Source organism: Frankia alni ACN14a (assembly GCF_000058485.1).
Lineage (GTDB): Bacteria > Actinomycetota > Actinomycetes > Frankiales > Frankiaceae > Frankia > Frankia alni.
In genome coordinates, this window is the sequence record NC_008278.1 from 229022 (window position 1) to 459707 (window position 230686).

Below are 230686 nucleotides of genomic sequence, written 5' to 3' on the forward strand. Positions count from 1 at the left end.
CGCTGCGGGCGCTGACCGAGAACGGCGATGCTGACCGGCTTGACCTGCTGAACGCCGTCATGGGACTCGACGACGCGATGGGCGACGCCGCCGAGCTGCTCGCCACGCTGCCGGCCTTCCTCGCCGCCGCCGAGCCGGTTGAGCCGATCCGGTCGGACCTGGCCGACTGGGCGTCCCGGCAGGCCGAGGCGGCCCGGCGCGTCGCCCAGGCGCGGGCGCTGCTGGACGCGCGGCTGGCCGACGAACGCCAGCTCGACGGGCTGGCCGCCGAGCACGCCGAGCTGACCCGGCGGCTCGCCGACCTCGAGCGGGCCGAGCGGCTCGCCGCGTCGCTGCCGGCTCTGCGCGAGCAGCACCGAGTGCTCGCGGAGCGGGTCTCGGCCTTCTCCGACCCGGCGCTGCGCGCCGAACAGGCCGTCGAGCTGGCCGCCGTCCAGCTTGACCTGCTGACCGGCCTGCGCGCCGGCGGCTGGCGTGCCGAGCTGGCCGACGCGCTCGCCGCGGCGGCGGCCGCGCAGGCACGGCTCGCCGAGCAGCTCGCCGTCGACCGGGAACGCCTGAGCGGGCTCGAGGGCGAGAACGACCGCACCCGCGCGGAGCTGGCCGTCATCGACGAGCGGGCCGCCCGGCTCGAGGACGAGCACCGCGAGCTGCAGGCCCGGCTCTCGGCGCGGCTGAAGGCCAACCAGCGGGTCGCGGGCAGCATGGCCGGGCTACGCGAGGCCGACCGGCGCCTCACCGAGATCGACGGCATGCTGGCCGCGGCCCTGCGCGAGCGGGAGACCGCCCTGGCCGACAGTCGTCGCCGGCGGCGCAACGGCGAGGCGACCTGAGACGCGCACTACTGCCTGGGCAGGTATCCCTCGATCATGTCCCGCCAGGCCCTGGCCGTCTCGCTCGGGAGCTTCGGCCGTCCGAGCAGGTAGGTGCGCACCGCCACGCGCAGGCTGTCCGGGAGCATGTGGCCGGTGTCCCGGACGAGGCTCTCCAACAGCCGCAGCGTCCGGTCGGCGACGGCGAGGTCGGCCGGCCAGCCCTCGGCGTCCAGCGACCTGCCGAGCTCGTGCAGCAGCCGGACGCCCATGTCGGAGGCGAACCGTCTCGTGAGACCCATGACCGTCCGATGCAGCGCGACGCCGTAGTCGGGCACCGTCATCCGTGCCGCGATCGGCCGGACCGGGCGCCCGTCGAGCAGCAGCGCCACCGCGTCGGCCAGCGCCACCGCCGCCAGCTGGCCACCGGGCCGGTTGGCTCCGGGTGCGCCGCCGGTTCCCTGGCCGGCTGACGCACGTAGCTCACCGGCCCAGGCCGCGGCCACCGGGGCGGCCAGTGACCTGGCGGCCGCCTGCTCCAGCAGCCAGCGCGTCATCGGGACGCGCAGCGGCTCCCCGACGCCGACCAGCCTCGCCAGCCGCGAGAGTGCCAGCAGATACCGGTGGTCGGCGAGCAGCGGCAGGCCCGCCTCGCTGCCGGCGGCCGCGAACACCTGCCCGTCCGGCCGGTTCGAGAGGACCTCGACGAACGGCCGTACCGCCTGGGCAAGCGCGGGCTCGCGGACCAGCCAGGCCAGCCAACCCACGCTGTGCGCGGCTGCCTGGCCGCCGTCGAGGCCTGGGCCGCCGTTGCGGGCCGCAGCGCCCGCAGGGCGGGCACCGGCGGCGCGCTGGTCGTCCGCGACGGCCAGCCGCGCGAGCTCCAGCGACACGTACGGCGCGCCGTGGTGGTGCGCGAGCGCGGCGCGCACCGCGTCGTCCTGCTCGCGGGTATCCAGGCCCGCCAGCTTCCCCCGCAGCCGCTGAGCGCGCAGCAGGGCGGAGGTGTCCTCGGCGCTCCGGAGGGCAGCGCGTCGGCGCGCCTGCTGGTCCTCGGTGCCGGCCGCGGCCCCCGCGTGGGCGCGCCGAGCCCGGGTCAGGACCGGGACCAGCGTCGCGAAGAAGGCCGGCCCCGGCAGGTCAGCCAGGCTGAGCAGCGCGTGGCGCGGGTCGGCGATCGGGTGCGCGCCCTGGTAGGCCGGCTCGGTGAGGTGCGCGACGATGCGCTCCACCGGCTCGCCGTACCGGTCCCGCAGACCGATGAGCAACCGCTGGTACTCCGCGGCCGCGTCGGGCAGCGCCGGCAGCTCACCCGGGTGACCGCCGACGGGCACCCGGGCCGCCACCGCGCCGGGCCACGCCTGGTCGCTGAACGCCAGCCGGATCCGGTGGTCGGCTCCGGAACGCACCCAGGTGGAGGCGACGAGCTGGGCCCGTTGGCCGAACGGCAGCAGCGCCGCCACCGCGTCCAGCAGCCGCAGCCGCTCCGCCACCCGCTGTTCCGGCGGCAGCGCGGGCGCGCCGAGCAGCGCGACCGGGCCGCACAGCACCAGGCCCGCGACGCCGGCGGCGAACCGGAACCGATCCTCGTCGGCCAGGTACTGCGCGACCACCGCCGGGTCGAGCCCCGGGAGGTGCCCGAGCCGGGCCGGGGCGCCGGCCTCCGCATCGGTCGCGGCGTCGGCCTCTGGGCGTAGGACCGCCGCGACCGCCGGGTCCAGGCGCAGCGCGCTGTGGAGATCCTCGTACGTCACCTGTGCGGCGGCGAGCTCGTCGAACGGCGCGCACAGGTAGGTGGTGCGCGCGATCCGCCGGCCCGCGCCGTCGACCTCGGCGGTCCAGTCGCACCGCGCGACCCCGAGCAGACCGCCGCCCGGGCGCGGGGCGTAGCTCACCGTCACCCAGGGAAGTCCACCGGTGTCCGGCCGGCCAGCGGCCTCCGGCGGGGGCGGGGTGCCCGGGGTGAAGCGTCGCAGGATCGCCCCGTAGTCGCCGCGCCCGAAGTAGACCGAGCTGCACCGCAGGACCGCGTAGTCGGCGAAGGTACCCGGCAGCTTGCCCTTGACCGCCCATCCGGCCTCGATCCGCGCGGGCGGTCGACCCGCGCGCGGGGGCTCGTCGGGGGGGTGGTCTCCGCCGCGGTCGGCGGCCCCTCCGTGCATGGCGCCAGCCGCCTACAGGACGAGCGGGCCGGGTGGCGGCGGCGGGTTGAAGGTCCCGTCGCCCGCGCCGCCGGCCGGGCGGGGCCAGTCGCCGCCCGTTCCGGTAGGGGGCCCGAGGCCGTCGGGGTTGTCAGGGCCGTCGGGACCGCCGAGGTCGTCGAGGTCGTCGAGGTCGTCGCCGGGCTCGCGGGGCCGCGTCGGCTCGACGGCCCGCGGCGGGCGCGCGCGGCGGATGGAGTCCTCCAGCCAGAGAAACGGCTCCAGCACGTTGACCGGGCGGGCCCGGCCGCGGATCCGATTGACGCCGCCCACGCCGTCCTCCACATTCCGGAAGTCCTGAATGCGGAAATAGCCACTCGGGCCGATGTAGAAGCCGACGGAGGATGTCGCGAAGTAGCGAATCCGGTCAGGGTGGAAGTACCGCTCGAGCATGCCGCGGACCAGCACACCGCTGCCAGCCCGGCCGCCTCGGCAGAGCTCGGCGAAGAAGTCGGCCGCGTCGTCGTCGACGATCTCCGGCTGGAGCGTCTCGTCCTCGCTGATCCCGACGAAGCCGCCGTCGTAGGCCTGCCGGAACACCTCGGGGTCGTCAATCTTGGTGACGCAGATGGCCAGGTAGTGGGGGAGTTTGCCGTCCGGGAGCCGGGAGAGCTCCTCCGCCCGCAGCGCCACTCGTCCGAGCATGCTCTCGAGGAACTGGTAGGAGTCACCCCGGCCGGCCTCGCGCAACGGATCGAACAGATAGACCATCCCGTCCGCCCGGGCCAGATGGTCCACGAGGTTCTCGACGTCGTCGCCGGCCTCGGGTGTCTGGGCGAACAGGTCACTCACGTAGTCGTCCGAGGACGGGCCGAGGACCGCCTCCTCAGGCTGGTTGCGGAACATCGTGCCGCTGACGTCGAGCAGGGTGATGCGGAAGTCACGGCGACGGGCGCGCTGGCGCAGCATCCGGGCCAGCCACGCGCCACGCGACCGTGGCCGGAGCATCCGCAGCGACAGCGGCTCGGGGACGTCAGTGCTGGCCTGCGGAAACTCGCCGTTGGCGAGCTGGGTGCCCGCCTCGGCCAGGAACCTCGACGTGCGCGCGTTTCCCGGGAACATCAGCCAGTCCTGCTCGCCGCCGCGCTGGCGGGCGACCGCGACCTGCAGAGCGGCGAGCATCGTCGTCTTGCCGCTCTGCGTCGCGCCCCACAGCCCGATCCGGCTGCCGGTCTCCGCTTCGTTCTCCTCACGCCGGCCGGTCCGGCGCCCGCCGGCCGCGGGGCCGCCGCGATCGGCCGCGCCGCCGAACCCGGCTGCGCCGACACGGCGGCGTTCGCGCGCGCGGTCACCTCCCCGCCCAGGGCGAAGACCATCGCCCCGCCCGGCGGGGCCGCGCCGCCAGCCCCGGGCGCCTCGCCCCGGGCCGGTCGGTTCGGCCGGCTGCGTCATCCGTTCCACCACCGGGTACCGGCAGGATCGCCGGACTCGTGCCAGGTCATGATTCCCCCGTACTCGTCTCGCGGACGATGCCCACCACTCCACCTCGTTCGCAGCCACGGCGAAGATGGGTCTGGCCGGATAAATCTACCATTTACCCGGTGTCGGGGCGTCGGGTGCCGGTCCGCCGTCACGGTCCCCGCGAGCCGACCACGGCGCTGCCGGCGGTGCTGTACGTCCATGGCGGCGGCCGCAGGGGAAGAAGACTCGGCGAAAAGCGACCGGACTCCGTCTCAGCGCGGCTCCTGCCAGCGTGGTTCCTCAAGCGTGGTTCCTGGAAGCGTGGTTCCTGGAAGCGTGAGTCCGGTAGGCGTGGTGCCGCCTGAAGAAGCATTTTCGTGTACGGGTGCCGTGGGTTGTCGAAAACCGCCTTCGCGGCTCCTTCCTCCACGACCTCACCGTCTTTCATGATGAGTAGTCGGTCGCTGACGTGTGTTACGACGGTGAGGTCGTGAGTGATGAACAACCTGGCGATTCCCAGCTGCCGTTGCAGCTCGGACAGCAGGTCGAGCACCTGGGCCTGCACCGACACGTCCAGCGCGGAGACGGGCTCGTCGCAGACTGGATGAGCTGGATGCGCCGCCAGCGCCCTCGCCTGGACCGCGCCGCTGCCCCTGACCAGGGCTGCCCGTGGAGCAGCACGCGTCCCTGGTCGGGGTGGGTCAGACCCGTCACCGTCCGCGCGAGTGTGCTCTTGCCGGAGCTGGACTCGCCGACCGGTCCGACGGTCTCGCCCGCCCGCGGTGTCAGAGACACCTCGGCCACCGCACGCCGGTCGCCGAAGGACCGGGTCACGCGGTCGACCTCGACCAACGGGTCGCCGTCACGGACGCGGGCGCGGGTCGCGCGTGTTCCCCGCGCGATGTCGAGCGGATACTGAAGGGACCCCCGCTTCTCGTGGTCAGATGGATCAGACGGAGCGGATGCGCCCCGCGAACGGCGAACCGCGAACGGCGAACCGCCGGCGGCCGTGAACCGCGTTACCTCGCGGGCGCCGGACCGAGGCCGGCGGCCACCGCCAGGCGCCGCAACGAGTTCCGTCGATCCTCGGGATCGTGGATGTTGGAGATGGCCATCACCTCGTCGGCCCCGCTGGCCGCGACGAGTTCGCCAAGCCGACTCGCCACCCGGTCGACGCCGCCGACCACGTCACCGCGGACATCCAGCGTGTCGCGCGCGGCCCGCTGGGCGTCGGTGAGACGCCGGGCCAGCGCCCGCTCGACGGGCTCGAGCGGGCTGGGGTTGCCGGTGAGATGGTCGAGCACGGCGAGCCGCTCGGGGGCGGCGAGGGCCTCCGCGTGCTCGTCGTCCTCGCCCACCCAGACCCGGGCGGCGAGGATCCCCAGCGGCCGGTCTCCCGGCGCGGCCGGCACGAAGGACTCGCGGTAGCGGCGCAGCGCGCGGGCGGCCACCGCCGGGTCCTGGTAGACGCAGAAGAAGCCGTACCCGAGCCCGGCCCGAGCGGCGAGCTCGGCGCTGCCGACACTGGAGCCGAGCAGGAACACCGGAGGCAGCGGGACCCCGGCCGGTGACGCGACGAGCGCTCGGTGGGGATCATCGGCGGGAAGCTGGCAGCGCCCGCCGATGCCGAGCAGGTGCCGCAGGTGGTCGCCGAACCTCTCCAGTCCGTCCGGGGTGCGCAGCAGCGCGTCGCGGGTGGGGTCGTCGCCGGTACCGGTGGACCGGCCCACCCCGAGATCGATCCGTCCCGGATGCAGTGCCTCAAGGGTGCGGAACTGCTCGGCGACGTGCAGGGGCGCGTGGTTGGGCAGCATGACGCCACCGGAGCCAACGCGTATCCGGCTCGTCCGGTCGGCGATGTGGCCGATGAGGATTTCCGGTGCCGCGATCGCCATGTTCCGCACGCCGTGGTGTTCGGCCAGCCAAAACCGGGTGTAGCCGAGCTCGTCGGCGAGCTGGGCGAGGGCGGTCGAGTGACCGAGGCTCTGCGCCGGCGTGATCTCCGCGGACACGGGACCCTGGTCGACGATGGAGACGGCGACCACCTACAGCGCCCTCGCCAGCGGTCGCCGGGCCGCGACGTCCGGGATCGGGAGCCCGTAGTGCTCCCGCAACGTCGTCCCGCGGTAGTCCGAGCGGAAGATGCCACGCCGCCGCAGGATCGGCACCACCTGGTCCACGAGGGCCGGCAACCCGTCGACGGTGACGTCCGGCATGAGGGTGAACCCGTCGACCACTCCGGCGGCGAACCAGGTCTCGATCACATCGGCGACCTGTTCGGGGTCGCCCACCGCGACGATGTGCCCCCCACCGCCGCCCCGGCGGATGATGTCGCGCAGCGTGTGCCCCGCCGCGGCGAGGCGGGCGAACGGACGGGCGTGGCCGCGCACGCGCGCCAGGTTCTCCCGCAGGGTCGGCGGAACCGGGCGGTCCAGCTCCAGATCCTCGGCGGGCAGGCCGAGCTGCGCCGCGAGGGCCCGCAGCGAGCCGCGCGGGTCGGACAGCTCGTCGAGGGCCTGGCGCCGTTCGAGCGCCTCCCGCTCGGTGCCACCGACGGAGGTGACGAGTCCGGGCAGGAACCGCACCGCATCCGGCGGACGGCCCAGACCTGCCGCCCGGGACCGGACGACGTCCAGCTCCGCCCGGGCCGTGTCCAGGTCCACCGCGGCCGTGAACATCGCCTCGCCGGTCCGCGCGGTGAGCGTCCGCACCTGGTCGGACACCCCCGCGTGGTATAGCACCGGGTAGCCCTGTTCGGAGGGGGGAAGGCTGAGCGGCCCCCGGACGCTGAAGAACCTGCCCTGGTGGTCGATCGGCCTGATCTTCGCCATGTCGGCATACAGCCCGGACTCCACGTCCGCGACCAGGGCGTCGGGTGCCCAGCTGCGCCACAGGTCGAGCACGACCGCGACGAACTCCTCGGCCCGGGCGTAGCGCGTCTGGCTGCTCGGCTCCTGTGCGACGAAGTTCGCCGAGACCCGTGGACCCGATGTGGTCACGGCGTTCCAGCCGGCCCGGCCGTGACTGATCAGGTCCAACGCCTGGAACCGACGGGCGATGTTGAACGGTTCGTTGAACGTGGTGGACGCCGTGCCGACCAGCCCGATCCGCTCGGTGACCGTGGCCATCGCGGTCAGGATCAGCGTCGGCTCCAGGCCGTTGAGCTGCGGGTAGTTGTCGATGTCGGCGTGCAGGCCCGGCACGTCGGCGAGAAAGATCGAGTCCAGCCGTCCACGCTCAGCGAGCTTCGCGACCTCGAGGTAGCCCTCGATCCGGGCAAAAGCGAGCGGGTCGGAGCCCGGCCACCGCCACGCCCCAGGATGGTGCCCGGCCGCCACCGGATGAACGCTGAGGTGCAACTCGCGCCCGCGCAGATCCGGCAACGACATCAGGTGCTCCTTGTCAGGGTCATCGGTTTCAGGGTCATCGGTCGCCGCCGCGGCACGGCGCTGGTGCGGCACGGGCGGGACAGGAGGGCGCGCGGCGGCGGGGCATACCAAAAAGGCCCACGGAGATCGCGGCGATGGGCGACGCGGGTGGTGCGCGGCCACTCTCAACCGAAAGAAGGCATGAATCCGAAAGAAACATGAATCGGTGACGTGGTGAACCGGAGTACGTACGTGCGTGCGCGGGGGCCGGCGGATGGCGGAAAAAGTCGATCGCCGGCGGGGTGGAATCCCCGCCCGCGTCATCGGGGGCGGACGGGATTTCGCTGCACGGCGAAAAGCCGCCGCTTGTCTCGCTGCCTCCTTACCCGATGATCCGCCGCCGTCGCAGCTTACCGGCGCGGTACTCCGGTTTGCAAGAGTCCTAGGAGTCCGTTGCTCTTCGGGGTGGTGTGGTTCCCTGCTGTTCGCCCTGTTCCCCCGGCGACGGGAAAGTCCGCAGCCCGTCGACCATCACGGTCAGCAGTGCACGCACGTGGTCGTCCCGGTCGGGGCTTTGTTCCTTGACCCAGGACAGGGCGCTGACCAGCGAGATGACCTCGTCCGGCCGCACGTCCGCCCGGACCTGCTCGGTCCGCTGGGCCCGGATGAGCAGCGATTCGGCGGCCAGGTCGACGGCCCGGCAGGATCTGTGCAGCTCCGAGCCCTCGTCCCGGGAGCCGGCGAGCAACGCCGCTGAAACGCCCTGATAGATGGCGACGTGCGAGATCAGATCTGCCAGCCAGTCGAACAGCGCGGTGGCCGCGTCCGCGGCGCCGAGCAGCCGCTCGGCCTCGGCGCAGAGGGCCGCGGTCCGGTCGTGCAGCAGCGCCTCGAGCAGCGCGTCCCGGCTCGGGAAATGACGGAACAGCGTGCCCGTCCCCACGCCGGCCCGGCGCGCCACCTCGTTGAGCGAGATGTCCCCGTCGCGGCTGGCCAGCGCCTCCCGGGCGACCGCCAGGATGCGCTCCCGGTTGCGGCGCGCGTGGGACCGCATCCCCCGTTCCTGGCTCTCCGCCTGGTCGACCACGCGAACCTCCCTGATCCAGGCCGGGCGCGTCGGCCGTCCGTCGAGCCTATGAAGTTCCGCTGGCCGGTACGACCGTTCGGATGCGGCCGGGCGGGTTGCCCCTCGGCATCCTGTCGCTCAGGTGAGCCGCACCCGCCTGTCCGCGTCGACCGAGAGCCCGCGGGCCAGCGCCCGCAGCCGCTCCTCGGCCGCGCGACGCGACACGGCCGCACCGGGCGCGAAGATCTCCGCGCCGTGGAAGGTGCCCGGAAACGAGTGCACCTCGACGCTGACCCGGGCGGCCAGGAGCCGCAACGCGTACAGGATTCCCTCGTCCCGGGCGGGATCCAGCTCCATCGTGCTGAGGTACGTGCTGGGTAGGCCGCGCAGGTCCGTCGCCCTGGTCGCAGCCGCGTAGGGCGACACGTCCGGATCGCCGGGCCGCTGGTCCGGGCCCAGGTATGCCGTCCACGCGGCGGCCGCGCCGGCGCGGGTGAACCCCGGGGTGTCCACGAACTGCGCCATCGACTCGGTACTCAGCCTGTCGTCGAGCAGCGGAACGTCGAGCAGTTGGAACACGAGAGGAACCTCCCTCCGGTCCCGGGCCAGCAGCGCCGTACCGGCCGCGAGAGCGGCACCGGAACTCGCTCCGCCGATGGCGATCCGGTTTTCGTCCAGGCCGAGGCTGCGCGCGGCGTGGTACACGTACCGAAGAGCCGCGTAGCAGTCGTGGAGCGGACCAGGGAAGGGCGTCCCGGGGGCGAGCCGATACTCGATGTTGGCCACGGCGATGTCCAGGCGCGAGGCGATCTCCGCGCAGAACGGGTCGAGTGCTTCCGCGCTCCCGGCCGTGAATCCGCCTCCATGTATCCACAGAAACACCGGCAGGCTGGACGGGCGCCGCTGCGGGCGGAACAACCGCACCGGTACCGCGGGGTCTGCGGGGGCCGACAGGTCGACGGCCTCGACCGGGGGTAGTTCGGCGCGTGCCAGCTGCTCCGCGAGCTCGGCCTGCGCCTGCTCCCGCACGCGCGTGAACACGTCCGGCCCGCCGCTGGTCAGGGCGTCGGCGACGGTGGCGAGTTCCGGGTCGAGGGTACCCGGACGAGGCGCGCTGGAGGACATGGTCATCCTCTCGCCAGGGCGATCGGCAGCAAGGTCGGTGATGCCAGGGCGAAAACCGCTCCGATCGCGGCCTGCCGCGGGAGTCTCGCCGCGGTGACGATGCGGAGAACGAAGTCGAGTGGCCGAACTGGTGGGAACGCAGACACGAAACAATCGTGCCAGACCGACGGCACCCTGCCGCTACGACCGGTGTTGGGAGCGGGCGTCGAGGGTGGGTGCCTCGGTGAGTACGTGGTCCACGCCCGATGAGCGCAGGACGTTGAACTCGTAGACGATCCGGCCGTCGGCGATCATTGCCGAGCGGAACGCCTCCTCGTCATATTCGGTCCCGAAGAATTCGATCGGTCCCGCCGGCCGGCCTCGGATCTTACGGAACAGGCGGACGTTCGCGTCTGTCCCGGCCGGTCCGTCGAGGATCGTCACCGTCGTCTCGAGTGAGCGGTAGCCGTGGCCCTGTTCGAACACGAACAGCGTCGACCGGGGATCGCGCAGCAGCCGGCGGGTGCGGGCCCGATCGACGGTACCGGCACTCCACAGCCTGCCGCCGAGGATCGCCACGATCACCCGCGCCGCCTTGGTCGGGCCGTCCGCGGCCAGAGTGATCATCGCGGCAGTGGGGTTCTTCTCGATGAAGGCGGTGTCCTCGGCGGAGAGCGTCATATCGGCAGCCCTTTCGCTGGTGGGAGTGCTTCCCGGCTCGTACAATGGTTTTTTTGTCAGCCCGGTGCGGAAGAGTCACCAGCGAGAGCCGGAAGTGAGAGAGAGGGCGATGGCGGCCTCTCGCTTGCGGTCGGATGCCGACGCAAACCGGGCCAGGATTCTCGCGGTGGCGCGGGAGGCCTTCGCGGCCGAGGGGCTCCGAAACCTCGATGGAGGAGATCTCGCGCCGCGCCGGACTGGCGACGGCCACCGTGTACCGGCGGTTCCCCACCAGGGCGGCCCTCGCCGCCGCGGCCTTCGCGGAGCAGCTGGCGGCCTGCGGAAACATACTCGACCTGGCGCTGGCCGCCCCCGACCCCTGGCGGGGGTTCTGCCGTTTCGTCCTCAGGCTGTGCCCCCAGCCCCCAGCCCCCATCCCCGCCCGGTCGGCGTCGCGGTTGCGCCGTCTTCATGCCGGTGGATGTGCAAGACTTCAGCCACGGCGTTTCTTTTCTTCCCGCGCTGCGGAACGGTGGCTGTCGGTCCGGGCCGCGGCGGGGAGGAACGGTCAGAAAGGAACGGGGACGCCATGCCTGACCCTGAGAACGAGTGGGAGCTCGCGGACGTGCGCGAGATAGGGCTGGACCAGCTCCGGGACAGCGCGGACCAGAAGCTTCAGGTAGGGGTTCGGCGGCTGGTCGACACCCTCTCCCTCGACGTACCCGCGCGGAACTCGGTCGGCAATTCCTGTCCTCCCATACGCCGGCAGGACTATTGATGCGGCCGGTGCCGGTGGCCGCCGTGCGTCCCCGCCTTGGCACGCACCGGCTGTCGGCATCCGACGTCGACGCTCTTGCGCTCGGCACGCTCGACGCCGACATCGTCCGGCGGCTGGCGGAGGCCGAGATCAGCCATCGCCGGATGGCGTTTCGCGCCGTTCTCGACCTCCTGCGGGACCAGCCCGCGGCGTCAGCCCCGCTGACACCGGCGGACCAGGCCTGGGATCTCCTCATCGCGCTGGAACGGCGCGATCGGGCGATGGTGCACGCGGTGCTGGACCGGCCCTTCGCCGGGGCCTGGGCCGCCAGGCTGCTGCGTCGGTTGCGCGCCCGGCCGCACGACGACGTGCCGCTGTGGGTGGACGTCGGCTATCTGCACGCCCTGGCGGCCGCGGCCGCGGTCCGGGTCGGTGTCCCGGCCGAGATCGCGGTGCCGGTCCGCGCAGGCGTCGTGCACCTTCCCACTCTGGGCCACACCCGACTTCCGGCCGGCGAGCCCTGGGAGACGGCGATGGTCCGGGTCGGGGTGGACGGTGCGGAGGTGATCGGATCCGCGGGCCGGGCCATGGTGGGCCGCGGCGTCGGGAGCGACGGCTGGACCGACGGCGGCAGCTGGACAGACGGCTGGACCGACGATCCCGCGCAGCCCCCGGTGCGGGGCACCGCAGCCGCCGCGGTGCAGTGGCATCCCACCCGCACGTCGCGCGCCGTCGGTGTGGTCATCGAGGACGCCGACCCGTACCGCCTGGTGAACCGGGCCGCCGCGCCGGTGTGGCTGCCGGCCGCCGATTTCGCCCGCTGGGAACGCCGCCTGGCCGACACCTGGCGGGTGCTGCGCGACGGCCACGCCGAGCTCGCCGCGGGCGTCGGCATCGTGCTCTCCACCGTCGTTCCCGTTCCCTGCGCGGCGCGCTTCCGGTCCTTCAGCGCGACCTTCGGTGACGCCATCGGCGGTGTCGAGCTCTCCGAGCCGCATGACGCGCTGGACGGTGCCGCCATGCTTGCCCACGAGCTTCGGCACGCCGTCCTGGACGCGCTGCTTCACGTGGTGGGCGATTTCGTCGACCCGGCGGCTCCCGCCGATCCGCGGTATGCGCCCTGGCGGGACGATCCGCGTCCGCCGCTGGGCACGCTCCACGGCGTCTACGCGTTCTTCGGCGTCGCGGAGTTCTGGCGAACCCAGCGTCGGCTTTCGGTCGGAGCGGACGCGATGCTGGCCCACTTCGAGTTCGCGCTCTGGCGCCGGGCGGTGCTCGACACCGCGACCGACCTGCTTCGGACCGGCCCGCTCACCCCGCCCGGCCGGCGTTTCCTGACCGGGATCGCGACGACCGTGCAGGGGTGGATCTCCGAGCCGGTCCCGGTCGAGGCCCGACGGCTGGCCGACCTGGCGGTGGTGGACGGCCAGGCACTGTGGCGCGTGCATCACCGGGCGCCGGAGCCGGCCGCCGTCCGCCATCTGGCCGAGGCCTGGTCGGCGGGCGCCGACCCGGTAGCCGTCGGCGTTCCCACCCGGATCGTGCCCGACCCGGGCGCGCGTGCCCTGGACACCAGGGCCTGCCTGGCCCGGCTGTGGCTGGCCGACCGGGACGAGTTCCGCCGGCTCGAGCGGGACGGGCCGCACCGTGCCTACCGCGGCGCGAGCCGGGCGGACTGCGCCCTCGTGGCGGGCGACCGTGCCCGCGCCCGGCGCCTCTACGAGGCGGAGCTGGCGCGGACCGGCGGGGATCGCCGCGCCCTGGTCGGCCTCGGCCTGGCCATCGGCGACGACGAGCCGGCGGGCCGGGTGCTGCGAGAACGGCCCGAGCTGGTGCACGCCGTCGCGGCGGCGGTGGCGCGCGGCGGCGGCAGGGCGGCGTCGCCGGCACTGGCCGAGTGGCTGCTGCCGGTGGTGGCCCAGCCCGCAGGTTCCTAGATCGGCATCGGGTCGACGTCGGAGTCCAGTCGCACCCCGGCGGCCACCTGCCGGCTGGCGGGGTGATCGCGGCCGAGCACCGCGTCCACGCGCGTCAGCGTGGCCGCCTGCAGCTCCAGCGCCTCGTCCTTGCGCTCCAGCGCGCGCAGGTCCAGGGCGAGGTTCGCGGCCACGACCAGCGTGGACGGGTGACCCTCCCCGAGCACCTCGGTCGACGACGCCAGCGTCACGAGGTCGCGGTCGTGCGCCTCCTGGAACCGTCCCAGGGCGTACAGGTCGCTGGCCAGGTTCGTGGCGCACGCCAGCGTCGACGGGTGCGTCTCCCCGAGCCGCTGAGCAAACGCGGCCAGCGTCTGCTCGTTCTGGTCGAACGCCGCGTCGGTCTGGCCGGAGAGCCGGTCGATGACGGCGAGGTTGACCTGGGCGGCCAGCGTGTACGGGTGCGTGTCGCCGAGACGTTCCGCGTACCGCCGGCGGGTCCGCCCACAGGTCTCGCGGGCCTCGTGGAGCCGGCCGGCGTGCCGCAGGTCGATCGACAGGCTCAGGGCGGCCGCCAGCGACGACGGGTGCTCCTCCCCGTAGCGGTTCGTCAGGCGCTGCTCGGCGTCCCGGGACAGCGCGAGCGCCCTGTCGTGGTCGCCGGCCTTCCGGTGGGCCACGGCCAGGTCCAGGCTGGAGTACAGCCGTGCCGGATGGTCCGCCGACTCGGAGAACAGCCGCCGGTAGCGGGCGTCGATGGCCTCCTGCGCCGCCCGGGCGCCGAGGTAGTCGCCGAGCTCCCTGCGGTCGATGGTCAGCCCGGTCAGGACGGCCAGGCTGTTGGCGTTGTCCTCGCCGTACAGCAGGACGGAGCGCCGCCAGATGTCCTCGTCCAGCGCCGCGGCCTCGGCGTAGCGGCCGAGCAGCCGCAGCCCGCCGCCGACGCTGCGGGCGGTGTTCAACGTCGCCGGATCGTCGGGGCCGAACGCCTTCACGGCACGGCGGTGAGCGTCCTGGGCGACGTCGAGCGCGGCGGTGAACTCGCCGTGCGCGCGCAGGTCGGCCCCGATGTTGCCCATGAGCACGATGGTCAGCTCGGCGTCGGGGCCGTTGACCCGGGTCGACAGCTCGAACGTCCGCCGGTTCACCTCGGCGGCCTCGGTGTAGCGGCCGAGCGTCGCCAGGCCCCAGCCGAACCGCAGGCCCATCTGCAGGCTGTAGGGGTCCTCCTCACCGAAGCCGGCGTGCCACGCGGCGCGGACCTTCCGGGAGAAGTCGTTGCTGACCTGATGATCGCCCCACCACCAGAGGTAGTCACTCAGATTGAGCAGCAGCTGACGGACCCGGGGGTCGTCACACTCCTCGGTGTTCGTGGCGACCACGTGCGGATACAGGTCGGCGTAGGTCCGCCAGAGGCCGGGGTTGGTCCCGTCGTTCGGGTCGCTGGCGGAGAGCAGGACGTGGGCCCCGTGCTTCATCTTTCCCCGCTGGTTCTCCGTCATCCGGTCGATCAGGACCTTCTGCACCAGACGGTGCATGATGATGGAGTTGTCCCGATGGTCGATGCGGGCGAGGGAATAGCGATTGATGTCCCGGATCGCCCGGTTGAGTTTCACCGGGTCGCGCAGGGCCTCGTCGAGAGCCGGGGAGATCGTCTCGCTGTGAGCCCGCGACAGGAGCTGCCGGGAGATCGGTGTCGGCGCGAAGAACGCGCACACCTGGAGCAGCTCCAGCGCGGCGGCGTTGTTCTCGGCGAGTCGGTCGAGCGACATGTTCCAGGCCGCCGTCACCGGCAGGGTGTAATCCGCCGGTGGGGTGCCGAGCAGCTCGGTCAGCTTGTCTTCCAGCAGCCCCAGGTACTCGTCGGCGGACATCCCGGTCTCGCCGAGCCAGGTCGCCGCCTGCTCGATGGCGAGCGGCAGGTCCCCGAGGGCGGCGGCGACCCGATGGGCGTCGGCATGGGCGAGCGAGGCCCCGCGGCTGCGCAGCAGCTCGATGCTTTCCTCGCGCTTGAACAGGGCCACTTCGAGCTGGCCGCTGACGTTGATCCAGGCCGGATTGCGGGAGGTGACCAGAATGCGGCCGATCGGACCGGCGGGGAAGAACCTGCGCACCGCCTGCGGGTCGTCCGCATTGTCGAAGACCAGCAGCCACCGCTCGTACGGATCGCCGATCCGCAGGGCCTCGATCACCCGGCGGACCGCGACGTTGGCCTCGGTGCCGACGTCCAGTCCGAGTTCCTGTCCGAGCTCGATGAGGGCGTTGCCGATCGGGACCGTCTGCTCGGCGGGGATCCACCAGATGAGGTCGAAGTCGGACAGGTGGCGGTGGACGTACTCGGTCGCGAGCTGGGTCTTGCCGATCCCTCCCATGCCGTGCAGCGCCTCGGGCAGGACCGCCGTCGTGCCCTCGCCGATGCGGGAGTGCAACGCGGTGAGCAGGTCCTCCCGACCCGTGAAGTGGGGGTTGCGCGGTGGCACGTTCCCCCAGACCCGAGGCAGCCGACCCGCCGTCGACGTCGGTCGGAGGGTGGTGCCTGAAGTCACGGGTGGTCCTCCTGGTGGGGCGTTGGTCTCGCCGCCGGTCACCTCCGCGCCGGCCGCCGTCGTCGAGGTCGCGTCTGCGCTGGATCTCGGAAGATCCGTTCCAGCAATACTGCTCATAGTATTGAGATCGTCACCTTTGGTGTCTAGCTTGTGTGGCGGTGTCGGACCACCGGCCAGGGCGCCCAGGTGCTTCGGCGGTGGTGCGGCGGGGGGGTCGGCGACCGGCGGGGTGCCGAGCGATTCTGCCTGGCCGGCGCCGCGGGCGGATCGGACCGCCCGACCGACCCGGTCGACGTCGCCTCGACTGACCAGCAGACGAAGCCTCCGCCGGACCTCCGGATCAACCGCGAAGGCCGGGCCGTCGACCGTGAGCAGCCCGAAGGCGAAGACCTCGGAGATGCTGCGCCGCTCGGCCCCGGCGATTCCGGCGACCGTGCGCAGAACCCGCGGGTCGAGGAAGGGCGCAGCCGCCAGGAGACCCGCAAGTCGTCGTGCCGCCGGGGACGCGAGGGCGAAGAACTCGGTCAGGCGTTCCGCCGGAGCCGGAGCCGGCGTCTGCGCCGCATCCTCCCGACGTGGGCTCCGCTCGGACCCGGTGACCACCGCGATCGTCTCGAACCACGTGGGCTCGTCCGCCGCGACGAAGCGGGCCCAGGAGCAGATCCAGGACGGATCGAGTTCCAGGACCGGCACGGGTGTCGTCGTTCCGGTCGTCTGCCGGCCGGTCGGTTCGTCGACGTCGCCGTGTAGCAGCGACAGATCGCTGTGATTCCAGGAAAGCACCTGTCCCGCGGCGCGCTGCCCGGCGCCGCGCATCCGTACCCCTTCAGCGCCCAGGTCGGTCTGGTCCCAGACATGTGCCGCGAGAACACTGACCACCGCCACCGGTCCGCAGACCGCCCAGCCGGCCAGGACCTCCGACATCCGGCCGCTGCGCCAGGCCGGACCCAGCCCGTCGGTGAGCAGCCAGACTATCCGCCGTCCGCCCGGCCCGACCAGCCGGGACGGCGACCCGATCGATGGGCCGTCCGGCTCACCGCGCAGTCGCGGCGCGCCCCCCTGCTGGTCGTCGGCGGTGAGATGGGCGACGACGACATCCCGGAAAGCCGGCTGGCGCGCGAGGACCCGGACCAGGCCAGGGACGGCGTCCGCCCAGGCCACCGAGAACGTCGGGCTCAGGTCCACGACCAGGGCGAGCTCCCAGCGTGCCTCCGTCGGCCGCACGAGCAGCGAGGGTGCGACCGTGCCCTGGAGCAGGCTCAGAGCGGTCGCCTCCTCGTCGAGGACGGCGGGCCCCGGGGACCGGGCGGGCTCGGAGTCGACGAGCGGGGACAGCGCCCGGGTGAACGCGTCCTCATCGCGGACGGCCGGCGGAAGGTCGACCCGGACCGGTCCCGGCAGGTAGCGCAGGAGCGGCTTGTCGGGCTGGTCCGGCTGATCCGGCTGGTCCGGCTGGTCCGGCTGATCTGGCTGTTCGCCGACGCCGACGCGGTCGTCAGCCCACCGGGTCACAGCAACCTCCCCGGCAGTCTCCTCGCGGAGCCGGCGGACTCACGCCCCCACACGGCGTCGAGTGTCCTGGCCGCGTCCTCGTCGAGAACACCGGCCGAGGCAAGGTGCAGGGCGTCGAACAGGTGGTCCACCGTCAGCTCGGCGCCCGCGCCGCGGCTGTTCTCGAACCGCTCCACCAGGGCGGCGGCCCGGGAATCCGCGCCGAACTCGGCGGCCACCAGCGCCTCCAGCTCGTCGCGGGACGGCTCGGGAAGCTGGACGGCCACGCAACGGCGCCGGAAGGCCGGCGAGAAGTCCCGTTCACCGTTACTCGTGATCACCATGACCGGGAACTCCGCGCACGCGACGACCCCGTCCCCGACCTCGGCATGGCCGCCCGGATCGTCCACGGCCACCCTGAACGGCCCGTCGGCCGAAGGCAACCTGGCCAGCTCGGGCACGACCACGCGGCCCTCCTCGATCACGTCCAGCAGATCGTCGGGCAGGTCGTGGCCGCAGCGGTCGAACCGGTCGACCAGCAGGACCCGTGGGCGGACGCGGGGGAGCAGCGCGGTGGCCAGTGGCCCGAGGCGGATGTGCCGGGGAACCGGCGGTGAACCCGCGGCCGGGCGGTCAGCGAGGTGATCGCCGACGGAGCCGCGCGGGCCGGAGAGGCCGCCGGCCTCCCCCGCGGGCTCGGTGGGGCGCTCGAGCAGCGCGCTGTGGGCCACCCCGAGCACGTCGTAGTCATAGATGCCCTCGCGTAGCGTGGTCCGGCTGTTGACGGTCCACCGCAGGACGCGCCCCAGCCGGAGCTCGCGGGCGATCAGCTGTGCCAGCCCTGCCCCGCCCATCCCCGGGGGGCCGGTGACCAGCAGCGGCCGGCGCAGCAGCAGCCCGACGTTGACAGCCGCGATCTGCTCGGGGCCGAGCAGGAGGGCGGCGATCGCCCGGCGGTGGCGGGCGATCGCGTCGTCGTCTCCGGGCGGTGCGGCGCCCTCGTGCGCCGGGGCGGGGAAACGCCGCCATGCCGGGGCCGGCGGCCAGGGGAGCTTCCCGTCGACCGGTTCACCGGTGCCACGGAACAGCCACCAGGGGGGCGCGTCGGGCCTGCGGGCACCGTCCGCCCCGCCTGCCCGGTGGTCGTCGACCATCATCTGGGCTCCTCCACTGGCCGTCTGTTCACCGGGGCGGTCGAGGGTGGGGCCGTCTGGCCGGTGTCCTGCCGGAGGTCCTCCCACAGCAGGGTTGCCACGCGACGCCTCGCCATGTCTCGGGAGTTCGCCATGTCTCGGGCGTTCGCGGTGTCCTGGGAATTCGCGGTGTCTCGGGAATTCGCGGATCCGGCGGTTTCCGGGAGCCGACGCTCCAGCCGGATGAGATTCTCCTCCCGGAACCGCCGCGGCAATGTCAGCGGAAACACGTTCGAGAGTGAATCCACGTCCGCGTGAGCGTCGACGCCTGTGAAAGCCCCGACGCCCGAGTGAGCGTCGACGCGGGTGAGGAGGTCGAGCAGCGCAGTGTCGGTGGCCGGCCGATCCGGGTCGGCATGCTGCCACGCGACGACTCCGATGCCCTCCCGCAGCGCGTCCGCGAGTTCCTTTCCGGCCGGCGAACCGGGTGTGGGCGGCCCACTGAGCACCACCGCGACGATCCTGTCGTTTCTGGCCAGCTCGAATTCCTTGAGGTCCGCGGCGTGCGCCGCCGCCATTGCGGGCGGGCTCGGCCGCAGGAGCTGGGCCCACCTGCGCCGCTGGCGCAGCGACGGCCCGCGCTGGCGTGTGCGCTCGAAGCTGCGCACGACGACCGTGTGGTCCTCGATCAGAAGCCGAGGGTCGCCGTCGGACTCCCGGCGCCAGCTCGTGACGGGAAGATCCATCCGGGTGAGGGGCAGGAAGACCTCGACCGCCAGACTGACGGGCTCACTCAGGGGAGTCTCCTCCTTGAGGATCTCCTCTGCCTCGTCCACGACGCCGGCGGCGATCTCCTCGAAGCCGCCCGGGCGAGCCATCCGAGGAGTGCCCAGGTGCCGCACCTCGTGGTCCGCTCCGTACAGCCGCGCGGACGCAAGGTGGTCCTCTGGTGACGGACCGACCGGTTGGAAGCTCAGTGAGACCACATAGGTGCGCTGGTGGCCCGGCCGGCCGACCGCGAGCTGAGTCTGGTTCAGCTCGTGGGTGAGGCCCGACCGGTGCGCCTCACCGCGCAGCCACGCCTCGACCCGGACGCGTGTGCCGGGCGTGAGCACGTGCGCGCACTGCAGAAGGAACCTCGCGTGGGACGGAAGCCGGGCTGGCTCGGGCTCGCGGCTGGCCGCCCACAGGAACAGGTGCCACGCGTCGACGCAGTGGGCGGGCGGGTGCGCCGGGTGGCAGGCGTCGTGGAAGGCGCGGACGACCCGCCGCGCCGGCATGTCGGCGAGCTCTTCCCGCAGCAGATCCCACAGGCCGCCGGCCTCGTCGGCGACCTCCGCGGCCTCCCACTCGTCGCGCAGGCGCAGCAGCAGGTCGACGAGGACGGAGCCGGGGCGCAGGTCGTGGATGGCGTCCACCAGGCTCGCGAACCCGTTCGCCAGGTACTCGCGCCTTTCCTCGAACCTGTTGTCGAGGTCGTTGAGACAGGCCTCGACGAAGCGGAACCACCAGTCTCGGGTCACGTCGGAATGAGGGATGAACACCCGCTGGCCGGAGCGCTGCTCGAAGCGGCTGATCAGCAGGTTTCGCGCCGCCGGGCTGTACAGGTCGGTGCTGGCATCCAGGCAGTTGACGACGTGGACGAGGATGTCGGACCGCAGTTTGTCGCGCTGTGAAGACGACATACCGCGTTCGGTCACGATGCCCCCGCATGGTCGCGACACGTTCGGCGGCGCGTGGATTCTGCCACCCGAGCCGCCGACATTGCTTGGTACACCGAATGCCCTGCTTAGGGTAGCCCGCGCGGTGTCGGGTCGACGGCCCTTTCGCCGGTGCCGGAACGATGCCGATGGTCCGGGCAGGGCTGACGTGGCCGACGACATGAAAGGCAGCCGGTGCTCAGCGTCGGCCGGCCGCGTGGACGGCGCCGGCGGTGAACCGGAAGGCGACCTCCAGGACCTGGCGGCGGTTGTCGAGGAGCAGCATGCGGTCGAACACGTTCCCCGGTCGACCGAGAATGCGGCAGAAGCCGCCTGCCTCGCCGCACGGTTGCGTGCGCACCCAGCCCCCCTGCCAAGGGCATCCGGAAGCCCCGCCGCGAACGGCGCCGACCCGCACCAGGGCCGACGAATATCCGCCTATTCTCGCCCGGGTGAGCGCACTGATGCAATATGCGGCCGCAGGGCAAGCCGGCCGAGCGCACCGATCGGCCCTGTACCTGACGCCTAGCGGGATTCGCCGGTCCCGAAGACCGTGTCGGTGGGGCCGTGCGGCGGGCCGACGGCCGCGGCGATGCGGGCGACCTCCAGCGCCAGCCGGGAGCCGGGCCGAAGGTCGCCCACGGCACGGGACAGCGCGCTGAGCCCGTCCGGCTCCTCGGAGAGCTGCTCCACGAGCGCGACGAACCACAGGCGCGCCACGTCGTACTCGGCCAGGTGCAGCCGACGGCCTGGCCCGAGGCGTCGGGCGATCCTGTCCTGCAGTAGCCGCCGTGCCGCCATGCCGGCGAACCCGGGCGCCGCGTCGAGGATGTCCACCAGACGGCCGAGATGTCGGTCGTCTCGGTCGTCTCGGTCGGGAGAGTCGGCTGGCTCCCCCGACCGTGCGCCTACGACGTGGTTTTCGCCGGGCTCCGCATCCGGCCGGAGCATCCGGAACCCCCTCCAGCGTGAGAAGTCGACGAATGCGCAAGTGTCCGCCGCATGCCGCTGAAGATGCAACACGCGCGGGACGGGTCATGGAGCCGCCGATGAGACCGGTTCCGAGTTGGCCGACGTCGGTCCGAGCGTGGCGCCCGGGGTACGGACCGGGCTCGACAGTGTCGAAGTAGGCGGCGGCGTCGACCACGTCGACGAGTCCACCGGGGCGCACGCGGTCCCCGGTGCTGAACCGGATGGGCCTGGCGAGGTGCGCCGGGTCGGCCACGCCGCTGGCCTCCACGATCACCGCGTCCAGCCGCAACCGCGGATGGTTCGGCTGGCTCAGCGGCCGCAGGCTCCGCGACGGGCGATCCCGACCGACCCGGACGTTCTCGCGGCGATACGGGCGCAGTCAGTAGGGACTCGGCGGTTAACGCGCGGCGCGAAGCCGTTCGTGCCCGGTGGGCCGTTGTGGGTACCACGGGTGGACGCAGATCATTCCTCCGAAGTGGACCGCTCCAGCAACGCGGCGATACCGGGTAGGATTCCTTCCGGTATCCAACTCCGCTGACCCGAGGAGGAACGATCCGACGTGCCAGGCCCGCGGCGGGATCCGATCGTGGTCAACTTCCGCGCTCACGAGCTGAATACCGGCAGCGAGGAGGGGGCCCGGGGCGATTTCGAGATGATGATCGCCCAGCTTGTGGATGCCCTGCATCCCGGCGCCCGGCGGATAAGCCCCAACCCCGGGGACGGCGGCATCGACGTCTTTCTCGGTCGGCTCGACGACGGGATCATCGTCTGGCAGTCGAAGTACTTCATGCCGCGGGTCGTGGGGAAGCATCGCCGCCAGATCGAGGAGTCTTTTGCCTCGGCGCAGAAGAATGCCCGAGCATCCGGCTATCGGATCGACGAGTGGATACTGTGCATCCCCAGCTCCATGGATCATCCCACCACCCTGTGGTGGGACGGTTGGAAACGCACCCGGCAAGCTGAGACGTCGACGAAGATCTGCAGCTGGGACGAGACCGGGCTCCGGAGCCGACTCGCCCGGCCGGAGGCGGCCGCGGTGGTCGCGGCGTTCTACCCGCAGCCCGGCGGGTCGCCGCGGCCGTCTGCCGAGCAGTTCGGGATCGCCGTCCCGTCCGCGGATCTCGGACCAGGCGGGTCGGCGGCTCCCGGCCCGGTCGATCAGCAGCCTCGGGGCGGCGAGACGATCCGGATCGCCGGCCGCAACTGCCTGCTGCAGGGTGATCCGCAGCAGTGGCGTGGCGGCGATGCCTGGGTCCTGCGGACAGGAGCGGCCACGGTCATGGCCACGCCGCCCCGCCCAGCCTGGTTCCGACAGGTACTGATCCGGCGGCCGGATTCGGCTGCGGATGCCCACGTGGCGGCGATCGACACCCAGCTACGCCTACTCGACCGGATCGGCGGCCGGCACGGCCTGCCCCGGCTGATCGAGGGCCGGGTGAGCTCGGCGGAGGCCGCCGTCCTCTCGGCCCGGCCGGCGGGCCGAACCTGGCGGGAGGTGTTCGGCCCGGTGGACCCGACCCGAGCCCGCCCGCTGGACCAGGTGACCGCCGTCGGTCTGCTGACCGTCGTCGAGCGGGTGGCCGATGTCCTGACCAGGCTGCACGACGCCGGGCACAGTCATCGGGCCCTGACGCCGGACGGGGTGATCCTCACCACCCCGAGGGGCACCCCCACCCTGCGTGACCTCGGCCTGGTCGGCGTCCGTCGTCGGCCCGGGGAGGGACCTGCCGAGTACCGCGCACCGGAGCAGGAGCGTCTCGGGTTCCACCGCCCCGAGGTCGGATTCCGCACCGACGTCCACCGGCTGGCCGCCATGGCCTACCACTGTCTGACGGGACGGCCGGCCGGTGGGCTGCCTGCCCCGCTGCGCGCCTTCGGGTTCGACGTGCCGGCCGAACTGGACGAGGTTCTCCTCGCCGCCCTCGACTCCGATCCGGACCGGCGACCCGGCCGGCCGGGCCTGCTCATTCCCGCGCTGCGCGCCGGCACGGACCATCTCGCTCGGGCCGGGCACTGATGGCCACAGCCCCGATCACCCTGCCCGGCGGGATCGCCCTCGCACCGAGCGCGCGGGTGACTGAGCAACTGGCCGGCGCCCGCGTCCAGGGCAACGAGGATCTCGACCCTGAACGCTTCGTCGACCAACTCCGGCGGATGTCCGGCACCGGCGTTCCGGTCCGCCTGGAGACGGACCGGAACAACTCGACGACGTTTCGCGTCTACACCGACACCCACGTCGCGCTGCTACGACCGACGAACCGCGATGACGGATACATCGTGACCCACGTCGCCCGGTGGGGCTTCCGGGATCACCGGAGTCTCGCCCAGGGCTTTCTGCGCGTTCACTGCCCGCAATGGTCCCTCTATCCGCACGTCAGATACATCGGGGCTGGTCACCGCAGCTATTCCGGTGTCCTGGGCAAGGCCTGGGCGGCGCTGGCGACGTCGGCGGCGGCGTCCGCCCGGGTGCCCGCTCGACACCTCGACTTTCTCGACACGGTCGAACGGATCATCATGCGGACTCGGGATCTGGAGCGGGAACGGCTCGCCGCCACACCGTTTCTCTACCGGGCCCGGCGGGCGACCCGTGAACAGCGGTACTCAGCCCGCGGCGTGTACGAGTTCCGGTTGGCCGAGACGTACCAGATCTCGGAGGGCGCGCAGGTTCAGGTCAACGACGACCGGGAACTACGCGGCGTGGTCCTGCGCAGCGAGAACCTCGACGTGACGGTTCGGTTCGACGGCATTCCCGACTTCGCCCGCATCCCGGCGCAGGGCGCGCTGACGGTTCTTCCGAGCGATGTCGTCTACAAGGCTCAGCTCGGCGCGGTCGCCGCCCTGCGGGATGGGGAGGCGACCAGTCCCCGCCTGCTGGCGACCCTGGCGGAGCACCGAATTCTGCGGCCGTCCCAACCCGACCGGTCGGCGATTCCGAGCCGCCCGCTGGACGGCGGCCAGCTCGAGGCCTACCAGCGGGCGCTGGGAGAACCGGACCTGCTGCTCGTGCTCGGCCCCCCGGGCACCGGGAAGACCTGGACCATCACCGAGATCGCCGTCGCCGAGGCGGCAGCCGCCCGGGCCGGCGCCGGGGGCCCGCGGCGCATCCTGGTCACCTCGCAGAGCAATCGGGCCGTCGACAACGTCCTGGCAGGTCTGGCCGACCTGCTGCGCTGCGTGCGGGTCGGCAACCCGGAGGCGCTGACCGGCCCGGCCCGCGAACTCACCGCCGAGGTCCAGGTGGAGGAGTTGAAGGACAACCTCCTGCGGTATACGGAACCGATCGTCTCGGCGCTGGAGCCGTTTTCCGGGGCGGGGGGCACCGGCGATGCCGCCGGGGTCCAGTTGGCGCTGCTGCGCACGCAGATCGGCGCCGCGCAGCAGTCCGACGTGGTCGTCCGGAGCCGGGATGCCGAGCTGGACGACATCTCCCGGCGGGTCCGAGCCCCACTCGAACCGCAGATTGCGGCGGCCCAGACCACGGTCGAGCGGCTGGCGGCGGAGGCGGCGAGGAGGCAGGAACGTCACACCCGGGCCCGGCTGCGGCACTCCAAGGCGGCCGGCCGACGCGTTCCCGGCTGGTGGGCGGCGATTCACCGTCGAGGTGTCGCCCGACGCCAGCGGGCCCTGCAGGCCGCGCAGGTCCGGGTCGACGAGGCGGAGCAGGAACTCGCCGCCGCCCGGTCCGATCGCGACGGCGTGCTGGCACAGATCACGATGCTTGTCGCCCGGGACAGCGTCGGTTCCCGGCTGCTGGCGGAGCGGGAGTACGCCTGGGGTGACCGTGAACGCGCGCTCACCCAGGCGGCGCGGGCCGCGGAGCCGCTGCGCGCGAGGCTGGAGCTGGCGGGCTGCGGCTCCGGCTTTCCCGACGGGGAGGCCGACGACGTCGCTGGCTGGGAACGGCGCGAACAGGGCCTCCTCGACGCTGTCGGTCTCGCCCGCACCCGGGCATCCCTGCTGGCCGACTGGCGGGGCCGGGTCCCCACCGCGGACGAGGAGCTCAAGCACGAACTTGTCGGCTACGCCGACGTCATCGCCGCGACCTGTATCGGTGTCTCGACGAAGAAGCTGCTGACCGGGCTGTCCTTCGATCTCGCCATCGTCGACGAGGCGGGTCAGATCGCCCTGCCCGACCTGCTCGTCCCCCTGGTCCGGGCCCGCCGGGCGGTGCTCGTCGGCGATCACCATCAGCTTCCCCCGTACCTGGACAGCGAGGTCGCCCGGTGGGCGAAGGGGCTCGCTCCGGGCGCGGAACTGTCCGCCCCGGTGATCAGTGAGACTCGGGACATCGTCGAGCGCAGCGAGTTCGAGCGGCTTTTCGAGCGGCTCGGCGCGGAGCACGGGGTGACCCTGACGACCCAACGCCGCATGCCCGCGACCGTGGCGACGTTCATCTCGCATTCCTTCTACGGCGGTGTGCTCACCACCGAGCATCCCGGAACCGGGCCCGATCCGCTGTTCACCAGTCCGTTGGCGTTTGTGGACACCTCCGATCGGCCGCCCCGGGAACGGCAGGAAAGCCGCGCCGGCACGAACGGCGGCATCAGCAACCGGCTGGAGGCGAACCTCATCGCCACCCTGGTCGCCCGCTACGCCGGCCACCATCGCGACTGGGCGGTGATCGTTCCGTATCGGGAGCAGGTTCAGCTCCTGCGGCGCACACTCATCTCCAGGCTGGGCGGGCCGGGAAACGTCGAGGACAACATCGGCACCGTGGACGCGTTCCAGGGCAACGAGCGAGATCTGATCATCTATGGGTTCACTCGCAGCAACCGGACCGGATCGGTCGGATTCCTGAGCGAACTGCGCCGCCTCAACGTCGCGATGAGCCGTACCCGCCGGCAGCTCGTCCTCGTCGGAGATCTGGACACGCTTGGCAGCTCCACCGACGCCGGCTTCGCGAAGCTCATCGTGGAGCTGAGAACAGCCCTGTCTGCGGTGGGGGACCTGCGCGGCTCCCGGGAGATCGAGGCACGCCTGCGCGGAACCGTCGAGGAACCGCGGTGAGCCGCCCCCCGGCCGGCGCCGCCCCGGCGGGCAGCGCCGCCCCGGCGGGAGGCGCCGGCGACTGGCTGCTGTTTCCCGCCTTTCGGGCCCTCGAGCTGACCATGGCGATGCCGGAGATCCGTCCACTGCGGATCTTCTCGGTCCGCTGGCCGCTCTGGCAGGTGGAGGTTCAGGCCACGTTCGAGGACAGCCAGCCCTTCGACGTCGTCGACCACTATCTGTTGCGGGGGGTCGTCGAAGGCCGGTTGCAGACGCAGGACGAGCTCGCCCGCTTCTTCGGACTGTCCGGATCACTCGTGGCCCGAGGGATCGAGCATCTCCTCCACATCGGTCATCTCCAACGGGACGGCCGCGACGCAGGAGTGCTGTGGCCCACCGAGCTGGGCGGCGCCTCGGTCCGGGACGGGGTTCGCTACGTGCTGAAGGAGAGCCGCCAGCTTCTGCTTTTCGACGCGTTCACCCACCGCCCCTTCCCGCGGGCGTACTACGACGGCTCGGTGCGCATCGTGCCGGACGGCGAGGGGAACCCCGGTGACCGGCGTGATCGGTTCAGGCCGCTGACGTCCCCACGGCCGTTCGAGTTCGACGATGCGGTGCGGGCGGTGGGCTCGCGGCCGGACCGGGACCGGTTCAACGTGCCGCGCCGCCTGCGGAATCTGCACCCGGTGAGCAACGCCCCAGCCTGGCTGCCGGCCCATCTCGTCCTGGCCGACGGGGCGACGGTGCTGGCCTTCACCCAGGCTGCCCAGGACCGGGACCGGTTCCTCGAGGAGCTGTGCCGCCACGCGCCACAGGTGGTGCACACCCTCGTGGGTGAGCGCGGCGCCGAACCACGTCAGATCTGGGTGGAATGGCTGCGTGCTCAGGGATTGGGCCAGGCGGTACTGACCAACCTGCCGAACGGGGTGTGGCGGGCGACGCTGCCGTCCCAGACGTTCGGCCCAGCGGCCCGGCAACCGTATTACCGGCTTGGCTCCTTCCAGGTGAAGGACACCTACTTTCTGCAGTTGTGGTGCGACGACGAGCAGACGCGGGCGACGGCGGTGCGCAGCCGCGCCCTGGCCATCTCCCGCCGGTACGGGCTCGGCCGGGCAGAGTTCGAGGACTCGGTCGCCACCGTGGCGAACCTGCTGGAGGTGCTGGTCCCCACCTTCGACGAGCTGCTCGAGTACGCCGCGGAGTCGGGCACTCCCGCGCAGCTTCGGGCGCTGGAGGCACTGCGATAGTCACCCGCTGGCTTGTGAACTGAATTCACAGTCGCTAGACTCTCGTTGGATGTCTGGTTGGTCGGGGATGTGTGGGTGTCCGACGTTGGCGGGCAGCCGCAGGCGCGAGGGGTGGCTCGGTGTCCTGCCAGAATGATCGGGCTGTCCGTGAGGGGGATGAGGATGCTGGGTTCGACTACGGAGCGTGCGTGGTCTCGTGACGGCGCAATCTCGGCGGGGGCGGAGTTGCCCGGCATCGGGGCGCTGGTCGAGGTGCGTGGACAGAAATGGGTGGTCGCGGAGACCGACGCCCAGGCCGCGCCGGACGCCCAGACCGCGCCGGATGGTGCGGGAGCACGGCACGGCTCGGGGCCGGCTGTGCCGAGTTCCCTCGTCACCCTGCAGAGCGTCGAGGACGGTCGGTACGGGCAGACGATCGAGGTGATCTGGGAGGTCGAACCGGGCCGGCGCATCCTGCCCAGCGGCTCCCTGCCCGAGGTGACCGGGGGCGGCTTCGACTCGCCGGAACGGCTCGCGGCGTTCCTCGACGCCATTCGCTGGTCGGCGGTGACCTCGGCGGACGCCCGTCGGCTCCAGGCTCCGTTCCGCTCGGGGGTGGCGGTCGAGGACTATCAGCTCGAGCCGGTGGCCCGGGCCCTCGAGGCGCCGCGGGTGAACCTGCTGCTCGCCGACGACGTCGGCCTGGGTAAGACGATCGAGGCGGGGTTGGTCGCCGAGGAGCTGCTGCTGCGTCATCGGGCCCGGCGGATCATGATTGTCTGTCCGGCCGGGTTGACCCTGAAGTGGCGCGACGAGATGGCGGAGAAGTTCGGCCGCGAGTTCACCATCATCGACGCGGAGCGGTGTGCCGCGGTCCGCCGCTCGCATGGCAGCGCGGCGAATCCGTTCGAGGTCTATCCGCTCACGATCGTCAGCCTGCCGTGGCTGCGCGGCCCGAAGGCGCAGCGGCTGCTCGACGAGGTGCTGCCCGGCGACGGCCAGCCGACTTATCCGCGCACGTTCGATCTGCTCATCCTCGACGAGGCGCATCACGTCGCCCCGGCCGCGCCGAAACAAGTCTACGCGGTCGACTCCCAGCAGACGAAGCTGATCCGAAGGCTCGCCCCGCATTTCACCCACCGGCTGTTCCTGTCCGCCACCCCGCACAATGGCTACCTGGCGTCGTTCACCGCCCTGCTGGAGATCCTCGACGACCAGCGGTTCGCCCGCGGGGTGGCACCGGACCGCAAGGCGGTCGAGGAGGTGGTCGTCCGCCGGCTGAAGGGTGGCATCGAGAACGCGGACGGCACGCCGCGGTTCCAGCTGCGCCGCTCCATCGACATGCCGGTGGTCTATCCGGACAGCGAGCGGGAGATCCACGGCCTGCTCAAGGAGTTCTCCGCGCTGCGCCGGGTCCGGCTGAACACCGAGCGCGGCCGGAAGGCGACCGACCTGGTGACGTTGCTGCTGAAGAAGCGGCTGTTCTCCTCCCCGGCCGCGTTCGCACACACCGTCGTCGTCTACCGGGAGACCCTCGTGGCACGGCAGGGACGGCCGGGCCGGGCGGGTTCCGCCGGCGGTTCGCAGGTCTCCGGCGGCCTCGGCGGGTTCGACGACGACCTCGACGAGGTGCCGGAGTGGTTGGAGGACTACTTCGACGATGTCGCGACCCTCGACGACACCCAGCTCGCCGAGGCCGAGGACGACGCGCTGGACCGGGTTCGCCTGATGCAGCCGGACCCCACCGAGTCCGAGATCGCGCTGCTGGAACGGATGCAGCGCTGGGGGGACGCCCACGAGGCCGAGCCGGACGCGAAGGCCCGCGCACTGCTCGACTATCTGGCGGCGGTCTGCCGGCCGGACGGGAAGCTCTGGCTGAACGAGCGGGTCGTCGTCTTCACCGAGTACCGCGACACTCAGATCTGGCTCGCCGGCCTGCTGCGCCAGGAGGGGCTCGGCGGCGAGCGGCTGGGCCTGCTGCACGGCGGCCTGCCCACCGATGAGCGCGAGCAGCTCCGGCTGGCCTTCCAGGCCGACCCGAGCGAGCACCCGGTGCGGATCCTGCTCGCCACCGACGCGGCCAGTGAGGGCATCGACCTGCAGAACCACTGCCACCGGCTGGTGAACTACGACATCCCGTTCAACCCGAACAAGCTGGAGCAGCGGATCGGCCGGATCGACCGGTACGGCCAGCGGCAGTCCCCGGAGATTCGCCACTTCGTGGGCTCCGGGTGGACCGGCGCGGTCGACTCCTACGAGGCCGACCTGGAGTTCCTTTCTCGGGTGGTGAAGAAGGTCGCGCAGATGAAGGCCGACCTCGGGTCCGTGAACGCGGTGCTCTCCGATCGGGTGCAGCGCCGGATGCTCGGCGAACGGGTCGCCGACCCGGCCGACCTCGACGTCACGATCAACGCGGCGGCCGCGAAGGACGAGGCTGTCCCGGTCGCCGAGAACGTGCGGGAGCAGGTGCGCCGACTGCGCGCCACCCTGGACGACACGGTTCGCGATCTCGGCATCACCCCACGGGCTGTGCAGCGGGTGGTGAGCACGGCGCTGGACCTCGCCCGCCAGCAGCGGCTGACGCCGCATGTCGACGAGCGCGGCGACCTGTTCGGCGATCACCTCCCTGGTTACTTCCCGGGTGCGCCGGACAGCGATCCGGGCGACGGGATGTTCGACGTGCCGACGCTGACCGGCTCCTGGGCACGCGCCTCGGCCGGGCTGACCGAGAAGCTGCACCGCGACGGCGCCCCGCCGCGCCAGCTGCCCATCACGTTCGACGCGGCGGTGGCGCGGGGCCGCGACGATGTCGTACTCGCCCACCTGGGCCACCGGCTGGTGGACATGTCCACGCGGCTGCTGCGCGGCGCCGTCTCCAACGCCGACGTCGGCCTGCACCGGGTGACCGCCGTGCAGACCGACGATCCACGCTGCGAGGAGGTGCTCGTCGGTGCGTTCTCCCGGTTCGTGCTGGTCGGCGCGGACGGGGTGCGGCTGCACGAGGAGGTGTTGCAGGCCGGCGGCTGGCTGCCGGCGGCGGGCCGGTTCCGCCGACTGGAGAACCTCACCGTCCTCGGGGAGATCGTCTCCTCGGCGCTCGCCGCCGGCCGTCCCGTCACGAAGGAGACCCAGGAGCGGCTCGCCGAGCGCTGGCCGGCGGCGCGCGAGGGCGTGCTCTCCGCCCTGAACTGGCGGACGAGGACGCGCCAGGAGTCGCTGACCCGCATCCTGGCCCAGCGCCAGAGCGCCGAGGAGACCCGGATCACCGCGATCCTGGACCAGTTCGCGGGCACGCTCAAGGCGGCGCTCGACAGTCCCGAGAACGAGGAGGGCGTCCTGTTCAGCCTGGAGCAGCTCACCAGGAGCCGGGAGGAGCTGGCCCAGTTCCGCAAGGACCGGCAGTCCTGGGAGGAACGCCTGCACCGGCTGGAACGGGAGAAGCAACGGGAGCTTGATGTGATCGCCGGCCGCTACCGTGACCCGCAGCAGCACCAGTTCCCGGTCGCGGTGGTCCTGGTTGTGCCGGCCCGGGAGGCAGGACGATGAGCGCGGGGACGGCAAGCGCAGGGACGGCGGGTGCGGGGACGAAGAGCCGCGGCCGCGGCGGCTCCGGTGGGCCCGGCGGTTCCGGGCGGCGGCGTCCCCCGGTCCAGGATGGGGCGGCGCAGCATCGCGACTGGCTGAGCCTGATCGACGTCAGCGGCCCGTTCCTCAGCCTGCCGGTGCTGCGGCGGGTCTGGCCGACGCTCGACGCGCTGGAGAAGAAGACCCGGGAGCGGCTGCGTCGGGAACACGCCGCCTGGCTGGACGCCCCGGCGGCCGGCCAGCGCGACTGGGCCCGCTTCGTGCTCGCCGAGCTGCTCGGCTGGGGCGACGCCCTGGTCTGGCCCGAGGCCGCCGGCCGGCTCGACGTCGGGACTGTCGATGCCAGGACTGTCGATGCCAGGACCGATGCCAGGACCGATGCCAGGGCCGAGACCGAGACCGAGACCGGGGCTGCCGACCCGCTGTCCGCGCTTGCCGTGGACATCGATCAGCACGACACCCGCGTCGTCCCGTCCTTCGTCCTCGTCGACCCGAATGTCGACGTCGCCGGTGCCGGTGCCGGGGTGAAGCCGGACGCGGTGCGGCTGCTCGGCCTGGTCGTGGCGCCCGGGCAGTCGCCGACGGGGCGGATCGCCGGGCAGGCGTGGGCGGCGACCCCGGTGGACCGGGCGGCGCTGGCCTGCCGGCATCACGGCGTCGAGCTGGCGCTGGTGACGAACGGCCGGCAGTGGGCGCTGGTCTGGGCGCCGCGCGGCGGGGTGACGACGACGGCGGTGTTCGACGCCGTGTCCTGGCCGGAGGCGGCCGAGCGGGACGTGGTGCGGGCGTTCGTCTCGCTGCTGTGCCGGCGCCGGTTCTTCGGGGTGCCGGACTCCGAGACGCTGGTCCCGCTGCTGAAGGCGAGCCTCGGCAGCCAGGAGGAGATCACCGAGGCGCTGGGCGTCCAGGTCCGCCAGGCCGTGGAGTTGCTGGTCGCCGCGTTCGGCCGCTGGCACGTCGCCGAGGGCGCCCGCGGCGGCGTCGGGCTGCGCGACGTCCGCGAGCATGACGTCTACCGCGGCGCGGTCGCGGTGATGATGCGGATCGTGTTCCTGCTCTACGCCGAGGAACGCGGCCTGCTGCCCGCCGACAACGACCTGTACGCGGGCACGTACTCGGTCGGCCGGCTGTGCGCGGAGCTGGAGCAGCAGCTCTCCGACGGCGCCACCGAGGACGACCTGGAGCAGTCGACGGCGGCCTGGCACCGGCTGCGCGCGGTGTTCACCGCCGTCTACACCGGCGTCGACCATCCCCGGCTGCGGATGCACGCCCACGGCGGCTCCCTGTTCGACCCGGCGACCCATCCGTGGCTGCCGCTCGGCGTCGACGACCGGACGGTGCTGCACATGCTGCGCGCCGTGCAGTACATCCAGGTCGGCTCCGGACGGTCGCGGGAACGGCGGACGTTGAGCTTCCGCTCCCTGGACGTCGAGCAGATCGGCTACGTCTACGAGGGCCTGCTGTCCTACGACGCGAAACGGGCCGGCGCCGGCGAGGTCGTCGTCGGCCTGGTCGGCAAGGAGGGCCTGGAGGCCGAGGCGACGCTGTCCGAGCTGGAGGACCTGGCGTCGCGGCACCGGGGCCGGCCGCTGCTCGCCGCCGCCCTCGCCGAGACGTACGCCGCGAGTGGCCTCGGCTCGGCGAAGGCGATCGAGAAGCGGCTCGTCCCGCTGGAGGACGCCGAACGGGAGGAAGCCCGCAAGGCCCTGCTCGCCGTGACCCGCGGGGACTACCCGACCGCCGAGCGGCTGCTGCCGTTCTTCGGCCTGCTGCGCCGCGACCTGCGCGACCAGCCGGTGGTCATTCTGGAAAGCGGCCTGTACGTCACCGAGTCGCCGCTGCGGAAGAACACCGGGACGCACTACACGCCGCGCTTCCTCGCCGAGGAGGTCGCGAACAACGCCCTGGAGCCGCTGGTCTACGCGCCCGGCCCGTTGCAGACCGCCGACACCACCGCCTGGAAGCTGCGGTCCAGCACGGACATCCTCGCCCTGAAGGTCGCCGACATCGCGATGGGCTCGGCGGCATTCCTCGTCGCCGCCGCCCGCTACCTCGGCGCCCGGCTCGTCGAGGCCTGGACGCTGGAGGGCGACCCCCGCGCCCGTGGACGGTCGGATGCGAACCTGCCCGGGCACGACGAGACCGGCGAGTGGCTGGGCCGGGACGCCGAGGAGGACGAGGTCGTCGTCGAGGCCCGCCGCCAGATCATCGAGCACTGCCTGTACGGGGCGGACATCAACGAGATGGCCGTCGAGATGGCGAAGCTGTCGCTGTGGCTGGTCTCCATGGACACCCGCCGCCCCTTCACCTTCCTCGACGACAAACTCGTCGCCGGCGACTCCCTGCTCGGCATCACCTCCCTGGACCAGCTCGAATACATGCACCTCGACCCGGCCAAGGGCCGCGAGATCCACTCCGACATCTTCGGCTGGACCGCCGGCATCCGCGAACTGGTCCGCGACGTCGCCGCGGAACGCCGCGAACTCGTCGAGAAGGACGGCTCGTCCCTGGACGGCCTGGACGAGAAGAAGGCCCTCCTCGACGACGCGAAGGCGCGCACGGCCCAGATCACCCTGTTCGCCGACGCCCTGATCGGCGCCACCCTGGCCCACGCCGGCCGCGGCGAACGCGGCCAGAAGATCGCCTCCGAGACGGCCGCCAAACTCGCCGCCGACATCGCCGAGGGCCGCCGGGACGTGGACGAAGCCCAGCGCGAGATCACCCGCTGGCTCGCCACCGACCACGTCAAGGGCAGCTTTGCCCGCAAGCCCATCCACTGGCCTCTGGTCTTCCCCGAGGTCTTCGAAAAGGGCGGCTTTGACGCTATCATCGGCAACCCCCCATTCTTGCATGGTTCCCGCATAACTGGCTCATCGGGATTCTCCTATCGCGAGTTCTTGATCGATGTCGTTGCGAGTGCAACGAGAGGAAATGCCGATCTAGTGGCATTCTTCGCCTTGCGGTCGGCTATGCTTGTCAACATCTCTGGCCAGTTTGGTTTGATAGCCACGAACACGTTGGCGCAGGGTGATACTCGCGAGGTTGGACTCGATCAACTCGTTAGGGCCGGTGCTACTATCCGTCGGTCGATCAAGAGTGAAGCATGGCCCTCGCGTGCGGTAACCTTGGAATACTGCGCTGTGTGGATATCGAAGACACCTGTAAATGAGGCGGCCGGGTGTGTTGCCGATGGACGCCAAGTGGCTGGCATTACCACACTCCTCGATGCTGAATCTAGATCTGTCGGGTCTCCGAAGCGGCTAGTTTCAAATGAGAAGATCGCATTCTACGGTACGTACGTCCTTGGCATGGGTTTTACCATGAGCCCAGAGTCTGCCGTCGGATTGATTCGGCAGGAGCCAAGGAACAGAGATGTTCTTTTTCCGTATCTCGGAGGAGACGATCTAAACTCGAGCCCTACGGTAGAGGCGAGTCGCTGGATCATTTACTTCCGGGATTGGCCTGAATCGAAGGCGAGGTCTTATCTCGATTGCTATCATCAAGTTCTTCGTCTAGTCAAACCCGAACGAGAGAAAAATAGTATTAAACAAGTTCGCGAAAGATGGTGGATCTTCAAGCGACCAACTACCGAGTTGTTTCGGCTTGCATCAGGCCTTGACCGTGTCCTAGTGATCGCGCGTCATAGTAAGACGGTACTCCCAGTCTTTGTGTCAGGCGATCAGATTATGAGCGACGCAACAGTGGTTTTCGCGACTGATAGTGCAGCGAGCATGAGCCTCCTTAGCAGTTCGCACCACTACTGGTGGGCAGATTCTTGGGCGTCGTCGCTAAAGGGTGATCTTCGGTATACTCCATCGGATGTTTTCGAGACGTTTCCGTTGCCGGAGCTGGCGTCGGAGATGCGGGAGCTCGGGGAGCGGCTTGATGGGTTTCGGCGGGAGGTTATGTTGGGGCGGCAGTCGGGGTTGACGAAGACGTACAATCTGGTGTTCGATCCTGCTTGTAAGGATGCCGATATCGTCGAGTTGCGGGAGATTCATCGGCTTATCGACGAGGCTACCTTCCGGGCCTATGGCTGGGACGACATGATCGACCGAGGGCTCGACCATGGTTATCACCCGGCCGGGAAGTACACGCGGTACACGATCGGGCCGTGGGCGCAGCGGGAGGTGCTCGACCGGCTCCTCGAGCTGAACCATGCCCGGTACGCCCAGGAGGTCGCCGCCGGGCTGCACGAGAAGGGCGCCAGGAAGAAGGGTTCCCGCGCCAAGCCGGCCGCCGCCGCGCCGCCGGGCGAGGCCCTGTTCGACATATAAGTCCATGCTCGCCCGACCCGGCCGTCGTGTACGCGGTCGGTCGGTTAGAGTGAGCGGTCGGCCGGCGAACGGTTCATTTTCCGTCTCCGTCGGCCGCCCATCGCCGAAGGCTGGGACAGGCTTCGGTACACGCTGGTTCAGGGGGAATCCATGCGTCTCGATGCACCGCTTCACCGCACCGCCTCGGCGGCCTTCGGCATCCCGGCCGGATGGCCGGCCGGCTCCATCGCCGCTGCGGAAACCATCGCCGGGTGCACTCTGTCATAGCGCCTTCGGCATACCCGCCGGTCGTCATCACCAGACTGGCCGGCGGGAATGGATACGGCGTCGTGCGCCGAACCGTTGGGAGCCGGTGGCAGTCCTGAAGCCGTAAACCGCGTTCAGGTTCCGGTCCGACGGCCATGTCGGCGAGCGCGGAGACGAGGCTCGCCGCATCACGCAAGCCTCGCGGTGCCACGGTCATTCCGTGCGCCGGGGAGGCGTATTCGATGCTGCCGGAAAACGATGACGGCAGCGATTGTCACGGGGGTTTTCGCATGGGTAAGGCAAGGCTTTTCGTCGTCGCCACCGTCCTCGCCGGGATGGTCGGGCTGACCGGCTGCCTGGAGGACACGTCCGTCTCCACCACGGGGACGACCGCCGGCTCGGCGCAGGGCGCCGCCGCGAACGGATCGACCGGCGCGCCGGCCGGCAAGCCGGGCTCGGCGGCGGGCGGCGCGAAGCAGGCCCAGTACGGCGAGGTTCTGGAGGTCCGCAAGGGTGGTGACGTCGCGGCGACCCTCAGTGTGGCCGCGCCGAAGGCGGTCGGGTCCTTCTTCGGTGGTGCCAGCAAACCGACCAGTGGCCCGGCGTTCGCCACCTTCATAGTGTCGTTCAGCTCGCAGAAGCAGGGCTTCAACGTCAACCCGTTCGACTTCTTCGTCCGCACGCCGGAGGGCGCCCGGGTCCAGCCGACGTTCGGCTGCGAACCGGCGTTCAACGCGGCGACCCTCGGCGCGGGGGAGAAGTTCCAGGGCTGCCTGACCGTCGACGTGGCCCACGGCAACCTCGTCTACACCTCGGGCCTGTTCGACTCCACCAGCCTGGTGGAGTGGCCCGGCTTCTGAACCCGGACCAGACCGGCCCGTAACACCCCGCAGCGGCAAGCAAGTGCCCACGACAGGAGTTCGTCATGTCCGCTGGCTTCGAGGTTCCGGCGGTACCGCCCGAGCCGTCATACCGCGACGATGCGGCCGGTCCCGCGCTCTCGCCGCCGATCCTGCCCCCGCCACCCCCACCGCCGGGCTGGTATCCAGATCCGGACGACCCGGGCCGGCAACGGTGGTGGAGCGGGGTCACCTGGGCTGCGGCTACGCCATCCGTGCCCCCGCCGTCCCCTCCGCCCCTTCCCTCTTCACCGTTCTCCCCTCCGCCTTCCTCCCCTGCGCCATCGCCGGTGTCGTCGCCCGGGCCAGATGCCGCGTTCGGGGAGGTCGGCCGGGAGATCGCGAGTGAGGTGACGGCCTGGGCGCTTGCCGTGACGCCGCTGGTCGGGCTGGTCGCCGAACTGGTCATCGCGGCGTTATTCGCAGACCTCGGCGTCTCGACGTCGGTCCTGCTGGGGCTCCTCGTCGGGTGGGCCTGCGGCCTTCCGCTCGCGATCGCCGACTACCGGGCGCTGCGTCGACTCGGCGAGGATCCGGCCCACTGGGCGGTGGCGCTCGTCGCGCCCTGGGCGTACCTGTGCGCGCGGGCCATCCGGCGGCGGCCGGCGCCGTGGACGACCTGGGCCGCTCTCGGCCTGTGCGCGACGCTGACGCTCCTGACCATCCTCGTCAGCACGCCGCTGACCAGGAGCGTGCTGACGGCGAACGCCGTGTTCGATCAGGGTCGGGTGCAGCGGGAGATCGCAGCCCAGGTCAAGAGCCAGAGCGGCGTCACCGTGAAGGTCTCCTGCCCCAAGGACCCGCCGCTGTCGGCCGGCTCCACGTTCCGGTGCCTGGTCAGGGGCGGGGGCGGTGCCGGCTTCGCGACCGTCACGATGGAGGACGGCAGCGGCAGCTACACCTGGGTGATCCCCTGATGGCCAGCATCATGGCGGACGGGAAACGCTCACGGCCGAAAGCGGACCGGCAGGGGGCGACACCGTGAACCGCTGGATCACGCGGGTACTGGCGCGTTCACGCCGACGAGGCGCGCGGGTCGAGCCGGAGGTGCGGCGCTCGGGCTTCGCGCCCTGGCGCCTTCCCGACGGTTCGATCGAGAACCCGGTGAACGTGAGCACGGAGGAGTACTGCGCGCTGGGCATCACCGAGGTCGTGCGGCCGGGCGAGGACGGCTACGAGAAGCTTGACACCTGGCTGAAAAGCCGCGGCAGGTAGAGGCCAGGGCAAGTAGGCCAGCAGGCGGCGGTCAGGAGCGTTTTAGCACCCCGCAACACGACCCGGTGAAGGGACCTGATGGAATCACAGCCGTTCTACGCTGCCCCGGAGACTGCTCAAGAATGCACCGAGTGGTTCGGTTACCGGCGCGACGCCGTCTCCGTCGAGGTTGCCGCGGTCAGGGAGCGGATCACCGATGCCGCCCGGGACGGCGACTGGGAGCCACTTTTTCGCGAGCTCGACGCCGCCAGTTATCAGAACTGGGTGAATTCCACGCGACTCGACGGGCATCGCGAATTTGCGCCGTTGCATCAGGCGGCCTGGCACGGTGCGTCATCAGGCATCGTGGCAGGGCTGCTGTCCCGCGGTGCCTGGCGCACGCTGCGGACCACACGGGGCGAGCGCCCCATCGACATCGCCGCCGCCCGCGGCCACAGCCACTTGGCCGACGTTCTACGCCCCGTTGTCCGGCACCCGCTTTCGGTCGAGGTCGTGGTCGCGCTCGAACGCCGGCTGCACCCGCTGCTGGCGGAGGTGAGTATGGGCCTGACGGAGCAGCAGCGGATGCGCCTTCCGCAGGTGGCTGTGCTGACCGAGATCTCGGAAGGTCGGCTCTGGTTTCCCGTTCCAGGCATGTACGGCGGCGCGGACATTCGCCTGGAGGCAGCGGAGGGGGCGCTGATCGTGGAAAGCTGGTGCCGGGTCGTCGAGGGTTCCGGCTGCCGGCACCGTGTCACTCCCGATGGCACCGTCCTCCTGGCGGAAGGTTTCGTCTGAGCTCGCCGGCAGCTGATCCGCCACGGAGCTCGGCAATCCGCCCGTAGCGCAGGGCGTTGCCGCAATACTGTCCCCGTGAGCATCGATGCCGCGTGACCTCCCGGCACCCGGTGCTGATCTCCCCGAACCTTTGCCCGGCGCGGCGGCGGATCGGACGGATCGGATCAGCGGCCCCGAGGCCAAGGCGCGGCTGCTGGACCTGGCGGCCACGCGGGCCGGCGATGCCTCCAAGCCCGTCGATTCCAGTTTTCCCGAACAGCGTGGGGAGGAACTGTCGGGCCCGGAGAGGAAGGCGCGGGCCCTGGATCGGCTGGCCCTGGGCCGGCTGGCCCTGGAACACGGCGGGGACTCTGCCGACGTCGTCCGCCGCCCGCCAGCGGCGCCACAGCGCGAGCTCACCTCCGCCGAGCGGAAGGCGATCCTCCTCGACCAGGCGTCCGACCGCCTGCAGCGAAGCGACCGGGAGTCAGCGGGGGAGGCGGAGCTGTCCGGCGGCGCCCCCGAGCAGCACCGTGACCGTAGCGTCCCGATCGGACCCGATCGGCCCGTTCCTACCGACCTCCGCCCTCCGATCACGGAAAAGGCGTTCAACCACGTCCTGAACGGCGAATGGAGTAGAAAGGGGAAGCCGGTGGGTTTCCATAGCGCGCCGGAGGGTGTTCCTCCGGAGGGACGGAGAGTTTCCTGGGCCGCGGAGCCGACTGTCGAGGGTGCGTACGGGGCGAAGGTCGAGTTTCGGAACGAGTCCACGGGTGAATGGCGCGAAAAGAAAGTGCGCCAGCATACCATGTTCCCGGACTTCTGGAGTACGGAAAAGGTCCGCGGCGCGGTGCAGAGTGCCTACGACGAGGTCTACGATACGCAGATATCTCCTGCACTGAGAGCCGGGTCCGATCTTTCGAAGACCAAGTGGACCGGATCCTACGAAGGGGTTCACATCAGGTTCTACGTGGAACCTGACGGATCCGTTCGAACCGCCTTTCCGGTCATCGATGAGGAAGATTGAGAGGTGTGCGATGTGGAAATTCGTCGAGAACGAGAAAGGTTGGCTCAAGGTCGACCCGGCGGATCACTTTCCGGAAGGTAAGTTGCTGGGGATCCGAGACTGGCTCGAGGATGATATCCAGCACAGTCTCCGGAGTCTGGAGCTGTTCAGGGACGACTGGCGCCGGGTGCGATCGGGGGAGTGCGAAGGGACCGCCGGAAACTCCACCGAGCAGACTCTCGTCGGGGACGAGGTGTTGTTCGAGTCGCTGTACGAGCGGTGGGACGACTTCGCGATGCCGCTTGCGGAGATGTACGAGATCCTGGACAGGTACGAGGACTTCCTCAGGGAGAGGGCCGCGCGCCGTCGACAGGCCGCCGCCGGGGGCTGAAGTGGACAGTTCTGTCTCGGCGATGGGCCGGTACGCCGGCGGTGGCCAGGCTTCGGTGAGCGATGGCATCGAGCTGCGGATCGAGTGGATCGACGCACCGGGCGTACGTGCTCCCGAGCCGGCCGCCACCTGGGCGAGGTACGAACTGTGGGTGGGTGGCAGATGCGTGACGCAGGTGGAGGAGCCGGATGGAACTTTCCGGCGGTCGGTCTACGGCAGTGTCTATCCGCTGGCTGAATGGATCGCCACCAACTGGTGGCCGCTGACGGGGCACATTCGCCCCTCGGCCATCAGATCCGAGCACTGGACCTGGTCGAACCTGCGCCGGTATCCCTGACTGCGTTAGCACAACCTGCGAGGTGCCGGGGACGGAATGGCCTGGCCCGATCTGACGGCGGTGCCCGAAGGCGCGGTCACCCGGGTGGTCTGGGCCGCCGACGACGACGGAACACTCGGACAGCCACGGTTCGCGTCGAGCGGGCAGGCGCTGGTGCCTTCCGAGGAGGCCAGGCATCCAGCTTCGACGACAACGAAGCTCGATGGTCGGAATCAGCCCCGACCTCGCGATCGGCGGTGAGACTGCCGGGGCCGGGCCCCTCCAACGTCCGGAGCTTCGCCTCGACTCCGCCGGTCTGCGTCCCGTCACCACCGCCACCGCCACCGAGGGCCCGCCGTTCGAGCGCGGCCATCTTCGCCTCGATGCCCGGGGATTCCGAGACCGGGCTCGGCGGCGCCGCGGGCTCCGGATGGTCTGAAGCATCCCAGGGAAGATCACGGGCCATCGGCGCTCACCGTGCCAGTATCGTCACTCCAGCTGCGGAAGCGCTACAGATCCCCGGAGATCTCCCGAGCCGAGGTAGCTGTCCGGACGACAGGGAATGCGCCGCATGTCCGGCCTCGGCTCGCGTGATTGTGACGGAGTTCGTCGCGGACCGGAAACAAGCGGTCGTGATCTCGGTGGCGGCCGTCTGTCGATCGGCATCTAGTGATCGTCAAGGGCTTCCGGGCCTCGCCCGTCAACGCCTGATCGCAGGAGTCGGCAGGTGGCAACGCCTCGGTCTCGCGCACGCCCCCGGTCACCCCGAAGGCCGGTGACCGCGATCGTGGGGGTCGGGGTCCAAGGTCAGCGCCGAACCCGTCCCCGGTGATATTGCTGTTTACAGATAGCGGCGTAGTATTGGTCAATGGTGATACCGGCGGGTGAGTACCAGGTGATCGCGGCACGGGACCTCGGCGCGGCGATCAAGTACTTCCGAACCTCCGCCGGGGTGACGCAGGTGGCAGCGGCCGAGGCGACGGGGGTCGGGCAGTCCTACATCTCGTCACTGGAGGCGGGCAGGTTCGGCAGTTCGCTGACACACGCGTTGCGGCTGTTGCGGTTCGTCGGGTGCGAGGTTGTCGTCCGGCCGAGGCGGGCACGTGGCTGACCATCTGGTGGCCTGGCTCTACGAGACCCCGACGGCGGTTCTGACGCCTGGGCCGGAGTTCCGGATCACGCTGGAGTGGCGGGCCGAGGCGGTGGAGCGGTGGGGAGCGGGTAGCCCGGCGCTGTCGGTCGGGCTGCCCATCGGGGCGGTGATCGGTCCTCGGGACATGCGGGGTCTGGACTTCTTCGAGAACGTCCTTCCTGAGGGGCCGACGCTGCAACGGATGGCGGCTATCGCCGGGGTACGCCCAGCCGACACCTACGGGATCCTGAAGGCGTTCGGCCGCGACTGCGCCGGCGCGATCCAGGTGCTACCCGAGGGCGAGGAGCCAGGCACCGGTGACGAAGGCGGCTACCGCATGATGAGTTCCGATGACCTGCGCCGAGTCATCGGCGCGTTGGACGTCGCCCCGCTGGGGGTGGCGCCGGAGCGCGGGTTCCGGCCGTCCCTGGCCGGATTCCAGCGCAAGGCGCTGTTGGGCCGCGCTGCCGACGGCTCCTGGCAGCTTCCGACGGGGGATGCCCCGTCGACGTGGATCCTCAAGCCCGACGGCCCGCACGCGATGGCCGCCAACGAGGCCACCTGCCTGGCGCTCGCCGCGGCCTGCGGGCTGGCGGCGGCGGAAGGGGAACTGCTCGACGTCGCGGGTCTCCCGGTGCTGGCGGTCCGGCGGTTCGACCGGCAGGAGCGCACCAGCGGGCGGCTCCCGGTCAGGGTGCACCAGGAAGACGGCTGCCAAGCGACCGCGACGCCACCGGGAATGAAGTACGAGGAACAGGGCGGCCCGTCGCTGCGCGACTTCGCCGAGGTGCTGCGGACCTTCGGCGACCCCCGAGATGTCACAGTCCTGCTGCGCCGGGCGACCTTCAATGCGGCCGTGGGCAACGCCGACGCGCACGCAAAGAACTTCGCGATCCTGCACCAAGCCGACGAACCGGACGTCCGCCTCGCCCCCTTGTATGACGTGGTGTCGACGATCGCCCTCGAGCTCCGCGACCATCTCGGACAGCCACTGCGAGCCGACACTCACCTCGGCCAGCGGGTCGGCGGGCAGGCAGACATACAGGCGGTGACCGCAGCCAACCTCGTGGACGAGGCGACCACATGGGGCCTGCGCCGACGGACCGCCGCGGCCGTCGTGACCGACACGCTGGACCAGATTCTCGCGTCCATTCCGGACACGCCCGGAGACGACAGGGTCCGCGCCGTCATCAAGCAGCAGACCGAGCGAGTCCGTCTCGGGAGGAATTCACCGTCGAAGCCGTAGCGAGCTGCACGCGCTGCTCACCCGGGAACCAAACGGCGATCTCGGCCCGGTCTTCAGGCCTCCCGCCGTCGAAACCGAATGAGCCCGAAGCGGCGACAACTTGATCTACAACTTGGAAGCTGAGTTGTCGCTCAAGTTGTAGATCAACTGCAAGTCGTGGGTGGTGGAACGCCGGTCACGGGCTGCTGGACGACGAGGTCGGGCTGACGGCCCCGCGGTACCCCCGTGCACCGCTCAGTAATCGGATGATACTGATTGTTGCTGGGGAGGGGTGCCACCCACAGCCCCAGGACGGCAGGCGATCGGTGGCTGGGGTGAGAGTGGCGCGAACGCTGCAGGAGACACTCAAGGAGTGCGCCGAGCGGCTGGGGCGGTACCGGCAGGGGCAGCGTATCGGTGAGCAGAACACCAAGGCCAGCCTGATCGAACCGGTCATCGAGGCGCTCGGCTGGGACATTCATGACCTCGACGAGGTCAACCGGGAGTACCGGTTCGGCCCGTCCGCGAACCCGGTGGACTACGCGTTGCTCCTGCTGCGCAGACCTCGCCTCTTCATCGAGGCGAAGGGGCTCGGGGAGGACCTTTCCCAGCTCAGGTGGGCGACCCAGGTGCTCAGCTACGCCACGTCGGCCGGGGTGAGATGGGTGGTGCTCACGAACGGTGATGAATGGCGAATCTACAACGCGCACGCGCCGGTCCCGGTCGACCAGAAGCTCTATCGGTCGGTCAGCATATCCGCGGATCCGGGCGGCGCGGCGGACGTACTTGCCCTGCTCGGCAAGGACGCGATGAACGGTGACCGGATCGATGACCTGTGGCGCGCCGAGTTCGTCGACGGCCAGCTCCGGTCCGCCCTCGCGGAGCTCTTCGACGGCGGTGACCCGGCGGCCGAACTCGTCTCGCTGCTCCACCGGCGCACGCGGGACCTGAGCGAGGCCGACGTTCGGGCCGGGCTGATCCGGACCCGCGCGACCTTTGACTTCCCGGTGGCCGGTGCCGTGCCCAGCACATCCTCCCTGCCTCCGGCCGCCTCACCGCCACCATCCCCGAGCGGAGTCGGGATCGGTCCCTCCCCCCGATCGGGCTCGGCGACGAGCGCGGCCACCGGCCCGCCTGCGCCGACCGCCGTCGCCTCGGCCACGGCGACCCAGCCAGCTCGGGTCACACCCGAGGAGCGGAGCCTGAAGCTGACCGATCTGGTCAAGGCCGGCATGGTGCGGCCCGGAAGCACGCTGACCGGCGACTACCGCGGCGGGCGGCGCACGGCGGAAGTACTACCGGACGGGAAGGTCATTTTCGGCGGCGACGAGTTGTCGTTGAGCGCGGCGGGGGCGGCGGCAAAGGTTGACATCGCCGGCCCCGGTCTGCCGGAGACCGCGCGTCAGACGGACGGCTGGGAGTTCTGGAAGGCACCCGACCCGGTGAACGGGCAGCTCGTCAGTCTCAAGAAACTGCGCCGAGACCTGGCTCGATCACTCCCTCGCCGCCCCTCTCCGTGAGACCCGGCGGATCCATGGAGGATACGGCGGATCAGGAGAAGACGTCGGTATCGACGATGACGTAGTCGCTTACTGCGGCAGCTGGCCTCCGCGTGCAGACATCGCCGCGGTGAGAAAGTCGGCGTACTCCTCGTTTGTCAGCGGTTCCGACAGAGCCAGCTCGGCCAGGCTCCGCACCGGTCGCACCCGCTGCTGCGCAGCGAGTTCGTCGAGCGTGTGATGGGCAGAGGTCATCGGCTCAGCTCCATCCTGACGCCAGCCGCTCTATCTGATTCCCGCCGTCGCGCGGAGCTAATGCGTGGCAGTGGTGTTACCGCGGGTAGTCAAGTCGACCGTAGCGGGCAGGCGGGCCGTCGGAGCCCGGGGAACTGTCGGACGTGCGTGGGATGGTGCCCTTACGCGAGCCGGGATCACGGTGTAGTCTGTGAACTCGGTACACAGGTTTGCGTGGGGTGCGCCGGACCCGACCGCTTCGAGGGGGAGATGAGCCGTGGTGGCGCTGGACGGTCAGAGCGCGCTGTTTCCCCCGGAGAAGGGCGCCTCGCCCTCGCTCGCCGGATCGGGGGGTGCGAGCGGGGGCGGTGCGGGTACCTCGGACGGCCCTTCGCCGGCGGAGATTCTGGACAAGCCGGTGGAGTTCGTCCCGGCGACCTCGTACGAGGTTCGGGACGCCTTCGCCGATCTCGTCCGCCGCGACCTGCTCGGGCCCTGGGACGGGGAGCAGGAGGTGTTCCACCACCGGGCGATGGGGCCTCGGGAGCGGTACCTCGTGGGCATGCTCGGTCCGAAGCCCGCCCCGCGCGGAGCCCGGGAGGCGGCGGCCGCCGACACGGTGGCCGACACCGAGACGGCGGTGCAGGGCGACGCCGAAACCGACCTGCCCGAGATCCTCACCCCGCAGAACCGGGGCCGGATCTGGGCGTCGTCGATGGGGCTGTCGTTCGCCGTCCCGGCCGGTCCCGACGGCGCGGCGGTCGACGTCGTCGCCGTCACCGCCACCTGGGGGCAGTACGTCCGGCAGGAGACCGAGGACGACGAGGGGCGCAAGCGCACCGCCTGGGCCCGGGAGCCCGTCGTCCACGCGAACCGGGAGATCCGGCTGGACGGCTCGCTCGGCTCCGACGCGTACCGCGTACCGCTGGTCGGCGACGACGAGACGGGAGTCTTCCTCGCTGTTGTGCTGCGCGAGTGGGCCGGCCCGCGCGAGCGGTCGGGCCGGCGGATCGTCGAGCTGACCCTCGTCAACGGCCAGCCGGAGCCGCCGTCGCATGCCGACACGGCCTGGCTGTTCCAGCCTCGGCTCACCGTGACCGCGCTCGACGGCGAGCGCGCCGTCTTCCTGCCCGTCGACGATCCCGAGGACGGTGTCGGGGCAGACCACGACGGCCACGACCACGAAGACCACGAGGAGCTGCACCTGCGGCTGCTCTACCGGACGCAGCGGCGGTACGCGAACGGTCGCAACGTCGCGGTGCATCCCTCCGTCCGTGACGGTGAGCGCTGCGCCCACCGGCTGGAGACCACCTGGCTGCCCACCTATGACGTCCCGTCGACCATCGCGCCCGCGGGTCCCGGTACCCCGCTGGAACACGTCGAACTGGCCATGGACGCCCTGGCCGTCGCCGACGCCGCGGACCTGCGCCGCGGGCTGTCGCCGCTCGCCGACGGCTACGACGCCTGGCTCGACGAGCGTGAAGCACAGGTGCCGAGCCTGCCCGAGCGGCTGCGGCCCGCCGCCCGCACGGCCATCGGCGAGGCCCGGGTGGCGGCGGGTCGTATCCGCGCCGGGATCGCCCTGCTTGCAGACCCGGCCCAGCCCCGTCAGGGCGAGGCGTTGGCAGCGTTCCGGTTCGCCAACCGGGCGATGGCGGCCCAGCGCCGGCACACCGCCATCGCCCGGCTGCGCGACGAGCACGGCCTGAGCTACCCCGAGGCGACCGCCAAGGTCGAGGCCGAGGGGGCCAGGGCGGCGTCCTGGCGGCCGTTCCAGCTCGGGTTCGTCCTGCTCAACCTGCCTTCGTTGACCGAGCCGGCCCATCCGGAGCGGGCCGCCAACGCCAGCGCCGTCGTCGACCTGCTGTTCTTCCCGACCGGTGGCGGCAAGACGGAGGCCTACCTGGGGCTGACCGCCTACACCTTCGCGATCCGCCGGTTGCAGGGCACGATCGGCACCGGGCTGGACGCCCGCTCCGGCGAGGCCGGTGTCGCCGTCCTGATGCGCTACACCCTGCGCCTGCTCACCGCCCAGCAGTTCCAGCGGGCGGCGGCCCTGGTCTGCGCGGCCGAGGTGCTGCGCCGCGCCGACGAGGCCACCTGGGGCGCGGTGCCGTTCCGGATCGGGCTGTGGGTCGGCGGTGGAGTCTCCCCGAACCGGTTCGAGGAGGCCCGCGACCAGATCAGCGAGGCCCGCGAGGTGGGCAACGGCAAGCGGGCCAACGTCCTGCAGACGTTGAGCTGCCCGTGGTGCGGCACGGCGCTGGCCGCCCACACCGACGCCCACGTCGACGAGGACACCAGCCGGGTCCTGCTCTACTGTCCCAACGGCGAGACTGGCCCCAACGGCGAGGGCGCCGACGCGTGCCCCTTCTCCCGCCGGCTCTCTCCCGGGGAGGGTCTGCCGGTCCTCACCGTCGACGACGAGATCTACCGCTATGCCCCCAGCCTCGTCATCGCCACCGTTGACAAGCTCGCCCAGCTGCCCTGGCGCGGCGAGGCCGGCATCCTGTTCGGCCGGGTGCGCGAGCGCTGCCCCCGGCACGGTTACCGCCACGACGATCTCGACGCCCGCACCGGCTGCGCGTCCCGGCACCACCGCCGCAGCGACCTGCCGGCCGTGGCCAGCGAGCCGGTGCGCCGGCTGCGCCCACCCGATCTGATCATCCAGGACGAGCTGCACCTCATCTCCGGTGCGCTCGGCACCACCGTTGGCCTGTTCGAGAGCGCCGTCGACGAGCTGTGCTCCTGGCCCGTCCCGGCCGACGCGACGGGCGCCGCCGGCGGCACGACGCTCACCGGACCAAAGATCGTCGCCTCCACCGCCACCACCAAGCGGGCCCGCGACCAGGTCCTTGGCGTGTTCGGCCGCCGCCTCGCCGTCTTCCCGCCGCAGGTCGTCGACGTCGCCGACACCTTCTTCTCCCGCCAGGTCCCCGTCACCCCCGCCACCCCGGGCCGGCGCTACCTCGGCGTCTGCGCCCACGGCACCCGGATGAAGTCGGCAGAGATCCGGCTCGCCGAGATCCTGCTCCTCGCCGGGCAGACCCTCTTCGACCGGCACGGGGAGACCGCGGAGGCGTACCAGACCCTCGTCGGCTACTTCAACGCCACCCGGGAACTCGCCGGCATGCGTCGCTACCTCGACGACGACGTCACCACCCGGGTGCGCACCCACGGCACGCGCAAGGGCTTGTCCAACCGCATCGTCCCGGCCTCCGGCATGCTCACGATCTCCGAGCTCACCTCCCGGGTGTCCTCGGCGGACATCAGCGACGTGCTGAAGCGGCTGGAGATCGCCTTCGATCCCGACCTCGACACCTCCAGCCGGCGCCAGGCGATCGCTGACAACTGGCGAGACGCGTACCGCGTCCGGGACAGCCGGGTCCGGGAACGGCCGACCGCCCATCCGGTGGCCGAGCGGGCCCGGGCCCGTCAGGACCGGATCCCCGTCGACGTGGTCCTCGCGACGTCGATGCTGCAGGTCGGCGTCGACGTCTCCCGGTTCGGGCTGATGGCCGTCATCGGGCAGCCGAAGAACACCGCGGAGTACATCCAGGCGTCGTCGCGGGTCGGCCGCGACGCGGCGCGACCCGGGCTCGTCGTCACCCTCTACAACTGGGCGCGGCCCCGCGACCTCGCCCACTACGAGGACTTCGAGCCCTATCACGCCAGCTTCTACCGGCAGGTCGAGGCCCTGTCGGTCACCCCGTTCACCCGGCGTTCGCTCGACCGCACTGCCACCGGCACGTTCGTCGCCGCGCTGCGGCATCTCGACGACGCGAACAGTCGCAACACCGACGCGCACGCCGTGGACCTCGCTGGCCCGATCGCCACCGGCCTGATCAGCCGGCTGCTGGCCCGAGCGGAGGCCGTCGCCGGCCCGCGCGGCCAGGAGTACCTCGGCGAGCGACTGCGGGACCTCGTCGACCGCTGGCAGCTGATGAAGACGGGGCCGACCCGACTCGGCTACCGCCGCAGCGGTGGGCCGCAGAAGGTCACCGGCCTGCTGGAGCCGGCCGGCCACGGCCGCTGGGAGGTCCTCACCGTCGCCCAGTCGATGCGGGAGACCGAGCACGAGATCAACCTTCTCGTTCCCGGCGCGGACGAGATTTACAGCCCCGCCTACGGGGAACCGGGATGGAGCTTCGGGGCGCCTCCGGACGCGGATACCGACACCGACCCCGACCCCGACACCGACATCGGCGAGGACGACCGGGACGAGAACGCCCCGGTCGGCGACGAACTCGGGGAGACCCGGCTGGCCCCGGCGCGACCCCGGCAGGGGAGGGGTGCCTGATGGCCACCAGGTTCCACCGGCGCGTCGGTGCGGTCCGGCCGAGCCATCTGATGTTCACCAGTGGGGTCGGCGCCCTCGTCGACCTGCCCAGCTTCTCCGCCCTGGTCCGCGGGCTCGACGACTGGGACTATCGCAACGTCCCCGAGTACGAGCCGATCGCCGAGCCCCGGCTGCTCGCCGCCGTGCGCCGGGTGTACGACCGCAACGTCACCGAGCTGCGGCCAGCCCCCTGGGCAGACACGGATCCCGGCGACCGCAGCGGTCAGGGCGCCCGCATCGGCGTGCCGACCACGCCGTTCCCGAACTGGCTGCGCTGCACCGCCTGCAACGAGCTCGACGTGATCGCCTCGCGGACCTTCACGTTCGAGAATCCGTGGCTGCACCGCCCGCAGGACGCCCGCTTCTTCCACGAGGTGTGCGGCCGCAAGAAGTCCGGCCGCCGGCCGCTGGCCGTGGCCGCGCGCTTCGTCCTCGCCTGCACCGCCGGGCATCTCGACGACTTCCCCTACGTGATGTTCGTCCACCGGGGCGGCGAGTGCGCGAAGGCGAGCCACCCGCGGCTGCGGATGGAGGACCGGGGCGGCAACCTCGGGGCCAACGTCGAGATCCGGTGCGTCAACTGCGATCAGCGGCGCAACATCCGGGACGCGATGGGCCGCCGCGGCACCCAGAACCTGCCTCGCTGCCGGGGCCGTCACCCGCACCTGGGAACGTTCGCCGACGACGGCTGCCGAGCCGAATCCCGGCTGCTGGTCGTCGGCGCGTCCAACCAGTGGTTCGCCCAGACGCTGTCGGTGCTCTCCGTTCCCCGCACCGGCGCCAGCGAGCTGGCGGCCAAGGTCGAGCAGCACTGGGAGCATCTCAGCCAGATTCCCGGCGAGACGATGATGGGGTTCTCCCGGTCGGTGATGCCGGTGTTCCGCCAGCTGGAGCGGTGGACCGACGCCGAGGTCTGGGCCGCGGTCGAGCGGCATCGGGCGGCGCTGAACGCGGGTCCCGGCGACGGCGCCGAGGAGGGCGACGAACGGGGCTACCCGGATCTGCGCACCCCCGAATGGGAGATCTTCTCCTCGCCGGTGCTGCCCGAGGCCAGCGACGACTTCGCGCTGCGCCGCGATCCCGACGGGGTGCCGCCCCGGCTGGCCGGCTTCTACACCGACGTCGTGCAGGCCGAACGGCTGCGGGAGGTGCGGGCGCTGACCGGGTTCACCCGGCTCGACGCCCCCGACCCGGACGATCCCGACCTCGTCATCCGGGCCCCCCTGACCCGGGGGCCGGCCACCTGGGTGCCGGCCAGCGAGGTCCGCGGCGAGGGCATCTTCCTGCGGGTACCCGAGGAGATCCTCGGCCCGTGGGTGGCCCGGGTCGCCGACAGCACGGAGATGCGCGAGCACCGCGACGCGTACAGCCGCTTCCGCGTGAACCGCTACTCGGATCGGATCGCCGGCGACTTCGACCCGATGCAGGGCTGGCCCGGGGAGCGGTTCATCGCCCTGCACTCCCTGTCCCACCTGCTGATCCGGACCATCGCCCTGGAGTGCGGGTACAGCTCGGCGAGCCTGAGTGAGCGCATCTACGCCGGCTCCGACGACGATCCCCGCGGCGGCATCCTCATCTACACCGCCGTCCCCGACGCCGAGGGCACCCTGGGCGGGCTGGTGTCCCTCGCCGAACCCGACCAGCTCCTTCGGCTCACCCGCCGGGCCCTGGCCGACGCCCGGCACTGCTCCTCCGACCCGCTGTGCGCCGAACGCCTGCCGTATGCACCGGCCGACTTCCTACACGGCGCCGCCTGCCACGTCTGCCTGTTCGTCTCCGAGACGACCTGCGAGCGCGGCAACCGGTTCCTCGATCGCCGCTTCGTTGTTCCTCTCGGCGACGGCCCGCAGTACCGAGACCTCGCCCTGTTCGACGAGCTGCCGTGAGGGCGAAAGCTCCATGATGATCGGGATTCCCGGTGAGGGTGTGCAGGTGATCGGCGTTGACGGCATCGTCTGAACCGGGCCGGGCGCGCGACTTCGCGGCGGCGGTCGCCGCCGCCGTGAGCACGCTGGGTCCGGCCCGGCTGGGTGAGCTCGCCGATCGGATCGGCCCGCGATCGGCGCCGCCGGGGGCAGCCGTGGGAGAGCCTGGCTGGGAGGAGGCGGTGATCGCCGCCATCGCCGGGCCGGCTGCCCGGGACGCCGTCCGGGCGGTCCTGCGTGCCCGCCGAGCCGAGGAGATCGCCCCGGCCGAGGCGGCCGCCTACCTGCACGGGGTCAGCGCCGGTTATGCGGGGCGGGCCGCGGAGACGCGGGTGGAGTCGGTGTGGAGCGGGCCGGGCAGCCGTGAGGTGCCGGTCCGGGCGACCGCCCGGGTGCTGATGGACCTGGTCGCCGAGGCCACCATGGAGCTGATGCTCATGACCTATGCGGCCCGCCCCTATCCGCCGCTGCTGACCGCGCTGAGTGCCGCGACAGGGCGGGGGGTGGCGGTCAGCGTCGTCGTCGAGACCCTTCAGGGGGCCGGGGGCGGACTGGCCGGCAGCGAGCCGGCGGCCGCGTTCGCGAGCGTGCGCGGGGTGCAGCTGTGGCACTGGCCGACCGCCCGCCGTGGACACCTCGGTGCCCGGATGCACGCCAAGATCGCCGTCGCCGACCGGCGGGAGCTGCTGGTGTCGAGTGCCAACCTGACCTCCTCGGGCGTCGAGGAGAACATCGAGGCCGGTCTGTTCGTCCGCGGCGGGGCTCCCCCGCGCCGAGCCGCCGAGCACCTCGCCGCGTTGCAGGCGAGCGGCGTGTTGGCCCGTCTTCTTCCCGGCCCCGAGCTGGCGGCGGGAAGCTGAGCGATGCCGAACGGTAGCGACGTCTCGGCCACGGTCACCGCGTCCGACATCGCCCGCCTCGCCGGCGTGGGCCGCGCGGCCGTCAGCAACTGGCGGCGCCGGTTTGTCGATTTCCCGCAGCCGGTCGGCGGCACCTCCACCAGCCCGCTGTTCGCGCTGACGGCGGTGGAGGACTGGTTCGATCGGCATGACCGCCCGTTTAGCGTCGAGGTCGGCGACCGGGTCTGGCAGCAGATCCGCGGGACCGTCGAAGATCCCCGGCTGGGTGAACTGGTCGGGCATCTCGGCGGCTTCCTGCTCCACCACCAGCGGGACCGGGACGCGGCGGTCGGATTGCTCGGGGAGCCCGACGCCGCGGCCGCTCGTTTGTTGGGACCGGCGATCGAGCGCGCCGCGCCGGACCTTCCCGTCGGCTTTCCACTGATCTGGGAGCCGGACTGGGTGCCGATCGCCCGGTCCGCCGCCGCCGCTGCCGACCGGGACGGACATGCTGCGCTCTTCGAGGTGCTGCGTGTCCGCTATCGCGAGGTGTACTCCCGACAGGTGGCCGAGACCCCGCCCGCGGTCGCGGACCTGATGGTCGGACTCGCCGGCCTTGGGAGAATGGCCGGGGAGCTCACCGTCCTCGACTCCGCCTGCGGGGTCGGGGGGCTGCTGGAGGCGGCCCGGGTCGCGGGCGTCCGCCGGCTGCTCGGCCAGGATGTCGATCCGACGGCGGCCCGGATCACCGGCGCGGGGCTGCTGCTGCACGGCGCCGACGCACGTATCGTCGCGGCGGACTCCCTGCTGGCGGATGCTTTTGTCGGGGGGCAGGCCGACGTCGTGCTGTGCGGGCCGCCGTCCGGGCAGCGGGCCTGGCCCCACGACGAGCTGGTCGACTCGCCCTGGTGGGGCTACGGGGTGCCGCCACGCGGCGAGCCGGAGCTGGCCTGGGTCCAGCACTGCCTGGCCCACGGGCGGCGTGGCGCGCCGGTGTTGGTCCTCATGCCGGCCGCCGCCGCGTCCCGACCTGCTGGGCGGCGGATCAGGGCGAACCTGTTGCGGGCCGGGGCACTGCGGGCCGTGCTGGGGTTGCCACTGGACCTGTTCGGTGCCGGCTCTGCGCCGGATCTGTGGGTGCTGCGGGTGCCCGGCGACGACGTGCCTCCCGCCCAGGTGCTCATGGGTCTGGCGAGCAACGATCCGAGCACGGTCCAGAGGGCCTGGTCGTCGTTCACCGACTCGGCCCCGGCGAGCGAGCCGGCCAAGGCGGCTGAACCAGGCGGAGCGGTTCTGCCGGCCGGATTCCGGCGGATGCCGATCACCGACCTGCTCGACGGTGAGGTCGACCTGAATCCGCGGAGCCACGTCCTGGTGTACCCGGACAGCGTTATCGAGCGCGAGTTCCCGGCAGTGCGCGAGGAATTCCTGGCCGCGCTGTCGTCGCTGTCCGCGCTGACGCCGAGTATTCCGCCGCCGGGCATATCATCGCCGGCCAAAACGTCCGGCTCCACAGCGGAGCCCGCGGCGGCGTTCGAGACGGCCGGCGCAGCGCAACCGGCCTGGGTCACGGTGGGCCAACTGGCGAAGAGCGGGGTTCTGACGGTACTGACAGCCCCGCTGCAGACCAGAACTGACGCTGGCGACCTGCCATTGCTCACTGCCGCCGACGTGCGGCGTGGCCGGGGAGCGTCCGGTCGGACCGGTCTACTCCCCGGAATGCTGATGCTCCGATCCGGAGACGTGGTCTGCGCGATGGCGGCGGGGAGGATCGCGGCCGAGGTGATAGATGAGGTGGGTGCCGTGCTCGGGCCGAAGGTGGCGCTCCTGCGTGTCGATCCCGAGCGCCTCGATCCGCATTTCCTGGCTGGCAGCCTGCGGGCCGCGGGCTATCGAGCGGCTGGGGGGCTGGGCGTCGGCGATGAGGAGGGACTCGGTAGTCGGTCGGGCGGGATGTTGTCGCGTCCTGACCTGCGTCGGGTCCGCATCTCCGCGCTGGCGCTGGCCGCCCAGAGGGAGCTGGGGGCGGACTTCCGTCGACTCCAGCGGCTGGAGAAATCGGTGCGCGAGGCTGCCGAGCTGGGCGAGGAGATCATTCGGGTCGGCTACCTCGGTGTAGCCGACGGCCGGCTGCGGGTCCGGGGCGACCCCGATTCTCGGTAATGCCGGCTCCTGCTCGCTGGAGATTTCGGTGGAGTGTAATCTCAAGCCGTCTGATGGGAAAGGCTGATCGGGGGCGCGATGGCCGGACGTTGGATGATCGATCGGCGGTACGAGCTGGAGGCTCTGCCGCTGGCTAAAGGAGGAATGGGCGAGGTCTGGGTCGGCCGGGACGTGAAGCTCGACCGGGAGATCGCAGTGAAGTTCGTCCGTTTTCCCGATGGCCGGCCCGACGAGGAGCTCGTTCGTCGTTTCATCCGTGAATCGCGAATAACCGCCCGGCTGGTGCATCCGGGGGTTCCCGCCGTCTACGACGCGGGCACCCACGAGGGGCGGCCCTATCTGGTCATGCAGCGGGTACATGGGATCAGCGTCGCCGATCTCGTTGCCGAGCAGGGAGCGTTGCCGATCGGGTGGGCGGCGGCGATCGCGGCCCAGGCCGCCGCGGTGCTGGCAGTCGCGCACCGGGCGTCCCTTGTCCACCGCGATCTCAAGCCGGCGAACCTGATGCTGGAGCCAGACGGCACGGTCAAGGTGCTCGACTTCGGCCTCGCGGTCGCACTTGACCGCACCGACCTGTCGAAGATCACTCTGACCGGACAGCATCTCGGCAGTCCCGCCTACATGGCCCCGGAGCAGGTGCTCGCCGGGCTCAGCGCGCCGGCCACCGACCTGTACGCGCTGGGCGCGACCCTGTTCGAGATGCTGACCGGCCGGCGGCTCTTCGCCGGGTCGTCGTCCTACTCGGTCATGCATCAGCAGGTCGAGGAAGTCCCGACCCGGGCCAGCGCTCTGCGCGCCGACGTTCCCCCAGGTCTCGATGCGCTGGTCGCCGACCTGCTGCGCAAAGCACCGGAGGAACGGCCCTCCGGCGCGGAGTCGGTGTATGAGGCGCTGGTCGGCTGGATGACGGACCTGGTTCCGCTTCCCGGAATCGTCGACCCCGCCGCGAATAACCCGGTCCGGATGTACAACCGGATCACCGCCTACGTGCATCCTCCCGCGCCGGCTCTGTCCGCGCCGATTACCACCGCGCCGACCTCACCCGTGCCTGGCTCTGACCTACCGGGGCCTGGCGTCGTGGAACCGGCACGGTCGGACGCGGTGGCTGTGCCGCAGCGGCGGTCGCAGTCCGCCGGCGGGATCGACCAGGTCGAGCTTCGCCGGGCCCGGGATGAGGCCCACTCGCTGGCCCGGGCCTCCCGATACAGTCAGGCCACCGCGATCCTGACGGAGGCGGTGGCTCGGGCCGGACGGGAGATGGGGGCTGACAGCGCCGACGTGCTCGGGCTCCGTCTCGAGCTCGCCGAGCTGTTGTTCGAGGGGGGTGACTTTCGCCGCGCCGTCAGCGAGTATGAGCGGCTGGTTGCCGACCTCGCCCGCCGGGATGGCCGGGACAGCGAGCGGCTGATGCTTGCGCGCCTGCGGGAGGCGACCTGCCGGGCCCTGACTGGTGAGACGCCGCGGGCGCTGGAGCAGCTCGGGGCGCTGCTGCCCGACGAGACGCGGGCGTTCGGCGCGGACGATCCCCGCGTCCTCGAACTGCGCCGCCAGATCGGGCTGTTGCAGCTCGGGGCCGGCCACCGGGCTGCCGCGGTCGAGACCCTCTCCGCCCTGCTCGTCGACCTGCTGCGGGTCTGGGGACCGGAGCATCCGATGGTGCCGGTGGTTCGGGAGCTGCTCGCGGGCGCGGATGCCGCGGCGGCGGTCCACTGAGCCCGCCGGCCCGCTGATCCTGGTGGTCCGCGCAGGGCCGACGAGGGGGCGGCATGCGGTCGGCGGGGGCGCCCGGGCAGTGGGATTCGAGCAATGGACGAGAGGCGGTGACGTGGCGCGGCTCGGGATCGACAAGGAGTTCCTGCTCGGATTCGCGGCCCTGGAGAAACAGGTGCAGAACCGGGTGCTCGACGTGTTCGCCAAGTTCGAGGCGGCGACCCACGCCGGTCTCCATCTGGAGAAGATCGGGAACGTCCGTGACGACCGGTTCCGGACGATCCGCATCGACAGGTTCTGGCGGGGCGTGGTGCTTGCTCCGGACAGCGGCGACACCTACACGTTGCTGCGGGTGTTGCCGCATGACGACGCCTACGCCTGGGCCCAGCGGCGTCGCGTGTCGGTCAATGCGGCAACGGGCCGGAACGAGATTCGTGACGTGGTCGCGATCGATGCGACGCTCCCGGAGTTGACCAGGCGGGCCGAGCAGGCACCCAGCCGGCTGTTCGCAGACGTGGCGGACAAGGATCTGCGCCGGCTCGGCATCGACGAGCAGACGCTGGCCTTCGCTCGTGTGCTGACGGATGTGCGGCAGCTCGAGATGGCGCGCGGCTTCCTTCCCCCGAACCAGTGGGACGCCCTGTTCGGCCTGGCGGCGGGGATGACGCCGGAGGAGGTGTGGGCCGAGATCGGGGCCGCGTCCGAGGCCGACCGGGCATCCTTCGACGCCGATGACGTGGTCGCCGCGGTCGAGCGCAGCGCGGATCGGGTGGTTCTCGTGGACGGGCCAGAGGAACTGCTGGAGGTGTTCCGGCACCCGTTTGCCCTGTGGCGGGTATATCTGCACCCGACCCAGCGTCGTATCGCTCAGGCTCGTTTTCGGGGGCCGGCACGGGTGACCGGCGGGCCGGGGACCGGGAAGACCGTCGTGGCCCTGCACCGCGCGCGTGATCTCGCCTCACAGGGGGTCGGTCGGGTGCTCCTGACCACCTTCACCTCGACGATGTGCGACTCGCTGGCCGCAGACCTCGACCTGTTGGTCCACGATCCGCTGGAACGCGAACGGATCACCGTCGCGACGGTGAACAAGATTGCTTACGACGTCTTTCGGGCCTGGCAACCTCAGCCGACCATCCTGACCGACGCTGAGGAACGCGCGGTGTGGCGCACCGCCACTCGCGGTCTCGGCCTCCCGTTCTCCGAGAGCTTTCTCTCGGAGGAATGGCGGCAGGTCATCCTCGCACAGGAGATCCTCACGGAGGCGGGGTATCAAAAGGCGCGTCGGGCCGGGAGGGGCCGTCCGCTCGGCCCGCGCCAGCGAGCTCAGGTGTGGGCCGCCTGGCGGCAGTTCGATCGAGAACTGCGCGCCTCCGGCCGGTGGACTCATGAGATGATCTGTGTCGAGGCGGCACGTCTGCTGGAACGGGCACCGCATCGGCCATACCGGCATGTGGTGATCGACGAGGCGCAGGACCTCAGCCCGGTGCAATGGCGCTTCCTGCGGACGGCGGTCAAGCCAGGCGCGGACGACTTCTTCCTCGCCGGCGACGCCCACCAGCGCATTTACCACAACCGAGTGAGCCTGAGGGAGCTCGGCATCCAGGTGGTCGGCCGGTCTGCGCGGCTGACGGTGAACTATCGGACGACCGCGGAGATCCTCGCCTGGAGCCTGGGAATGCTTCGCGGCGAACCGATCGACGACTTGGACGGCGGTCTGGATTCGGTGGCCGGCTACCGGTCGGAGCTCCATGGGCCCGTGCCTCGGCTACAGGGCTTCGCAACCTGGAACGATGAGATCCGGGAAGCCGCCGAACAGGTGCGGGCCTGGATCCGTGCCGGCGTGGCACCGGACGAGATTGGTGTCGCCGTGCGTTCCAACAAATTCGCCGAATCCTTACTGCCCGCCCTGCATCGGCTTGGCGTTCCCGCGCGGCTGCTGGCCCGGTTGCCCGAGCAGCAGCCTGCGCCGATCGAACGGGCTGGAGGTCCGGCGGTTGCGGTCGGCACTATGCACCGGATGAAGGGGCTGGAGTTCCGGTGCCTGACGGTTCTTGGTGTCGGCGAGCGTCAGGTGCCCGCCCCGGGCGCGGTCACGCCAGCCGGGGAGGACGAAATCGCACACGCCCAGGACGTCCAGCGAGAGCGATGCCTGCTCTTCGTCGCCTGCACCCGTGCACGGGAGGAGCTGTACATCTCCTGGCATGGCGCTCAGAGCCCGTTTCTCGCCCAGCTCGGCCCGGCCGCCGTTCGCTCTACGTGATCCGCCGCCGTGATCGGTGAGCATTTCCCTGGCAGTGCGTCGGCCGGCGCGGGCGTACAGCACCGCCCCGAGACGGATCAGGTGCTCAGGCGCCGGTAGCGGGCGAGGCGGCGTGCCCCGTCCGGCGCGGGCCGGCCGGTCTGGGGCTGCAGGGCGGCCTCGAGCCTGGTGCGGACGGAGGACTCGTCGAGATGCATCCCGATCGCGACGAGTCCGCTGGGCCCGTCCGTCACGGGCCTGGCCGCGACGTGGATCTGGCGTCCGACGACGTTGACGACGTGGCCGCGCAGGCTCCGCCCGGTGTCCACGGTCACGGTGCCCTTGAGCCGGTAGATGTCCGCGGGCAGGTCCTCGAGCAGGTCGACCAGCCGGCCGGGATCGACCGGGCCGGTGGCACCGACGGTCACCGCGCGGACGCGCGGGTGCGGCTCGCCGTCATGGTCGCCGTCGTGGTCGTGCCGGGCCAGGGCCGCGAGCGGGAGTTCGTCGACCGGGTCGTGCGGGCTGGCGGCGTCGAACACGAGAGCCGGGTCGACGCGACCATGGGTGGTGTCGACGACGTGGGCGTGGGGATTGCTCGCGCGGATCCGGTCGGCGATCCGCGCCACCGTCTCGGCGCGGTGGGCCGGCGCAACCCGGTCGGTCTTGTTGATCAGGACGAGGGAGGCCGACGCGAACCGGGCCGGCGGCAGGCCGCCCGTGTCGACGGTGTCGACGGTGTCGAAGTAGGCGGCGGCGTCGACCACGTCGACGAGACCGCCGGGGCGCACGCGGTCCACGGTGCTGAACCGGATGAGCCTGGCGAGATGCGGCGGGTCGGCCACGCCGCTGGCCTCCACGATCACCGCGTCCAGCCGCAACCGCGGATGGGTCAGCTTCGCCAGCGCCTGGTCCAGGCCGTCGGTGTCCGGCAGGCAGCACAGGCAGCCGCCCGCGATCGAGGCCGGCTCGTCCACCTGGCCGGTGACCAGCGCGGCATCGACGTTGATCGCGCCGAAGTCGTTGACCACGACCCCGAGGCGCGCCCCGGGCGCCTGGAGCAGGTGGTTGAGTACCGTCGTCTTGCCCGCGCCCAGGTATCCGGTAAGCGCGATCACGGGTACCCGCACGCCCATCCCCGCCTGCCTCCTCCCGTCCCGGCCACGAAGACTATCCGCCCACCTCGCGGGGAGCCCCATAGGGCCCGCCACCGGAGTGGAAAAGCATCGCCAAGCCCAAAGGTAGTTGTCGGAATGCTTGCTAGGATCGGCGCGCGGGGGACAGCGCCAAGGCCCGGCGGTCGAGAAGTCCGGCCGTGACAGGCGTCCGCGGATAATCCGAAAGGGCATTCCTGTGAGCAGCAAGCTCAACTGGCTCGTCTGCAAGGTCGGCTGCATCGAGTGCGGCATGATAGAAGACCCGGCGCTGAGAATCATCGGAGTTTACGCGGACGAGCCGGCGGCCATCACCGCCGCGCGCGATACTGCGCAGACGATCGCGAAACGTTGGGGGATGACCAATTCCGACGAGCCGTACCGGGTGAACGCGGCGGAAATGCTGGGTACACGCATGGGCGCCGGCTGGATGTGGACGCCGGCTGACCACGAACAGGTCTTCGCGGTGCAGGTCCCCGGGCCCTGAGCAGGGATGCGGGCTGGAACCAGCCGGCGGTCCGCGACCACCACGCCTACATCAGTCCGACCGGCGGCTGGCACTGGGACCGGTACGGCATCGAGGCGGCCCTCCAGATCCAGCGGGCGGCGAAGACGCTGCATCCCACGGAGTTCGCCGGGCTGAAAATCGTCCAGGAGACGAAGAACTTCTTCCGTGACTTCCTGCACCACAACCTGATCGACGCCCAGGCGACCAGGATCGTCGCCGCCGAGAATCCCGCCTGGTTGCCGGAGCGTGGCGAGGGCGGTGTACTGCACGGGGTTGGTCGGGCTGACGGATGGAGACGTGGATGAGCAGGGTCGCCGGGGCGGGCACGGACTTGCCTGCGCCGCACGTCGCCGACAGCCACGATCTGATCCGCGTGCAGGGCGCTCGGGAGAACAACCTCGCCGACGTCAGCATCGAGATCCCGAAGCGCCGGCTGACGGTGTTCACCGGCGTCTCGGGCTCGGGCAAGAGCTCGCTGGTGTTCGCCACGATCGCCGCGGAGTCGCAGCGGATGATCAACGAGACGTACAGCGCCTTCGTGCAGGGCTTCATGCCGACGCTGGCGCGTCCCGACGTCGACCTGCTCGACGGCCTGACGACCGCGATCATCGTCGACCAGCAGCGGATGGGCGGCGACGCCCGGTCCACGGTCGGCACCGTCACCGATGCGGGCGTGCTGCTGCGCATCCTGTTCAGCCGGCTCGGCCAGCCCCACGCCGGCCCGCCGGGCGCGTACTCCTTCAACGTGCCGTCGGTCCGGGCCAGCGGTGCGATCACGGTCGAACGCGGCGCTTCCAGGGCGGTGAAGACGACCTACACCCGCACCGGCGGGATGTGTCCGCGCTGCGAGGGCCGGGGCGCGGTCAGCGACTTCGACCTGACCCAGTTGTACGACGAGAGCAGGTCGATCAACGAGGGTGCGCTCCTCGTCCCCGGCTACAGCGTCGACGGCTGGTACGGGCGCATCTTCGGCGGCTGCGGCTTCTTCGACCCGGACAGGCCGATCCGCAGGTTCACCAAGCGGGAGCTGCACGACCTGCTGTACAAGGAGCCGACCAGGATCAGGGTCGACAACGTCAACCTGACGTACGAGGGGCTGATCCCGAAGATCCAGAAGTCGTTCCTGGCCAAGGACGTCGACGCGCTGCAGCCGCACATCCGCGCGTTCGTGGAGCGGGCGGTGGTCTTCACGACCTGTCCCGACTGCGGCGGCAGCCGGCTCAGCGAGGCGGCCCGATCGTCGAAGATCGCCGGGATCAGCATCGCCGACGCCTGCGCGATGCAGATCAGCGACCTCGCCGACTGGGTGCGCGAGCGGGCCGAGCCGTCGGTGGCACCGCTGCTCGCGGCGCTGCACCACACCCTCGACTCGTTCGTGGAGATCGGGCTCGGCTACCTCGCGCTCGACCGGCCGTCGGGCACGCTGTCGGGTGGCGAGGCGCAGCGCGTCAAGATGATCCGCCACCTCGGTTCCTCGCTCACCGACGTCACCTACGTCTTCGACGAGCCCACCATCGGCCTGCACCCCCACGACATCGCGCGGATGAACGACCTGCTGCTGCGGTTGCGGGACAAGGGCAACACGGTGCTCGTCGTCGAGCACAAGCCGGAGACGATCGCGATCGCCGACCACGTCGTCGACCTCGGCCCCGGCGCCGGCACGGCGGGCGGCACCGTCTGCTTCGAGGGAACCGTCGCCGGGCTGCGGGCCAGCGGCACCCTCACCGGCCGCCATCTCGACGACCGGGCCGCCCTCAAGGAGACGGTGCGCACGCCCACCGGGCGGCTGGCGATCCGCGGCGCGACGGCGAACAACCTGCGCGACGTCGACGTCGACATCCCCCTCGGGGTGCTGGTCGTCGTCACCGGCGTCGCCGGCTCCGGCAAGAGCTCGCTCGTGCACGGGTCCCTGCCGGCCCTGTTCGGCGAGAAGGCCGTCGAACCGGCCGGCGGGGCGCTGGTGTCGATCGACCAGACCGCGATCCGCGGCTCGCGCCGGAGCAACCCGGCGACCTACACCGGACTGCTCGACCCGATCCGCAAGGCGTTCGCGAAGGCCAACGGGGTGAAGCCGGCGCTGTTCAGCGCCAACTCCGAGGGCGCCTGCCCGACCTGTAACGGCGCCGGTGTCATCTACACCGACCTGGCGATGATGGCCGGCGTCGCGACGACCTGCGAGGAGTGTGAGGGCCGACGGTTCGAGGCCTCGGTGCTGGACCACCATCTCGGCGGCCGGGACATCAGCGAGGTGCTCGCGATGTCGGTGACCGAGGCCGCGGAGTTCTTCGGCGCCGGCGAGGCGCGCACGCCGGCCGCGCACACCATCCTCGGCCGGCTCGCCGACGTCGGGCTCGGCTACCTCAGCCTCGGCCAGCCGCTGACCACGCTGTCCGGCGGCGAGCGGCAGCGGCTGCGGCTGGCCACCCACCTGGCTGCCAAGGGCGGCGTCTACGTCCTCGACGAGCCGACCGCCGGCCTGCACCTGGCCGATGTCGAGCACCTGCTCGGCCTGCTCGACCGGCTCGTCGACGCCGGCAGGTCGGTCATCGTCGTCGAGCACCACCAGGCGGTCATGGCGCACGCCGACTGGATCATCGACCTCGGCCCCGGCGCCGGCCACGACGGCGGCCGGATCGTCTTCGAGGGCACCCCCGCCGACCTCGTCGCCGCCCGCTCCACCCGCACCGGCGAGCACCTCGCGGCCTACATCGGCGCCTGATCGGGCGCCTGACCTTCTCGGCCGTGAGTAAATTGGCATTTCCGCTGGTTAACGTTCGATCAGACCTGCGTGCGTCATATGCCCGGTATGTCTGCGAGAATCGCGCCGCTGGCATGCTGAACGCAGGGAGGGCGGCGGGCGTTGGCGAGAAGGCTGGGAAGTTCCTACATCCTGGAGACGGTGATCGGTCGGGGTGCGATGGGCGAGGTGTGGCGTGGCCGCGACGAGGACGGCGCGCCGCTCGCCTTCAAACTCCTGCTGCCGGAACTCATGGTGGACCCGCAGATCGTCGCCCGGTTCATGCGGGAACGCTCGGTGCTCCTCCGGGTCGACTCGCCCTTTGTCGTGCGGGTCCGTGATCTCGTCGCCGAGCGCGGTGACCTGGCCATCGTCATGGACTTCATCGAGGGTTCCGACCTGCGTCGTGAACTGATACGGCGCCGAACGGTCCCACCCTCGGAGGCCGTGGCGACGATTGTCGACATTCTGACAGGGCTCGATGCCGCGCACGAGCTCGGCATCATTCATCGCGACCTCAAACCCGAGAACGTGCTGCTCGACCGGCATGACGGCGGGTATCGCCCGAAGATCTCCGACTTCGGGATCGCCGGGCTGACGGACGCGTCGACGCGGCTGACCATCGGGCCGGGCCTGCTCGGTACTCCGCTCTACATGGCACCCGAGATGATCGAGGAGGGCGTCGCCGGTCCGCCCGCGGACATCTATGCCGCCGGGCTCATGCTCTACGAGCTGCTGTGCGGGGTCACGCCGTTCAGCGGGCGAGCGCCGCTGGCGCTCCTGCGGGCGCACGTCGATCTCCTGCCCGGCCGCCCGCCGAACCTCAGCGACGAACTGTGGTCCGTCCTCGCCGCCATGCTCGCCAAGGACCCGGCCGAGCGGACCGGGGCCGATCAGTTACGGGCTCTCCTGCCGGACCTGCACGGGTTGCCCGCGAGCCCGCCACTGGCCACCCCGCCGCTGGCCACTCTGACGCCGGGTAGCCTGCCGCCGGCCACTCTGCCGCCGATTGCCGTGCCGCCGGACGCCGTGCCGTCCGACGCCTCGCTGCTGGACGCCGTCCCGCCGGACGCCGCCGTTGCGATCGGCCCCGACCCCGACCGACCTGGACATTCCTCCGCCGAGCCGGGTGGGCGGGGCCGACGTCGACTCCTCGTCGTCGCTCTCGGCATCGTCGTCGTGATCGTGGCCACGGCGGCGGCCCTCGTGTCGACGACCGGCTCGTCGTCCGACCCATCCAGGCGGCTCCTGATCCAGGCAGGGACCAGGGACCAGCAGGCGAGGGCGGGGCAGCCCGCCGCCACGGCCGGCCCGAGTCCCGGTGCTTCCGCTCGCGCCGACGGCGCCGGGTCACCGGCACCGACATCGATGCCGGCCTCCGCATCGACACCGGAACCGGGGTCCGGACTGGCACCGGAACCGGGGTCCGGACTGGCACCGGGGTCCGCACCGCAACCGGCACCGGCACCGGCGTCCGCCGTGCGCGTGGCGCATCCGACGGCCCCACCCCCGCAACGCCCGGCTGGTCCCGCCGTCGCGGCGCCGCCCGCCGTCGCGGCGCCCGCGCAGGGCGTTCTCGGCAGGACCTTTACCGACGTCGCGACCCATAGCTGCCTCGACAGCAATGCACAGGGGCAGGTCTACACGCTGGGTTGCAACCAGGGCAACTACCAGCACTGGGTGTACGCGGCCGGGAACGACGGGGTGCGGCTCAGGAATGCCCAGACCAACAACTGCGTGGGCAGCAGGGCGAATCCCGCGCCGGACGGAACCAGGTACCAGGGCACGGTGTACGCCATCGGCTGCGACGGCGGGGCCGCGCAGCTCTGGACCACGTCCAGCGACGGCGCCGGAATGACCTTCCGAAACGCCGCCACCGGCGAGTGCCTGGACAGCAACGCCGATGGACGCGTCTACACCCAGGGCTGCAACCACGGCGACTACCAGCGCTGGGGCTAGGCCGTGCCGGTGGTCAGCCGGGTGTCGAGGGTGTCGAGGGTGTCGCGGACTCTCCATGTGAGGGCGGTCACGGCAGGTGGCGACGTACGGGCTACAGTGCGTGGCCGAGGAGAAGTCCGGCAGGTTGCCGGGCGGATCCTGCCGCGGGTCCTACTGGTCGGCGATCCAGCAGCCGTGGAAGCCGGCGGGGACCCGACGGGGCAGGGCTACCGACGCCACGTTGGCAAGGTCGGTGGCGGCCAGGACGAGCAGCTCGGAACCGCGCCCGGCCGGGTCGGTCACGATCGAGATCAGCCAGCCGTCGTCCTCCGAGCGGGCCTCGGGCGCGGCAACGAAGATCGCTTCGCCGGGGGTGGCACCGAGAGACCGGACCCTGCTCGCGCCGGTCCGGCCGTCGTACTTGACGATCGCGTCCTGGCTGACGGAGTAGAGGAAGCGGTTCGGCCGCCCCACCCGCTGGTCGTTGAGGGTGGGGAACTCGACCGCCCGGTCGTCGAGAGCCTGCTCCCTGACCACCCCGTTCGCCGGGTCGATCAGCCAGCGGTGGGCGAAGCCGTCGGCGATCATGCCCGCCTCGGTCGGGGCTCCGCCGAGGCGGGGCCAGATCGCCGCGAAGCGGGCGCGGTCGTAGCGGACGGCGTCGAGGCAGACCCGTCCGGCGTCGTCGACGTGGGCGTTGCCGACGTGAAAGACGTAGCAGGGGTCGATGTCGAACCACCGCGTCTCGCCGCCGTCGCGCGCCATGACGCCGATGCGCGCCCCGTAGGCGTCGTCCCACCGGTAGGGCATCCCCTGCCCGAGGAGCGCGAGGTCGAAGACGACCGGCAGGTCGAGCCACACGACATGGCTCTCGGTGATGGCGAAGTCGTGCATCATCGTCGGGCCCGGCACGTCGATCACTCTGCTCTCGACGAGCTCGCCGGCCGCCGAGAGCCGGTGGTAGGTCAGGTACGGCGGGGCCATGCCGTAGCCGAAGAACAGCAGGTCACCGGTGAGCGGGTCCCGCTTGGGATGCGCGGTCATGGCGGTCGCGAGTCTCCCGCCGAAGTCGCACGGCCCGGTCGTCGCCAGCTCGGACGTCAGCTCGTACGGCAGGCCGACCTCCACCAGTGCGAGGATGCGGCCGGCGTGCCGGATCACGCTGGTGTTCGCGGGAACGGCCGTCAGATCGAATCCGGCGGGACCCACGAACGGCGCACCGGCCAGCTCGCGGGTGCGTACCCAACGGTTGCGGTACCACTCGGCGCGGCCGTCGCGCAGCCGGACGCCGTGGATCATCCCGGCGCCGGTGAACCAGTGCCCCGGGTCCGCGCCGGGGGGCGGGTTGGGGCCGTTGCGGAAGTAGCGGCCGCGCAACGCGTCGGGCAGCGCACCGGTGACCGGCAGGTCGACGGCATCAATCTCGTCGGCCACGGGCGCGAGCAGGCCGCTGAGGTAGGTGGGGGTACTCGCCGTCATCAATGTCTTCTCCGATCCCCGTGGTCGGCCGACCCGGTGGGCACGGCCTCCACCCCGCCAGCGATGGTCCGTCCTCGACGTCTGGTCGGCAATCCGGAGCCGGACTTCGGCCGCGGGACCTTCACCGCGGTGATGGGGCCCTCCGGCTCGGGCAAGTCCAGGCGTTCACCCTCGTGCCATCGCTGAGCGCCGAGCTCAACGTCGCGTTGCCGCTGCGGCTGGCCGGCCGCCGGCCGCGCCGCCGGGAGGTCCGCGATGTGCTGGAGCCACCCGGTTCGCGCCCGACTCGGCAGCCTGGCCGGCAGCCTCCGGCGGTACTGAACCGTGAGTGAACCGTAGCTGGACCTCGGAGATGCAGGCTTGTAGTTGCAGGTTCACAAGTTGCACGGTCAATGAGTGGGGAGCCAACGCCGGAGGCCGGACAGCGACGGCAGCCACCAGAGCTGGCCGAGCACCCCAAGGGTGACGGGCTCGAAACTCGGATGGGAAAGGTATGAAGGCGACATATGAGGCGCCGGTCCTCCAGGATCAGGGATCGTTCCGGAAGGCCACCGGCTTCATCGGCTTCTTCGGAGGCTGGGGCTGGGGTGGTTGGGGCGGCCACCGGCATCACTGGGGCCGCTGGGGCCACCGGGGCCACGGCGGTTGGGGCGGCTGGGGCGGTTGGGGCGGTTGGGGCTGATAGCCCACCAACCCACCAGCCCACCAGCCCAGCAGCCCACCAGTCCGACATCATCAACGAGCAGAAACCGAGTGGCGACGAGCCGGCGAGCGGCCGTCGCCACTCGTCGTTTCCGGTCGCCGGGTCCGGCGGTGCCCGTCGCGTGCGAATCTTTCCAGGAACAGGCGATAGGAGGATCCCGGCTTCAGAATGTCGTCCCCGCCGACGCCGCCGGTATCGGTCTGTCGTATTCGGATGGCGCTGGGCCACGTGCCGCGGACAACCTCCGTGACATGTACGTCGGTGATCGTGAATGGTAGGCCGGAGATGGCCTTGGTCTGGGTCCTGTCGGTCTCCTGAACTCGAACGATCGCGTCGGAGTCTGCTTTCATCTCGGCGATGCAGTGCAGGGCGGTCACGCTGTTGACGCCATCGCTCGGTGGCTGCCAGGGTACTTCCAAGCCAGAAGTTACGCTGTTCTTCGCGGAAAGTTCTTCCAAGTCGGAAAACGCGCCATCCCGACGGCTCTAGGTTCACGGCATGAAGAAGCGCAGAATCTCAGCCGTCCTCGGCGCGGCCCTCCTCTGTTCCCTGGTCGGCATAGCGCCGAGCGCGTCGGCGGCCGGTCCCGGTGCGACCGCCCCCGCGCACGGAGTTACCCCGGTGCGTCCACTGCACATTCTGCTCACCAACGACGATGGATGGCGGGGCACCGGAGGCTCCGACACCCCACTGATCGTCGCCCTGCGCGACGCCCTCAAGGCCGCCGGTCATGACGTCGTCGTCGTGGCACCCGGCACCGACCAGAGCGGCCAGGGCGGTCGTATCTCCGCACCCCCGCTGCAGCTCACGGTCGCCAGGCCCGAGCCATCGGTGTGGACGGTCACCCCGGGATCACCCTCGGACAGCGTGTTCTTCGCCTTCGACCAGGTCTTCACGAACGCCAAGCCCGACCTGGTCGTCTCCGGGATCAACCCCGGCAACAACCTCGGCCAGGCGGTCAACCACTCGGGCACCGTCAACGCGGCCGCGACCGCGCTCGAGTTCGGAGTGCCCGCGATCGCGGTCAGCCTGCAGACCTCGAGCACCTGGCGGGAGGGAACGGTCGTCGCTGCGAAGAGCTCGGCCGCCTACGTGGCGGATCTCGTCGCGCGGCTGGAAGGCCGGTCGCAGCACGGTGCGCTGATGCCCCCGGGAGTCGGTCTCAACGTCAACTACCCGCTCCTGGCCGGCCCCGTCGACCCCGCCACCGGCAAGCCCGGTTCGGTGCTGCCCCCCAGAGGGGTCCGGCCCACCACGCTGGACACCGGCGTGGCCCTCGACCTCGGCTACACGCCGACCAGCGGGCAGGCGGGACAGCCGGGTACCTACACGATCGGGCTCACCCCGAACGACCAGGCCGCTCCCGCGGGTACCGACACCCGTGCCGTCCAGGACGGATACGTCAGCCTCACTCCACTGGAGGCGGACCGGGACGTGGACGGCTCCACCGAGAGCTGGCTCCACCGCATTCTCTGACGGTCGGAATTACGGGGACGTAGGGGATCTTCTACGCAGGACTGGCAGATCGTGCTGCTCCTCTTCCACCGCGGGTGGCCGGTGCGGTGAGCAGGAAAACGCAATCCGCCCCGGTCACCACACGGTGCAGGGAACCGGGATGTGGCTCCGTGAACTCCCTCGTGCCCGGCGAACGTGCCAGATGCGCGACGAGATCCGGGGCCGGTCCTGGACGGAGGGGAGATGCGTGATGATCCGAGCGCTCCTTGTCACATGGTGACCACTCTGACCCGGATGGGTCTCGAGGGGCCTTCGGCCGAGGGAGCGGCCCGGGCTACCGCACTGGTCGCGGAGGCGGTGGCCTACGCCCGAGGACTTGCTGACCTGAAGGAGACGGGCTACCAGGCGGCGGCGGACCTCGACCGGCGGCTGACGGGTCGAGCCGCCCTCATGCTGGCGCTGGACACGCCGCGCGCGGCGCGACTGCTCGCCGATTCGGAGGTGGTGCGCCGCACCCTCGCCACCGGCGCAGCGTCCGCCGCCGAGCAGTCCGCCGCGGACCGGGTGCGTGCGGCCTGTCACACGCTCGGGTTCGACCCGAAGGCGCGCGACCCGAAGGCGCGCGACGCGCCAGGCCGGCTCGTCGGGGACCTGACCGTGGAACAGGTCGTCGCCGCGGCCGCGGCCGTCGGTCGGATGTCGCGGCTGGCCGACTCGCTCACCGATCGGGCCGCCCGGGCGTCGGCGAGGCGCTGGTCAGCCGCGCTGGCTGCCGGACCGCCCGTGGAGCGGGAATTCACGGCCATTCGCCGGCGACTCGACAGCGTGCTGACATCGTCGGGACCGGGCGGTCCCGAGACGGACCCGTCCCGCCTCGCCACCCGCCTGCTGTCGGAGTCGGAGCTCGTCCACTGGCCGGTGCTCGCGGCGCGGCTCGCCCGTATCGGCGAGGCCATCCGCCACGCGCGGATCGCCGCGATGGTGCGTGCCGCGAAGGCCCGGCTGACCGACCTGCAGGCGCAGCGCCGCCGGCAGGCGAGCGTGCGTGGTGGCGTCCACCTGGCCGGTCGGATGGGCCGGGCGGCGAACCTCCGCCCGCCGGCCTGGCCGCTCGCGGCTCCCCACGGCGAGACGCTGGCCTGGCTGCGCCGTCTTGTCTGCGCGCCGCTGCACACCCCCGACGTGGAACGAGCGCTGGCCGCAAGGCTGGGCGCGGACCTGTTCGACCTGCGCAGACCACCCCCGGAGCCGGCCTTCCTCGCCGGCGTCGACATCGGGAACCTGCGGCCCGAGCATGTCGCGCCCTTCCTGCGCCGCATCAGCATGACCCGCCCCGTTCCGAGCGCCGAGGAGTTGTCGGAGGAATCCCTCGAGGCCGACCGCGGCGCTGTCAGCTGGGCGCGGCGCTCGGCGGACGAGCGGCGCTGGGGGCAGGCGGCCGACACCGGGGCGCCGCTGCTGCCGGAGGTGGTCGGAATACCGCATGTGGTGCACGGAATCTGGTTGGGCCAGCCGATGCCCGCGCGGACGGCCTTCCGCGACAACTACGGTGCGGCGGCCCGCCGGTACGCGGGCCAGGTCACCGTGGTGCTGTGGACGGATATCCCGCGTGCGCAGTGTGCGGCCGTCCTGGCCGAGCCCGCCCCCCTGGTCGGCGCGGCCGACCCGCTCCGGTACGTCCGCACCCTGGCGACCTGGGCCCGTGACAACGACGTGGCGCTGGTCAACGTCGACGAGGTCTTCCACGCCGACCATCCGCTGTACCTGCGTCCGCAGTACGTCCTGGAGATGGCGAAGCAGCGTCCCCGCGGCTACACGAGCGCGACCGATCATCTGCGGGTGGAACTCGTCCACACCTTCGGAGGTCTCTACATCGACGGCGACATCCGATTCGACGCCGGATCGCCGGAAGGCGGGCACCCCGGCTCGGTCCCCGACCTGCTCGCGGCCGTCGCCGCCTCCACCTGTGGCTTCACCCTGAACATCCTGCCGATCGACCTCGGCATCAGCAACGACCTGATCGTCGGATCCGCCCGCCATCCGGCGCTGCGCCTGTGGATGGAATGCGCCAGGCTCAACTACTTCCCTCTGCAGCGGGAGATTGTCGGCGGCCTCGGGATGATGGCGCGGCCGTACGTCGGAGCCTCTCACCAGGGGCTGCGCCACCTCGCCCCGCACCGCACGGGACGGGTCCACCACGTCCCCCTCAAGCTGCTGGGCATCACCCGTGACGACCTCACCCCCACCGGGGGAGCCGTCGTCACCGCCAACGAGATCACCTGGGTGCCCCGCGGGCGGGAACGAGTCGAGTTCGACGTGACCGGCGCCGATCCCGCCGATCCGGCCACCCGGGACGAAGTGCTGACGCGGACGATGAGGCTCGTGACGTTCCTGCTCTGGCAGCTCGTGGCCAGGGAGGGCAACCTGTATCTGTCGGCGGTGGAGCCCGTCGTCCTCGCCCTGCCGGACCCGGACGCGGTCTGGATCGCCCTGCTGGGTTTCATCGCCGCTGCCGGCGCCGCGCGCGCTCTCGTCACGTCGGTCACCGACCACCGCCGCGGTGAGGACGGCACCCTCGAGTACATCCGGCTACCCCGCGAGGCGGAGGCGTTCCTGGATCGGGAGGCCAGTCCGCCGTCCTGGTTCGGCAGCGAACTGGCCGAACTCGACCGGCCGGTGTGGCTCCTCGACGAGGCCGTCACCCCGGTCGCCCTGCGCACGCCGTCGGCGGCAGCCGCGGTGCTCGCCGGCCGGGCATGATCGGACCGTTCGGGAACTTCCTTGCCCTGGAGGATTCGACGTCTGATTCGTCCCTCTGGAAAGCCGCGGCAGGCCGAAAAATGATGCGACGCGGGGGGATTGTCTGAGCAAGACTGTTCAGTCGTGCTGCTGACCCTCGCCACGACGCATCCGCCGGCCCGCGACCTCGGGTTTCTGCTGCACAAGCATCCGGACCGGGTGCACTCGTTCACCGAGCCGATGGGCACGGCGCACGTGTTCTACCCGGAGGCGACCGACGACAGGTGCACCGTCGCCCTGCTGCTGGAGGTGGACCCGGTCGGACTCGTGCGGGGGCGCAAGGGGGCGCCGGGGGAGGGGTTCGCGCTCGCCCAGTACGTCAACGACCGGCCATACGCCGCGTCGAGCATGCTCGCGATGGCGCTCAAGGACGTCTTCCGCACGGCCATGACCGGCCGCTGCAACGCGCGGCCGGAGCTCGCCGCCGCGGCCATCCCGCTGGAGATCCACGTGCCGGCGGTCGCCTCCCGGGCGGGCTCGGACCTGCCGCGTCGCCTGTTCGAGCCGCTCGGCTGGCGGGTGGCGGTGGCGACCGGCCCGCTTGATCCCGACGTTCCCGCGTGGGGCGAGTCGCCCTACCTCGACGTCCGGCTGAGCGGGACGCTCCGGCTCGCCGAGGCGCTCAACCACCTGTACGTCCTGCTGCCGGTCCTCGATGACGCCAAGCACTACCGGGTCGGCGGCGACGAGGTCGACAAGCTGCTGCGGGCCGGCGCCGACTGGCTGGCGAGCCATCCGGAGTCCGACCTCATCGCCCGCCGGTACCTGTCCCACCGCCGCGAGCTGACCCGTTCGGCGTTGGCCCGCCTCGCCGAGGTCGACGACACCGAGCCCGAGCAGCTCGACGACGCCCTCGGCGGCGCCGTCGAGCTGGACCCGCCGGACCGCCCGCTCTCCCTGGCCGAGCAGCGCCGCGGTGCGGTGCTCGCCGTGCTGCGCTCGCATGCCGCCCGCCGGGTCGGCGACCTCGGCTGCGGCGAGGGCCTGCTGGCCCGGGAGCTGCTCGGGGAGCGGACGATCGAGCACGTCCTCGCCGCGGACGTGTCCGCGCGGGCGCTGCGCATCGCGGGGAGTCGGCTGGGGGTGGAACGGATGAGCGACGCCCAGCGGGCCCGCCTCACCCTCATCCAGTCGTCGCTGACCTACCGGGACGAGCGGCTGACCGGGCTGGACGCCGCGGTGCTGATGGAGGTCGTGGAGCACGTCGACCCCTCGCGGCTCAGCGCACTCGAGGCGACCGTCTTCGGCTATGCCGCCCCGGGCCTGGTGCTCGTCACCACCCCGAACGTGGAGCACAACGTCCGCTTCGCCACGCTGCCCGCGGGGGCGCTGCGCCACCGGGACCACCGCTTCGAGTGGTCCCGGGCGCAGTTGCGCGCCTGGGCCGGGCGGGTGGCCGCCGAGCACGGCTACACCGTCCGCCACCTGCCGATCGGTCCGGATGACCCCGAGGTCGGGCCGCCGACGCAGCTGGCCGTCTTCAGCCGGGCGGTGGCCGCATGACGCCCGACCGCGCCGAACCATCGCCGCCGTCGGGCTCGTCGCCGCTGTCGGGCTCGTCGCCGCCGTCGGGCTCGCCGTCGCCGCGGCAGCTTGGCGTTCCCGCGCTCAGCCTGGTCGTCCTGGTCGGGGTGAGCGGCTCGGGGAAGTCCACGTTCGCGCGGACCCACTTCCGGGCCACCGAGGTGATCTCGTCCGACTTCTGCCGCGGCCTGGTCGCCGACGACCCCAACGACCAGTCCGCGACGCCGGAGGCGTTCGAGCTGCTGCGCTACATTGCCGGCAAGCGCCTGGCGGCCGGACGGCTCACGGTGATCGACGCGACCAACGTCCAGCCGGACGCGCGCCGCCCGCTGGTCGCCCTAGCGCGCGAGCACGACGTGCTGCCCGTCGCGATCGTCCTCGACGTGCCCGAGGGGGTGTGCGCGGCGCGCAACGCCAGCCGCGCCGACCGCGACTTCGGCCCGCACGTCCTGCGCCGCCAGCGCGACCAGCTCCGGCGCGGGCTGCGGGGGCTGTCGCGCGAGGGGTTCCGCACCGTCCACCTGCTGCGCGGCGAAGGCGAGATCGCGGACGTCGGCATCACCCGGACGCCGCTGTTCAACGACCTGCGGCACGAGTCCGGCCCGTTCGACGTCATCGGGGACATCCACGGCTGCCGCGCGGAGCTGGAGACGCTGCTGGACCGCCTCGGCTACGCCGTGCGCCGCGACGAGGCGGGCCGGGCGGTCGGCGCCGTGCACCCGGACGGCCGTCGAGTGATCTTCGTGGGTGACCTCGTCGACCGCGGCCCGGACACTCCGGGGGTGCTGCGGCTGGCGATGGGGATGGTCGCCGCCGGCGAGGCGTTCTGCGTGCCGGGCAACCACGAGAACAAGCTGCTGCGGGCGCTGCGCGGCCGGGACGTGCGCATCGGCCACGGCCTGGCCGAGTCGCTCGCACAGCTCGCGACGGAGCCGGCGCAGTTCCGGGCGGAGGTCGAACGCTTCCTCGACGGACTGATCTCCCACTACGTGCTCGACGACGGCCGGCTGGTCGTCGCGCATGCCGGCCTGCCCGAGCGCTACCACGGCCGCGCCTCCGGGCGGGTTCGCGAGCTCTGCCTGTACGGGGAGACGACGGGTGAGAGCGACGAGTACGGCCTGCCGGTGCGCCACCCGTGGGCGCTGGAATACCGGGGCCGGGCGACGGTGCTCTACGGCCACACGCCCGTGCCGACCCCGGAGTGGGTGAACAACACCCTCTGTGTCGACACCGGGTGCGTCTTCGGCGGGAGCCTGTCGGCCCTGCGCTACCCGGAGCGTGAGCTCGTCGCGGTGCCGGCGGCCGAGGTCTACTGGACGCCGGCGCGGCCGTTCCCGGCCAACCCCGAGGCCGTGGACTCCACCGAGCGGCCCACGGCGGGATCCGTGGCGGCGGGAGCGGCCGCGGTGGGATCGGCCGCGGTGGGCCGCCGGGATCCCGACGTCCTCGACCTCACCGACGTGCTGGGCACCCGGGTCGTCGAGACGCGCCACCAGAAGCGGATCAGCGTGCGGGAGGGAAACGCGGCCGCCGCCCTGGAGGTGATGAGCCGGTTCGCGATCGACCCGCGGTGGTTGCTGCACCTGCCGCCGACGATGAGCCCGGTGGCCACCTCCACCGTCGCGGACCTGCTCGAACATCCCGACCAGGCCTTCGAGGCCTACCGCGACGCCGGCGTCGACGCGGTGGTCTGCGAGGAGAAGCACATGGGTTCGCGGGCGGTCGCGCTGGTGTGCCGGTCGCTCGACGCGGCGCGGGCCCGGTTCGGCGCGCCCGACGACCGGGCCGGCGCGGTGTGGACGCGCACCGGCCGGCCGTTCTTCCCCGGCGAGCTCACCGCGGAGCTCGTCGAGCGGTTGCGTGCCGCCGCCGAGGCGGCCGGGCTGTTCGACGAGCTGGCCACCTCCTGGCTGTTGTTCGACGCCGAGCTGCTGCCCTGGAGCGCCAAGGCCGGGCAGCTCCTGCGCGATCAGTACGCCGCGGTCGGCGCGGCTGCGCGCGCGTCCCTGCCGCTCGCGGTCGACCTGCTAGAGCAGGCGGCGCGGGGCGGCCTGGCGGTGGGCGACCTGCTGGCCCGCACCCGATCCCGGGCGGCGAACGCCGCCGCCTTCAGCGCCGCCTACCGGCCGTACCAGTGGCCCACCGACGGCCTGCGCGGGGTTCGGATCGCCCCCTTCCAGGTGCTGGCGAGCGAGGGCGCGGCCCACCACACCCGGCCGCACGCCTGGCACCTCGACCTCGCCGACCGGCTGGTGGCCGCCGACCCCGATCTGGTCGCGCCGACCCGGCGGATCTTCGTCGACACCACGGAGCCGGACTCGGTCGCGACGGCGACCGCGTGGTGGACCGAGCTGACCGCGGCGGGCGGTGAGGGGATGGTCGTCAAGCCCGCGGCGAACCTGACCGTCGGCCGCCGCGGCATCGTCCAGCCGGGGCTGAAGGTGCGCGGCCGGGAGTACCTGCGGATCATCTACGGCCCGGACTACACCGAGCCGGCCAACCTGGAACGCCTGCGGGAACGCGGCGTCGGGCACAAGCGCTCACTCGCCCAGCGCGAATACGCCCTCGGGCTGGAGGCGCTCGACCGCCTCGCGCTCGGCGAACCGCTGTGGCGGGTGCACGAATGCGTCTTCGCCGTGCTCGCCCTGGAATCCGAGCCGGTCGACCCGCGGCTGTGAGCCGCCTGGTCACCATCATTGTTCTTCGGACTGACCGCCGCGGTGGGGCTCGGGGTTGAGGAGGGCGTGGATCGAGTCGATGAGGCTGAGGCGGCCGCCGTCGGGGGTGTGGATGGCGGTGGGGGTGATGTGGCGGGTGGCGTGGGCGAGTCTGCTGGCGGGTTCGGGTCCGGGCAGCAGGGGTGGGGCGGCGGTGAGGACCCGGCCGTCGGCGGTGCGGGCGGTGACGGTGCCGTCGGGGGCGCGGTCGAGGCGGATGTCGTCGTCGTGGACGGCCCGATGATGGGCCGAGCAGATCAGCAGTAGCCGGCTCACGCCCTGATTAAGGCACTGCCGTTTTAGAATAGTTCTATGACGGTAACTGATCCTTTCGTCACGGTGGTGGGTGTTCCGGGGCCTGTGCGTCCGGTGGGCTATGTGCGTATCTCGTTGGATCGGGAGGGCGCGGGTCTGGGGGTTGCCCGTCAGACTGCGGACTTGAACGATGTGGCGGATCGGCTGGGCCTGCCGCGTCCGGAGGTGGTGACGGACAACGACGTGTCGGCGTATTCGAAGAAGCGGCGTCCGGGGTATGAGGAGGTGCTGGCCGGGATCGCGTCGGGCCGGTGGAACGTGTTGCTGGTCTGGCATGTGGACCGGTTGACGCGTAGCCCGAAGGAACTCGAAGAGATCGTGGACCTGGCGAATCGGACCGGGCTGCGTATCGAGACGGTCAAGGGCGGCCGTGTGGACCTGTCGACGGGTGAGGGCCGGTTGCACGCGCGGATCCTGGGCGGGTTGGCGCGGTATGAGTCGGAGCACCGTTCGGACCGGGTCCGACGGAAGATGTTGCAGAACGCCGAGGCGGGTTTGCCGCATGGGGGCATGCGGCGTCCGTTCGGTTATGAGCCTGACGGGATGACGGTCCGCCCGGCGGAAGCGGAAGTGATCCGCTGGGCGGTTGGTGGGGTGATCGCGGGCCGTCCGCTGCGCGCGCTGGTGGCTGAGTTGAACGATGCGGGCGTGGCGACGTCGCAGGGGGCGCGCTGGTCGTCGTCGACACTGCGGGGCATCCTGGTCCACGGGCGGGTTGCCGGGTTCCGGGTGCATCAGGGTCGGATCCTGGGCCCGGCGGCGTGGCCGGCGATCGTGGACGTGGCACGGTGGGAGTTGTGCCGGGCGGTGCTGACCGATCCGGCGCGGCGGAGCTCTCCGGGGAACAAGCCGAACCGGTTGCTGTCCGGGATCGCGGTCTGCGGCCGGTGTGCGGGGGCGATGCGGTCGGGGGGGAACCGTGCCGGTCAGCAGATGTACCGTTGTCGGTCGCAGAACCATCTTCGGCGGCGGGGGGATCTCGTCGACGATGTGGTGACCCGGTTCGTGGTCGGCTGGCTGGCCCGCGACGGGGTGACGTTCGACGTGCCGGATGTCGCGGTTCCCACCCATGATCTGCGGGCGCGCGCCGATGAGGTCCGGTTGCGTATCAGTCAGGTCGAAGACGCCCTGGTCGGTGATCCGACCGATGATCTGCGGGATGTTTCCGTCGACGGGTTGAAGCGGAACCTGGCCCGGTTGCGTGGGAAGCTCGAAGACCTGGAACGGGACGAGAAACTGACGGTTCTGCCGTCGGCGTTGCATGGGGTGACGGCGGAGAACTTTCCCGGGCTGCCGTTGGATCGGCGGCGGAGCATCGTCGACTACCTGTGCAAGGTCACGGTCCTGCCCACCAGTAAGGGCGGGCATGCGGGCGAAGAGTCCATTGACGTGATTCCGCATCCGGACCGTTTCCCGGCTGCGGTGGCGGCATAGCGTCGCCCATGACATCCCCGCGGGCAATGGACCGTGCGGGATTGGCAAGGAATAGGCGGCCCGGGACGGTGTTGCGAGCACCAGCCCCGGGCCTTGATCCCAATCCTGAGCGAACAGGAGAGGAACCCGTGAGCATGATGCCAGAGGTGCGGATCGGTGGGGGTAGCCGGTCAACGGTGGGTGTGGATCTTCAGGCGCATCCGGGAGAGGCGGCGGATGTGTATCTTCCGGCGGCGGGTCCGCGGTTCTCGGTGCTGCGGCCGACGTTGATCCTTCCGGCGGGGGTGCGGGTGAGCGTGGCGTCGGACATGCCGTATGACGTGGCGGCGCGGTGGTGGGACTCGGTGACGGTGTCGGCGACGATGGCAAGTCAGTGGTACGCCTCGCACGTCAACGGCTGGCCGGGTGGGGGGCAGCAGAACAGGTAGCACGCGCACGGCGCTTCGGGCGGCCGGTAACCCTGCGGGGTTACCGGCCGTCGTCATGTCCGGGCCCGGTGCGCCCGGCGGCAGCGTCTCGGGTGCGCTGACAGGGGCGGGCTCGTCATCTGGGCGGGTCAGAGTCGTTCGGGGCGGCGATCCTCACCGGAAACGGCGCGCACACGGTGCTCGGGCGGCCGGAAGGGGCCCAGAGGCACCGGAAACCCGATGCCCTCCACCCTGAATCGTCACTTCCGTTTCGTTGCGCGCATGACGGAATGATGCGACGAAACGTTAAGGGGTGGGTGTTCCGGTGAGTCACGGGCGGTGCGCGCGGCTCGATGCCGTCTGAGCAGGAAGAATACCCGTCCACGGGGCTACCGGGGCCTTGGCCGATGCGCGGTGCTCGGGTGGGGCGGCCGGTCGGGTTCGGGGGCGCGGGCGGCGCTGGGCTCGAGTCGGGTGGGGCGGCCGGTCGGGTTCGGGGGCGCGGGCGGCGCTGGGCTCGAGTCGGGTGGGGCGGCCGGTCGGGTTCGGGGGCGCGGGCGGCGCTGGGCTCGAGTCGGGTGGGGCGGCCGGTCGGGTTCGGGGGCGCGGGCGGCGCTGGGCTCGAGTCGGGTGGGGCGGCCGGTCGGGTTCGGGGGCGCGGGCGGCGCTGGGCTCGAGTCGGGTGGGGCGGCCGGTCGGGTTCGGGGGCGCGGGCGGCGCTGGGCTCGAGTCGGGTGGGGCGGCCGGTCGGGTTCGGGGGCGCGGGCGGCGCTGGGCTCGAGTCGGGTGGGGCGGCCGGTCGGGTTCGGGGGCGCGGGCGGCGCTGGGCTCGAGTCGGGTGGGGCGGCCGGTCGGGTTCGGGGGCGCGGGCGGCGCTGGGCTCGAGTCGGGTGGGGCGGCCGGTCGGGTTCGGGGGCGCCGAGCGTCAAGAACGGACAGCGTCTCTTGTCGGCCCCTCCATTTTTTCGCCCTGTCCCGACGGCGCTTCGACTTAGCGGAGCGGTGGGCGCGTCAAGGGTCATCCGAAGGATGATCGCGTAGCGACGCGCAGCGCCCTTGACGTGGTCGCCGGTCCGTTAAACGATCCGGCGCCAGCGGGAAAGGGGGAAACCGACCGCCGGTGACCGGCGTTCCCGATGGGGCTGGTGCCACTGTCTGCCAGGCTGGTAGCTGCTCCTCGTCGCGCCGGTCTCCCGTGTGGCCAGCACGCCCTGGACCCTATGATGGTGGACATGTCGTCCCGGCCGTCGCGACCTCTCCAGGTGGGGGTCGTCGCAAGTGTGACGGCGGCGGTGGCTGGCCTGTCGGGCTACGATTCGACGCCAACAGGTTTTCAGATCTCCATGCTCGTGATGAGCTCACTACTGACAGGGTGGCTCGGGTCCGATCTCGTAAGCCCCTTTTCAAAAAAGCCTTCGGTTCGCGCGTTACAGGGCATATTGCCCTGTAACGCGCTGATCGCTAGACCCCTCGATAGAGAATAGCAACCGGACCGGGCTGTTAATGCCTAGATGTGCCCTGCTAAAAGAGATTGCGGGGGTTGTGACGCTCCGACGTGTCCGACGGGCCGACGCGCCCGCGGGGACGACGCCCCGACGGGGTGCCGACCGAAGGGAGGCGGGGCCCCGTCGCGGTGCGGCGGCATCGCAGGCGCGGCGCGCACGGCGGGGCGCGGCGTGTGCGGCACGGCCCCGGCGGCGGCCCGAAGGGCCGCCCTTGAAACCATGAAGAAAGTTCGCGATGGATACTCTCGGAGGTCGGTCGATTACTAGTGGTCCATCTTTGTGATCATCAGGTGATCAGGCGGCCGGTGTATCCGGCGGCGACGAGGTCATCGTAGGCGTCCCGGACGTGGTCGGGGACCGGTTGCGGGATGGCGTATCCGCGTTCGGCGTAGAGCCAGATGCGTTGGGTGTCGCCGACGAGCATGGACACGACCCGGTCGGTGTCGCCGATGCTGGCCATGTAGTCGTCCAGACTCATGGGCTGCGATGCGCACAGCACGTCGACGTCAGGCCACAGCTTCCGGCAGGTGGCGTAGGCGCGGCGCTGCTGGTAGGGCCGTGAGATCAGGGTGACGGACCTGGGTGTGATTCCGTGGGCGGTGAGGAGTTCGCGGGTGCGGGTGATGTTCTCGCCGGTGTTGCGTGCGGTCGGTTCGACGAGGATGGCGGTGTCGGGGACGTTGAGGGTGAGTGCGTGTTCGCGGTAGTGGACGGCTTCGCCGCGGGGGAACGTGGCGATGGTCGTGGGTGCGTTGGCACCGGTGAACACGATCCGGGGGAACATGCGGCGGTGGTAGAGGGTGGCGGTGCAGGTGGCGACGCTGAGATCGTGGCTGCCTAGCCCTATTCCGATGTCGGTGGGGCGTGGGTCGTGGTGCATGTCGTGGTAGTTCCACAGCACGTCGACCGGGGTTCGTAGCGCGCTGGGCAGCGGGGTGGCGGTCACGGGCGGCCTGCGGAGTCGGGGATCTGGAACCGGTAGGACCAGGCGAACCGTGATGCCGGGTGCACGCCGATGGCGTATTCGACGGGTGTGTCCTCGGCGGTGAAGGTCGTCCGGTGCAGCTCGACGACGGGTTCGCCGGGCGGGAGCTGCAAGGTTGCCACTTCCTCGGGGGTCGGCATCCGAGCTTGTAGTTCCTCGTCGATCCAGGCGGGTTCGAGGCCCTGGTCGGTCAGGACCCGGAATCCGCCACCTGGGCCGGCGGGGCCGGCGCTGTCGTCGGTCAGGTGGGTGCCTTCGACGTGTTCGGGTCGGTAGTAGCTGGTCAGCGTGTGCGTGGGCTGGTCGTGTTCGCGGATCAGGCGGGCGCGTTCGTAGACGTCGGCGCCCTGGTCCACGGCGAGTGCGGCGGCGACGTCGGGTGCCGCGGGAACCCGGCGGACCGTCTGCGTCTGGTCGCCGGGCTCCCAGCTCCGGCCGGATGCGACCCGGTCGGCGGCGAACGCGACCAGATCGGCACCCTGCCATTTCGCCTTGTCGTAGCGGTCGATCCCGAGTCGGCGCAAGGGTGGCCGGGACCGAACGTAGACCCCGGCTCCTGCACGACCGCTGACCAGACCCTCTTCCTTGAGGCGGGTGACGGCGAGCCGTGCGGTCTCCGATGCAACGCCGTAGTGCCTGGCCAGTTCCGCGGTCGAGGGAAGCGCCGCCCCCGGAGCCAGGCGCCCGGACGCGATCTGCTCGCGGAGATCCGCCCAGATCCGGTCAGAAGCCCCACGCCTACTGCTCATCGACCGAGTGTAGATGCTCCCTAGGAAGGTCTTGACCTACCTAGGGAGGTGGGGGACGCTTAATACCTACCTAGGAAGGTTGCTTCCTCTGGCGCTGCTGGCGCTGGCTGGAAGGCGGCCGACTCCTGTCGTCGTCTCCTCGGAAGGGGGCTGGTTGTGGCCGGGTGCGAAGCAGAGGCCGGCATTGCCGGGTCGGGGGGTGGCGTGCCGGTGGCCCCGGGGGTGCAGTGGGGGTTGGCGACGTTCGGCGCGGGGCGGCGGTTGGAGGGGCTGATTGGCCCGTTTGATTCGCCGGCGGCGGCGCAGCGTCACGCGCGGGAGAGGTGTTACGGGGATTGGGTGGTGGCGCCGATGTTGTGCGTGACCGACGCGGAAGGGGTGGCGGTGCTGTGAGCCTGATCGAGGGCGACGGTCCGGATGATGTCCGCTACCGGTGGTTGCCGGAGGTGGCGTTACCCGACACCGATGGTCTGCTGGTCTGCGCGGAACCGGTGTGGGACGGGCAGGCCAGGCGGCCGAAGATGGAAGCGGACTTCTGGCCGGTGGCGGCGGGGGTGCTGGTCGAGGCCGCGTTCGGTGCCGCCGGGCGGCCGGGGGTGATGGCGGTGGTCGTGCACCGCGGCAGTCGGGATCTGGTCGCGTCGCGCTTGGCGATGGTGGTGGGCCTGCGCCTGGCGGTGCGCTCCGCGCGGCGGGGGCTGGTCGTGTGCGGCGGGTCGTTGAACGGGTTGGACGCGACGTTTCAGGGGCGGCGGCCGGTGGCGCATGAGGTGCTCGTGTGGGAGTCGGGGGATGTCTGGGTGCCCCGGCGGGTGTGGGAGGTCATGGCACCGGACCGGTATGAGCAGTGGATCAGCCGCCGGCAGATCCTCGGCCTGGGCCGGCGGCCGTGACCGCGTCCGGCGGGCAGGCCAGTATTGGGCCGGAGGGTCTGCCGTCGCTGGTGGACCGGCTGCGGCTGGTGCTTTCCGCGCGGATCGCCGGGGAACTGCCCGACGCCGACCGCGCCACGGTGGAGGTGGTGGTGGGTCGGGTGTTGGCGTTGCTGGCCCGGTCGGCGGCGGTGAACCGGTCCCATCCGTTGGCGGACGCCACCCTGTATCTGATGGCGCACGCGTTGGAAGACCAGAGTCTGCACCGGTCGCTGACCGGTATTCGCTTGCAGCTTCCGGGGCTGACCGTGGACACCGCGACGTTCCGCAGTGAAGTGGAGTTCCTCCGTCGGATGGGTGGACGCGAGGAACCTTCGCAGGAGTGATCGCGGCACTGTGAGCCGGTGACGGGTGAGGAGTCACGCCTGCCTGTCACCGGGGAGAGGACCCGCGCGTCTCGTCCACGCGGCGGGCGTCTCTTCCCTCGTGATCGGCACGCAGGCCGGTCACGGAAGTCGGCCCCGGACTGGTAGGCGCCCCCTCGCCACCGGTCCGGGGCCGCACTCGTGCCCAGACGAACGCCCGCACCCAGATCACGGCGGGGTGACGGCGGGACGGGCAGGGCGCGCCCCGGGGGTTCTCCGGAGCCCCTCCGGGTCTGGTCCGGGTCTGCTCCGCGTGCACTCCGGGCCGTCCACTCCGCGCGGGCTTCGGGCTGACGCGCGGTGTACTCCGCGTCTGCACCGGCGGAATTCCGTGGAATAACCGAATCTGCACCGTTCAAAACCGGTATGCGCGGCGGCAGGGTAGGTGGTGCGGGAACCATTCCGGTTTCCGCTTTTCCCCTCCCTGACCCCGGGGGTATTCCTGTGCGCCACCGCCTTCTAAGCCGATCATGTGAACGGGCCCGGCGGGTACCGGCCATCGATCCCACCCCACCCGACGGGAACATACGTTCGATCCCGGTCGTTGGGGATGAGGCGGGTGGGGCGTTGGTCGTCCTGCCCCGCTTCGCGTGTGCTGTGACGCCGGGTGGACGGGCTACCTCGTGGGACCGCGGTGACGGTCCGGGTCGGGCTCGGGGCGTGTCTCTGAGTGCCGTCCTGTTCCCGTCGACCCCCGTGCCTGCCGGTCGCGTGCGGCTGACGGGCGGGGTCCGCCTGGAAGCGGTGTTCCCCTGATGCAAGGCCAACGTGACGGTGTGCACGGCTCCGACGGTGAGCCGAGGATCACCGGGGAGAGGTTCCTGCCGTTCGACGATGAACCGGACGGCGGCCCGGCCGACCCGGATGGCGCCGTGGCGGATGCGGTGTCGACGATGGTGCAGCCGGCAGGATCGCCGGTGCCCGCGGACGGGCGGGCGGGTGGGCTGCCCCCCGCGGATAGATCATCGATGGCGGATCATGTCGCGCGGCTGCTCGCGCGTGCGCCGCGTCTGACCGACCGACAGAAGATGGATCTTCGTCGGATGCTGGGTCCTCCGCCCCGGTGGGGAACATGATCGAATGGTGGTGCCTCAACCGAAGTGTGAGGCGGTCGATGTCGGTGTCACCGCCCCGGGTCCATTCGGTGAGGTGGTGGATCTGCAGGAAGCGGGTGTGTCCGCAGCCGGGGTACTGGCAGTGGCCGTGGTCGCGGGCGTAGACGGCGTCACGCAGCCGCTGGCCGGGGTGACGCTGCCGCCGGCCCAGGTGCAGCGGGTTGTTGCCGTCGGGGTCGGTGACCAGGCCGCGCAGGAACCCGTCACAGCCCAGGCGTGCCACGACCTGCCGGGACAGCCCGATCCCCCCGTCGACCTGCGCCCACGCCCCGATCCCGATCCGCGCCATCCCCACCGGCCCCGCGGCGCCACCATCTGCTGCCCTGGCCGGGGTGCTGTCCTCGCCGCCGCTGGCCGTGCCGTCGGGGCTGGCGGTGGTGTCGGGCAGGGTCGTGGTCAGGTGGACGGTCAGGGTGTGCTCGGGGGCCGTCAGCCCGGGTGCCTGCCGGTCGAGGAACCCGTCGGCCAACGCGACGAGCGCCTCGGCGTCCCGCCTACGATCCCGCGCCCGGACCACACTCTCCCCGTCCGCGGGCACCTCACCGGCCTCGGCATCACCGGGGGAGTCGAGGGGGGTGGTGGTGTCGAGGCCGGCCCGGGCCGCGTCCAACGCCGCGATCAGCCGGGCACCGTCGTCCGGGGAAAGCACCGCGCTCACCCGCAGCATCCCGTCGTCGTCGTACTGCCACCCCAGCCGCGGCGCCGACCGGCGGGTCTTCTCCTGCCCGCGGGCCTGCCGGGCGCAACGCACCAGCCGCTCGATCTGCCCGGCGGTGCAGAACCGGGCATGGGTCAACCACGCCTGCTCGGAATGCTCGTCGGCAATCCGGGTCACCGCCCGGACCTTCGCATACGACAGGGTGCCCGCGGCGAACGCGGCCCGGATCGCCGGCAGACGCTCCAACGCATGCCCGGTCGCCACCTGCTCCCGCGCGGTGCGCAGACCGATCCCGCACCGCCACGACAACCAGTGCGCACACGACCCCAGCCCCATCCCCGACCAGCCCTGGCGCCGATCGAACGCCGCCACCGCCAGCAGCCAGGCACACGTCGCCGCCGCGATCCGCCCCGCCCACCGGCAGATCACCTCCTCCACCTCCCCCAACGACGCCGACTCCACATCCACCCCCAGCGCCGAGGAGGCGGCAGGATCGGCGGAAACGGGGAACACAGGAACAGCCATCATGATCACCGGGCCAGGGGTGTCGTCGAACAGGACTCGAACATCGTCCCACCCCCCACCGACAAAAACCCACCAAGATCAACCAGGCGGCAACGCCCACACACCGCCGCGACCGACCCGCACCCCCGGCCGCGACGCCGAACCTGGGGCCTATAGCCGCCATCGCGCCATCGCGGCATCGCGGCATCGCGCCATCGCGGCATCGGATCATGGAATGCTACGGAAGCCGAACCGGCCGGCAGCGGACCCGGAAACGGTGCCCGGCAGCCACCCAGGCGACTACGCCGGCACCCCAAAGACGATCTTGGTGTTCCGCGGAACCGGCACCGACCCGAGCTCCCGGCCGGAATGTGCATCCTGGGCGGGAGCCGTTGGCCGGATCGATGATCACGATTGTTCGTGGAGGGACCGAGGACCAGACGGCGCCAGGTGGCGGTGATCGGTCGCGTCGGCTGGGTCAGTTGGTCGCGCCGACTGGGTCAGTCGGTCGCGTCGACCTCGGTGGGTGTCGCGTCCGAGCCCGCGCGCAGGTGGCCGGCGCCCTCGAGGCTTCTGGTGTCGATCAGCTCGCGGACCCGGCGGACGAAGTCGGCCAGCGGCATGGACGTCTCCTGACCGGACCGGTCCCGCACGGAGACGCTGCCCTCCTCGACCTCGCGCCGACCGACGACGACGATCAGCGGGATCTTGCGGGTGACCGCGGTGCGTACCCGGGCCGGGAGCCGGCCGTCGCTGGCGTCGACGTCGACGCGCACGTCCGCGTCGAGCAGCGCCTGACTCACCGTCTCGGCGTACTCGTCGAGCTCCGGCATGATCGGGATGACCCGGACCTGCTCCGGGGCCAGCCAGACGGGGAAGGCGCCGCCGAAGTGCTCGGTGAGGAACGCGACGAACCGCTCGTGCGAACCCAGCGGCGCCCGGTGGATGACGACGACCTGCTTGTCGGTCCCGTCGGCGTCGTGGTACTTCAGGTCGAAGCGCTGCGGGGTGTAGAGGTCGACCTGGTTCGTCGAGGCGGCGAACTCCTTGCCGGTCACCGAGCGGATGATGAAGTCGACCTTCGGGCCGTAGTGCGCCGCGCCGCCGAGTTCCTCGACGTACGGGATGCCGGACTCGTCCATCGCCTCGCGGGTGATCCGTTCGGCGTCCTCCCACATCTGCGCGTCGTCGTGGTACTTCGTCGTGTTCGCCGGGTCGCGCAGGGCGAGAACCATGTAGAAGTCGGTGATCCCGAGCGCCCGGTAGTACTCGTCGTGCATCCGCATGACCTCGAGGAACTGCTCCTTGGCCTGCTCGCGGGTGCAGTAGATGTGGGCGTCGTTCTGGGTGAAGCCGCGGGCCCGCATCAGGCCGTGCAACTGGCCGCTGCGCTCGAACCGGTACACGGTCCCGTACTCGGCGATCTTGTAGGGGAGCTCGCGATAGCTCTTCGGCCGGGCCTTGTACACCATGTGGTGGTGCGGGCAGTTCATCGGCTTGAGGTAGTAGTTCTCGCCCTCGATCTGGATCGGGGCGTAGAGGTCCTCGGCGTAGTACGGCAGATGCCCGGACAGGAAGTAGAGGTCCTCCTGGGTGATGTGGGGCGTGACGACCCGGCGGTAGCCGAGGCGCCGCTCGGTCTGGCGGGCCCAGCCCTCCAGTTCGTCGCGGATGATCGTCCCGTTGGGCAGCCACAGGGGCAGCCCCTTGCCGATCTCCGGGCTGAACGCGAACAGGTCGAGATCCTCGCCGATGCGGCGGTGGTCCCGCTTGGCGGCCTCCGCCAGCGCGGTCAGATACTCCTTGAGCGCCGGACGGGTCGGCCACGCGGTCCCGTAGATCCGCTGCAGCTGGGGGTTCTTCTCGTCGCCGCGCCAGTAGGCGGCCGAGTTGCGCAGCAGCGCGAACGCGGGGATCAGATGGGTGGACGGCAGGTGCGGGCCGCGACACAGGTCGGTCCAGACGACCTCCCCGCTGCGGGGATCGACGTTGTCGTACATCGTCAGCTCGCCGCTGCCGACCTCGGTGGCGGCCGCGCCCGAGGCCTCCCCCTTGATGTCGACGAGCTCCAGCTTGAAGGGCTCGGCGGCGAGCTCCTCGCGGGCCGCCTCCCGCGAGGTCAGCACGCGGCGGCGGAACCGCTGGCCCTGCTTGACGATCTCCCGCATCCGGGCCTGGATGCGTTCGAGGTCCTCGGCCTGGAACGGTTTGGGCACGTCGAAGTCGTAGTAGAAGCCGTTCTCGATCGGCGGCCCGATGCCGAGCCGGGCCTCGTCGAAGAGGTCCTGCACCGCCTGGGCCATCACGTGCGCCGTCGAGTGCCGCAGCACCGCGAGGCCGTCCGGACTCGACATCGGCACCGCCGTCACCTCGGTGTCCACAGCCGGCACGGCGGTGAGGTCGCGCAGCGTGCCGGCGGCGTCGCGGACGACCACGATCGCGTTCGGACCCGACATCGTCAGGCCGGCGGCCTTCACCGCCTCCGCAAAGCTGCTACCGGCTGGAGCGGACACCCGCTCCTCGGGCACCGCGGGCATACGTGCCGACATGGCCGCCTCTCAAGATCCTTGATGCTCTGCCTTCCTCCGATTGATCGTAGTCGCCCGCGCCGGGTGCACCGACGCACCCGCCCGGGCGTCCGATGTTCCTTCGGGGGGCCTCGTTCGGGGCGCTCTTCACCGAATTGCCCGCCCCGCGGCCCGAAGGCAGCGGCCCGAAGCCGGTGGTTCGAAGCCGGTGGTCCGAAACCGGTGGCTCGCCCCGGGCGGCAGCGTGTCATTCCGATCGGCGCCTGGGCGCCCCCGGCGTCCGGGTGGAGCAATGACCGGGCGGGGCCGACCCCCGCAACGGAGCGATATTCCCGTTCGGGGGTGGAGCCGCCGGAAATCCTCTCGGGCGAATCCGGATATCGGGCGCCTAATAGACCGTGGACTGAAGATCTAATCCGTCGTAATCCCGGCCGAGTCGTCCGGCCGGCGGCGGCGCCGGCCGGAAATGTGCCCGTCGGGGCGACTTCGCCGTGCGGGCTGCGCCGGGACCGGGCAGGCCGGACTCCGCGGGCGCCCGAACGGACAGCCCACCGCCATGGGACGGGTGCGCTGCCCGGCGGACCGCACCCGCCTCGGCGCCGGCGCCTGGGCCGCGCCGCGGATCCGGCGAGGGGCGCGCGCTGACCATGGCATCCGCATGCCGGCGCCCGCCTGCTCGCGCGCCGGGTGCCGCGGCGGCGAATGTGCTCGCATTGGTCCGCGGTCACGAAGTGCTACGTATGGCGATCTCAAATCTTTGTCGCGGCGCAGGTCACCGCTTTTCCTATAGGCGTGGGCGGGACCGTGTCGCTGCGCTGCGTAAACATTTGCGGGACGTCGTGGATGCACCAGGGTTGCCGGCCCGAGGCGGTGGTGATCGGCGTGAAACATCCGGCTGGATGCGAGGACTACCCGTTCAGGTCAGAAGCCCTTGTCCGGTGCGACTCCGTGATTTACCCTCGTTGGGCGGCTGCTTTTGCACAGCCTATGCTTGGAGGGCTCATGGCTGAACTCCGCCCGCTTCCTCTCTTTGCCGGCCCATTCACCACGCTCGACGGCCGGTACTCCGCCTTCGCGGACGGAAAGGTCCTACGTGTGGGCCTGAAGATGAACACCCCGCCGACCTGCAACTGGAAATGCCCCTATTGTTATGCGGGCGATCCGGAACTGCACGGACGCCCCCGTCAACCCACCGTCATGACGGCGAACGAGTCGGGATCGGTGCCCCTGCACCGCGACCCGGCCTGGGAACGGCGGATGGAGGGCTGGCTCGAGCAGGCGATCGCGCTCGGGCTGCAGGCGGTGACGGTGAACGGCACGTTCGAACCGCTGGCCGCGCCGGACTGGCAGGACACGATCTCCTTCCTGCAACGGCGGGGCATCGCGGTCACGCTCGTCACCAACGGGGGGCTGCTCACGCCGGAGTCGATCGACTGGATCGTCGCCAGCGGCGTCAACCTGCTGACGAAGCTGAACGTGCCGGTCGTGGGGCCCGACGATCCCCGCCGCGCGCGGCTGGCCGAGGTGCAGAAGTACCTGTCCGGTCTGCCGCGGGACGCCGAGACCGTCTACGCCCGGCAGATCGCACTGATCGAGCGTCTCGAGGTCGCCGGCCTGACGGTGACGGACGAGCCCGGCCGCACCAGGCTCGGCGTCGAGTCGGTCATCGCCCGCGACAACCTGGAGTTCCTCCCGGAGCTGGTGGCCCAGCTGCGCGAGCGGAACATCTACTCGCACATCGAGCTCAGCAAGCTGCAGGGCTTCGCCCGGACCAACCCGCACCTGGTGATCCGCCGGGCCGAAATCGAGGAGCTGTTCGAGACCGTCCGCCGCCAGGACGCCGCGATGGGCTACGAGCCGTACCAGGCCAAGCCGCCCTGCCTGGCGGGCGCCTGCTACGAGAACCTGTACCGCCTCGACCTGCACGCCGACGGTGCCGTCAGGCCCTGCCCGGGGATCGAGACGACGATCGGTGACCTCAACCGGCAGCCGCTGGCCGAGGTGCTCGGCAGCCCCGCGCTCGCCGTCATCCGCAACCTCGACGACCACATCCAGGGCGACTGCCGGGACTGCGACCTGCTCGCCACCCGGCAGTGCTACGGCGGCTGCCGGGGCACCGCCTACCAGGCGATGGCGAACTCGGGACGCGGCGAGTACGAACGCTGGACCGCGTCCGATCCGTCCTGCTGGCGGGTGCACCGCGTGCTCGACGACGGCACACTCGCGCAGGATGTCCTCGACCGAGCGCTGACCACCGACGAGATCGCGCGGCTGCGCCTGCCCGACCTGGTCGAGGCCGGTGCGGCCGGTGCGGCCGGCGCGATCGGTGCGATCGGTGCGGCCGGCGCCACCGGCGAGGGGGCGCGGTGAACCGGCCGCTGATCTCCGCCGACTCGCACCTCTGCGAGCCGCCCGAGCTGTGGACATCCCGGCTGCCGCGGCGCTACCAGGAGCGAGCGCCCCGGGTGGTGAACCTCGACGGGCGGCCGGGGGAGTACTTCGTCTGCGAGGACATCCAACCGCGCAGCGTGTACGCGGCCAGCGCCGCCGGCGTGCCGTCCGAGGAGCTCCCCCGCCGGGCGGCCCAGGGCTTCGCCGCCGCCCCACCCTCGGTGTGGGATCCGCGGGCGCGGCTCGCCGAGCAGGACGTCGACGGCGTTGCCGCGGAGGTGCTGTTCCCCACCTTCGCGGACCTGGTCTTCGGCTGCCGCGACGCCGAGTTTCGCCGCGCCTGCCTGCGCGCCTACAACGACTTCGTCGCCGAGTACTGCGCCGCCGACCCGAACCGGCTCGTCGGCACCGCCCTGGTGGACGACGCCGACCCCGGGCTCGCGGCGGCGGAGGTCACCCGGGCGGCGGGTCTGGGCCTGCGCGGCGTCGTGTTACGCGCCGACCCGGAGCGGTCCTACGCGGACGCCTCCTTCGACCCGGTGTGGGAGACCGCCGTCGGCCTCGACCTGCCGGTGGTCATCCACCGGGGCGCCGTCCGCCGCGACATCACGATCGACGTCCACGGCGCGCTGCTCGACTACGTCATGATCCCGTCCCAGGCCCAGCGCGCGCTCACCGCGCTCGTCTTCGGCGGTGTCTGGGAGCGGTATCCGGCACTGCGGCTGGTCCTCTGCGAGTTCGACCTGCTGTGGATGCCGCATTTCCTGCAGCGGCTGGAGCACGCCGACCACCGGTTCGGACGATCCTTCGGCGTCGACCTGTCCCGGCCGGCCCGCGACCAGGTGACCGACGGCGTCTGGGTCACGTTCCAGCACGAGACCGACGAGGTGACCCGGATCCTGCCGAGCTGGTCGCGTGAGCGGCTGATGTGGGCCTCGGACTACCCGCACGCGGACTCCACCTGGCCGCACTCGGTGGGCAAGGTCGCCGAGCTGCGTGCGGCGGTCGGGCCCGACACCACCACGCTGTTCACGCACGACACGGTGTCCCGGCTGTTCGGGCTGCGCCTGCCGGCGACCGCCCCGACCGGCCCAACCGCTCCGACCGGCCCGATCGCTCCGGTCGCGTCACTCGAGGCGGCGCGTCCATGAGCGAGCGGACCGATACCGCCCGGCTCGACGTCGAACGCTACCGCGCCGAGGGTCTCGTCATCGCCCCCGAACCGATACCGGCCGAAGTCCTCGACGATGTGCGGTCGGACCTCGTCGACTATCTGCGGGACGACCCGAGCGATGTGCCGGACTTCGTGCCCGACCTGATGGCGAGTGGCTTCGGCCTGCGCTACGGCAGCCACCCGGTGCTGCTGGACGCGGTGTCGGCGGTGCTCGGCGACGATGTCCTGCTGTGGGCCTGCGGGATGTTCGGCAAGCCGGCGCGGGTCGGCAAACCGACGCCCTGGCACCAGGACGGCCACTACTGGCCCATCCGGCCGCTGGCGACGTGCACGGTGTGGCTGGCGCTGGACCGGTCCGGCCCGCACAACGGCGGACTGCGCTACGTCGCCGGTTCGCACCGGGCGCGCACGCTGCTCGGGCACCAGCGCTCCGACGGGCGCGACACCACCCTGAACCAGGGGCTGGAGCTCGACGAGCCACAGCGCGCCGCCGTGCGCGTCGCCGAGCTGGAACCGGGTCACTTCTCGCTGCACGACGTCCATCTCGTGCACGGATCCTCGGCCAACGTCTCCGGGGCGCGCCGCGCCGGAATCACCTTCCGGTACATGCCCGCCACCTCCTACTACGACCGTGATCTCGCCCGCCGCCAGCACCGCGAGCTCGGCGTCCCGGACATCTCCGGGCGGGTGCTCCACCGAGTCCGCGGCGTGGACCGCACCGGCCGCAACGACACGGTGGACGCGACGGCCGGGCCCTGGACCGCTGCGGCGGCCCCGGCTGGCGGGCCCGCGCCGCCCGTGTCAGGGAGACCCTCGTGAAAGTCGCCTTTGTGAACGTCAACGCCAAGCAGGACGCCATCGGAGGGCGGGAGCTGACGTTCTACGAGAACAAGTGCAGCATCGAGCTGGGCACGCTCTACCTGGAGGCCAACGTCGCGTGGCGGCCGGAGGACCGCACGCTGCAGGTGAACCTGCTGCACCTGCTCAGCCGGGGCGAGGACTGGCGTTCGGCGCTCGGCCGGTTCGCCCCCGACGTCGTGGCGCTCAGCGCGTTGACCTACTACGCGCCGGAGCTCGCCTTCGTGGCCGGCTGGGTCAAGGCGGAGTTCGGCAGCGTCGTGGTCGTCGGCGGCCCGCACGCGACGGCGCTCGGCCGGAGCGTGCTCGACGACGACAACATCGACTACGCCCTGGTGGGGGAGGGCGAGGCTGGTTTCAGCGACCTGCTCGACCTGCTCCGCGAGGGCGGCGGTGACGGCGGTGATGGCGGTGGCGGCGGCAGTGGTGGCGATGGCGGTTCGCCGCGGGCGGACGTCGTCGGGCTCGTCTACCGTGAGCCCGACGGGACCGTCCGGGCGAATGCGCGCGGCGTCGTGCCCGACCTCGACACGCTCGCGACACCCACCCTCGCGCACCTCGACCCGACCCTCTTCGCCGGATACACCTCGCTGCTCAACCTCAAGGTGCGGTACGTGCCGATCGTCACCACGCGGGGCTGCCCGTACCAGTGCGTGTACTGCCACGACATCATGGGGAAGTCCGTGCGGTACCGGTCCGCGGCGGCGGTGGTGGCGGAGGTCGACTACTGGCGGGAGGCCGCCGGCGTCGACACGTTTCTCGTCTACGACGACATCTTCAACATCCACCGCGGTCGGGTACGGGAGATCTTCGCCGAGTTCGCCCGGCGGCCCGGGCTGCGCTTCGCGTTCCCCAACGGCCTGCGCGCGGACCTGCTCACCGAGGACATCGTCGACCTGCTGCTCGAGGGCGGCACGTTCTACGCGATGGTCGCGGTGGAGTCGGGTGACCGACGGGTGCAGGAGGTGATCAAGAAACGGCTGAACCTCGAACGCACCCGCAGGATGATCGAGTACATGGGTAACGCGGGCGTCATTCTCGGCTCGTTCAACATCTTCGGCTTCCCGTCGGAGAGCGAGGCGGACATCGAGCGGACGATCGAGTTCAACGCGTCGACGACGGGGCTGAGCAAGGCGAACTTCTTCGTGCTGTCCCCGCACGAGGGCACCGAGGTCTGGGACATGGCGATCGACCAGGGTTATGAGCCGCCCCGTGGTGGTGCGGGCGAGGGCTATTTCAGCGCCCGGGAGAGCTCGCCGACTGCGGAGGTCTCCTGGCATCGCCTGGAGGAGCTGCGCCGGGAGGCGTACAGCCGCTTCTACCTGACCCCGGCACGGGTGCGCAAGGTCCTCACCGACACCGCGCGGAACATGACCCCGCAGGAGAAGCACACCTTCCACAGCGTCGACTACTCGTTCGTGCTCCGGCAGTTCCTCGACGTCGACTCGCTCGATGCGCTGCCGCGCGGCGAAACCACCGAACTCCTGCACGACCTCCTGCCGGCCGGAGTGCTGTCCGGCTACTGACGGCCCACATGACGGGCGCCCGTCGGATGGTCGCCCGTGACGAAGCGGATGCGTTGCTGCGCCCAGCGGCCGAGGTCCTCCGCGGTGGCGAAGTCGGCCGCCGCGATCATGACGTGGACCGTGCAGTGGTCCGAGCGCGGCGCGCGATGGATGTAGGTGCCCGGGTGCTCGTAGACGCAGACCTCCACGACGTCCGGGTGCGCCCGCACCTCGTCCAGCCCCTCGATCGCCCGCAGCATCCCCTCGTCGGCGAACAGGCCGAACGTCATCACCGCGGGGCTGCGCCGCTCAGGTTCGGGCCGCTCAGGTTCGGGCCGCTCAGGTTCGGGCCGCTCGGGTTCGGGCCGGTCGGGTTCGGGGGCCGGCGCCGCGCGCCCGTTCGCCGTCGGCGCGCCGGTGGCGATCCGGACCATCGTCTCGACGAGGTCGACGCCGTGGGCGAGCCGGGCCGACCGGAAGATCGGGCCGCCGCCCATCCGCGCCGCGACCTCGAGTAGCACCGGCCCGGTGTCCGTCGTGCGCATCTCGGCGTGGAACACGCAGTCCCGCAGGCCGAGCGCGCGCACGGCGCCGGCCGCCACGTCGTCCACCCGGGCCAGCAGCTCCGCCGGCAGCCGGGAGGGCGACGACCACAGCACCTCCTCGAAGAAGGGGCCGTCGGCCGGCAGCGGCTTGTCGTGGTGGGCCAGCACCCGCACCTCGCCGCCGACGACGCTGCCCTCGACGCTCACCTCGCCGACGGGCAGGTCCAGCGAGCTGGCGAACCACCGCCGCCCGCCGATGAGCTGCTCGACGAGCAGGCGAGGTGCCGCGCCGCCGCGGAAGGTGGCGTGCACCAGCGGGTCGCCGGCGACGACCTGGGCGCCGCCGCGCAGCACGTCGTCGAACGCGGCGGCCAGCTCGGCCGGGTCGTGCACCGTCCAGACGAACAGGCTGCCGCCGGCGAGCAGCGGCTTGAGCACCACCGGGTAGCCGATGTCCGCGGCGATCGCCAGCGCCTCGTCGAGCCGCCCGGCGGTGCCGAACCGCACCGTCGGCAGGCCGTGCTCGGCGAAGGCCGCCCGCATCCGGGACTTGTCCCGGGCCCGCTCCAGCACGTCCCCCGGCGTGAACGGCAGGCCCAGCTCCGCCGCCACGGCCGAGCAGAACGCCAGACCTGTCTCCGACAGCGAGACGATGCCGTCCGCGACGCTCCCGCGGCGGGCGAGCAGGTCCCGCGTGGCGCGGATCGCGGCCGGCGCGTCGAGCCGGTCGATCCGCACCACGTCGGCGAGGAGTTCGTCGGCCCAGGGCGGGACGTCGGTGTGATCCTCGGCGAGCAGGACGACGCGCGGGTGGATTTCGGCGAGGCGGATGAGCGCCGGCCGGCGTGGTTCGTTGAGGGGGCTGTAGACGAGGAGCGCGCCCTCAACCATCCCGGCGCGCGATGCAGGCATAGAAGTTGCGGGTGAAGACGAACTCGTCGCGTTCGGCCCCCGCGGCCAGCTCGGCGAGCCACCGGTCAGCCTCCGCGGCGGCGAATCCGGCGGTGACGACCCAGTCCCGGATCCGGGTGAAGAATGCCCGGTCGAAGGTCCGATCAATACGGACCGTCGAGTGGAACCCGGTGACGGTGAAACCGGCGTCCCGCAGCAGCGAGGGCAGCTTGCGCCCGATCCAGCCGTCCTGCCAGAAGTCGGTCGCCGCATCGAGGATCCGGCGGCTGAGGTCCCGGTCGCCCGGGTGGATCACGGCGCTGCCGAAATCCTGGTCGAGGACGGCGGCCGTCCCGCCGCGACGGGTGAGCCGGTGCATCTCCCGGAGGATGCCGGCGGGGTCGGCGGCATGCACCAGCACGGTCGCGGTCGTCGCGAGATCGAACTGCTCGTCCGGCAGCGGCACCTGCGTTCCGTCGGCGGCGAAGATCTCGAACCGGCCAAAGCGTTCGGCCGCCCGCCTGGCGAGGTAGGCGCTGCGATCGATGCCGACGGCCCGCTCGACCTGGTCGGTGCCCAGATGGCCCACCAGCCGGTCGAGAACCTGCCCGGTGCCGCAGCCGACCTCGAGGACCGTCCGCGCCTCCCGCGGCAGCAGATCGAAGAACCAGTCGAGGACGGCGGGATAGTAGTGCCCGGCCATCCGTTCGAGAAGAATGCTTTCCTCGAAGGTGGGATCGGCTCCCGAATCGATGGTGTCGAACGGGTCGACGTTGCGTTCGATCGAGATTGTCACTACTGCGCTCCCGGGGTCCGAAGGGCACTGAGCGAACGGCCGTCCTTTCGGACCACGATTTCCGGGCCGCTGCGCCCCGTCAAGCTCGACTGTCGGCGCTGATAGGCGGTATCAACATTTGACCGTATTTGCGGCGGTGTCGGGTGGGTGGGTGGCAGGCGCTGCCGCCCCGGTCCAGATCGACGCCGCGTGGCACCATCGAGGTGCTTGGCGCGGTTCGTCCGTCGGGCGACCTGAGGGGGGACGAGTGGAGACTCTGCGGATCGAGCTGTTCGGCCACTTTCAGGTCACGGTGGGAGACCGGGCGGTCCCGGACGCGACCTGGTCGCAGCGCAGGCCGGCGGCGCTCGTCAAGTTGCTCGCCCTGGCACCCGGGCACCGCCTGCGCCGGGACCAGGTGATGGACGTCCTGTGGCCGGAACTGGACCCGGCCGCGGCCGGCCGTAACCTGCGCAAGGCCCTGCACGCGGCCCGCCGCGCGCTCGACGGCGAACAGGGCGCGGATCTCATCGCGTCGGTCGGTGACCTGTTGTGCCTACCGGCGGATCGGCTGTCGGTCGACGTGGACGAGTACCGGTCGGCCGCCGCGACCGCGCGGCGCACCCGGGCCGTCGACGCACACGTCGGCGCGATCGAGCGCTACCGGGACGGGCTGCTGCCGCAGGACGTCTACGAGGACTGGGCGGCCGCGCCGCGCGATGCCCTGCGTGATGACTGGCTGGCGCTGATGGCGGAGTTCGCGGAGCTGCTCGAAACCCGCGGGGACCTCAACCATGCCGCCCGGACCGTGCAGCGCCTCGTCGCCGCGGATCCCCTGAGTGAGGACAACCACGCCTGGCTGATGCGGCTGTATTCCGCCGCCGGTCGCCGTGGCGAGGCCCGGCGGCAGTACCAGCGGCTGTGCGACGTGCTCGACGCGGAGCTGGGGATCGAACCGAGCCCGTCGACGCAACGGTTGTACGAGGAGATCCGCAGCAACCTCGCGGCCGAGCCGGAGCAGGCGATCGAGGTCTGGGAGCGGGTCGGGGACCTGCGCGCCCAGTCGGGCGACGCCGCGGCGACGATCACGGCCTACGAGCGGGCGCTGCGGGCCGGACCCGACGCGTCGACAGCCGTCCGCCTGCATCGCAAGAGCGCCGCCACGCTGGTGACGCAGCAGCAGCTCGACGCGGCCGAGACGCACCTGGACGCGGCGGACCGACTCGGGCCGGACGCCACCGACCAGGGCCGGCTGGCCGGCGTGCGGGCGAGTGTGATGCGGGAACGCGGCGACCTCGCCGCAGCCCGCCAGCTGGCCGACCGGGCGCACCAGGTGGCCGTGGTGCACGGCGACGCCGACGCCGTCGTCGAGGCGCTCGAGGAACAGGCGATCCTGGCGCACATCCAGGGCACCTGGCGCACGGCGCTGCAGCTCCAGATGCCGCGGCTCGCGGCGGTGGACCTGGGCGGCCGGGTCAGCCGGTTCTTCGAGATCAACCACTGCATCGGGCAGTACCAGCTTTACGAGGACGCCCTCGCCGGCGACGTCGAGCAGTACGCGCGCGAGACGCTGGCGCTGGCCGAGCGAGCCGACGCGGTGGCGGTGCAGGCCTTCGCCTGGTGTCTGCTCGGCGAGTCGCTGCTGTTGCGCGGCCACTGGGACGCCGCGGCCGCCTGCCTGGACCGAAGCTGCGAGCTGTACGCGCCGATGGGCAGCCGATCCGTCGCGCTGCCCTGGCTGCGCCGGGCCGAGCTCGCGATCTGCACGGGTGCCTTCGACGAGGTTGCGCCCTACCTCGGGCGGGCGTCCGCCATCGCGGCGGTCACCCCGCTTGCCCGGCACGCCTGGGGGCGGTTGCACGCCACGGCCGCGCTGGCGGCGCTGGAGCGGGACGATCTCGACGGCGCCGTCGAGTCGGTGCGGGCGGCGTCGCGCACCGCGGCCCACTACGGCGACTGCGCCAGCTGCGGCCTGTTGCTCAACCCGGTCGGCGCGGAGACGCTGGCGCGGACCGGCGACGTCGCGGGAGCGCGGGCCTTCGCCGAGGCGGCCCGGCGGGCGGCGTCGTTCCACGACAGCATGGCCTGGACGGCCATGGCCGAGTCGGCGGCCGCAAGTGCCTCGGTGGCCGCAGGCGACCCGGTCGAGGCTCGCGTGGGGTTCGACTCGGCCGCCGCGCTGTACGAGAAGGCCGGGCAGCCGTTCTGGGCCGCCCGCTCGCGCCGCCAGGCCGCCGCGGTCTGAGGACCGCCCCGGTGACGGCCGCCGGACCTGGTCCGCGGTGCCCGGCTCGGTGGCCCACCCGGGTTGGGCCCGACTGCGGTGCGCTCTGCACGGTCTGTGCCCGCGCACCGTGCAGAGCGCACCGCACGCCGCCGGTGCACCGCGACCGGCCGGTATGGCCTGCGGTCGGTGGCCCGTCCACTCGCGGCCGAACCAGGAGGCCGTCGTCCTGATCGATCAGGACGACGTCAACGTCGTCGCGAGACTCGGACAGTCGGATCGTCCGCTCCGGGCCGCCGAGCACTGCCCCCGGTACACGCCCCTGCCCCCGACCGCTGACTCGACCTGCTGCGTGACTCAGGCTGCTGTGCGGCTCAGGCTGCTGTGCGGCTCAGGCTGCTGTGTGGCTCAGGCTGCTGTGTGACTCAGGCGGTCGGCTGCGGGACGATGCGGATGTAGGGCTTCGGCTCGTCCCAGGTGCCGAAGATCTCCTTGGCCTGGTCGTTGGAGACCGAGCCGGCGATGACGACGTTCTCGCCCTGCTTCCAGTTCACCGGGGTGGCGACCTTGTGCTTCGCGGTGAGCTGCAGGGAGTCGATGACCCGCAGGACCTCGTCGAAGTTGCGCCCGGTCGTCATCGGGTAGACCAGCACCAGCTTGATCTTCTTGTCCGGGCCGATGACGAAGACGTTGCGCACGGTCTGGTTGTCCGCCGCCGTCCGGTCCGACGGGTCACCGCTGACGTCGGCGCCGAGCATGCCGTACGCCTTGGAGATCGCGAAGTCGGCGTCGCCGATCAGCGGGTAGTTGGGCGCGGTGCCCTGGGTCTCCTCGATGTCCTTGGCCCAGGCGTCGTGCAGCTCGATCGGGTCGACCGAGAGGCCGATGATCTTGACGTTGCGGCGGTCGAACTCGGGCTTGATCGACGCGACGTAGCCGAGCTCGGTCGTGCAGATCGGGGTGAAGTTCTTCGGGTGGGAGAACAGCACCGCCCACGAGTCGCCGATCCACTCGTGGAACTTGATCGGGCCCTCCGTGGTCGCGGCCACGAAGTCGGGCGCGGTGTCACCGATCGTCAGGGACATTACTCACTCCGTTCACAGAGGAAGCTCGGCGAGGGACGCCGAGGTGGTGCGTCGTGAAGGACTCTACGGACACGGCGTTCCCTGGACGTTCCCTTGGCACGCAGGCCTCCGCCGAGGCTCGTCGGGTCGTGCGGCCTTGTCAGGACGGTCGCTGGCAGCCGGGGCACCAGAACAGGTTGCGGGCGGCCAGGCGGTTGGTCAGCACCGTGGTGGCGCAGATCAGGCAGGGCTGGCCGGCGCGGCGGTAGACGTAGACCTCGCCACCGTGGTCGTCGACCCTGGGCGGACGGCCCATCGCCTCGGGGGTGTGCTCGGGGCGCACGGTGTCGATCCGGCCCGTGCGCACCCCGTCGGCCATCAGCGTGACCAGGTCGGCCCAGATGGCCGTCCACTGCCGCCGGGTCAGGTCCCGTCCGGGTAGCAGCGGGTCGACACCGGCCCGGAACAGCACCTCGGCCCGGTAGATGTTGCCCGGGCCGGCCACGACCATCTGGTCGAGCAGGAGGACGGCGATCGGGGTGCGGCTGCGCTCGATCCGGCGCCAGGCCAGGTCCGGGTCGGCATCGCCGCGCAGCGGATCGGGGCCGAGCCGGTCGCGCAGCGTCTTCACTCCACCGGGTTCCAGCAGCTCGCAGGCGTTGGGACCGCGCAGGTCGGCGTAGCCGGTGTCCGCGGTGAGCCGCAGCCGGACGGCGCCGGTCGGCACGGGAGCGGGCCCGGGGCCAAAGGCGTAGGTGCCGTAGATGCCGAGGTGCACATGCAGGACCTGGTCGTGGTCGAACCGCAGGAGCAGATGCTTGCCGTGCGCCTCGGCGTCGGTGAGCGGCCGCCCGTCCAGCCGGCGCGCGCCCTCGGTGAACCGCCCCTGGGGGCTGGCCACGGACACCGTCCGGCCGGCGAACATCCGCTGGTGAACCGCGGCCAACCTGTGCACAGTGTGACCTTCGGGCATAGTCGGGCGATCATACTGCCGCGGACGGGGTATCCCCTCCTGCGACGAGCGGCCCGTGGACCTGGGTGGCCGCCCGCGGTGAACCGGATGTGGGCCACGGGGGGACCATGCGAGCACCTGGTCGGGTACGGGCTGAGGCGTTGGCCGAGGCGTGCGCGGCGGCGGGGGAGCTGCCGCTTCCGGGGCGCGGTCGGACGCTCGAACGCTGGGCGGCGCTGGCCGCGCTCGCGGCGGACGACCTGGTGCTCGCGCGGCTCGCCGAGGCGCACGCCGACGCGGTGGCCGTCGTCGCCGAGCTCGCGGGCGCACCGCTGCCGCCGGGGTCCCGCTGGGGGGTCTGGGCCGCGGAGGACCCCACCGGGGTCCTGACCGCCGTCCCGCTCGACGGGCAGGGGGCAGGCTGGCTGCTCGACGGCGCCAAGGCCTGGTGTTCGGGTGCGACCCTGCTGACCCACGCCCTGGTGACCGCCCGTCGAGGACAGTCTCGTCAGCTCCTCGCGGTCGCGCTGGACGCCGCGGGGATCACCGTCGCCGCCGACGACTGGGCCGCCGGCGGCATGAAGGCAGCCGATACCCGGCGGGTCCGCTTCGACCGGGTGCCCGCCCGCGCGGTCGGCGGGCCGGACGGCTACCTGCGCCGTCCCGGGTTCTGGATCGGCGGGATCGGCGTCGCGGCCTGCTGGTACGGGGGTGCCACCGCCGTGGCGGCACCGTTGCGGGAGCGGGTCGGCGCCCGCGGGGACGACCCGCACGCGGCGGCCCATCTCGGCGCCGTCGACGTCGCGCTCGGTGGCGCCCGCGACGTGCTGCGGGCGGCGGCGGACGCGGTCGACGCCCGCCCCGAGGCGGATCACGCTCGCCTCGCCCGCCGGGTGCGGGCGACCGTGGCGGGGGCGGCGGCGGAGGTGATCCGCCGGGTCGACCGGGCGCTCGGGCCGGGGCCGCGCGCCCGCGACCGCCAGCATTCCGCCCGCATCGCCGATCTGGAGGTCTACCTCCTTCAGGAGCACGCCGAACGGGACCTGGCCGCTCTCGGCGCCGCCGTCGTCGCCGCGGCCGAGCCCGACTGGTCGCTGTGACCCGCCGGCGGCGTCCCCGCTGTCGTTGCTGACCCGAACCCGGGTACACCGCGGGAAGCCGGGCCGCGAGGGCTTCACGGAGGGTTCGATGACGCTGCCGCCGCAGTACTTCGACGAGATGTACGCGGGCGACGGAGACCCGTGGGGCTTCGCCGACCGCTGGTACGAGCGGCGGAAGCGGGCACTCACCGTCGCCCTTCTTCCCGACGACCACTACGCGACCGGCTACGAGCCGGGTTGTTCGATCGGCCTGCTGACCCGCGATCTCGCCGGCCGCTGCGGGCGGCTGCTGGCGACCGACGTGGCGCCCGCCGCGGTGGCGGCCGCCACCCGCCGGACCGCCGACCTGCCGAACGTGCGCGTCGAGGCGGCGCGGCTGCCGGGGGACTGGCCGGCGGGGACCTTCGAGCTCGTGGTGCTCTCCGAGGTGGGGTACTACTTCGACCAGGCCGACGCCCGCCTCGTCGCCGCCCGTGCGACCGCCTCGGCGGGCACGCTGGTCGCCGTCCACTGGCGCCATCCCGTCGAGGACTACCCGTGCGGGGGCGACGAGGTGCACGCGCTGCTCGGGCAGGCCGCCGTCGGCGCCGGTCTGACGCGCCTCGTGCACCACCTCGAGGACGATCTGGTGGCGGACGTCTGGGCGCGTGACGGCCGCTCGGTCGCCGCGCGAACGGGCCTGCGGTGAGACGGGATCAGCCTCCCGCGGACCGGGATCAGCCTCCCGGGGACCGGGTCAGCCGCCCATGAACCGGATCGGCCGTTCGTGAACCGGATCAGCAGGGTCGCCGTGGTGGTCCCGGCCCATGACGAGCAGGACCTGATCGGGGACTGCCTGGACGCGTTGGGCGAGGCGGTCCACCACCCCGGTCTGCGCGGCGTCGTCGTCGAGGTGCTGGTCGTGCTCGACGACTGCGGCGACGAGTCGGCCCGGCACTGCCGCAGGCGGGCCGTGCCGACGCTCGCCGTGCGCGAGCGGAACGTGGGAAGGGCCCGGTCGCGCGGATTCGCGCACCTGATCTCCCGGGCGGCAGCGGACGCGGCTCCGGCCGGTCCGCGCGCGGTGTGGCTCGCGACCACCGACGCGGACAGCCGGGTCTCCCCCGACTGGCTCACGGCCCAGGTGCAGTTCGCCCTCGACGGCGCGGACGCCGTGTTCGGCGTGGTCGACATCGACGACTGGGACGGCTTTCCCGCTCCCGCGCAGCGACGTTTCCTGCGGCACTACCGCGGGACGGAGCCGGCGGATTCGGGCTGGCACCGGCATGCGCACGGCGCCAACCTGGGCATCCGCCTGGATGCCTACAACCGGGTCGGCGGCATCCCCCCGCTCGCCGTCGGCGAGGACAACGCGCTGGCCGCGAACCTGCACCGCCATCCCGACCTGCGTGTTCTCCACACGACGGCGGTGCGGGTCACCACCAGCGCGCGCCGCGACTCCCGAGTCGACGGCGGATTCGCCCACGTCCTGAGCGGCTTCGAGCAGCCCGGGGGCCACCACACCGGCGGTCCTGCACCCGCCCACGGTCCTAGTACTGCCACGGCACTTGGGAGTCCCGGCTCGGGGCAGGACGAGGTTCGAGGCCGAGGCGGCGGACGATCGCACGATCCTCGTCGGCGATCATCTGCCGGGTGACCTGGGCACTCTGGATGAGCCGGGAGCCGTGGAAGGTGCCCGGATAGAGATGCAGCTCGGTGGGCACCCCGGCCTGGACGAGTCGTTGCGCGTACGCGAGGCCCTCGTCGCGCAACGGATCGAACTCGCAGACCGAGACGAACGCCGGCGGCAGGCCGGACAGGTCCGCCGCGCGCGCCGGCGCCGCGTAGGGCGGCACGTCCGCGGCGGGGCCGCCGGCGCGGTCGGCGCCGCCCACACGGTGGGCCAGGTAGTAGCGCCAGGTGAGCGCGACCTTTCCGCTGTTCCACATCGGGGTGTCCGTGAACGTGCGCATCGACACGGTGTCGAGACGGTCGTCGAGTTTGGGGGCGGTGAGGAACTGGAAGCAGAGGGCGGGGCCCCCGCGGTCGCGGCTGAGCAGGGTCAGGGCGGCGGCGAGGCACGCGCCCGCGCTGCCACCGGCCACGGCGATGCGCGCCGGATCGACGCCCAGGTTCGGCCGGGCCTCGCGGGCCAGCCAGAGCAGCGCGGCGTAACAGTCGTCGACCGCGGCCGGGTAGGGGTGCTCGGGCGCGAGCCGGTAGTCGACGCTGACCACCACACAACCCAGCTCCGCGAATCGCAGTGCCTCGCCGTGCGCCATGTCGAGATCGCCGAGAATGAAACCGCCGCCGTGCAGGAAGAGCACCGCCGGACAGTCGGCCGGGGCCGTGACGGGACGGTAGACCCGCACCCGGACGTCCGGCGCGCCCGCCGGTCCCGGGACTGGTTGGTCGGTGATCGAGACCGCTGCGCCGGCATCGGGCCGCGGGACGGCCGCGGCGAGCCGACGCACCAGCGTGCGGGCCCGCGCGACGTCGGTGATCGGGACGTCGGCCAGGAGCGCGACCCAGGGCGCGATTTCCGGGTCGAGGGCATAACCCACTGGCAGATCCTCCCGTCCGTGACCTGTCACCCGGGGGCCGGGACGCCTGGCCATCGTCGAGCCCGGGACCGTTTCGTGTCCACGGGCGGCCGCGAATACGGGTGAGGCTGTCGGCGGGTTTGGCTGTCGGCGGCCGATGCCATCGTCCGCCCTGCTCGCCTCGCCGGTACCCGCGGGCCTGCCCACGGTCGTAGTCTCCTGGCATGGAGGGGCTGATCCTGCGGCTGGCGGACCTGGATGAGGGTGCGCTGGGCGCGGTGCGGATCATCGCTTTCTTCGACAGCTTCGTCGAGCACCGGGCCAGCCTGGAGGCCGTGCTGTCGGCCACCGCCCAGTTCGCCGGGTGCGAGGTCGGCCTCGCCGGTGGTTCGGTGCCGCCGTTGGTGGTGCGGGCTGGTGAAGGAGTCCCGTTCGCCGGCGACCCGCCCGACGGTGCGGCCCGGGCGCCGGTGGGCGATGACCGGTGGGTGTGGCTCGCGCGGGCGGGACAGCCACTCGCGCAGGATCGGATGCTCCTGGACCGGCTGGCGCACGCGGTCCGCGCGTTGTCCCCTCGGCCGCGGCTCGACCATCCCGGGACCGGGGATCCGGCGTTGCTGGAACTGGTGCTCGGCGCGGGCGCCGATGACGCCGGCCGGGCGCGTGCCCTGCGGCTGCTCGGCATCGAGCCGACCTGCTCGGTCACGGTCTACGCCGTCCGCTCGCCCGATCCCGCGGCCGGCGCCGAGTTCCTGGCCGGGCTGCATCCCTGGGTGCGGGCCGTGCGGATCGGCGACGTGCGCGCGGTGGTCGGGCGGGAGCCGCCCGTCGGCGAACCGACGATCCCGACCGGCGTGCGGGTGGGTCGGTCCGTGCCGATGCCGGCGTCCGCGGCGCAGCGGGCGTGGCGCGGCGCCCGCACGGCGTTGCGCTTCACCGGGTCGGGGCTGCCGGCCGGACTGGCCACGCTCGCCGGAGGGTCGGCGCTGGTCACCGAGGAGAGCCTCGGCGTCTGGCGGGACGTCGCCGAGCAGGTGCCCGGCGAACGGCTCGCCGCCTCGCCCGACGTCGCGGCGCTGCGCAGGCTCGGCGCCGAGCCGCAGGGTCCGCAGACGCTGGCCATGCTCGTCGCCGTCGGCGCCACCGCCTCGCTGCGGCAGGCCGCGGCCGTGCTGTACGTGCACCACAGCACTCTGATCGCACGCCTGGCCAAGGCCGAGCGCGTCCTGGGTTTCTCCATCGACACCCCGGCGGGCCGAACCCGGCTGACGGCCGCACTGATCATCCGGGCTCTCTGCGCAGATCTCGACGACCTTCCGACCTGAATCGACCGGACCGGACCGTCCAGCTGCGCCACCGCGTCGGTGAAACTCTCGTCGTCGAGCTCCTAGACCTCCGGGGCCTGCGCATGACATTGCGCATGACCCTGGCAGGACTCATTGCTGACCGACACCTTCATCGGAACCCCTCTCAGCTCGACAGTCATCATGCAGTGCGCGATGCGCAGGCGGGCGGACCAACGCCTTCGCGCGGCCCGGGAGTGAGGCGAACCGGGAGATGCTTGACCGTGTAGACGTCGCCCGCGTCCGCAAGGCGCTCGACGGGAGGCGCGACATGCCCGTCCGGCAGCCGACGCAACAGTGCGGTAATCATTACGCGGAACATGGCCCGCGCGAAGTTCGAACCCAGGCAGCGGTGGACAACCGGCGCGAAGGCCAGGTGTCGATTCGTGCCGCAATCAAGATCGATGTCGTGCGGGCATGCGAAGGTGCTGGGATCGCGGTTGGCCGCCGCGAACATCAGCATGACCCGGTCGCCCTTCTTGAGCTGGCGGCCGTGGAACTGCGCGTCCCGGGTGACGACTCGGGTGAGGCCCTGCACCGGAGTGTCGCGGCGCAGGAACTCCTCCGTCGCGATCTCCAGGACGGCCGGGTCCTCGAGGAGCCGGCGGCGCAGTGCGGGATCGGCGTCGATGCGCAGGAAGGCATTGCCGGTGCGGCCTGCCGTGGTGTCCATGCCACCGAGCAGGAGCGGCATGACGATGCCGGAAAGCTCCTCGTCGGAGAGCCTCTCCCCGTCGATCTCCGCCTCCGTGAGATCGCTGAGCACGCCCTGGCCCCGGCGCCGCCGGCGTTGGGCGATCTTCTGGGCGATCTCCTGGGCGATCGTGCCGTAGATGTTGGCCGCGGACTGGGCGGACCGCTCCGGGGCATAGGCACGGCCAGGGATGAGGGAGTGCAGCCACTCGATCCACTCCGGCCAGCGCCTCTCGTCGAAGTCGAGGAGCTGCAGCGTCCACCGCGGGCCGGCGGCGGGGTGAAGAGCTGCTCGGCAAGGTCGCCCTCGCCGCCCTCGCCGCCCTCGCCGTCCTCGCCGTCCTCGCCGTCCTCGACGACAGCGTCGATCAACTCGGTGGCCGTGCGCCGCAGGGCCGGCTCCCGTCCTTCCGCCTCCTTGGGCAAGAGGTACGGAAGCAGTAACTTCCGGTACTTCTGCAGCATGGGCGGGTCGCTGTCGATCGGGATGAAAGACGTCTCGATCGGCAGCGCCGGAATGGCCTTGCTCATGTGGTTGCTGAAGAGACTTGGGCCTCGTCAGGCGTCGAACACGGCCTCATACGAGGTGACGAGCCAGTAGCCGCCCCAGGTCGAGGACCTGGCCACCGGGCAGCGGTTCCGAAGATCCGCCATAACCTCGTAATTGTGTTCCCGGAATCCTGCGCTGTGCTGGTCCAGGTCAGTGTCGCCAAATCCTCCTCCGTCTACGGCTGTCACAATTCGTCCTCTTATGTGGAGAGCAAGGTATGTCGGCCCGACCGGGCCGATCCACCGCATCTTCGGCGCTGTTTCCTCGTGCCAGCGATCGGATTCATCGGGAACGCCTGCCGGCCTGTTCTGTCGGCCTGCTGCGGGGAGTGGTCAAGCGTGATGGGAGCGGTGGGAATGACGACAGATTCGCCGGCGTTCCGGATGGCTGCCGCCGCAGTCGCCGGGCGCCGTCCGATCCTGCGGTGCGCGGTGCCATCGACTTCTCCGTAGTATTCCTAGACGAGAACGTTGTGTCCAGCCGCGCCACACTCGACCCGGCTCGGGAAACGGCTGCCGGGTTTTCCGGGGGGATGGAGATCTCGGCGAAACATCTCTGGTCGCCGCGCCGCGCCGTGCCGCGCGAGATGACGGCGAGGTGCGGCGATCATGTTCACGGAACGGATGCGCAGACGGCCGCCACCAGACCACCGTCGGGAGCGGACCGGCTGGCGGACCGGCCCGGGGTCGTCGGGCCTCGGCTGCGGGCGTCTGTCCTCGACGTGACCGGACAGCGCCCCAGGGATCATGGTGGACGACGTCAGGGCGGGTGCTCGGTGGGTGTGCTCTGTCGTCATGCGCCTCTGTCGTCATGCGCCTCCGTCGTCATGCGCCTCTGTCGTCATGCGGCGACAGGTCAGACGCCGGGGGTCTTCAACGTCCTACTGGGCTCGGGCACGCCGGCGACCCCGCGTGCCGCGCCCGCATCCGCGCGGCAGCCCGACGACTCGGTGGTGGCTGCGCTCGGCAACGCGTAACTGTGGTCTGCGACACGCCGGTAGGCTAGATTTATTGAGTCGATAAAGTTCATAAAGTTCTATTCGATCACCATGGAGGGGATTGAGTATCTGATCGAATGCAATGAGTCAAATGCAATGAGTGATGCAGGAGAGCCTGGTGGGCATCGGTGGCTCCTCGACGGCCCGTGGGGGCTGGAGCCATGCAGTGAGCTGGAGGCACGACGTCAGACTGAGGTAACGCGGTCAGACTGGAGGCACGCAGTGGGGAACAGGTTCGAGACGCCCGCGAAGATCCTCGACGCGGCGTTGGGGTGCATCGCGGCCCGCGGCCCGGCCAAGATGTCCCTGCGCGACGTTTCCGCGGCTGCGGAGGTCTCTCGTGGCACGCTCTACCGGTACTTCAAGACCAAGGGTGAGCTACTCACTGCCATCAGCGACCACGTCCGGCGGGGGGTCAGCGCCGCGCTCGACGAAGCGGTCGCCGGGCAGCCAGCCGACTCCGGGCGCCTGCGCGCGACCGTCGACGCCATCATGCACTACGGAGACGACCATCCCGAGGTTTCCCGGGTCATCGAAGCCGAGCCCGCCTTCGCTCTGCAGTTCATCCGCGACATCTTCCCGAGCTTCGTGGCCCAGATGACGGAACTCCTCGCGCCCGTGCTCGACGATCTCGGCATCGTCCAGGAAGGCACGGTGAGACGGGAGGTCCTGGCGGAGCTTCTGCTGCGAGCCACGAGCTCGCTGTACCTGATCCCGTCCCCCAACCCCGACGAGCTGACCGACGCGGTCGTGACTCTGTGGGCTTCTGTCGCCGCACCCGCGAAGGTCGGCGATCCCGGCCCGGAAGGCGAAGCCCGACCTGACTCGGAGGTTTCCCTCCAGGGAAGGTCTCGGCGGCTTGGAGAGGGGTGATGTCACCAGACGGATGCCCGGTGGGTCCGTACAGCAGACGACGTCGCCCTGACCGGAGGCGGCACCTGTTCGAATAGTCATCCCGCCGGCCCCGCAATGACCAAAGCGGGATTGCGGTTCGGCCTGCCCGAAATATCCTCCGGGGGCCGATCGATCGCTCCTGCGCGCGATGGACTTTCGTACAAAGAGGCCGATCGTCCTCGTGCGCGCATCCGGGCTTAGGCGTAGACATCGTGTCAGATGCGCTGTAACTTTCCTCGACGCACCCGCCCCGTCAGGACGGGTCTTCGATAGCGAGGGAGTCTGATCGGCGATGACGACGGCGTCTGAGGCGGTGTCCTTACAGGGCGAGCCGCGGCTTCTGATCGACGGGAAACTCGGCGAGTCGGCGACGGGCAGCCGCTACGACAACATCAACCCTGCCACCGAGGAGATCCTCGGTCAGACGACGGACGCCACGGCGGCGGACATGGACCGGGCCATCGCGGCGGCGCGCCGCGCGTTCGACGAGTCGTCGTGGTCGACGGACCGGGAACTGCGCAAGCGGTGCCTGGCCCAGTTGCAGGCCGCGCTCGACGACGAGAAGGAGGCGCTGCGCGCGGAGCTCATCGCCGAGGCGGGCGCCCCGATCGCGGTGACGCACTTCGCGCAGCTTGACTGGCCGCTGGCGGACGGCCTGCGCGGGCCGCTGGAGCTGATCGACACCTTCCCGTGGGAGCGCACGCTGCCCGACACGAACCTGTTCGGGCCCAGCCACCGCGCGGTCTGGAAGGAGCCGGTGGGGGTCGTCGCGGCGATCGTGCCGTGGAACTACCCGTTCGAGGTGACGATCAACAAGCTGGGGCCGATCCTGGCGACCGGCAACACCGTCGTCCTCAAGCCGGCGCCGGACACGCCCTGGAACGCCACCCGGATCGGCCGGATCGTCGCCGAGCGGACGGACATCCCGGCGGGCGTCGTGAACGTGGTCCCGACCTCGGACAACGCGGTGGCCGAGCTGCTCGTCACCGACCCCCGGGTGGACATGGTGTCGTTCACCGGGTCGACCGGAATCGGCCGGCGCATCGTCGAACTGTCCGCTGGGACGATGAAGCGGACGCTGCTGGAGCTCGGCGGCAAGTCCGCGATGATCGTGCTCGACGACGCCGACCTCGCCTCGGTCCTGCCCGGAGCCGGCCTCGGGGCGTGCCTGCACGCCGGGCAGGGCTGCGCGATGACGACGCGGATCCTGCTGCCCCGCTCCGTCTACGACCAGGGCCTCGAGATCCTCACCGAGGTGTTCCGCCACCTTCCCTACGGCGACCCGAACGACCCGGCGAACCTCTCCGGCCCGCAGATCAACGCCCGCCAGCGCGACCGGGTGCTGGACTACATCGAGATCGGCAAGGCCGAGGGCGCGCGGGTCGTCGCCGGCGGCGGTCGCCCGGCGCACCTGCCAACCGGCTACTACGTCGAGCCGACGCTGCTCGCGGACGTGGACAACGGCATGCGGGTGGCCCGCGAGGAGATCTTCGGCCCGGTGGCGGCCGTGATCCCCTTCGACGACGAGGCGGACGCCGTGCGGATCGCCAACGACAGCCCGTACGGCCTGTCCGGCGGCGTGTTCTCCGCCTCGCTCGACCGCGGCCTGTCCGTCGCCCGCCGGATCCGCACGGGGAGCATCAACGTCAACGGGGGCAACTTCTACGGCTCGAACGGCCCCTACGGCGGCTACAAGCTGTCGGGCAACGGCCGCCAGGGCGGCATCGAGGGCTTCGAGCAGCACCTGGAGAGCAAGTCCGTCGGCTTCGCCGGCTGAGCTGCCCACATCCGGGCCGCCGTCTTTCCGGGCCGCCGTCTTTCCGGGCGGCCCACCACCTGGTCGCACGCACGAGCAGAGGAGCAGGACAATGTCAGGTCGCCTCGAGGGCAAGGTCGCCTTCATCACGGGCGCGGCGCGCGGGCAGGGCCGCAGCCACGCGGTTCGCCTGGCGCAGGAGGGCGCCGACATCATCGCCATCGACATCGTCGAGCAGATCGAGTCGAACCCCTACCCGCTGTCCACCCCGGAGGACCTCGCCGAGACCGTCACCCTGGTCGAGAAGCTCGGCCGGCGCATCATCGCCACCAAGGCCGACGTCCGCGAGCGCGACCAGCTCCGCGAGGCCGTCAACAAGGGCGTCGCCGAGCTCGGCCGCCTCGACATCGTCGTCGCGAACGCCGGCATCCTGCCGATGGCGATGGGCGACCCTCAGGCGACCGACTTCATCGACGCCGTCGACGTCGACCTCATCGGCGTGATGAACGCCGTCGCGGTCAGCGTCCCGCACCTGCCGGATCGCAGCTCCATCATCGTCACCGGCTCGACCGCGGCCATGATGCCCAACACCACCGACAACCCCGCGATGGGACCGGGCAGCGCCGGCTACGGCTGGGCGAAGAAGATCCTCATCGGCTATGTCGAGGAGATGGCGCTCCACCTGGCCCCGAAGTTCATCCGGGTCAACGCCATCCACCCGACCAACGTCAACACCCACCTGCTCCACAACGACGGGCTGTACGCGCAGTTCCGGCCGGACCTGGAGAACCCGACCCGGGAAGACGTCGAGCCCGCGTTCGTCACGTTCCAGGCGATGCCGATCCCCTACGTCGAGCCGGTCGACATCTCCAACCTGGTGCTGTTCCTCGCCTCCGACGAGTCCCGGTACATCACCGGCCAGCAGATCCGGGTCGACGCCGGCTCCCTGCTCAAGTTCCCGAACGGCCCCACGGGCTGATCTCCGCCGAACCCTGTGGACGGCAGTGCTCGGGGCGCGTCGGGGCGCTCGCCGAGCACCGCCTCCCACGAGGTTCCGACAGCCGGATCCGGGGCCGCTCACCGGTCTGCCGGGCGGCTGAGGAGGGCTTCGAGGGGCCGGGTGTAGGGGTTTCGGCGGGGTGTCTGGGTGGGGTCGACCCAGACGGGCGGGAGGAACTCCGGTCGGCGGTCCGCGCCAAGCCGGACGGTCCAGCCGTGGTGGTGGAGGAAACGGTGGTGCCAACCGCAGACGAGCACGAGGTTGTCCAGGCAGGTGGTTCCGTCGTCGGTCCAGTGCCGGATGTGGTGCGCCTGGCACCAGCTCGGCGGCCTGCTGCAACCGGGAAACGCGCAGCAACGGTCGCGAGCGACCAGGGCGCGGCGCAGGTCGGCCGGGACGGTGCGCTGCGTCCGGCCGACGTCGAGGGGAACGCTGTCCGCATTGAGCACGATGCGGCTGACTTCGGCATCGCAGGACAGCCGGCGTAGCACGGAGCGTGGTAGCGGCTGGCCCCAGCTCGTGGCCGCGGCAGGCCCGCCCCGGCCGACCAGCGTCGCCCAGGGGACGGTGACGGTCAGGTGGGGGCGCACACCGCCGGAGACGGGTACCGATGAGGCGTCGAGGGCGCGGTGCAGAAGCTCGACGAGAGCGTCGCCTCGGCGGCGGGCGGGGCTGCGGGGATCGGGGGTGCCGTCGACGGCGGGGCTGGGGGCGGCGAGGCTGTCGAGGGCGGTGCGCAGAAGAGCGGCGCCCTCGGCGTCAAGTTCGCCGGTGATCCGGGTCATCCCGTCGGCCAGGTCGGTGATCGACAGGTGGCGGCGCGACGTCGGATCGTCGCCGTCAGCACCACCGCCCGCGTTGCCCCCGCCGGCGTCGCCACCGCCGGGATTGTGATCACCTCCGTCGTCGTCGTCGCTGCTGCCGCCCTCGTCGCTGTTGCTGTCGTCGGCGGGGTCGGGGCTGTCGCCACCGGGGCTGGTGTCGACGTCGGTGAGCCGCTCGCGGATGTGGCGGCCGAGGAGGGCGAGATCGGCGGGATCGAAGGTGTCCGCGCAGCGGAGCAGGAGTGCTTCGGCTTCACGCCGCCTGGTGAGGTCCGCCCCGCGGGGGAGGGCGCGCAGCGCCGCGTGGATCGCGAAGGCCTGGTCGATGCTGATGGTGCCGGCGGTCAGGGCGGTGCCGGTGGCGGTGAGATCGCCGTCGACTGCCAGGGCGAGACCGAGCAGCCGCTGGGCCTCGCCGGGGCGGATCCGCAGCCGGGCGCGGAGTAACGCGGCCGTGCTGGTGGCACCCTCGCGTTGGGCGCTGCCGCGGCCGTGCAGCTCATTGATCAACCCCAGACGCAGCGCGGCGAGCCGGGCCAGCAACGCCGAGCAGTCCAGCACCGCGCTGTCCAGGTCGCCATCGGACAGGGACCAGCCGGGCATGTCCACCGCCTGTCCGACCAGCTCGTCGAGCTCGGACAGCGCTGTAAGCAGCCGTGGACAACCCCTCGGGTCGAGGCCGAAGGTGGGAGCCGGGCCGGCGTCGGATTCAGGATCGGAAGTGGCAGTGAGTCCGGGGGCGGGGACTGGGGTGGGAGCGGTGTCGCGGCCGGGGCTGGGGCCGTGCGTGTTCATGAGTCGACGGTAGATCCGCAGCCGCCAGATGTCGAACGTATGTTCGTCTCCGTGAGCGATGTGGGGCAGCGGCCTGCCGCAGGCCGCCAGCTCGGCCACATCCTCAAGGCTGCGACTGCCGGCGAGGAGGAAGGTGGAGGGTGAGGCCGTGCCCAGCACATTCGTCGCGCCGGGTACGGCCGCTGCGACTGTCGGCGAAGAACGAGGCCGGACGTCAGGAGCCGGGCCGGGCGGCGAGGGGCGGCCGGATGTCGCGGGGCCGAGGTGACGGTTGAGGGCGGGGCTCGGCTGGTGGTGGGGTGACGGTTGAGGGCGGGGGCGCATCCGGTGGCGAAGCGATCGGTCCGTGGTCGGTGGGGTCCGCGCAATCGTCGGTAATGTGGGCATGAATTTCCGACACTCGGCGGATAACCGTCGGAGTGGCGAGGGTGAAGGTGCACGGCCTACAGGGCCCGACCAAAAGGAACGTCCTTGTCAAGACGAGTGTTACCCCATGGTGGGGTGACGTCCACGGTCGATCTCCCGTAGCGTCGGGTTCACAGCATCGTGAATGAGTGATTCCAGGAAAGCCCCGAAAGGTGTTCCGGTGGAATGCCTGACCTTTACGGTGGCGTTCCGGCGGCGGCCCCGGTCGTGTGCACGGTCGGGGCCACGTGAGGCGATCGCTCGCGAAGCCACCGATGCTGACATGTGCCGCGGCTCGGTGAGGCAGGTCGGGTCGGGGCGTACCTCCCACAAAGGACGTGACCATGACAGTGATGGCCAGGTGGCGGACCCGCCGCCGACGGATCGCGACGACAACGGTGGCCGCGCTGCTGACCGTGACCGCCGCCGGGGTGGCCCAGCTCGCGACCGACTCGGCCGCCCAGGCCGCCACCCCCTCGGCAGCCAGCCCCACCGTGACCGGGCCCGTCACCGGCGGTAAGGGCGTCCCCGTGGTGGGAGCCACCGCCTTCGACTTAGGCAAGGTCGGGTACCGGCAGTCCGAGTACTTCCTCGCCGGCTCCGCGACCGCCTACCAGGCGTCGGGCACGCTGGGGTCGGACGGCAAGTGGACCGTGACCCCGGCCGCCACGGCGCCTTACACGACCCGGATCGTGGTCAACCGCCCGGCCGACGCGAAGAAGTTCAACGGCACCGTCGTCGTGGAATGGCTCAACGTCTCCGCCGGCTACGACGGAGCCCCGGACTGGACCGCCGCGCACAACCAGCTCATCCGGGACGGCTACGCCTGGGTCGGGGTGTCCGCGCAGGCGGTCGGGCTCAACGCCACCAAGAACGCCGACCCGGACCGCTACCAGGCGCTGTCCCACCCCGGTGACAGCTACTCGTACGACATCTTCTCCCAGACCGGTCAGGCAGTGCGGAAGTCGGCCGCAACGGTCCTCGGAGGGCTGAAGCCGAAGAAGGTGCTCGGCGACGGTGAGTCGCAGTCGGCCTTCCGGCTGACGACCTACGTCAACGCCATCCACCCGCTCGTCAACGTCTACGACGGGTACCTGCTGCACAGCCGCGCCGGCACCGCGAGCGCGCTGTCCCAGGCCCCGGAGCGTCCCGACATCGCCGCGCCGGCCGTCGTCCGGATCCGACCCGATCTCGCCGTCCCGGTCCTGACCTTCCAGACGGAGACGGACCTGCCGACCGGCCTGCTCGGCTACGTCGACGCCCGCCAGGACGACACCAACCGGTTCCGCCTGTGGGAGGTTGCGGGGACCGCCCACGCCGACGCCTACACCATCGGCATCGGGGCTACGGACGTCGGCGACGGGCAGGGCAGCGTCGCGGCGTTCAACGCGCTGCGTAACCCGCCGACCGGGGCCGCTGGCTTCTCCTGCGCCAAGCCGATCAACGCTGGCGAGCAGCAGTACGTCCTGCAGACCGCGTTCTCGCAGCTCAACCGGTGGGTTACTACCGGGCAGGCGCCGTCGAAGGCACCGCGGCTGCAGATCGCGAACAACGCCTACGTCCTCGACGCCAACGGTAATGTGAAGGGCGGCATCCGCACCCCCGCGGTCGACGCCCCGGTGGCGAAGCTGTCCGGGCTCGGCCAGGACACCGGTTCCTCTCCCTTCTGCGCCCTGTTCGGCACCACCGTCCCGTTCACCCCGGCGCAGCTCCACGCCCTCTACCCGTCCCACGACGCCTTCGTCGCCGCCTGGATGAAGGCCGCGACCAGCGCCGTGAACGCCGGCTTCATCCTGCCGGCCGACGCGAAGCCGCTCGTGGCGGCGGCGGCGTCATCCACCGTGCCGGAATGACAGATGGTCCCAGTGCCAGGTGTTCCCGGTGACGTCGTCGCGCTGACGGGCGCCGGCCGCACCTGAGCGCCGCCGACAGCCGACCGCCCATCCCCAGCGCCAGCGGGGATGGGCGGTTCGGCCATCCGTGCCCGGCAGCCGAACGGGGCTCTCGTGTCATCCGCCTCGACCACGTCGTCCACGTCCGGCCGTAGCGGGCAGGTCCGGCCGTAGCGGGCAGGTCCGGCCGTAGCGGGGCGCCTGCGCCGGCGCCCGGCAGATCTATCCCGCGGACACCCGGGCGTGGAGCTCGCGAATCGCCCGGCGGGGATCGTCGTCCACCCGGGACTCGGCATCGAAGATCATGGTGGCGCGCCGGTCGAGGGTGTACGCGGGCCAGGTGGGGAGCCCGGGGTGGTCCGGAACGCCCTCCTGGGCGAATCGCACGAACGCCTCGCTGATCGCCCGGGCCACCTGGGCGTTCTCGGGCCGCTCACCGGCCATCGGGGTGAGCGGGTAGTTGTCGAACGCGAACGGGATCTCGCCGCCGTGGGTGGCCCCGAGAATTCCACCGAGGGCGGGTGTGGCGAAATCAAAACGGTAGACGTACACGGGGGCGGCGTCGGCGGCTATTTTCCGCTGGGCCCAGTCGATTCCGCCCCACCACATCACCCGGTCGGTCACGAAGGCGCACGCCAGTTCGCTCGGCGTCGCGTCCGGCCGCTCCGCGCGATAGGCGCGCACGAACTCCGGCCCGGCGGCGCCGAACATGCCGCCGGCCAGCGCCGCCAGGCCGGCGTCGTCGAGGGAGCCGAACCACGGCATTCCCAGCATGATCATCCTCATGTCGTCCCGGGTCGACCCGACGAGGACGGGGACGTCGGCGCCCAGCGGCGAGGCCTGCGGATCCATCGGGTGGGCGGGCAGGACCCGGCCGTCGACGACCGCCTGGAAGGGCATGAACTGCTCGCCGCCGGCCGCCCCGGCGAGCCCGGAGGCGATCGGCACCCCGATCGCCTCCGCCTCCTCGATCAGCAGCTCGGCCGGCACGTCGTGCAGCTTCGCGACGTCGGCCGGGGCGATCCCGAGTCGGCCGAGCAGCTCCTCGGCGTTCGCGGTCGCCACGTCCGCCGGGCAGGAGCGGATCAGCGGGCCGCTCATGACCGCCGCCCGGTGGAACAGGCCCTTCGCCGCCGGCATGCCCAGCAGGATGGAGGTCTTCGACGCGCCGCCCGAGTCGCCGAACACCAGCACCCGGTTGGGGTCGCCGCCGAATCCGGCGATGTTGTCGCGCACCCACCGCAGGGCGAGCACGATGTCGAGCATGCCGGCGTTGCCCGCGTCGCGGTAGCGGTCCCCGGCCAGTTCGCCGAGGTGCAGGAAGCCGAGCGGCCCCAGCCGGTGGTTGATCGTGACGACCACGGCGTCGCCCCGGGCGGCCAGGGCGGTGCCGTCGTAGAGCGGCCAGGAGCCCGAGCCCGTGCTGAAGGCGCCGCCGTGCAGCCAGACCAGCACGGCGCGGGCGCGTTGCTGGTCGACGCCGCCGGTCCAGACGTTGAGCACCAGGCAGTCCTCGTCCTGGGCCGGCTCGTCCCCGGCCAGGCCGTGCAGGAACGCCAGGAACGGCGCCATCCGCGCGGCCGCGGCGGGATCGTCCGCGCCGCCGCCGCCCGCCTCTGCCGGGTGTGCCTGCGGCGCGGTCGGACCGTAGGCTAAGGCGTCGCGAACTCCCGTCCACGGCTCGGGCGGCCGGGCCGGCTGGAATCGGTTCGCGCCGGCGACGGATCCGCCGTACGGAATTCCCTTGAAAACGTGCACGCCCGATGGTTTCGTCGTACCGCGAATCCGGCCGCTCGACGTTTCGATGACGATATCCGGCATGATCGGTCCTTTCTCGCGTTGGCCCGTTCCCGGGCGCGAGTGAGGTGGCTCGATGCATCGGAAATTAGGCGCCGACCGAAGGCGTGTCAACACTGTTCACCGGGTCCGGTTGCGACCGGTTGACGTGGCTGAGCCCACTCTGAAACGCTGCCCGGTACCCGCACACGGGCCCGGGTGCCGGGCCGAGCTGCCGTGGGCGTCGGGCAGGGCCGGGCCGGCTGGCCGGGCCCGGGGGCAACAGAGGACGGAGCTGTCTGATGGGCGCGAGCGAGCTGTCCGGGAACGTCGATTCCGCACCGTTAGCCCGCTGCGCGGCGACGGCGGCCCGACGGTGACGGCCGAGCCGGCCGCAGCATCCGGGCCGTCCACGGTGGCCTCTGGGCTGGGTCAGGCCGGGCGGCTCGCCGGGCGGGTCGCCGTCGTCACCGGTGCGGGTCAGGGCCTGGGCCGGGCGATCGCCGCGGCGCTGGCCGACGAGGGCGCCGCGGTGGCCCTGCTCGGCCGCACCGAGTCGAAGGTGGTCGACGCCGCCGAGGAGCTGGCGGGCAAGGGCGCCCGGGTGCTGGCGCTGCGCTGCGACGTGGCCGAGCGGGCCGACGCGCAGGCCGCGGTCGCGGCGACGCTGGCCGCGTTCGGCGGGGTCGACATCCTCGTCAACAACGCCCAGGGCGGGAACAACACCGTGCGCATCCCCACGGTCGACGCCACCGACGCGGAGCTTCTCGAGTCCTTCGAGACCGGCCCGCTGGGCAGCGTCCACATGATGCAGGCCTGCTTCGAGGCGTTGCGGGACTCCGGCCACGGAGCGGTCGTCAACTTCGGGTCCGGGATCGGGGTGCGCGGCGCGCCCGGCCTGCTCGGGTACGCGATGGCGAAGGAGGCCATCGGCGGCCTGACGAAGGTCACCGCCATCGAGTGGGGCCGCTACGGGATCCGGGTGAACCAGGTCTGTCCGGCCGCGTGGTCGCCGGCGGCCGAGGAGTACATGAAGCAGAGCCCCGAGCGCTGGGAGCTGCAGCGCCGCCAGACTCCGCTGCGCCGGCTCGGCGACCCCTACGCCGACATCGGCCGGGCGATCGTCTCCCTGGTCAGCGACGACATGCAGTACCTGACCGGGGCGACGCTCATGCTCGACGGCGGCCAGATCCTGCTGCGCTGAACCCGCCGCGTTTCTCCAGCTTCCAGCCAACGGCGGATCGGGCGGATCGGAAGGAGACGGCGATGCCGGACAACCTGGTGGGCAAGACGGCGATCGTCACCGGCGGCAGCAGCGGCATCGGGCTGGCCAGCGCCGAGGCGTTCGTCGCCGAGGGCGCGCACGTGGTCATCGGCGACATCCAGGACGAGCGCGGCCGGGCCGCCGCTGAGCGGCTCGGCGACGCCGCGCTCTACGTCCACACGGACGTCTCCGACGACGACCAGGTCGCCAATCTGGTGGATACCGCGGTGCGGCACTTCGGCGGGCTGGACATCATGTTCAACAACGCCAGCGGTGCCGGCGACCAGGCCGGGCTCGTCGATCTCGGGCCGGACGGGCTCGACCGGTCGCTGCGCCTCATCGTCGGCTCGGCCGTCTCCGGGCACCGCCACGCCGCCCGGGTGTTCATCGAGCAGGGCCGCGGCGGCTCGATCATCACCACGAGCAGCGGTTCGGGGCTGCGCGGAGGCCTGGGCCAGCCGAGCTACACGATCGGCAAGCACGCCGTCATCGGCGTGGTGCGCCATGCCGCGGCCGAGCTCGGCCGGCACGGCATCCGCTCCAACGCGATCTGCCCCGGCATCACCATGACGCCGGTGCTGGGCATGGGCATCGCCCGGGACCGCCGGCCGGCCTTCATGGAGCACCTCGCCGAGGCGCTGCGCGACGAGCAGCCGGCCGGCCGGGTCGGGCAGCCCGAGGACATCGCCGCGGCCGTGGTGTTCCTGGCCAGCGACCTGTCCCGGTTCGTCAACGGGGTGATCCTGCCGGTCGACGGCGGTGCCGACGCGGTGAGCCTGGGCCGCTACTCCGAGATCACCGCCGCCGTCCGGGCGGACTTCGGCGGCCGCTGACCGCCCTACTCGACCTCCTTGAGGATGCCCTCGACGGACCGCAGCCGGCTCTGCATCTCGGCGAGGCGACCTCCCAGCTCGGCGAGCTGGCGTTCGGTGCCCTCCTGGAACAGGACGGCCCGGTCCGCGATCGTCCGGTACTCCTTCTCCCGGGCGAGCGAGGCCTTCGCCCGCCAGGTCGCGGCGAACTGCCAGATCGACACGAGGACCACGGAGGTGACCAGGGTGAAGACCCCGATGACGCCGATGATCTCCTGCCAGTCGTACGGACTCATGCCGTTGCTCCCTTCTCCTGTGGGCTGAGGGTGCGGGCCGCCTGCGCGATGGTCCGCGGGGTCAGCTGGATCACGAACGCGGTGATCTCGTAGAACTTCATCGCCTTGCCGTCCTCCGAGAGTTCAAGGCGGGCGGTCACGAGGCCGGCGGCCTCGAGCTTGCGCAGATGGACCTGCAGCAGGGCCCGGCTGATGTCCAGGTCCCGGGCCAGCCGGCTCACGTAGTTGCGCTCGTCGGCCAGCGCCGCGAGGACCCGCAGCCGGTGCGGGTTGGCGAGCGTGGCCATGATCTGCACCAGCTCGTCCCCGGAGGGATCGGATCTCGTCACTTGCGGACCCATCTCCGTCACGTGCAGATCACTCTCACTGCCGATCACTGTCACTGCCGATCACTGTCACTGCCGATCACTGTCACTGCCGATCACTGTCACTGCCGATCACTGTCACTGCCGATCACTGTCGCACGCGTATCTCTGGCACGTGCAAAGAAACGTTAGCAGGTGATGGATCACGTTAGCACATGGAGAACGGAAGGCAAGACCGGCGGCGTGATCAGTCCGCCGGGGATGGTGCCAGCGGTGCCGCCGGGGTGGTGCCAAGGGTGCCGCCGGAGGGGCGCAAACGCGTCGCGGGGCCGGCTGCGCGACGATGCGCAGCCGGCCCCGCGACGGGCTGGGGTGATGCGGGTCAGGTCACGACGATCCGCACGGAGGCGACGTTCGGGATGCGGCGGTGCACGGCGTCGCGGTCGCCGTCGCGGTGCGACCACACCCGGGCGGTCGCGAACCGGGTGCCCGGCGTGGGGTAGGAGACCGTCCTGGTCAGGCTCACGGCGGTCGGGGTGCCGACGACGTCGGCCGGGTCGGCGAACGCACCCGAGCCGTCGAGGTCCCACTCGACCGCGACGATCGTGCCGGCCCCCGGCGGCACCTCGGCGTCCACCCGCAGGGTGACCGCAGTGCCCGCCGCCACGTCGGCCCGCTCGCCGCCGTCCACCGTCGCCACCACCACCGGCTGGATGCCGCCGCGCTCGGCCGCGGACGCCGGCAGCACGACCCGCCCGTCGCGGAACTCGTAGCGCGAACCGGCCGGCTCGACCCCCTGCTCCACCCAGGCGACCAGGTCGAGCAGGCTCTGCTCGATGACGGGCAGGTAGTCGATGAGCCACGTCGAGGTGGCCCGGTCCGGCGCCGAGGGCAGGTACGCCGGCGGAATGTGCTCGGCGTTCTCGGTCCAGCGCAGGCGGAACCGCTCGGCGGCGGCCTCGGGCCCCCGCACGGCGCGCACCGCCGCCTCGTAGACGAGGCCCTGCGGCGGCCACAGCGAGGCGTCGTGGGTGTGGTGGACCCACAGCAGCTTCCCCTCGTACTGGCCCGAGTAGGCCACGCCCATCAGCGGCGACATCGTGGGGACCCGGTTCTGCGGGTAGATCGGGCGCCCGTCGGGGCGCAGGAAGTCGAACGCCGGCTCGGCCATCAGGTGGTGGCGGTAGTAGTAGCAGAACGCCAGGAACCGGCGGTTGTCGACGTGGATCTCGTCGCCGACCTCGACGTCGCGGAAGCGCAGCAGGTTGGCCTCGGCGACGCCGTCGGCGCTGAGCAGCTCGCCGGCGTGGCCCATGCAGTAGAGCTGACGCCCCTTGGCCTTCCCGCTGAGCAGCTTCAGGCCCGCGCCGAGGCGGTAGCCGTCGCCGAGTCCCTCGACCTCGATCGCCATGGGCAGATCGGGCCCCGCGCTCATCAGCGACGCCATGACCCGCAGGCCGGCGAACTCCGGGCCGGCGTAGGCGGGGTCGCTCAGCAGCTCGCCGCCGGTGACGACCCGGCTCACGGTCGTGGTGACGTCGAGGAGGTCCTCGGCGACGGCGTCCGGCGCGTCGTGGCCGACGTAGCCGGGCTTCGTCCAGAAGGCCTCGAAGTACTCGGCGTCCTCGGTGGCGAGCCGGTCGGCGATGGACGACCACAGCCAGATCTGGCCCATCGGCGAAAAGATCATGAACTCGTCGCCGCGGGGGTAGCCGAGCTGGTAGAGGTTGGCGAGCTCCTCGCGCTGGTGCGTGGTCAGCCCGGCGTAGGGGTCGCCGCTGCCGCCCGGCCGCGTCGCGTCGATGACACCGGCGGCCTGGCGGCGCAGCAGGCGCTGCACGTTGAACATGGACGCGAAGGCCATCACCTGGGCGCCCTTCATGAGCGTGCTGACACCGTGCTCGGCGATCTCGCCGCCGCCCATGAACGGCAGCGCGCCGTCGTAGACGCCGGTGCCGTACTCCAGGCACAGCGGGGAGCGCCGCCCGCCGCCGCTGCCGCCCCAGACGTAGGCGTGGTGGGGCGGGGCGCCGTACACCTGGGCGGCGACGTGCTTCGAGAACCGGGCGGTCTCGACGCTGGCGCGGTGGCCGTAGAGCGTCGGGTCGTCGCCGCCGCGGGGATCGATGTCGTCGCCGATGTGGCCGGAGTTCGACTCGACCATGTAGCCGCCGAGCCGGGAGATGAGCACCAACCCGCCGATCACGTCGCCCATCGGGCCGCCGAAGGCGTCCTCGTGGCCGGCGTGCGCGCCCTCCAGCGGGTGGAACAGGCGGCCGTCGTAGGAGTCCTCGGTGGGGAAGTAGAACGTGAAGCGGGTGTCGGTGTCCTGAAAACCACCGTGTACGTGACGGTGGGGTAAGGGGCTCTCGCGCCAGACGTCCGAGTCGATGTAGGGCGAGCCGAAGAATGAGTCTGCGGGAATGTAGGAGGCTACCTCGATCTTTCCGTCCACGTCCATGACAGCGGTCATCCTCCACGCGTGCGGTGGGGTACTGGGAATGCCGGTCGCAGTCGCCGCCAGGCGACCGGCGCGGGCGCAGCCTACGTCCGCGACGACCGTCGAGTCAACGATGTTCACCTGCTCGGGGTGGGCGGATCGGACGGGCACCGACGAGTCCCCCGGGAAAGCGCGCCGCGACCTCCGGAAGGGCCATGGACATCGGCGTTGCGGGCGGTACCGTCCTCGCATGACGACCACTTCGGGTATCCCGGCGCCCCAGCCCGTCGGCAACGTCGGCTTATCGTCCGAACGCCCCTCGCCGCCGCGGCTGGAAACCCGCGACCTGTCGGTCGGCTACGGGTCCACTCCGGTGGTGCACGACCTGAATCTGGTGCTGCGGCCCGGGGAGGTCGTGGCGCTGCTCGGGGTCAACGGCGCGGGCAAGACGACCACGGTCCGGGCGTTGGCGGGGGAGCTGCGCCCGCTGCGCGGCGAGGTGCTGTTCGACGGGCGCCGCACGACCGCGCCGCTGCACCGGCGCGCCCGCGGCGGGTTGCGCTACATCACCGAGGAACGGTCGGTGTTCATGGACCTGTCGGCGGCCGACAACCTGCGCCTGGGCGGGGGTGAGCGCGAGCGGTGCCTGGAGCTGTTCCCGGAGCTGGCGCCGCTGCTGCCGCGCCGGGCGGGCCTGCTCTCCGGCGGCGAGCAGCAGATGCTCACCCTGGCACGCGCGCTCGCGGCCGACCCTCGGGTGCTGCTCGCCGACGAGCTCTCGCTCGGGCTCGCGCCGCTGGTTCTCGAGCGCCTTCTGCTGGCCGTGCGCGCGGCGGCGGACCGGGGCGGCGCGGTGCTCCTGGTCGAACAGCACGTCCGGGACGCCCTCGAGGTCGCCGACCGCGCGTACGTGCTCAGCCATGGGCGGGTGGTGCTGGAGGGCGAGGCCCGTGAGCTGCGCGGTCGCATCGGCGAGATCGAGCGGACCTACCTGTCGAGCGCCGAGCTGGCGACCGACTGAGCCCCCGTCCGGCGGTGGGCCTGGCACTTTGGTGAGGTGAACGCTGTTGACAGGGCGGCGGGCTACAGGCAGGGTGAGCGGACTCGAACTATGAGGTGAGTCACATGGGACAGCGATTGGTCCTCGTCTCCGCCGACGGTCACACCGGAGCTCCCCCGCAGGCCTACCGCGACTACATCGAGCCGGAGTTCCTCGGCGACCTCGACCGCCTGACGGCGGAGAACGACGAGTGGCTGAACGTGGTGATCACCGCCGCCGGCTCGTCCGACGAGACGCTCGAGGTGATCGACGGCCGCCGCGCCATCCGCACCGGCGGCGAGCTCGGCGCGTTCGACCTGGCCCGGCGGGTGCGGGAGCTCGACGCCGAGGGCGTCGCCGGCGAGCTGCTGCTGTCCGGCCACCAGATGTGCACGCTGCCGTTCTTCGGCGTCGTGAACAACCCCTATCCGCCGCGGCTGCGCGCGGCCGGCACCCGCGCATACCACCGCTGGCTGGCGGACGCGATGGCCACCGCGCCCGGCCGGTTCTACGGCATCGCGGAGGCGGGGCCGTGCCTGGACCTGGCGGCGACCGTCGCCGAGCTGGCGTGGGTCGCCGAGCACGGCTTCGTCGGCGTCCTGCTGCCCGGCATGGTCGCCGACCCCGCGCTGCCGCCGCTGCACGACGCGTACTACGACCCGTTCTGGGCGGCCTGCGCCCGCCTCGGGCTGGTCGTGACCGTGCACGCCGGCTGGGGCGGGGTGCAGGGCCAGTTCCAGGCGTTCCTGCGGCAGGTGCACGAGGCGATGGGCGGTGCCGGCGAGATCGACCTGAACCTGCAGCAGCGGCTGCGCGAGCAACTCGACGCGCGCGCCGACTCGCCCCTGCAGCTCGACCTGGGGCCGCGCCGGGCCATGTGGCAGCTCATGCTGGGCGGGGTGTTCGACCGCTACCCGGACCTGCGCCTGGCCCTGACCGAGGTGCGGGCCGACTGGCTGCCGCCGACGCTCGCGCGCCTCGACGAGCGCGCCGCCCGCGCGGGTGGTGCCCTGAAGCGGACGCCGAGCGAGTACTTCCGCCGCAACTGCGTGGTGATCCCCTCCTCGCCCCACCGCGCCGAGATCGAGATGCGCCATGAGATCGGCGTGGGGCGGCTGCTGTTCGGCGTCGACTTCCCGCACCCGGAGGGGACCTGGCCGAACACCCACGACTGGATCCGCGCCGCCTTCGCCGGCGTGCCCGAGGGGGAGGCCCGGGCGATCCTCGGCGAGAACGCCGTCGACGTCTTCGGCCTCGACCGGGCGGCGCTGGCCCGCGCGGCCGCCCGCGTCGGCCCGCGGCCCGAGGAGGTGCTCGGCGAGCACGACGTCGACCCGCGCCTGCTCGCCCACTTCCACAAGCGCTCCGGGTACGCCCGCCCGGCCGAGGACGTCGACCTGGCCGCCGTGGACCACGCCTGGGACGACGACCTCGTCGCCCTCGCCCCCGACAGCTGACCGACCCCTGCCCCCGCCGGCCTTCACCGACGGCGCCGAAAGGCCGCCGAGAAATCGATCCGCCGAATAGCAGGAGCGGATCGAAACGCCGACCCTGTGACGCCCTCTGCTGCCTTCTTTCAGGAATGCCTGGGGGGCGATCCGCCAATACTTGCGGACCGGGATACGAGCTGGTAAAAAGCAATCGGTAGCCCCGGTATGAAACAGCTCACACCTCTTCTGGTAAGGTTCGGGACCCGTGGGGAGCACATGGTCGGGAGCAGGAATCTACGCACATCCGCGATTATCGTCGGATTATGTCTCGCGTTAGTACTGGCAGCATGCGGAGGATCTTCTTCGGATAAGGGCGGAGGTGGCGCGGCGAGCGCGCCGCCGGCCATCACGTCGAACGTCAGCGCCAAGCTCATGGTGATCGGCGACCTGACCAGCACCATTCCCTTCAAGGTGCCGGAGGTCGTGCCGGTCGCGCGCGGGGTGCTCCGCGGTTTTCCCAACGTGCGGATCGAGACCTGCGACGCGAAGGGAACCTCCGGCGGCTATCAGATCTGCGCCCGGCAGGCGATCAACGAGAAGGTCGCCGGGGTGATCCAGGGCTTCGTCACCGCCCAGGACCAGACGGCGCTGACCAAGGCCGGGATCCCGGTGGTCGGGGTCAGCGACGACACGAGCCCCAACTCCTTCCCGGTCAGCTCGTCGTTCGCGCTCTACGTCTCCCTCGGGGTGGGCCTGGCCAAGACGGGCTGCACCAAGCTCGGCATCGTCTACCTCGACGGCTCGGACTTCCTCATCGACTACATCAAGCGGGGCTTCGAGTCCCGGGGCGGCAAGGAGGTCGCGCGGGCCCCGGTGGCGGCCAACGCCGCGGACCTGGCGCCCGCGGTCGCCAAGCTGACCGGCGCCGGCGCCACGTGCGTCGCCGTCAGCCTGGTCCCGAGCGGGGCGGCGCAGGCGCTCACCGCCCTGCGCCAGAGCGGCCGCACGCTCACGATCGGCGGCATCTCGGCCATCTTCAACGAGGACCTCCTCAGCTCGCTGGGCAGCCTCGCCGACGGCCTCATCGTCGTCGACAGCCAGCTCAACACCCACGACACCGCCGCCGCCGGGATCGCCAAGGTGCAGGCGGACGCCCGGGCCGTCGACTCCAGGACCAAGCTCACCGAGCAGGCCGTCGTCGCCTGGATCGCCGCGCGGCTCGTCGGGTCGGCGCTGCGCAGCACCACCGGCGAGGTCACGCCCGCCTCCCTCACCGCCGCACTCAACGGCCTGCACGACGTGGATCTCGCGGGCGTCGTCCCGCCCTGGACCTCGCAGCCGCTGGACAACCCGTCGTTCCGCCGGGTGTTCAACCACTACGGGATCAACTACGAGATCTCCGGCGGCAAGGCGGTTCGCAAGGGCGACTTCTACGACATCGCCCCGATCCTGCGAACCAAGTGATCCGCGGGAGAAGCAGATGACCGAGGTATTCAGATTCGCCGCGCTCGGTGTGGGCGCCGGCGCGCTGTACGCACTGGCCGCCGTCGGACTCGTCCTGGTGCACCGCGGGTCCGGCGTGGTCAACTTCGCCCAGGGCGCGATGGGCATGGTCGGCGCCTACGTCTACTTCGAGGGCCGCGGGGCCGACCTGCCCGACGCCGTCTCGGTGGTGCTCGGGCTGCTCGCCGCCGCCGTGCTCGGCGCGGCGTTCCACCTGCTGATCCTGCGCCGGATGCGGGGGGCGTCCGGCCTCGCCCGGATCGTCGCGACCCTCGCCCTGCTGGTGGTGCTGCAGTCGGTGGCGGTGCTGCGTTACGGGGACCTGCCGAAGGTGATCCCGTCGATGCTGCCGATCAGGCCGGTCAGTGTGTTCGGGGCGCAGATCGGCCGGGACCGCCTCTACATCCTCGCCATCGTCGTGGTGCTCACCGCCGCGCTGTGGGCCGTCTACCGGTTCACCCGGTTCGGCGTGGCGACGAGCGCGGTGGCGGAGAACTCCCGGTCGGCCGCGGCCCTGGGCGTCTCGCCGGATCTCATCGGGGCGGCGAACTGGGCGATCGGCGCTGCCCTCGGCGCGCTCGCGGCGATCCTGCTCGCGCCGATCACCGGACTCGGGCCCGCAAACCTCACCTACCTCGTCATCCCGGTGCTGGCCGCGGCGGTGGTGGGACGGTTCGCGTCGTTCCCGATCACTCTCGCCGCGGGCCTGGTGATCGGGATCGGGCAGTCCGAGGTGACGCGGTACGTCACCGCCCCCGGTCTGGCCACCGCCATCCCGTTCGTCCTGGTCGCGGTGGTGCTGCTCGCCCGCGGGCGGACGACCGCCGGGAAGGGTGACAGCTTCGGCCGGATGCCCCGGCTGGGCGCCGGCCGTCCGCACCGGCTCGCGACGGCAGTCGCGGTGCTCGCGGCGGTGGCGTGCATCTGGTGGCTGCTGCCCGCCGCGTGGGTCAACGCGCTCGGCCTGCAGATGATCGTCGGCGTCATCCTGCTGTCCTTCGTGGTGGTCACCGGGTACGCCGGTCAGGTCTCCCTCGTCCAGATCGGCTTCGCCGGGGTCGGGGCGCTGATGACGGCCTGGCTGGTGGCCGACCACGGCTGGCCGTTCTGGCTCGCCGCCGTCGCCGGCGTGCTCGCCGTCGTGCCGGTCGGGATCGTGGTGGGCCTCGGCGGGCTGCGCACCCGCGGGGTCCACCTCGCGATTCTCACCCTGGGACTGGCGATCTCGCTGGAGGCCGTCGTGTTCGGCAACCCCCGCTACACCGGCGGGACGGAGGGCTACCAGGTCGGCGCCATCCGCGTGGCCGGGCTGGCGGTCGACGCGCTGAGCTTCCCGAAGCGGTACGCGAGCCTCGTGCTCGCCGTCCTCGTCGTCGTCGCCCTGGCGATCGTCAACCTGCGCCGGTCCCGCGCCGGGCGGCGGCTGATCGCGGTGCGGACCAACGAGCGCGCCGCCGCGGCGCTCGGCATCTCGGTGGTCGGCGCGAAGCTCTACGCCTTCGTCCTGGGCGGGATGATCGCCTCGCTCGGCGGCATCCTGCTGGCGTTCCACGATCCGGTGCCGAGTTTCGGCGCCTTCGCGGGCCTGCAGTCGGTGACGGCCCTGCAGAACGCCGTCCTCGGCGGCGTCGGGGCCACCACGGGGCCGCTGGTGGGCAGCTCGTTCGCCCCGGAGACCCTCGGCCAGCAGATCTTCAGCTTCCTCGGCGCGAAGGTGGCGCTCTACCTGGCGCTGGCCAGCGGGGTCGGGCTGCTGTTCATGCTGACCTCCGCGCCCGACGGCCTGGTGTTCCTGCGCCACCGCGCCGACGACCGGCTGCGCGCGCTGCTGTCCGAGCGCGTTCCCCGGCGGCTGGCCGGGTTCGCGGCACGCAGGCGGCGGGCGACCACCCCCGCACCCGAGCCCGCCACGTCCGAGGTCGGGGGGGCGGCGGGACGGGAGCAGCATCGCGTCCCGCCGCTCGCGCTGGAGCTGCGCGGGGTGTCGGTGCGCTTCGGCGGCGTCGCCGCGCTGCGCGAGCTGAGCCTGCGGGTGCGTCCCGGCGAGATCGTGGGCCTGATCGGGCCGAACGGCGCCGGCAAGAGCACGACGATCGACGCGATCACGGGTTTCACCACCCTGGCCGGCGGCGAGGTGCGGCTCGGCGAGACGCGCATCGACGGCTGGAGCCGCGAACGGCGGGCGCGGGCGGGGCTCGGCCGGTCGTTCCAGTCCCTGGAGCTGTTCGAGGACCTCACCGTCCTGGAGAACCTGCAGAGCGCCTGCGACCGCCGGGACAGCCTCGCCTACGTCACCAACCTGGTCGTCCCGGACCGCGGCCGGCTCACCCCGGCCGCCTGGGCCGCGGTCGCCGACTTCGGGCTCGCGCCGTTCCTCGACACACCGGTCCAGGACCTCGGCTACGCCCACCGGCGGATGCTCGCGGTGGCCCGCGCCGTGGCGGGCGGCCACAGCGTCCTGCTGCTCGACGAGCCGGCGGCCGGGCTCGGTGACGCCCAGACCCGCGAGCTCGGAGCGGTGCTGCGCCGGCTCGCCGACGAGCGCGGGATGGCCGTCTTCCTCGTCGAGCACAACGTCGACATGGTGCTGCGCACCTGTGACCGCGTCTACGCGCTCGACTTCGGGTCGCTGATCGGCGCGGGCACGCCGGCCGAGATCAGCGGCCTGCCGGCCGTCGTCGACGCCTACCTCGGCACCGCCCGGTTCCGTGCCGACGGCGCGCCCACCGACGGCGCGCCCACCGACGGCGCACCCAGCGATCTGACACCCGACGTGGCTCTGAGGAGGCAAACGGCATGAGCGAGGAACTCACCTGGCTTCCGGCGTGGCGCATCCGGGAACTGATCGGCAAGCGCGAGGTGTCCTGCGCGGAGGTCACCGAGCACTTCCTGGGCCGCATCGAGGAGTTCAACCCCACCCTGCGCGCCTTCGAACAGGTCGACCGTGCCGGCGCCCGCGAGCAGGCCCGGCGCGCCGACCGGGCGGTGGCCGCCGGCGAGGTCCTCGGGCCGCTGCACGGGATCCCGACGTCGGTGAAGTCGCACATCCGCGTCGAGGGGCTGCGCTACGTCCAGCCGGGCACGGACGTGGTGTCGAGCTTCGACGACATCTGCGTCGAGCGCCTGCGCCGGGCCGGGGCGATCATCGTCGGCACGAACACGATGATGGGCGCCGGCGCCGACCTGACGCTCGCCCGGGACCGGCCCGGCGTGTTCAGCCCGTTCAACTGGGACGCCGAGGCGCTCAGCCCGTGGGACACCACCCGGGTCCCCGGGTGGTCCAGCTCCGGCGGCGCCGCCGCGGCGGCGGCCCGGCTGCTGCCGGTGACCATCGGGTCGGACGGCGGGGGCTCGACCCGGCTGCCGGCCGCCTACTCCGGGGTGGTGGGCCTGCACACCTCCCGCGGGCTCATCCCGCACGTCAACTACGACAAGCCGACGATGCTGCTTACCGCCAGCTACGGGCCGCTGGCCCGGTACGTCCGCGACGCGGCGCTGGTCACCCGCGCGATGAGCGGCGGCGACGGGCGGGACTACGTGTGCCTGCAGGTCGACACCCCCGACCCGGTCGACGCCCTCGACCGGGGCGTCGCGGGAATGTCGATGGCGTGGACCGAGGACTTCGGCTTCGCCGGGACCTACGCCACCGACGACAGCGCGCGGATCATCGACGTCGCCCGGGCGGCCGCGCACAGCCTCGCCGCCCTCGGCGCCACGGTCGACCCGACCGACGAGGTCTGGGAGGACCGCGCCGAGCGGGGCACCGTGCGCTGGACGGTGGAGCCGTCGGTCTACGAGGTCATGGTCGGCACCAACGCGGCTCCGCTGCCGGCGCTGGACCCGCTGCTCTACCGCGAGCAGGCGGAGTCTCGCGCGCGCAACTGGGAACGGTTCCAGAGGCTGTTCCGGCGCTACGACGTCATCCTGTCGGTCACCGCGCAGCGGATCGCCGCACCCGTCGAGCAGTGGGAGCGTGCCTGGACCGTGGATGGGCCGACCTTCCCGGGTGGCAGCTTCGCCCCGGTGTACTGCAGCCACACGATGATCTTCAACTGGCTGGGGTTCCCCGCCGTGACGGTGCCGTGCGGCTTCGTCGACGGCCTGCCGGTCGGGTTGCAGATCGCGGCCTGGCACGGCCGCGAGGACCTGGTCCTGCGCGTCGCCCAGGCCTTCCAACAGGCGTTCCCCCGCGACGAACACCCGGCCGTGAGCTGACGCCGGCGGCGCGGCTGGTTCCGGATCAGGCGGTTCCGGATCAGGCGGTGGCGGATCAGGCGGTGGCGGCGCGGTCGCGTTCGAGGGAGCGGTGGACGCCGTCGAGCACCAGGTCGAGCCCGGCGGCGAACTCCGCGTCCGCGTCCGCGTGCTCGTCCGGAGCCAGCGGCGCCAGCATGGCCCCGGAGGTGTAGAAGAACAGGACCCGCACCACCCGGTCCGCGCCGGCCGGGGAGAAGCCGACGGCCCGCAGCGTCCCGTTCAGGGACGTGTAGAGCCGGTGCGGCATCGGGTCGGTGCCGTGCGCGGAGATGTGGCCCACCATGCCCGGGTAGGCGCCGACGACCTGCCGAAAGCGCAGCAGGAACGACCGGATGCCGGCGCACCAGTCCGCGCCGGTCGGCTCGCACGGGCCGACCCGGGCGTAGAGCTCGAGCGTGACCAGGCGCAGGAGGTGGTCCTTCGTCGGCACGTGCTTGTACGTCGCGCCGACCGCCACGCCGAGGCGGTCGGAGAGGCGGCGCATGGTGAGGCCCTCCACCCCGTCCGCACGGATGATCTTCAGGGCCTCGCCCACGATCTCGGCCTCGTGCAGCGCGCCGCGCCGCGGCCCGCCACGGCCACCCCCCGTCGCGGCAGCATCCATGGGGACAGCCTAGATCTGTGCGCAGGGTGAGATCGGACGGTGTTCCGTCGTAGCGCGGAACACCACGCCGGGCGGCGGCGGCGGGCTGCGTAAGGTGACGGGGCATTCCGAGATGGTCACGCCGTCGGTGGCGTGATGGTCACCGGCTGGGCTGCGCTGGGCGGGTAACGGGGGACGGACCGGCGTGGCGTTCGAGGGGAGGTGGCCGCCGTGTCGGCGGGCAGGCCCGAGGCGGACGAACCGATCCCGCCGGATCCGGACGACCCGCACCCGCCTGCCGGCAGCGAGCTGTCCGCCGGCGACGTCGTGCCGGGCGGCTTCGGCTGGGCCCGGGTGGCCGGCCGGGTCGTCCCGCTCGCCGCGACCGGTGTGGCGCTGTACCTGCTCATGCCGCAGCTGCTCGCGGTGTTCTCCGCGTTTCCCCGGCTGCGGGCGTTCCAGCCGCTGTGGTACCCGGCGATGGTGCTGTTGGAGGCGGCCAGCTTCGCCTGCGTCTGGCAGCTCCAGCGGATTGCGATCAGCGGGTTGAGCTGGTTCCTCTCGGTCACCTCGCAGCTCGTCTCGAACAGCATCAGCCGGATCGTGCCGGGTGGGATCGCGGTCGGCGGCGCCGTGCAGTTCCGCATGCTGAACCGGGGCGGCTGCGATCCCGCCGCCGCCGGGTTCGCGCTGACCGCGACCTCCATGGTGACCACGGGCATCGTGTTCGGCCTGCCCCTGGTCGTCCTGCCGGTGATCACCTTCGGTCAGCCGGCCCCGTCCGGGCTTACCGCGATCGCCACCACCGGCGGGCTGGCGTTCGCGCTGCTCGTGATCGTCGGCGTGGTCCTCGCGCGGTCGGACACGACAGTCCGACTGCTCGCTCGGGCGGTCACCTGGCTGGCCCGGCTGGCCCGGCGGTCGGTGCCCGCGGACCTTCCCGACGTGCTCGTCGCCCGGCGCACGGACGTGATCCGCTCGCTGGGGCGCCGCTGGCCCGGGGCCGTGCTGACCGCGGCCGGCAAGTGGGGGCTGGACTACCTCGCGCTGCTCGCGGCGCTGGCCGGGGCCGGCCAACATCCGCGGGTTTCCCTGGTGCTGCTCGCTTACGTCGCCGCCAATGTCCTCGCTATGATTCCCATCACGCCCGGTGGTCTCGGCTTCGTCGAGGCGGGCCTGACCGGAACCCTCGCGCTCGCCGGGGTTCCGGCGGCGGCCGCCGCGGTGTCGACGCTGGCCTACCGGCTGGTGTCGTTCTGGCTGCCGCTGGCCGCCGGGGCTCCTGCCTGGGTCGCCTACCGTGTCCGGTACCGGTGACCTGGCCCTTTTCGAGCCGTTACCTGAGTGTGTCTCGGGCGAGCCGGAAGTCGTAGTACTACGCGATTCCTCCAATATGCAGGCCGCGGCAGGCGTGAAACGGTGGGTGACGTGCCCGCCGCCCGCCCTGGAAGTCCGGGCGAGGCGCGGCGGCGTTCGGCCGTCGGATGCGGCCGAGGCGCAGGTCGCCCAGCCCGTCGGGTTCGGCGTGCGTCACCGACCTCCAACTCCTCCGTGGGGCAGGCCGTGCGATACGAGATTCTGGGACCTCTGCGCGTGCTGGACGGCGACCGGCAGGTGCACGTGAGCGCCCCGAAGCTGACGGTGCTGCTGGCGGTCCTGCTCGCCCGGGCCCGGCAGGTGGTCGCCGCCGACCTGTTGGTCGCCGAGATCTGGCCGGAGGATCCGCCGCGGCGGGCGACCGCCGCGCTGCACGTCTACGTCTCCCAGCTGCGCAAGCTGCTCACCTGCCCGCGGCGCCCGCAGTGCCCGATCATCACCCGCTCACCGGGGTACCTGCTGGCCGTCGAGCCGGAGGCCGTCGACCTGCACCAGTTCGAGCAGCGGGTGGCGGCCGGCCGGCGCCACGCCCGCTCGGGCCGGCACCCGCAGGCGGTCGAGCAGTTCACGGCCGCGCTCGCGCTGTGGCGCAGTCCCGCGCTCAGCGACCTGCGCGACGGGCCGATCGTGGACGCCTTCGCCACCCGGCTGGAGGAGTCCCGGCTGGAATGCCTGGAGATGATGATGGAATCCGGCCTCAGTGCCGGTCGCCACCGCGAACTCGTCGGCCAGTTGTTCGAGCTGACCCTGGAACACCCGATGCGGGAGGCCTTCTACCGCCAGCTCATGATCGCGCTCTACCGGTCGGAGCGGCAGGCCGACGCGTTGCGGGTGTACCAGCGCGCGCGGGGGCTGCTCGCCGAGGAGCTCGGCGTCGAGCCGGGCCGCCCCCTGCGGCAGATCCAGCGCGCCATCCTGCGCGACGACGACCGCTTCGAGCTGCCCTCCACGGGCTGAGCGGGTCAGCGGGCCGGGTCAGCGGGCCGGGTCAACGGGTCGCCGGTCAACGGGTCGCGGGTCAGCGGGGGCCGTTGCCGTCGACGAGGCGGACCAGCGCCACCCGGGAGGACACGCCGAGCTTGCGATAGATGCGGGTCAGGTGCGCGTCCACGGTCCGTGGGCTCAGCCGCAGGTCGTAGGCGATCTGCCGGCTCGTCTTGCCGCCGACCGCGACCAGGGCGATTTCCCGTTCCCGCGGGGTCAGGCCGGCCAGCGCGTCGACGCCGGCCGAGCGCCGTTCGTCCAGCGCGCGCAGGGCGGCTCGGGCCTGTGCGCCCAGCCGGTGCGCCCCGCACCGGCCGGCGAGCTCGATGGCGACGGCGAGCTGGCGGGCGGCCGGGTTGGTGCGTCCCGCCGCGGCCAGGCAGAGCCCGCCCTGCACCAGCAGGTAGGTGCGCAGCGAGAGCATGCCGGCGGCGGCGAACAGGTCGGCCGCCTGCTGGTAGAGCGCGCCGGCCGCGGCCGGCTCGGCGTGGCGCACCGCGTGCGCCCGGGCGGCGAGGGCGTGCCCGCGCTGGTAGCCCAGATTCAGGCCCTCGGCGGCCTGTTCGGCACCGTCCGCCCAGCGGCGTGCGGCGGAGGCGTCCCCGAGGCGTTCGGAGGCGGCGGTGAGTGCCTCGAACGCCATCGGGCGCAGGACGGGCGACAGCTCCGCCAGCGTCTCGCCGCCGCCGGTGTCGAGGATCAGCGCCATCGTCCGGTGGGGGTCGCCGCTGTCGGTCTCGGCCGCGTACGCCGTCCAGATCGCCGCCACGTCGCCCCACCAGGACCGTCGCGGCGTCGGCCGGGCGGTGAACCGCTCGATGGCGGCCTCCTCGGCGAGCGTGGCCGCCCGCCGGCTGCCGTGGCCGTCGATCCACACCCCGGCCAGCGCCTCGATGGCTCCGGCGAGGTTCGTGTGGTGGCCGCGCCGGGTGTTGCGGATGAGGTGCTGCACCTCGGCGGCGGTCTGGCGGGCGTCGGCGAGCCGGCCGACCCGGTGGTAGACCGCGCCGAGCCCGCCGAGCAGCAGCGGCAGGGTGTCGTCGCGACCGGTGCGGCGGGCGAGGGCGGCCCCACGGCTGAAGTGCCGTTCGGCGTCGAGCTGGCGGCCCAGCACCGAGTCCGCCCAGCCGAGCAGGGCCAGGTGCTCGGGATGATCGGCGAGCTCGGCGTCGGGCAACCGGTCGGCGATCGCGATGCAGGCGGTCACGGTCGTCGCCGCCGCCGGGATGTCCCCACCGAACGCCTCGACGACCCCGCGCAGGGCCAGCGCGCCGACCTCGGCGGTGTGGTCCTGCTGTTCGCGGGCGAGCCGCAGCAGCAGGCCCAGGTCGTCGGGGCTGGGCGGCGTGCCGTCGAGCAGCCCCACCGCCGCCCGGGTCAGCAGCAGGGTGATGATGGCCGGTCGGGCCTGCGGGCGGACCGGGCGGCCGGCGGCCCCCGGCGGATGGGCGGCCCCCGGCGGATGGGCGGCGCCCGGCCGGTGGGCGGCGCCCGGCGTGTGGGCGAGCTGCCCCGGCGGCTCGCCGATGGCCGCGTCGATCTCGTCGGTGAGGATCGCCTGCGAGTCCGCGTGCTGTCCGAGGGAGTAGGCCAGCATGGCGCACAGGGAGGCGAGGTCGGCACGGGCCGTCGCCGAGAGCGTGGCGGCCAGCCGCAGGGTCTGGCGGATCTGCGCCAGGCTCTCCGCGAGCTGTCCGGCTGCGCCCAACGCCCGGGCCAGGCCGAGGGACACCTCGCCGCGCAGGCCCTGGACCCGAGCCGGATCCTCCCCGTCGACGTCGGCGAGGATGCGCAGCGCCAGCCACAGCCAGCGCACGGCGTCGGGCGGCGCGGTGGCCAGCCGCTCCTCGGCCGCCCAGGCCAGCACCTCCACCTCGTCGAGACCCGAGCCCTGCGGGCAGTGCTCGATGTGCGCCGCGAGGACGGCCGGCGGTGCGCCGGACAGGCCGAGGATCCGCGCCGCCCGGCGGTGCGCCGCGCGCCGCCAGCCCGGGTCGACGGTCGGGTAGAGCATGCGGGCCAGCAGCGGATGGCGCAGCCGGTAGGCCGCCCCGTCGGTCGCCACCAGCAGGTCCCGGGCGGTGAGGGTGGCCACGGCGGCACAGGCCGGGTCGATCGCCAGCGCAGCGACGGCGGCGGCGGTGTCGACGTCGAACGCCTCGTCGAGAACCACCGCCGCCCAGACCAGGTGCAGGCAGGCCGGGTCGAGTTCGGCGAGCTCGGCCAGTACCGGGCTGACCAGGTCGCTCGGCGGCCGGTCGAGATCGCTGGCCTCGGGCCCCTGGCCTTCGTCGGCGGCCAGCTCGGCCCGGCCGGGGGCCAGGCCGTGGGCAAGGGCGGTCAGACCGAGCAGGTAGTGCGGATTGCCCTCACTTGCCTGGTGCAGCTCCCACAGCCGGGGGTCGTCGGTGGCCAGGCCGGTGAGCTGCGCCGCCTGCTCCAGGGTGAGCGGCGGGAGGTCGATGCGGTCGACGGTGCCGAGTTCCTCGCCCTCGGCGAGTGAGCGCAGCAGCCGGGGCGGGCTCTGGCGCGGTCGGTGGGCCAGGACGAGCAGCAGGTGGGCGTCGACCGGCCAGCGGACGAGATGGTCGATGAGTGCGCTGGACGCCTCGTCCGCCCAGTGGACGTCGTCGACGATCAGGACGAGCCCGTCGCCGGCCGCCCGGCCCAGCAGCAGCCGAGCGGCGTCGAACAGCGAGCCCTCGGCATCCCGCCGCGCCGACCCGGCGTCCGGCCAGGACGCCCCGCTGCCCGGCGTGGACAGCATGGTGGCAAGCAGCGGTCCGGGCGAGGACCGGTCGGCCTCTGCCGAGGGGGGCGGTTGGATGGACAGCAGCCGGCTGAACACGCCGAAGCGGACCGCCCGGTCGGACTCGGTGCAGCGGCCGCTGACGACCGGCAGGCCGCGCCTGGCCGCCTGCCGGGTCAGCTCGCCGAGCAGCCGGGTCTTGCCGATGCCGGGGTCCCCGCGGACCTCGACGATGCGCCCCTGACCGGTTGCCAACGCCTCGAGTGCCGCCAGCAGGCGGCGACGTTCCTTCGGCCGGACCGCGCGCGGCCGCCGGCCGGCGCCGGAACGTGAGCCGGTCAAGTGAGGTCGGGCCGGGGCACGGCGGCGAGCAGGGTCCGGGTGTACTCCTGCGCCGGTTGGGCGAAGACCTGCCCGACCGGTCCGGTCTCGACGACCAGGCCGTCCTTCATCACCACCAGCCGATCGCTGATGTGGTGGATGACGCCGAGGTCGTGGGAGATGAAGAGCATGGCGACGCCGAGATCCTGCTGGAGCCCGGCGAGCAGGTCGAGGATCTGGGCCTGGACCGAGACGTCGAGCGCGGAGACCGGCTCGTCGCAGACGAGCAGCTCCGGCTCCGTGGCCAGGGCCCGCGCGATGGCCACCCGCTGCCGCTGACCACCGGAGAGCTCCGGTGGTCGCCGCCGCAGCAGGCCGGCGGCCAGCCCCACCCGTTCGAGCAGGTCGACGACCCGGTCACGGCGTTGCTGCCCGCGGCCCACCCCGGCCGCGCCCAGCGCCTCACCGATGATCCTCTCGGTGGTGAACCGCGGGTCGAACGATCCGAGCGGATCCTGGTAGACGGCCTGGATGCGTGGCCGCAGGGCGCGCCGCCGGCGTTCCGGCAGCCCGCTCCAGGGCGCGCCGGCGAACCGCACCGTCCCGGAGTCCGGGGCCTGCATCCCCAGCACGATCCGGGCCACGGTCGTCTTGCCGGAGCCGGACTCGCCGACCACGCCGAGGGTCTCCCCGGCGAACAGCTCGAACGACACGTCCCGCACGGCGTGCCGCCAGGATCCGTCGGGGGAGCGGAACCGCTGGTTGATCGCGGTCACCTCGACGAGCGGACCGGCGTCGGCCCCCCGTCCCGGCCGGTCCGCCCCTGCCACCGGCGCGGCCGTCGTGGCGACGAGGGCCCGGTCGGCCGCCGAAGCCGTGGAGGTGACGGTGGCCGCCGGGGTGCTGGGCGCGGCGGCTGGCGCCGTGGTGGGCGGGGGCGGACCGGGATGCCAGCACAGCGTCCGGTGGGTGTGCTCGTCGTCCGCCGGCGACGGCAGTTCGGCGCGGCAGCGCTCGTCGCTGCGCGGGCAGCGGGCCGCGTACGGGCAGCCGGCGGTGGCCGGCGGGCGGTCGACCGGCGTGATCGACAGCCGGGTGCCCTTGGCGTGCATCGCGGGCACGGCGGCGAGCAGCGCCTGCGTGTACGGGTGACGCGGGTCGGCCAGCACGGTCGCGGTCGGCCCCTGCTCGACGACCAGCCCGCCGTACATGACCGCCACCTGGTCGGCGAGCCCGGCGACGACGGCGAGGTCGTGGCTGATCAGCAGGACCGACATGCCCTCCGCGGTCAGGCCGCGCAGCAGGTCGAGCACCTGCGCCTGCACGGTGACGTCGAGGGCCGTGGTGGGCTCGTCGGCCACCAGCAGCTCCGGGCCGGCGGCGAGCGCCGAGGCGATCAGCGCGCGCTGGCGCAGGCCGCCGGAGAGCTGGTGCGGGTACTGCGCCGCCCGCTGGGCCGGTTCGGGCACGCCGACGTCGGTGAGCAGGCTCAGCACGCGGGAGTGGACGCCGGCGCGGTCGACGACCCGGTGGGTGCGCAACGCCTCGGCGATCTCCGCGCCGGCGGTGCGCAGCGGGTCGAGGGAGACCAGGGCGTCCTGGAGCACCAGGCCGATGTGCCGTCCCCGGATGCGCCGCCACGACGCCTCGCGCACCCTGGTCAGGTCCTCGCCGGCGAAGCCCAGCCGTCGCGCGCTGACCGTCGCGCGGGCACCCGTCAGCCCGACGAGTGTCCGGGCGGTGACGCTCTTGCCGGACCCGGACTCCCCCACGATGGCGAGGCACTCGCCCCGGCGCAGGGTGAACGACACGTCCCGCACCGCCCGGACGGGGTGGGCGGACCGCGCGTCGAAGGTCACGCTGAGCCCCTCGACGACCAGCAGGGGGTCATCCGCCGGCACGGGAGGCCGCCCCGCTGCGCCCGGCCCGTCCGTCGGCAGGGACGCCGAGCCCGGCCCGTCCGTCGCGAGGGCCGCGCTCGGCGCGGCCGACGAGTGGACCGGCGGCTGGACGGACACCGGCGGCGGGACGGACACCGGCGGCTGGACGGACACCGGCGGCGCCGGGGCGAGGGCCGCCGGAGCGGGCGCCCCGGAGGGGTCGCTCATCGGCTCGTCCTCCTTGTGTAACGCGCCTGGGCGTGGCGTCCCACGACGTTCACGGCGATCACCGTGACGGTGATGGCGGCACCCGGGAACACCCCGATCCACCAGGCGGTGGACAGGTAGTTGCGGCCCTCCGAGAGCATCAGCCCCCACTCCGGGGTCGGCGGCCCGACGCCGAATCCGAGGAAGCTCAGGCTGGAGGCGGCGATGAGCGTGGTGCCGAAGCCGACGGTCGCCAGCACCAGCAGCGGGCCCAGGGTGTTCGGCAGGATGTGCCGCGCGACCAGCAGCCAGCGGCGAAGGCCCAGCCCGACGGCCGCCTCGACGTAGCCGGAGCGGCGCACCACCAGCGCCTCCGCCCGCACCATCCGGGCGTAGCCGGGCACGGTGGAGATCGCCACGGCGAGGGTCAGGTTCCACGCGCCGCTGCCCAGCACCGCCATCGCCAGCAGGGCCAGCAGCAGCGGCGGCAACGCGAGCAGGACGTCGGCCAGCCGCATCAGCACCGCGTCCACCGTCCGACCGCCGAGCGCGGCGGCCAGGCCCAGCACCGCGCCGGCCAGCACGCCGAGCAGGGTCGCGCCCACGCCGAGCCGCAGCGACCGGCCGGCCCCGTCGACCACCCGGGTGAACACGTCCCGGCCGAGCTGGTCGGTGCCGAACCAGTGCGCCCCGCTCGGGCCGTGCAGCGCGTCGACCGACGCGGTGTCCGTCGGCGACCGGTCGGTGAACAGCCCCGGTGCCACCGCGATGAGGATGATCAGTAGCAGGATGCCGGCCGCGAGCACCAGCCCGACCCGAGGCGGCCGGCGCCCGCGGGTCAGGCCGCGCCGGCCGAGCCGGCCGAGCCCGACGGCGACGTCGATCGCCGTCATGCCTGCGCGCCCTTCGCGTCCCTCGCGCCCGCCGCGGTGCCCTCGGTCCGCAGCCGCGGGTCGATGGTGAGGTAGAGCAGGTCGACGGCGGTGGAGATCACGACGAACACCAGCGCGGACAGCAGCACGACGCCCATCACGACGGGCATGTCCCGGCTGCTGACGGCCTGCAGGGTCAGCGCGCCGATGCCGGGTCGGGCGAAGACCTTCTCGACGAGCACCGCACCGCCCAGCAGGGTGCCGGTCAGCCAGCCCGAGAGCGTGACCAGCGGCACCGCCGCGTGCCGCAGCGCGTGCCGCAGCCGGACCGCGGTCTGGCTCAGGCCGCGGGCCCGGGCGGTGGCGACGAAGGGCTGTTCGAGCGCGGTCTCCAACCCCTCCCGCAGCACCTGGCCGAGGATCCCGGCCACCGGCAGGCCGAGGGTCAGCGCGGGAAGCACCAGCGCGGAGAACCCTTCTGCCCCGGCGACCGGGAACAGCTCGAGGCGGAACGAGAACGCGGTGAGCAGCAGGATGCCCAGCCAGAACGACGGCGTGGACACCGCGACGAGCTCCCAGAGGTTGGCCAGCGCGCGCAGGCCGGGGCGGCGGCCCGCGGTGGCCACCGCGGAGACCACCGCGAGGACCACCGCGAGGACGATCGCGGCCAGGGCGAGCTCCACCGTCGGGCGCAGCTGGTCACCGATCAGCTTCGACACCGGCTGCTGGAGCTGGAAGGACTCGCCGAGATCGCCGTGCAGCAGCCGGCCCAGGTAGTGCAGGTACTGCATGATCAGTGGTTGGTCGAGGCCCAGATCGAGCCGGATCTGGGCCCGGACCTCGGGGGAGGCCATGTTCGACGGCCCGAGGATGATGGCCACCGGATCGCCGGGCAGCAGGTGCAGAGCGATGAACGCGGTCGTCGCCGCGCCCAGCATGACCGCCGCCGCGGCGGCCACCCGGCGGCCGACGGCGGCGGCAACCCCCCCCGTCATGGTCAGCTGCGCCAGGTGTCGAAGAGCAGCGGCTTGCCGTTGGGGTCGACGGTCAGCCCCGACACGTCGGTCGCGATGGCGACGAGCTTCGTCGGGATGTAGATCGGCAGCACGACCGCGTCGTCGACGACCACCCGGTGCTGCACCTTGCCGTACAGGTCGTCCCGCTTGGCCCGGTCGAGGGTGGCCGCGCCGGCGTCGGTCCAGGTGTCCACCTGCGGGTCCTTCAGGTTAGCGGCGTTCTGACCGCCGGTGGCCGGCAGGCTGGCCGAGTTGAAGAACCCGCGCAGGATGTCCGGCTCGAACCGCGTCCACGAGAAGTCGTACAGGTCGTAGTTGCCGTTCAGGGCCAGGGAGACGTAGGCGCCGATGTCGAGGGCGGGTCGGGTGACCTCCACGCCGATCTTCTTCAGGTCCGCCTGGATCGCCTGGGCGACGACCTCCCGCTGCTCGCGGGTGTGCGGCGGGTTCCACGGCCAGTTCACGGTCAGCCGCTTGCCGTCCTTGGTCCGGTAACCCTGGCCGTCACGCCCCGTCCACCCGGCCTCGTCGAGCAGCTTCCCGGCGGCCGTCGGATCGAACGCGATGGCGTTGGTCAGCGTCTTGTCGTAGGACGGGGTGGCCGGGGTCAGCGGGCTCCACGCCCGGGCGTACTGGCCGAAGTACACCGTCTTCACGGCCTGGTCGACGTTGGCGCCGAGCTGGATCGCCCGGCGGACCCGCACGTCGTCCAGGGGTCCGTGCGCGGTGTTGAGGTAGACGTTGTAGGCGCCGCCGGCGTCCTCCACCTTGCGGATCTGCAGGCCCTTGTCCGCCTCGACCGTCCTGGTGTCCGACGGCGGGATGCTCGTGGCCACGTCGACCTGGCCGCTGGTCACGGCGCCGACCCGGACCGTGTCCTCGGTCAGGAAGCGGAAGGTCACCTTGTCCAAGTAGGCCGCGCCGGTGTGCGCGGCCTGCTGCGGCGCCCAGTTGTACTTCGGGTTCTTCGTCAGGACGACGCTCTGGCCCTTGGTGTAGCTGGTGAAGACGAACGGTCCGGTGCCGACGATCGCGCTGCCGCCGGCGCACAGTGCGTCGGGCCCGTGGCTGAGCGAACGGGTGGAGTAGAAGCCCAGGTTGGGGGTGCTCGCGCCCTGCAGGAACGGGGCGAAGGGCTTGGAGAAGTTGACCTTCACCGTGTGCGCGTCGACGACGTCGGTGCCGGTGTAGGGGCCGAGCAGGGTGGCCGCGTACTGCGACTTCGTCTTCTTGTCGACGATGCGGTCGAAGTTCGCCTTCACCGCGGCCGCGTCGAACGGCGTGCCGTCGGTGAACGTCACCCCCTCGCGCAGCTTGAAGGTGTAGGTCTTCAGGTCCGAGGCGACCTCCCACGACGTCGCCAGCCACGGATGGAATACGCCCTTGGCGTCGACGGTCACCAGGGAGTCGACCACCCCGCGTTCGATGTCACCGGTGATTCCCTGCTGATTGACCTGAAGATCGAAGCAGGTGGGTTCGACGTCGAGGGCGTAGGTCAGCGACCCGCCGGCCTTGGGCTTGCCCGATCCAGCCCCGGACCCTCCCGCGTCGGAGCCGGAACCCGAGTCCGAGCCGCAGGAGGTGAGAACCAGGGTCGCCGCTGTCGCCGCGGCGAAAAGAAGGTGGACGGGTCTGGCGAGACGCATGCGTGTGCTCCGGGAGTATGGAGGATGGCGTGGTGCGGAATTGCCGGGACTGGCCCGATGGCGGCAGCCGACGTGTGCACGAAAAGGGCTGGGAAGAGACCGGAAATGGCCGATCGAAGGTGTCTCGGCGCGGCGGAGACGGCGTTACCGGAGAACGTTCGGCAAGCCGCCGCGCCGGGGTCCGGGGCGCGGCGGTCCATGATCATATAATCGATTCCCCGTGCGGGGTCGGGCCATCAGGGCCGCGCGGACCGCCAGGACCGTGAACCTGCCCCGACATCCTCCGGGCCCGGTCGGGCGGTCGACCGCACCTCAAGGTGAGGGCGGGCGGTGGTGGTCTTTCGGCTGTCCTGCTCTAGCGGGAATGCCGGTCGCCGCCGGGACAGGAAGCGCTCGAAACCCGCAGCAGATCGATGTGCCGGCGCGCGGTGAGGACGGTGCGCGCTGCTGTTCCGGCGATCTGCCGGGGCGGTCGGACGAGGGCGTGGCCGAACGGCGCACGCGGAATGGAAGTCAATGTCCGGCGGCGCGTCCGCGAGGTCGGAAGGTGCTGCCGGTCGTCCACGGAATTCATCTTAGAGAAACCTGGCACTTTTGTGGTGGAAACTGTGATGCATGCCACTTCCGAAGTTATCGACTGCGATTTTGTCGTGGTCGTGGTTACGTCCAACCCGACGCACAGTCCGTGCTATGTGGGGGTTCGATCCCGGGCGCAAGGACCGGTTCGATGACCGTCGGCGTTCGGCCGACGGTCCGAATAGTTACGGATGACTGTCCGCTCAGCCGACCGCCGGTCGGTGCCGGCGAATCCGCCTTCCTCGAACGGTTCAGGAATAGGCTCGGACGTCCTCGTCGCCGGTGGCCTCCGGCACACCCGCCCCGGGCGCGGACGGCGTCGCCGGGCTGGACGCTGCCGACGGGCGGTCGCGCAGGAGCAGGGCGACGACCACACTGATCACCACGGCGGTGACGGCGGAGACCAGGCCGCCGACCCGTAGCCCGTCCACCACGCTGTCCGGCGTGGGGGCGCCGCCGACGCCGAGGTCGAGCCCGGAGTTGGCCACCGCCACGATCGCCGCCAGCCCCACCGCGCTGCCGACCTGCTGCGAGGTGGAGGCGACCGCGTTGGCCACGCCCTGCTCCTCGACGGCGATCCCGTGCCCGGCCGCCGAGAAGCACACCGTGAAGGCGATGCCGCCGCCGATGCCCCACACCGCGATGCCGGGCAGGAGCGCCGGATAGGAACCGCCCACCGACATGCCGGGGACGAGCAGCCCGATGCCGATCCCGCACAGCAGCAGCGCGAGGGCCATCGTCGCGCCGTACCCCAGCCTGGCGACGCTGGTGGTGGCCAGCGGGCCGGCGCCGGCCATGGAGATCAGCGTCAGCGGGAGGAAGGCCAGTCCCGCCTTCAACGGGCTGTAGCCGAGGACGTTCTGCAGATAGGTGGTGAACAGGAAGTACTCGCCGGCGAGCGTGCCGGCGAAGACGAACACGGCGAGCACGGCCGTGGTGAGGTTGCGGTATCCCAGCAGCCGCGGCGGCAGCAGCGGGTTGCGCAGCCGCCCCTCGAGGACGGCGAAGCCGGCGAGGATCACCACGCCGAGCGCGATCGCGCCGGCCGCGCGCACCGACCACCAGCCCGCGTCCGGCCCGCTGACCAACCCGAACACGACCAGGGCGACCCCGGCGGTGGCCAGCAGGCCACCGGGAAGGTCGAATCCGGTGCGCGACGGCCGGGTGCCGTCCGCCGCCAGCAGCCGCGGCGCCGCCACGGCGATGACCGCCGCGACCGGAACGTTGACGAAGAAGACCCACTCCCAACCGAGGTAGTTGGTCAGGACGCCGCCGAGCAGCGCGCCGGCGGCGAGCCCGCCACCACCCGCGGCACCCCACGCGGCCAGCGCGCGGGTGCGCTCGGCGCCCGGCCGGAAGGTCGTGTTGATCAGGGTGAGGATCGCCGGGAACAGCAGCGCCCCGCCGACCCCCTGCACGGCCCGCGCCGCGATCAGCAGCCCCGGGTCGTTCGCGAGGCCGCCGGCGAGCGAGGACAGGCCGTAGAGCAGCACCGCGGTGAGGAACACCCGCCGCGACCCGAGCCGGTCGGCCGCCCGGCCGCCCAGCAGCAGCAGCCCCCCGAACGTCACCGCGTAGGCACTGACGACCCACTGCAGGGACTGGGAACTGAAGTCGAGCTCCCGGCCGATGTCCGGCAGCGCGACGTACACGATGTTGTAGTCAATAGCGATCATGAACTGGGCGAACGCCAGGAGTGCGAGCGTCAGCCCGAGCCCCGGCCGTGGTCGGGGCGCGGATGCATCCACTGGGGTGGCTCTTTCTGTCGCTGGGCGTCGGTTCCGTCGCTGGGCGGCGGATCAGGCCCCGGGTGGTCGCGCCCGGCTCTCGACGGTGAGCGCGCTCGGGGTGCAGTGCCCAGATTCTACACACCGTTCTGTTTCTGCTCCATGAGTGGTTGCTGAACGAGACGCTGTCTCTGAACGGGATGCTGTCTCTAAGCGCCGTATAGTAGTTGGGCATTGTAAGGTGTCAAGAGTGGACGGAGTGAAACTGAGTCGGCGGGAGCGCCTGCGGGTCGAGACCGTGCGGGACATCAAGGAGATCGCGCTTCGTCACATGGCCGAGCAGGGCGCCGCGGGCCTGTCGCTGCGGGCGATAGCGCGGGAGATGGGGATGACCGCCGGCGCGTTGTACAGCTATTACGACACCCGGGACGATCTGATCACCGCCCTGATCGTCGACGTGTACGACTCCCTCGCCCAGGCGCTGGAGGCCGCGCGCCGCTCCCGGCCCGACGACCCGGCCGGCCAGCTCGAGGCCGTCGGGGTGACCTACCGGGAGTGGGCGATCGGCCGGCCCCCGGAGTTCCAGCTCGTGTACGGCGATCCCATCCCCGGCTACAAGGTGCGCGACGACGGCGCCGAACTCGCCGCCGAGCACCGGGCCTGCGGCGTCCTGATCAGGATCGTCGCCGCCGCGTGGCCCGCGAACGGGGCCACCCCGCCCGCCGGCCTGTACACGTGGTCGGACTTCCGGCCCGACTTCGCCGCGATGGCGCGGACCTCGTTTCCCGACTTCCCGCCCGACGGCGCCGCGCTGTCCCTGCGGATCTGGGGCCGTCTGCACGGCCTCGTCGCGCTGGAGGTGTACGGCCACCTGCGGCCGCAGGTGAACGACCCGGCCCGGCTGTACCGCGACGAGCTGCGCGACCTGTGCGAGCTGCTCAACCTCACCCCGAACACCCCGAACACCCCGAGCGCCGCCCCGACGGCCTGAGGGTCTGACGGCCCGGCCGGTGGCCGGCCGGGCCGGGCCGGGTCACGGCGCGAGGTGCGGCAGCCGGTCGGCCGATGCCCGCCACGGTCCGGGCAGCGGCTGCTGGACGACCGCCCGCCCGGCGTCCGGCGCGTCGGCGGCCAGGGGGTAGCGGGGCACGATCTGCCGGGCGGCGATCCGCCACCCGTCGCCGGTCCGGACCAGGACGTCCCGGTACTCGCCGTTGGTCACCGAACCGTCGGCGAGCACGGCGAGGTAACGGCTCACCGCCCGCACCGTGCCGTCCGGGTCGGCCAGGACCACGGTGCTCACGGTCTGATGGTCGGCGGCGTCGGGTGGCAGCCCGCGCTGGAACTGCGCCACCTCGGCGAGCCCGCGCAGGGACCTGCCGCTGCGTTGGAACTCGACCGCGACGTCCGCGGTGAACACCAGCCCGAGGTCGTCGGCCTGCCGGTTGTCGAACACGTGCGAGAACAGGGCCAGGGTCTGTCCGATCTCGGCGAGATCGGCGGCCGACAGCTTCGCGCTCATCGCGGTCGTCCCCTCCGTCGCGGCCGGCGTGCTCAGGCGGCGGCGACGGCGCCGACCTGACGCAGGATGGTGAGCCGGTCGGGCAGCACGGTGTAGTTGACGATCTGGCCGTCCCGGAAGGTGATGAGGCTGATGCTGGTCGCGTCGATGGGCTTGCCGGTCGCGGCCGCACCGAACAGCTCACCCTGATGGGTGCCCTCGATCCGCCAGTACACGACCACCCGGTCGTCCTCCGCGACGAGATCGGTCACCGTGGTGTGCACGTCCGGGACCGCCGAGCGCAGCCACTCGAGGTGCTCCCGGAATCCCGCGCGGCCGATGGACCAGCCGGCGTGCTGGCGGGTGGTGTCGTCGGAGTCGTCGGCGACGAACGTCTCCAGCAGCTCCGCCTTCCCGTAGTTCACCACCTCCTCGTAAAGCCGCCGCGCGATCTCCTTGTTGCCCTCGATGCTCATGCCGGCCCCTTTCCGTGGTTGACTTTGAAGATGATCTGAAATCAAATCGTCCGTAGACGGATTACTGCGGCGGTTCGCCCGGGTAGGTGGGCGGCAGCAGAATCCCGTTCGAGGCGGACAGGCCGCCGTCGACCGGTATGACGGCGCCGGTGATGTACGACGCCGCCGGGGACGCGAGGAAGTAGATGACCTCGGCCTGCTCCGCCGGCTGCGCCCAGCGCCCCAGCGGGACCCGCCGGGTCACCGCCGCGGCGAAGGCCGGGTCGGCGCGCTGGCCGGCGGTGCGGGGGGTCTCGGTGAGGCCGGGGGCGACGGCGTTGATCCGGATGCCCTCGAAGGCGTAGTCCAGCGCGGCGGAGCGCACCAGGTTGTTCGCCGCGGCCTTCGTCGTGTTGTAGGCCCAGGTGTAGGGGTCGCCCCGCAGCCCGGCGCCGGACGACGTCACGACGATCGACCCGCCGCCGGCGGCCCGTAGCGCCGGCGCGGCCGCGCGGATCCCCAGCACCAGCCCGCGGACGTTCACGGCGTAGATCGTGTCGAGGCTCTCGGTCGCGCCGGCCGCCTCGATCGGCGGCGCGCCCCCGAGACCGGCGTTGAGCACCGCCGCGTCGAGCCGGCCGAAGCGCTCGACCGCCAGGGCGACCATGGCGTCGTTCGTCGCCGGGTCGGCCACGTCACCGACGAGGGTCACCACGTCCGCGCGGGTGCCGAGCTTGGCCAGGCCCTCCTCGGACACGTCGACGGCGACGACACCGAACCCGCGTTCGGCGAACAGTTCGACGGTTGCCTCGCCGATCCCGGCCGCGGCGCCGGTGACGACGACTGCTCCCCTGGCCATGTCGACTCTTCTCTCCCGCACCGCGGTCGTTCGTCGAACGGCACCGCAACATGCGTGTAGTAATCGGGCAGCATCCGGCCCGGATTGATCGGCTGTGTTATTCCGGTGGCACTCGCGCCGGCCGGTGTGCCGCTGATGTTTCCCAACCTTACCGGGCTCGGAAACGTGGTGGGCTGCTTTCTGGTTGCTTGTTCTCCGAAGCTGCACAACAAAGAACTGCGTGGTCCGGACGGTTGGCCCGGACGGCGACGGACGGCCAACCAGGAATGGTCCGGCACGGCTAGGTAGAAGTACGTAGCCGTGCCGGCCGTCCGCCGTCCGCCGTCCGCCGTCCGCCGTCCGTCGTCCTCCGCCGCCGTCGTCGTCGTCCTCCGCCGTCCGACCTCAGACGTCAGACGTCAGACGAGGGAGTCGATGAACTGGCGGATCGCCGCCACCGTCGTCGGCGAGTGCTCCTCGAGGATCGAGAAGTGCTCGCCGGGCACGTCCACCGTCGTGTGCGGGGTGGTCCAGTACGCCTGCCAGCCGTCCGGGTCCGCCGGATCGATGATCGTCCGCCGCAGCGGGTCCGCCGCCCGGATGAGCAGCGTCGGGGCGGCGACCGGCTTCGCCTGCCACCCGTTGAAGACCCGCACGTAGGCGCCCATCGTGGTCAGGCTCGCGTCGCTCCAGACCATCTGGTAACGGTCGACCCGGTCGAGCATTCCGGTGATCATCGCGGTCAGCCACCAGTCCGCCATGCCCTCGCGGACGGCGCTCTCGGGCGGGTAGCTGTCGACGAGCACCAGCCCGGACGGGGCGATCCCGGCGTTCTCCAGCTCCGCCGCCACCGCGTGTGCGACGACCCCGCCCATCGAGCGGCCGACGAGCACGAACGGCTCGTCGCCGACCAGCCTGGTCACCTCCCGCACGTGCATCTCGATGTAGGTGGGCTCGTCGATCGGGACGTGGTCGTTCTCGTCGTAGCCCGGCGAGGGCAGCACGAACACGTCCCGTTCGCCGCGCAGCAGCGTGCCGAGCCGCGCGTACTCGTGCGGCCCGGAGATCGCGCTCATCGCCGGGAAGCAGATCAGCCGATGACGCGCCGGCCCTTCGGCGTGCTCCGGCCCTTCGGTGTGCTCCGGCCCTTCGGCGAGCTGGAGCGTCGGTACGGCGTGCCGCGCGCTGTCGGCGGCGCCGAAGACGGGTCGCAGGGCCGAGGCGACGACCAGGAGCTGGGCCGCGGCGGCGAAGTTGTCCCGGGCGCACAGCGCCTGGTACAGCTCGGACAGCGGCCCCTCCTGCGGGCCGATGGCGGTCGGCCGGGCCGCCGCCGGCCCGCTGGCCGCCGCGTTCGCGCCACCCCCGGTGGGCGTGGCGGCCAGGATCTTCGCGAGCTGCTCGGCGAGGTACGCGGCGAGCGCGGTCGCGCTCGGGTGGTCGAAGGTGAGGGTGGCGGGCAGCCGCAGGCCGGTGGCGGTGTTCAGCCGGTTGCGCAGTTCGACGGCGGTCAGCGAGTCCAGGCCCAGCTCGCCGAAGTCCCGCTCGGCCTCGACGGTGTCGACGTCGCGGTGGCCCAGCACCGCCGCGACCTCCTGGCGGACGTGCTCGAGCAGGATCGACTCCCGCTGCTCGTCGGCGGCCGCCGCCAGCCTGCCGCGCAGCGCCGCGGCGTCCGCCCTCGACGCCGTGCCTGCCTGCGCGGCACCCCGGCGACCCGGGCGGACGAGGCCGCGCAGCAACGGGGGCACCCCGTCGGCGGCCGCCCGCCGGCTGATCGTGGCGACGTCGAGGGCGGCGGGGACGAGCAGCGGTTGGCGCAGCGTGCCGGCGGCGTCGAACAGGGCGAGGCCGTCGGCGGGCGCCAACGACCGCAGGCCGCTCTGCGCGATGCGGGCCCGGTCGGCTGCGGTGAGGTTCTCGGTGAACGTGCTGGTGTCGTCCCAGAGTCCCCAGGCGAGGCTGGTGGCGGGGAGTCCCTGGGCTCGGCGGTGGTGGGCGAGGGCGTCGAGGAAGGTGTTCGCCGCGGTGTAGCTGCCCTGCCCGGCTCCGCCGACGAGCCCCGCAAGCGAGGAGTAGAGGACGAAGGCTTTGAGGGGGTGGTGGCGGGTGAGGTGGTGGAGGTGCCAGGCGCCGTCGATTTTGGGGGCGAGGACGGTGTGGAGGCGTTCGGGGGTGAGGTTGGTGAGGGTGGTGTCGTCGAGGGTGCCGGCGGTGTGGATGACGGCGGTGAGGGGGTGGGCTGGGGGGATGGTGTCGAGGAGGTGGTGGAGTTGGGTGGGGTTGGTGGTGTCGGTGGCGGTGATGGTGATGGTGGCGCCGAGGTTTTCGAGTTCGGTGCGTAGTGCGGTGGCGTGGGGGTGGTGGGGGCCGGTGCGGCTGGTGAGGTGGAGGTGGCGGGTGTGGTGGTGGGTGATGAGGTGGTGGGCGAGGTGGTGGGCGAGGGTGCCGAGGCCGCCGGTGATGAGGACGGTGCCGTCGGGGTCGAGGTTCCAGCCCGCCGGACCCGCCGGACCCGCCGGATCCGCCTGATCGGCCGGACCCGCCGGATTCGTCGCGTCGGCCGCGTCGGCCGCGTCGGGCGTGGTGGCTGGGACGAGGCGTGGGGTGTGGGCGGTGCCGCGGCGTAGGGCGAGCTGGTTGTCGCCGGTGGCCTGGGCGGTGGCGACGGCGGCGGGCAGGGCGGTGCGGCTGTCGGGGTCGGCGTCGAGGTCGATGAGCAGGATGCGGTCGGGGTGCTCGTTCTGGGCGGTGCGTACGAGCCCCCACAGCGGGGCGGTGGTGAGGTCGACGTCCTCGCCGGCGACGCTCACCGCGCCCGAGGTGAGGACCACGAGCCGGGTCGCGTCCCACCGCTGCTCGGACAGGTAGGCCCGCAGCAGGTCCACCGCCCGCTCGGTGGCCGCCCGCGCCGCGGCGGGGACGTCCGGGAGATCGGGGGCGCCGGTGGGGCCCGCGAGGTCCCCGGCGTCGGTGCGAAGACCGTCGTGGGCAGGGGGGCCGAGAGGAAGGGCGCCGAGGGACAGGACGACGAGGTCGGGAACGGCCGCGCCGGCCTCGACCGCGACACCGAGGGACGCGAGGTCGGGATGATCCGTCCTGGTGACGCTCGCCCCGAGCTCGGCCGGCACGGCATCGCCGGAGCCGATGACGGCCCAGTTGGTGGCCCCTGGTCCCGCCGCGGACAGCCGCAGAGGTGGCCAGGTCACCTCGTAGAGCGAGTCCGAACGGCGGCGCCGGGCCGCGGCGAGCTGCTCGGCGGAGACGACCCGGGCCAGCAGCGAGTCGACGGTGATGACGGGGGCGCCGGCGGGGTCGGTGGCGTGCAGGGAGATCTCGTCGGTGCCGTGGACGTCGACGTGGACGCGCAGGCTGGTGGCGCCGGTGGCGTGCAGGCGCACACCGTTCCACGCGAACGGCAGCCGGCTGTGGCCAGCGGGCACGTCCGCGAGCCCGTGAAAGACCGACAGGTGGACGGCCGCGTCGAGCAGCGCGGGGTGCACGCCGAAGGCGGCGGCCTGGTGCTGGTCGGTCCCGGCGTCGGGGAGGGTGACCTCGGCGTACAGGTCGTCGCCGGCGCGCCAGGCGGCGTGCAGTCCCTGAAAGGCCGGCCCGTAGGCGAGCCCCGAGGCGGCCAGTGCCGGATAGACGTCCCCGACGGGCACCTCCAGCGCGCCCGGCGGCGGCCAGGCGGTCAGCGCTTCGGGCGCGTCGCCGGCGCCTGCTCCCTCGTCGCCGTCGGCGGCGGCGAAGACCCCGCTGGCGTGCCGTGTCCACGCGGCGTCGGGCGAGTCCTGCGGCCGGGAGTGGACGGCGACGGGGCGACGGCCGGTGTCGTCGGCGGCGGTCACGGTGACCTGGATGGCGACGGCGGCGCGCTCGGGCAGGATGAGCGGCGCCTCGAAGACCAGCTCGTCCAGCGCCCCCACCCCGAGGTCGTCGCCGGCCCGCAGCGCCAGCTCGACGAAGGCGGTGCCGGGCACGAGTACGTTGCCCTGCACCGCGTGGTCGGCCAGCCAGGGATGCGTCGCCAGCGAGAGCCGGCCGGAGAACAGCACCCCGTCCTGGTCGGCCAGTCCGATGGCCGCGCCGAGCAGCGGATGGTCCGCGCTGGCGAGGCCCAGCCCGGCGACGCTGTGCCCACCGGTCGACGCCTCCCGCAGCCAGTACCGCTGGCGCTGGAAGGGGTAGGTGGGCAGGGCGGCCGCGAGACGGGCCGGGTCGCCGGCGTCGGCTGCAGAGCTGGCGGGGCTGGTGGAGCTGTGAGGGCTGGTGGAGCTGTCGGGGCTGGTGTCGTCGCCGGTAGCACCCTGCGCGCTGGGGACGGCGCTGCTGATGCTGGGAGGCGTGGGGGTGTGGCCTGCCGCCTGGAGGGTGGCCAGTGCGGTGGCGAGGGTGGTGGTGGGGGGCTTTGTGCGGTGGAGGGTGGGGGTGGCGGTGAAGCGTGGCCGATGACCGCTGCGGTCGAGGGTGGTGAGGGTTTGGGTGGTGAGGGTGGTGAGGGTGGTGTCGGGTCCGAGTTCGAGGTAGGTGGTGACGCCCTGTTCGGACAGGGTGGTGGTGCCGTGGGTGTAGCGGACGGTGTGGCGGATGTGGCGGGTCCAGTAGTCGGCGGTGGTGTGGTCGCTGTCGGTGGGGAGGGTGCCGGTGAGGCCGGCGATGATCGGGATGGTGGGTTGGTGGTAGGTGAGGGTGGCGGCGGTGGTGTGGAAGGGGGTGAGGATGGGGTTGGTGAGGGGGCTGTGGAAGGCGTGGCTGACGGTGAGGGTGCGGCTGCGGATGCCCTGCAGGGCGGCTTGTTCGGCGATGTGGGTGAGGGTGGGGGTGTCGCCGGCGATGACGGTGTTGGTGGGGCTGTTGAGGGCGGCGATGTCGATGCTGGGGTGGTGGGTGATGAGGGTGCGGGTGGTGGGTTCGTCGGTGTGGAGGGTGAGCATGCCGCCGCCGGGGGGGAGGCTGGCGAGGAGGTGGGCGCGGGTGGTGACGAGTCGGGCGGCGTCGTCGAGGGTGAGGATGCCGGCGAGGTGGGCGGCGGTGATTTCGCCGAGGCTGTGGCCGATGAGGTAGTCGGGGGTGATGCCGTGGCTGGTGATGAGGTGGTAGAGGGCGGTTTGGAGGGCGAAGAGGGTGGGTTGGGTCCAGGCGGTGTGGTGGATGGTCGTGGCTTCTGGGCTGTCGGGGTCGGCGTGGAGGATGTCGAGTAGGGGCTGGTCGAGGTGGGGGTTGAGGGCGTCGGCGGTGTCGTGGAGGGCTTGGCGGTAGATGGGGTGGGTGGCGTAGAGGGTGTGGCCCATGCGGGGGTACTGGCTGCCCTGGCCGCTGAATGTGAAGGCGAGCTTGCCCAGGCCGGCTTGGCCGGTGATGACGCGGGAGTCCGGGTGGCCGTCGGCGAGCTGGTTCAGGCCGGTGAGCAGTTCGGGGGTGCTGGTGGCGAGGGTGACGGCGCGGTGCGGGAACGCGGTGCGCGTCGCCAGCGCCCGGGCCAGCGCCGGCAGCGGCACACGGGCGGCTCCACCGGCGTCGTTAGCGTCAACGGCGCGATCGGCTCCACCGGCGCCGTTGGCGTGATCGGGGTCGCCGGCACGATCGGGGTCGCCGGCGTTGTGGGTGCGCAGGTGGACGGCCAGGCGGCGGGCCTGGTCGCGTAGCGCCTCCGGGCTGCGCGCGGACAACGGCACCAGCACCGGCAGGGCGGCCCGTTCCGGCTCCGCGTCCGGCCGTCGTTCGGCGCCGTCCGGTCGGTCGGCGCCCTGGCGGTCCACGTCCTGTGGTTGGGCGGCGTGGCTAGGCCGGGCGGGGGCGTTCGAGGCCGGGGTGGCGTCCTGGCCGTCGACGTTCCCCTCGGGCGCGCCGTCGTCCGCCGGGGCCTGCTTGACGGGGGCCTGCTCGATGATGACGTGGGCGTTGGTGCCGCTGACGCCGAACGCCGAGACGCCGGCCCGGCGGGGGGCGCCGGTCTCGGGCCAGGCGCGGGCCTCGGTGAGCAGCTCGACCGCTCCCGTCGACCAGTTCACCTGCGTGGACGGCTCGTCGACGTGCAGGGTGCGGGGCAGCAGGCCGTGCTGGAGGGCCAGGACGGTCTTGATGACACCGGCGGCGCCGGCGGCGGCCTGGGTGTGGCCGATGTTGGACTTGAGACTGCCGAGCCACAGCGGCCGGTCGGTGGGGCGGTTCTGGCCGTAGGTGGCGAGGATGGCCTGGGCCTCGATGGGGTCGCCGAGCGGGGTGCCGGTCCCGTGGGCCTCGACGGCGTCGACGTCGGCGGCGGAGAGGCGGGCGCTGGCCAGCGCGGCGCGGATGACCCGCTGCTGCGACGGGCCGTTCGGCGCGGTCAGGCCGTTGGAGGCGCCGTCGGAGTTCACCGCGCTGCCCCGCACCACGGCCAGGACGGGATGGTTGTTGCGGCGGGCGTCGGAGAGTCGCTCCAGGAGCAGGATGCCGACGCCCTCGGCCCAGCCGGTGCCGTCGGCGGCATCGGCGAAGGCCTTGCAGCGGCCGTCGGGGGACAGCCCGCGCTGGCGGGAGAACTCGATGAACGCCGCCGGCGACGACATCACCGCGACCCCGCCGGCCAGCGCCAGGTCGGCCTCGCCACCCCGCAGCGCCTGACTGGCCAGGTGCAGGGCGACCAGGGACGACGAGCAGGCCGTGTCGACGGTGACCGACGGCCCCTCGAAGCCGAACGTGTAGGAGATCCGCCCGGACAGCACGCTGCCGAGCGTCCCCAGGCCGATGTACGCCTCCAGTTCGTCGGGTATCTCGTGCAGGCGGGCCGCGTAGTCCTGCCCGGCGATCCCGGCGAACACCGCGGTCCGGCTGCCCCGCAGCGTCGTCGGGTCGATGCCCGCCCGCTCGAACGCCTCCCAGGCCGTCTCCAGCAGCAGCCGCTGCTGCGGGTCGGTGGCGAGGGCCTCGCGGGGGGAGATGCCGAAGAACTCGGCGTCGAAGTCGGCGGCGTCGTGCAGGAAGCCGCCGTGGCGGGTGTAGGACTTTCCCGCCGCGTCCGGGTCGGGGTCGAACAGCTCCTCGACGTTCCAGTCCCGGTCCGTCGGGAACTCGCTGATCGCGTCCCGGCCGTCGGCGACCAGCTCCCACAGTTCCTCCGGGGTGGTGACCCCGCCCGGCAGCCGGCAGGCCATGCCCACGATCGCGATCGGTTCCCGGCGGCTCGACTCGACCTCCCGCAGGCGCTTCTGCGCCGTCCGGGCATCGCTGACCGCGCGCTTGAGATACTCGCGGAGCTTGGCGTCGTTGGATGACATGGTCGGTGGCTCCTCAGGATGAACTGCGACGGGGTCAGGAGGACTCGACGTTGTCGTCCAGCAGGGCGAACAACTCGTCGTCGGTGGCGGAGTCGAGGTCGAGGTCGTCGTCGTCGGCCGGGTCCGCGGGGACGACGTCCGCCCACCGGGCGACCAGCGCCCGCAGCCGGGTCACCGCCTCGGCGGTGTCGGCGTTGTCGCCGCCGGTCGCCTCCAGCACCGCCTCCAACCGGTCCAGGACGCGCAACGGCGAGGAGGTGTCCATCGTCTGGGCGGAGCCCAGCTCGCCCGCCAGGAAGTCGGCGATCGCCACGGGGGTCGGGTAGTCGAACACGAGCGTGGCCGGCAGGGTGAGCCCGGTCGCCGCGTTCAGTCGGTTGCGCAGGTCGACGGCGGTCAGCGAGGTGAGGCCCAGCTCGCGGAACGCCCGGGTGGCCCCGACCGTCGCCGGGCTGTCGTGGCCGAGGACCACCGCCGCCTCCGCGCGGACCAGGGTCAGCAGTAGCTCGTCACGCTCGCTCGGGGCGAGCCCGGCGAGCCGCTCGGCCAGACTCGGCCCGCTCGGGGCCGCGGCCAGCCCGGCCAGCGTGCCGTCGCCGCCGGGCCCGTCGGCGACGAGCTCGCCGTCGACGAGCCGGACCGGGGTGGGATCCAGCCAGTAGCGCCGCCGCTGGAACGCGTACGTCGGCAGGCTCACCCAACGGCGGCGCCGAGCCGAACCGTCCGCGGCGCCGGGACTGCCGGCGGTGGCGTGGCTGCCGGCCGTGGCGTGGCCGCCGGCGGTGGCGTGGCTGCCGGTGCCGGGATCGGTGACGGACGCTCCGAGCACGATCCGCCAGTCCACCCTGGCCCCGCGGACCCAGGACTCCGCCAACGCGGCGTGGATCTTGGTGAGGTCGCCGGTGTCGCGGCGCAGGGTTTCGGTGATGGCGACGGGGCCGGGCAGGTCGGGGGTGGTGTCGAGGGTTTCGGCGAGGGCGGTGGTGAGGACGGGGTGGGGGCTGATCTCGATGAACAGGTCGTGGCCGGCCTGGAGCAGGGCGCGGGTGGCGGGTTCGAACAGGACGGGTTGGCGCAGGTTGGTGTACCAGTAGTCGGCGGTGAGGGTGGTGGGGTCGATCCAGTCGGCGGTGACGGTGGACAGGATCGGGATGGCGGCCGGCTGGGGGCGGATGGGCGCGAGGGCGGTGAGCAGCTCGTCCCGGATCGCCTCGACGTGGGGCGAGTGCGAGGCGTAGGTGACCGGCAGGACCCGGGTCCGGGTGCCCCGTTCCCGCACGACGGTGAGCAGCGCATGGAGCTCGGCCTCGTCGCCGGCGACGATCGCCGTGGCGGGGCTGTTGACGGCGGCGACGGACAGGCCCGGGGTCAGCAGCGGCGTGATCTCGTCGACCGGCAGGTTGATCGACGCCATCGCGCCCGGCGAGGTGATGGCGGTCAGGGCCCGGCTGCGCAGGGCGACCACGCGGGCGGCGTCGTCGAGGGTGAGGGCGCCGGCGATGTGCGCGGCGGCGATCTCGCCCTGGCTGTGCCCGACGACGGCCTGCGGGTGGACCCCGTGGTGCTGCCAGAGCCGGGCCAGGGCGACGAGGACGGCGAACAGCGTCGGCTGCACGACGTCGACCCGGTCGAGGGTGGGCGCGTCGGGCCGTTCGTGCAGGACGTCGAGCAGGTTCCAGTCGACGTACGGAGCCAGGGCGGCGGCGACGGCGTCGAGGTGATCGGCGAAGACCGGGCTGGTGGCGAGCAGCTCGCGGGCCATCCCGGCCCACTGGCTGCCCTGGCCGGGGAACACGAACACGGTGGTGGCGGTGGTGTCGGCGGCGCCGCGCACGACGCGGGCGCTGGCCGTCGCGGCAGCCAGCGCGTCCACCGCGCCCAGCAGGCCGTCGCGGTCGGTGCCGAGCACCACGGCCCGCTGCTCGAAGACGGTCCGCGCCGCGACCAGGGCGTCGGCGACGTCCGCCGGGTCGAGCCCGGCGCCGGCGTCGGACCGGACGAACGCCCCGAGCCGGTCCGCCTGCGCCCGCAGCGCGTCCGGCGTGCGGGCCGACAGGATCCACGGCAGCGCCGGGCCGCCGCCCGTCCGCGTCGGCTCGGTGGTCGGCGTCGGCTCGGTCGTCCGCGTCGGCTCGGTGGTCGGCGTCGGCTCGGTCGTCCGGGCCGCGAGGACGTTCCGCTCCGCGGGTGCCTGTTCGATGATGACGTGGGCGTTGGTACCGCTGATGCCGAAGGAGGAGACGGCGGCGCGGCGCGGGCGGTCGGTGTCGGGCCAGGGGGTGGGCTCGGTGAGGAGCGCGACGTCGCCGTCGGTCCAGTCGACGTGGGGGCTCGGTTCGTCGATGTGCAGGGTCTGGGGCAGGGTGCCGTGCTGGATCGCGAGGACGGTCTTGATGATGCCGGCGGCGCCGGCGGCGGCCTGGGTGTGGCCGATGTTGGACTTGAGGCTGCCGAGCCAGAGCGGCCGGTCGGTGGGGCGGTTCTGGCCGTAGGTGGCGAGGATGGCCTGGGCCTCGATGGGGTCGCCGAGTGGGGTGCCGGTGCCGTGGGCCTCGAGGGCGTCGATGTCGGCGGGGTTCAGGTGGGCTGCGGCGAGGGCGGCGCGGATGACCCGCTGCTGGGAGGGGCCGTTCGGGGCGGTCAGCCCGTTGGAGGCGCCGTCCTGGTTGACGGCGCTGCCGCGGATCACGGCGTGGACGGGGTGGCCGTGGCGTTGGGCGTCGGAGAGCCGTTCGACGAGGAGCATGGTGGCGCCCTCGGCCCAGCCGACGCCGTCGGCGGCGGCGGCGAAGGCCTTGCACCGCCCGTCGGGGGACAGTCCGCGCTGCCGGGAGAACTCGACGAACGCCGCCGGGGAGGCCATCAGCGCGACCCCGCCGGCCAGCGCCAGGTCGGTCTCGCCGCTGCGTAGTGCCTGGGCGGCGAGGTGCAGGGCGACCAGCGAGGACGAGCAGGCGGTGTCGATGGTGACCGACGGTCCCTCGAAGCCGAACGTGTAGGAGATCCGTCCGGTCGCGATCGACCCGGCGTTGCCGTTGCCGAGGTAGCCCTCCAGGGCCCGCGGCACGGCGTGGATGCGCTGGGAGTAGTCGTGGTACATGACGCCGGCGAAGACGCCGGTGGTGCTGCCGCGAAGGGTGGTGGGGTCGATGCCGGCGCGTTCGATGGCTTCCCAGCTGGTTTCGAGCAGGAGGCGTTGCTGGGGGTCGGTGGCGAGGGCTTCGCGCGGTGAGATGCCGAAGAACTCGGCGTCGAAGTCGGCGGCGTCGTGCAGGAAGCCGCCGTGGCGGGCGTAGGTCTTGCCGGTGGCGTCGGGGTCGGGGTCGAACAGGTCGTCGACGTCCCAGCCGCGGTTGACGGGGAACTCACTGATGGCGTCCCGGCCGCCGGCGACCAGCTCCCACAGTTCCTCGGGCGTGGTGACGCCGCCCGGCAGGCGGCAGGCCATCCCGACGATCGCGATCGGCTCCTCGACGTCGCGGCGCCGGCGCGGACGCGGCACCTCCCGCCGGGCCGGCGCACTCCCGAGCAGCTGCGTGCGCAGCAGCTCGGCGACGGCCGCCGGGCTCGGGTGGTCGAAGGTGAGGGTGGCGGGCAGCCGCAGGCCGCTGGCGGCGCTGAGCCGGTTGCGCAGCTCGACGGCGGTCAGCGAGTCCAGGCCCAGCTCGGAGAAGGCCCGGTCGGCCGGGACGGACGCGACCCCGGCGTGCCCGAGCACGCCGGCCACCTCCGCCCGCACCAGGTCGACCAGCAGCGCGGTCGCCTCCGGGGCGGACCGTCCGGCGAGGCGGGTGGCCAGGGCCGACCCGCCGGCCGCCGACGCGGTCGCCGCGACCCGCCGGACGGGACGGACGAGGGCGCGCAGCAGCGGCGGCACCCCGTCGTGGGCGGCTCGGGCCCGCAGCGCCGCGAGATCGAGCGGCACGGGCACGAGCACCGCCCGGTCCGCCGCGGCCGCCTCGTCGAACAGCCGCAGGCCCTGGGCGGTGGCCAGCGGACGGACCCCGCTGCGCGCGATGCGGGCCCGGTCGGCGGCCGTCAGGTGTGCCGTGAATGTGCTGGTGTCGTCCCAGAGTCCCCAGGCGAGGCTGGTGGCGGGGAGTCCGTGGGCTCGGCGGTGGTGGGCGAGGGCGTCGAGGAAGGTGTTGGCGGTGGCGTAGTTGGCTTGGCCGGGGTTGCCGGTGATGCCGGCGATGGAGGAGTAGAGGACGAAGGCTTTGAGGGGGTGGTGGCGGGTGAGGTGGTGGAGGTGCCAGGCGCCGTCGATTTTGGGGGCGAGGACGGTGTGGAGGCGTTCGGGGGTGAGGTTGGTGAGGGCGGTGTCGTCGAGGGTGCCGGCGGTGTGGATGACGGCGGTGAGGGGGTGGGCTGCGGGGATGGTGTCAAGGAGGTGGTGGAGTTGGGTGGGGTTGGTGGTGTCGGTGGCGGTGATGGTGATGGTGGCGCCGAGGTTTTCGAGTTCGGTGCGTAGTGCGGTGGCGTGGGGGTGGTGGGGGCCGGTGCGGCTGGTGAGGTGGAGGTGGCGGGTGTGGTGGTGGGTGATGAGGTGGTGGGCGAGGTGGTGGGCGAGGGTGCCGAGGCCGCCGGTGATGAGGACGGTGCCGTCGGGGTCGAGGTTCCAGCCCGCCGGATCCGCCGGGTCGACGGCGGTGTCGCGCTGAGCGTCGGCGGTCCCGGCGCGGTCGGGGCTGGGCGCCGGTGAGCCGGCGGAGCCCGCGGCCGGGACGGGGGTGAGCCGCGGGGTGTGGGCGCTGCCGTGGCGCAGGGCGAGGTGCGGCTCCTGCGCGGCCAGCGCGGCGAGGACCGTCGCCGGGAGGCTCGCGTGGCTGGCCGGATCGCCGTCGAGGTCGACGTGCAGGACCCGGCCGGGGTGCTCGGCGACGGCGGTGCGCAGCAGACCGGTCAGGGGCGCGCTGGTCAGGTCGAGGGCCTCGCCGGCGACGCTGACCGCGCCGGAGGTGACCACGGCGAGGGTGCTGCCGGGCCGGTCGGTGCGCAGCCAGTCCTGCAGGAGCGGCAGGACGGCGGCGGCCGTGGCCTTGGCCAACGCCGGGGTGGCGCCGTCCGCGACGCCGTCCGCGACGCCGACCGTCTCCGCCTCGCCCGACCCGGCGGCCGACAGCGTGGGTACGCGGACGAGCACCACCTGCGGGGTGTCCGCGTCCGCCGCGTCGGGTCCGTCCGCCGCGTCGGGCCCGTTCGCCGCCTGGGGTGTGTCTGCCGCGCGGGGTGTGTCTGCCGCGCGGGGTGCGTCGGCCGCGGCGGCGACCAGCGCCGCGAAGTCCGCGACCGTCCGCGTCTCGATGCCGGCCGCGGTCAGGGCCGTGACCAGGTCGTCGGCGTCCTCGCCCAACACCGCCCAGGGACCCGCGGCCGAGCCGGGGCCGCTGACCTCCAGTTCCGGCCAGGTCACCTCGTACAGCAGATCCGCGCGTCCGGCCTCGCGCCGCGCCGCGGCGACCTGCTCGGCCGACACCAGCCGGGAGACCAGCGAGTCGACGGTGATGACGGGGGCGCCGGCGGGGTCGGTGGCGTGCAGGGAGATCTCGTCGGTGCCGTGGACGGCGACGTGGACGCGCAGGCTGGTGGCGCCGGTGGCGTGCAGGCGCACGCCGTTCCAGGCGTACGGCAGCCGGCTGTGGCCCGCCGGAGTGTCCGGCAGCCGGTGCAGCGCCGCGGCGTGGAAGGCGGCGTCGAGCAGCGCGGGATGCACCCCGAAGGCGCCGTGGGGCGAGTGATCGGCCTGCGGCTCCGGCAGGGTGACCTCGGCGTAGAGGTGGTCGCCTTCGCGCCAGGCGGCACGCAGACCCTGGAAGGCGGCCCCGTAGCCAAGCCCGGACGCGGCCAGCTTGGCGTAACCGTCGGTGAGGTCCACCGCAATCGCCTCGGCCGGTGGCCATGCGTCCGGCGATCCGGCGTCCGGCGATCCGGCGTCCGGCGATCCGGCGTCCGGCGATCCGGCGTCCGGCGATCCGGCGTTCGGCGATTGGGCGTTCGGCGATTGGGCGTCCTGCCCCGTCACGTCCTGGTCGGCCGGGCCCGTCGACCCCCTGCCGGAGACGAGCGTGCCGCTGGCGTGTCGGGTCCAGTCGGCGTCGTCGGCAGCGCCGCCGTCCGCCTCGGCCTGCGGCCGGGAGTGAATGGTGACGGGGCGGCGGCCGTCGTCGTCGGCGGCGGCGACGGTCACCTGGATGACGACGGCGCCGCGCTCGGGCAGGACGAGCGGCGCCTCGACGACGAGCTCGTCCAGCAGGTCGGCCCCGAAGCCGTCGCCGGCGTGCAGCGCCAGCTCGACGAAGGCGGTACCGGGCACGACGACGCTGCCCTGCACGAGGTGGTCGGCGAGCCACGGCTGGGTCGCCGCCGCGAGCCGTCCGGTGTGCACGACGGTGTCGTCGGTGGCGAGCCGGACGACGGCGCCGAGCAGCGGATGCCCGGCCGAGCGCAGGCCGGCCCCGGAGAGGTCACCGGGAGCGTCGGGCGAGCCTTCCAGCCAGTACCGCCGGCGCTGGAAGGGGTACGTGGGGAGGGTGGCCGCGAGGCGGGCCAGGTCGGTGCCGCTGGCGGTGGCGTCTTCGCTGGTGGTGCTGTCGCCGTCGCTGCCAGGACTGGTGCTGTCGGCGGTGGTGCCGCTGGTGCTGGTGCTGCTGGTGACGGGGGGTGTGGCGAGGTGGCCTTCGGTGTGGAGGGTGGCCAGGGCGGTGGTGAGGGTGGTGATGGGGGGCTTCGTGCGGTGGAGGGTGGGGGCGGCGGTGAAACGGGCCCGGTCACTGGTGTCGCTGGTGTCGCTGCCTTCGAGGGTGGTGAGGGTTTGGGTGGTGAGGGTGGTCAGGGTGGTGTCGGGGCCGAGTTCGAGGTAGGTGGTGACGCCGTGGGTGCGGAGGGTGGTGATGCCGTCGGCGTAGCGGACGGCATCCCGGATGTGGCGGGTCCAGTAGTCCGCGGTGGTGTGGTCGCCGTCGACGGCCAGGTCGCCGGTGAGACCGGCGATCAGCGGGATGCTGGGTTGCTGGTAGGTGAGGGCGCCGGTGGTGGTGTGGAAGGAAGCGAGGATCGGATCGGTCAGCGGGCTGTGGAAGGCGTGGCTGACGGTGAGGAATTTGCTGCGGATTCCGCGCTCGGTCGCGAGGGCGGCGATGTGGGCCAGCACGTCGGCGTCGCCGGCGACGACGGTGTTGGTGGGGCTGTTGACCGCGGCGACGTCGAGGGCGGGCTGCTCGGCGATCAGCTCGCGGGCGGTGGGCTCGTCGGTGTGCAGGGTGAGCATGCCGCCGCCGGGTGGAAGGCTGGCGAGCAGGCGGGCGCGGGTGGCGACGAGGCGGGCGGCGTCGTCGAGGGAGAGCACCCCGGCGAGGTGGGCGGCGGTGATCTCGCCGAGGCTGTGGCCGACCAGGTAGTCGGGGACGACGCCGTGGCTGGTCACGAGCCGGTAGAGGGCGGTCTGCAGCGCGAACAGGGTGGGTTGGGTCCAGGCGGTGTGATGAATCGTCGACGCCAGCGGACCGTCGGGATCGGCGTGGAGGACGTCGAACAGGGGCTGTTCAAGGTGGGGATTCAGGGCGTCGGCCGCGTCCTGGAGGGCTCGGCGGTAGACCGGGTGCGTGGTGTACAGCGCGTGGCCCATGCGGGGGTACTGGCTGCCCTGGCCGGAGAGGGCGAAGGCGAGTTTTCCGGTGCCGGCCTGGCCGGTGACCACCGACGGACCGCGGCGACCGTCGGCGAGGTGGTCGAGGCCGGCGAGCAGATCGTCGGTGCTGGTGGCGAGGGCTACGGCACGGTGCGGGAAGACGGTGCGGGTCGCCAGGGCGCGGGCCAGCGTCGGTAGCGGCACGCGATCGGTGCTGCGATCGGTGCTGGGGCCATCGCTGCGGTCGTCGTTGTGGCTGTCGCTGTCGCTGTCGCCGCCGCCGTCGGCGCGCAGGTGGGCGGCGAGGCGACGGGCCTGGTCGCGCAGCGCCTCGGGGCTGCGCGCCGACAGCGGTACCAGCACCGGAAGCGCTTCGGTCGCACCCGCACCGGACGCGGCCGGATCGGCCGGATCGGTCGGATCGGCCGAGACCGTGTTCACGGCGGCCGGGGCCTGTTCGATGATGACGTGGGCGTTGGTGCCGCTGACCCCGAAGGCCGAGACCCCGGCCCGGCGGGGGGCGCCGGTCTCGGGCCAGGCGCGGGCCTCGGTGAGCACCTCGACCCCGCCGACCGACCAGTCCACCTGGGTGGACGGCGCGTCGACGTGCAGGGTCGGCGGGAGCAGGCCCGCGCGGATCGCCTGCACGATCTTGATGACTCCGGCGGCTCCGGCGGCGGCCTGGGTGTGGCCGATGTTCGACTTCACCGAGCCGAGGTAGAGCGGCCGGTCGGCGGGGCGGTTGCGGCCGTAGACGGTCAGCAGCGCATGGGCCTCGATCGGGTCGCCGAGCGCGGTGCCGGTGCCATGGGCCTCGACGGCGTCGACGTCGGCGGGGGTGAGCCGGGCGCCGGCCAGTGCGGCGCGGATGACCCGCTGCTGCGACGGGCCGTTCGGCGCGGTCAGGCCGTTGGAGGCGCCGTCGGAGTTGACCGCGCTGCCGCGGACGAGGGCGAGGATGGGGTGGCCGTGGCGTTGGGCGTCGGAGAGCCGCTCGACGAGCAGGACGCCGGCCCCCTCGCCCCACCCGGTGCCGTCGGCGGCGTCGGCGAAGGCCTTGCACCGCCCGTCGGCGGCCAGGCCCCGCTGGCGGGAGAACTCGACGAAGGCCGCCGGCGAGGCCATCACCGTCACCCCGCTGGCGACGGCGAGGTCGGTCTCGCCGCCCCGCAGTGCCTGCGCGGCCAGGTGCAGGGCGACCAGGGCGGACGAGCAGGCCGTGTCGACGGTGACCGACGGCCCCTCGAAGCCGAACGTGTAGGAGATCCGCCCGGACAGCACGCTGCCGAGCGTCCCCAGCCCGAGGTAGGCCTCCAGCTCCGGCGGCGGCTGGCGCACCGTGTCGCCGTAGTCCTGCCCGTTCGTTCCGGCGAACACCGCGGTGCGGCTGCCGCGCAGGGCCGTCGGGTCGATCCCGGCCTGCTCGAATGCCTCCCAGGTCGTCTCGAGCAGCAGCCGCTGCTGCGGGTCGAGGGCGAGGGCCTCGCGCGGCGAGATGCCGAAGAACTCGGCGTCGAAGCCGGCGGCGTCGGTCAGGAACCCGCCGTGCCTCGTGTACGACTTCCCCGTCGCGTCCGGGTCGGGATCGAACAGCGCCTCGACGTCCCAGCCGCGGTCCGTCGGGAACTCGCCGACCGCGTCCCGGCCCTCGGCGACCAGCTCCCACAGCTCCTGCGCGGAGCCGACCCCGCCCGGAAACCGGCAGGCCATCCCGACGATCGCGATCGGCTCCACCCGAGCGTCCCGCTCGTCCCGCAGTCGCTCACGGGTTTCGTGCAGTTCGGCGGTCACCCGCTTGAGGAGGTACCGAATCTGGTCGTCGCTCATGTTCCACCTTCTTTCGCGATGCGGGGTCAGGAGATCCCGAGGGTCTTGCCGATGAAGTCGATGAGTTCGGCGTCGCTGGCCGCGGACAGCTCGGCCGCGACGGCCGCCCCGTCCGCCGCCGGTCCACCCAGTCGGGTGAGCAGGTCCCGCAGCCGGTCGGCCGCGGCCTCCCGGTCCACATCGGCCACGTCCGCCAGGGCAGACTCCAGCCGGTCGATCTCGGCCAGCACGGCCGGCAGCCCGGCCGGCTCGGCCGGCTCGGCCGGCACCAGTTCGGCGAGCAGGTGGTCGGTCAGCGTCGCGGCCGTCGGGTAGTCGAACACGAGGCTGACCGGCAGCGACAGGCCCGTCTCGGCGATCAGCCGGTTGCGCAGGTTCACCGCGGCGAGGGAGTCGAATCCCTGGTCGCGGAAGCCGCGGTCGACATCGACCGCGTCCGGCGAGGCATGTCCCTGCACGGCGGCGACGTGGTCGCGGACGATCGCGAGCAGCGCCTCCCGGCGGGCGGGCCCGTCGAGCTCGGCCAGCCGGGCCCCCAGCACCGGACCGTCGCCGCCGCCGGTCGCGCCCACCGGTCGGCCCGACCGTTCGGCGCTGGCGCTGCGTTCGGCGGCGACCTCGGGCAGCTCGTGGACGAGGGGATGCGGCCGGCTCCGGTAGAACGCCCGCCAGTCGGCGGCGACGATCGCCAGGTGCGTCTCGTCGCCGGCCAACGCCCGGGCCAGTGCCCGCACGGCCGGCTGCGGGTCCATCGCCAGCAGCCCGTGGCGGCGCAGGATGCGGTCCACGTCCGGTTCGGCGAGTCCCGCGCCCTCCCACTGGCCCCAGGCGATGGAGGTGGCGACCAGCCCGGCGGCGCGCCGATGGGCGGCGAAGGCGTCGAGGAACGCGTTGCCGGGGGCGTAGTTGCCCTGGCCGGTGATCCCCGCGGTCCCGGCGATCGAGGAGAACAGGACGAACGCCGCCAGATCCGCGTCGCGGGTCAGCTCGTGCAGGTTCAGCGCTCCGCCGACCTTCACCCGCAGCACCCGGTCGATCTGCTCCAGGGTCAGCTCCGAGACCAGGCCGTCGTCGAGGACCGCGGCGGTGTGGACGACCGCCCGCAGCGGCAGCTCCACGGGAATCCCGCTGATCACCTCCGCGAGCGCGGCCCGATCCCCCACGTCGACCGCGGCGATCGTGACCCGCGCGCCCAACGCGCGCAGCTGCGCGGCGAGGTCGGCGGCGCCCGGCGCGCGCTCGCCCCGCCGGCTCGTCAGCAGCAGGTGGGCGGCACCCTCCCGGGCCAGCCAGCGGGCGACGTGCCCACCGAGCGCCCCGGTGCCCCCGGTGATGAGGACGGTGCCGCCCGGCGCCCACCCGGCGACCGAGCCCGGCTCCGTCGTTGCCGTGGCCGTCGTGTCTGTGGCCGTCGTCTCCGGGGCCGTCGTCTTCGGGGCCGTCGTCTTCGGGGTTGCCGGGGCTGGCACCAGCCGGCGGGCCAGCAGGCCGCCCCGCCGCAGCGCGAGTTCCGTCTCGCCGTGCCCGGCCCGCAGCGCCGTCGCCAGGAGCAGCTCGACCTCCTCGTCCACCTGCCCGTCGACCTGCTCGGGGAGATCGACGACCCCGCCCCAGCGGCCCGGACGTTCCACGGCGCTGATCGATCCGAGTCCCCACAGCAACGCGTCGGCCGGTCGAGTGACGGGATCCGCCGCCGACGTCGACACGGCGCCGCCGGTGGCGATCCACAACCGGGCGTCGAGCCCGGAGTCGTCCAGCGCCTGCAGCAGGGCGACGGTCCCGGCGATGCCGACAGGTGTGGCCGCGGCCTGCGGATGCGCCGACTCGTCGAGCGCCAGCAGGGACAGCACCCCCGCCACCGCCGGTCCATCCGCGGCGAGCAGGCGGGTCAGCTCGGCGGCCAGGGTGTGGCGATCCGCGGTCGCGGGGACGACCAGCCGGCGCACGGTGGCGCCCGCGCCCTCGAGGGCCCGCGCCGCCACGGCGACCCGGGGATGGTCGACGAACTCCGGCGCGACCACCAGGAGCCAGTCGCCGTCGGCCGCCGCCGGCGCCCCGGTGCTCTCCGGAACCGGGCGCCAGACGATCCGGTACCGCCACGAGTCCGCCTGCGACTCGGTGACCCGGCGCGCCCACCACGAGTTCAGCGCGGGCAGCACGGTGGCCAGCGCGTTCTGGTCCGTCGGGTCGGAGATTCCGAGGGCGTCGGCGAGGGTGGTCGCGTCGGCGTGCTGGACGGCGTCCCAGAAGCCGGTGTCGGCCGCGTCGAGCGGGCTCGCCTGCCGATCCGACCCGGCTGACGCCGTGTCCTCCAGCCAGTAGCGCTGGCGCTGGAAGGGGTAGGTGGGCAGGGCGGCGGCGAGGCGGGCCACGTCGGTGCTGCTGGCGGTGGCGTCTTCGCCGGTGGTGCTGTCGCCGTCGCTGCCAGGGCTGGTGCTGTCTGCGGTGGCGCCGCTGATGCTGCTGATGCTGGGGGGTGTGGGGGTGTGGCCTGCTGCCTGGAGGGTGGCCAGTGCGGTGGCGAGGGTGGTGGTGGGGGGCTTTGTGCGGTGGAGGGTGGGGGTGGCGGTGAAGCGTGGCCGATGACCGCTGCGGTCGAGGGTGGTGAGGGTTTGGGTGGTGAGGGTGGTGAGGGTGGTGTCGGGTCCGAGTTCGAGGTAGGTGGTGACGCCCTGTTCGGACAGGGTGGTGGTGCCGTGGGTGTAGCGGACGGTGTGGCGGATGTGGCGGGTCCAGTAGTCGGCGGTGGTGTGGTCGCTGTCGGTGGGGAGGGTGCCGGTGAGGCCGGCGATGATCGGGATGGTGGGTTGGTGGTAGGTGAGGGTGGCGGCGGTGGTGTGGAAGGGGGTGAGGATGGGGTTGGTGAGGGGGCTGTGGAAGGCGTGGCTGACGGTGAGGGTGCGGCTGCGGATGCCCTGCAGGGCGGCTTGTTCGGCGATGTGGGTGAGGGTGGGGGTGTCGCCGGCGATGACGGTGTTGGTGGGGCTGTTGAGGGCGGCGATGTCGATGCTGGGGTGGTGGGTGATGAGGGTGCGGGTGGTGGGTTCGTCGGTGTGGAGGGTGAGCATGCCGCCGCCGGGGGGGAGGCTGGCGAGGAGGTGGGCGCGGGTGGTGACGAGTCGGGCGGCGTCGTCGAGGGTGAGGATGCCGGCGAGGTGGGCGGCGGTGATTTCGCCGAGGCTGTGGCCGATGAGGTAGTCGGGGGTGATGCCGTGGCTGGTGATGAGGTGGTAGAGGGCGGTTTGGAGGGCGAAGAGGGTGGGTTGGGTCCAGGCGGTGTGGTGGATGGTCGTGGCTTCTGGGCTGTCGGGGTCGGCGTGGAGGATGTCGAGTAGGGGCTGGTCGAGGTGGGGGTTGAGGGCGTCGGCGGTGTCGTGGAGGGCTTGGCGGTAGATGGGGTGGGTGGCGTAGAGGGTGTGGCCCATGCGGGGGTACTGGCTGCCCTGGCCGCTGAACGTGAAGGCGAGCTTGCCCGTCCCGGCCTGGCCGGTGATCACAGCTGGGGTGGGCTGGCCGTCGGCCAGCCTGTCCAGGCCGGTGAGCAGTTCGGGGGTGCTGGTGGCGAGGGTGACGGCGCGGTGCGGGAACGCGGTGCGCGTCGCGAGTGCCCGGGCCAGCGCCGGCAGCGGCACACGGGCGGCGTTGCTGGTGGCACCGGCACCGGCGCCGGCGCCGGCGTCGTCAGCGTCATCGGCACCGTCGGCGCCGGTGGTGTGATCGGTGGTGTGGGTGCGCAGGTGGGTGGCGAGGCGGCGGGCCTGGTCGCGTAGCGCCTCGGGGCTGCGCGCGGACAACGGCACCAGCACCGGAAGTGCCTCGACCGCACCCCCATCACCCTGCGGGCCGTCTGCCGGGGCCGCCGGATCGCCCGCTGCGGTCTGGGGATCGGCCGCCTCGGCCGGAGCCGGACCGACGGCGGGGGCGTTCGCGGCCGTGGGGGGTTGTTCGAGGATGACGTGGGCGTTGGTGCCGCTGATGCCGAAGGAGGAGACGGCGGCGCGGCGCGGGCGGTCGGTGTCGGGCCAGGGGGTGGGCTCCGCGAGGAGCGCGACGGCGCCGTCGGCCCAGTCGACGTGGGGGCTGGGGGCGTCGACGTGCAGGGTGCGGGGCAGCAGGCCGTGGTGGAGGGCCAGGACGGTCTTGATGATGCCGGCGGCGCCGGCGGCGGCCTGGGTGTGGCCGATGTTGGACTTGAGGCTGCCGAGCCAGAGCGGTCGGTCGGCGGGCCGCTCGCGGCCGTAGGTGGCGACGATGGCCTGGGCCTCGATGGGGTCGCCGAGCGGCGTGCCGGTGCCGTGGCCTTCGACGGCGTCGACGTCGGCCGGGCCGAGGCCGGCGGCGGCGAGGGCGGCGCGGATGACCCGCTGCTGGGCCGGGCCGTTCGGCGCGGTCAGCCCGTTGGAGGCGCCGTCCTGGTTGACCGCGCTGCCGCGGACGACGGCGAGCACGGGGTGGCCGTGGCGTTGGGCGTCGGAGAGGCGTTCGACGAGGAGCATGGTGGCGCCCTCGGCCCAGCCGACGCCGTCGGCGGCGGCGGCGAAGGCCTTGCACCGCCCGTCGCGGGCGAGCCCGCGCTGCCGGGAGAACTCGATGAACTCGGTGGGCGTTGCCATCACGGCCACGCCGCCGGCCAGCGCCAGGTCGGCCTCGCCGCTGCGTAGCGCCTGGGCGGCGAGGTGCAGGGCGACCAGCGAGGACGAGCAGGCGGTGTCGATGGTGACCGACGGTCCCTCGAAGCCGAACGTGTAGGAGATCCGTCCCGACGCCACGCTGCCGGCGATGCCGGTCCCGAGGTAGCCCTCCAGCTCCGGCGGCACCTCGCGCAGCCGGGTGCCGTAGTCGTGGTACATGACGCCGGCGAAGACGCCGGTGGTGCTGCCGCGCAGGGTGGTGGGGTCGATGCCGGCGCGTTCGATGGCTTCCCAGCTGGTTTCGAGCAGGAGGCGTTGCTGGGGGTCGGTGGCGAGGGCTTCGCGGGGGGTGATGCCGAAGAACTCGGCGTCGAAGTCGGCGGCGTCGTGCAGGAAGCCGCCGTGGCGGGTGTAGGACGTGCCCGCCGCGTCCGGGTCGGGGTCGTAGAGCCGCTCCAGATCCCAGCCGCGGTCCGTCGGGAAGGCGCTGATCGCGTCCCGGCCCTCGGCGACCAGCTCCCAGAGCTCCTCCGGCGTGGTGACCCCGCCCGGCAGGCGGCAGGCCATCCCGACGATCGCGATCGGCTCGTCCGTCGCGGCGGGCGTGGCGGACGTGATGCCGGTGCTGTTGCCGGTGCCGGTTGGACGGGCGTCGTCGGCCGCGAGGGTCGTCACGAGATGTGCGGCCAGTGCGTCCGGGGTGGGATGGTCGAAGGTGAGGGTGGCGGGCAGCCGCAGGCCGGTGGCGGTGTTCAGCCGGTTGCGCAGCTCGACGGCGGTCAGCGAGTCCAGGCCGAGGGCGCTGAACGCCCGGTCGGCGGCGATGCCGTCCACGGTGGCGTGCCCGAGCACCGCGGCGATCTCGCGGCGCACCGCGGCGAGCGCCTCGGCCGGCCGGTCGCCCGGCGTCAGCTCGGCGAGCCGGCGGGCGAGCGACGAACCGCCGGGGGCAGTCACCCCGATGCCCGCACCGGCGGCGCGCCGCACCGGGGGGACGAGGGTGCGCAGCAGTGGCGGCACGCCGCGCTGGGCTGACTGGGCGCGGATCGCGGCCAGGTCGAGGGCGGCGGGGACGAGCAGCGGCTCGTCGAGGGTGCCGGCGGCGTCGAACAGGGCGAGGCCGTCGGCGGGCGACAGCGGCCGCAGACCGCCGGCGCCGAGCCTCGCCCGGTCGGCGGCGGTGAGGTTCTCGGTGAGCGTGCTGGTGTCGTCCCAGAGTCCCCAGGCGAGGCTGGTGGCGGGGAGTCCGTGGGCTCGGCGGTGGTGGGCGAGGGCGTCGAGGAAGGTGTTGGCGGTGGCGTAGTTGGCTTGGCCGGGGTTGCCGGTGATGCCGGCGATGGAGGAGTAGAGGACGAAGGCTTTGAGGGGGTGGTGGCGGGTGAGGTGGTGGAGGTGCCAGGCGCCGTCGATTTTGGGGGCGAGGACGGTGTGGAGGCGTTCGGGGGTGAGGTTGGTGAGGGTGGTGTCGTCGAGGGTGCCGGCGGTGTGGATGACGGCGGTGAGGGGGTGGTGGGGGTCGAGGGTGTCGAGGAGGTGGTGGAGTTGGGTGGGGTTGGTGGTGTCGGTGGCGGTGATGGTGATGGTGGCGCCGAGGTTTTCGAGTTCGGTGCGTAGTGCGGTGGCGTGGGGGTGGTGGGGGCCGGTGCGGCTGGTGAGGTGGAGGTGGCGGGTGTGGTGGTGGGTGATGAGGTGGTGGGCGAGGTGGTGGGCGAGGGTGCCGAGTCCGCCGGTGATGAGGATGGTGCCGTCGGGGTCGAGGTTCCAGCCCGCCGGATCCGCCGGGTCGGCCGGATCCGTCTGGTCGGCTGGCTTGGCCGGGTCGGCTGGATGCGCGGCACCGGGTGCGGCGGTGGGTGGGGCGGTGGGCGTGGTGGCTGGGACGAGGCGTGGGGTGTGGGCGGTGCCGCGGCGCAGGGCGAGCTGGTTGTCGCCGGTGGCCTGGGCGGTAGCGACCGCTGCGGGCAGGGCGGTGCGGCTGTCGGGGTCGGCGTCGAGGTCGATGAGCAGGATGCGGTCGGGATGCTCGTTCTGGGCGGTGCGTACGAGCCCCCACAGCGGGGCGGTGGTGAGGTCGACGTCCTCGCCGGCGACGCTGACCGCGCCCGAGGTGAGCACCGCGAGGGTCGCCTCGGCCCAGCGGGGCTCGGTGAGCCAGCGCTGCAGGAGCGCGAGGGTGTCCGCGGCGGCGGTCCGCGCGCGCGCCGCAACCGCGTCAGGTTCCGTCGCCTCGCCGGGCGGGGCGGGGGCAGCGACGGCGACGAGGTTCGGCACCGCGGAGCCGGCGTCGATCCGGGCGGCCAGCTCGTCGAGGTCCGTGACGACCTCGACGGCGCCAGGGGGCTCGACGGCGCCGGAGGAGTTGCCGCCCGGCGTGGCCGGGAGTTCGGGCCAGGTCAGGGCGAACAACGAGTCGTTGCGGGGCCCGGGCGCCGAGCGGATCTGCTCGGCGGTGACCGGGCGCAGCGCCAGCCCGGCGACGGACACCACCGGGGCGCCGGTGCCGTCCACCGCGGTGAGGGCGATCTGGTCCGGCCCGCTGACCCGAAGCCGGACCCGCAGCCCGCCGGCGCCCGACGCGTGCAGCCGCACTCCGCGCCACACGAACGGCAGGCGGGTGCCGCCGGCGGTGCCGCTGGGGGCAGTTCCGCTGGGGGCAGTTCCGTTGAGGACAGTTCCGTCGAGGGCAGTCGCGGCGGACGGCAGGCCGGTCAGGTGCAGCGCGGCGTCCAACAGCGCGGGGTGCAGACCGAAGGCGCCGGCGCGGTCGAGAGCGTCCGCGGGCAGGGTGACCTCGGCGAGCAGATCCTCGCCGTCCCGCCACGCCGCGCGCAGACCCTGGAAGGTCGGGCCGTAGACCAGCCCGGCCGCGGCGAACGACGGGTAGAGATCGCCGGTGTCGACCCGAACGGCGCCCGCGGGCGGCCACACCTCCGGCGACGCCCCCGACGGCACCCCCGACGACACTGCGGCGTCCGTCGCCTCCGGGGCGCGCAGCACCCCGTGCGCGTGGCGGGTCCACGCCGCCTGCGCGGATGCGTCCTCGGCTCGCGTGTGGATGCTGACCGGCCGGAGACCGTCCTCGTCGGGTGCGCCCACGGTGAGCTGGACCTGGAGCCCGCCGCGTTCCGGCAGCACCAGTGGCGTCTCGACGATCAGCTCCTCGACGACCGGCACGCCCGTCTCGTCGCCCGCGCGGACCGCCAGCTCCACCAGGGCCGTGCCCGGCAGCACTACCGAGCCGAACACGACGTGGTCGGCCAGCCAGGGGTGGGTGCGCAGCGACAGCAGGCCGGTGAGCACCGCCCCGTCCGAGTCCGCGAGCCGCACCGTGGCGCCGAGCAGGGGATGGTCGGCGGAACCCAGCCCCAGCCCGGCGGCGTCGCCGCTGGGTGAGGTGGACGAGGCGTCCAGCCAGAACCGCCGCCGCGCGAACGCGTAGGTCGGCAGGTCCACGTGCCCGCGGCCGGATCCGGCGTAGACGGCTGCGGCGTCGAGGCCGGCCCCGCGGACATACGCCTGGGCCAGCGAGGTGTGGAACCTGGTGAGGCCGCCGGTGTCGCGGCGCAGGGTCTCGGTGATGGCGACGGGGCCGGGCAGGCCGGGGGTGTTCTCGAGGGTTTCGGCGAGGGCGGTGGTGAGGACGGGGTGGGGGCTGACCTCGATGAACAGGTCGTGGCCGTCGTCGAGCAGGGCGCGGGTGGCCGCCTCGAACAGGACGGGTTGGCGCAGGTTGGTGTACCAGTAGTCGGCGGTGAGGGCGGTGGGGTCGATCCAGTCGGCGGTGACGGTGGACAGGATCGGGATGGTGGCCGGCTGGGGACGGATGGGGGCGAGCGCGGCGAGTAGTTCCTCGCGGACGGCCTCCACCCGTGCCGAGTGCGAGGCGTAGCCCACCGGGACGTCCCTGGTACGGATGCCCTCGGCCTGCAGGCCGGCGACGAACTCGGCCAGCGGCTCCTCGGTGCCGGCGACGGCGGTGCTGGTGGGGCTGTTGAGGACGGCGACGGAGACCGCGGCGGCCCCCTCGCGGAAGCGGGCGAGCCGCTCGCGGACCTGGTCGGCGGGCAGGTTCACCCACACCACCGCCCCGGGAGCGGGCAGCGCGCCGAGGATCTGCCCGCGCAGGGCGACCACGCGGGCGGCGTCGTCGAGGGTGAGGGCGCCGGCGATGTGCGCGGCGGCGATCTCGCCCTGGCTGTGCCCGACGACGGCGTGCGGGTGGACCCCGTGGTGCTGCCAGAGCCGGGCCAGCGCGACCAGCACCGCGAACACGGCGGGCTGCGAGACGTCGACGCGGTCGAGGGTGGGCGCGCCGGGCCGTTCGCGCAGGACGTCGAGCAGATTCCAGTCGACGTAGGGGGCCAGGGCGGCGGCGACGGCATTGATGTGCTCGGCGAAGACCGGGCTGGTGGCGAGCAGCTCGCGGGCCATCGCCGGCCAGGCGGTGCCCGCCCCGGGGAAGACGAACACGGTGGTGGCGGTGGTGTCGGCGACGCCGCGCACGATGCGCGCGTCGGTGGCCGCGCCGTCCGGCGTCGCAATCCCGGCGATCACCTCCACGCCGGCCACGCCGGCCGATCCGGCCGATCCGCCGGAACCGGCGGCCAGGGCGGCGAGGCCGGCCCGGAACCCGGCCGGATCCTCGGCGACGACCACCGCTCGGTGCTCGAGTGCGGCCCGGGTGGTGGCCAGCGCCCGGCCGACGTCGACCGGGGCGAGCCCGGGATGCGCATCGACGAACGCGCCCAGCCGCGTCGCCTGCCCGCCGAGGGCCTCGGCGGTGCGCGCCGACAGCACCCAGGGCAGCGCCCGGCCCCGGACGGCCGGCCCACGGCCCGCGTCGCCGGCCCCGTCCGCCGTGTCTGCGCCTGCCGCGTCCTCGATCCCCGTGCCGCCAGTCCCCGTGCCGCCAGTCCCCGTGCCGTCGGTCCCCGTGCCGCCGGTCGCCGTGTCCCCGTCCGCTGTGCCGGCGTCCGCCGGGATCGGGCCCTGTTCGAGGATGAGGTGGGCGTTGGTGCCGCTGATGCCGAAGGCGGAGACGGCGGCGCGCCGGGGTCGGTCGGGGGTGGTGGGCCAGTCGGCGGGTTCGGTGAGCAGGGTGACGGTGCCGGCGGACCAGTCGACGTGCGGGGTGGGCGCGTCCACGTGCAGTGTCTTCGGCAGCCGGCCGTGGCTCATCGCGCCGATCAGCTTGATGATGCCGCCGACCCCGGCGGCGGCCTGCGAATGGCCGATGTTGGACTTGAGGCTGCCGAGTCGCAGGGGGCGGTCGGCGGGGCGGTCGGTGCCGTAGGTGGCGAGGATGGCCTGGGCTTCGATGGGGTCGCCGAGGGTGGTGCCGGTGCCGTGGGCCTCGACGGCGTCGACGTCGGCGGGGGTGAGGGCGGCGGCGGCGAGCGCGGCGCGGATGACCCGCTGCTGGGATGGCCCGTTCGGCGCCGTCAGCTGGCTGGACGTCCCGTCGGAGTTCACGGCGCTGCCGCGGATCACCGCGTGGATGCGGTGGCCGAGCCGCTGGGCGTCGGACAGCCGTTCCAGCACGAGCACGCCGACGCCCTCGGCCCAGGCGGTGCCGTCGGCGGCGGCGGCGAACGGCTTGCACCGCCCGTCCGGGGCCAGCCCCCGCTGGCGGGAGAACTCCACGAACATGCCCGGTGACGACATGACGGTGACCCCGCCGGCCAGGGCGAGGGTGCACTCCCCGCCGCGCAGCGCCTGGGCGGCGAGGTGGATCGCGACCAGCGACGACGAGCAGGCGGTGTCCACCGTCACCGCCGGGCCCTCCAACCCCAGCGCGTAGGCGACCCGACCCGACGCGACCGAGGTCGTGCTGCCGGTGAGCACGTACCCGTCGACGCGCTCGGGGGTCGGCTGGTGCAGCCGCGGCGTGTACTCCTGGGCGATCACCCCGGCGAACACCCCGGTCGCGGAGCCGCGCAGCGAGACCGGGTCGATCCCGGCCTCCTCCACCGCCTCCCAGGCCGTCTCGAGCAGCAGCCGCTGCTGCGGATCGGTGGCGAGGGCTTCCCGGGGAGAGATCCCGAAGAAGGCGGCGTCGAACTCCGGGGCGTCGTGGAGGAAGCCGCCCGAGCGGGCGTAGGTCCGTCCGGGCCGGTCGGGGTCGGCGTCGTAGAGCCCGTCGACGTCCCACCCGCGGTTCGTCGGGAACGGGCCGGTGACGTCGAGTCCTTCGTCGACGACGCGCCACAGGTCCGCAGGCGAGCTCACCCCGCCCGGGAAGCGGCAGCTCATCCCGACGATCGCGATCGGTTCGCGGCGGGCCGCCTCCTGCTCGCGCAGCTGCTGGCGGGTCTGGTGCAGATCGGCGGCGACCCGGTTGAGGTAGTCGCGGAGCTTCGCTTCGTTCGCCATGTGCGGTATCAGCCTTCTCGATGCGCGGAGTCGGGGCGGACCGGAGAGCACGTGCTGCCGGGCGCGGTGCGGGGGGCGACGGCGGCGCGTGGCCGGCAGGAGGAGCAGCGGCTCACGAGATGCCGAGCTCCCGGTCGATGAAGTCGAAGATCTCGTCGTCGGTGGCGCCGGCGATCTGCTCGCTCAGCAGTGCCGCGTCGGCCTCGTCGGCCAGGTCGACGAGTGCGAGCCGCTCGTCGAGGGGCTGCCTGTCCGGGACCCCTTCGCCTGGGGCCCGGCCATCCGCGGCTCGGCTGTCCGCGGCTCGGCTGTCCGTGGACCGGCTGTCCGTGGACGGGCTGTCAGGGGACCGGCTGTCTGCGAACAGGGTGTCTCGCAGGTGGGCGGCCAGGATCGCCGGCGTGGGGTGGTCGAACAGCAGTGTCGTCGGCAGGTGCACGCCGGTCTCCCGGGCGAGCCTGTTGCGCAGCTCAATCGCGCTCAGCGAGTCGAAGGCCGACTCCAGGAAGCCGCGATCCGGCCGGATCGCCGCCGCCGAGGCGTGGCCGAGGATCTCGGCCGCGGTGGTGCGGACCAGGGTGAGCAGCGCCCGGCGCTGCTCGTCGGGGCCCTGCCCGCGCAGCCGCTCGACGAGGGCCGCGGCCCGGTCCGCCGGCGGTGTGCCGGCCGCGCCGGCCGGGGTTGCCGCACCGGCCGCACCGGCGCCCACGGCCCCGCCCGCGCCGGCGGTGGAGCGCTGCGACGGCACGTGGACCAGCCCGCGCAGCAGCCCGCCGCCGGCCGGTCGGGCGGCGCCGGCCGGATCCAGCCGCGCCGGGACCAGCAGCGGTTGCGCGCCCGCGGCTGTTCCCCCTCCGATGGCCAGATCGAACAGGGCGAGCCCCTGCGCGGTGGACATCGGCGCGATGCCGGTGCGCGCCAGCCGTGCCAGGTCGGCCGGGGCGAGCTGCCCCGCCATCCCCCCGGCCTGCGCCCAGTGTCCCCAGGCCAGCGACACGGCCGGCAGCCCGGCCGCGCGGCGGTGGTGGGCCAGGGCGTCGGCGAACGCGTTCGCTGCGGCGTAGTTGCCCTGCCCGCCGTTGCCGAGCAGCCCGGCGACCGAGGAGAACAGCACGAACGCGGCCAGGTCCAGCCCGGCGGTGGCCCGGTGCAGCAGCCAGGCGCCGTCCACCTTCGGGCGCAGCACCCGGTCCATCGTCGGGTCGTCGAGCGAGGTCACCACCCCGTCGGCGAGGACCCCCGCGGTGTGCACGACGGCGGTGAGCGGATGGTCGGCCGGCACCGCCGCGACGAGCCGGCGCACGTCGTCGGGGTCGGCGACGTCGGCGGCGACGACGGTGGCCGTCGCACCCGCCTCGGCGAGCACGGCCCGCACGGCCTCGGCGTCCGGGCTGGCCGGGCCGCCGCGGCTGGCCAGCACCAGGTGCCGCACGCCGTGGTGGGTAACCAGCCGGCGGGCGGCGAGCGCGGCGAGGGCGCCGGTGCCGGTGATCAGCACCGTGCCCGCCGGGTCGAGCGGCGCGGGCAGCGTCAGCACCAGCTTGCCGGTGTGCCGGGCCAGGCTGAGCTGGCGCAGCGCCTGCGGCGCGTGCCGGACGTCCCAGCTCGTCGTCGGCAGCGGGCTCAGCGCCCCCCGGGTGAACAGGTCCGCGAGGACGGCGAGCATCTCGCCGATGCGGGCCGGATCCACCTCGAACAGGTCGAACGCCTGGTAGGAGCCGCCGTCGAGGTCCGCGGCGACGGCCGCCGGGTCCCGCAGGTCGGTCTTGCCCATCTCGACGAACCGCCCGCCCGGCGCCAGCAGCCGCAGCGACGCGTCGGTGAACGGCCCGGCCAGCGAGTTGAGCACGGCGTCGACCCCGCGTCCGTCGGTCGCCGCGCGGATGCTGTCGGCGAAGTCGAGGGTGCGCGACGACGCGATGTGGGTGTCGTCGAGCCCCTGCCCGCGCAGCACCGGCCACTTCGCCGGGCTCGCGGTGCCGAACACCTCGACGCCCCAGTGCCGGGCGAGCTGCACCGCCGCCTGCCCCACCCCGCCGGTGGCGGCGTGCACCAGCAGCGACTCGCCGGGACGCAGCCGGGCCAGACCGGCCAGGCCGTGGTAGGCGGTGAGGAAGGCGACGGGGACGCCGGCGGCCTGGCTGAACGACCAGCCCGGCGGGATCGCCGTCAGCAGCCGGCGATCGGTGACCGCCAGCGGGCCGAGCGTGCCCTGGACCAGGCCCATCACCCGGTCGCCGGGCGCCAGGTCCGACACCTGCGCGCCGACCTCGACCACGATGCCCGCACCCTCGGCGCCGATGCGTGCCCCGCCGGGATACATCCCCAGGCCGATCAGCACGTCCCGGAAGTTCAGCCCGGCGGCCCGCAGCGCGAGGCGGACCTCGCCGGGCGCCAGCGGACGCTGCGCCGCCGGCTCGGGCAGCAGGGCGAGGTTGTCCAGTGAGCCGGCGGCGGTCACGTCGAGCCGCCAGACGTCGGTGCCGGCCGGCGGGAGCAGCGCCGGCTGCGTGCCGAGCGGGGCCAGCACCGGCACGCGGATCTCCCCGTCGCGCACCGCGAGCTCGCTGTGCTCGGCGGGCCGCGCGGCGAGCAGGGCGAGCGCGGCGCGGACGGCGTCGCGGGAGGAGGCGCGGCCGTCGACGTCGAGCAGCGCCACCCGGTCGGGGTTCTCCGTCCGCGCACTGCGGACGAGTCCCCAGACGCCGGCCGCGGCGAGGTCGGCGACGTCCTCCCCGGGACCCGTCGCGACGGCCCGCTCGGTGAGGATCACCAGGCGGGATCCGCTGAACCGCTCGTCGCCCAGCCAGTCCTGCAGCAGGTGCAGGGCCGCCCGGACCGTGGCATGCGCCGCCGGCACCGGATCGGCCTCCTCGTCCGTGGGAGACTCGACGGGTGCTGTCCCGGTCGGCCCGACCGCGGCAGACCGATGGATGACCAGGGCCGGCACGTGGCCGCCCGCGTCGATCTCCGCGCGCAGCGCGGCCAGGTCGGCCAGGTCCGCCAGGCTCGGCAGGTCCGCCAGGCTCGGCAGGTCGGCCAGGTCGGCCAGGTCGGCCAGGTCGGCCAGGTCCGCCAGGTCCGCGGCCGGGGGCACCACCTGCCAGTCCAGCCGGAACATCGCGTCGCCCGCGCCACGGCCGGCGACCGCCCGGCCCGCGTCGGCCAACACCTGCGTGGCGACGGGGCGCAGGCTCAGCCCGCCGATCCTCGCCACCGGCTCGCCGGCCGCATCGTCAACGGCCAGCCGCACCGTGTCCGGGCCGGTCGGGGAGACCCGCACCCGAAGCGACGAGGCGCCGCGCGCGGCGAGCGTCACGTCCTGCCAGGCGAACGGCAGCCGGATGCGCCCAGGGTCGGCGTCGGGACCGGGCAGCAGCCCGACGACGGCGTGCAGCGCCGCGTCCAGCAGGGCTGGATGCACCTCGAACCGATCCCGCGCGCCGGCCGCGTCCGGCAGCGTGACCTCGGCGAGCACGTCGTCGCCCTGCCGCCAGGCCGCCCGCAGGCCGCGGAAGGCCGGTCCGTACTGGTAGCCGTCGCCGGCCAGCCGCGGGTACAGGCCCGAGACGTCGATCGAGACCGCATCCGGCTGCGGCCATGCCCCACCGCGGTCGTCCGCCCCACCGCGGTCGTCCGCTGCGGCGCCGTCGTCCGTGCGCAGGAAGCCGGTGGCGTGTCGCTGCCACGGGCCCGGCGGGTCGGTCTGGTCGGCGACGGGACGGGCGTGGACGGTGACCGCCCGGCGCTCGACCCCGTCGGGCCCGCCGCCGCCGGCCGGATCGACCGGTGCGACCAGAACCTGGACGTCGAGCGTCCCGGCTGCGGACAGGGCCAGCGGGGCGGTGAGCGCGAGCTCCTCCACCCGGTGGGCGCCGCAGTGCCGGGCCGCGCTCAGCACGAGGTCCAGCAACGCGGTTCCCGGCAGCAGCACCGTGTCGCGCACGGCGTGGTCGGCCAGCCAGGGCAGCGCGGCCGGGTCCAGCCGGCCGGTCAGCACCAGGCCGCCGTCGGCCAGTTCCACCGCGCCGGTGAGCACCGGGTGCTGCGGGCCGCCCGCGCCCGTGCCGAGGCCTGCGCGGTCCGCCGTGCGGGTCGGTGCGTCCAGCCAGTAGCGCTGCCGCTGGAAGGGATAGGTGGGCAGGTCCGTGTGGCGCGGCCGGCGGCCGTTGAACGCCGCCGACCAGTCGACGGCGACCCCGTCGACGTGCAGCCGGGCCAACGCGGTGGTGAACGAGCGGACCTCCGGACGGTTCGCGCGCAGCAGCGCGACGACTCTGGGCGCCGGGCCGACAGCCGCGTCCGATGCCGGCACGGCGCCGTGGACGGCCGACTCGTTGACGACCGGTTCGTTGACGGCCGACTCGTTGACGACCGGTTCGGTGAGAGGCGGTTCCGCGGAACCGGGTTCCGCCAGGGCCTGTTCCGCCAGGGCGGAGAGCACCGCGTCGGGGCCCAGCTCCACGTAGGTGGTGATGCCCAGGTCGGCCAGCGTGCGGATCCCGTCGTGGAAGCGGACCGTGCCCCGCAGGTGGCGCACCCAGTAGTCGGGGTCGGTCAGCTCGGCGTCGGTCGCCACCCGTCCCGTGACGTTCGAGATGACGGGGATCGTCGGCGGGTGCAGCGTCACGCCGGCGACGACCTCGCGGTACTCGGCGAGGACCGGGTCCAGGTGGCCGGAGTGGAACGCGTGGCTGACCCGCAGGCCGCGCACCCGGTGGCCGGCGTCGCGCCAGCGTCGGCCGATCTCGTCGACGGCGTCGCGATCGCCGGAGACGACCACCGAACGCGGCCCGTTGACCGCCGCGATGCCGATGGTCCCGGCCGCGTCGGCGAGCAGCCGGCCGATCTCCTCCTCGGTGCCCTCCAGTGCGGCCATCGCGCCGGTCGCGGGCACGCTCTGCATGATCCGGCCCCGCGCGGCGACCAGCGTGGCCGCGTCCGGCAGGGACAGCACGCCAGCAAGGTGAGCCGCGGTCAGCTCGCCGACGGAGTGGCCGATCAGGTAGTCGGGCCGCAGCCCGTAGGACTCCGCCAGCCGGTACAGCGCGACCTCGAGGGCGAACAGCGCGGGCTGGGTGATGGCGGTGGCGTCCAGCTCCTCGGCCGCGGCCGACCCGGGCTCGGCGAACATGAGCTCGCCGACGGACCGGCCGACCGCGCCGTCGAGATGCGCGGTGACCTCGTCGAGCGCGGCGGCGAAGACGCGCGACGCGGCGTACAGCTCCCGCCCGGCACCGGCGCGCTGGCTGCCCTGCCCGGTGAACAGCAACGCGGTGCGGCCCGCCGGCCCGGCGACGCCGACGACGACGTGTGCCGCCGAGTCCCCGGCGGCGAGCGCCAGCAGTCCGGCGCGGTGCTGCTCCGGGCCGTCGCCGACGACGACCGCCCGATGCGCGAGCAGGGCCCGGGTGGTGGCCAGGGCGTGGCCGACGTCCGCCGCCGAGGGGCGGTCCGCCTCCCCGGCCGAGGCGGCGACGTGCTCGGCGAGCTGCGCCGCCTGTGCCCGCAGCGCCGACTCCGAGTGCGCGGAGAGCACCCAGGGCAGCGCGTCGGCACCGGTGGTGGCGGCCTCGGCCGGTTCGCCGTCGGCCGGCCGATCTTCGGCCGGTCGATCTTCGGCCGGTGGAGCGGGCTCGGGCTCGGCGACGTCCTCGGGGGCCTGTTCGAGGATGAGGTGGGCGTTGGTGCCGCTGATGCCGAAGGCGGAGACGGCGGCGCGCCGGGGTCGGCCGGGGGTGGTGGGCCAGTCGGCGGGTTCGGTGAGCAGGGTGACGGTGCCGGCGGACCAGTCGACGTGGGGGGTCGGCGCGTCGACGTGCAGTGTCGCGGGCAGGCGGCCGTGCCGCAGTGCCTCGACCAGCTTGATCACGCCGGTGACCCCGGCGGCGGCCTGGGTGTGACCGATGTTGGACTTGAGGCTGCCGAGTCGCAGGGGGCGGTCGGCGGGGCGGTCGGTGCCGTAGGTGGCGAGGATGGCCTGGGCTTCGATGGGGTCGCCGAGGGTGGTGCCGGTGCCGTGGGCCTCGACGGCGTCGACGTCGGCGGGTCGGAGGCCCGCGGCGGTCAGCGCGGCGCGGATGACCCGTTGCTGGGACGGCCCGTTCGGCGCCGTCAGCCCGTTGGAGGCGCCGTCGGAGTTCACCGCGCTGCCGCGGACCACCGCGAGCACGTGGTGGCCCAGCCGGCGGGCGTCGGACAGCCGTTCCAGCACCACCACGCCGACGCCCTCGGCCCAGGCGGTGCCGTCGGCGGCGGCGGCGAACGGCTTGCACCGTCCGTCCGGGGCCAGGCCGCGCTGGCGGGAGAACTCGGTGAACATGCCCGGTGTCGGCATGACGGTGACCCCGCCGGCCAGGGCCAGGGAACATTCCCCGCCGCGCAGCGCCTGGGCGGCCAGGTGGATCGCGACCAGCGACGACGAGCAGGCGGTGTCCACCGTCACCGCCGGGCCCTCCAACCCCAGGGTGTAGGCCACCCGGCCGGAGACGACCGAGGTCAGGCTGCCGGTGAGCACGTAGCCCCCGTAGCCCTCGGGCGCCTCGACGAGCCGCGGGCCGTAGTCGTGCGGGGTGACGCCCGCGAACACGCCGGTGGCGGTGCCCCGCAGCGCGTCCGGGTCGATCCCGGCCCGCTCCAGGGCCTCCCAGGACGTCTCCAGCAGCAGCCGCTGCTGGGGGTCCATCGCGGTCGCCTCCCGCGGGGAGATCCCGAAGAAGTCCGCGTCGAACTCGGCGGCGTCGGGCAGGAAGCCGCCGTGGCGGGTGTAGGAGGTGCCCGGCCGGGTGAGGTCCGGATCGTGCAGGGCGGTGAGGTCCCAGCCGCGGTCGGTCGGGAACGGCCCGATCGCGTCCACCCGCGCGTCCAGCAGCTCCCAGAGCTGCTCCGGCGAGCGCGCGCCGCCCGGCCAGCGGCCCGCGGCCGCCACGATCGCGATGGGTTCGTCGCCCGAGCGGACCGGACCGTGCGGGCCGGGCGCCTCGCCGACCGCCGCCGGCCGGTCGGTGCCGGTCAGCGCCGCGCGCAGGTACCCGGCGAGGCGTCGCGGGGTCGGGTAGTCGAAGGTCAGCGTGGTCGGCAGCGCGACCCCGGTCGCCGCCGCCAGCCGGTCGCGGAACTCCACGGCGCTCACCGAGTCGAACCCGAGGTCGGCGAAGGTCCGCTCGGCCTGCACGCTGCCGGCGGCGTGGCCCAGCACGATCGTCAGGCTCGCGCCGATCACGTCGAGCAGCACCCGGTCGGCCTCCGGCGCGGGCAGCCCGGCCATCCGTCGGGCGAGCGCGGAGCTCGGGACCGCGTCGCTCGCCGCCGAATCCGCCGCGGCCGCGGCCGTCTCCGCACCACTCGGTCCCACACCGATCGGCGCGACGGTGCCGTTCGGGGGGCTGCCGTTCGGGGTGCTGCCGTTCGGAGTGGTGCCGTTCGGAGTGGTGCCGTTAAGCGCGGGGCCGTCGGGTGCGTCCACCTCGAAGGTCCGGCGCTGGAACGGGTAGGTGGGCAGCGCGACGCGCCGCGCCCGCGCCGGATAGGCCGCCGCCAGGTTCACCGTGCCACCGGCGACGTGGACCTCCGCCAGCGAGCGGAGGAAGCGGTCGAGCCCACCGTCGTCCCGGCGCAGTGTCCCGACCACCGCGGCCGGTCCCGCGCCACCGCCCGCGGCCGAACGCGCCGCGTCCTCGACGATCGCCCGGATGCCGCCGGTCAGCACCGGATGCGGGCTGACCTCGATGAACGTCCGGTGGCCGGCGGCCAGCGCGGCGCGCACCGCCGCATCGAAGCGCACCGTCCCGCGCAGGTTCGCGTACCAGTAGCCGGCGTCGAGCCGGGACGTGTCCACCGCCTCGCCCGTGACCGTCGAGTAGAACGCGACGTCGCCCGAGCGCGGCGTGATGCCGGCCAGCAGGTCCAGCAGCGGCGCCTCGACGGCCGCCACCTGCGGCGAGTGCGAGGCGTAGTCCACCGGGATGCGCCGCACGTCCACGCCGTCCGCGGCGTAGCCGGCGATGAGCGCGTCCAGCGCGGCCGGGTCGCCGGAGACGACGGTCGACGACGGGCCGTTCACCGCCGCCACCGCCAGCACGGCGTCCGGGCCGCCGAGGCGTTCGAGCACGGCCGCCGCCGGCAGCGGGATCGACGCCATCGCCCCGGTCCCGGCGAGCTCCGCCAGCACCCGGCTGCGCCGGGCCACCACGGCCGCCGCGTCGGCCAGCGTCAGCGCCCCGGCCAGATGCGCGGCGGTGATCTCGCCCTGGGAGTGCCCGATCACCGCGTCGGGCCGCACCCCGTACGAGCGCCACACCGCCGCCAGCGCCGTCATCACGGCGAACAGCGCCGGTTGCACCACGTCCACCCGATCCAGCGGCGGCGCACCCGCGGCCCCGGCGAGCACGTCGGGCAGCGACCAGTCGACGTGGGGGGCGAGCGCCTCGGCGCAGGCGGCGATCCGCTCCGCGAACACCGGCGAGGTCGCGAGCAGCTCGCGGGCCATGCCGGCCCACTGCGACCCCTGTCCGGGCAGGACGAGCACCACCCCGCCGCGGTCGGCGGCTCCGTCGGGCGGGCCCGTGACGAGCGCGGCGTCCTGCTCGCCGTCGCGCAGCCGGCGCAGGGCGGTGAGGAACTGCGCCGGGCTGGTGGCGATCACGACCGCCCGCCGCTCGAAGGCCGTGCGGGTGGTGGCCAGGGAATGGCCGACGTCCACCGGGTCGAACGCCGGCGGCTCGTGGTCGGTCAGCCGGTCGTGCAGCCGCCCGGCCTGCGCGCGCAGCGCGGCCTCGTCGCGGCCCGACACGGGCCACGGCAACGCCTGCGCCGCCGCCTCGTCGTCGGCGGCGGGCCGGCCCGGCGCTGTGGTCGGCGGCGTCTCGGTCGGCGGCGTCTCGGTCGACGCCAGTCTGGCCGGCGCGGTCTCGGCCGGCGGGGGCTCGGCGAGGATGAGGTGGCAGTTCGTCCCGCCCATGCCGAACGAGCTCACGCCGGCGATCAGCGGCCGGTCGCCGGCCGGCCAGGTGCCGTGGTCGGTCTGCACCCGCAGCCGCAGCTCGTCGAACGCGATGTCGGGGTTGGGGGTGGCGAAGTGGAGGCTCGGCGGCAGCTCCCGGCGCGAGATCGCAAGCACCGTCTTGAGCAGGCCGACGATGCCGCTGGCACCCTCGAGATGACCGACGTTCGTCTTCGCCGAGCCGACGTGCAGCGGCGCGTCGGCGGCCCGTCCGGCACCGAATGCGCGTCCCAGCGCGGCGGCCTCGATCGGGTCCCCGACCGGCGTGCCCGTCCCGTGCAGCTCCACGTACTGGATGTCACGGGTGTCGACGCCCGCCGCCCGCGCGGCCTGGCGCAGGACCCGCTCCTGGGCGTCCGCGCTGGGCAGGGTCAGCCCGTCGGTGGCGCCGTCGCTGTTGACCGCGCCGCCGCGGATCACCGCGTGGATCGTGTCGCCGTCCGCGAGGGCGGACGAGAGCCGCTTGAGCAGCACGATGCCGCCGCCCTCGCCGCGGACGTATCCGCTCGCCCGCGCGTCGAAGGTGTAGCAGCGGCCGTCCGGGGACAGTGCGCCGAACCGGGCGGCGGTCTCGGTGCTGTCCGGCACCAGGTTGAGCTGCACGCCGCCGGCGAGCGCGAGGTCGCACTCGCCCCGGCGCAGGCTGTCCGCCGCGAGATGCACGGCCACCAGCGACGACGCCTGGGCGGCGTCCACCGTCAGGCTCGGGCCGTGCAGGTCCAGGGTGTAGGAGACCCGGTTCGCGATGATCCCCCGGCTCTGCCCGGTGAGGGTGTGCCGGGTGACGGCGCCCGGGCCGGCGCGCAGCACCCGGGTGGCGTAGTCGCTCGTGATCGCGCCGACGAAGACCCCGGTGAGGCTGCCGGCCAGCGTCTCCGGGCGCAGGCCGGCCTCCTCGACCGCCTCCCAGGCGAGTTCCAGCACCAGCCGTTGCTGCGGATCGAGCTGCGCGGCCTCCCGCGGCGCGATGCCGAAGAACTCCGGCTCGAACCCGTAGACGTCGTCGAGGTGGGCTCCGAAGGCGGCGCCGAGCCGGCGGGGAACAGTCGGGCCGCGGTCGACCGCGTCGCCGCCGGCGCGCAGCAGGCGCCAGAACGCCGCCGGGTCGGGCGCCGAGGGCAGTCGGCACGCCAGCCCCACCACCGCAATCGGGTCTCCCGCTCCCCGGGGGGTGTCGTCAGCGTTCGCGGACACGGCTGATCCACTGCTCATCGCTGGGGCGCTCCTCGTCGTGAACGTTCAGACCCCCGACGCGCCGCCCTCGGACGGCACATTTCTCGGGAACGCCTGCCAGCGTAGGAGCACGTACTAACAACTGCCTTTAGATCCGCTAAAGGTATTTTCCGGGGAGCGGCCGAGACGATTTCCGGGCTGTTGCGAAAATGGCTTCGGCGGCGCCGAAAAAATGATCGCCGAAGGGCCTGTTGGCCGATATTTCCTTGCCACCGCATCTGACTTTCCGCGTACCGGTACCGGTACCGCGCGCCCGCACCCGGCCGCCGCCGGTGGCGGCTCGCGGTGCGGGGTCGATCGAGAGGCACGGACGGGGCGGTCGGCGCCCTGCCGACCGCCCCGTGCAGACGGGTTGGGAACCCTAACCGCTCAGGGCCCCCACCGTGTCCAGCGCGCCACCGCCGGCCGTGCCGCCCAGCACGTACACCCGGCCGTCACCGCCGGTGGTCGCGGCGGCGTCCGCCCGCTTGGACGCAGCACCCGTGGGGCCGGCGGTCCACTGGTCGTCGTCCGGGGAGTAGACCTGCACCGCGTCGGTGACGTCACCGCCCGCGTCCCGGCCGCCGACGACGTACACCCGCCCGTCCGGCCCGGTGGCGCCGGCGGCCTGGGTCACCCCGGTCGGCAGGTCGGACACCTGGGTCCAGGATCCGCTGCCACCCGTGCCGGGTGTGTAGGCGTACACGCCGGACGAGGCTCGGCCGGCCGAGCCGCCGCCCGCCGCGCTGCCGCCGGCGGCGAGGATGCGGCCGTCGGGCAGGGCGGTGAGGACCGGCGCCGTGACGGGGGTCGGCGGTGCGTCCGCCGTGGTCCAGCTCGCGGCGTCGGGGTCGTAGACTGCCAGCGTGTCGCCGTCGAGGACGTAGATCTTCCCGTCGGTCGCGCGGGCCGCCCGCGGCTCACCCATCGGCTTCGGCAGCGCCGTCCCGCTCGTCCAGGTGTTACTGGACGGCGTGTAGACCTCGACGGTGTCCGTCGGGTCGTTCGCGGCACCGGAACGGCCACCGATCGCGTAGATCCGGCCGTCGGTGCCGGTCGCGGCGGCGAGATGCGTCCGCGGGGTCGGCAGGTCGGCCGCGCCCGTCCAGGCGTTCCTGCTCGGATCGAAGACCTGGACGGTGCCCACCGGGGCGACGGCCGCGCCGGGCGCCCCACTCGGCGAGCCGGTGCCGGTCGGCGACCCGCTCGGTGTGGCCGACGACGAGCCGCTCGGTGTGGCCGACGACGAGGTGCTCGGCGTGGCCGACGACGAGGTGCTCGGCGTCACCGACGACTCGTCGGTCGGTGAGGAGGTGCCGGTGGGCGAGTCGGTGGCGGACGGTGCGCCGCTGTCGCCGGGCGCGTTCGGCGCGTTGGACAACGGGCCGAACGTCGGATCGCCGGTCAACGCGCCCGGGATGATCGTCGAGGTGGTGGTCGGACCGCCCGCGGGCGACGTGGGCGATGCGGTCGGCGACCCTGCCCGGGTCGAGGTCGAGGTCGAGGTCGGGGAGGCGGAGGTGCTCGACGGGGAGGCGCTCTGGGAGGGCGAGCCGGTGGCCGAACCCGACGCGCCGCCGGCGCCGCCCGCGGCCCCGGCGGTCGCCTGGCCGCCGATCGCGTAGATCCGACCGTCGCAGCCGGTGGTGGCGGCGAGGTGGGCGCGGGGGTCGGGTAGCGCGGTGATGGTCTCCCAGCTTCCCAGCGGGCCGGCCGTCGACGGGTAGGCCGGGCAGCCGCCGCCCGCGGGGCTCGACGCGGCGGAGCTGGTGGCGGTGGGGCTCGAAGCGCCGGAGCTCGGCGTGGCGGCACTCGCGGTGGCTGGGCTGCCCGTCGGCGTCGGGCCGCCCGGGGCGCCGGTCGGTGTCGCGGCGGCGCTCGTGCCGAGCAGGCCGGGCGAGGCGAGCGCCGCCGTCAGGGTGGCGGCCAGGACGAAGGCGCGTGGTGGGCACCGACGTGACGTGCGGGACCAACTCATGGGTTCCCCCCTCTTCAGGCCCACGTCCGCGGACCCCACCGACGGGTGGATGGCGTGGATGGGTGCATGGATGGATGGCGTCGCGGGGCCGGACGGCCCGAGCGACCGGCTGGCCGGGCCTGTGGTGGCCGTGGGGACCGGCCGGGTGGGCAGGGGCGTCCCGCGCACAGAACAGGTACGGAATGTGTTCCCTCTGCTTCGGAACGTAAGCTTCCCGCTGTGGGTGGTTGCGGCGAGGCCACCTCGCGGCCCCCCGCCACCCGAGGCTCGCCACCCGAGGCCGCCTCGCGGCCCCCGCCACCCCGCCACCCGCCACCCGCCGCCTCGGGACTGCGGCCCGGGGCCGCATAGCCTCTTCCCGTGCCCAGCCAGCCGCCGCCGGTCCCGTCGAGAGTGACCGTCCTGCACGCCCGCGCACTCGCCCGGCTGACGGGTGCGGCCGAGGCCCGGCGCAGCGAGCGCTTCTTCGCCGACCAGGGGCGGGTCGTGGCCGCCCTCGTCGGCCTGTCCGTGCTCGGATCGGCCGCGGTCGCCGCGGGGCCGTTCATCCTGCGCCACCTCATCGACACCTCGCTGCCGACCGGCCGGGTGCGCGATCTCGCCGTCCCCGTGCTGCTGCTGTGCGCGGTGCTGGTGTTCGAGTCGACCGTGCTGTCCCTGCGGATGGCGCTCATCGCCCGGCTCGGCGGGGTCGTCTCCGTGCGCATCCGCCAGACCGTCAACGCCCACCTGCAGCGGCTGCCGTTCGCCTTCTTCCCCCGCAGCCAGCAGGGCGAGGTGATGACGGTGATGTCGTCGGATGTCCTGGCCGCCCAGAACGCGATCTCGGCGACCGTGCAGGCGGTGATCTGCCGGCTGGCGGACATCGTCGTCGGCACCGCCGTCGTCTTCGTGCTGGACTGGCGGCTCAGTCTCGCGGTGATGGTGTTCGCCCCGGCCACCCTGGTGATCATCCGGTCCGGGCGGCGTCGCCTGGCCGCGCTGTCGCAGCGCCAGCGCGAGCTCGAAGGCCAGCTCATGGCCCAGGTGTCCGACACCGCGTCGGTGTCCGGGGCGCTGCATGTGCGGCTGTTCGACCGGGTCGACTACGAGCGGGAACGGTTCGACGCGGCCGGCGCCGAGCTGCTCGCCGCCGCCCGGGAACAGGCTCGGCTGACCTCCCGGGTCCGTTTCCTCGTCAGTCTCGGCATCGTCGCGACGATGACCGCCGTGGTCACCCTCGGCGCCTGGCTGGTCTCGTCGGAGCGGACGACGCTCGGCACGGTCGCCGCCCTCGGTGGCGCGCTGCTGGTGTCGTTCGGCCCGCTGTCCACTGCGGTCGATCTGCGCTCCGAGCTGGCCGGCGCCGGGGCGTCCTTCCGGCGGATCTTCGCCCTGCTCGACGTGCCCGAGGACGAGGCCGCAACGATGGCCGCCGGATCGCCGGCAGTCCTCGCGGGGCAGGCGCCCGCCGCGGCGGGCGATCTTCTGGCGGGAGCGGGCCGGCGGTCCCGGCCCGCTCCCGCCCTCGCCGTGCCCCGGCCGCTGGACCTGGACCTGGACCCGCGCGTCGGCGCGGACGCGGCGCCGGTGGGCCTCGACCTGGCCCTCGACGAGGTGTGGTTCGCCTACGACCAGGCTGTGCCGGGGCCCGCGCGTGCGGTGGGCGCCGCGGCGGGCGATCATCCCGGCCCCGACGATCCGTCCTGGAACCTGCGCGGCGTGACGCTGCGCGTCGCGGCCGGGACGACCACTGCCGTCGTCGGCGCCAGCGGCGCGGGCAAGACGACGATCGCCTACCTCGCCAGCGGTGTGCACCGCCCGCAGCGGGGCCGGGTCCTGCTCGGCGGCGTCCCACTCGACGCGATCCCGCCGGCCCGGCTGCACGCGGCGATCGGCGTGGTCCCGCAGGACCCGCACCTGTTCCACGACACGATCGCGGCGAACCTGCGCTACGGCCGGCTGGACGCGACCGACGACGAGCTGCGGGCCGCCCTCGACGCGGCCAGCCTGTCCGCCCTGCTCGACCGGCTGCCCGAGGGGTTGGCGACCCGCGTGGGCGCGCGGGGCTACCGGCTGTCCGGCGGCGAGCGCCAGCGGCTCGCCATCGCCCGCGTCCTGCTGCAGTCGCCGCGGGTGCTGGTTCTCGACGAGGCGACGTCCGCGCTGGACACGGTCTCCGAGGCCGCGGTGCGCACGGCGCTGGACCGGCTCGCCGTCGGCCGGACCTGCCTGGTGATCGCCCACCGGCTCTCGACGGTGATCGACGCCGACCGCATCTACGTCATGGACCACGGCCGCGTCGTCGAGGACGGCACCCACCGCGACCTACTCGCCGACGGCGGCGCCTACGCCCGCCTCTACCGGCCGAGCACCGTCTGACCGGGCGGGACCGGCGAGATCGACGGCATCGACGGGATCGACGGGATCGATGGGATCGACGGCATCGACGAGGCCGGCGGGCCGGCCCGCCGCGGCCGGCCGGCGCCGGGTCGCGGGACGGTGGGCGCCGCGGGGGGCAGGATGGCCTGAAGCGTCGTGGGCGGAACGTGGTTTAACGCCTGCGGGAGGAGCATTCCGGTAGTGGATCCGGTGCGGCCGGCGCCGTCGTGGCACCCGCCGACCCGGACCGCGACCGGCAGGTCGAGAGGAGACACCCGCATGACCTCCACTGCCGGGAAAGCCACTGCCACCGGTGGCTCGGACGCCGCCGGTGGCCCGAACGCCGGTGGCCCGAACGCCGCCGGGCCCACCGCCCAGGGCGGCTACACGCACCGCCAGATCATGGTCATCCTCTCCGGCCTGCTGCTGGGGATGTTCCTCGCGGCACTGGACCAGACGGTCGTCTCCACGGCGATCTACCGGATCGGCGAGAGCCTGCACGGGCTGACCGCACAGGCGTGGGTCACCACCGCCTTCCTGATCACCTCGACGATCGCCACCCCGCTGTACGGCAAGCTGTCCGACCTCTACGGGCGCAAGCCGTTCTTCCTGTTCGCGATCGCCGTGTTCATCACCGGCTCGGCGCTGTGTACCTTCGCGACGTCGATGTACATGCTCGCCGCGTTCCGGGCGGTGCAGGGCATCGGGGCGGGCGGCCTGTTCTCGCTCGCCCTGGCGATCGTCGGGGACATCATCCCGCCGCGGGAACGGGCGAAGTACCAGGGCTACTTCATGGCGGTGTTCGGCACGTCCAGCGTCCTCGGGCCCGTCGTCGGCGGCGCGCTGGCCGGCCAGGACACGCTGCTCGGCGTCGCCGGCTGGCGGTGGATCTTCCTGATCAACGTGCCGATCGGCATCGGCGCGCTCGTCGTCGTCGCGCGGGTCCTGCACATCTCCCACGAGCGCCGCGAGCACCGGATCGACTATCCCGGCGCCCTCACACTGATCGTCGCCCTGGTGCCGCTGCTCATCGTCGCCGAGCAGGGCCGCGAGTGGGGCTGGGGCGCGGGCTCCTCGCTGGTTTGCTACGCGATCGGGCTGGTCGGCATCGCCGCGTTCGTGGTCGCGGAGCGGCGCGCGAAGGACGATGCCCTGCTGCCGCCCCGGCTGTTCCGCAACGGGGTGTTCGCCGTCGGCTCCGCCCAGTCGGCGATCATCGGAATCGGCATGTTCGGCGGGATCACCTTGCTCCCCCTCTACCTCCAGCTCGTCAAGGGGAACTCGCCGACCAAGGCCGGCCTGCTCACCCTCCCCCTGGTCCTGGGCATCATGCTGCTCTCGCTCGTCGCGGGGCAGATCACCTCGCGGACCGGCCGCTACAAGATCCTGCCCGTGATCGGCTCCGCGCTGCTCGTCGTCGGGATGCTGCTGCTGTGGCGGCTGTCGGCCGACAGCAGCCTCGTCTACGTCGACCTGGCGATGTTCGTCGTCGGCGCCGGCCTCGGCCTGAACATGCAGACGATCGTCCTGGCGATGCAGAACGCCGTGCCGCCGCGGGACATCGGCGTGGCGACGTCCTCGACGACGTTCTTCCGGCAGCTCGGCGGCACCCTCGGCGTGGCGGTGTTCCTGTCGATCGTGTACTCGATCGTCGGCTCCCGGATCACCTCCGCCTACGCGGACGCGCGGGGCACTGCGGCGTTCGACGCGGCCGCACGCAGCCATCCCGACCAGCTCAAGGTGCTCGGATCGGCGTCCTCGGGCGGCTCGGGCAGCCTCAACGACACCTCGTTCCTGGGCGGCCTCGACCCGGTGCTGACCCACCCGTTCAAGTCCGGCTTCACCGAGGCGATCACGGTCGCCTTCCTGGTCGGCGCCGCCGTGCTGGTCATCGCCTTCGTGCTGTCCCTGCTGCTCAAGGAGGTGCCGCTGCGGGAGACCGGCGCGGCCTTCGCCGACCAGCCGGACGCGCCCGGGGAGGCACCCGCAGGTCCGGGCACCCCCGCGCCGAGCGCGGCCGCCGCGCCGGACCCGTCGGCGGACGCCACGGGCCAGAATGCCCGCCAGAGCGAGGCCGCAGCCGCCCAGGAGACGGCTGCGGCGGAGGCGGGGAACGCTGAAGCCCCTGGGCCGCGCGTCGGCGGCTAGAGGGCCGCACATGTCGGAGGCGGCGCCTTACGGGCGGCCACCCGCGGCCCTGTCATCATCACGGATCACGGATGCCCGTCGTACGTGCGGCCGGCATTCGCCGACTACCAGTGCTCGAGGTGCGCCGCCGGGATCGAGTCCAGGCGGCGGCACGATCCGAAGCAGACCCACGCGGCACCTCTCGCGGGGCGGTTCCGTCTACAGATGGCCGCGGCGGACCATCAGGGCGAGCACGCAGGCCGAGGGCGCCATCGGCAGCCACACCGTGACCAGCCGATAGCCCAGGACCGCCGCGAGCGCGACGGCGGGGGACTGCCCGGCGGCGATGATCGCCGCGGTCAGGGCCGCGTCGAGCGAACCGAAGCCGCCCGGCGAGGGCACCAGGGCCGAGGCGGCGCTGGCGGCAAAGTACAGCGCGAAGACCGCCCCGACGCCGAGCGGCAGGTGTAGCGCGCGCATGATCGCCCACAGGGTCGCGGCGTGCAGCAGGGGGATGGCCGCCGAGCCGCCCCACAGCATCGCCGCCCGGCTGGGCGAGCGCACCGTGGAGCGCATCGACCGCAGATGGTCGACGACCCGTGCCCACACCCCGTGGGCCAGCCGGCGGATCGCCGGCACCAGCCAGCCCAGCAGCGCGGCGAGGGCGACGGCCGCCGCGGCCACCGCGACGCCGAGGGCCACCGGGCCGCTGTCGGGCAGCCGGGCGGAGTCCACCGGCAGGAACCCCCCGGCCAGCAGGACGGCCAGCACGGCGAGGTGGGTGGTGACGCCGGCGGTGGCGTCGAGGCCGACCGCCGTCAGCGACTCCCGCAGGGAGAAGCCGTGCCGGTGCAGGAAACGCAGCTTCACCGCGCCGACGCCGAACCCGGCGGGCAGCACGTGATTGGCCACGCTGCCGGCCACCTGGGCGGCGAGCAGGCGACGGACCGGCAGCGCCCGCGGCACCGTCCCCTGCTGGCAGGCCGCCCCGGCGACCCAGGTGAGCTGGGCGACGGCGACCGCGCCCACCAGCCAGAACGGATGGGCGCTGGCCAGCGCGTCGATGCCGGTCCGCACGGTCGACCACGACCGCACCAGCCACACCACCGCCACCAGCGGCGCCGCGCAGGCCAGCAGCGGACGAACCAGCCAGAACCGACCCCGGCGGGGCGCGACGGCTTCGGCCACATCCCCGCTCGGACCGGCGAGGACGAGCGTGTCGAGGGCCGTCGGGGTGGCGACGGCCGTCGGGGTGGCGAGGGCCGTCGGGGTGGCGAGGGCCGTCGGGGTGGCGACGAGAGCCGACGGGGTGACGTCGAGAGTCGCCACGGGCAGCGCCCCGCCGCTCGCCGCCGACGCCTCCGGTAGCTGGCGCATCACGGTCCTCCCGTTCTGGCGTCCGCGTGGCCCTGGGCCACGTCGACCCGGTCCGTCGCGATGCCGTCCGTCCCGATGCCGTCCGTCGTGGTGCTGTCGGTCCTGACGCGGTCGGTCCCGATGCCGTTCGGGATGATGCCATCCGCGGGGATGCTCCCCGGCATGTCCTCGTCGAGAATTCCGCGACGCGTCCGTGACGGTTCACCCGAGTGTCGCGTGACCGCGTCGAGATCGGCACCCGAGCCGCCCGCGAGCAGCCCGGCGAGGCGTCCGGCGAGCCCGCCCCAGCTCCATGCCTCGCGCATCCACTCCCGCCCGGCCAGGCCCATCCGGGCGGCCCGGTCGGGGTCGTCGAGCAGCTCCACGACGGCTCGGGCGACGGCAGCGGTGCTCCGGCCGTCGACGACCTCGCCTGTGCGGCCGGGCAGGACGACGTCGGGGGCGCCGCCCTGGGCGCCGGTGATGACGGGCAGCCCGCTGGCCGCTCCCTCCAGGGAGGACAGGCCGAGCCCCTCCAGGTCCAGGCCGAGCCAGCGGGTACGCGACGGCATGGCGAACACGTCGGCGGCGTCGAGGTAGGCGGGCAGCTCCTCCTCGCCGACCGCGCCGGCGAAGTGCACGTCGTCGGCCACCCCCACCTGCCCGGCGAGACGGCGCAGCCGGCCCTCGGCGGGCCCCTGCCCGACGAGCAGCAGCCGGGCCCCCGGATGGCGGCGTCGCACGGTGATCCAGCCACGGATGAGCGTGTCCTGCCCCTTGCGCGGCACCATCCGGGCCACGCAGATCACGACCGGGCGATCCGACCAGCCGAGAGCCCGGCGGATGTCGGCCCCGCCGGCACCCGGCCGGAAGCGGCGGGTGTCGACGCCGCCGGTCAGCCGCGCGAGCGTGGTGCCCCGCGGGGACACGGCGACCAGCCGGCGACGGGTGAACGCGGTGAGGTACGTCAACACGTCGGCGCGGGCGGCGACGGTGCGCACGAGCGACCAGCCCACCGGCAGCCGGGACCAGGCGACCTCGTGCCCGTGGCTGGACGCCACCACCCTGGTGACGCCCGCCTCGCGCAGCGTCGGGCCGAGCACCCCGAACGGCGCGGCGGTGGGAAACCAGACGGCTTCGCAGCCCTCGCTGCGCACCAGCGAGCGCAGCAGGCGCCGGGATCGCGGCGAGGTGAGGATCCGCTCCCCGGCCCGGACCACCGGGAAGGGCAACGTGCGGTCGAACTCCTCGGCGCCGGGCGCCGCCGGCGCGACGACGACGACCCGGTCGGCGGGCAGGCCGGCGGTGAGATGACAGGCGAACGTCTGGATGCCGCCGAGGACCGGCGGGAACTTGTCCGCCACCACCAGTGTCCGCGGCAGGTCGACGGCACCCGCGGGGCCGGCCGGTCGGGAGTCGGGCGGCGCCGCCGGTGCGGGCACGGTGCCCGCCGGCAGCGCGGACTCGGCCGGCCCCGCCGGGCGGGGAGTCGGCCTCACGCGGCGTCCGGCCGGCGCAGGGGTGCGGCATGCGGCGGTGGGAGGAAGGCGTCGTCCCGTACGACGGGCAACGACGGCAGTCGGCGACCATCCATGAGGGGAGATGATTGCAGGCGGCCGGTGTGAGCTGGATGAGTGCCGCGAATGGGATGCGCCCCGCGGCGGCGGGCTGGCTGGCCGTGGCCGGTCGGCCGGCGGCGGACGTGCTCCTGCGGACGTGCTCGCGCGGACGTGCTCGCGTGGACGTGCTCGACGCGGACGGGCTCGCTCAGCGCACCGCGAAGCCGGCGTCGATCGGCAGCGCGACACCGGTGACGTACTTCGCGGCGTCCGAGACCAGCCAGGCCACCGTGTCGGAGATGTCCTCGGGCTGGAGGATCTCGATGGGCAGCGCGTTCTGCATCGCGGCGGTGGCGTTGTCCGACTCGGCGAGCAGCTTCGCCATCGACTCGTTCATCGTCATGCCGGTGGCGACGCCGGTCGGGTGGATCGTGTTCACCCGGATCCAGTGCTTGGCCAGGTCGTTCGCGAGAACCTGCATGAGCCCGACCAGACCGCGCTTGGCCGCCGTGTATGCCTGCGGGCCCGCGTCCGGGCTGCCCGTCCCCTTCAGGCCCGCGCTGGAACTGGTCAGGACGATCGCCCCGCCGCGGCCGCCCTCGATCAGCGCCGGTAAGGCGGCCCGCACCGTCTTGAAGACGCCGGTGAGGTTCGTGTCGATGACGTCCTGCCATTCGGTGAACGGGTCGGCCTCCGGCGACAGCCGGATGATGCCGGCGTTCGCGATGACGATGTCCACCCGGCCGAACGCGGCCAACCCCTCCTGGAAGGCGGCGCTGAGCCCGGCGAAGTCCCGCACGTCCGCCTGCCGGGCGACGATCCGCCCGCCGAGCTTCTCGACGAGCTCCACGGTTTCGGCGAGATCGGCCGCCGAGGCGTTCGGGTAGTCCATCGACGCGATGTCGGCGCAGATGTCCACGCCGATGATGTCGGCCCCCTCGCGGGCCAACCGCACCGCATGTGCCCGCCCCTGCCCGCGGGCGACTCCGGTGATGAAGGCGGTCCTGCCGTCGAGCGTGCCCATCCGGCACTCCTTACGGAAACGGGAAGTCCTGACGTTGGTGTGCTTCAGGTCACAAACGATATTGCGGACACCGATCGTCCGCAAGGTGCTCGCGGGCCGCCGCGCGAAGATGGACCGCGGGCGGCGGCGACACCGCAGGCGGGGGGAGACCTCGTGGGCGGCCGTCGGCATAGTCAGGCGGAAGGGGACAAGGAGATCGATGATGCAGACGACGACGGGGCAGGCGGTGCGCGGGCGGCCCCGTGACCCGGACCTGCCGGCGCGGGTCCTCGACGCGGCGCTGGCCGAGTATGCCCGATCCGGCTGGGCGGGCTTCACCATGCACGCCGTCGCCGGGCGCGCCGGGGTCGGCAAGTCGTCGATGTACCTGCGGTGGCCGACCAAGGAACAGCTCCTGGTCGACGCGATCGACGCCTACACCCGCCCGCTCGTCGTCGACCACGACACCGGCTCGCTGCGCGGGGACGTGCTCGCCCTGGCGTCGAGCCTGCTGGCCCACTTCCTCGACCCGATGGGCTGGGTGACGGTGCGCATCGCCGTGGACGCCGCCGTCGAGTCCGTCGACCTGGGCGGCTTCCACGAACGGATCGTCACGAAGCACAACGACGCGGCCCAGCGCATCGTCGACCGGGCGATCGGCCGGGGCGAGCTACCGGCGGGGGTCGACGGCCGGCCGCTGCTCGAGGGCCTGTTCGGCGGAGTGCTCCTGCACACGCTGGCGCTGCCGCCCAGCGAGCACGCCGCCGCCCGCACCGACCTCGCCGCGCACGTCACGCCGCTGGTCGACCTGCTGCTGCGCGGAGTCGGCCCGGCGGCGACCCCCGCGGTCGGCTGACCCAGTCCTCGATCGCGGCCCAGTCCTCGATCGCGGCCCAGTCCTCGATCGCGGCTCAGAACTCGAGCAGGTTGTCGCGGAACAGCTCGTGCGAGTAGGAGGTCCGCACGAGGCCGCGGCGCTGCAACGCGGGCACCAGGCCGTCGGCGATCTCGGCGACGACGCGGCGGTGCACCGGCGTGGCGATCAGGAACCCGTCCCCGCCGACCTCCGCCATGACCTCGCCCATCTGTGCGGCGACCGTGTCCGGCGAGCCGACGAGCTCGACCGACTCGACAGTGTCGTGGTCCATCACCGTCTCGCGCAGCGTCCGGCCGGCGGCGGCGTTCGCGAACCGGGTCATCGAGCTCTGGTGCCCGTTGACCCGGCCGGTCAGGTCGGGAAAGGGGCCGTCCAGATCGAACTGCGCGAAGTCGATGCCGCTGAAGTACGACATCTGGGCGAGGACCGTCTCCATCACCTCCGGGCTGCGCTGGCGGGCCCGCCGCAGGGCCAGCAGCTCGCGCGCCTGGTCGTCGGTCTCCCCGATGACCGGGTTGACGAGGAAGAGCACCTTGCAGTCGGTCGGTTTGCGGCCGTGACGGATCATCCGGGCCGAGATGTCCTCCCGGTACGCCTTCATCCCCTCGATGCCGTGCGGCACCGCGATGATCGTGTCCGAGTGCTTCGCGGCGAACTCCCGGCCGGCCGGGGAACCACCGGCCTGGCAGACGACCGGGCGGCCCTGCGGGCCGGCGGGGGCGTTCAACGGCCCGCGGCTGCGGTGGAACCGGCCGGCGAAATCCACCGTGTGCACCTTGCGGAAGTCGGCGAAGACGCCGGCCTGCTGGTCGGCGACCACGGCCTGTGGTTCCCACGACGCGCACAGCCGGTCGACGAGATCCATCCATTCGTCGGCCATCTCGTAGCGCAGGTCGTGCTCGAAGTGCTCGTCGAGGCCGAAGTTCTGGGCCGAGCGGTGACTGCTCGAGGTGACAAGGTTCGCGCCGACCCGGCCGGCGGAAAGGTGATCGAGGGAGACCAGCATGCGGGCCGCCATGTACGGCGGGTAGAACGACGTCGACAGGGTGGCCACCAGGCCGATCCGCGAGGTCGCCTGGCTCATCACCGCGACCGCCGCCATCGGGTCCAGGCGGGGCGACTCCCAGGCGTACTTCAGGTCGACCTCCATCGATCCCCGATACGCGTCGGTGATCATCAGGCCGTCCTCGAGGATGAGATAGTCGAAACAGGCTCGTTCGAGGGATCGGGCCAGGTCGGCGTAGAAGGCGCCCCGCGTCCATTCGGCGCCGTGCGTTCCCGACCACTGGCTGTTCCAGGCCTGTGGGCCGAATCCGCCCCCGACGAACCACCCCAGGTGGAACATGTGACCTCCCTACGTCGGCATGCTGGGGCAGTGTGCGGGGGCGCCGTTTCCGTCGAATGATCCCTCCGGTTACCGCGCCATTGCGCCGCGCCGACTGGCTCGCTTCCGTGCCGCATACCGCGGCCACAGCAACGAATGCGCCGCCCCGACCGCGCCGCCCCGACCGCGCCGCCCCGACCGCGCCGCCCCGACCGCGCCGCCCCGATCTCCTTCCCGGCGGGACTACCCGACCCGGACCGGGCGTCGCCGGTTGCGCGGCTGCGCCGTCCGGGTAGGCCCAGAGACAGGGCAGGGACGGGGCAGGCCGCGGCCCGACACGCCGGTTCGAGGGCTGTCGGCCATGCGGCGCGGAAGGAGCACCACGATGGTGGGCACGCTGACCGTCACGGAACGTCGCGAGTGGCTCGACTGGGCGCTGGACATCTTCGACACCCAGGTGCGGGCCGTGCCACCCGGGTCCTGGGCGGCGCCGACGCCGTGCGGACAGTGGGACGTGCGGGCGCTGGTCAACCATCTCACCGTCGAGCACCTGTGGGTTCCGCCGCTGCTGGCCGGTCTGACCCGGGGGGACATCGGCACCCGGTTCGACGGGGACCAGCTCGGGGACGATCCGGGCGCGCGCTGGACGGTGACGGCCCGCCGCAGCCGGGACGCCTGGGACCGGCCGGACGCCTGGGCATCGCTCCCGATGTTGTCGTTCGGACCCACCCCGGCGGACGAGTACGCCTTCCAGCTCACCGCCGACCTGCTCCTCCACGGGTGGGACCTGGCCCGGGCGATCGACCTCTCCGGCCGGCTGCCCGGCGACACCACGTCGGCGCGAACCGTCGGCAACAACCGGGAGCTCGTGCACTGGGTCCACGACAGTCTGCGCCGCCAGATCGACGCCTGGCGCGTCGTCGGCATCTTCGCCACGCCGGTCCCGGTGCCGGACGACGCCGACGAGTGGACCCGGCTGATCGCCCTCACCGGCCGCTCGCCGGACTGGCGTCCCCGCCTCGACCCGGGCCGGCACCTCGACCGGGGTCGGCATCCCGATGAGGGCCAGCGTTCCGACGAGGGCCAGCCTCCCGACGAGGGGCAGCGTCCCGACGGTGGTTAGGGTGTGTGTCGTTCCGTGATCACGCGTGGCTGCAGCGCGGCGCGGTTCCGCGCAACCGCGCCGCGCTGCCGGCGGGCACGACCTCGACCTCCACGATCATGCGCCCGCCTGCACGCCTGAGCTACGAACGTGGACCGAGCGTGACACGATCTAGCACAAGGGGTAGATGAGGATCGGCGCCCCCGCCCCGCCGGCCGCGGCGGTGGGCGGAGCCGAACAGCTCCGCAGCGGGACCGGGGTCGTCGGCGTGGAGGAGCCGCCGGCGTCAGGCGCCGCGTGTTTGACGGCCCCGGACGGTGCAGTCGGCGCCGAGCCCGGCGATGCTGCGCCGTCCGATGCCGCGCGGTCCGCGGACGGCCGCGCCGCCACGCCGGCGCCGTCGTCCGCGCCGAGGCGGCCGATGGCCGCGGACAACGCCCCCGCCGACCCGGCCGAGCCGCCGCCGTCGCGCCCCCAGCCCACCTGCACCCCGGACACCGCGACCAGGCCGCCGACCGCGAACGCGGCCACCGCGCTCATCACGACGACCAGCACGGCGAGCAGCCGCACGGTGCCGCGGTCCGGGGAGCCCGCCGCAGCGCTCATCCGCGCCCCCGGCGACCCGGCCCGCGGGCGGACCGCGTCGCCGGTCCCGCGCCGGCGGGAATGCGCCGGCAGCGGATGGCGATCTCGGCGTCCCTGCGCATGCGCCGACCGTAGCGGATCGAGCCGGTTCCGGGGGGACGGTGCGACGCAGGCCGCGGATGTCGGCCGAATGGCGATCCGTCGGCTGGGTGCCGATTGATGGTTAGTCCCTCGAATTTCGGGAGACAAAGCCGATATCAGCGCTGCTTGTTCCTCGTCCGTTCCCTGCGACTGCCCCTTTCCGGAGGTATCTGATGGGTCTGCGTTACACCCGCCGACCGCGGTACGGACCGTTTCACCTCAACGTCAGCGAGCGGGGGGTGTCCTCGGTCACGCTGAAGCTCGGGCGCGTCTCCTGGCGGGTCTGGTCGCGCAACCGCCGCGGCGGCCTGTCCAGCGTCGACCTGCCGGGGCCGTTCTCCTACCGGCGGGAGGGCCGCGGCCGCCGGCGAGCCGAGGGCTGATCCCGCGGGGGTCGAGGGCTGATCCGCGGGTCGAGGGCTGATCTCGCGGCGGGTCGAGGGCTGATCCCGGCGGGCGTGTGCTCAGTCGGCGGCGGCGCGCGCGGTCGGCGTGGTCGGGGCCACGATCGGGACGGGTTGCCGTTCGGCCAGCAGGATCGCGAGGTCGTCGTGCAGGGCACCGCCGGCGTGGGTCCCGAGGGCGGCGATGAGCCGGTCCAGCGCCTCCTGCTGGCCGCCGCCCCGCAGCAGGTCCAGGCGATCGTCCAGCGGAAAGAAGCGTCCCTGGGCGTCCCTGGCCTCGATCAGCCCGTCGGTGAACAGCAGCAGCCGGTCGCCGACCTCCCAGTGCGCCGTCGTGACGGTGAACCGCTCGGCGAGTCCGAGCGGGGGGCTGGGCGAGCGCAGTTCCAGCGTCGCCGACCCGTCCGCCGAGACGAGCCGCGGCGGGTGATGGCCCGCCGAGCACATGCCCAGGCGCCCATCGGGGTGGATGTCCAGGACGAGCGCGGTGACGAAGTCCTCGGGCCCGGCTTCCCGCCCCACCGCACGGGCGCACGCCGCCGCGACCTGCTCGGGATCCAGCCAGGTCACCGCGGCCTCGCGGAAGGCACCGAGCACCACCGAGGCCAGCCGGACCGCCGGCAGCCCCTTGCCCCGGACATCCCCGATGATCACCCGGATGCCGTTCGCGGTCGGCACGACCTCGTAGAGATCTCCGCCGACGGACGCCTCCCGCGCCGCCGACAGGTAGCGGGCGGCGAAGCCGGCCCCGTCGAGCTGGCCCGGAACCGCCGGCAGCAGCGCCCGCTGCGCGACCTCGGCGACGGCCTGGACGCGGTGCAGCTTCGAGCGCTGCCGCTCCCGGTACACGCAGATGTAGACCGCGATCGCGGACTGGACCAGGACCAGGATGATCGCGGCGATGTGCGGCTGCGTGCCGAAGCGGTGGTCCCAGAGTCCGGAGAGGATCGCCACGATCACCGTCAGGCCGCCGATGCCGGCGGTGATCAGTGGCGGGCAGGCGGCGGCGAGGATCAACGGCCCCAGGCCGAAGTATCCGGTCAGTGCGACGCCGGGTCCCAGATCGACGACGAGCGCCAACGTGAGCACGGCCGCCCCGGCGACGATCAGGCGTACGTTTTCCGGGCCGCCCACCGCATCGGCTCCTGCGGGCGCGGCAGGGTTCGTCCGGGCAGTTCGCATGGCTCATTCTCCCGAGCAGACCAGGCGTTCGACCACGCACCCTCGCAACCCGGCCATCAGGTGACGAAAGCCTACCCGGAAGGTCAGGCGGCGTGGGCGGCGCGTTCGCCCGGGTGATGCAGGTGCCAGCGTTCGCTGTCCTCCACCTGCGCGGCCAGGGAGATCAGCAGGGCCTCGCTGCCCGCGGGCCCCATGAGTTGGGCGCCGACCGGCAGACCCGCGGCGGTCCGGCCGGCGGGCACGTTGATGGCCGGCCAGCCCAGCACGTTCCACGGCCAGGCGAACGGGCAGGCCGCCACGATCGCCTGGTCGGTGGCCCAGTTGGTGTCGCGGTTCAGCTCCCCGACGCGTGGCGGGGGGGTCGCCGTCGTCGGCGCGAGCACCACGTCGATCCGGCGGAAGATCCGGCCGATGTTGAGCCGGGCCAGCGGCTCGGCCGCACGGGCCAGCGGCAGCAGCGGCCGCAGCGCCCGACCGGTCCGCGCGTTGGCGACCGTGCGCGGGTCGAGCTGGGACGGGTCCGCAACCCGTCCGGCCCAGTCGCGGATGCCGTCCATGGACCGCGGCAGGAAGATCGTCCCGAGTAGGCCGTAGGGCGGCTCCACCGGCACGACGTCGTGCCCGAGCCGGGCGAGCACCTCGGCCATCCGTTCCACCGCGGCGCGCACCGCCGGATCCAGACTCGCCGGCATCCCGCTGTAGGGGCGGTGCAGCGACAGCCCGATCCGCAGCCGGGGCGGGGGATGCCCGGCCGCGGACAGGAACGGCTCGGCCGGCGCCGGCGCGGAGTCCCGGTCGATGGGCAGGCTGCCGGCCAGGACGTCGAGCAGCAGGGCGCCGTCGGCGACGGTCCTGGTCAGCGGGCCGTAGACGGTGAGGCCGTTGAACTGCTCGCGCACGGGCGCGCTGGAGATGCGGCCGCGCTGCGGCTTGATCCCGACGAGATGCGTCCAGGCGGCGGGGATGCGCACCGAGCCGGCGCCGTCCGAACCGATCGCGCCGGGTACCAGGCCCGCGGCGACCGCCGCCGCCGCCCCGCCCGAGGAGCCGCCGGGGGAGTGGTCCAGATCCCACGGGTTGCGGGTCACCCCGAACGCCGGGCCCTCGGTGAACGGCCACTGGCCGAACTCGGGCGTGTTCGTCTTGCCGACGATGACGGCACCGGCGGCCTTCAACCGCCGCACCATCTCGCTGTCCCGGGCGGCCGGGGGGAACTCGCCCACGGCGCCGAACGCCGTCGGCAGACCGGCGATGTCCGTGTCATCCTTGATCGCGATCGGCACGCCGAGCAGGGGGCGGTGCCGGTCGGCCGCCGGCCCGCCGCGGCCGCGGGCCGACCCGGCCGCGAGCGCCGCGTCGGCCGCCGCCGCCTCCGCGAGCGCCTCGCGCACCCGGACCCGGCGGAAGGCGTTGAGCGTGGACTGGGTCGCCTCGATCCGGTCCAGCGCGGCCTCGACGAGCTCGTGGGAGGTCACATCGCCCCGCGCGAGGCGGGCGGCGAGGGCGGCGACGCCGTCCAGCGGGCCGTCCCGCTCCGGATCGGTGAGCGTGCCAGGTGCATCCGACATCAGCCACCCCCCTGCCGCATCGGGCCTTGCTGCCCGCACCGTAACCGACCGCGGACCGTTCGCCTCGCCCCTCGCGCGATACCTCCCATTGTCCGCCGTCGTTGCCGGTTTGGCAGAAGCATGGGGAAGAGAAGGGTTTAGTGCACATCACGTGAGATTCGGGTCATATCGCGCATCGTCGGACACGCGATGCGAGTGACGCCGTATCACGCGCGCCACATCGTGTTATCAACATCGGGGACGGGGTACCGCCGACGGAAGAACGGATCGTGAACATCTCGCGGTGGTACGGAGGTATCCCGGCGCCCACCACCGGGTCGTCTCCCGCCGCCGCGGCGGCGTCGGTGCGTCGACGCGGCAGCCCGCCGCGCCGAGACCGCGAGGGCCGCCCGGATCCGCAGGTTGTCGAGATCGGAAGACCTCGAGACGAGCAAGACGATGAGGGAGGAACCACCCGATGTCAGTGGACCCGAACGCGGCGACGCCGGACCCCGCGCCGAACACGCCGCCGGCCGGCGCGGCGCCGTCAGCCTCTGGCGGGCCCCGGCCGTCCTCGCCCGAGCCGGAACGGCCGGCCAGCGCACCCGCGCTGAACGGTCACAGCCCCGCCGCCCCGCCGCTCACCGCCACCTCGCCGTCCGCCGCGACCTCGCCGACCTCGCCGACCTCGGCTCCGGAGCCCTCCGGGCCGGGGGAGGCACCCAGCGCCCGGGAGCGGGTGGCGGTGGGCGCGGCCGAGGTGCGCGAGCGCGTCAGCGGCGCGGCCGCGACCCTCGCCCCGCACGTCGCCGCGGCGAGCGAGCGGACCCGCGGCGCGGCGGAGAAGGCCGCCGGGACCGTGCGGGAGAAGGTCGCCGAGAACCCCCGGCTGGCCGCCGCGACGGAGCGGACGATCGGTGCTCGGGACCGGGCCGTCGGCACCGTGCGGGAGCGGCTCGCCCAGCACCCGCAGGTGAACGCCACGGCTGAGAAGACCCTTGCCACCAGCGGCAAGGCGGCCCGTTCCGCCGGGCAGCGGGCCCGGAACAACCCGCGGGCCACCGGTGGCGTGCTCGCCGGCACCGCGCTGGTGCTGCTGGTCCGCCGAGCCCGCCGGCGCCGCCGCCGCAGCGCCGACTGAGCACCGCCCTGTCCGGGGTGGGTGGGTTGCCGTCCCCGCCCTCTTCCTCCGGCCTGTTCCCTCCGGGTCGGAAAAGAGGGCTCATACCGGTGTTTATGCCGATCGGGTGCGGGGACACAGGACTCAACCACCTCGGCAGGGAGAATAAAATGGTCACATTCGTCGTCGTCATGATTCTGCTCGGTCTGGTCGCCGGCGCCGTCGCTCGCGTGGTGCTGCCCGGACCTGATCCGATCGGCATTGTCGGCACCATTGTCGTGGGCATCATCGGCTCTTTCGTCGGCGGTTTCCTGGGCTACGTCCTGTTCAACAAGGACCTCGGTGAGGGCGCGCTCCAGCCGTCCGGGATCGTCGGCTCCATCATCGGTGCCATCCTGGTGCTGCTGATCTGGCGCAACGTCGGTGGCCACAGCAACAGCCGGTCGCGTGGTCGCAGCCGCCGCTACGCCCGCCGGTGACCGAACCGACCGTCGGTCACGGCGACACCCATCGGTGATCTCCGGGACTGCCGAGAAGCCGACGGCAGCGAGGTCGGCCGGCGCGGGCCCAGCCCGCCCCGCGCCGACCTCGCCCGCCGGCCCTGCCCCCCACGTTCCCCGTCTCCACCCCGCTCCCTGCTCCCCACGCCCCGCCCCCTGCACCAGCCCGCACCTGATCTCGCCGCCGGCACCCGTCCCGGCGGCTTTTCGCTGTTCCGGGTCGTGGGCGACCGGCCGACGGTATGGCCGGCATGTTCACCAATGATCTCCTTCTCGAAGGAAGGGCGCCGTTCTCCCAGGAGTCGCCTGACGGGGAAGGACGTCGAGTAGAGACAGCCGGCGATCTGTTCGATCGTCCACCCATGGTCACGAGGCGAAACCGGCCGATGTCCGGCCAGGTCGATGGTAAGAGTGCCGGGCCCGCAACCGAGATCGAGGAGTCGGCCTGTCCCGGAACGGGAGAAACGCCGCGCGACCCCCGTCAGGAAAGCCTGCGGGTAGTCAGGTGGGTGGCGAGCGTAGTACCGGGCACGTGACCAGGTCATGCAGATTCCGCGGAACCGCGCCACCGGTTCCGTGCCCGTGCCCGGCCCCCGGTCCCGGCCCCGGCCCCGGGTCCGGGTCCGGGGTCGCCGGTGGTGGTGTTCGGTGGCAGCGGCTTACCGCGAGCAGATCACCGATCGTCTGCGTCCCTGCCGGGGCCGGGGTCGTCGCCGGGGAGGTCCGGGTCGTTCGTGTGGTCGGTGGTCTCACTGAAGTCGCGAGCCCGCTGGGCGGAGTCCGCGCTTGCGCCGGAGAACAGCCGCGCGTCGTCGGCGGCGTCGGCGTGCGGGGGCTGGGGGCCGTCCGGGGCGTCGCCGGCCTCACCCGGGCCGGTCGAGCCGTCGGGGGTGCGGGGCCTCGGGGGGAGATGACTGCCGTCGCCGTCCCGGGTTGACAGGGTGATCGTGGTGATCGGCTCCCAGCCGCGGCGAGCGCCGTCGCGCTTGCGGAGTCGGTCGCCGGGCGTCCCGTCGCGGTCTTCCCGCTCGCGTACCAGGGTGCCGATGGCACCCCCGTCGCGGTCGCCGGCTCCGTTCTGGTGGCTGTTGGCACCGTAAGGGCCGGCACCACTGTGTCGCTCGTTGCCGTACCGGCTTTCGTTGCGGCGGTCGTCGGTGGCGCGCGGGCGGTCGTCGGCGGGGCCGGTGAGGTGGGCGGTGGCGTCGAACTCGATGCGGGTTCGCGGCAGTGCCCGGTGGTGGTTGCGCTGTAGCCACAGCACGAGTGCCTCCCGCACGTGGCAGCGCAGATCGAAGGTGGTCGGGCCGTCCTTGCCGCTGACCAGCACCCGGATCCGGATGTGGTCGTCGACGGCGTCGGTCACCTGCAGCACGCAGACCCGCTGGTCCCACAGGTCGGTGGCTGCCAGGACGCGGTGCATCTCGGCACGCATCTCCTCGAGCGGGACCTCCCAGTCGAGATCAAGCTCGACCGCGCCGAGCACCGCGGACTCCTTGCGGGTCCAGTTCTGGAACGGTGTCGTGGTGAAGTACGTCGACGGAAGGATCATCCGTCGGTCGTCCCAGATGTGGACGACGACGTAGGTCAGGGTGATCTCCTCGATCCGGCCCCACTCCTCCTCGACGACGACCACGTCGTCGACGCGGATGGCGTCGGTGAACGCGAGCTGCAGGCCCGCGAAGACGTTGGCCAGCGAGGTCTGGGCGGCCAGGCCCGCGACGATGCCGACGACGCCGGCGCTGGCGAAGATGCTGGCCCCGGCGACGCGCACGCTCGGGATCGTCATGAGCATCGACGCGGCGGCGATGATCGAGATGATCGCGACGGTGATCCGTCGCATCAGCGTGACCTGGGTGCGCACCCGCCGGGCATGACGGTTGTCGACGACGTCGACCCGGTAGCGCGCGAGCGCGAGCTCCTCGAAGACGAACGCCAGGACGGCGACGCACCAGCCGATCCCGGCGATCAGCAGGATGTCGCAGACGTGGATCGCCGGCTGCGTCCAGTCCTGCTCGTGGGTGGCATTGAGGCCGATGAGCAGCGCCACGAGGATCAGGGTCAGCCGGACGGGCCGCCGGCCGCGGTGCGCGAGGTCGGCGACGATCTGGGAATGCCGGCCGATGCGCAGCGCGACCCGGTGCAGCAGTATGGCGGCGGCCACGGCGACGACGACCGCGCCGACCAGGACCGTCAGCACGGCAATCGTCGACTGCATGTTGGAGTAGGACAGATCGGGCGCGGCGCTTACACGCACAGGCAGGCTCCTCGTCCCTGGGGGTCATGGCTCCCCGGGTGCTCTGCCCCTGATCCGCCGGCTCATGAGGTGATCCGCGCCATACCGGCGTCGGCGTGTTAATCCGCAGCGGCTCCCGAGCCGTTCCGCCAGCCGTCGCCGGTCACCGCACGAAGGATCGATCCCATCTGCTCGTTGCGGATGCGATCGACGATGCTCGCCCACTGACGAGAGAAACCTGGGCGGCCCTCCAGCGCTGACCAGACCCACCGCAGGTCCGGCTCCAGGTGAGCGCACGGCATCCACAGGTGCAGGAGCTGCTCGATCGCCGGGCTCACCCGCGCCATCCGCGCCATCCGGTCCACCCGTCCCGGCGCCTCGTCGAGCGTGTCGACGAGGCCCTGTACGACCGTCAGCAACCAGTCGTGGCAGGCGATGTCCTCGCAGAGTGTCACCAGGGCCTCGGGCCCGCCCCGGGGAGCGTCGAGGATCAGGGTGCGGACGTTGTCGTCGTCGAGGCTGAACCGGGGCGGCGCGGGAGTAACCGTCTCGGCCCGGTCGGCGAGGTCGATGACGAACCTGAACCTGGTCCGGGCCGCGCGAAGGGGCACCGCCCCGTCGAGGGCGGGGGCCGCCTGCACCCGGTCGAGGAGGCGGCCGGCGACGGCGTCGAGATCGATGGTTCCCGGCCGTCGCGGGCCGAGAAAGCCGGCGCTGAGATCGTCGGCGGAGCCGCGCCCGATCCGTTCGATGACCCCGCGGCGGGCGAGGTAGGCGGCCCAGCCGCGCCGGCGCGTCCCGGCGGCGGGCACGACCAGCGCCCGGCTGGACGCCTGCGCGATGCGGCCGCCGGCGATGACGGCGCGGCTGACGACCGTTCCGACGCCCTCCACCCGCCGGCCGGTGCCCGACGGCAACCGGCAGTGGACTCCTTCGACGATGTCGGGCGAGACGGCTCGGGCCGACGGCCTGGTCGCCGAGCGGACCGCGGCGGCCGGCACCAGGTCGAGGATCTCCTGGGCGACCGGCTCGCTCACCGCGCCGGAGTGCCGCAGGAGCGCGGTGCGCACCTCACCCACGAGCAGGGCGAGCTCCCCGTCCCCGGTCCCGGTCCCGGCGTCGCTCATGCCGGCCTGGCGGGCTGCCGACCGCCGGGACCGGTGGCGGATGGCCGATACGTCACGGGCCAAGCAGGACGTAGGACATCCGGTCGACGATCTCGAGCGGCAACGTGATCCGTTCCGCCGCCGCGCGCCGCACGGTCTGGTCCAGCGCCGCCGGGTCGACCGCCACCTGGGACAGGATCGTGCGGACCGCGTTCTCCACCGGGAGAAACCGGCCGGCCAGCACCGAGAAGGTCCGGTAGGCGCAGAAGGGCGCCGGGTTGAGCCCGGCCTGGAGCACGGCGGGCACCTGCGACCAGTCGTCGGGCAGAGCGGCGAGGTCGGCGACCTCGGCGACCTCGGGGCGCAGCACGTCGCGGCCATGCCGGCGCAGCACGCCGAGCCGGGCCAGTTGCCACACGGCGGCGAGGTAGGCGCAGGACCAGGTCCGCTTGCCGTCCGGACCGCTCCACAGCTCGACGTCGAGGAAGATCGAGTGCAGGTGCCGGGCGTTCTCGATCGGCGGCGACCAGCCGGCCCGGCCGCCCATCGCCTGACGCGCCCCCACCACGGGGGATCGCTGGCCGTTGGTCAGCCAGCCGGTCTCGGTGACCGGTGGTCGGGAGCCGTCGGCCCCGAACGGGGGATCCGCGACCAGCGCCACCTCCACCAGCTCGGCGAGGGACCCGCCGCGGTACTCGACGAGGCCCGACTCCCGGGCGAGGTAGTCGATCGGCACCCCGGCGCGCTGGGCGGCGTCGAGCAGGCGCGGAATCGCCTCGCCGGGCCGCAACTCGGCTGTCGAATCCGCGGTCCCGGAATAGTCGTCGAGCAGCAGGCAGGTACTCACCCGCGGCCGCCCCGCGGTATTCCCCGCGATCGCGGCCATGCGAGCGCGATCGGTCCACGGGGCGATGCGGTCGAAGAAGCGGTCCAGGTCCGTCGAACGGAGGTCCTCCAGATAGAGATGACCGAGCTCGACCGACACGTGCGCCAGCGGCACCTCGCTGGTCCAGGCGACCGCGGTGGACTCTCGGTACACGGCGTCCATCGGCTCAGTCCGCGCTTCCTGGCGGCGGTGCACGGGAATGGTCATCAGGCGTCCGGCGGCGGGGAGGGCTGAGGCAGTCGGAACGGCGTGCTCGCCTCCCAGATCTCCTCGAACCGCGTCCGGCGGTCGAGAATCGTCACCGGGTGGTAGCGAAGGTTCGTCCTCGCGATGCTCAGGGTGGGCGGGATGCCCTCCAGATCGACCTCGTAGCTCACCTCGTCGTCGAAGAGGATGAAGTCCTTGAAGGTCGCCGTCCAGTCGTTCCGGGTGGACGGAGAATTGCTCAGGACCTCGTTGGTCCGTACCTCTATGCCGGCTTTGAGCTGCTTTTCGCAGGTCCGGATGAAGTCATCGCTGGCGAGAATCTCCGGATCGGTGAGGATGAAGACCCGGCGAATCTCGACGCCGCGGTCCACCGCCGCCCGCTGCGCGTTGAGGTAGGCCCGCCCGAGCTCGGTCTTCCAGAAGCCGTCCTCGAACTTGCCCTGGCCGCCGTCGGCGGCGGTCGTGCTGGTCGCCAGGATCCGGCCGGTCGCGGCCCCCGTGAGAGCGAGCAGCCAGTTGCGATCCTCGCCCTCGCAGCTCGCCGCGTAGGCCGATCGTCGGCCGATCTCCGTCGTCAGGCCCTGGACCAGCTCGGTGAGGTCGCGGATCTCCGACACGACCAACCGGCCCAGGATAGGCGAGGGCGGCGTGAAACCCACCACGTTGTTGATCAGTCCCTGGACCGGGCGACTGCCGGTCGGCAGCACGTCCAACGCCGACCCCTCGATGGCCTCGCGCAGCCGCGTGGCATTGTTCACGTGCGAGATCATGTTCTCGGTCGAGGTCATGGAGCGTTCGACGTCGCGGAGGAACTCCACCACGAGCACGGAGCCGGCCACGAAGACCGCCAGCGTGAGCGTGGAGACCAACGACCCTCTGGCCAGCTTTGTCAGCCCGAAACTGACCGCTCCGGTCAGCAGGGCTATCGAGATTCGCTGTAGCAAGGGCCGCATTGGAATCCCCCTTTGGTCGCACCTCCTCGAAGATACTAGAGATCTCGGCTTCCGTTGCTATCGTATTTCCGTCAGGTGCCTTGCCAGGAACGTGGATCCGTGAGCTTTCTAGCAAGATCTTCGAACGCTTCACCGGTCTCCCGGTTGGCGATCTGGGTGCTACTGATGTCCAGATCCCGGATAATCTGCTCGCGCCACTGCAGCACCGGATCCAGTGGTATGGCACCGATGACCATGCTCCGGCCCAGTCGCCGACGGGCGGCGAGGTCGACCAGCTCGTTGTGGCAGCGTTGCAGCCAGGATGCCTGCTGCGCGCGCAGCGGACTAAGCAGCGGGGAATTCGGTTCCTGGACGGCGGTCCGGACGAACCTGACGCAGCTCTCCATCTCCTCCCGGGAGAGGCCGAGCCTGATCCCGTTGCTCACGATCCCGCGTTCCCCGAAGACGAGGCCGTGCGCCGCGAGGATGTGCTGCCTGGTCCACCGGTGGAAGACCAGCCAGCGGACGTCCTCGCGGCCGAGGTCCGGGGCCGCGGTCGCCTCCTGCACGAGGTCCGCCGCATACGACCGGCCGGCGCTCAGATCGATGAGGATGACGCTGAACTCCTCGGCGAGGCGGACCAGGAGCCGACGGCACCGTCCGATCATCTCCACACTGATCGGGAATTCGCCGCCGCCTTCGTCGCCGGGCACCAGGACCAGCCGCCCGGAGCCGGTCGGCCGCCGGCGCCGCGACCAGCTCGCCTGCTTCCAGACGTCGATGCGCACCGGCTCCGCCGCGTCTCCCTGGAAGTACGAGTGCGCCCCGGTCCCGGTCTTGACCCCCCGGCTCGCCGCTTCGACGTCGAAGACGGCGCCTGCCGTCGGCGATCCGAAATCGAAGTCGAGGTAGCAGACATCGTCCCCCTGCAGCGCACGGCGGTAGGCGACGTTCGTCGTCGTGACGGACCGTCCGGTTCCGCCCTTGTCCGAGGTGGCCAGGACGATCATGGCTGGATGGCCTCGTAGAACTGCGGGCGGGCCGCGTCGAGCTGGTCGAGCCGCAGGAGGATCTCCTGCAGGATCGCCTTCGCCGTGCCGGGCCGGCGCTGCGCCGCCGCGCGACCCCGTTCGATCTGCACCCCGATGCCGTCCAGCTCACGGCGCATCGCCGGGCCGGCGTCCAGCCCGCCGCCCAGGAGCTGCTTGTGGAACAGGTGCTCGGCCTCGGCGAGGAGTTCGAGTGCCTCGGTGATGGCGCGGCCACTGGTGACCGGCTCCCGCTCGATGGCGCCCACGACGGCGATGAGGCACTCCATCACCCGCTCGGTGAAGTACCACGACGGCTCGGTGCTTACCGGGGACAGATCCCGGAACGTGCGGCGGGGGTCGTCCCACAGTCCCTCGCCGGGACCTTCCTCGATCATCCTCTGTTCGATGTGATCCCAGATCCGGTCGGCCAGGTCGAGGAGCTCCTGACGCAGCTCGGCACCGCGCGCGAGCGTCGCCAGACGGACGGTCCGTTTGAGTAGCGCCGTCACGAAGTCGGCCACCGGCCAGACCAGCTCCGGCTCGCGCTCGTCGGTCTCGACCAGCCGCACGCGCAGGCCCGGGACGTGCATGTCGATCGCCGCCTCCTGGCGGGTGGCCCGGCGCGTCACCCGGCTGCGGATCGCCAGCTCGTCCAGGACCTTCGCAACCCGGCTGAGCTCGTTGTCGCTCGGCTTCTGGCGGTACAGGTCCTCGATCATCATGCCGGCGACCTGCAGGGAGTAGTAGTGGTCGTTGACCGGGATCTCGCCATCGGCCCGGACGGTCGGCCGCCAGGGGATGTCCTCCAACGCGGTGCGCTGGCTGCCGAATCCTGCGATCGTCGACCAGTACCGCTGCACCAGATCCCAGCGGAACTGGAGATTGTCGGAGAGCGCCTGCTGTGCCGCGGTCAGCAGGCCGAGACGGCGGGTGCGTTCCGAAAAGAGGTCGGCGATGCCGTCGAGGGCGGTGAGCGTGAAGTAGAGGTTCGGTCGGGATATTGCCCGTCCCGGCTTCTGGGCTGCCTCGGGGAACTCGTCGGTCCGCACCGTCGGTGCAGCACGGACGACCCCCCAGGACCAGCCGCACTCGAACAGGTGGTTTTCGTTCTCCAGGACCTCCAGGCCGGCGGTTCCGGCGGTGGCCCGCTGCAGGTCGGCGCGGATGTCGTTCAGCGAGCGCTGGAGCTGGGCAGTCAGTTGCTCCCGCGGCAGCCGGTCCTGGTCGGTGGTGCGCAACAACGTGTCGCCGGCGGCGGAGGTCGGGGAGAAGGCGTGCACGGCGAAGCTGCGCAGCAGACCGACCATCGCCGCGGTCAGTCGCTCGCTGGCCGCCTTCTCCACCCACTCGATGTCCCGCAGCAGTTGGGGCCGGCGGATGCCCGTGTTCCGGTACTCCTTGAAGAAGCCCAGGATCGCCAGGCACAGCGTGATCGACATCGACATGGAGTCGACGATTTCGACCTGCTGGCGGTCCGGGGGGAGTTCGTCGCCCTGATTGATCGCCTGTAGGTATGACCCGCCGTGGAAGACCGGGATGCCGTCGTCGTCGCGGTACCGGCGCAGGAAGGCACTGACCGCGCCGAGAAGCACCTGGGGCACGTCGACGGCCTCACCCAGGGGGCGCAGTGCCTCGGCGACGTCACGCGCGGTCAGGTCCGGCTGCTCCAGCCGGAAATAGGGTGACTCCGTCGTGGCCGGATACATCAGACAGAGGAGCTGCTCGGCGTCGGCGGTCGAGTTCGGTTCGGCCCGCCCGCCGAAGACCCACTCGCCCTTCACGTACGAGTACGCGGCCGCAGCCTGCCAGAGATCGAGGAGCAACTGTCGCGGTTGAATCTTCACCTGTTACCTCCGCCCCCGCCGGTCCGCCGTTTCCGGCGCCTGGTCAGCGTTCTGCCGCCCGGCCGAGGGCGACCATCATGCCGGTGTATCCCGGACGTAGCGACTCGCTGGAGACCCGGCTGATCTGCAGATCGGTCGTGCGGGTTTCCAGGCAGCGCCGAACCTCGGGCATCCCAACCTCCACGGCCGGGAACTTCAGGCCGCTGACCTCGTAGCCCTTGGAGTTCTCCATGTAGGCCATCGCGAAGGGCGCGCCAGGTCGCAGCGCGCCCAGAAAGCGATTCACCGCCTCCTCGAACTCGCCGTGATGACCCGAGATCGAGCAGGCGACGAAGAACATCGTGCCCATCTCCCACTCGCCGGCCGGAAGACCGAACAGGTTACCCTTCTGCACACGCGCCGCCGACGCCAACCGCCCGCGGGGGTCGCCGATGCTCCGATACGGGGCACGCGAGGTCAGCACCGTCCAGAACGGATCCCAGGTCGGTGCGTATCCATGGGCCACCTCCTTTTCCAACCAGGCCACGTTCTGGGTGGAGTGCTCGACCAGGGTGATCTCCTGGCACCACGGCAGCATCGACAGCGCTGGATAGAGATTGGGGCCCGTGCCCACGTCTATCCCGCGCACCGGTCGGGACGGTCCCACACTCACGAAGAAGTCCCGGACCAGCCCGAGAATGAGTCGGTCGTCATCGCGGAGCGTGTGGTAGTTGTGGCTGAAGTAGGCCGTCGGATCGAAGTCGTCCCACGGAGCATCCGAGTTGTGTGCCACGTTCACTCCTTGGTCCGCCTCCGGAAGCGGATCAGTCCGCGTGGTCATCGGACGCGCCTCCGCGGCCGGTGGTGGGCGTAGCCGGGCCCGGGCGGCGCCGTCGTGGGAGACAGGATCCCGGCGAGCGTGTCCGGCGGTCGAGGAGGCGCCGCGGGATGGTGCGCCGAGGCGCCGCGACCCGATCGGCGGCACACCGCGCCCGCCGGCCGCCGGTGTGGGCATCCGGCGTCCGCCGGCCGGTGCGGGCAGGCGCCGGTCGGCGCGGTAGGACGGGAGGCCGGCGCGGTAGGACGGGAGGTCGGCGGGCGGCTCAGCGCGGGGTGGACGGCGCGTCGGCGCGATCCGGCGCGACGGCGCCGACATCCACCGTCCGGACGGGCGTCGACGAGACCTCTGCGGACCACGAGCGAATGATCGCCTGGGTCAACCGACAGGTCATCAGGACCCGGTTCTCGCCGGAGCCGAAGTAGTCCACTTCCTTGGAGGTTCGATGGAAACCGAGGCTTTCGTAGAGATTGGTCGCCACGATGTTCTCCTCGCGGACGGCCAGTCGCACGTGCTGAATGCCGTGCTCGAACAGCAGCGTCAACGCGTCGCAGGCGAGTCGGCGCCCGATGCGGTGCCCGCGAAGCCCCGGGACGACCCCAAGGCCCTGGAACCAGCCGATATCCGACGTACGTGACGTCATGGTCAGGGAGTAGCCGCAGAGCCTGCCGTCGATGCGCGCGACGAGGATCTCCCCGGAATGCGCGTCGAAGAGCTGCCGGAGAGCGAAGTACGGGTACGCCAGCTCGCCGAAGACCTCCCGGTCGACCGCGTGCAGAGGAAGGAGATCCTCTCTCTCGACCAAGCGCACTTCGAGCCGCGACTCCACTGTGAATCCCTCCAGCACCGCCGGGACGGCCTCGACAACACTGTCCGCTCCCGAATCGGCGCCGCGAGGTCGCACGAGCGGCATGGCCGGTCGGCAGTGTCGAGCCGGACACGCCGGGGACGAGACGGAGCCTCGGGCTCCATCCCCCGGGCATTCGAAGACTACCGCGCCCGTGGTGCCTCGGCGTCGGAGCATGGGCGGAGACACCCGTCGCTGGTCCCGCAGGAAAGACCATGGTTCACATGATGCGACAATGAGGGCGCTTACGTGGAGGACTGGTGGTTTTTTGCTTTGCACTTAGATGTGTGTGATGCTGCCGCGGTGCCCCGCTGTGTGGGGGGAGACCTGTCTCCCGGTGCGATTGATGTGGTTACCAGGTCATGGTGGGCTGGCCATGCTGCCGTGCCGGGGTGCAGCGCCTGTCGGTCGGCTCAGCGCTCGCGCGGCGGCAGGAAGCGGTACATGACGTAGAGGTCGACGTTGCCAAGCCAGGGATGGCGGTAGGCGGCGGGTAGCGTGCCGACCTGGCGGAACGCCAGCGACCGCCACAGCGAGACCAGCTTCGGGTTCGCCGCGACGACGTGAACCTGCATCGCCTGGTAACCCAGGTCCGTGGCGTAGTCGATCATCTCCTCGGCGGCCTGGCGGCTGACGCTCTCCCAGTGACCGCCGGCACGCCCACGGGTGGGGGACGCCGGGCCGCCGTAGGGCCCGTGATCCTCGTACGGACCGGCGCCGGCGCGCGGCCCCCCCTGGTCGATCCGCTTCGGATCGACCAGCAGCATCGCCTGCGCCACGTGGTTGCCGAGGCCCGGCAGGCTCGGCGTCAGCAGCGCGGTCGCGACGACGGTCGTCGCGCCCGGGGCCCGGTCCGCCACCTGCGCCACCTGCGCCGCCCCGTCCGCCTCGACCTCCTCCTCCATGACCAGCACCTCGGCAGGCGGCGGGAGCATCCAGACGGCGCGGGCGGTCTCCTCACCGGTGTCGGGCTCCCAGGGGCAGGTTTCACCCTCGATCACGACGGCCCGCCACACCGGCCAGATCCTGTCCCAGTCCTCCTCGGACGCCCGCCGTATGCGCACCTGTCCGATCCTGCCCGTTCGCCGCATCGCGCGGGTAACGGCGATGCGACGCCGGCGCCCGCGGTCCGGCGTGAGCGCGGCGAGATCTGCCCGTGGACGGGACGAAACAGACCGGGACTACAGTCCCCGCATCGTGCCGGGACCGCGTCTGCCGGCCGTGGCCCTACTGGAGGGTGCGATGCGAGTTCCCCGGCCGCCCACCGCCTGGGTCGCGACCCTGTCCACGAGCTGGAGCGGCTCCGCCCGCGAGGCGATTCTGCGCGAGCTGAAGCGGGTGATCCTCGACGGCGCGGCGGCGCCGGGCCTGCCCATCCCCGTCGACGAGGTGGCCGCGCGCTACCAGGTGAGCCGGATTCCGGTCCGGGAGGCGCTGATGAGCCTCGTCGGGGAGGGCCTGGTGGAGCACCGCTCCCGGGCGGGCTACACCGTCGCGACACTCACCCCGGGCGAGCTGCGCGAGTTCTACCTGGTGCGAGAGGCGCTGGAGGCGGCGGCCCTCGGCGCCGCGGTGCGCCGGGCGACCGCCGCGGACGACGCGCTGGTCTCCCAGGCGCATGCCGCCACGTCGGAGGCGATCCGGGCGGGTGACTCCCGCGGCCACCACCGGGAGAGCCGGCGGTTCCACCTCGCGCTCGTCAACGCGGGCGGCATGCCGCGCCTGGCGCGCATGTTCGAGTCCGCCTGGAACATGACCGAGCCCGCCCGGCCGATGGACTACGCCTCACGGGACGCCGTGGACCTGCTCAACGACGACCACGAACGGATGCTGCACGCCTTCCGGGCCCGCGACGCGGCCGCGCTGCTGGAGGTCTCGCGCCTGCACCACGGCCGCCTGCAGAACTTCGTGCTGGCCCTGCCGGAGTCCGGCGAGCTCGGCCAGGGCTGAGCGGCCCCCGGGGAGACGCAGACGGGCCGGCGATGTGGCGGCCCGCCGATGGTCCGGGCTGGTCCGGATATATCTGTCGCGTCATTCGACAGAAACATCGCCGCCCTACGCTTTCTCGACAGCAGCCGGACACCGGAATCATCTCGCTCGACCAGGGCGGTCCGGTGCCGATGCCGGCCGTGATGCCGGCGACCCGTCGGTGCATTCGGCAGGTCGGTGCATTCGGCAGGTCGGTTCTCTCGGCATGTCGGCGATTTCGGCATGTCGGCGATTTCGGCAGGTCGGCCGACGCCCGATCATACATCCGGACCGTGCAGTCGATCGAGGGAGAAACAATGACCGAGTCCGTGACCTCCGCGGCGCGATCGCGGAGCCCGGAAACGGCTCCCGGTGGTCTCGTCGAGACCGCCGGGCCGGCCGGGGTGGCTGTCGTGGAAGAGGGGTACGACCCCCGCCTCCACAATGCGGACCTGGCGCCGCTGAAGGAACAGGGCTGGTCCGCCTACAACATCTTCGCCTTCTGGATGTCGGACGTGCACAGCGTCGGCGGCTACGTGACCGCCGGCAGCCTGTTCGCGCTCGGGCTGACGAGCTGGCAGGTTCTGGTCGCGCTGCTGGTGGGCATTACCATCGTCTATTTCTTCTGTAACCTCGTCGCTCGGCCGAGTCAGCAGGGCGCGGTGCCCTACCCGGTAATCTGCCGGGCGCCGTTCGGCGTCCTCGGGGCGAACGTCCCGGCCGTGATCCGTGGCCTGATCGCCGTCGCCTGGTACGGCATCCAGACCTATCTGGCCTCGGCCGCGCTCGACGTCGTGCTGCTGAAGCTCTTCTCCGGGCTCACCCCGTACGCCGACGTCCACCAGTACGGCTTCCTGGGTCTTCCGCTGCTCGGCTGGTGCAGCTTCGCGGTGCTGTGGGTCCTGCAGGCCGCCGTCTTCTGGACCGGGATGGAGACGATCCGCCGGTTCATCGACTTCTGCGGGCCAGCCGTGTACGTCGTCATGTTCGCGCTCACCGGCTACCTCATCTACCGGGCCGGCTGGGGCGCGATGAGCCTCAACATCGGCAGCGGGGACCACCACGGATCGACGATCTCCCTGATGCTCGGGGCGATCGCGCTGGTCGTCTCCTACTTCTCCGGCCCGATGCTGAACTTCGGCGACTTCGCCCGGTACGGGAAGTCGTTCGGCGCGGTCCGAAGGGGCAACCTGCTCGGTCTGCCGGTGAATTTCCTCGTCTTCTCCCTGCTGGTGGTGCTCACCTCGTCGCTGACGATTCCGGTGTTCGGCGAACTCATCACCGACCCGGTGCAGACGGTTGCCCGTATCGACAGCACCTTCGCCATCGTCCTCGGCGCGCTGACGTTCACGACGGCCACCATCGGCATCAACATCGTCGCGAACTTCATCTCGCCGGCCTTCGACTTCTCGAACGTCAGCCCGCAGCGGATCAGCTGGCGCGCCGGCGGCATGATCGCCGCCGTCGGATCGGTGCTCATCACCCCGTGGAACCTGTACAACAACCCGGATGTCATTCGTTACACGCTGGAGACCCTGGGCGCCTTCATCGGCCCGCTGTTCGGGGTGCTGATCTGTGACTTCTATGTGATCCGCCGCCGGGTCGTGGTGGTCGATGACCTGTTCACGATGTCCGAGCAGGGCACCTACTGGTACCGCAAGGGCGTCAACCCGCCGGCGGTCATCGCCACCGCGGTCGGTGCCGTCGTCGCGATGGTCACCGTGGTGGTGCCGTCCTCGGCGATCTCCTGGATCGGCACCGCGGGCCAGTACAGCTGGTTCATCGGCATGGGCCTCGGCCTGGCCGTCTACTACGTGCTCGCCCGACGTTCACCGATCACCGCGACCTCGCTGCGGCCCGCCCCCGTGCCGGCGCCGCGTGCGCCCCAGGCCAGCCAGGAACCGGCCGCCCGCTAGCCGCGATCCCCTGCCGGCGAACGATCGACCTGGACGGCCCGCGCCCATGCTCATCAGGGTCATCAACCCGAACACCACCGTCGCCATGACCACGCTGATCGACAAGTCCGCCCAGCTCGCGGCCCGTCCGGGCGTCCTCGTCGAGGCGGTCACGTCGGAGATGGGCCCGGCGTCGATCGAGAGCCACTACGACGAGGCCCTCAGCGTCCCGGGCATCCTCGCCGAGATCGCCGCCGGCGAGGAGGACGGCGCCGCCGGGTACGTCATCGCCTGCTTCGGTGACCCGGGGGTCGACGCCGCCCGGGAGCTCGCGGCCGGGCCGGTGCTCGGCATCGCCGAGGCGGCGATGCGGGCGGCGAGCTGCCTCGGCCGGGCCTTCAGCGTCGTCACGACCCTGGACCGCACCCGCGGCCGGGCCGCCGAACTCGTCGACCGGTACGGGTTGCGTCCGGTCTGCCGCAGCGTGCGGGCCTGCGACCTGCCGGTCCTGGCCCTCGACAGCGACCCGGGCGCCCCGGCCCGGGTGCTCGCCGAGTGCCGGGCGGCACGCGACGCCGACGGCGCCGACGTGATCGTGCTGGGCTGCGCCGGGATGGCGGACCTGTGCGCCGCGTTGTCCGCCGACCTCGGCATCCCGGTGATCGACGGCGTGTCCGTCGCCACGGCGGCGGTCGCCGGCCTCGCCGGCCTCGGGCTGCGCAGCAGCGGCCGGGGCGAGTACGCCCCGCCGCCCCGCAAGCCGTACACCGGCCTGCTGCACGGCTTCGGCTCCTGACGCCCCGGTCCGGTTGCGGTCGTTCGGTCGGTTGCGGCGGTTCCAGCCGGCTGCGGCGGTTCGAGTCGTGGCGGCTCGGGGGGTTGGTTGCGGCGGCTCGGTCAGCCGCGGGGGACGTCCCGCCAGGGCTTTCCGGTGTCGACGCGGACGTCGCCGGGCAGCCGGAGCACCCGCTCGCCGAGCACGTTGCGCAGGATCTGCGACGTCCCGCCCTCGATGGTGTTGGCCCGGGCCCGCAGGAACCGGCGCTGCAGGCTGTCGGACGGATCGTCGTAGGAGTCGTAGAGGGTGCCCTCGGGGCCGAGCATCTCCATGCAGAAGTCGTAGATCTTCTGGTTGAGCTCGGCGCCGACGAGCTTGCCGATGGACGCCTCCGGTCCGGGCGGCCCGGCGGTGCGGGCGACGCGGGCACGCTCCCCGGTGAGCCGGTAGGCCTCGGCCTGCGTCCACAGGTCGGCCAGCCGCAGCCGCAGCGCCGGGCTGTGGAGGTCGGGCCGGTCCCGCCACAGGTCGAGCGCGTCGGCGATCGTGCCGGAGCCGCGGCCGAGCGCGGAGTCGCCGATCGCGGAGCGCTCGTTCATCAGCGTGGTCATCGCGACGTTCCAACCCTGGCCGACGTCGCCCAGGCGATGGGCGTCGGGGACGCGCACGCCGGTCAGGTAGACCTCGTTGAACTCGGCCTGGCCGGTGGCCTGCCGCAACGGCCGGACCTCGACGCCGGGGGCGTGCATGTCGACGATGAAGTACGTCAGCCCGCGATGCTTGGGCAGGTCCGGGTCGGTCCGGGCCAGCAGCAGTGCCCAGCTCGCCAGGTGCGCGAGGCTCGTCCACACCTTCTGCCCGTCGACGACCCAGTCGTCGCCGTCGCGCACCGCGCGGGTCGACAACCCGGCGAGGTCGGAGCCCGCGCCCGGCTCGCTGAACAACTGGGCCCACATCTGCTCGCCGGTGTACAGCGGGCGCAGCAGCCTCGCCCGCAGCTCGGAGTCGGCGTGGCCGTGCAGGGTCGGGCCGGCCATGCCGACGCCGATCGGGTTGTTCAGGAACGGGTCGGGCCGACCGCCTGCCGCCAGGATCGCGTCGGCGACCGCCTGCAGCCCGGCGGGCAGGCCGAGGCCGCCGAAGCCGACGGGGAAGTGCACCCAGGCCAGACCCGCGTCGTAGCAGGCGCCGAGGAACTCCGCCGTCGTCGCGGTCGCCGGGTCGAGGCCGGCGACCACTGCGTGGGCGGCCTGTTCGACGCGTGCCCGATCGTCCTGCGAAGCCCCCGGCGCAGCCAGGGTGTTGGCCGTCTCGGCGCTCATCGCCGTCTCCCGCCTGTCGTCGTCACGTCGTGCCAAAGGTTGCTGGTGCCTGCGCGGGGCGCGGGCTGCGGCGGCGGGCTAGCGGCCGTCGGTGTCGTCGAGGACGAGCTGGGCCAGTCGCTCCTGGTGCGCCTCGGCGCCGCCGAACAGGGCTGCGTCGGTGTAGGCGCGCTTGAGATACAGGTGGGCGGGATGCTCCCAGGTGAAGCCGATCCCGCCGTGCACCTGCACGGCCATCGCCGCGACCTGGGTGAACGCCGTCGAGCACACCGACTGCGCGAGGCTCGCCGCGATGCGCGGGTCGTCGGTGCCCTCGTCGAGCGCCCACGCCCCGTGGTAGGCCACCGAACGGGCCTGCTCGACCAGCACCAGCATGTCGGCGCACAGGTGCTTGACCGCCTGGAACGACCCGATCGGCCGACCGAACTGCAGCCGGGTCCTGGCGTACTCGACGGAGAGATCGAGCAGGTACTGAGCGGCGCCGACCTGCTCGGCGGCCAGCAGCACGGCGGCGGTCTCCGCGGTGGTGGCGAGAACGGCCGCGGCCTCCGGCGCCGCGGCGAGCAGCCGGGCCGGGACGTCGTTGAAGCTGACGGTGGCCTGCCGCCGGGTGAGGTCCATCGTCGGCGTGGACTGCCGGACCAGCCCGGCGGCCTCGGCGCTCACGGCGAACAGCCCGACGGCGCCCCCGTAGCCGTCCTTGTCCCCGTCCACGTCCTTGCCCTCGGCCGCGCCGTCCCCGTCCGCGCCGTTCCCGTCCGTGCCGCCGATCGCCGCGGCGACGAGCAGCAGGTCCGCCGCGGCGCCGTCCAGCACGTGCGCGACGGACCCGCGCAGCGTGTACCCCGCGGTCGCGGCTCCGCCCGGGGAGGGAGTGCCGTCGGAGGAAGGGGTGCCGCCCGGTGCGGCGGTGCCGGGGCGGGCGGTGGCGGTCACGGTGACGGCGGCCGGGTCGAACCCGCCCCGGTGCAGCGGCGCCGCCAGCGCGGCGGTGGTGCGGCCCGCGACGAGCCCCGGCAGCAGCTCCGCCCGCGCCGCCTTGTCACTCAGGCCCCCCAGCGCCGTGGCACCGAGGATGATCGAACCGAGCAGCGGCCCGCACACGAGCGCCCGGCCCAGCTCCTCGATCACCACCGCCTGGGAGACCAGCCCGTCGCCGACGCCGTCGTACTCCTCGTCCGTGGCGAGTCCGAGCACGCCGAGTTCCTCGCCGAGCCGGGACCAGACGGCGGGATCGTGGCCGAGCGGCGAGGCCATCAGCCGCCGGACCTCCTCCTGCGGACTGACCTCTGCGGCGAACGCACGTACCGTCCGACGCAGCTCGACCTGCTCGGCTGACCAGGCGAACTCCGAGCTCATGGGCCCTCCTCGCGCGGGGCGGAAGCAGTGGGTGAGGTCACGTGGTGTGGCATCCGTCACCGACTCAAACAGGTGGTGTGGCGCGCGGTCAAACAATTGCAGTGGATGGTCGGATTTCGGCCCGGCAGGCGGCTGTCCTGCCGGGACGTCTCACCGCCGGCAGGAGGCGGCCCGCCGCGACCTGCGGTCACCGGGATGTCGCTGACCGTTGCCGGACTCGGGCGTTGCAGACTGGGGCGTTGCAGACTCGGGTGCGCCGATGAGGGCCGGCCGGGGGATGACCCTGCTGGAGATGACCCGACTGGAGGGGACACCGGATGGCTCTGCACGGGAAGGCGAGTGGGTCGCAGGCGGAGCAGACGGTCGACGTGCGGCCGCAGCTGGTCCGGCCGGGGGAGGACGTGGTCGTCCCCCGGTTCCGGATCCCGCGGGAGTCGATCTCGCCCGAGACCGCCTACCAGATCGTTCATGACGAGCTGATGCTCGACGGCAACGCGCGGCTGAACCTGGCGACGTTCGTGACCACCTGGATGGACCCCCAGGCCGATCGGCTGATGGCCGAGTGCGCATCCAAGAACATGATCGACAAGGATGAGTACCCGCAGACGGCGGAGCTGGAGAAGCGCTGCGTCAACATCCTCGCGGACCTGTGGCACGCCCCCGACTCGGAGCATGCGGTCGGCTGCTCGACCACCGGCTCCTCCGAGGCGTGCATGCTCGCCGGCCTGGCGCTGCTGCGCCGCTGGCGGGCCCGGCGGCGGGCGGCGGGCGCCCCGGCCGACCGGCCGAACCTCGTCATGGGCGTCAACGTCCAGGTGTGCTGGGACAAGTTCGCCCGCTACTGGGACGTGGAGCCACGGCTGGTTCCGATGGCGCCGGGCCGCACGCACCTGACCGCAGACGAGGCCGCCGCACGCTGTGACGAGAACACGATCGGCGTCGTGGCGATCCTCGGCTCGACGTTCGACGGCAGTTACGAGCCGGTCGCCGAGATCGCCGCCGCACTCGACCGCCTGGCCGCCGCGGGTGGCCCGGACGTGCCGGTGCACGTCGACGGCGCGTCCGGCGGGTTCGTCGCCCCGTTCTGCGACCCCGAACTGGTCTGGGACTTCCAGCTCGACCGGGTCGTGTCGATCAATGCCTCGGGGCACAAGTACGGGCTGGTCTACCCGGGGGTCGGCTGGGTGCTGTGGCGCGACCGCGCCCACCTGCCGGACGAGCTCGTGTTCGAGGTGGACTACCTCGGCGGGAAGATGCCGACGTTCTCGCTGAACTTCTCCCGGCCGGGGGCTCAGGTCGTCACGCAGTACTACACGCTGCTCCAACTGGGCTTCGCCGGCTACCGCCGGGTGGCTCAGGCGTGCCGGGACAACGCCCGGTGGCTCGCCGACGAGGTGGCCCGGATGGGTCCCTTCGAGCTCGTCTCGGACGGCAGCGGGATTCCCGCGTTCGCGTTCCGGCTGCGCGACGAGATCACCGACTACACCGTCTTCGACATCTCCGAGCTGCTGCGTACCCGCGGCTGGCTGGTGCCCGCCTACCGGTTCCCGCCGGACCTGACCGACCTCGCCGTGCTGCGGATCGTGGTACGCCACGAGTTCAGCCGCGATCTCGCCGGGCTGCTCGTCGCCGACCTGCGCCGGGTCGTGGACAGGCTGAGCGGCGCCGGGCGGCCCCTCCCGCCGCCCCCGCCGGACGGCGAGGCGGCCTCCTTCCACCACTGACGACCTCGCGCGGCTCGCCGAGCCGTCGGCCGCCGCACCTGTCCGGAGGCCTCGGGCGTCCGATTTATCCCTCCGGATAGCCGGGAAATGTGCCGCGGATCGGTGCTGCGGCCCCGCCCGCTTATCCGGAGGCCTCGGGCGTCCGATTTATCCCTCCGGATAGCCGGCCGGGGCGGGGGCGGGGGTTGCGGCGGGTGGGTGGTCAGGGGGCGGCGGTGAGGACGGGGCGCAGGGCGTCGAGGACGGTGGCGTCCTCGATGGTCGGCGGGACGGCGGGGGAGCGGCCGTCGGCGATCTCGCGCATGGTCCGGCGAAGGATCTTGCCGGAGCGGGTCTTGGGCAGGGCCGCCACCACGTCGACCCGCTGGAACGCGGCCACCGGCCCGATCTCCGCGCGGACGCGGGCGACCAGTTCCGCGGCGAGGGCGTCCGGCCCGATCTCGACTCCGGTCTTCACCACCACCAGCCCGCGCGGCACCTGCCCCTTCAACGCGTCCGCGACGCCGACGACGGCGCACTCGGCCACGGCGGGGTGCGCGGCGAGGACGGCCTCCATCGATCCGGTGGACAGCCGGTGCCCGGCCACATTGATCACGTCGTCGGTGCGGCCCAGCACGAACAGGTACCCGTCGGCGTCGACGTAGCCGCCGTCGCCGGTCAGGTAGTACCCGTCGAAGGCGGACAGGTAGGACGCGACGTACCGGTCGTCGTCCTCCCACAGGGTCGGCAGGGTGCCGGGCGGCAGCGGCAGGCGCAGGCAGATCGCGCCCTCCGTGCCGGCGGGGACGGGCTGGCCCGCCGGGTCCAGCACCCGCACGTCGTAGCCCGGCATCGGCACGGTGGGGGAGCCCGCGCGGGTGGGCAGCGGCTCCAGGCCGATCGGGTTGGCGCAGATGGGCCAGCCCGTCTCCGTCTGCCAGTAGTTGTCGATCACCGGGATGCCCAGGGTGGCGACGGCCCAGTCGTAGGTGGCCGGGTCGAGGCGTTCGCCGGCCAGGAACAGTGCGCGCAGCGACGAGCGGTCGTACCCGCGCACCAGGGCGCCCGCCGGGTCCTCCTTCTTGATCGCCCGGATCGCCGTCGGCGCGGTGAACAGCACGTTCACCCCGTGCTCGGCGACGACCCGCCAGAAGGCGCCGGCATCCGGCGTGCCCACCGGCTTGCCCTCGTAGAGCACGGTCGCCGCGCCGGCGAGCAGCGGGGCGTAGACCGCGTACGAGTGCCCGACCGCCCAGCCCACGTCGGAGGCCGCCCACATGACGTCCCCCGCCCGGACCCCGTAGATGGTGCCCATCGACCAGGTCAGGGCGACGCCGTGGCCGCCGTTGTCGCGCACGATCCCCTTCGGCCGGCCGGTCGTGCCCGACGTGTAGAGGATGTAGAGCGGGTCGGTGGCGGCGACCGGCACGGGCGGGTGCGGCGCCGCGGCGGCCAGAGCCGCGTCCCAGTCGTGGTCCCGGCCGGCGACCATCGAGCAGCGCTGGCGGTCCCGCTGGACGATGAGGGTCGCGGCGGGAGCGTGGGCGGCCAGCGCGATCGCCTCGTCGAGGATCGGCTTGTACGCCACCAGCCTCGTCGGTTCGATGCCGCAGGAGGCGCTGACGACGACCTTCGCCTGCGCGTCGTCCATCCGGGCGGCGAGCTCGGCCGCGGCGAACCCGCCGAAGACCACGGAGTGCACCGCGCCGAGCCGGGCGCAGGCGAGCATGCTCACCACGGCCGCGGGGATCATCGGCAGGTAGATGATGACCCGGTCGCCGCGGCCGACCCCGAGCGCGGCCAACGCCCCGGCGGCGCGCGCCACCTCGTCGGTCAGCTCGGCGAAGGTGAAGCGGCGGACCGTGTCGGTGACCGGCGAGTCGTAGATCAGCGCGAGCGCGTCGCCCCGGCCCGCGGCGACGTGCCGGTCGAGGGCGTTGGCGCAGGTGTTGAGCTCGGCGTCGGGGAACCAGCGGGTGAACGGCGCCCTGGTGGCGTCGAGGATCCGCCGCGGCGGCCGGGTCCAGTCGAGTGCCTGTGCGGCGTCCGCCCAGAACCCCTCGGGATCGTTCGCGGCTCGGTCGTACTCCCGTTGGTATGCGCCCATGACCGGCATCCTCCCGCGCCCGGCGACCGCCGGAGCGCATTCCCGCCACCCGGTCGCCCACCGCCTCGAGCGGCACACCGGGCGTGCGGGGTGCGGCCCGGGCCTGCCGCGCTGATCATGACTTCGGCCCAGGTGGTGGTGTTACGTTCCGCGCAAAAGCGAATCGAGACAGGGAGAGCAGCCATGACCAGACCGTTGGAGGGCGTCCGGGTCCTCGACTTCTCCGAGCACGGCTTCGTGCCGTCGGCCGCCGCGGCGCTCGGCGACTTCGGTGCGGACGTGGTCAAGATCGAGCGGCTCGCCGGCGACGCCATGCGCCGGATCATCGCCAGCGGCATGGTCGCCACGAAGGACGGCTACGACTTCCAGTTCGAGCTGTTCAACCGCAACAAGCGCGGCATCGCGTTAGACGTCGAGCAGCCCGCGGGGCGCGAGATCTTCGAAAAACTCGTGCGCTGGGCCGAGGTGTACATCACCAACCAGCTTCCCCGCGTCCGCCGCAAGCTGCGCACGGAACCGGCCGACATCTTCGCGCTGAACCCGACCATCGTCTATGCGCGTGGGCACGGCCAGGGGCAGCGCGGACCCGACGCCGAGGCCGGTGGTTTCGACGGGGTCTCGTACTGGGCGCGCGGCGGCGTGGCCCACGTCCTGACCGACGCGGACGCGACGCGCCCGACCAAGCAGCGCCCGGCCCTCGGCGACGGCCCCAGCGGAATGTTCCTCGCCGGCGGGATCTGCGCCGGGCTCGTCCACGTGGGGCGGACCGGCAAGGGCATCGTGGTCGACACCTCCCTGCTCGGCTCGGCGGCGTGGACGCTCGGGCCCGATCTGGCCTACACCACCCTGGCCGGCGGGCAGATGCCGATGGCGGCCGACGAGCAGATCTCGCCGCTCGTGCGCCAGTACCGGACCGTCGACGGCCGGTGGGTGTCCCTGATGATGATCGACGAGGCGCGTTACTGGGAGCAGGCCTGCCGGGCGCTCGGCCTGGACGATCTCGTCCCCCGTTTCCCCGACCCGGCCTCGCGCCGAGCGGGCTGGCCGGTGATCCACGAGCGGATCAATGCGGTGATCACCGCACTCGACCACGTCGAGCTGGAGGCGAAGCTGCGCGCCCAGGGGTGCATCTTCTCGTTCTTCGCGACCCCGATGGAGGTCGTCGCCGACCCGGCGGTGGTCGCCAACGGCTATCTCATGCAGCACCCCGAGCATCCCGACGTCCGGCTCGCGGCCGCTCCGGTGCAGTTCGACGACGAGCTGCCGGCGGCCCGGCGCGCTGGACCGACCCTGGGCCAGCATTCCCGCGAGGTCCTCACCGAGCTCGGCTACGGCGAGACGGAGATCCTCCGCCTGCTCGACGACAAGGTCATCGCCGAGCCCTGAGCACCGAGCCCCTGCCGGGATGCGCCGACCAGAGCGTGGGTAGGCCCTGGTCACAGGCGTTCCGCGGCACCGATGCCACCCGGTCCACAGTCCCGCCGCGGGTCCGAACCGTGGGCTCACCGTGGCCTCCGGGTGGCGTCCCGCCGGGCGACGAGAAAAAACTGTCGGTGGTGGGGTCCAGGGTGGTGGCACGGTTCGCAGCACTCGAAGGAGTCACCATGCCCACGCGAGACAACATCCCCGCCGGCGCCCCCTGTTGGGTCGACCTGATGACCTCCGACGCCGCCGGTGCCAAGGCGTTCTACGGTGAGCTGTTCGGCTGGGCGGCCGAGGAGCCCGCCCCCGAGTTCGGCGGCTACACCAACCTCACCAAGGACGGCGTCCGCATCGGCGGTCTGATGCCCAAGCAGCCGGGGATGGACGCCCCCGACGGCTGGTCGGTCTACCTGTCCACGCCCGATGCGGAGAAGACCGTCGCCGCCGCGACCGAGCACGGCGGTGGAGTGATCGTCGGGCCGATGGCCGTGGCCGACCTCGGTGTCATGGCCGTGGTGACCGACCCGGGCGGCGCGGCCATCGGCCTGTGGCAGCCCGGCACGCACAGCGGCTTCGGGGTCGCCGCCGAGCCGGGCGCGCCGGGCTGGTTCGAGCTGCTCACCCGGGATTACAACGCCGCGGTCCCCTTCTACCGTGATGTCTTCGGCTGGGATGTCCACGTCGCCGCCGACACCCCGGAGTTCCGCTACTCGACCTACGGGCCCGGCGACGCCGCGCACGCCGGGATCATGGATGCGAGCGGTTTCCTGCCGGACGGCGTGCCGGCGCACTGGTCGGTGTACTTCGCCACGGCGGACACGGACGCGACGCTGGAGCGGGCCGCCGCGCTCGGCGGCTCGGTCGTCCTGCCGGCCGAGGACACTCCGTATGGTCGCCTCGCCGCGGCCGCCGACCCCACCGGCGCCGTGTTCAAGCTGCTCGGGCCGAACGTCTCGACGCCTGCCGCGAGCTGAGCCCGCCGCGACCGGTTCTAGGCGGCCGCCGGCTCGGCGCGCAGCAGGCCGGCGAGGACCGATCCGGCGTGGCGGATGCCCACGTCGTCGACGTCGAGGTGGGTGACGATCCGCAGGGTGCTCGGGCCGGTCGCGCCGACCAGCACGCCCTGCTCCGCGGCGCTGCGGGCGAACCGGGCGGCGTCGGCGACCTCGACGAGGACCATGTTGGTCTCGACCTGCTTGGGGTCCACGCGGCCGGGCGCGGCGTCGGCGAGCAGCGCGGCGAGCTCGCCTGCCCGCCGGTGGTCCTCGGCGAGGCGTTCGAGGTGGTGGTGCAGCGCGTGCAGGCCCGCCGCGGCCAGCACGCCGGACTGGCGCATCGCGCCGCCGAGGCGCCGGCGCCAGGTCCGGACCTCGTCGACCCGGCCGGCGTCGCAGATCACCAGCGATCCGACCGGGGCGCCGAGCCCCTTGGACAGGCAGACCGACAGGGTCGTGAACGGCTCCGCGAGCCGGCGCGGCTCGACGGCGCCGGCCACGGCCGCGTTCCACAGCCGGGCGCCGTCGCAGTGCAGCGCGATGCCGGCGGCGGTGGCGAGGTCGCGGAACTGGTCCAGCCGGGCCGGCGCCCAGACCCGCCCGCCGGCCCGGGCGGCGGTGTTCTCCACGGCCAGCACGCTTGTGCGGATCATGTTGTAGTTGCCGTCGACGCTGTGCGAGCGGATTGTCGCGGCGACGTCCGCCAGGTCCGCGGTGTCGACGAGGCCGGGCAACGTGCGGGTCTGGAGGCCGCCGAGCGCGGCCAGGCCGCCCATCTCGTAGGTCACGATGTGGGCCTCGGTGTCGGCGATGATCTCGGTGCCGACCTGGGCGCTGGCGCGCAGGGCGACGAAGTTGGCCATGGTCCCGCTTGGCATGAACACGGCCGCTGCGTGGCCGAGCAGGTCCGCGGCGTACTCCTCCAGGGCCCGCACCGACGGGTCCTCGCCATAGTGGTCGTCGCCGACCTCCGCCTCCGCCATCGCCCGGCGCATCGCCGCGGTCGGCCGGGTCACCGTGTCGCTGCGCAGATCGACCGGCCCGGCCGGCCTGGCCGCCGGTCGAGCCGCCGACCGCGAGGCCGACGCGGCAATCTGGTCGCCACCGCCCGTCGCGTCGGGCCTGGGACTACCGTCACGGGAAGCGTCGATGGTCACGATGGGCGATGCTAGTGGCCACGCCCCGACTTATCCCGGTGGAGCAGACAGACGACGCCGCTCCCCGGGGTCCTGAGGTCCCGGCGGCTCGGGGGTCCAGACGGCGGAGGGCACTTCGGCGCGCAGGGTGGGGGCGACCTCGGCGAAGAAGCGTTCCAGGTGGGCGCGGGTGGTGGCGGGGTCGGTGAGGAAGAAGCCCTCCACCCCGATGCCGAGGACCTGGTTGCCGAAGCGCCGGTGCAGGTCGAGCAGCTTTTCGATGATCTGGTCGGCGGTGCCGACGAGGGCCGAGCCGTTGTCGATGAAGTCCTCCAGCGAGCCGAACGGGAAGTGGTTCTGCCGGGCCACCGGGAGGTCGCGGAACGCGGCGAAGGCGGGGCGGGCGAGTGCGAGGGCGTCCTGCGAGCGGTCGGTGATGACAGGGGAGTGCACGCCGAGGGCGAGCGGCGTGGCGGCCGGGTCGTGATCGTGATGGACGAGCCGGTCGCGGTAGCGCTGGACGAGCGCGAGGTAGTGATTGGTGCGGCGGAAGCCGTTCGCCGAGTACAGCGGGTCGCCCCAGCGGGCGGCGAGGTCGCTCGACCGCTCGCTGGACGCCGAGCCGTGCCAGACGCGCGGCGCCGGCTGCTGCAACGGCCGCGGGCGGGTCGTCGCCCCGTGCAGCGGTGGGCGGAAGCGGCCCGTCCAGGTCACGTTCTCCTCCCGCCACAGCCGGCGGAACAGCTCGTAGTTCTCCGCCAGCCGATCCCAGAGCTCGGCGGCGTCGACGCCGAACATGCCCGGTGAGACCGGATCGTTGCCCTTGCCGATGACCAGGTCGAGGCGCCCGTCGCTGAGCTGGTCGAGGGTGGCGTACTCCTCGGCGGCGCGGACCGGGTCGGCCAGCGAAAGCACGGCGACGGTGGTGACCAACCGGATCCGGCTGGTCCGAGCGGCGATGTGGCCGAGCAGTACGGCAGGGGCGGACGACAGGAACGCGGGATTGTGCCGCTCGCCGACGCCGAACGCGTCGTAGCCCACGCCCTCGGCCCAGGTCGCGAGGTCGACCAGAGCCCGCAGCCGCTCCCGCTCGTGCTCCGCCGCCGGAGACGACCGCGTCGCCGTCGCCGTCGTGGTCACGGCAGCGCCGCCGACATCGCGCGCCGCCAGCGTGCTGGCCAGGAACTTCACACTGCTTCCCCACTGTTGCGCACGTCGGGCGATGCTGGTCAGAAGCCCAGCGCCGCGCGGATCAGGACGATGGTGGCGCGGTCCGGGAAGGCCTCCCGCTCCACGATGGTCACTCCGATGCGGGTCGATGGCTCCTTCTGGTAACTGGATCGATTCTGCGGAACCATCGAGTGCCTCGGAAGACGGCACTATTTTCTGCCTCGGTGACGTGGAGGTAACCATGCGCGCGAAGTCCGCCGTCGGCGACGGGGGTGGCCCGAGTGGCGATGGGGATGGCCCGAACGGCGGCGTGGCCGGCCGGAAAGGCAGTGTGGTCGGCCGGAAGGGCGGCGCGGTCGGCCAGAACGGTGGCGGGCCGGTCGACACGCGGGCGGCGACGGTTCTGGCGATCCGCGACGACGCGACGTGCCGGGTCCGCGAGATCCTCGACCGGGTCGGCGACAAGTGGACGCTGGCGGTGGTCAGCGAGCTCGGCCGGGGCAGCCACCGTTTCACCGAGCTGCGGCGGGCCGTGCCGGGCATCAGCCAACGCATGCTGACCTCAACCCTGCGCGGGCTTGAACGCGACGGCCTGGTCCGCCGGACCGTGCATCCGGTCGTCCCGCCGCGGGTCGACTACGAGCTGACCGAGCTCGGCCGGACACTGCTCGACACGGCCTGGGCGCTGATGAGCTGGGCTCTGGAGCACATGGACCAGATCGACGATGCCCGGCAGGAGTACGACGGGCGCCGGGAGTACGACGCAGGCCGGGAGTAGGCCGGGCGTTGACCTCAGTTGCCGGTCAGTAGCGGGGCCAGCCGTTCGAGCTGGTCGACGGCCGCCGGGAGGTCGGCGGCGAACGGGTGGACGAGCACGTGGTCGGCACCGGCGGTCAGGTGGGCGCCCAGCCGCGCCGCCACGGCGGCCTCGTCCCCCCAGGCGAGGATGTCGTCGACCAGCCGGTCGCTGCGTGCGCCGGACAGGTCCGCGTCGCCGTAGCCGAGGCGCCGGTAGTTGCTGGTGTACGGGGACTCCGCGGCTCCCGCCCCGGCGTTGAAGACGGCGCGCAACCGTCCCCGAGCGGTCGCCGGGTCGGCCTCGAGCGTCACGGCCTGATGCGGGATGACCAGCCGGTCCGGGCCGACGGCGGCGCGGGCCGCGGCGGTGTGCGCCACCGGCTGCAGGAAGGGGTGCACCCCGTCGGCGTGGTCGCGGGCGAGCCGGTGGGCGCGCGGTCCCAGGGCGGCGAGCACCCGCGGGTAGCGCGGCGCGGGCAGGAGCCAGGCCGCGACGTCGTCCACCGCCCGCAGGTAGTCGCCGAGCGCGGTCAGCGGGCGTGACCCCTGCTGCCCGCCAAGCCCGAGCACGAACCGGTCCGGATACGCCTCGGCGAGGGTGGCGGCCCCGGTGTGCATGGTGGCCGGCTCGCGGACGGTCACGTTGGCGATGCCGGTGCCGACGACGATCCGCTCGGTCGCGGCCAGCATCAGCGCGTGCTGGGTGAACGCCTCCCGGCCACCGGTCGGCGCGCCGGCCGGTGGTTCGGCGCCCCACAGCGAGCCGTAACCCAGGCGCTCGATGCGGTCGAACTGGCGGCGCTGGACCGCCACCGGCGTGGCGAGCAGGGTGGCCGCGGCCAGCCACACGCCGTACCGGCCGAGCCGTCGGCGCGTCTCGGTGACCACCCGCGCCGTGCTCACCGCCCCGACCGTCGCCGCCTGCGTGCCCGCCGTCGGCCCCGTCGCCGTGTTCACCGTCGTCATCACCGCTCCCTCGTCTGCTGGCGAGCTAACCGGAGGCTGCCTCCGATCTGTGGTTCACCACCATAGTGGAGGTAGGCTCCGGTTAGCCACGTCGAGGCGGCACCGGACCGGGGGTGGGAGCGTGGGTGGCGCGAGCGGGACACGCACCATGCGCGCCGATGCCCGCCGCAACTACGAGCGGCTGCTGGCGGAGGCCCGGGTGGCCTTCGCCGAGCACGGCACCGGCGCCTCGCTGGAGGACATCGCCCGCCGGGCCGGCGTGGGTACGGGCACCCTCTACCGGCACTTTCCCGCCCGGGAGGCGCTGCTGGAGGCGGTGTTGCGCGAGGAGTTCCAGCGGTTGACCGCCTCCGCCGGCGTGGCAGCGGCCGCCCGGCCCGCCGGCCCGGCGCTGCTCGCCTGGCTGCGCGAACTCGTCGCCTTCAACGGCACCTACCGCGGGCTCACCGCGGTTCTCATGCAGCCCCTGCTCGACCCCGCCAGCGAGCTGCACGCCGCCTGCGAGGCGATGCGCACCGCCGGCGGCGATCTGCTCCGCGCCGCCCAGCAGGCCGGGCGGATCCGCCCCGACGTCACCGTCCTAGAGCTGTTCACCCTGGTCAGCGGGCTGTCCTGGGCGCACGAGCAGACCTCGGCGGCCCTGCCCGGCAGCCTCGCCCCTGACCGCCTGCTGCATCTGACCGTCGAGGGGTTGGCTCCCCGCCCCGCGCAGTCCGGGGTCATGCAGTCCGGGGTCATGCAGGCCGACGCCGGGCGGTAGGCACCCGAGGCCCCGTGGCCTCGTCCTTCCGTCGCCCGGACCCGAGTGGTGACGTCCGGCGGGGCGGCATTACCTCGCGCGTAATCGACGGGATCCGCGGGCGTCCGGAGGATCGGGCGCGGCGGGGAGGTTCCCTCGCCGCCACCGATCCGATCCGTTCTCGGCATCAGACGGCCGGCCGCTCGCGCGGGCGGCAACGCCGTGGGGATGCCGGCTGCTCTGGGAGATCCGTGACATCGTCTACGCCTGCTCCGCCGCGGACCGACGGTGCGCGGACGGCCGGCTGGCTGCCACTGGTCGTGGTGCTCGCCGGCACGTTCGTCACCTTCCTCGACTTCTTCATCGTCAACGTCGCGCTGCCGTCGATCGAGACGGACCTGGCCGCCGGGTCGGCGACGCTGTCGCTCGTCGTCGCCGGCTACGGGCTCACCTTCGCGGTCGGAATGGTCACCG

The 230686-nt window shown here is 72.6% G+C and carries 150 protein-coding genes and 2 pseudogenes (2 of these 152 cut by a window edge); 78 read left to right on the plus strand and 74 right to left on the minus strand.

Features of this window, described 5'->3' with window-relative positions:
- Window positions 1–833 carry the 3' portion of a hypothetical protein gene (locus FRAAL_RS01030; protein ID WP_011601487.1) on the plus strand. Its footprint begins 55 nt before the window's first position, so only the last 833 of its 888 coding nucleotides appear in the window; the start codon falls outside the window, past its left edge; it ends in the stop codon at window positions 831–833.
- A gap of 8 nt (window positions 834–841) precedes the next feature.
- Here the strand turns inward: FRAAL_RS01030 and FRAAL_RS01035 are convergent, their stop codons facing one another.
- The 9 genes from FRAAL_RS01035 to FRAAL_RS30120 all read right to left on the minus strand — a co-directional run bounded on the left by FRAAL_RS01035 (window position 842) and on the right by FRAAL_RS30120 (window position 10633).
- Window positions 842–2974, minus strand: coding sequence for a hypothetical protein (locus FRAAL_RS01035; RefSeq protein WP_011601488.1), 2133 nt, complete (start codon window positions 2972–2974; stop codon window positions 842–844).
- A 12-nt stretch (window positions 2975–2986) separates the two neighbouring features.
- Window positions 2987–4405, minus strand: coding sequence for a hypothetical protein (locus FRAAL_RS01040; protein ID WP_011601489.1), 1419 nt, complete (start codon window positions 4403–4405; stop codon window positions 2987–2989).
- 178 nt (window positions 4406–4583) lie between these two features.
- Window positions 4584–4862, minus strand: a complete 279-nt coding sequence (locus tag FRAAL_RS36305) for an ABC transporter ATP-binding protein (protein WP_306281763.1) — start codon at window positions 4860–4862, stop codon at window positions 4584–4586.
- 26 nt (window positions 4863–4888) lie between these two features.
- A complete protein-coding gene (locus tag FRAAL_RS36310; protein ID WP_308205972.1) occupies window positions 4889–5248 on the minus strand; it encodes an ATP-binding cassette domain-containing protein in 360 nt (119 codons plus the stop codon).
- Between the two features lie 185 nt (window positions 5249–5433).
- A complete protein-coding gene (locus FRAAL_RS01050) occupies window positions 5434–6459 on the minus strand; it encodes an LLM class flavin-dependent oxidoreductase (RefSeq protein WP_011601492.1) in 1026 nt (341 codons plus the stop codon).
- Window positions 6460–7803 (minus strand): NtaA/DmoA family FMN-dependent monooxygenase, encoded by a 1344-nt coding sequence (locus FRAAL_RS01055; RefSeq protein ID WP_041938640.1) that lies wholly within the window; start codon window positions 7801–7803, stop codon window positions 6460–6462. It lies immediately after the preceding gene.
- Between the two features lie 421 nt (window positions 7804–8224).
- Window positions 8225–8869 (minus strand): TetR/AcrR family transcriptional regulator, encoded by a 645-nt coding sequence (locus FRAAL_RS01060; RefSeq protein ID WP_011601494.1) that lies wholly within the window; start codon window positions 8867–8869, stop codon window positions 8225–8227.
- Between the two features lie 117 nt (window positions 8870–8986).
- On the minus strand, window positions 8987–9973 hold the full coding sequence (locus tag FRAAL_RS01065) for an alpha/beta hydrolase fold domain-containing protein (RefSeq protein ID WP_011601495.1): 987 nt from the start codon (window positions 9971–9973) through the stop codon (window positions 8987–8989).
- Between the two features lie 180 nt (window positions 9974–10153).
- Window positions 10154–10633 carry a pyridoxamine 5'-phosphate oxidase family protein gene (locus FRAAL_RS30120; protein WP_050996964.1) on the minus strand — a complete coding sequence of 160 codons (480 nt, stop codon included), beginning with the start codon at window positions 10631–10633 and terminating at the stop codon, window positions 10154–10156.
- 209 nt (window positions 10634–10842) lie between these two features.
- Between FRAAL_RS30120 and FRAAL_RS31125 the strand changes: the two genes are divergently transcribed.
- The 3 genes from FRAAL_RS31125 to FRAAL_RS01080 are packed head-to-tail and all read left to right on the plus strand — an operon-like array spanning window position 10843 to window position 13306.
- On the plus strand, window positions 10843–11250 hold the full coding sequence (locus tag FRAAL_RS31125; RefSeq protein ID WP_011601497.1) for a TetR family transcriptional regulator: 408 nt from the start codon (window positions 10843–10845) through the stop codon (window positions 11248–11250).
- On the plus strand, window positions 11202–11390 hold the full coding sequence (locus tag FRAAL_RS33420) for a hypothetical protein (protein WP_041938642.1): 189 nt from the start codon (window positions 11202–11204) through the stop codon (window positions 11388–11390). The genes FRAAL_RS31125 and FRAAL_RS33420 overlap by 49 nt, the downstream gene beginning before the upstream one ends.
- Complete coding sequence (locus FRAAL_RS01080) at window positions 11390–13306, plus strand: HEXXH motif domain-containing protein (RefSeq protein ID WP_157891946.1); 1917 nt, start codon at window positions 11390–11392, stop codon at window positions 13304–13306. Before FRAAL_RS33420 ends, FRAAL_RS01080 begins: the two co-directional genes overlap by 1 nt.
- Here the strand turns inward: FRAAL_RS01080 and fxsT are convergent.
- The 6 genes and pseudogenes from fxsT to FRAAL_RS34420 form a co-directional block, all read right to left on the minus strand.
- Entirely contained in the window at window positions 13303–17343 is a 4041-nt protein-coding gene (fxsT, locus tag FRAAL_RS01085) for an FxSxx-COOH system tetratricopeptide repeat protein (RefSeq protein WP_011601499.1), read from the minus strand. The genes FRAAL_RS01080 and fxsT overlap by 4 nt on opposite strands.
- A complete protein-coding gene (locus FRAAL_RS01090; protein ID WP_157891947.1) occupies window positions 17340–18479 on the minus strand; it encodes a MoxR family ATPase in 1140 nt (379 codons plus the stop codon). Before FRAAL_RS01090 ends, fxsT begins: the two co-directional genes overlap by 4 nt.
- Window positions 18476–20338, minus strand: a complete 1863-nt coding sequence (locus FRAAL_RS01095; RefSeq protein ID WP_162137447.1) for a VMAP-C domain-containing protein — start codon at window positions 20336–20338, stop codon at window positions 18476–18478. The genes FRAAL_RS01090 and FRAAL_RS01095 overlap by 4 nt, the downstream gene beginning before the upstream one ends.
- Before the next feature lie 16 nt (window positions 20339–20354).
- Window positions 20355–20516, minus strand: a complete 162-nt coding sequence (locus FRAAL_RS32610; protein ID WP_157734266.1) for a hypothetical protein — start codon at window positions 20514–20516, stop codon at window positions 20355–20357.
- A gap of 164 nt (window positions 20517–20680) precedes the next feature.
- On the minus strand, window positions 20681–20992 hold the full coding sequence (locus FRAAL_RS01100; RefSeq protein ID WP_011601502.1) for an effector-associated domain 2-containing protein: 312 nt from the start codon (window positions 20990–20992) through the stop codon (window positions 20681–20683).
- Window positions 20993–21251: 259 nt separating this feature from the next.
- Window positions 21252–21440 (minus strand): annotated as a pseudogene (locus FRAAL_RS34420) (cobalamin biosynthesis protein CobW); the annotation flags it as partial.
- Window positions 21441–21686: 246 nt separating this feature from the next.
- On the opposite strand from FRAAL_RS34420, the gene FRAAL_RS01105 reads away from it, so the two are divergent.
- From FRAAL_RS01105 to FRAAL_RS01180, 16 genes and pseudogenes are all read left to right on the plus strand, one after another.
- Window positions 21687–23144 carry a protein kinase family protein gene (locus FRAAL_RS01105; protein ID WP_011601503.1) on the plus strand — a complete coding sequence of 486 codons (1458 nt, stop codon included), beginning with the start codon at window positions 21687–21689 and terminating at the stop codon, window positions 23142–23144.
- 56 nt (window positions 23145–23200) lie between these two features.
- Complete coding sequence (locus FRAAL_RS01110; RefSeq protein ID WP_231861447.1) at window positions 23201–26134, plus strand: DEAD/DEAH box helicase; 2934 nt, start codon at window positions 23201–23203, stop codon at window positions 26132–26134.
- Window positions 26131–27360, plus strand: a complete 1230-nt coding sequence (locus FRAAL_RS01115) for a hypothetical protein (RefSeq protein WP_011601505.1) — start codon at window positions 26131–26133, stop codon at window positions 27358–27360. The genes FRAAL_RS01110 and FRAAL_RS01115 overlap by 4 nt, the downstream gene beginning before the upstream one ends.
- Window positions 27361–27522: 162 nt before the next feature.
- Window positions 27523–30885 (plus strand): DISARM system SNF2-like helicase DrmD, encoded by a 3363-nt coding sequence (gene drmD, locus FRAAL_RS01120; protein WP_050996965.1) that lies wholly within the window; start codon window positions 27523–27525, stop codon window positions 30883–30885.
- Window positions 30886–31061: 176 nt separating this feature from the next.
- Window positions 31062–35201 (plus strand): Eco57I restriction-modification methylase domain-containing protein, encoded by a 4140-nt coding sequence (locus tag FRAAL_RS01125; protein WP_231861448.1) that lies wholly within the window; start codon window positions 31062–31064, stop codon window positions 35199–35201.
- Window positions 35202–35737: 536 nt separating this feature from the next.
- A complete protein-coding gene (locus FRAAL_RS01130) occupies window positions 35738–36307 on the plus strand; it encodes a hypothetical protein (protein WP_231861449.1) in 570 nt (189 codons plus the stop codon).
- A gap of 65 nt (window positions 36308–36372) precedes the next feature.
- A pseudogene (locus FRAAL_RS35945) lies at window positions 36373–36567 on the plus strand (DUF2510 domain-containing protein); the annotation flags it as partial.
- A gap of 69 nt (window positions 36568–36636) precedes the next feature.
- On the plus strand, window positions 36637–37263 hold the full coding sequence (locus tag FRAAL_RS01135; RefSeq protein ID WP_011601510.1) for a DUF4333 domain-containing protein: 627 nt from the start codon (window positions 36637–36639) through the stop codon (window positions 37261–37263).
- Window positions 37264–37327: 64 nt separating this feature from the next.
- Complete coding sequence (locus FRAAL_RS01140) at window positions 37328–37561, plus strand: hypothetical protein (protein WP_041938643.1); 234 nt, start codon at window positions 37328–37330, stop codon at window positions 37559–37561.
- A 78-nt stretch (window positions 37562–37639) separates the two neighbouring features.
- The gene (locus tag FRAAL_RS01145) at window positions 37640–38338 is read left to right on the plus strand and encodes an ankyrin repeat domain-containing protein (protein ID WP_011601512.1); all 699 of its coding nucleotides are present in this window, start codon (window positions 37640–37642) and stop codon (window positions 38336–38338) included.
- 85 nt (window positions 38339–38423) lie between these two features.
- On the plus strand, window positions 38424–39344 hold the full coding sequence (locus FRAAL_RS01150; protein WP_011601513.1) for an EndoU domain-containing protein: 921 nt from the start codon (window positions 38424–38426) through the stop codon (window positions 39342–39344).
- Complete coding sequence (locus FRAAL_RS01155; protein ID WP_011601514.1) at window positions 39331–39714, plus strand: hypothetical protein; 384 nt, start codon at window positions 39331–39333, stop codon at window positions 39712–39714. The genes FRAAL_RS01150 and FRAAL_RS01155 overlap by 14 nt, the downstream gene beginning before the upstream one ends.
- Before the next feature lie 55 nt (window positions 39715–39769).
- On the plus strand, window positions 39770–40051 hold the full coding sequence (locus FRAAL_RS01160) for a hypothetical protein (protein WP_011601515.1): 282 nt from the start codon (window positions 39770–39772) through the stop codon (window positions 40049–40051).
- 847 nt (window positions 40052–40898) lie between these two features.
- Complete coding sequence (locus tag FRAAL_RS01170) at window positions 40899–41141, plus strand: helix-turn-helix domain-containing protein (protein ID WP_041938646.1); 243 nt, start codon at window positions 40899–40901, stop codon at window positions 41139–41141.
- A complete protein-coding gene (locus FRAAL_RS30125; RefSeq protein WP_050996966.1) occupies window positions 41134–42408 on the plus strand; it encodes a HipA domain-containing protein in 1275 nt (424 codons plus the stop codon). The genes FRAAL_RS01170 and FRAAL_RS30125 overlap by 8 nt, the downstream gene beginning before the upstream one ends.
- Before the next feature lie 314 nt (window positions 42409–42722).
- Entirely contained in the window at window positions 42723–43907 is a 1185-nt protein-coding gene (locus FRAAL_RS01180; RefSeq protein WP_231861450.1) for a restriction system modified-DNA reader domain-containing protein, read from the plus strand.
- Window positions 43908–43976: 69 nt separating this feature from the next.
- Here FRAAL_RS01180 and FRAAL_RS32615 read toward each other — a convergent pair whose 3' ends face one another.
- The gene (locus tag FRAAL_RS32615) at window positions 43977–44141 is read right to left on the minus strand and encodes a hypothetical protein (protein ID WP_011601521.1); all 165 of its coding nucleotides are present in this window, start codon (window positions 44139–44141) and stop codon (window positions 43977–43979) included.
- A 256-nt stretch (window positions 44142–44397) separates the two neighbouring features.
- Between FRAAL_RS32615 and drmA the strand changes: the two genes are divergently transcribed.
- The 6 genes from drmA to FRAAL_RS01210 all read left to right on the plus strand — a co-directional run bounded on the left by drmA (window position 44398) and on the right by FRAAL_RS01210 (window position 57356).
- Complete coding sequence (gene drmA, locus FRAAL_RS01185) at window positions 44398–48420, plus strand: DISARM system helicase DrmA (protein ID WP_011601522.1); 4023 nt, start codon at window positions 44398–44400, stop codon at window positions 48418–48420.
- Window positions 48420–50345 carry an MrfA Zn-binding domain-containing protein gene (drmB, locus tag FRAAL_RS01190; RefSeq protein WP_011601523.1) on the plus strand — a complete coding sequence of 642 codons (1926 nt, stop codon included), beginning with the start codon at window positions 48420–48422 and terminating at the stop codon, window positions 50343–50345. The genes drmA and drmB overlap by 1 nt, the downstream gene beginning before the upstream one ends.
- Before the next feature lie 56 nt (window positions 50346–50401).
- Complete coding sequence (gene drmC, locus FRAAL_RS01195; protein ID WP_011601524.1) at window positions 50402–51244, plus strand: DISARM system phospholipase D-like protein DrmC; 843 nt, start codon at window positions 50402–50404, stop codon at window positions 51242–51244.
- A gap of 3 nt (window positions 51245–51247) precedes the next feature.
- On the plus strand, window positions 51248–53386 hold the full coding sequence (locus FRAAL_RS01200; protein WP_011601525.1) for an HsdM family class I SAM-dependent methyltransferase: 2139 nt from the start codon (window positions 51248–51250) through the stop codon (window positions 53384–53386).
- 93 nt (window positions 53387–53479) lie between these two features.
- Window positions 53480–55099 (plus strand): serine/threonine-protein kinase, encoded by a 1620-nt coding sequence (locus FRAAL_RS01205; RefSeq protein ID WP_083866967.1) that lies wholly within the window; start codon window positions 53480–53482, stop codon window positions 55097–55099.
- A gap of 112 nt (window positions 55100–55211) precedes the next feature.
- Window positions 55212–57356 (plus strand): UvrD-helicase domain-containing protein, encoded by a 2145-nt coding sequence (locus FRAAL_RS01210; RefSeq protein ID WP_041938648.1) that lies wholly within the window; start codon window positions 55212–55214, stop codon window positions 57354–57356.
- 77 nt (window positions 57357–57433) lie between these two features.
- Here the strand turns inward: FRAAL_RS01210 and FRAAL_RS01215 are convergent, their stop codons facing one another.
- A complete protein-coding gene (locus FRAAL_RS01215; protein WP_041938649.1) occupies window positions 57434–58471 on the minus strand; it encodes a CobW family GTP-binding protein in 1038 nt (345 codons plus the stop codon).
- 217 nt (window positions 58472–58688) lie between these two features.
- On the opposite strand from FRAAL_RS01215, the gene FRAAL_RS01220 reads away from it, so the two are divergent.
- The 3 genes from FRAAL_RS01220 to FRAAL_RS01230 all read left to right on the plus strand — a co-directional run bounded on the left by FRAAL_RS01220 (window position 58689) and on the right by FRAAL_RS01230 (window position 63693).
- The gene (locus FRAAL_RS01220; protein WP_011601530.1) at window positions 58689–58976 is read left to right on the plus strand and encodes a hypothetical protein; all 288 of its coding nucleotides are present in this window, start codon (window positions 58689–58691) and stop codon (window positions 58974–58976) included.
- A gap of 322 nt (window positions 58977–59298) precedes the next feature.
- Window positions 59299–61716 carry an ATP-binding cassette domain-containing protein gene (locus tag FRAAL_RS01225; RefSeq protein ID WP_041940046.1) on the plus strand — a complete coding sequence of 806 codons (2418 nt, stop codon included), beginning with the start codon at window positions 59299–59301 and terminating at the stop codon, window positions 61714–61716.
- A 141-nt stretch (window positions 61717–61857) separates the two neighbouring features.
- On the plus strand, window positions 61858–63693 hold the full coding sequence (locus FRAAL_RS01230) for a serine/threonine-protein kinase (RefSeq protein WP_011601532.1): 1836 nt from the start codon (window positions 61858–61860) through the stop codon (window positions 63691–63693).
- A 150-nt stretch (window positions 63694–63843) separates the two neighbouring features.
- On the opposite strand, the gene FRAAL_RS01235 is transcribed toward FRAAL_RS01230, so the two are convergent.
- Window positions 63844–65151: a carotenoid oxygenase family protein gene (locus tag FRAAL_RS01235; RefSeq protein ID WP_041938650.1), complete on the minus strand. Its 1308-nt coding sequence runs from the start codon at window positions 65149–65151 to the stop codon at window positions 63844–63846.
- Window positions 65152–65644: 493 nt separating this feature from the next.
- Between FRAAL_RS01235 and FRAAL_RS31135 the strand changes: the two genes are divergently transcribed.
- A complete protein-coding gene (locus FRAAL_RS31135; RefSeq protein WP_011601535.1) occupies window positions 65645–65833 on the plus strand; it encodes a keywimysin-related RiPP in 189 nt (62 codons plus the stop codon).
- Window positions 65834–65886: 53 nt separating this feature from the next.
- Here FRAAL_RS31135 and FRAAL_RS32620 read toward each other — a convergent pair whose 3' ends face one another.
- Window positions 65887–66231 (minus strand): hypothetical protein, encoded by a 345-nt coding sequence (locus FRAAL_RS32620; RefSeq protein ID WP_011601536.1) that lies wholly within the window; start codon window positions 66229–66231, stop codon window positions 65887–65889.
- Window positions 66232–66475: 244 nt separating this feature from the next.
- Here FRAAL_RS32620 and surE point away from each other — a divergent pair, with 244 nt between their 5' ends.
- The 4 genes from surE (at window position 66476) to FRAAL_RS01255 (ending at window position 74310) form a co-directional block, all read left to right on the plus strand.
- The gene (gene surE, locus FRAAL_RS01240; protein WP_011601537.1) at window positions 66476–67330 is read left to right on the plus strand and encodes a 5'/3'-nucleotidase SurE; all 855 of its coding nucleotides are present in this window, start codon (window positions 66476–66478) and stop codon (window positions 67328–67330) included.
- A gap of 252 nt (window positions 67331–67582) precedes the next feature.
- Entirely contained in the window at window positions 67583–70069 is a 2487-nt protein-coding gene (locus FRAAL_RS01245) for a hypothetical protein (protein WP_041938652.1), read from the plus strand.
- 123 nt (window positions 70070–70192) lie between these two features.
- Complete coding sequence (locus tag FRAAL_RS01250) at window positions 70193–71611, plus strand: 3' terminal RNA ribose 2'-O-methyltransferase Hen1 (RefSeq protein WP_041938653.1); 1419 nt, start codon at window positions 70193–70195, stop codon at window positions 71609–71611.
- Window positions 71608–74310, plus strand: coding sequence for a polynucleotide kinase-phosphatase (locus FRAAL_RS01255; RefSeq protein WP_011601540.1), 2703 nt, complete (start codon window positions 71608–71610; stop codon window positions 74308–74310). Before FRAAL_RS01250 ends, FRAAL_RS01255 begins: the two co-directional genes overlap by 4 nt.
- A gap of 15 nt (window positions 74311–74325) precedes the next feature.
- Here FRAAL_RS01255 and FRAAL_RS01260 read toward each other — a convergent pair whose 3' ends face one another.
- Window positions 74326–74625, minus strand: a complete 300-nt coding sequence (locus FRAAL_RS01260; RefSeq protein ID WP_041938654.1) for a hypothetical protein — start codon at window positions 74623–74625, stop codon at window positions 74326–74328.
- A gap of 36 nt (window positions 74626–74661) precedes the next feature.
- Between FRAAL_RS01260 and FRAAL_RS01265 the strand changes: the two genes are divergently transcribed.
- The gene (locus FRAAL_RS01265; RefSeq protein WP_011601541.1) at window positions 74662–76098 is read left to right on the plus strand and encodes a recombinase family protein; all 1437 of its coding nucleotides are present in this window, start codon (window positions 74662–74664) and stop codon (window positions 76096–76098) included.
- Window positions 76099–76232: 134 nt separating this feature from the next.
- Window positions 76233–76526: a hypothetical protein gene (locus tag FRAAL_RS01270; RefSeq protein ID WP_041940047.1), complete on the plus strand. Its 294-nt coding sequence runs from the start codon at window positions 76233–76235 to the stop codon at window positions 76524–76526.
- A gap of 1770 nt (window positions 76527–78296) precedes the next feature.
- On the opposite strand, the gene FRAAL_RS01275 is transcribed toward FRAAL_RS01270, so the two are convergent.
- Both FRAAL_RS01275 and FRAAL_RS01280 read right to left on the minus strand, forming a co-directional pair.
- The gene (locus FRAAL_RS01275) at window positions 78297–78956 is read right to left on the minus strand and encodes a YdcF family protein (protein ID WP_011601545.1); all 660 of its coding nucleotides are present in this window, start codon (window positions 78954–78956) and stop codon (window positions 78297–78299) included.
- The gene (locus FRAAL_RS01280; RefSeq protein ID WP_011601546.1) at window positions 78953–79744 is read right to left on the minus strand and encodes a GntR family transcriptional regulator; all 792 of its coding nucleotides are present in this window, start codon (window positions 79742–79744) and stop codon (window positions 78953–78955) included. The genes FRAAL_RS01275 and FRAAL_RS01280 overlap by 4 nt, the downstream gene beginning before the upstream one ends.
- A gap of 389 nt (window positions 79745–80133) precedes the next feature.
- Here FRAAL_RS01280 and FRAAL_RS01290 point away from each other — a divergent pair, with 389 nt between their 5' ends.
- Together FRAAL_RS01290 and FRAAL_RS01295 are read left to right on the plus strand one after the other, a co-directional pair.
- On the plus strand, window positions 80134–80637 hold the full coding sequence (locus FRAAL_RS01290; RefSeq protein WP_011601548.1) for a hypothetical protein: 504 nt from the start codon (window positions 80134–80136) through the stop codon (window positions 80635–80637).
- Window positions 80638–80687: 50 nt separating this feature from the next.
- Window positions 80688–81002 (plus strand): hypothetical protein, encoded by a 315-nt coding sequence (locus FRAAL_RS01295; RefSeq protein ID WP_231861452.1) that lies wholly within the window; start codon window positions 80688–80690, stop codon window positions 81000–81002.
- An 843-nt stretch (window positions 81003–81845) separates the two neighbouring features.
- Here the strand turns inward: FRAAL_RS01295 and FRAAL_RS01300 are convergent.
- Together FRAAL_RS01300 and thrS are read right to left on the minus strand one after the other, a co-directional pair.
- The gene (locus tag FRAAL_RS01300; RefSeq protein WP_041940048.1) at window positions 81846–83342 is read right to left on the minus strand and encodes an HNH endonuclease; all 1497 of its coding nucleotides are present in this window, start codon (window positions 83340–83342) and stop codon (window positions 81846–81848) included.
- 476 nt (window positions 83343–83818) lie between these two features.
- Window positions 83819–85867: a threonine--tRNA ligase gene (thrS, locus tag FRAAL_RS01305; protein ID WP_011601552.1), complete on the minus strand. Its 2049-nt coding sequence runs from the start codon at window positions 85865–85867 to the stop codon at window positions 83819–83821.
- A gap of 981 nt (window positions 85868–86848) precedes the next feature.
- Here thrS and FRAAL_RS01310 point away from each other — a divergent pair.
- From FRAAL_RS01310 to FRAAL_RS01325, 4 genes are read left to right on the plus strand one after another with little or no spacing between them, the layout of a single operon-like run.
- Window positions 86849–88216 (plus strand): radical SAM/SPASM domain-containing protein, encoded by a 1368-nt coding sequence (locus FRAAL_RS01310; RefSeq protein ID WP_063822587.1) that lies wholly within the window; start codon window positions 86849–86851, stop codon window positions 88214–88216.
- The gene (locus tag FRAAL_RS01315; protein WP_011601554.1) at window positions 88213–89388 is read left to right on the plus strand and encodes an amidohydrolase family protein; all 1176 of its coding nucleotides are present in this window, start codon (window positions 88213–88215) and stop codon (window positions 89386–89388) included. The genes FRAAL_RS01310 and FRAAL_RS01315 overlap by 4 nt, the downstream gene beginning before the upstream one ends.
- Window positions 89385–90230 (plus strand): phytanoyl-CoA dioxygenase family protein, encoded by an 846-nt coding sequence (locus FRAAL_RS01320; RefSeq protein WP_011601555.1) that lies wholly within the window; start codon window positions 89385–89387, stop codon window positions 90228–90230. The genes FRAAL_RS01315 and FRAAL_RS01320 overlap by 4 nt, the downstream gene beginning before the upstream one ends.
- Window positions 90227–91795 (plus strand): B12-binding domain-containing radical SAM protein, encoded by a 1569-nt coding sequence (locus tag FRAAL_RS01325; protein ID WP_011601556.1) that lies wholly within the window; start codon window positions 90227–90229, stop codon window positions 91793–91795. The genes FRAAL_RS01320 and FRAAL_RS01325 overlap by 4 nt, the downstream gene beginning before the upstream one ends.
- Here the strand turns inward: FRAAL_RS01325 and FRAAL_RS01330 are convergent.
- The gene (locus FRAAL_RS01330; protein ID WP_011601557.1) at window positions 91789–93210 is read right to left on the minus strand and encodes an ATP-grasp domain-containing protein; all 1422 of its coding nucleotides are present in this window, start codon (window positions 93208–93210) and stop codon (window positions 91789–91791) included. The two genes, FRAAL_RS01325 and FRAAL_RS01330, sit on opposite strands and share 7 nt — an antisense overlap.
- Window positions 93203–94006 carry a methyltransferase domain-containing protein gene (locus FRAAL_RS01335; protein WP_011601558.1) on the minus strand — a complete coding sequence of 268 codons (804 nt, stop codon included), beginning with the start codon at window positions 94004–94006 and terminating at the stop codon, window positions 93203–93205. Before FRAAL_RS01335 ends, FRAAL_RS01330 begins: the two co-directional genes overlap by 8 nt.
- Before the next feature lie 247 nt (window positions 94007–94253).
- Here FRAAL_RS01335 and FRAAL_RS01340 point away from each other — a divergent pair, with 247 nt between their 5' ends.
- Window positions 94254–96230, plus strand: a complete 1977-nt coding sequence (locus FRAAL_RS01340) for a BTAD domain-containing putative transcriptional regulator (RefSeq protein ID WP_011601559.1) — start codon at window positions 94254–94256, stop codon at window positions 96228–96230.
- Window positions 96231–96634: 404 nt separating this feature from the next.
- On the opposite strand, the gene FRAAL_RS01345 is transcribed toward FRAAL_RS01340, so the two are convergent.
- The gene (locus tag FRAAL_RS01345) at window positions 96635–97294 is read right to left on the minus strand and encodes a peroxiredoxin (RefSeq protein WP_011601560.1); all 660 of its coding nucleotides are present in this window, start codon (window positions 97292–97294) and stop codon (window positions 96635–96637) included.
- 139 nt (window positions 97295–97433) lie between these two features.
- Window positions 97434–98246 carry an Fpg/Nei family DNA glycosylase gene (locus FRAAL_RS01350; protein WP_041938657.1) on the minus strand — a complete coding sequence of 271 codons (813 nt, stop codon included), beginning with the start codon at window positions 98244–98246 and terminating at the stop codon, window positions 97434–97436.
- 107 nt (window positions 98247–98353) lie between these two features.
- Here FRAAL_RS01350 and FRAAL_RS01355 point away from each other — a divergent pair, with 107 nt between their 5' ends.
- From FRAAL_RS01355 to FRAAL_RS01365, 3 genes are all read left to right on the plus strand, one after another.
- Window positions 98354–99325, plus strand: coding sequence for an acyl-CoA dehydrogenase family protein (locus tag FRAAL_RS01355; RefSeq protein ID WP_050997304.1), 972 nt, complete (start codon window positions 98354–98356; stop codon window positions 99323–99325).
- Window positions 99326–99413: 88 nt separating this feature from the next.
- Window positions 99414–100013 carry an SAM-dependent methyltransferase gene (locus FRAAL_RS01360; RefSeq protein WP_041938659.1) on the plus strand — a complete coding sequence of 200 codons (600 nt, stop codon included), beginning with the start codon at window positions 99414–99416 and terminating at the stop codon, window positions 100011–100013.
- 78 nt (window positions 100014–100091) lie between these two features.
- Window positions 100092–100961: a glycosyltransferase family 2 protein gene (locus FRAAL_RS01365; protein ID WP_011601564.1), complete on the plus strand. Its 870-nt coding sequence runs from the start codon at window positions 100092–100094 to the stop codon at window positions 100959–100961.
- Here FRAAL_RS01365 and FRAAL_RS01370 read toward each other — a convergent pair.
- Window positions 100855–101868, minus strand: a complete 1014-nt coding sequence (locus tag FRAAL_RS01370; RefSeq protein WP_011601565.1) for an alpha/beta hydrolase — start codon at window positions 101866–101868, stop codon at window positions 100855–100857. The two genes, FRAAL_RS01365 and FRAAL_RS01370, sit on opposite strands and share 107 nt — an antisense overlap.
- 203 nt (window positions 101869–102071) lie before the next feature.
- Between FRAAL_RS01370 and FRAAL_RS01375 the strand changes: the two genes are divergently transcribed.
- The gene (locus FRAAL_RS01375) at window positions 102072–103172 is read left to right on the plus strand and encodes a PucR family transcriptional regulator (protein WP_011601566.1); all 1101 of its coding nucleotides are present in this window, start codon (window positions 102072–102074) and stop codon (window positions 103170–103172) included.
- Between the two features lie 160 nt (window positions 103173–103332).
- Here FRAAL_RS01375 and FRAAL_RS34425 read toward each other — a convergent pair whose 3' ends face one another.
- On the minus strand, window positions 103333–104445 hold the full coding sequence (locus tag FRAAL_RS34425) for a cytochrome P450 (protein ID WP_197537273.1): 1113 nt from the start codon (window positions 104443–104445) through the stop codon (window positions 103333–103335).
- A 1036-nt stretch (window positions 104446–105481) separates the two neighbouring features.
- Between FRAAL_RS34425 and FRAAL_RS01385 the strand changes: the two genes are divergently transcribed.
- From FRAAL_RS01385 to FRAAL_RS01395, 3 genes are all read left to right on the plus strand, one after another.
- Window positions 105482–106303 carry a TetR/AcrR family transcriptional regulator gene (locus FRAAL_RS01385; RefSeq protein WP_011601570.1) on the plus strand — a complete coding sequence of 274 codons (822 nt, stop codon included), beginning with the start codon at window positions 105482–105484 and terminating at the stop codon, window positions 106301–106303.
- 313 nt (window positions 106304–106616) lie between these two features.
- Window positions 106617–108101, plus strand: coding sequence for an aldehyde dehydrogenase family protein (locus FRAAL_RS01390; protein WP_011601571.1), 1485 nt, complete (start codon window positions 106617–106619; stop codon window positions 108099–108101).
- A 91-nt stretch (window positions 108102–108192) separates the two neighbouring features.
- Window positions 108193–109059 (plus strand): mycofactocin-coupled SDR family oxidoreductase, encoded by an 867-nt coding sequence (locus FRAAL_RS01395; RefSeq protein ID WP_011601572.1) that lies wholly within the window; start codon window positions 108193–108195, stop codon window positions 109057–109059.
- A gap of 98 nt (window positions 109060–109157) precedes the next feature.
- Here FRAAL_RS01395 and FRAAL_RS01400 read toward each other — a convergent pair whose 3' ends face one another.
- Window positions 109158–110699: an HNH endonuclease signature motif containing protein gene (locus FRAAL_RS01400; RefSeq protein WP_041940050.1), complete on the minus strand. Its 1542-nt coding sequence runs from the start codon at window positions 110697–110699 to the stop codon at window positions 109158–109160.
- A gap of 749 nt (window positions 110700–111448) precedes the next feature.
- On the opposite strand from FRAAL_RS01400, the gene FRAAL_RS01405 reads away from it, so the two are divergent.
- Entirely contained in the window at window positions 111449–112957 is a 1509-nt protein-coding gene (locus FRAAL_RS01405; RefSeq protein WP_050996969.1) for an alpha/beta hydrolase domain-containing protein, read from the plus strand.
- A gap of 261 nt (window positions 112958–113218) precedes the next feature.
- Here FRAAL_RS01405 and FRAAL_RS01410 read toward each other — a convergent pair whose 3' ends face one another.
- Window positions 113219–114817, minus strand: a complete 1599-nt coding sequence (locus FRAAL_RS01410; RefSeq protein WP_041938660.1) for a carboxylesterase/lipase family protein — start codon at window positions 114815–114817, stop codon at window positions 113219–113221.
- A 370-nt stretch (window positions 114818–115187) separates the two neighbouring features.
- On the opposite strand from FRAAL_RS01410, the gene FRAAL_RS01415 reads away from it, so the two are divergent.
- Both FRAAL_RS01415 and FRAAL_RS01420 read left to right on the plus strand, forming a co-directional pair.
- Window positions 115188–115976, plus strand: coding sequence for an SDR family NAD(P)-dependent oxidoreductase (locus tag FRAAL_RS01415; RefSeq protein WP_011601577.1), 789 nt, complete (start codon window positions 115188–115190; stop codon window positions 115974–115976).
- Window positions 115977–116038: 62 nt separating this feature from the next.
- Complete coding sequence (locus tag FRAAL_RS01420) at window positions 116039–116869, plus strand: SDR family NAD(P)-dependent oxidoreductase (RefSeq protein WP_011601578.1); 831 nt, start codon at window positions 116039–116041, stop codon at window positions 116867–116869.
- Window positions 116870–116874: 5 nt separating this feature from the next.
- On the opposite strand, the gene FRAAL_RS01425 is transcribed toward FRAAL_RS01420, so the two are convergent.
- The 3 genes from FRAAL_RS01425 to FRAAL_RS01440 all read right to left on the minus strand — a co-directional run bounded on the left by FRAAL_RS01425 (window position 116875) and on the right by FRAAL_RS01440 (window position 119910).
- Window positions 116875–117144, minus strand: a complete 270-nt coding sequence (locus FRAAL_RS01425) for a hypothetical protein (RefSeq protein WP_011601579.1) — start codon at window positions 117142–117144, stop codon at window positions 116875–116877.
- On the minus strand, window positions 117141–117473 hold the full coding sequence (locus FRAAL_RS01430; RefSeq protein ID WP_157734481.1) for an ArsR/SmtB family transcription factor: 333 nt from the start codon (window positions 117471–117473) through the stop codon (window positions 117141–117143). Before FRAAL_RS01430 ends, FRAAL_RS01425 begins: the two co-directional genes overlap by 4 nt.
- 358 nt (window positions 117474–117831) lie before the next feature.
- The gene (locus tag FRAAL_RS01440) at window positions 117832–119910 is read right to left on the minus strand and encodes a tannase/feruloyl esterase family alpha/beta hydrolase (protein ID WP_041938662.1); all 2079 of its coding nucleotides are present in this window, start codon (window positions 119908–119910) and stop codon (window positions 117832–117834) included.
- 229 nt (window positions 119911–120139) lie between these two features.
- Between FRAAL_RS01440 and FRAAL_RS01445 the strand changes: the two genes are divergently transcribed.
- The 5 genes from FRAAL_RS01445 to FRAAL_RS01465 all read left to right on the plus strand — a co-directional run bounded on the left by FRAAL_RS01445 (window position 120140) and on the right by FRAAL_RS01465 (window position 128076).
- Window positions 120140–120910 carry an ABC transporter ATP-binding protein gene (locus FRAAL_RS01445; RefSeq protein WP_011601582.1) on the plus strand — a complete coding sequence of 257 codons (771 nt, stop codon included), beginning with the start codon at window positions 120140–120142 and terminating at the stop codon, window positions 120908–120910.
- Window positions 120911–121014: 104 nt separating this feature from the next.
- The gene (locus tag FRAAL_RS01450; protein ID WP_041938663.1) at window positions 121015–122385 is read left to right on the plus strand and encodes an amidohydrolase family protein; all 1371 of its coding nucleotides are present in this window, start codon (window positions 121015–121017) and stop codon (window positions 122383–122385) included.
- A 405-nt stretch (window positions 122386–122790) separates the two neighbouring features.
- Window positions 122791–123822, plus strand: a complete 1032-nt coding sequence (locus tag FRAAL_RS01455; RefSeq protein ID WP_041938664.1) for an ABC transporter substrate-binding protein — start codon at window positions 122791–122793, stop codon at window positions 123820–123822.
- Window positions 123823–123838: 16 nt separating this feature from the next.
- Window positions 123839–126661, plus strand: a complete 2823-nt coding sequence (locus tag FRAAL_RS01460) for an ABC transporter permease subunit (protein WP_011601586.1) — start codon at window positions 123839–123841, stop codon at window positions 126659–126661.
- Complete coding sequence (locus tag FRAAL_RS01465) at window positions 126658–128076, plus strand: amidase (RefSeq protein WP_011601587.1); 1419 nt, start codon at window positions 126658–126660, stop codon at window positions 128074–128076. The genes FRAAL_RS01460 and FRAAL_RS01465 overlap by 4 nt, the downstream gene beginning before the upstream one ends.
- Window positions 128077–128131: 55 nt before the next feature.
- Here the strand turns inward: FRAAL_RS01465 and FRAAL_RS01470 are convergent, their stop codons facing one another.
- Complete coding sequence (locus FRAAL_RS01470; protein ID WP_050996970.1) at window positions 128132–128722, minus strand: TetR family transcriptional regulator; 591 nt, start codon at window positions 128720–128722, stop codon at window positions 128132–128134.
- Window positions 128723–128932: 210 nt separating this feature from the next.
- Between FRAAL_RS01470 and FRAAL_RS01475 the strand changes: the two genes are divergently transcribed.
- Window positions 128933–130018 (plus strand): lysylphosphatidylglycerol synthase transmembrane domain-containing protein, encoded by a 1086-nt coding sequence (locus FRAAL_RS01475; protein WP_157734482.1) that lies wholly within the window; start codon window positions 128933–128935, stop codon window positions 130016–130018.
- Window positions 130019–130264: 246 nt separating this feature from the next.
- A complete protein-coding gene (locus FRAAL_RS01480; protein ID WP_011601590.1) occupies window positions 130265–131035 on the plus strand; it encodes an AfsR/SARP family transcriptional regulator in 771 nt (256 codons plus the stop codon).
- A 61-nt stretch (window positions 131036–131096) separates the two neighbouring features.
- Here the strand turns inward: FRAAL_RS01480 and FRAAL_RS01485 are convergent, their stop codons facing one another.
- The 7 genes from FRAAL_RS01485 to FRAAL_RS01510 form a co-directional block, all read right to left on the minus strand.
- Entirely contained in the window at window positions 131097–134153 is a 3057-nt protein-coding gene (locus tag FRAAL_RS01485) for a helix-turn-helix transcriptional regulator (protein ID WP_011601591.1), read from the minus strand.
- Window positions 134150–136240, minus strand: coding sequence for a dipeptide ABC transporter ATP-binding protein (locus tag FRAAL_RS01490; protein ID WP_157891949.1), 2091 nt, complete (start codon window positions 136238–136240; stop codon window positions 134150–134152). Before FRAAL_RS01490 ends, FRAAL_RS01485 begins: the two co-directional genes overlap by 4 nt.
- The gene (locus tag FRAAL_RS01495; RefSeq protein WP_011601593.1) at window positions 136237–137112 is read right to left on the minus strand and encodes an ABC transporter permease; all 876 of its coding nucleotides are present in this window, start codon (window positions 137110–137112) and stop codon (window positions 136237–136239) included. The genes FRAAL_RS01490 and FRAAL_RS01495 overlap by 4 nt, the downstream gene beginning before the upstream one ends.
- The gene (locus FRAAL_RS01500) at window positions 137109–138086 is read right to left on the minus strand and encodes an ABC transporter permease (protein WP_011601594.1); all 978 of its coding nucleotides are present in this window, start codon (window positions 138084–138086) and stop codon (window positions 137109–137111) included. The genes FRAAL_RS01495 and FRAAL_RS01500 overlap by 4 nt, the downstream gene beginning before the upstream one ends.
- 2 nt (window positions 138087–138088) lie before the next feature.
- On the minus strand, window positions 138089–139753 hold the full coding sequence (locus FRAAL_RS01505) for an ABC transporter substrate-binding protein (protein ID WP_011601595.1): 1665 nt from the start codon (window positions 139751–139753) through the stop codon (window positions 138089–138091).
- Between the two features lie 355 nt (window positions 139754–140108).
- Window positions 140109–140327, minus strand: a complete 219-nt coding sequence (locus FRAAL_RS35950; protein WP_372667121.1) for a putative leader peptide — start codon at window positions 140325–140327, stop codon at window positions 140109–140111.
- A 253-nt stretch (window positions 140328–140580) separates the two neighbouring features.
- The gene (locus FRAAL_RS01510; RefSeq protein WP_011601597.1) at window positions 140581–142077 is read right to left on the minus strand and encodes an MFS transporter; all 1497 of its coding nucleotides are present in this window, start codon (window positions 142075–142077) and stop codon (window positions 140581–140583) included.
- 229 nt (window positions 142078–142306) lie between these two features.
- Here FRAAL_RS01510 and FRAAL_RS01515 point away from each other — a divergent pair, with 229 nt between their 5' ends.
- Entirely contained in the window at window positions 142307–143047 is a 741-nt protein-coding gene (locus FRAAL_RS01515; protein ID WP_041938665.1) for a TetR/AcrR family transcriptional regulator, read from the plus strand.
- 42 nt (window positions 143048–143089) lie between these two features.
- Here the strand turns inward: FRAAL_RS01515 and FRAAL_RS01520 are convergent, their stop codons facing one another.
- From FRAAL_RS01520 to FRAAL_RS34450, 8 genes are all read right to left on the minus strand, one after another.
- Window positions 143090–143578: a nuclear transport factor 2 family protein gene (locus FRAAL_RS01520; RefSeq protein WP_011601599.1), complete on the minus strand. Its 489-nt coding sequence runs from the start codon at window positions 143576–143578 to the stop codon at window positions 143090–143092.
- Window positions 143579–143610: 32 nt separating this feature from the next.
- Complete coding sequence (locus FRAAL_RS01525; RefSeq protein ID WP_011601600.1) at window positions 143611–144033, minus strand: ester cyclase; 423 nt, start codon at window positions 144031–144033, stop codon at window positions 143611–143613.
- A gap of 61 nt (window positions 144034–144094) precedes the next feature.
- Window positions 144095–144871 (minus strand): SDR family NAD(P)-dependent oxidoreductase, encoded by a 777-nt coding sequence (locus FRAAL_RS01530; RefSeq protein WP_011601601.1) that lies wholly within the window; start codon window positions 144869–144871, stop codon window positions 144095–144097.
- Window positions 144872–145269: 398 nt separating this feature from the next.
- A complete protein-coding gene (locus tag FRAAL_RS01535; RefSeq protein ID WP_011601603.1) occupies window positions 145270–152112 on the minus strand; it encodes a type I polyketide synthase in 6843 nt (2280 codons plus the stop codon).
- A gap of 34 nt (window positions 152113–152146) precedes the next feature.
- The gene (locus tag FRAAL_RS34430; RefSeq protein ID WP_011601604.1) at window positions 152147–161566 is read right to left on the minus strand and encodes a type I polyketide synthase; all 9420 of its coding nucleotides are present in this window, start codon (window positions 161564–161566) and stop codon (window positions 152147–152149) included.
- Between the two features lie 26 nt (window positions 161567–161592).
- Window positions 161593–172569 (minus strand): type I polyketide synthase, encoded by a 10977-nt coding sequence (locus FRAAL_RS34445; protein ID WP_041938666.1) that lies wholly within the window; start codon window positions 172567–172569, stop codon window positions 161593–161595.
- A gap of 112 nt (window positions 172570–172681) precedes the next feature.
- Window positions 172682–182782, minus strand: a complete 10101-nt coding sequence (locus FRAAL_RS34105) for a type I polyketide synthase (RefSeq protein ID WP_011601606.1) — start codon at window positions 182780–182782, stop codon at window positions 172682–172684.
- Window positions 182783–183164: 382 nt separating this feature from the next.
- Window positions 183165–183929: a Kelch repeat-containing protein gene (locus FRAAL_RS34450; RefSeq protein WP_231861453.1), complete on the minus strand. Its 765-nt coding sequence runs from the start codon at window positions 183927–183929 to the stop codon at window positions 183165–183167.
- Here FRAAL_RS34450 and FRAAL_RS34455 point away from each other — a divergent pair.
- The 3 genes from FRAAL_RS34455 to FRAAL_RS01570 all read left to right on the plus strand — a co-directional run bounded on the left by FRAAL_RS34455 (window position 183922) and on the right by FRAAL_RS01570 (window position 189269).
- A complete protein-coding gene (locus FRAAL_RS34455; protein ID WP_231861454.1) occupies window positions 183922–184407 on the plus strand; it encodes a hypothetical protein in 486 nt (161 codons plus the stop codon). The two genes, FRAAL_RS34450 and FRAAL_RS34455, sit on opposite strands and share 8 nt — an antisense overlap.
- Before the next feature lie 713 nt (window positions 184408–185120).
- Window positions 185121–187121 carry an ABC transporter ATP-binding protein gene (locus FRAAL_RS01560; protein WP_011601609.1) on the plus strand — a complete coding sequence of 667 codons (2001 nt, stop codon included), beginning with the start codon at window positions 185121–185123 and terminating at the stop codon, window positions 187119–187121.
- 279 nt (window positions 187122–187400) lie between these two features.
- A complete protein-coding gene (locus FRAAL_RS01570) occupies window positions 187401–189269 on the plus strand; it encodes an MDR family MFS transporter (protein WP_011601610.1) in 1869 nt (622 codons plus the stop codon).
- A gap of 198 nt (window positions 189270–189467) precedes the next feature.
- On the opposite strand, the gene FRAAL_RS01575 is transcribed toward FRAAL_RS01570, so the two are convergent.
- The 3 genes from FRAAL_RS01575 to FRAAL_RS01585 all read right to left on the minus strand — a co-directional run bounded on the left by FRAAL_RS01575 (window position 189468) and on the right by FRAAL_RS01585 (window position 193187).
- A complete protein-coding gene (locus FRAAL_RS01575; RefSeq protein WP_231861455.1) occupies window positions 189468–190625 on the minus strand; it encodes a lysylphosphatidylglycerol synthase transmembrane domain-containing protein in 1158 nt (385 codons plus the stop codon).
- Window positions 190625–192103, minus strand: a complete 1479-nt coding sequence (locus tag FRAAL_RS01580) for a glycosyltransferase family 4 protein (RefSeq protein WP_231861456.1) — start codon at window positions 192101–192103, stop codon at window positions 190625–190627. The genes FRAAL_RS01575 and FRAAL_RS01580 overlap by 1 nt, the downstream gene beginning before the upstream one ends.
- A gap of 268 nt (window positions 192104–192371) precedes the next feature.
- Window positions 192372–193187, minus strand: coding sequence for a mycofactocin-coupled SDR family oxidoreductase (locus tag FRAAL_RS01585; RefSeq protein ID WP_041938668.1), 816 nt, complete (start codon window positions 193185–193187; stop codon window positions 192372–192374).
- 199 nt (window positions 193188–193386) lie between these two features.
- On the opposite strand from FRAAL_RS01585, the gene FRAAL_RS01590 reads away from it, so the two are divergent.
- Window positions 193387–194022 carry a TetR/AcrR family transcriptional regulator gene (locus tag FRAAL_RS01590; RefSeq protein ID WP_041938669.1) on the plus strand — a complete coding sequence of 212 codons (636 nt, stop codon included), beginning with the start codon at window positions 193387–193389 and terminating at the stop codon, window positions 194020–194022.
- A 55-nt stretch (window positions 194023–194077) separates the two neighbouring features.
- Here the strand turns inward: FRAAL_RS01590 and FRAAL_RS01595 are convergent, their stop codons facing one another.
- Window positions 194078–195388 carry an NtaA/DmoA family FMN-dependent monooxygenase gene (locus FRAAL_RS01595; protein ID WP_011601615.1) on the minus strand — a complete coding sequence of 437 codons (1311 nt, stop codon included), beginning with the start codon at window positions 195386–195388 and terminating at the stop codon, window positions 194078–194080.
- Between the two features lie 364 nt (window positions 195389–195752).
- On the opposite strand from FRAAL_RS01595, the gene FRAAL_RS01600 reads away from it, so the two are divergent.
- Entirely contained in the window at window positions 195753–196490 is a 738-nt protein-coding gene (locus FRAAL_RS01600) for a TIGR03086 family metal-binding protein (RefSeq protein ID WP_041938670.1), read from the plus strand.
- A gap of 150 nt (window positions 196491–196640) precedes the next feature.
- On the opposite strand, the gene FRAAL_RS01605 is transcribed toward FRAAL_RS01600, so the two are convergent.
- A complete protein-coding gene (locus FRAAL_RS01605) occupies window positions 196641–197075 on the minus strand; it encodes a hypothetical protein (RefSeq protein ID WP_011601617.1) in 435 nt (144 codons plus the stop codon).
- A 293-nt stretch (window positions 197076–197368) separates the two neighbouring features.
- Between FRAAL_RS01605 and FRAAL_RS01610 the strand changes: the two genes are divergently transcribed.
- Window positions 197369–197578 (plus strand): DUF4236 domain-containing protein, encoded by a 210-nt coding sequence (locus tag FRAAL_RS01610; protein WP_011601618.1) that lies wholly within the window; start codon window positions 197369–197371, stop codon window positions 197576–197578.
- Between the two features lie 81 nt (window positions 197579–197659).
- On the opposite strand, the gene FRAAL_RS01615 is transcribed toward FRAAL_RS01610, so the two are convergent.
- Window positions 197660–198781, minus strand: coding sequence for a PP2C family protein-serine/threonine phosphatase (locus FRAAL_RS01615; RefSeq protein ID WP_011601619.1), 1122 nt, complete (start codon window positions 198779–198781; stop codon window positions 197660–197662).
- An 83-nt stretch (window positions 198782–198864) separates the two neighbouring features.
- Window positions 198865–200349 (minus strand): amidase, encoded by a 1485-nt coding sequence (locus FRAAL_RS01620; protein ID WP_041938671.1) that lies wholly within the window; start codon window positions 200347–200349, stop codon window positions 198865–198867.
- 457 nt (window positions 200350–200806) lie between these two features.
- On the opposite strand from FRAAL_RS01620, the gene FRAAL_RS01625 reads away from it, so the two are divergent.
- Together FRAAL_RS01625 and FRAAL_RS01630 are read left to right on the plus strand one after the other, a co-directional pair.
- Window positions 200807–201469, plus strand: coding sequence for a hypothetical protein (locus FRAAL_RS01625; protein WP_011601621.1), 663 nt, complete (start codon window positions 200807–200809; stop codon window positions 201467–201469).
- A gap of 149 nt (window positions 201470–201618) precedes the next feature.
- Window positions 201619–201927, plus strand: coding sequence for a GlsB/YeaQ/YmgE family stress response membrane protein (locus FRAAL_RS01630; RefSeq protein ID WP_011601622.1), 309 nt, complete (start codon window positions 201619–201621; stop codon window positions 201925–201927).
- 694 nt (window positions 201928–202621) lie between these two features.
- Here FRAAL_RS01630 and FRAAL_RS01635 read toward each other — a convergent pair.
- The 9 genes from FRAAL_RS01635 to FRAAL_RS33650 form a co-directional block, all read right to left on the minus strand.
- Window positions 202622–204205 (minus strand): mechanosensitive ion channel family protein, encoded by a 1584-nt coding sequence (locus FRAAL_RS01635; RefSeq protein WP_011601623.1) that lies wholly within the window; start codon window positions 204203–204205, stop codon window positions 202622–202624.
- Window positions 204206–204303: 98 nt separating this feature from the next.
- Window positions 204304–205311 carry an SCO2521 family protein gene (locus tag FRAAL_RS01640; protein WP_011601624.1) on the minus strand — a complete coding sequence of 336 codons (1008 nt, stop codon included), beginning with the start codon at window positions 205309–205311 and terminating at the stop codon, window positions 204304–204306.
- 52 nt (window positions 205312–205363) lie between these two features.
- Complete coding sequence (locus FRAAL_RS01645) at window positions 205364–206383, minus strand: SCO2522 family protein (RefSeq protein WP_011601625.1); 1020 nt, start codon at window positions 206381–206383, stop codon at window positions 205364–205366.
- A complete protein-coding gene (locus tag FRAAL_RS01650; protein ID WP_162137448.1) occupies window positions 206383–207327 on the minus strand; it encodes a DUF6879 family protein in 945 nt (314 codons plus the stop codon). The genes FRAAL_RS01645 and FRAAL_RS01650 overlap by 1 nt, the downstream gene beginning before the upstream one ends.
- Before the next feature lie 80 nt (window positions 207328–207407).
- The gene (locus FRAAL_RS01655) at window positions 207408–208325 is read right to left on the minus strand and encodes an SCO2523 family variant P-loop protein (RefSeq protein WP_011601627.1); all 918 of its coding nucleotides are present in this window, start codon (window positions 208323–208325) and stop codon (window positions 207408–207410) included.
- On the minus strand, window positions 208322–210190 hold the full coding sequence (locus FRAAL_RS01660) for an SCO2524 family protein (protein ID WP_011601628.1): 1869 nt from the start codon (window positions 210188–210190) through the stop codon (window positions 208322–208324). Before FRAAL_RS01660 ends, FRAAL_RS01655 begins: the two co-directional genes overlap by 4 nt.
- A 43-nt stretch (window positions 210191–210233) precedes the next feature.
- Entirely contained in the window at window positions 210234–210962 is a 729-nt protein-coding gene (locus tag FRAAL_RS01665; protein ID WP_011601629.1) for an SCO2525 family SAM-dependent methyltransferase, read from the minus strand.
- A 310-nt stretch (window positions 210963–211272) separates the two neighbouring features.
- Window positions 211273–211836 (minus strand): GNAT family N-acetyltransferase, encoded by a 564-nt coding sequence (locus FRAAL_RS30140; RefSeq protein WP_157891951.1) that lies wholly within the window; start codon window positions 211834–211836, stop codon window positions 211273–211275.
- Between the two features lie 431 nt (window positions 211837–212267).
- Window positions 212268–212918: a GNAT family N-acetyltransferase gene (locus FRAAL_RS33650; protein ID WP_041938673.1), complete on the minus strand. Its 651-nt coding sequence runs from the start codon at window positions 212916–212918 to the stop codon at window positions 212268–212270.
- Window positions 212919–213096: 178 nt separating this feature from the next.
- Here FRAAL_RS33650 and FRAAL_RS01680 point away from each other — a divergent pair, with 178 nt between their 5' ends.
- The 3 genes from FRAAL_RS01680 to FRAAL_RS01690 all read left to right on the plus strand — a co-directional run bounded on the left by FRAAL_RS01680 (window position 213097) and on the right by FRAAL_RS01690 (window position 216513).
- On the plus strand, window positions 213097–213804 hold the full coding sequence (locus FRAAL_RS01680; protein WP_011601632.1) for a GntR family transcriptional regulator: 708 nt from the start codon (window positions 213097–213099) through the stop codon (window positions 213802–213804).
- 335 nt (window positions 213805–214139) lie between these two features.
- Window positions 214140–215738, plus strand: coding sequence for an NCS1 family nucleobase:cation symporter-1 (locus FRAAL_RS01685; RefSeq protein WP_050996975.1), 1599 nt, complete (start codon window positions 214140–214142; stop codon window positions 215736–215738).
- A gap of 46 nt (window positions 215739–215784) precedes the next feature.
- A complete protein-coding gene (locus tag FRAAL_RS01690; protein WP_011601634.1) occupies window positions 215785–216513 on the plus strand; it encodes an aspartate/glutamate racemase family protein in 729 nt (242 codons plus the stop codon).
- Between the two features lie 101 nt (window positions 216514–216614).
- Here the strand turns inward: FRAAL_RS01690 and FRAAL_RS33925 are convergent, their stop codons facing one another.
- Both FRAAL_RS33925 and FRAAL_RS33930 read right to left on the minus strand, forming a co-directional pair.
- The gene (locus tag FRAAL_RS33925) at window positions 216615–217817 is read right to left on the minus strand and encodes an acyl-CoA dehydrogenase family protein (RefSeq protein ID WP_050996976.1); all 1203 of its coding nucleotides are present in this window, start codon (window positions 217815–217817) and stop codon (window positions 216615–216617) included.
- A gap of 78 nt (window positions 217818–217895) precedes the next feature.
- On the minus strand, window positions 217896–219176 hold the full coding sequence (locus FRAAL_RS33930) for an acyl-CoA dehydrogenase family protein (RefSeq protein WP_011601636.1): 1281 nt from the start codon (window positions 219174–219176) through the stop codon (window positions 217896–217898).
- Window positions 219177–219493: 317 nt separating this feature from the next.
- Between FRAAL_RS33930 and gad the strand changes: the two genes are divergently transcribed.
- Complete coding sequence (gad, locus tag FRAAL_RS01705) at window positions 219494–220900, plus strand: glutamate decarboxylase (protein ID WP_011601637.1); 1407 nt, start codon at window positions 219494–219496, stop codon at window positions 220898–220900.
- Window positions 220901–221102: 202 nt separating this feature from the next.
- Here the strand turns inward: gad and FRAAL_RS01710 are convergent, their stop codons facing one another.
- Window positions 221103–222986, minus strand: coding sequence for an AMP-binding protein (locus FRAAL_RS01710; RefSeq protein WP_041938674.1), 1884 nt, complete (start codon window positions 222984–222986; stop codon window positions 221103–221105).
- Between the two features lie 183 nt (window positions 222987–223169).
- Here FRAAL_RS01710 and FRAAL_RS01715 point away from each other — a divergent pair, with 183 nt between their 5' ends.
- Window positions 223170–224372: a CaiB/BaiF CoA transferase family protein gene (locus FRAAL_RS01715; protein WP_041938675.1), complete on the plus strand. Its 1203-nt coding sequence runs from the start codon at window positions 223170–223172 to the stop codon at window positions 224370–224372.
- Between the two features lie 218 nt (window positions 224373–224590).
- Window positions 224591–225382: a VOC family protein gene (locus FRAAL_RS01720; RefSeq protein WP_011601640.1), complete on the plus strand. Its 792-nt coding sequence runs from the start codon at window positions 224591–224593 to the stop codon at window positions 225380–225382.
- Between the two features lie 17 nt (window positions 225383–225399).
- On the opposite strand, the gene FRAAL_RS01725 is transcribed toward FRAAL_RS01720, so the two are convergent.
- The 3 genes from FRAAL_RS01725 to FRAAL_RS35480 form a co-directional block, all read right to left on the minus strand.
- A complete protein-coding gene (locus FRAAL_RS01725; RefSeq protein WP_306282564.1) occupies window positions 225400–226434 on the minus strand; it encodes a GntG family PLP-dependent aldolase in 1035 nt (344 codons plus the stop codon).
- A gap of 156 nt (window positions 226435–226590) precedes the next feature.
- Window positions 226591–227730, minus strand: coding sequence for an LLM class flavin-dependent oxidoreductase (locus FRAAL_RS01730; RefSeq protein ID WP_157891952.1), 1140 nt, complete (start codon window positions 227728–227730; stop codon window positions 226591–226593).
- A 38-nt stretch (window positions 227731–227768) separates the two neighbouring features.
- Window positions 227769–227897 carry a hypothetical protein gene (locus FRAAL_RS35480; RefSeq protein ID WP_256788085.1) on the minus strand — a complete coding sequence of 43 codons (129 nt, stop codon included), beginning with the start codon at window positions 227895–227897 and terminating at the stop codon, window positions 227769–227771.
- Between the two features lie 53 nt (window positions 227898–227950).
- Here FRAAL_RS35480 and FRAAL_RS01735 point away from each other — a divergent pair, with 53 nt between their 5' ends.
- Window positions 227951–228487, plus strand: coding sequence for a winged helix-turn-helix transcriptional regulator (locus FRAAL_RS01735; protein ID WP_157891953.1), 537 nt, complete (start codon window positions 227951–227953; stop codon window positions 228485–228487).
- Between the two features lie 14 nt (window positions 228488–228501).
- Here the strand turns inward: FRAAL_RS01735 and FRAAL_RS01740 are convergent, their stop codons facing one another.
- The gene (locus FRAAL_RS01740; protein ID WP_083866673.1) at window positions 228502–229473 is read right to left on the minus strand and encodes a TIGR03620 family F420-dependent LLM class oxidoreductase; all 972 of its coding nucleotides are present in this window, start codon (window positions 229471–229473) and stop codon (window positions 228502–228504) included.
- A 148-nt stretch (window positions 229474–229621) separates the two neighbouring features.
- On the opposite strand from FRAAL_RS01740, the gene FRAAL_RS01745 reads away from it, so the two are divergent.
- On the plus strand, window positions 229622–230233 hold the full coding sequence (locus FRAAL_RS01745) for a TetR/AcrR family transcriptional regulator (protein WP_011601645.1): 612 nt from the start codon (window positions 229622–229624) through the stop codon (window positions 230231–230233).
- A 230-nt stretch (window positions 230234–230463) separates the two neighbouring features.
- On the plus strand, window positions 230464–230686 hold the 5' end (the start) of the coding sequence (locus FRAAL_RS01750; RefSeq protein WP_011601646.1) for an MFS transporter. It continues 1349 nt past the right edge of the window; 223 of the gene's 1572 nt are visible here — the first part of the coding sequence; it begins with the start codon at window positions 230464–230466; its stop codon lies off the right edge, out of view.

What these genes read in the sequence shown, in the direction of transcription:
- FRAAL_RS01035 (WP_011601488.1), bottom strand. Translation starts at nt 2,974, where the DNA reads ATGCACGGAGGGGCCGCCGACCGCGGCGGAGACCACCCCCCCGACGAG.
- FRAAL_RS01040 (WP_011601489.1), bottom strand. Translation starts at nt 4,405, where the DNA reads ATGACGCAGCCGGCCGAACCGACCGGCCCGGGGCGAGGCGCCCGGGGC.
- FRAAL_RS36305 (WP_306281763.1), bottom strand. Translation starts at nt 4,862, where the DNA reads ATGAAAGACGGTGAGGTCGTGGAGGAAGGAGCCGCGAAGGCGGTTTTC.
- FRAAL_RS01055 (WP_041938640.1), bottom strand. Translation starts at nt 7,803, where the DNA reads ATGTCGTTGCCGGATCTGCGCGGGCGCGAGTTGCACCTCAGCGTTCAT.
- FRAAL_RS01065 (WP_011601495.1), bottom strand. Translation starts at nt 9,973, where the DNA reads ATGTCCTCCAGCGCGCCTCGTCCGGGTACCCTCGACCCGGAACTCGCC.
- FRAAL_RS30120 (WP_050996964.1), bottom strand. Translation starts at nt 10,633, where the DNA reads ATGACGCTCTCCGCCGAGGACACCGCCTTCATCGAGAAGAACCCCACT.
- FRAAL_RS31125 (WP_011601497.1), top strand. Translation starts at nt 10,843, where the DNA reads ATGGAGGAGATCTCGCGCCGCGCCGGACTGGCGACGGCCACCGTGTAC.
- FRAAL_RS33420 (WP_041938642.1), top strand. Translation starts at nt 11,202, where the DNA reads ATGCCTGACCCTGAGAACGAGTGGGAGCTCGCGGACGTGCGCGAGATA.
- FRAAL_RS01080 (WP_157891946.1), top strand. Translation starts at nt 11,390, where the DNA reads ATGCGGCCGGTGCCGGTGGCCGCCGTGCGTCCCCGCCTTGGCACGCAC.
- FRAAL_RS01090 (WP_157891947.1), bottom strand. Translation starts at nt 18,479, where the DNA reads ATGATGGTCGACGACCACCGGGCAGGCGGGGCGGACGGTGCCCGCAGG.
- FRAAL_RS01095 (WP_162137447.1), bottom strand. Translation starts at nt 20,338, where the DNA reads ATGTCGTCGGCCACGTCAGCCCTGCCCGGACCATCGGCATCGTTCCGG.
- drmD (WP_050996965.1), top strand. Translation starts at nt 27,523, where the DNA reads ATGCTGGGTTCGACTACGGAGCGTGCGTGGTCTCGTGACGGCGCAATC.
- FRAAL_RS01130 (WP_231861449.1), top strand. Translation starts at nt 35,738, where the DNA reads ATGGGTAAGGCAAGGCTTTTCGTCGTCGCCACCGTCCTCGCCGGGATG.
- FRAAL_RS01145 (WP_011601512.1), top strand. Translation starts at nt 37,640, where the DNA reads ATGGAATCACAGCCGTTCTACGCTGCCCCGGAGACTGCTCAAGAATGC.
- FRAAL_RS01150 (WP_011601513.1), top strand. Translation starts at nt 38,424, where the DNA reads ATGCCGCGTGACCTCCCGGCACCCGGTGCTGATCTCCCCGAACCTTTG.
- FRAAL_RS01155 (WP_011601514.1), top strand. Translation starts at nt 39,331, where the DNA reads ATGAGGAAGATTGAGAGGTGTGCGATGTGGAAATTCGTCGAGAACGAG.
- FRAAL_RS01170 (WP_041938646.1), top strand. Translation starts at nt 40,899, where the DNA reads ATGGTGATACCGGCGGGTGAGTACCAGGTGATCGCGGCACGGGACCTC.
- FRAAL_RS32615 (WP_011601521.1), bottom strand. Translation starts at nt 44,141, where the DNA reads ATGACCTCTGCCCATCACACGCTCGACGAACTCGCTGCGCAGCAGCGG.
- drmB (WP_011601523.1), top strand. Translation starts at nt 48,420, where the DNA reads ATGGCCACCAGGTTCCACCGGCGCGTCGGTGCGGTCCGGCCGAGCCAT.
- FRAAL_RS01200 (WP_011601525.1), top strand. Translation starts at nt 51,248, where the DNA reads ATGCCGAACGGTAGCGACGTCTCGGCCACGGTCACCGCGTCCGACATC.
- FRAAL_RS01205 (WP_083866967.1), top strand. Translation starts at nt 53,480, where the DNA reads ATGATCGATCGGCGGTACGAGCTGGAGGCTCTGCCGCTGGCTAAAGGA.
- FRAAL_RS01215 (WP_041938649.1), bottom strand. Translation starts at nt 58,471, where the DNA reads ATGGGCGTGCGGGTACCCGTGATCGCGCTTACCGGATACCTGGGCGCG.
- FRAAL_RS01225 (WP_041940046.1), top strand. Translation starts at nt 59,299, where the DNA reads ATGAGCAGGGTCGCCGGGGCGGGCACGGACTTGCCTGCGCCGCACGTC.
- FRAAL_RS01235 (WP_041938650.1), bottom strand. Translation starts at nt 65,151, where the DNA reads ATGACGGCGAGTACCCCCACCTACCTCAGCGGCCTGCTCGCGCCCGTG.
- FRAAL_RS31135 (WP_011601535.1), top strand. Translation starts at nt 65,645, where the DNA reads ATGAAGGCGACATATGAGGCGCCGGTCCTCCAGGATCAGGGATCGTTC.
- FRAAL_RS01245 (WP_041938652.1), top strand. Translation starts at nt 67,583, where the DNA reads ATGGTGACCACTCTGACCCGGATGGGTCTCGAGGGGCCTTCGGCCGAG.
- FRAAL_RS01255 (WP_011601540.1), top strand. Translation starts at nt 71,608, where the DNA reads ATGACGCCCGACCGCGCCGAACCATCGCCGCCGTCGGGCTCGTCGCCG.
- FRAAL_RS01265 (WP_011601541.1), top strand. Translation starts at nt 74,662, where the DNA reads ATGACGGTAACTGATCCTTTCGTCACGGTGGTGGGTGTTCCGGGGCCT.
- FRAAL_RS01270 (WP_041940047.1), top strand. Translation starts at nt 76,233, where the DNA reads ATGATGCCAGAGGTGCGGATCGGTGGGGGTAGCCGGTCAACGGTGGGT.
- FRAAL_RS01280 (WP_011601546.1), bottom strand. Translation starts at nt 79,744, where the DNA reads ATGAGCAGTAGGCGTGGGGCTTCTGACCGGATCTGGGCGGATCTCCGC.
- FRAAL_RS01300 (WP_041940048.1), bottom strand. Translation starts at nt 83,342, where the DNA reads ATGATGGCTGTTCCTGTGTTCCCCGTTTCCGCCGATCCTGCCGCCTCC.
- thrS (WP_011601552.1), bottom strand. Translation starts at nt 85,867, where the DNA reads ATGTCGGCACGTATGCCCGCGGTGCCCGAGGAGCGGGTGTCCGCTCCA.
- FRAAL_RS01310 (WP_063822587.1), top strand. Translation starts at nt 86,849, where the DNA reads ATGGCTGAACTCCGCCCGCTTCCTCTCTTTGCCGGCCCATTCACCACG.
- FRAAL_RS01320 (WP_011601555.1), top strand. Translation starts at nt 89,385, where the DNA reads ATGAGCGAGCGGACCGATACCGCCCGGCTCGACGTCGAACGCTACCGC.
- FRAAL_RS01330 (WP_011601557.1), bottom strand. Translation starts at nt 93,210, where the DNA reads ATGGTTGAGGGCGCGCTCCTCGTCTACAGCCCCCTCAACGAACCACGC.
- FRAAL_RS01345 (WP_011601560.1), bottom strand. Translation starts at nt 97,294, where the DNA reads ATGTCCCTGACGATCGGTGACACCGCGCCCGACTTCGTGGCCGCGACC.
- FRAAL_RS01350 (WP_041938657.1), bottom strand. Translation starts at nt 98,246, where the DNA reads ATGCCCGAAGGTCACACTGTGCACAGGTTGGCCGCGGTTCACCAGCGG.
- FRAAL_RS01355 (WP_050997304.1), top strand. Translation starts at nt 98,354, where the DNA reads ATGCGAGCACCTGGTCGGGTACGGGCTGAGGCGTTGGCCGAGGCGTGC.
- FRAAL_RS01360 (WP_041938659.1), top strand. Translation starts at nt 99,414, where the DNA reads ATGACGCTGCCGCCGCAGTACTTCGACGAGATGTACGCGGGCGACGGA.
- FRAAL_RS01375 (WP_011601566.1), top strand. Translation starts at nt 102,072, where the DNA reads ATGGAGGGGCTGATCCTGCGGCTGGCGGACCTGGATGAGGGTGCGCTG.
- FRAAL_RS01385 (WP_011601570.1), top strand. Translation starts at nt 105,482, where the DNA reads ATGGAGGGGATTGAGTATCTGATCGAATGCAATGAGTCAAATGCAATG.
- FRAAL_RS01390 (WP_011601571.1), top strand. Translation starts at nt 106,617, where the DNA reads ATGACGACGGCGTCTGAGGCGGTGTCCTTACAGGGCGAGCCGCGGCTT.
- FRAAL_RS01395 (WP_011601572.1), top strand. Translation starts at nt 108,193, where the DNA reads ATGTCAGGTCGCCTCGAGGGCAAGGTCGCCTTCATCACGGGCGCGGCG.
- FRAAL_RS01400 (WP_041940050.1), bottom strand. Translation starts at nt 110,699, where the DNA reads ATGAACACGCACGGCCCCAGCCCCGGCCGCGACACCGCTCCCACCCCA.
- FRAAL_RS01405 (WP_050996969.1), top strand. Translation starts at nt 111,449, where the DNA reads ATGACAGTGATGGCCAGGTGGCGGACCCGCCGCCGACGGATCGCGACG.
- FRAAL_RS01410 (WP_041938660.1), bottom strand. Translation starts at nt 114,817, where the DNA reads ATGCCGGATATCGTCATCGAAACGTCGAGCGGCCGGATTCGCGGTACG.
- FRAAL_RS01420 (WP_011601578.1), top strand. Translation starts at nt 116,039, where the DNA reads ATGCCGGACAACCTGGTGGGCAAGACGGCGATCGTCACCGGCGGCAGC.
- FRAAL_RS01425 (WP_011601579.1), bottom strand. Translation starts at nt 117,144, where the DNA reads ATGAGTCCGTACGACTGGCAGGAGATCATCGGCGTCATCGGGGTCTTC.
- FRAAL_RS01440 (WP_041938662.1), bottom strand. Translation starts at nt 119,910, where the DNA reads ATGGACGTGGACGGAAAGATCGAGGTAGCCTCCTACATTCCCGCAGAC.
- FRAAL_RS01445 (WP_011601582.1), top strand. Translation starts at nt 120,140, where the DNA reads ATGACGACCACTTCGGGTATCCCGGCGCCCCAGCCCGTCGGCAACGTC.
- FRAAL_RS01450 (WP_041938663.1), top strand. Translation starts at nt 121,015, where the DNA reads ATGGGACAGCGATTGGTCCTCGTCTCCGCCGACGGTCACACCGGAGCT.
- FRAAL_RS01455 (WP_041938664.1), top strand. Translation starts at nt 122,791, where the DNA reads ATGGTGATCGGCGACCTGACCAGCACCATTCCCTTCAAGGTGCCGGAG.
- FRAAL_RS01460 (WP_011601586.1), top strand. Translation starts at nt 123,839, where the DNA reads ATGACCGAGGTATTCAGATTCGCCGCGCTCGGTGTGGGCGCCGGCGCG.
- FRAAL_RS01465 (WP_011601587.1), top strand. Translation starts at nt 126,658, where the DNA reads ATGAGCGAGGAACTCACCTGGCTTCCGGCGTGGCGCATCCGGGAACTG.
- FRAAL_RS01470 (WP_050996970.1), bottom strand. Translation starts at nt 128,722, where the DNA reads ATGGATGCTGCCGCGACGGGGGGTGGCCGTGGCGGGCCGCGGCGCGGC.
- FRAAL_RS01490 (WP_157891949.1), bottom strand. Translation starts at nt 136,240, where the DNA reads ATGAGCGACCCCTCCGGGGCGCCCGCTCCGGCGGCCCTCGCCCCGGCG.
- FRAAL_RS01495 (WP_011601593.1), bottom strand. Translation starts at nt 137,112, where the DNA reads ATGACGGCGATCGACGTCGCCGTCGGGCTCGGCCGGCTCGGCCGGCGC.
- FRAAL_RS01500 (WP_011601594.1), bottom strand. Translation starts at nt 138,086, where the DNA reads ATGACGGGGGGGGTTGCCGCCGCCGTCGGCCGCCGGGTGGCCGCCGCG.
- FRAAL_RS01505 (WP_011601595.1), bottom strand. Translation starts at nt 139,753, where the DNA reads ATGCGTCTCGCCAGACCCGTCCACCTTCTTTTCGCCGCGGCGACAGCG.
- FRAAL_RS35950 (WP_372667121.1), bottom strand. Translation starts at nt 140,327, where the DNA reads ATGAATTCCGTGGACGACCGGCAGCACCTTCCGACCTCGCGGACGCGC.
- FRAAL_RS01520 (WP_011601599.1), bottom strand. Translation starts at nt 143,578, where the DNA reads ATGAGCGCGAAGCTGTCGGCCGCCGATCTCGCCGAGATCGGACAGACC.
- FRAAL_RS01525 (WP_011601600.1), bottom strand. Translation starts at nt 144,033, where the DNA reads ATGAGCATCGAGGGCAACAAGGAGATCGCGCGGCGGCTTTACGAGGAG.
- FRAAL_RS01530 (WP_011601601.1), bottom strand. Translation starts at nt 144,871, where the DNA reads ATGGCCAGGGGAGCAGTCGTCGTCACCGGCGCCGCGGCCGGGATCGGC.
- FRAAL_RS01535 (WP_011601603.1), bottom strand. Translation starts at nt 152,112, where the DNA reads ATGTCATCCAACGACGCCAAGCTCCGCGAGTATCTCAAGCGCGCGGTC.
- FRAAL_RS34430 (WP_011601604.1), bottom strand. Translation starts at nt 161,566, where the DNA reads ATGAGCGACGACCAGATTCGGTACCTCCTCAAGCGGGTGACCGCCGAA.
- FRAAL_RS34445 (WP_041938666.1), bottom strand. Translation starts at nt 172,569, where the DNA reads ATGGCGAACGAAGCGAAGCTCCGCGACTACCTCAACCGGGTCGCCGCC.
- FRAAL_RS34105 (WP_011601606.1), bottom strand. Translation starts at nt 182,782, where the DNA reads ATGAGCAGTGGATCAGCCGTGTCCGCGAACGCTGACGACACCCCCCGG.
- FRAAL_RS01570 (WP_011601610.1), top strand. Translation starts at nt 187,401, where the DNA reads ATGACCTCCACTGCCGGGAAAGCCACTGCCACCGGTGGCTCGGACGCC.
- FRAAL_RS01575 (WP_231861455.1), bottom strand. Translation starts at nt 190,625, where the DNA reads ATGCGCCAGCTACCGGAGGCGTCGGCGGCGAGCGGCGGGGCGCTGCCC.
- FRAAL_RS01585 (WP_041938668.1), bottom strand. Translation starts at nt 193,187, where the DNA reads ATGGGCACGCTCGACGGCAGGACCGCCTTCATCACCGGAGTCGCCCGC.
- FRAAL_RS01590 (WP_041938669.1), top strand. Translation starts at nt 193,387, where the DNA reads ATGATGCAGACGACGACGGGGCAGGCGGTGCGCGGGCGGCCCCGTGAC.
- FRAAL_RS01595 (WP_011601615.1), bottom strand. Translation starts at nt 195,388, where the DNA reads ATGTTCCACCTGGGGTGGTTCGTCGGGGGCGGATTCGGCCCACAGGCC.
- FRAAL_RS01600 (WP_041938670.1), top strand. Translation starts at nt 195,753, where the DNA reads ATGGTGGGCACGCTGACCGTCACGGAACGTCGCGAGTGGCTCGACTGG.
- FRAAL_RS01605 (WP_011601617.1), bottom strand. Translation starts at nt 197,075, where the DNA reads ATGAGCGCTGCGGCGGGCTCCCCGGACCGCGGCACCGTGCGGCTGCTC.
- FRAAL_RS01610 (WP_011601618.1), top strand. Translation starts at nt 197,369, where the DNA reads ATGGGTCTGCGTTACACCCGCCGACCGCGGTACGGACCGTTTCACCTC.
- FRAAL_RS01615 (WP_011601619.1), bottom strand. Translation starts at nt 198,781, where the DNA reads ATGCGAACTGCCCGGACGAACCCTGCCGCGCCCGCAGGAGCCGATGCG.
- FRAAL_RS01620 (WP_041938671.1), bottom strand. Translation starts at nt 200,349, where the DNA reads ATGTCGGATGCACCTGGCACGCTCACCGATCCGGAGCGGGACGGCCCG.
- FRAAL_RS01625 (WP_011601621.1), top strand. Translation starts at nt 200,807, where the DNA reads ATGTCAGTGGACCCGAACGCGGCGACGCCGGACCCCGCGCCGAACACG.
- FRAAL_RS01630 (WP_011601622.1), top strand. Translation starts at nt 201,619, where the DNA reads ATGGTCACATTCGTCGTCGTCATGATTCTGCTCGGTCTGGTCGCCGGC.
- FRAAL_RS01640 (WP_011601624.1), bottom strand. Translation starts at nt 205,311, where the DNA reads ATGAGCGACGCCGGGACCGGGACCGGGGACGGGGAGCTCGCCCTGCTC.
- FRAAL_RS01645 (WP_011601625.1), bottom strand. Translation starts at nt 206,383, where the DNA reads ATGACCATTCCCGTGCACCGCCGCCAGGAAGCGCGGACTGAGCCGATG.
- FRAAL_RS01655 (WP_011601627.1), bottom strand. Translation starts at nt 208,325, where the DNA reads ATGATCGTCCTGGCCACCTCGGACAAGGGCGGAACCGGACGGTCCGTC.
- FRAAL_RS01680 (WP_011601632.1), top strand. Translation starts at nt 213,097, where the DNA reads ATGCGAGTTCCCCGGCCGCCCACCGCCTGGGTCGCGACCCTGTCCACG.
- FRAAL_RS01685 (WP_050996975.1), top strand. Translation starts at nt 214,140, where the DNA reads ATGACCGAGTCCGTGACCTCCGCGGCGCGATCGCGGAGCCCGGAAACG.
- FRAAL_RS01690 (WP_011601634.1), top strand. Translation starts at nt 215,785, where the DNA reads ATGCTCATCAGGGTCATCAACCCGAACACCACCGTCGCCATGACCACG.
- FRAAL_RS33925 (WP_050996976.1), bottom strand. Translation starts at nt 217,817, where the DNA reads ATGAGCGCCGAGACGGCCAACACCCTGGCTGCGCCGGGGGCTTCGCAG.
- FRAAL_RS33930 (WP_011601636.1), bottom strand. Translation starts at nt 219,176, where the DNA reads ATGAGCTCGGAGTTCGCCTGGTCAGCCGAGCAGGTCGAGCTGCGTCGG.
- gad (WP_011601637.1), top strand. Translation starts at nt 219,494, where the DNA reads ATGGCTCTGCACGGGAAGGCGAGTGGGTCGCAGGCGGAGCAGACGGTC.
- FRAAL_RS01710 (WP_041938674.1), bottom strand. Translation starts at nt 222,986, where the DNA reads ATGGGCGCATACCAACGGGAGTACGACCGAGCCGCGAACGATCCCGAG.
- FRAAL_RS01715 (WP_041938675.1), top strand. Translation starts at nt 223,170, where the DNA reads ATGACCAGACCGTTGGAGGGCGTCCGGGTCCTCGACTTCTCCGAGCAC.
- FRAAL_RS01720 (WP_011601640.1), top strand. Translation starts at nt 224,591, where the DNA reads ATGCCCACGCGAGACAACATCCCCGCCGGCGCCCCCTGTTGGGTCGAC.
- FRAAL_RS35480 (WP_256788085.1), bottom strand. Translation starts at nt 227,897, where the DNA reads ATGGTTCCGCAGAATCGATCCAGTTACCAGAAGGAGCCATCGACCCGC.
- FRAAL_RS01735 (WP_157891953.1), top strand. Translation starts at nt 227,951, where the DNA reads ATGCGCGCGAAGTCCGCCGTCGGCGACGGGGGTGGCCCGAGTGGCGAT.
- FRAAL_RS01740 (WP_083866673.1), bottom strand. Translation starts at nt 229,473, where the DNA reads ATGACGACGGTGAACACGGCGACGGGGCCGACGGCGGGCACGCAGGCG.
- FRAAL_RS01745 (WP_011601645.1), top strand. Translation starts at nt 229,622, where the DNA reads ATGCGCGCCGATGCCCGCCGCAACTACGAGCGGCTGCTGGCGGAGGCC.